The organism is Thermococcus thermotolerans, assembly GCF_024707485.1.
Classification (GTDB): domain Archaea; phylum Methanobacteriota_B; class Thermococci; order Thermococcales; family Thermococcaceae; genus Thermococcus; species Thermococcus thermotolerans.
In genome coordinates this window covers 1,045,775-1,264,895 of sequence record NZ_CP102602.1, presented here as the reverse complement: position 1 = coordinate 1,264,895, position 219,121 = coordinate 1,045,775, and the positions used below count along the sequence as shown (strand labels likewise).

243 protein-coding genes, 10 tRNA genes, 1 rRNA gene and 1 pseudogene (2 of these 255 cut by a window edge) are annotated in these 219,121 nt (G+C 53.5%); 154 read left to right on the top strand and 101 right to left on the bottom strand.

Translation table 11 applies throughout. From position 1 onward, the window contains the following. The 3 genes from NUS69_RS07270 to NUS69_RS07260 all read left to right on the top strand — a co-directional run. Positions 1–1,384, top strand: partial view of a hypothetical protein gene (locus tag NUS69_RS07270; RefSeq protein WP_258083170.1) — the 3' portion only. Its footprint begins 326 nt before the window's first position; the window shows 1,384 of its 1,710 coding nt (coding positions 327–1,710); its start codon lies beyond the left edge, outside the window; it ends in the stop codon at positions 1,382–1,384. Positions 1,385–1,410: 26 nt separating this feature from the next. Further along, a complete protein-coding gene (locus NUS69_RS07265) occupies positions 1,411–2,736 on the top strand; it encodes an RsmB/NOP family class I SAM-dependent RNA methyltransferase (protein WP_258083169.1) in 1,326 nt (441 codons plus the stop codon). A 151-nt stretch (positions 2,737–2,887) separates the two neighbouring features. Then, a complete protein-coding gene (locus tag NUS69_RS07260) occupies positions 2,888–5,899 on the top strand; it encodes a PKD domain-containing protein (protein WP_258083168.1) in 3,012 nt (1,003 codons plus the stop codon). A 6-nt stretch (positions 5,900–5,905) separates the two neighbouring features. On the opposite strand, the gene NUS69_RS07255 is transcribed toward NUS69_RS07260, so the two are convergent. From NUS69_RS07255 to NUS69_RS07210, 10 genes are all read right to left on the bottom strand, one after another. Continuing rightward, complete coding sequence (locus NUS69_RS07255) at positions 5,906–6,970, bottom strand: mechanosensitive ion channel family protein (protein ID WP_258083167.1); 1,065 nt, start codon at positions 6,968–6,970, stop codon at positions 5,906–5,908. A gap of 2 nt (positions 6,971–6,972) precedes the next feature. After that, on the bottom strand, positions 6,973–7,611 hold the full coding sequence (locus NUS69_RS07250) for a DUF432 domain-containing protein (protein ID WP_258083166.1): 639 nt from the start codon (positions 7,609–7,611) through the stop codon (positions 6,973–6,975). A 54-nt stretch (positions 7,612–7,665) separates the two neighbouring features. Beyond that, positions 7,666–8,652 (bottom strand): hypothetical protein, encoded by a 987-nt coding sequence (locus tag NUS69_RS07245; protein WP_258083165.1) that lies wholly within the window; start codon positions 8,650–8,652, stop codon positions 7,666–7,668. Positions 8,653–8,804: 152 nt separating this feature from the next. Further along, a complete protein-coding gene (locus tag NUS69_RS07240; protein ID WP_258083164.1) occupies positions 8,805–9,959 on the bottom strand; it encodes a hypothetical protein in 1,155 nt (384 codons plus the stop codon). Positions 9,960–10,082: 123 nt separating this feature from the next. Continuing rightward, the gene (locus NUS69_RS07235) at positions 10,083–10,742 is read right to left on the bottom strand and encodes a DUF434 domain-containing protein (RefSeq protein WP_258083163.1); all 660 of its coding nucleotides are present in this window, start codon (positions 10,740–10,742) and stop codon (positions 10,083–10,085) included. A 22-nt stretch (positions 10,743–10,764) separates the two neighbouring features. Next, the gene (locus NUS69_RS07230) at positions 10,765–11,535 is read right to left on the bottom strand and encodes an HD domain-containing protein (RefSeq protein ID WP_258083162.1); all 771 of its coding nucleotides are present in this window, start codon (positions 11,533–11,535) and stop codon (positions 10,765–10,767) included. 107 nt (positions 11,536–11,642) lie between these two features. Continuing rightward, complete coding sequence (locus NUS69_RS07225; RefSeq protein ID WP_258083161.1) at positions 11,643–12,059, bottom strand: type II toxin-antitoxin system VapC family toxin; 417 nt, start codon at positions 12,057–12,059, stop codon at positions 11,643–11,645. A 33-nt stretch (positions 12,060–12,092) separates the two neighbouring features. Continuing rightward, complete coding sequence (gene eif2g / locus NUS69_RS07220; RefSeq protein ID WP_258083160.1) at positions 12,093–13,325, bottom strand: translation initiation factor IF-2 subunit gamma; 1,233 nt, start codon at positions 13,323–13,325, stop codon at positions 12,093–12,095. Positions 13,326–13,432: 107 nt separating this feature from the next. Further along, a complete protein-coding gene (locus NUS69_RS07215) occupies positions 13,433–13,810 on the bottom strand; it encodes a 30S ribosomal protein S6e (protein ID WP_258083159.1) in 378 nt (125 codons plus the stop codon). Between the two features lie 99 nt (positions 13,811–13,909). After that, positions 13,910–14,224, bottom strand: coding sequence for a hypothetical protein (locus tag NUS69_RS07210; protein WP_258083158.1), 315 nt, complete (start codon positions 14,222–14,224; stop codon positions 13,910–13,912). A gap of 278 nt (positions 14,225–14,502) precedes the next feature. On the opposite strand from NUS69_RS07210, the gene NUS69_RS07205 reads away from it, so the two are divergent. After that, positions 14,503–14,673: a preprotein translocase subunit Sec61beta gene (locus tag NUS69_RS07205; RefSeq protein ID WP_055429144.1), complete on the top strand. Its 171-nt coding sequence runs from the start codon at positions 14,503–14,505 to the stop codon at positions 14,671–14,673. Here NUS69_RS07205 and NUS69_RS07200 read toward each other — a convergent pair. Beyond that, positions 14,670–15,326, bottom strand: a complete 657-nt coding sequence (locus NUS69_RS07200; protein WP_258083157.1) for a GAS domain-containing protein — start codon at positions 15,324–15,326, stop codon at positions 14,670–14,672. The genes NUS69_RS07205 and NUS69_RS07200 overlap by 4 nt on opposite strands. A 93-nt stretch (positions 15,327–15,419) precedes the next feature. On the opposite strand from NUS69_RS07200, the gene engB reads away from it, so the two are divergent. Further along, positions 15,420–16,043 carry a GTP-binding protein EngB gene (engB, locus tag NUS69_RS07195; RefSeq protein WP_258085034.1) on the top strand — a complete coding sequence of 208 codons (624 nt, stop codon included), beginning with the start codon at positions 15,420–15,422 and terminating at the stop codon, positions 16,041–16,043. Here the strand turns inward: engB and NUS69_RS07190 are convergent. After that, complete coding sequence (locus NUS69_RS07190; RefSeq protein WP_258083156.1) at positions 15,990–16,454, bottom strand: Lrp/AsnC family transcriptional regulator; 465 nt, start codon at positions 16,452–16,454, stop codon at positions 15,990–15,992. The two genes, engB and NUS69_RS07190, sit on opposite strands and share 54 nt — an antisense overlap. A 163-nt stretch (positions 16,455–16,617) precedes the next feature. On the opposite strand from NUS69_RS07190, the gene NUS69_RS07185 reads away from it, so the two are divergent. The 3 genes from NUS69_RS07185 to NUS69_RS07175 are packed head-to-tail and all read left to right on the top strand — an operon-like array spanning position 16,618 to position 18,953. After that, complete coding sequence (locus tag NUS69_RS07185) at positions 16,618–17,685, top strand: Clp1/GlmU family protein (RefSeq protein WP_258083155.1); 1,068 nt, start codon at positions 16,618–16,620, stop codon at positions 17,683–17,685. Between the two features lie 44 nt (positions 17,686–17,729). Beyond that, positions 17,730–18,560 (top strand): geranylgeranylglycerol-phosphate geranylgeranyltransferase, encoded by an 831-nt coding sequence (locus tag NUS69_RS07180; protein ID WP_258085033.1) that lies wholly within the window; start codon positions 17,730–17,732, stop codon positions 18,558–18,560. Between the two features lie 12 nt (positions 18,561–18,572). Next, the gene (locus tag NUS69_RS07175; protein WP_258083154.1) at positions 18,573–18,953 is read left to right on the top strand and encodes a ribonucleoside-triphosphate reductase; all 381 of its coding nucleotides are present in this window, start codon (positions 18,573–18,575) and stop codon (positions 18,951–18,953) included. Positions 18,954–18,994: 41 nt separating this feature from the next. On the opposite strand, the gene NUS69_RS07170 is transcribed toward NUS69_RS07175, so the two are convergent. From NUS69_RS07170 to NUS69_RS07150, 5 genes are all read right to left on the bottom strand, one after another. After that, positions 18,995–19,798 (bottom strand): OB-fold nucleic acid binding domain-containing protein, encoded by an 804-nt coding sequence (locus tag NUS69_RS07170; RefSeq protein WP_258083153.1) that lies wholly within the window; start codon positions 19,796–19,798, stop codon positions 18,995–18,997. Then, complete coding sequence (locus NUS69_RS07165; protein WP_258083152.1) at positions 19,795–20,172, bottom strand: replication protein RepA; 378 nt, start codon at positions 20,170–20,172, stop codon at positions 19,795–19,797. Before NUS69_RS07165 ends, NUS69_RS07170 begins: the two co-directional genes overlap by 4 nt. A 10-nt stretch (positions 20,173–20,182) precedes the next feature. Continuing rightward, positions 20,183–21,247, bottom strand: coding sequence for an OB-fold nucleic acid binding domain-containing protein (locus NUS69_RS07160; protein WP_258085032.1), 1,065 nt, complete (start codon positions 21,245–21,247; stop codon positions 20,183–20,185). 135 nt (positions 21,248–21,382) lie between these two features. After that, a complete protein-coding gene (scpB, locus tag NUS69_RS07155) occupies positions 21,383–21,985 on the bottom strand; it encodes an SMC-Scp complex subunit ScpB (protein WP_258085031.1) in 603 nt (200 codons plus the stop codon). Between the two features lie 41 nt (positions 21,986–22,026). Next, complete coding sequence (locus tag NUS69_RS07150; protein ID WP_258083151.1) at positions 22,027–23,073, bottom strand: DUF835 domain-containing protein; 1,047 nt, start codon at positions 23,071–23,073, stop codon at positions 22,027–22,029. A 142-nt stretch (positions 23,074–23,215) separates the two neighbouring features. Between NUS69_RS07150 and rrf the strand changes: the two genes are divergently transcribed. Beyond that, positions 23,216–23,337, top strand: a 5S ribosomal RNA gene (rrf, locus tag NUS69_RS07145). A gap of 8 nt (positions 23,338–23,345) precedes the next feature. Beyond that, positions 23,346–23,423: transfer RNA gene (locus NUS69_RS07140), tRNA-Asp, on the top strand. Between the two features lie 646 nt (positions 23,424–24,069). On the opposite strand, the gene NUS69_RS07135 is transcribed toward NUS69_RS07140, so the two are convergent. Next, positions 24,070–24,147: transfer RNA gene (locus NUS69_RS07135), tRNA-Lys, on the bottom strand. A 94-nt stretch (positions 24,148–24,241) separates the two neighbouring features. Between NUS69_RS07135 and NUS69_RS07130 the strand changes: the two genes are divergently transcribed. Further along, complete coding sequence (locus tag NUS69_RS07130) at positions 24,242–24,679, top strand: metal-dependent transcriptional regulator (protein ID WP_258085030.1); 438 nt, start codon at positions 24,242–24,244, stop codon at positions 24,677–24,679. A 44-nt stretch (positions 24,680–24,723) separates the two neighbouring features. On the opposite strand, the gene NUS69_RS07125 is transcribed toward NUS69_RS07130, so the two are convergent. The 8 genes from NUS69_RS07125 to NUS69_RS07090 form a co-directional block, all read right to left on the bottom strand. Beyond that, complete coding sequence (locus NUS69_RS07125) at positions 24,724–26,103, bottom strand: NCS2 family permease (RefSeq protein ID WP_258083150.1); 1,380 nt, start codon at positions 26,101–26,103, stop codon at positions 24,724–24,726. A gap of 121 nt (positions 26,104–26,224) precedes the next feature. After that, the gene (locus NUS69_RS07120) at positions 26,225–26,890 is read right to left on the bottom strand and encodes a hypothetical protein (RefSeq protein WP_258083149.1); all 666 of its coding nucleotides are present in this window, start codon (positions 26,888–26,890) and stop codon (positions 26,225–26,227) included. A gap of 261 nt (positions 26,891–27,151) precedes the next feature. Further along, positions 27,152–28,369: a C39 family peptidase gene (locus NUS69_RS07115; RefSeq protein ID WP_258083148.1), complete on the bottom strand. Its 1,218-nt coding sequence runs from the start codon at positions 28,367–28,369 to the stop codon at positions 27,152–27,154. 221 nt (positions 28,370–28,590) lie between these two features. Then, positions 28,591–29,595, bottom strand: coding sequence for an ABC transporter ATP-binding protein (locus NUS69_RS07110; RefSeq protein ID WP_258083147.1), 1,005 nt, complete (start codon positions 29,593–29,595; stop codon positions 28,591–28,593). After that, complete coding sequence (locus tag NUS69_RS07105; RefSeq protein WP_258083146.1) at positions 29,589–31,214, bottom strand: ABC transporter permease; 1,626 nt, start codon at positions 31,212–31,214, stop codon at positions 29,589–29,591. Before NUS69_RS07105 ends, NUS69_RS07110 begins: the two co-directional genes overlap by 7 nt. 78 nt (positions 31,215–31,292) lie before the next feature. Beyond that, positions 31,293–31,658 carry a hypothetical protein gene (locus tag NUS69_RS07100; protein ID WP_258083145.1) on the bottom strand — a complete coding sequence of 122 codons (366 nt, stop codon included), beginning with the start codon at positions 31,656–31,658 and terminating at the stop codon, positions 31,293–31,295. Then, a complete protein-coding gene (locus NUS69_RS07095) occupies positions 31,648–32,454 on the bottom strand; it encodes a hypothetical protein (protein WP_258083144.1) in 807 nt (268 codons plus the stop codon). The genes NUS69_RS07100 and NUS69_RS07095 overlap by 11 nt, the downstream gene beginning before the upstream one ends. A gap of 41 nt (positions 32,455–32,495) precedes the next feature. Next, on the bottom strand, positions 32,496–33,566 hold the full coding sequence (locus NUS69_RS07090) for a YraN family protein (RefSeq protein WP_258083143.1): 1,071 nt from the start codon (positions 33,564–33,566) through the stop codon (positions 32,496–32,498). Between the two features lie 186 nt (positions 33,567–33,752). On the opposite strand from NUS69_RS07090, the gene NUS69_RS07085 reads away from it, so the two are divergent. Continuing rightward, positions 33,753–34,799 carry a DmpA family aminopeptidase gene (locus NUS69_RS07085; protein ID WP_258083142.1) on the top strand — a complete coding sequence of 349 codons (1,047 nt, stop codon included), beginning with the start codon at positions 33,753–33,755 and terminating at the stop codon, positions 34,797–34,799. On the opposite strand, the gene NUS69_RS07080 is transcribed toward NUS69_RS07085, so the two are convergent. From NUS69_RS07080 to NUS69_RS07065, 4 genes are read right to left on the bottom strand one after another with little or no spacing between them, the layout of a single operon-like run. Then, positions 34,796–35,641, bottom strand: a complete 846-nt coding sequence (locus tag NUS69_RS07080) for a deoxyribonuclease IV (protein ID WP_258085029.1) — start codon at positions 35,639–35,641, stop codon at positions 34,796–34,798. The genes NUS69_RS07085 and NUS69_RS07080 overlap by 4 nt on opposite strands. A 41-nt stretch (positions 35,642–35,682) precedes the next feature. Then, positions 35,683–36,744 (bottom strand): hypothetical protein, encoded by a 1,062-nt coding sequence (locus tag NUS69_RS07075; protein ID WP_258083141.1) that lies wholly within the window; start codon positions 36,742–36,744, stop codon positions 35,683–35,685. Next, positions 36,722–37,855, bottom strand: coding sequence for a DUF373 family protein (locus NUS69_RS07070; protein WP_258083140.1), 1,134 nt, complete (start codon positions 37,853–37,855; stop codon positions 36,722–36,724). Before NUS69_RS07070 ends, NUS69_RS07075 begins: the two co-directional genes overlap by 23 nt. After that, positions 37,848–38,150: an MTH1187 family thiamine-binding protein gene (locus NUS69_RS07065; RefSeq protein ID WP_258085028.1), complete on the bottom strand. Its 303-nt coding sequence runs from the start codon at positions 38,148–38,150 to the stop codon at positions 37,848–37,850. The genes NUS69_RS07070 and NUS69_RS07065 overlap by 8 nt, the downstream gene beginning before the upstream one ends. A gap of 94 nt (positions 38,151–38,244) precedes the next feature. Here NUS69_RS07065 and NUS69_RS07060 point away from each other — a divergent pair, with 94 nt between their 5' ends. Beyond that, positions 38,245–38,859, top strand: coding sequence for a TIGR00296 family protein (locus NUS69_RS07060; protein ID WP_258083139.1), 615 nt, complete (start codon positions 38,245–38,247; stop codon positions 38,857–38,859). Between the two features lie 91 nt (positions 38,860–38,950). Then, the gene (locus NUS69_RS07055) at positions 38,951–40,033 is read left to right on the top strand and encodes a choice-of-anchor L domain-containing protein (protein ID WP_258083138.1); all 1,083 of its coding nucleotides are present in this window, start codon (positions 38,951–38,953) and stop codon (positions 40,031–40,033) included. Here NUS69_RS07055 and NUS69_RS07050 read toward each other — a convergent pair. Further along, the gene (locus NUS69_RS07050; RefSeq protein WP_258083137.1) at positions 40,030–41,388 is read right to left on the bottom strand and encodes an RsmB/NOP family class I SAM-dependent RNA methyltransferase; all 1,359 of its coding nucleotides are present in this window, start codon (positions 41,386–41,388) and stop codon (positions 40,030–40,032) included. The genes NUS69_RS07055 and NUS69_RS07050 overlap by 4 nt on opposite strands. Positions 41,389–41,627: 239 nt before the next feature. Between NUS69_RS07050 and NUS69_RS07045 the strand changes: the two genes are divergently transcribed. The 6 genes from NUS69_RS07045 (at position 41,628) to NUS69_RS07020 (ending at position 46,249) form a co-directional block, all read left to right on the top strand. Then, a complete protein-coding gene (locus NUS69_RS07045) occupies positions 41,628–42,470 on the top strand; it encodes a hypothetical protein (protein WP_258083136.1) in 843 nt (280 codons plus the stop codon). Further along, positions 42,470–42,901, top strand: coding sequence for a hypothetical protein (locus NUS69_RS07040; RefSeq protein ID WP_258083135.1), 432 nt, complete (start codon positions 42,470–42,472; stop codon positions 42,899–42,901). The genes NUS69_RS07045 and NUS69_RS07040 overlap by 1 nt, the downstream gene beginning before the upstream one ends. Positions 42,902–43,003: 102 nt before the next feature. Continuing rightward, positions 43,004–43,273, top strand: a complete 270-nt coding sequence (locus NUS69_RS07035; RefSeq protein ID WP_258083134.1) for a hypothetical protein — start codon at positions 43,004–43,006, stop codon at positions 43,271–43,273. Then, on the top strand, positions 43,270–45,597 hold the full coding sequence (locus NUS69_RS07030; protein ID WP_258083133.1) for a DNA polymerase: 2,328 nt from the start codon (positions 43,270–43,272) through the stop codon (positions 45,595–45,597). The genes NUS69_RS07035 and NUS69_RS07030 overlap by 4 nt, the downstream gene beginning before the upstream one ends. Before the next feature lie 51 nt (positions 45,598–45,648). Continuing rightward, a complete protein-coding gene (vapB, locus tag NUS69_RS07025; RefSeq protein WP_258085027.1) occupies positions 45,649–45,870 on the top strand; it encodes a type II toxin-antitoxin system VapB family antitoxin in 222 nt (73 codons plus the stop codon). After that, positions 45,857–46,249, top strand: coding sequence for a type II toxin-antitoxin system VapC family toxin (locus NUS69_RS07020; RefSeq protein WP_308686500.1), 393 nt, complete (start codon positions 45,857–45,859; stop codon positions 46,247–46,249). The genes vapB and NUS69_RS07020 overlap by 14 nt, the downstream gene beginning before the upstream one ends. On the opposite strand, the gene NUS69_RS07015 is transcribed toward NUS69_RS07020, so the two are convergent. From NUS69_RS07015 to NUS69_RS07005, 3 genes are read right to left on the bottom strand one after another with little or no spacing between them, the layout of a single operon-like run. Next, the gene (locus NUS69_RS07015) at positions 46,246–46,947 is read right to left on the bottom strand and encodes an HAD family hydrolase (protein ID WP_258085025.1); all 702 of its coding nucleotides are present in this window, start codon (positions 46,945–46,947) and stop codon (positions 46,246–46,248) included. The two genes, NUS69_RS07020 and NUS69_RS07015, sit on opposite strands and share 4 nt — an antisense overlap. Before the next feature lie 40 nt (positions 46,948–46,987). Then, positions 46,988–48,022 carry a DUF3226 domain-containing protein gene (locus NUS69_RS07010; RefSeq protein ID WP_258083132.1) on the bottom strand — a complete coding sequence of 345 codons (1,035 nt, stop codon included), beginning with the start codon at positions 48,020–48,022 and terminating at the stop codon, positions 46,988–46,990. Beyond that, entirely contained in the window at positions 48,023–48,562 is a 540-nt protein-coding gene (locus NUS69_RS07005) for a DUF2391 family protein (RefSeq protein ID WP_258083131.1), read from the bottom strand. Between the two features lie 64 nt (positions 48,563–48,626). Here NUS69_RS07005 and NUS69_RS07000 point away from each other — a divergent pair, with 64 nt between their 5' ends. From NUS69_RS07000 to NUS69_RS06980, 5 genes are all read left to right on the top strand, one after another. Continuing rightward, a complete protein-coding gene (locus NUS69_RS07000; RefSeq protein WP_258083130.1) occupies positions 48,627–50,093 on the top strand; it encodes an S-layer protein in 1,467 nt (488 codons plus the stop codon). Between the two features lie 163 nt (positions 50,094–50,256). After that, complete coding sequence (locus NUS69_RS06995; protein WP_258083129.1) at positions 50,257–51,435, top strand: MFS transporter; 1,179 nt, start codon at positions 50,257–50,259, stop codon at positions 51,433–51,435. Between the two features lie 34 nt (positions 51,436–51,469). Beyond that, on the top strand, positions 51,470–53,695 hold the full coding sequence (locus NUS69_RS06990) for a DHH family phosphoesterase (protein ID WP_258085024.1): 2,226 nt from the start codon (positions 51,470–51,472) through the stop codon (positions 53,693–53,695). Positions 53,696–53,774: 79 nt separating this feature from the next. Then, a complete protein-coding gene (locus NUS69_RS06985) occupies positions 53,775–54,029 on the top strand; it encodes a hypothetical protein (RefSeq protein WP_258083128.1) in 255 nt (84 codons plus the stop codon). A gap of 39 nt (positions 54,030–54,068) precedes the next feature. Then, a complete protein-coding gene (locus NUS69_RS06980; protein ID WP_258085023.1) occupies positions 54,069–54,284 on the top strand; it encodes a hypothetical protein in 216 nt (71 codons plus the stop codon). A gap of 39 nt (positions 54,285–54,323) precedes the next feature. Here the strand turns inward: NUS69_RS06980 and NUS69_RS06975 are convergent, their stop codons facing one another. From NUS69_RS06975 to NUS69_RS06965, 3 genes are read right to left on the bottom strand one after another with little or no spacing between them, the layout of a single operon-like run. Further along, complete coding sequence (locus NUS69_RS06975; RefSeq protein WP_258083127.1) at positions 54,324–55,502, bottom strand: MFS transporter; 1,179 nt, start codon at positions 55,500–55,502, stop codon at positions 54,324–54,326. 3 nt (positions 55,503–55,505) lie between these two features. Continuing rightward, entirely contained in the window at positions 55,506–55,796 is a 291-nt protein-coding gene (locus NUS69_RS06970; protein WP_258083126.1) for a PadR family transcriptional regulator, read from the bottom strand. A 49-nt stretch (positions 55,797–55,845) separates the two neighbouring features. Next, on the bottom strand, positions 55,846–56,232 hold the full coding sequence (locus NUS69_RS06965; RefSeq protein WP_258085022.1) for a PaaI family thioesterase: 387 nt from the start codon (positions 56,230–56,232) through the stop codon (positions 55,846–55,848). Positions 56,233–56,330: 98 nt separating this feature from the next. On the opposite strand from NUS69_RS06965, the gene NUS69_RS06960 reads away from it, so the two are divergent. From NUS69_RS06960 to NUS69_RS06940, 5 genes are all read left to right on the top strand, one after another. Further along, on the top strand, positions 56,331–56,729 hold the full coding sequence (locus NUS69_RS06960) for a DUF2240 family protein (protein ID WP_258083125.1): 399 nt from the start codon (positions 56,331–56,333) through the stop codon (positions 56,727–56,729). A 93-nt stretch (positions 56,730–56,822) separates the two neighbouring features. Beyond that, positions 56,823–57,857: a substrate-binding domain-containing protein gene (locus NUS69_RS06955; protein ID WP_258085021.1), complete on the top strand. Its 1,035-nt coding sequence runs from the start codon at positions 56,823–56,825 to the stop codon at positions 57,855–57,857. Between the two features lie 39 nt (positions 57,858–57,896). Then, positions 57,897–58,604, top strand: coding sequence for an ABC transporter permease (locus NUS69_RS06950; RefSeq protein WP_258083124.1), 708 nt, complete (start codon positions 57,897–57,899; stop codon positions 58,602–58,604). After that, entirely contained in the window at positions 58,601–59,320 is a 720-nt protein-coding gene (locus NUS69_RS06945; RefSeq protein ID WP_258083123.1) for an ABC transporter ATP-binding protein, read from the top strand. Before NUS69_RS06950 ends, NUS69_RS06945 begins: the two co-directional genes overlap by 4 nt. Positions 59,321–59,364: 44 nt before the next feature. Then, positions 59,365–59,901 carry a nicotinamidase gene (locus NUS69_RS06940; RefSeq protein ID WP_258085020.1) on the top strand — a complete coding sequence of 179 codons (537 nt, stop codon included), beginning with the start codon at positions 59,365–59,367 and terminating at the stop codon, positions 59,899–59,901. Here the strand turns inward: NUS69_RS06940 and NUS69_RS06935 are convergent. After that, positions 59,837–60,880: an AI-2E family transporter gene (locus NUS69_RS06935; RefSeq protein WP_258083122.1), complete on the bottom strand. Its 1,044-nt coding sequence runs from the start codon at positions 60,878–60,880 to the stop codon at positions 59,837–59,839. The two genes, NUS69_RS06940 and NUS69_RS06935, sit on opposite strands and share 65 nt — an antisense overlap. A gap of 55 nt (positions 60,881–60,935) precedes the next feature. On the opposite strand from NUS69_RS06935, the gene NUS69_RS06930 reads away from it, so the two are divergent. Then, complete coding sequence (locus NUS69_RS06930; RefSeq protein ID WP_258083121.1) at positions 60,936–61,259, top strand: hypothetical protein; 324 nt, start codon at positions 60,936–60,938, stop codon at positions 61,257–61,259. Position 61,260: 1 nt separating this feature from the next. Here the strand turns inward: NUS69_RS06930 and NUS69_RS06925 are convergent, their stop codons facing one another. After that, positions 61,261–61,692 carry a hypothetical protein gene (locus NUS69_RS06925; RefSeq protein ID WP_258083120.1) on the bottom strand — a complete coding sequence of 144 codons (432 nt, stop codon included), beginning with the start codon at positions 61,690–61,692 and terminating at the stop codon, positions 61,261–61,263. 65 nt (positions 61,693–61,757) lie between these two features. Between NUS69_RS06925 and NUS69_RS06920 the strand changes: the two genes are divergently transcribed. Beyond that, complete coding sequence (locus NUS69_RS06920) at positions 61,758–62,441, top strand: DUF4152 family protein (protein WP_258083119.1); 684 nt, start codon at positions 61,758–61,760, stop codon at positions 62,439–62,441. Positions 62,442–62,489: 48 nt separating this feature from the next. Beyond that, positions 62,490–62,843 carry a hypothetical protein gene (locus NUS69_RS06915; protein WP_258083118.1) on the top strand — a complete coding sequence of 118 codons (354 nt, stop codon included), beginning with the start codon at positions 62,490–62,492 and terminating at the stop codon, positions 62,841–62,843. On the opposite strand, the gene iorA is transcribed toward NUS69_RS06915, so the two are convergent. Then, complete coding sequence (iorA, locus tag NUS69_RS06910; RefSeq protein ID WP_258085019.1) at positions 62,840–64,744, bottom strand: indolepyruvate ferredoxin oxidoreductase subunit alpha; 1,905 nt, start codon at positions 64,742–64,744, stop codon at positions 62,840–62,842. The genes NUS69_RS06915 and iorA overlap by 4 nt on opposite strands. A gap of 572 nt (positions 64,745–65,316) precedes the next feature. Here iorA and NUS69_RS06905 point away from each other — a divergent pair. From NUS69_RS06905 to NUS69_RS06885, 5 genes are read left to right on the top strand one after another with little or no spacing between them, the layout of a single operon-like run. Continuing rightward, complete coding sequence (locus NUS69_RS06905) at positions 65,317–66,438, top strand: PDDEXK family nuclease (RefSeq protein ID WP_258083117.1); 1,122 nt, start codon at positions 65,317–65,319, stop codon at positions 66,436–66,438. A gap of 47 nt (positions 66,439–66,485) precedes the next feature. Further along, positions 66,486–67,292, top strand: coding sequence for a hypothetical protein (locus NUS69_RS06900; RefSeq protein WP_258083116.1), 807 nt, complete (start codon positions 66,486–66,488; stop codon positions 67,290–67,292). Between the two features lie 20 nt (positions 67,293–67,312). Continuing rightward, positions 67,313–67,918 (top strand): hypothetical protein, encoded by a 606-nt coding sequence (locus NUS69_RS06895; protein ID WP_258083115.1) that lies wholly within the window; start codon positions 67,313–67,315, stop codon positions 67,916–67,918. Positions 67,919–67,923: 5 nt separating this feature from the next. Next, positions 67,924–68,145, top strand: a complete 222-nt coding sequence (locus NUS69_RS06890; RefSeq protein ID WP_258083114.1) for a hypothetical protein — start codon at positions 67,924–67,926, stop codon at positions 68,143–68,145. Then, positions 68,135–68,638: a hypothetical protein gene (locus NUS69_RS06885; RefSeq protein WP_258083113.1), complete on the top strand. Its 504-nt coding sequence runs from the start codon at positions 68,135–68,137 to the stop codon at positions 68,636–68,638. Before NUS69_RS06890 ends, NUS69_RS06885 begins: the two co-directional genes overlap by 11 nt. Before the next feature lie 110 nt (positions 68,639–68,748). Here the strand turns inward: NUS69_RS06885 and NUS69_RS06880 are convergent, their stop codons facing one another. Further along, positions 68,749–69,000, bottom strand: a complete 252-nt coding sequence (locus NUS69_RS06880; protein WP_258085018.1) for a hypothetical protein — start codon at positions 68,998–69,000, stop codon at positions 68,749–68,751. 93 nt (positions 69,001–69,093) lie between these two features. On the opposite strand from NUS69_RS06880, the gene NUS69_RS06875 reads away from it, so the two are divergent. Both NUS69_RS06875 and NUS69_RS06870 read left to right on the top strand, forming a co-directional pair. Then, positions 69,094–69,381 carry a hypothetical protein gene (locus NUS69_RS06875; protein WP_258085017.1) on the top strand — a complete coding sequence of 96 codons (288 nt, stop codon included), beginning with the start codon at positions 69,094–69,096 and terminating at the stop codon, positions 69,379–69,381. A gap of 9 nt (positions 69,382–69,390) precedes the next feature. Further along, positions 69,391–69,708 carry a nucleotide pyrophosphohydrolase gene (locus tag NUS69_RS06870; RefSeq protein WP_258083112.1) on the top strand — a complete coding sequence of 106 codons (318 nt, stop codon included), beginning with the start codon at positions 69,391–69,393 and terminating at the stop codon, positions 69,706–69,708. Here NUS69_RS06870 and NUS69_RS06865 read toward each other — a convergent pair. After that, a complete protein-coding gene (locus tag NUS69_RS06865; RefSeq protein ID WP_258085016.1) occupies positions 69,698–70,147 on the bottom strand; it encodes an HIT family protein in 450 nt (149 codons plus the stop codon). The genes NUS69_RS06870 and NUS69_RS06865 overlap by 11 nt on opposite strands. A gap of 55 nt (positions 70,148–70,202) precedes the next feature. Here NUS69_RS06865 and NUS69_RS06860 point away from each other — a divergent pair, with 55 nt between their 5' ends. From NUS69_RS06860 to rrp42, 6 genes are all read left to right on the top strand, one after another. Further along, on the top strand, positions 70,203–70,424 hold the full coding sequence (locus tag NUS69_RS06860) for a hypothetical protein (protein WP_258085015.1): 222 nt from the start codon (positions 70,203–70,205) through the stop codon (positions 70,422–70,424). A gap of 78 nt (positions 70,425–70,502) precedes the next feature. Then, positions 70,503–71,285, top strand: a complete 783-nt coding sequence (gene psmA / locus NUS69_RS06855) for an archaeal proteasome endopeptidase complex subunit alpha (protein WP_258083111.1) — start codon at positions 70,503–70,505, stop codon at positions 71,283–71,285. Between the two features lie 11 nt (positions 71,286–71,296). Next, complete coding sequence (locus NUS69_RS06850) at positions 71,297–72,007, top strand: ribosome assembly factor SBDS (protein WP_258083110.1); 711 nt, start codon at positions 71,297–71,299, stop codon at positions 72,005–72,007. Then, positions 72,004–72,774 (top strand): exosome complex RNA-binding protein Rrp4, encoded by a 771-nt coding sequence (gene rrp4 / locus NUS69_RS06845; protein WP_258083109.1) that lies wholly within the window; start codon positions 72,004–72,006, stop codon positions 72,772–72,774. Before NUS69_RS06850 ends, rrp4 begins: the two co-directional genes overlap by 4 nt. Then, the gene (gene rrp41, locus NUS69_RS06840; RefSeq protein ID WP_055429822.1) at positions 72,771–73,520 is read left to right on the top strand and encodes an exosome complex exonuclease Rrp41; all 750 of its coding nucleotides are present in this window, start codon (positions 72,771–72,773) and stop codon (positions 73,518–73,520) included. The genes rrp4 and rrp41 overlap by 4 nt, the downstream gene beginning before the upstream one ends. Before the next feature lies 1 nt (position 73,521). After that, positions 73,522–74,331, top strand: coding sequence for an exosome complex protein Rrp42 (gene rrp42, locus NUS69_RS06835; protein ID WP_258083108.1), 810 nt, complete (start codon positions 73,522–73,524; stop codon positions 74,329–74,331). 27 nt (positions 74,332–74,358) lie between these two features. Here rrp42 and NUS69_RS06830 read toward each other — a convergent pair whose 3' ends face one another. After that, a complete protein-coding gene (locus NUS69_RS06830; RefSeq protein WP_258083107.1) occupies positions 74,359–74,766 on the bottom strand; it encodes a hypothetical protein in 408 nt (135 codons plus the stop codon). A gap of 118 nt (positions 74,767–74,884) precedes the next feature. Further along, positions 74,885–75,802, bottom strand: coding sequence for a hypothetical protein (locus tag NUS69_RS06825; RefSeq protein WP_258083106.1), 918 nt, complete (start codon positions 75,800–75,802; stop codon positions 74,885–74,887). A gap of 183 nt (positions 75,803–75,985) precedes the next feature. Between NUS69_RS06825 and NUS69_RS06820 the strand changes: the two genes are divergently transcribed. Both NUS69_RS06820 and NUS69_RS06815 read left to right on the top strand, forming a co-directional pair. Beyond that, positions 75,986–76,381, top strand: coding sequence for a cell division protein SepF (locus tag NUS69_RS06820; protein ID WP_055429819.1), 396 nt, complete (start codon positions 75,986–75,988; stop codon positions 76,379–76,381). A gap of 65 nt (positions 76,382–76,446) precedes the next feature. After that, complete coding sequence (locus tag NUS69_RS06815) at positions 76,447–77,073, top strand: ZPR1 zinc finger domain-containing protein (protein WP_258083105.1); 627 nt, start codon at positions 76,447–76,449, stop codon at positions 77,071–77,073. On the opposite strand, the gene NUS69_RS06810 is transcribed toward NUS69_RS06815, so the two are convergent. Then, entirely contained in the window at positions 77,070–77,594 is a 525-nt protein-coding gene (locus tag NUS69_RS06810) for an ASCH domain-containing protein (RefSeq protein ID WP_258083104.1), read from the bottom strand. The two genes, NUS69_RS06815 and NUS69_RS06810, sit on opposite strands and share 4 nt — an antisense overlap. A gap of 57 nt (positions 77,595–77,651) precedes the next feature. Between NUS69_RS06810 and NUS69_RS06805 the strand changes: the two genes are divergently transcribed. Beyond that, the gene (locus NUS69_RS06805) at positions 77,652–78,017 is read left to right on the top strand and encodes a hypothetical protein (RefSeq protein WP_258083103.1); all 366 of its coding nucleotides are present in this window, start codon (positions 77,652–77,654) and stop codon (positions 78,015–78,017) included. A 42-nt stretch (positions 78,018–78,059) separates the two neighbouring features. Here NUS69_RS06805 and NUS69_RS06800 read toward each other — a convergent pair whose 3' ends face one another. The 9 genes from NUS69_RS06800 to NUS69_RS06760 all read right to left on the bottom strand — a co-directional run bounded on the left by NUS69_RS06800 (position 78,060) and on the right by NUS69_RS06760 (position 91,120). Beyond that, a complete protein-coding gene (locus NUS69_RS06800) occupies positions 78,060–79,061 on the bottom strand; it encodes a homoserine dehydrogenase (RefSeq protein WP_258085014.1) in 1,002 nt (333 codons plus the stop codon). 40 nt (positions 79,062–79,101) lie between these two features. Continuing rightward, a complete protein-coding gene (locus NUS69_RS06795) occupies positions 79,102–79,947 on the bottom strand; it encodes a CBS domain-containing protein (RefSeq protein WP_258085013.1) in 846 nt (281 codons plus the stop codon). An 84-nt stretch (positions 79,948–80,031) separates the two neighbouring features. Then, complete coding sequence (locus NUS69_RS06790; protein WP_258083102.1) at positions 80,032–81,237, bottom strand: sodium ion-translocating decarboxylase subunit beta; 1,206 nt, start codon at positions 81,235–81,237, stop codon at positions 80,032–80,034. A 6-nt stretch (positions 81,238–81,243) separates the two neighbouring features. Next, positions 81,244–81,693: an acetyl-CoA carboxylase biotin carboxyl carrier protein subunit gene (locus NUS69_RS06785; protein ID WP_258083101.1), complete on the bottom strand. Its 450-nt coding sequence runs from the start codon at positions 81,691–81,693 to the stop codon at positions 81,244–81,246. Between the two features lie 2 nt (positions 81,694–81,695). Next, on the bottom strand, positions 81,696–82,067 hold the full coding sequence (locus NUS69_RS06780) for an OadG family protein (RefSeq protein ID WP_258085012.1): 372 nt from the start codon (positions 82,065–82,067) through the stop codon (positions 81,696–81,698). A 19-nt stretch (positions 82,068–82,086) separates the two neighbouring features. Then, on the bottom strand, positions 82,087–83,655 hold the full coding sequence (locus NUS69_RS06775; protein ID WP_258083100.1) for a carboxyl transferase domain-containing protein: 1,569 nt from the start codon (positions 83,653–83,655) through the stop codon (positions 82,087–82,089). Positions 83,656–83,752: 97 nt separating this feature from the next. Beyond that, positions 83,753–84,184, bottom strand: a complete 432-nt coding sequence (locus NUS69_RS06770) for a translation initiation factor IF-2 subunit beta (RefSeq protein WP_258083099.1) — start codon at positions 84,182–84,184, stop codon at positions 83,753–83,755. A 67-nt stretch (positions 84,185–84,251) separates the two neighbouring features. Beyond that, the gene (locus tag NUS69_RS06765) at positions 84,252–90,626 is read right to left on the bottom strand and encodes an LAGLIDADG family homing endonuclease (protein ID WP_258083098.1); all 6,375 of its coding nucleotides are present in this window, start codon (positions 90,624–90,626) and stop codon (positions 84,252–84,254) included. Further along, positions 90,626–91,120 carry a hypothetical protein gene (locus NUS69_RS06760; RefSeq protein WP_258083097.1) on the bottom strand — a complete coding sequence of 165 codons (495 nt, stop codon included), beginning with the start codon at positions 91,118–91,120 and terminating at the stop codon, positions 90,626–90,628. The genes NUS69_RS06765 and NUS69_RS06760 overlap by 1 nt, the downstream gene beginning before the upstream one ends. 175 nt (positions 91,121–91,295) lie before the next feature. Here NUS69_RS06760 and NUS69_RS06755 point away from each other — a divergent pair, with 175 nt between their 5' ends. Together NUS69_RS06755 and NUS69_RS06750 are read left to right on the top strand one after the other, a co-directional pair. Next, positions 91,296–91,808 carry a metallophosphoesterase gene (locus NUS69_RS06755; RefSeq protein ID WP_258085011.1) on the top strand — a complete coding sequence of 171 codons (513 nt, stop codon included), beginning with the start codon at positions 91,296–91,298 and terminating at the stop codon, positions 91,806–91,808. 97 nt (positions 91,809–91,905) lie between these two features. Continuing rightward, positions 91,906–92,769 carry a hypothetical protein gene (locus NUS69_RS06750; protein ID WP_308686499.1) on the top strand — a complete coding sequence of 288 codons (864 nt, stop codon included), beginning with the start codon at positions 91,906–91,908 and terminating at the stop codon, positions 92,767–92,769. On the opposite strand, the gene NUS69_RS06745 is transcribed toward NUS69_RS06750, so the two are convergent. Beyond that, positions 92,766–93,356: a hypothetical protein gene (locus NUS69_RS06745; protein ID WP_258083096.1), complete on the bottom strand. Its 591-nt coding sequence runs from the start codon at positions 93,354–93,356 to the stop codon at positions 92,766–92,768. The genes NUS69_RS06750 and NUS69_RS06745 overlap by 4 nt on opposite strands. Positions 93,357–93,444: 88 nt before the next feature. On the opposite strand from NUS69_RS06745, the gene rtcA reads away from it, so the two are divergent. Further along, positions 93,445–94,467 (top strand): RNA 3'-terminal phosphate cyclase, encoded by a 1,023-nt coding sequence (gene rtcA / locus NUS69_RS06740; protein WP_258083095.1) that lies wholly within the window; start codon positions 93,445–93,447, stop codon positions 94,465–94,467. Here rtcA and NUS69_RS06735 read toward each other — a convergent pair. Further along, positions 94,464–94,853, bottom strand: a complete 390-nt coding sequence (locus tag NUS69_RS06735) for a hypothetical protein (protein ID WP_258083094.1) — start codon at positions 94,851–94,853, stop codon at positions 94,464–94,466. The two genes, rtcA and NUS69_RS06735, sit on opposite strands and share 4 nt — an antisense overlap. Before the next feature lie 105 nt (positions 94,854–94,958). Between NUS69_RS06735 and NUS69_RS06730 the strand changes: the two genes are divergently transcribed. Both NUS69_RS06730 and NUS69_RS06725 read left to right on the top strand, forming a co-directional pair. Next, on the top strand, positions 94,959–95,210 hold the full coding sequence (locus tag NUS69_RS06730; RefSeq protein WP_258083093.1) for a UPF0175 family protein: 252 nt from the start codon (positions 94,959–94,961) through the stop codon (positions 95,208–95,210). Further along, on the top strand, positions 95,207–95,719 hold the full coding sequence (locus tag NUS69_RS06725; protein WP_258083092.1) for a DUF3368 domain-containing protein: 513 nt from the start codon (positions 95,207–95,209) through the stop codon (positions 95,717–95,719). Before NUS69_RS06730 ends, NUS69_RS06725 begins: the two co-directional genes overlap by 4 nt. A gap of 28 nt (positions 95,720–95,747) precedes the next feature. Here the strand turns inward: NUS69_RS06725 and NUS69_RS06720 are convergent, their stop codons facing one another. From NUS69_RS06720 to shyB, 10 genes and pseudogenes are all read right to left on the bottom strand, one after another. Next, a complete protein-coding gene (locus tag NUS69_RS06720) occupies positions 95,748–96,593 on the bottom strand; it encodes a TatD family hydrolase (protein ID WP_258083091.1) in 846 nt (281 codons plus the stop codon). 9 nt (positions 96,594–96,602) lie between these two features. Next, the gene (gene pbp11 / locus NUS69_RS06715) at positions 96,603–96,923 is read right to left on the bottom strand and encodes a tRNA-binding protein Pbp11 (RefSeq protein ID WP_308686498.1); all 321 of its coding nucleotides are present in this window, start codon (positions 96,921–96,923) and stop codon (positions 96,603–96,605) included. Beyond that, a complete protein-coding gene (locus NUS69_RS06710; RefSeq protein WP_258083090.1) occupies positions 96,914–97,618 on the bottom strand; it encodes a DUF257 domain-containing protein in 705 nt (234 codons plus the stop codon). The genes pbp11 and NUS69_RS06710 overlap by 10 nt, the downstream gene beginning before the upstream one ends. Then, the gene (locus NUS69_RS06705) at positions 97,615–98,280 is read right to left on the bottom strand and encodes a DUF257 domain-containing protein (protein ID WP_258085008.1); all 666 of its coding nucleotides are present in this window, start codon (positions 98,278–98,280) and stop codon (positions 97,615–97,617) included. The genes NUS69_RS06710 and NUS69_RS06705 overlap by 4 nt, the downstream gene beginning before the upstream one ends. Positions 98,281–98,411: 131 nt before the next feature. Then, positions 98,412–99,086, bottom strand: a complete 675-nt coding sequence (locus NUS69_RS06700; protein WP_258083089.1) for a DUF257 domain-containing protein — start codon at positions 99,084–99,086, stop codon at positions 98,412–98,414. Continuing rightward, positions 99,055–99,747, bottom strand: a pseudogene (locus NUS69_RS06695) (DUF257 family protein). Before NUS69_RS06695 ends, NUS69_RS06700 begins: the two are co-directional and overlap by 32 nt. A 115-nt stretch (positions 99,748–99,862) precedes the next feature. Beyond that, positions 99,863–101,110: an NAD(P)-dependent hydrogenase/sulfhydrogenase 2 subunit alpha gene (gene shyA / locus NUS69_RS06690; protein WP_258083088.1), complete on the bottom strand. Its 1,248-nt coding sequence runs from the start codon at positions 101,108–101,110 to the stop codon at positions 99,863–99,865. Beyond that, the gene (gene shyD / locus NUS69_RS06685) at positions 101,107–101,847 is read right to left on the bottom strand and encodes an NAD(P)-dependent hydrogenase/sulfhydrogenase 2 subunit delta (RefSeq protein ID WP_258083087.1); all 741 of its coding nucleotides are present in this window, start codon (positions 101,845–101,847) and stop codon (positions 101,107–101,109) included. Before shyD ends, shyA begins: the two co-directional genes overlap by 4 nt. Next, positions 101,844–102,719, bottom strand: a complete 876-nt coding sequence (shyC, locus tag NUS69_RS06680) for an NAD(P)-dependent hydrogenase/sulfhydrogenase 2 subunit gamma (RefSeq protein WP_258083086.1) — start codon at positions 102,717–102,719, stop codon at positions 101,844–101,846. Before shyC ends, shyD begins: the two co-directional genes overlap by 4 nt. Then, complete coding sequence (shyB, locus tag NUS69_RS06675; RefSeq protein WP_258085007.1) at positions 102,716–103,720, bottom strand: NAD(P)-dependent hydrogenase/sulfhydrogenase 2 subunit beta; 1,005 nt, start codon at positions 103,718–103,720, stop codon at positions 102,716–102,718. The genes shyC and shyB overlap by 4 nt, the downstream gene beginning before the upstream one ends. A 167-nt stretch (positions 103,721–103,887) precedes the next feature. On the opposite strand from shyB, the gene nuoE reads away from it, so the two are divergent. From nuoE to NUS69_RS06660, 3 genes are read left to right on the top strand one after another with little or no spacing between them, the layout of a single operon-like run. Then, positions 103,888–104,352: an NADH-quinone oxidoreductase subunit NuoE gene (gene nuoE, locus NUS69_RS06670; RefSeq protein ID WP_258083085.1), complete on the top strand. Its 465-nt coding sequence runs from the start codon at positions 103,888–103,890 to the stop codon at positions 104,350–104,352. Further along, positions 104,345–106,147: an NADH-quinone oxidoreductase subunit NuoF gene (nuoF, locus tag NUS69_RS06665; protein ID WP_258083084.1), complete on the top strand. Its 1,803-nt coding sequence runs from the start codon at positions 104,345–104,347 to the stop codon at positions 106,145–106,147. Before nuoE ends, nuoF begins: the two co-directional genes overlap by 8 nt. A 1-nt stretch (position 106,148) precedes the next feature. Next, on the top strand, positions 106,149–109,004 hold the full coding sequence (locus NUS69_RS06660; protein ID WP_258083083.1) for an NAD(P)-binding protein: 2,856 nt from the start codon (positions 106,149–106,151) through the stop codon (positions 109,002–109,004). Positions 109,005–109,057: 53 nt separating this feature from the next. Here NUS69_RS06660 and NUS69_RS06655 read toward each other — a convergent pair whose 3' ends face one another. Next, positions 109,058–109,960 carry an asparagine synthetase A gene (locus NUS69_RS06655; RefSeq protein ID WP_258083082.1) on the bottom strand — a complete coding sequence of 301 codons (903 nt, stop codon included), beginning with the start codon at positions 109,958–109,960 and terminating at the stop codon, positions 109,058–109,060. 199 nt (positions 109,961–110,159) lie between these two features. Here NUS69_RS06655 and NUS69_RS06650 point away from each other — a divergent pair, with 199 nt between their 5' ends. Continuing rightward, a complete protein-coding gene (locus NUS69_RS06650; protein ID WP_258083081.1) occupies positions 110,160–110,741 on the top strand; it encodes a P-loop NTPase family protein in 582 nt (193 codons plus the stop codon). Here the strand turns inward: NUS69_RS06650 and NUS69_RS06645 are convergent. After that, on the bottom strand, positions 110,734–111,516 hold the full coding sequence (locus tag NUS69_RS06645) for a hypothetical protein (protein ID WP_258085006.1): 783 nt from the start codon (positions 111,514–111,516) through the stop codon (positions 110,734–110,736). The two genes, NUS69_RS06650 and NUS69_RS06645, sit on opposite strands and share 8 nt — an antisense overlap. Before the next feature lie 27 nt (positions 111,517–111,543). Further along, the gene (locus tag NUS69_RS06640; protein WP_258085005.1) at positions 111,544–112,698 is read right to left on the bottom strand and encodes a pyridoxal-phosphate-dependent aminotransferase family protein; all 1,155 of its coding nucleotides are present in this window, start codon (positions 112,696–112,698) and stop codon (positions 111,544–111,546) included. Between the two features lie 164 nt (positions 112,699–112,862). On the opposite strand from NUS69_RS06640, the gene NUS69_RS06635 reads away from it, so the two are divergent. From NUS69_RS06635 to NUS69_RS06625, 3 genes are all read left to right on the top strand, one after another. Next, the gene (locus NUS69_RS06635) at positions 112,863–114,029 is read left to right on the top strand and encodes an MFS transporter (protein ID WP_258083080.1); all 1,167 of its coding nucleotides are present in this window, start codon (positions 112,863–112,865) and stop codon (positions 114,027–114,029) included. Between the two features lie 220 nt (positions 114,030–114,249). Next, positions 114,250–114,798 (top strand): 50S ribosomal protein L16, encoded by a 549-nt coding sequence (locus NUS69_RS06630; protein ID WP_258083079.1) that lies wholly within the window; start codon positions 114,250–114,252, stop codon positions 114,796–114,798. 123 nt (positions 114,799–114,921) lie between these two features. Next, a complete protein-coding gene (locus NUS69_RS06625) occupies positions 114,922–116,064 on the top strand; it encodes an RNA ligase (protein ID WP_258083078.1) in 1,143 nt (380 codons plus the stop codon). 69 nt (positions 116,065–116,133) lie between these two features. On the opposite strand, the gene NUS69_RS06620 is transcribed toward NUS69_RS06625, so the two are convergent. Further along, on the bottom strand, positions 116,134–117,216 hold the full coding sequence (locus NUS69_RS06620; RefSeq protein WP_258083077.1) for an AAA family ATPase: 1,083 nt from the start codon (positions 117,214–117,216) through the stop codon (positions 116,134–116,136). Between the two features lie 615 nt (positions 117,217–117,831). Between NUS69_RS06620 and NUS69_RS06615 the strand changes: the two genes are divergently transcribed. The 51 genes from NUS69_RS06615 to NUS69_RS06365 all read left to right on the top strand — a co-directional run bounded on the left by NUS69_RS06615 (position 117,832) and on the right by NUS69_RS06365 (position 144,528). After that, positions 117,832–118,602: a putative RNA uridine N3 methyltransferase gene (locus NUS69_RS06615; protein WP_258083076.1), complete on the top strand. Its 771-nt coding sequence runs from the start codon at positions 117,832–117,834 to the stop codon at positions 118,600–118,602. A gap of 1 nt (position 118,603) precedes the next feature. Next, positions 118,604–119,647 carry a 50S ribosomal protein L3 gene (locus NUS69_RS06610; protein WP_258083075.1) on the top strand — a complete coding sequence of 348 codons (1,044 nt, stop codon included), beginning with the start codon at positions 118,604–118,606 and terminating at the stop codon, positions 119,645–119,647. A 10-nt stretch (positions 119,648–119,657) separates the two neighbouring features. Next, a complete protein-coding gene (rpl4p, locus tag NUS69_RS06605) occupies positions 119,658–120,425 on the top strand; it encodes a 50S ribosomal protein L4 (RefSeq protein WP_074631425.1) in 768 nt (255 codons plus the stop codon). Between the two features lie 6 nt (positions 120,426–120,431). Next, entirely contained in the window at positions 120,432–120,692 is a 261-nt protein-coding gene (locus NUS69_RS06600) for a 50S ribosomal protein L23 (protein ID WP_055429651.1), read from the top strand. 13 nt (positions 120,693–120,705) lie between these two features. Next, positions 120,706–121,425, top strand: coding sequence for a 50S ribosomal protein L2 (locus NUS69_RS06595; protein WP_074631423.1), 720 nt, complete (start codon positions 120,706–120,708; stop codon positions 121,423–121,425). A 5-nt stretch (positions 121,426–121,430) separates the two neighbouring features. Continuing rightward, the gene (locus NUS69_RS06590) at positions 121,431–121,832 is read left to right on the top strand and encodes a 30S ribosomal protein S19 (RefSeq protein ID WP_055429682.1); all 402 of its coding nucleotides are present in this window, start codon (positions 121,431–121,433) and stop codon (positions 121,830–121,832) included. Positions 121,833–121,842: 10 nt separating this feature from the next. After that, complete coding sequence (gene rplV, locus NUS69_RS06585) at positions 121,843–122,313, top strand: 50S ribosomal protein L22 (RefSeq protein ID WP_258083074.1); 471 nt, start codon at positions 121,843–121,845, stop codon at positions 122,311–122,313. Positions 122,314–122,318: 5 nt separating this feature from the next. Further along, positions 122,319–122,948, top strand: a complete 630-nt coding sequence (locus NUS69_RS06580; protein WP_055429653.1) for a 30S ribosomal protein S3 — start codon at positions 122,319–122,321, stop codon at positions 122,946–122,948. Then, positions 122,935–123,135: a 50S ribosomal protein L29 gene (rpmC, locus tag NUS69_RS06575; protein WP_055429654.1), complete on the top strand. Its 201-nt coding sequence runs from the start codon at positions 122,935–122,937 to the stop codon at positions 123,133–123,135. The genes NUS69_RS06580 and rpmC overlap by 14 nt, the downstream gene beginning before the upstream one ends. 36 nt (positions 123,136–123,171) lie before the next feature. Then, entirely contained in the window at positions 123,172–123,438 is a 267-nt protein-coding gene (yciH, locus tag NUS69_RS06570; RefSeq protein ID WP_206204009.1) for a stress response translation initiation inhibitor YciH, read from the top strand. Continuing rightward, a complete protein-coding gene (locus NUS69_RS06565) occupies positions 123,324–123,701 on the top strand; it encodes a ribonuclease P protein component 1 (RefSeq protein WP_258083073.1) in 378 nt (125 codons plus the stop codon). The genes yciH and NUS69_RS06565 overlap by 115 nt, the downstream gene beginning before the upstream one ends. After that, positions 123,698–124,033, top strand: a complete 336-nt coding sequence (locus tag NUS69_RS06560; protein ID WP_055429655.1) for a 30S ribosomal protein S17 — start codon at positions 123,698–123,700, stop codon at positions 124,031–124,033. The genes NUS69_RS06565 and NUS69_RS06560 overlap by 4 nt, the downstream gene beginning before the upstream one ends. A gap of 5 nt (positions 124,034–124,038) precedes the next feature. Beyond that, positions 124,039–124,464 (top strand): 50S ribosomal protein L14, encoded by a 426-nt coding sequence (locus NUS69_RS06555; protein WP_055429656.1) that lies wholly within the window; start codon positions 124,039–124,041, stop codon positions 124,462–124,464. Between the two features lie 10 nt (positions 124,465–124,474). Beyond that, on the top strand, positions 124,475–124,840 hold the full coding sequence (rplX, locus tag NUS69_RS06550; protein ID WP_055429657.1) for a 50S ribosomal protein L24: 366 nt from the start codon (positions 124,475–124,477) through the stop codon (positions 124,838–124,840). Then, on the top strand, positions 124,840–125,571 hold the full coding sequence (locus NUS69_RS06545; protein ID WP_258083072.1) for a 30S ribosomal protein S4e: 732 nt from the start codon (positions 124,840–124,842) through the stop codon (positions 125,569–125,571). The genes rplX and NUS69_RS06545 overlap by 1 nt, the downstream gene beginning before the upstream one ends. 11 nt (positions 125,572–125,582) lie before the next feature. After that, a complete protein-coding gene (locus NUS69_RS06540) occupies positions 125,583–126,134 on the top strand; it encodes a 50S ribosomal protein L5 (protein ID WP_258083071.1) in 552 nt (183 codons plus the stop codon). Between the two features lies 1 nt (position 126,135). After that, entirely contained in the window at positions 126,136–126,306 is a 171-nt protein-coding gene (locus NUS69_RS06535; protein WP_012571038.1) for a 30S ribosomal protein S14, read from the top strand. 11 nt (positions 126,307–126,317) lie between these two features. Further along, entirely contained in the window at positions 126,318–126,710 is a 393-nt protein-coding gene (locus NUS69_RS06530; RefSeq protein WP_055429660.1) for a 30S ribosomal protein S8, read from the top strand. Positions 126,711–126,720: 10 nt separating this feature from the next. Further along, positions 126,721–127,275 (top strand): 50S ribosomal protein L6, encoded by a 555-nt coding sequence (locus tag NUS69_RS06525; protein WP_258083070.1) that lies wholly within the window; start codon positions 126,721–126,723, stop codon positions 127,273–127,275. Between the two features lie 10 nt (positions 127,276–127,285). Then, positions 127,286–127,669: a 50S ribosomal protein L32e gene (locus NUS69_RS06520; RefSeq protein WP_055429662.1), complete on the top strand. Its 384-nt coding sequence runs from the start codon at positions 127,286–127,288 to the stop codon at positions 127,667–127,669. A 5-nt stretch (positions 127,670–127,674) separates the two neighbouring features. Further along, positions 127,675–128,121 carry a 50S ribosomal protein L19e gene (locus NUS69_RS06515; protein WP_258083069.1) on the top strand — a complete coding sequence of 149 codons (447 nt, stop codon included), beginning with the start codon at positions 127,675–127,677 and terminating at the stop codon, positions 128,119–128,121. A 10-nt stretch (positions 128,122–128,131) separates the two neighbouring features. Next, entirely contained in the window at positions 128,132–128,737 is a 606-nt protein-coding gene (locus tag NUS69_RS06510; RefSeq protein WP_258083068.1) for a 50S ribosomal protein L18, read from the top strand. Then, the gene (gene rpsE / locus NUS69_RS06505) at positions 128,734–129,441 is read left to right on the top strand and encodes a 30S ribosomal protein S5 (protein ID WP_258083067.1); all 708 of its coding nucleotides are present in this window, start codon (positions 128,734–128,736) and stop codon (positions 129,439–129,441) included. The genes NUS69_RS06510 and rpsE overlap by 4 nt, the downstream gene beginning before the upstream one ends. A gap of 11 nt (positions 129,442–129,452) precedes the next feature. Further along, positions 129,453–129,920 (top strand): 50S ribosomal protein L30, encoded by a 468-nt coding sequence (locus NUS69_RS06500; RefSeq protein WP_258085004.1) that lies wholly within the window; start codon positions 129,453–129,455, stop codon positions 129,918–129,920. 11 nt (positions 129,921–129,931) lie between these two features. After that, positions 129,932–130,378: an uL15m family ribosomal protein gene (locus NUS69_RS06495; protein ID WP_258083066.1), complete on the top strand. Its 447-nt coding sequence runs from the start codon at positions 129,932–129,934 to the stop codon at positions 130,376–130,378. A gap of 35 nt (positions 130,379–130,413) precedes the next feature. After that, entirely contained in the window at positions 130,414–131,859 is a 1,446-nt protein-coding gene (secY, locus tag NUS69_RS06490; RefSeq protein WP_258083065.1) for a preprotein translocase subunit SecY, read from the top strand. Positions 131,860–131,934: 75 nt separating this feature from the next. Then, on the top strand, positions 131,935–132,525 hold the full coding sequence (locus NUS69_RS06485; RefSeq protein WP_258083064.1) for an adenylate kinase: 591 nt from the start codon (positions 131,935–131,937) through the stop codon (positions 132,523–132,525). Continuing rightward, a complete protein-coding gene (locus NUS69_RS06480) occupies positions 132,518–133,045 on the top strand; it encodes a DUF106 domain-containing protein (protein ID WP_258083063.1) in 528 nt (175 codons plus the stop codon). Before NUS69_RS06485 ends, NUS69_RS06480 begins: the two co-directional genes overlap by 8 nt. Positions 133,046–133,087: 42 nt before the next feature. Continuing rightward, positions 133,088–133,357 carry a 50S ribosomal protein L34e gene (locus NUS69_RS06475; protein WP_258083062.1) on the top strand — a complete coding sequence of 90 codons (270 nt, stop codon included), beginning with the start codon at positions 133,088–133,090 and terminating at the stop codon, positions 133,355–133,357. Positions 133,358–133,366: 9 nt separating this feature from the next. Next, positions 133,367–133,948 carry a (d)CMP kinase gene (gene cmk, locus NUS69_RS06470; RefSeq protein ID WP_055429671.1) on the top strand — a complete coding sequence of 194 codons (582 nt, stop codon included), beginning with the start codon at positions 133,367–133,369 and terminating at the stop codon, positions 133,946–133,948. Positions 133,949–133,961: 13 nt separating this feature from the next. Beyond that, entirely contained in the window at positions 133,962–134,213 is a 252-nt protein-coding gene (locus tag NUS69_RS06465; protein ID WP_258083061.1) for a 50S ribosomal protein L14e, read from the top strand. Between the two features lie 76 nt (positions 134,214–134,289). Continuing rightward, positions 134,290–135,000, top strand: coding sequence for an SDR family NAD(P)-dependent oxidoreductase (locus NUS69_RS06460; protein WP_258085003.1), 711 nt, complete (start codon positions 134,290–134,292; stop codon positions 134,998–135,000). Positions 135,001–135,060: 60 nt separating this feature from the next. Continuing rightward, the gene (locus NUS69_RS06455) at positions 135,061–136,065 is read left to right on the top strand and encodes an RNA-guided pseudouridylation complex pseudouridine synthase subunit Cbf5 (protein ID WP_258085002.1); all 1,005 of its coding nucleotides are present in this window, start codon (positions 135,061–135,063) and stop codon (positions 136,063–136,065) included. A gap of 1,291 nt (positions 136,066–137,356) precedes the next feature. Continuing rightward, positions 137,357–137,641 (top strand): hypothetical protein, encoded by a 285-nt coding sequence (locus tag NUS69_RS06450; protein WP_258083060.1) that lies wholly within the window; start codon positions 137,357–137,359, stop codon positions 137,639–137,641. Between the two features lie 58 nt (positions 137,642–137,699). Then, positions 137,700–138,287, top strand: a complete 588-nt coding sequence (locus tag NUS69_RS06445; protein ID WP_258083059.1) for a class I SAM-dependent methyltransferase — start codon at positions 137,700–137,702, stop codon at positions 138,285–138,287. Then, positions 138,273–138,359: transfer RNA gene (locus NUS69_RS06440), tRNA-Ser, on the top strand. The genes NUS69_RS06445 and NUS69_RS06440 overlap by 15 nt, the downstream gene beginning before the upstream one ends. A gap of 39 nt (positions 138,360–138,398) precedes the next feature. Beyond that, a complete protein-coding gene (locus NUS69_RS06435; protein WP_258083058.1) occupies positions 138,399–138,848 on the top strand; it encodes a 30S ribosomal protein S13 in 450 nt (149 codons plus the stop codon). Positions 138,849–138,858: 10 nt separating this feature from the next. After that, entirely contained in the window at positions 138,859–139,401 is a 543-nt protein-coding gene (locus tag NUS69_RS06430) for a 30S ribosomal protein S4 (RefSeq protein ID WP_167894584.1), read from the top strand. Next, the gene (locus NUS69_RS06425) at positions 139,398–139,820 is read left to right on the top strand and encodes a 30S ribosomal protein S11 (RefSeq protein ID WP_258083057.1); all 423 of its coding nucleotides are present in this window, start codon (positions 139,398–139,400) and stop codon (positions 139,818–139,820) included. Before NUS69_RS06430 ends, NUS69_RS06425 begins: the two co-directional genes overlap by 4 nt. A gap of 29 nt (positions 139,821–139,849) precedes the next feature. Then, on the top strand, positions 139,850–140,635 hold the full coding sequence (locus tag NUS69_RS06420; protein WP_258085001.1) for a DNA-directed RNA polymerase subunit D: 786 nt from the start codon (positions 139,850–139,852) through the stop codon (positions 140,633–140,635). 1 nt (position 140,636) lies between these two features. Next, positions 140,637–140,724: transfer RNA gene (locus NUS69_RS06415), tRNA-Leu, on the top strand. Between the two features lie 68 nt (positions 140,725–140,792). After that, positions 140,793–141,158 carry a 50S ribosomal protein L18e gene (locus NUS69_RS06410; RefSeq protein WP_258083056.1) on the top strand — a complete coding sequence of 122 codons (366 nt, stop codon included), beginning with the start codon at positions 140,793–140,795 and terminating at the stop codon, positions 141,156–141,158. 6 nt (positions 141,159–141,164) lie between these two features. Continuing rightward, positions 141,165–141,593: a 50S ribosomal protein L13 gene (gene rplM, locus NUS69_RS06405; protein WP_055430132.1), complete on the top strand. Its 429-nt coding sequence runs from the start codon at positions 141,165–141,167 to the stop codon at positions 141,591–141,593. An 11-nt stretch (positions 141,594–141,604) separates the two neighbouring features. Continuing rightward, entirely contained in the window at positions 141,605–142,012 is a 408-nt protein-coding gene (locus tag NUS69_RS06400) for a 30S ribosomal protein S9 (RefSeq protein WP_055430131.1), read from the top strand. Between the two features lie 34 nt (positions 142,013–142,046). Beyond that, positions 142,047–142,244 carry a DNA-directed RNA polymerase subunit N gene (locus tag NUS69_RS06395; RefSeq protein ID WP_258083055.1) on the top strand — a complete coding sequence of 66 codons (198 nt, stop codon included), beginning with the start codon at positions 142,047–142,049 and terminating at the stop codon, positions 142,242–142,244. A 16-nt stretch (positions 142,245–142,260) separates the two neighbouring features. Further along, positions 142,261–142,338: transfer RNA gene (locus NUS69_RS06390), tRNA-Pro, on the top strand. A gap of 21 nt (positions 142,339–142,359) precedes the next feature. Beyond that, positions 142,360–142,533, top strand: a complete 174-nt coding sequence (locus NUS69_RS06385) for a DNA-directed RNA polymerase subunit K (protein WP_055430129.1) — start codon at positions 142,360–142,362, stop codon at positions 142,531–142,533. 6 nt (positions 142,534–142,539) lie between these two features. After that, the gene (locus NUS69_RS06380) at positions 142,540–143,565 is read left to right on the top strand and encodes a hypothetical protein (RefSeq protein WP_258083054.1); all 1,026 of its coding nucleotides are present in this window, start codon (positions 142,540–142,542) and stop codon (positions 143,563–143,565) included. A gap of 13 nt (positions 143,566–143,578) precedes the next feature. Further along, complete coding sequence (gene rpsB, locus NUS69_RS06375) at positions 143,579–144,184, top strand: 30S ribosomal protein S2 (protein ID WP_258083053.1); 606 nt, start codon at positions 143,579–143,581, stop codon at positions 144,182–144,184. Between the two features lie 40 nt (positions 144,185–144,224). Then, positions 144,225–144,312, top strand: a tRNA-Leu gene (locus NUS69_RS06370). Positions 144,313–144,369: 57 nt separating this feature from the next. Continuing rightward, the gene (locus NUS69_RS06365; protein ID WP_012571071.1) at positions 144,370–144,528 is read left to right on the top strand and encodes a 50S ribosomal protein L40e; all 159 of its coding nucleotides are present in this window, start codon (positions 144,370–144,372) and stop codon (positions 144,526–144,528) included. A gap of 90 nt (positions 144,529–144,618) precedes the next feature. On the opposite strand, the gene NUS69_RS06360 is transcribed toward NUS69_RS06365, so the two are convergent. Beyond that, positions 144,619–144,945: a PadR family transcriptional regulator gene (locus NUS69_RS06360; protein ID WP_055430125.1), complete on the bottom strand. Its 327-nt coding sequence runs from the start codon at positions 144,943–144,945 to the stop codon at positions 144,619–144,621. A 110-nt stretch (positions 144,946–145,055) separates the two neighbouring features. Between NUS69_RS06360 and NUS69_RS06355 the strand changes: the two genes are divergently transcribed. Both NUS69_RS06355 and NUS69_RS06350 read left to right on the top strand, forming a co-directional pair. Next, positions 145,056–145,355, top strand: coding sequence for an FUN14 domain-containing protein (locus tag NUS69_RS06355; RefSeq protein ID WP_055430124.1), 300 nt, complete (start codon positions 145,056–145,058; stop codon positions 145,353–145,355). 24 nt (positions 145,356–145,379) lie between these two features. Then, on the top strand, positions 145,380–146,702 hold the full coding sequence (locus tag NUS69_RS06350; RefSeq protein ID WP_258083052.1) for a lipopolysaccharide biosynthesis protein: 1,323 nt from the start codon (positions 145,380–145,382) through the stop codon (positions 146,700–146,702). On the opposite strand, the gene NUS69_RS06345 is transcribed toward NUS69_RS06350, so the two are convergent. Both NUS69_RS06345 and NUS69_RS06340 read right to left on the bottom strand, forming a co-directional pair. Beyond that, a complete protein-coding gene (locus NUS69_RS06345) occupies positions 146,674–147,429 on the bottom strand; it encodes a metallophosphoesterase family protein (RefSeq protein WP_258083051.1) in 756 nt (251 codons plus the stop codon). The genes NUS69_RS06350 and NUS69_RS06345 overlap by 29 nt on opposite strands. A gap of 489 nt (positions 147,430–147,918) precedes the next feature. Further along, positions 147,919–147,996 (bottom strand) — tRNA-Arg (locus NUS69_RS06340). Between the two features lie 67 nt (positions 147,997–148,063). Here NUS69_RS06340 and NUS69_RS06335 point away from each other — a divergent pair. Then, entirely contained in the window at positions 148,064–148,516 is a 453-nt protein-coding gene (locus NUS69_RS06335) for an Lrp/AsnC family transcriptional regulator (protein WP_258085000.1), read from the top strand. Here the strand turns inward: NUS69_RS06335 and NUS69_RS06330 are convergent. From NUS69_RS06330 to NUS69_RS06310, 5 genes are read right to left on the bottom strand one after another with little or no spacing between them, the layout of a single operon-like run. Beyond that, positions 148,502–148,828, bottom strand: coding sequence for a hypothetical protein (locus NUS69_RS06330; RefSeq protein WP_258083050.1), 327 nt, complete (start codon positions 148,826–148,828; stop codon positions 148,502–148,504). The two genes, NUS69_RS06335 and NUS69_RS06330, sit on opposite strands and share 15 nt — an antisense overlap. 5 nt (positions 148,829–148,833) lie before the next feature. Then, positions 148,834–149,550, bottom strand: coding sequence for a phosphoribosyltransferase family protein (locus tag NUS69_RS06325; RefSeq protein WP_055430120.1), 717 nt, complete (start codon positions 149,548–149,550; stop codon positions 148,834–148,836). A 54-nt stretch (positions 149,551–149,604) separates the two neighbouring features. Continuing rightward, complete coding sequence (locus tag NUS69_RS06320; RefSeq protein WP_258083049.1) at positions 149,605–150,105, bottom strand: YkgJ family cysteine cluster protein; 501 nt, start codon at positions 150,103–150,105, stop codon at positions 149,605–149,607. Between the two features lie 4 nt (positions 150,106–150,109). Continuing rightward, entirely contained in the window at positions 150,110–150,349 is a 240-nt protein-coding gene (locus NUS69_RS06315) for an Lrp/AsnC family transcriptional regulator (protein ID WP_258083048.1), read from the bottom strand. Continuing rightward, positions 150,346–151,692 (bottom strand): signal recognition particle protein Srp54, encoded by a 1,347-nt coding sequence (locus NUS69_RS06310; RefSeq protein ID WP_258083047.1) that lies wholly within the window; start codon positions 151,690–151,692, stop codon positions 150,346–150,348. The genes NUS69_RS06315 and NUS69_RS06310 overlap by 4 nt, the downstream gene beginning before the upstream one ends. Before the next feature lie 415 nt (positions 151,693–152,107). Here NUS69_RS06310 and NUS69_RS06305 point away from each other — a divergent pair, with 415 nt between their 5' ends. The 5 genes from NUS69_RS06305 (at position 152,108) to NUS69_RS06285 (ending at position 156,937) form a co-directional block, all read left to right on the top strand. Then, a complete protein-coding gene (locus NUS69_RS06305; RefSeq protein WP_258083046.1) occupies positions 152,108–152,962 on the top strand; it encodes a damage-control phosphatase in 855 nt (284 codons plus the stop codon). Between the two features lie 82 nt (positions 152,963–153,044). Then, positions 153,045–153,254 (top strand): hypothetical protein, encoded by a 210-nt coding sequence (locus NUS69_RS06300; protein WP_258084999.1) that lies wholly within the window; start codon positions 153,045–153,047, stop codon positions 153,252–153,254. Between the two features lie 91 nt (positions 153,255–153,345). Continuing rightward, positions 153,346–154,647, top strand: a complete 1,302-nt coding sequence (locus NUS69_RS06295; protein WP_258083045.1) for a hypothetical protein — start codon at positions 153,346–153,348, stop codon at positions 154,645–154,647. A gap of 41 nt (positions 154,648–154,688) precedes the next feature. Further along, complete coding sequence (mtnP, locus tag NUS69_RS06290; RefSeq protein ID WP_258083044.1) at positions 154,689–155,492, top strand: S-methyl-5'-thioadenosine phosphorylase; 804 nt, start codon at positions 154,689–154,691, stop codon at positions 155,490–155,492. 104 nt (positions 155,493–155,596) lie between these two features. Next, on the top strand, positions 155,597–156,937 hold the full coding sequence (locus NUS69_RS06285) for an NAD(P)/FAD-dependent oxidoreductase (protein ID WP_258083043.1): 1,341 nt from the start codon (positions 155,597–155,599) through the stop codon (positions 156,935–156,937). Positions 156,938–157,069: 132 nt separating this feature from the next. On the opposite strand, the gene NUS69_RS06280 is transcribed toward NUS69_RS06285, so the two are convergent. Continuing rightward, a tRNA-Gly gene (locus NUS69_RS06280) sits at positions 157,070–157,147 on the bottom strand. A 104-nt stretch (positions 157,148–157,251) separates the two neighbouring features. Here NUS69_RS06280 and NUS69_RS06275 point away from each other — a divergent pair. After that, positions 157,252–157,329: transfer RNA gene (locus NUS69_RS06275), tRNA-Arg, on the top strand. Positions 157,330–157,567: 238 nt separating this feature from the next. On the opposite strand, the gene udp is transcribed toward NUS69_RS06275, so the two are convergent. Beyond that, a complete protein-coding gene (gene udp, locus NUS69_RS06270) occupies positions 157,568–158,404 on the bottom strand; it encodes a uridine phosphorylase (protein ID WP_258083042.1) in 837 nt (278 codons plus the stop codon). 69 nt (positions 158,405–158,473) lie between these two features. Between udp and NUS69_RS06265 the strand changes: the two genes are divergently transcribed. The 12 genes from NUS69_RS06265 (at position 158,474) to NUS69_RS06210 (ending at position 168,356) form a co-directional block, all read left to right on the top strand. Further along, positions 158,474–159,538, top strand: a complete 1,065-nt coding sequence (locus NUS69_RS06265) for a pyridoxal-phosphate dependent enzyme (protein ID WP_258083041.1) — start codon at positions 158,474–158,476, stop codon at positions 159,536–159,538. A gap of 34 nt (positions 159,539–159,572) precedes the next feature. After that, positions 159,573–160,451 carry an MEMO1 family protein gene (locus tag NUS69_RS06260; RefSeq protein WP_258083040.1) on the top strand — a complete coding sequence of 293 codons (879 nt, stop codon included), beginning with the start codon at positions 159,573–159,575 and terminating at the stop codon, positions 160,449–160,451. 37 nt (positions 160,452–160,488) lie between these two features. Then, positions 160,489–160,863 (top strand): type VII toxin-antitoxin system MntA family adenylyltransferase antitoxin, encoded by a 375-nt coding sequence (gene mntA / locus NUS69_RS06255; RefSeq protein WP_258083039.1) that lies wholly within the window; start codon positions 160,489–160,491, stop codon positions 160,861–160,863. Further along, on the top strand, positions 160,860–161,288 hold the full coding sequence (hepT, locus tag NUS69_RS06250) for a type VII toxin-antitoxin system HepT family RNase toxin (protein WP_258083038.1): 429 nt from the start codon (positions 160,860–160,862) through the stop codon (positions 161,286–161,288). Before mntA ends, hepT begins: the two co-directional genes overlap by 4 nt. Positions 161,289–161,367: 79 nt before the next feature. Next, on the top strand, positions 161,368–161,676 hold the full coding sequence (locus NUS69_RS06245) for a nucleotidyltransferase family protein (RefSeq protein WP_258083037.1): 309 nt from the start codon (positions 161,368–161,370) through the stop codon (positions 161,674–161,676). Continuing rightward, positions 161,673–162,011, top strand: coding sequence for a HepT-like ribonuclease domain-containing protein (locus tag NUS69_RS06240; protein WP_258083036.1), 339 nt, complete (start codon positions 161,673–161,675; stop codon positions 162,009–162,011). Before NUS69_RS06245 ends, NUS69_RS06240 begins: the two co-directional genes overlap by 4 nt. Next, positions 162,008–163,012, top strand: a complete 1,005-nt coding sequence (locus tag NUS69_RS06235) for a mevalonate kinase (protein ID WP_258083035.1) — start codon at positions 162,008–162,010, stop codon at positions 163,010–163,012. Before NUS69_RS06240 ends, NUS69_RS06235 begins: the two co-directional genes overlap by 4 nt. Next, positions 163,009–163,806, top strand: a complete 798-nt coding sequence (locus tag NUS69_RS06230) for an isopentenyl phosphate kinase (protein WP_258083034.1) — start codon at positions 163,009–163,011, stop codon at positions 163,804–163,806. The genes NUS69_RS06235 and NUS69_RS06230 overlap by 4 nt, the downstream gene beginning before the upstream one ends. A gap of 382 nt (positions 163,807–164,188) precedes the next feature. Continuing rightward, positions 164,189–164,632, top strand: coding sequence for a hypothetical protein (locus tag NUS69_RS06225; protein ID WP_258083033.1), 444 nt, complete (start codon positions 164,189–164,191; stop codon positions 164,630–164,632). Positions 164,633–164,689: 57 nt separating this feature from the next. Next, positions 164,690–165,808 (top strand): type 2 isopentenyl-diphosphate Delta-isomerase, encoded by a 1,119-nt coding sequence (gene fni, locus NUS69_RS06220; protein ID WP_258084998.1) that lies wholly within the window; start codon positions 164,690–164,692, stop codon positions 165,806–165,808. A 118-nt stretch (positions 165,809–165,926) separates the two neighbouring features. After that, positions 165,927–167,249 (top strand): RNase J family beta-CASP ribonuclease, encoded by a 1,323-nt coding sequence (locus NUS69_RS06215; protein ID WP_258083032.1) that lies wholly within the window; start codon positions 165,927–165,929, stop codon positions 167,247–167,249. 75 nt (positions 167,250–167,324) lie between these two features. Next, a complete protein-coding gene (locus tag NUS69_RS06210; RefSeq protein ID WP_258083031.1) occupies positions 167,325–168,356 on the top strand; it encodes a polyprenyl synthetase family protein in 1,032 nt (343 codons plus the stop codon). On the opposite strand, the gene NUS69_RS06205 is transcribed toward NUS69_RS06210, so the two are convergent. Then, positions 168,242–169,168: a class I SAM-dependent methyltransferase gene (locus NUS69_RS06205; protein WP_258083030.1), complete on the bottom strand. Its 927-nt coding sequence runs from the start codon at positions 169,166–169,168 to the stop codon at positions 168,242–168,244. The genes NUS69_RS06210 and NUS69_RS06205 overlap by 115 nt on opposite strands. A gap of 333 nt (positions 169,169–169,501) precedes the next feature. Between NUS69_RS06205 and NUS69_RS06200 the strand changes: the two genes are divergently transcribed. Together NUS69_RS06200 and NUS69_RS06195 are read left to right on the top strand one after the other, a co-directional pair. Beyond that, complete coding sequence (locus NUS69_RS06200) at positions 169,502–170,785, top strand: hypothetical protein (protein WP_258083029.1); 1,284 nt, start codon at positions 169,502–169,504, stop codon at positions 170,783–170,785. A gap of 44 nt (positions 170,786–170,829) precedes the next feature. Next, on the top strand, positions 170,830–171,390 hold the full coding sequence (locus tag NUS69_RS06195; RefSeq protein ID WP_258083028.1) for a hypothetical protein: 561 nt from the start codon (positions 170,830–170,832) through the stop codon (positions 171,388–171,390). Between the two features lie 11 nt (positions 171,391–171,401). Here the strand turns inward: NUS69_RS06195 and leuS are convergent, their stop codons facing one another. After that, positions 171,402–174,305: a leucine--tRNA ligase gene (gene leuS, locus NUS69_RS06190; RefSeq protein WP_258083027.1), complete on the bottom strand. Its 2,904-nt coding sequence runs from the start codon at positions 174,303–174,305 to the stop codon at positions 171,402–171,404. Positions 174,306–174,512: 207 nt separating this feature from the next. Further along, positions 174,513–175,583, bottom strand: coding sequence for a M24 family metallopeptidase (locus NUS69_RS06185; protein ID WP_258084997.1), 1,071 nt, complete (start codon positions 175,581–175,583; stop codon positions 174,513–174,515). 127 nt (positions 175,584–175,710) lie between these two features. Between NUS69_RS06185 and NUS69_RS06180 the strand changes: the two genes are divergently transcribed. The 3 genes from NUS69_RS06180 (at position 175,711) to NUS69_RS06170 (ending at position 177,652) form a co-directional block, all read left to right on the top strand. Next, positions 175,711–176,295, top strand: a complete 585-nt coding sequence (locus NUS69_RS06180; RefSeq protein ID WP_258083026.1) for a 50S ribosomal protein L15e — start codon at positions 175,711–175,713, stop codon at positions 176,293–176,295. Between the two features lie 209 nt (positions 176,296–176,504). Further along, complete coding sequence (locus tag NUS69_RS06175; RefSeq protein WP_258084996.1) at positions 176,505–176,960, top strand: RNA-binding protein; 456 nt, start codon at positions 176,505–176,507, stop codon at positions 176,958–176,960. A gap of 32 nt (positions 176,961–176,992) precedes the next feature. Next, positions 176,993–177,652: a Ribonuclease P protein component 3 gene (locus NUS69_RS06170; protein WP_407704655.1), complete on the top strand. Its 660-nt coding sequence runs from the start codon at positions 176,993–176,995 to the stop codon at positions 177,650–177,652. A gap of 19 nt (positions 177,653–177,671) precedes the next feature. Here NUS69_RS06170 and NUS69_RS06165 read toward each other — a convergent pair whose 3' ends face one another. Continuing rightward, the gene (locus NUS69_RS06165; RefSeq protein ID WP_258083025.1) at positions 177,672–178,997 is read right to left on the bottom strand and encodes a TrpB-like pyridoxal phosphate-dependent enzyme; all 1,326 of its coding nucleotides are present in this window, start codon (positions 178,995–178,997) and stop codon (positions 177,672–177,674) included. Positions 178,998–179,251: 254 nt separating this feature from the next. Then, complete coding sequence (locus tag NUS69_RS06160) at positions 179,252–180,658, bottom strand: hypothetical protein (protein WP_258083024.1); 1,407 nt, start codon at positions 180,656–180,658, stop codon at positions 179,252–179,254. Between the two features lie 70 nt (positions 180,659–180,728). Here NUS69_RS06160 and NUS69_RS06155 point away from each other — a divergent pair, with 70 nt between their 5' ends. Next, positions 180,729–181,730 carry a TIGR00341 family protein gene (locus tag NUS69_RS06155; protein ID WP_258083023.1) on the top strand — a complete coding sequence of 334 codons (1,002 nt, stop codon included), beginning with the start codon at positions 180,729–180,731 and terminating at the stop codon, positions 181,728–181,730. Here the strand turns inward: NUS69_RS06155 and NUS69_RS06150 are convergent. After that, entirely contained in the window at positions 181,727–182,173 is a 447-nt protein-coding gene (locus NUS69_RS06150; protein ID WP_258083022.1) for a hypothetical protein, read from the bottom strand. The two genes, NUS69_RS06155 and NUS69_RS06150, sit on opposite strands and share 4 nt — an antisense overlap. Before the next feature lie 81 nt (positions 182,174–182,254). Between NUS69_RS06150 and nikR the strand changes: the two genes are divergently transcribed. Both nikR and NUS69_RS06140 read left to right on the top strand, forming a co-directional pair. Continuing rightward, positions 182,255–182,671 carry a nickel-responsive transcriptional regulator NikR gene (gene nikR, locus NUS69_RS06145; protein WP_258083021.1) on the top strand — a complete coding sequence of 139 codons (417 nt, stop codon included), beginning with the start codon at positions 182,255–182,257 and terminating at the stop codon, positions 182,669–182,671. 22 nt (positions 182,672–182,693) lie between these two features. Next, positions 182,694–183,104 carry an amino acid permease gene (locus NUS69_RS06140; RefSeq protein ID WP_258083020.1) on the top strand — a complete coding sequence of 137 codons (411 nt, stop codon included), beginning with the start codon at positions 182,694–182,696 and terminating at the stop codon, positions 183,102–183,104. Here NUS69_RS06140 and rqcH read toward each other — a convergent pair. Further along, positions 183,101–185,053, bottom strand: a complete 1,953-nt coding sequence (rqcH, locus tag NUS69_RS06135) for a ribosome rescue protein RqcH (protein ID WP_258084994.1) — start codon at positions 185,051–185,053, stop codon at positions 183,101–183,103. The genes NUS69_RS06140 and rqcH overlap by 4 nt on opposite strands. A 128-nt stretch (positions 185,054–185,181) precedes the next feature. Between rqcH and NUS69_RS06130 the strand changes: the two genes are divergently transcribed. Continuing rightward, positions 185,182–187,191 carry a 1,4-alpha-glucan branching protein gene (locus NUS69_RS06130; RefSeq protein ID WP_258083019.1) on the top strand — a complete coding sequence of 670 codons (2,010 nt, stop codon included), beginning with the start codon at positions 185,182–185,184 and terminating at the stop codon, positions 187,189–187,191. Positions 187,192–187,256: 65 nt separating this feature from the next. After that, positions 187,257–187,574 carry a P-II family nitrogen regulator gene (locus NUS69_RS06125; protein ID WP_258084993.1) on the top strand — a complete coding sequence of 106 codons (318 nt, stop codon included), beginning with the start codon at positions 187,257–187,259 and terminating at the stop codon, positions 187,572–187,574. Between the two features lie 12 nt (positions 187,575–187,586). Here NUS69_RS06125 and NUS69_RS06120 read toward each other — a convergent pair whose 3' ends face one another. After that, positions 187,587–188,315, bottom strand: a complete 729-nt coding sequence (locus NUS69_RS06120) for an alpha-glucosidase (protein ID WP_258083018.1) — start codon at positions 188,313–188,315, stop codon at positions 187,587–187,589. 156 nt (positions 188,316–188,471) lie between these two features. Continuing rightward, positions 188,472–190,055: a sodium-dependent transporter gene (locus NUS69_RS06115; RefSeq protein ID WP_055430074.1), complete on the bottom strand. Its 1,584-nt coding sequence runs from the start codon at positions 190,053–190,055 to the stop codon at positions 188,472–188,474. A 611-nt stretch (positions 190,056–190,666) separates the two neighbouring features. On the opposite strand from NUS69_RS06115, the gene gdhA reads away from it, so the two are divergent. Then, positions 190,667–191,926, top strand: a complete 1,260-nt coding sequence (gene gdhA / locus NUS69_RS06110) for a glutamate dehydrogenase (RefSeq protein WP_055430073.1) — start codon at positions 190,667–190,669, stop codon at positions 191,924–191,926. Between the two features lie 56 nt (positions 191,927–191,982). Here the strand turns inward: gdhA and NUS69_RS06105 are convergent, their stop codons facing one another. Next, a complete protein-coding gene (locus NUS69_RS06105; RefSeq protein WP_258083017.1) occupies positions 191,983–192,345 on the bottom strand; it encodes a potassium channel family protein in 363 nt (120 codons plus the stop codon). 4 nt (positions 192,346–192,349) lie between these two features. Then, on the bottom strand, positions 192,350–193,513 hold the full coding sequence (locus NUS69_RS06100) for a hypothetical protein (protein ID WP_258083016.1): 1,164 nt from the start codon (positions 193,511–193,513) through the stop codon (positions 192,350–192,352). 118 nt (positions 193,514–193,631) lie between these two features. Here NUS69_RS06100 and psmB point away from each other — a divergent pair, with 118 nt between their 5' ends. The 5 genes from psmB to rpiA are packed head-to-tail and all read left to right on the top strand — an operon-like array spanning position 193,632 to position 198,634. After that, a complete protein-coding gene (gene psmB / locus NUS69_RS06095; protein ID WP_258083015.1) occupies positions 193,632–194,243 on the top strand; it encodes an archaeal proteasome endopeptidase complex subunit beta in 612 nt (203 codons plus the stop codon). Between the two features lie 10 nt (positions 194,244–194,253). Then, positions 194,254–196,200, top strand: coding sequence for a beta-CASP ribonuclease aCPSF1 (locus NUS69_RS06090; protein ID WP_258083014.1), 1,947 nt, complete (start codon positions 194,254–194,256; stop codon positions 196,198–196,200). 18 nt (positions 196,201–196,218) lie between these two features. Then, positions 196,219–197,553: a pyridoxal-phosphate dependent enzyme gene (locus NUS69_RS06085; protein ID WP_258083013.1), complete on the top strand. Its 1,335-nt coding sequence runs from the start codon at positions 196,219–196,221 to the stop codon at positions 197,551–197,553. Between the two features lie 39 nt (positions 197,554–197,592). Continuing rightward, complete coding sequence (locus NUS69_RS06080) at positions 197,593–197,946, top strand: hypothetical protein (RefSeq protein WP_308686497.1); 354 nt, start codon at positions 197,593–197,595, stop codon at positions 197,944–197,946. Between the two features lie 4 nt (positions 197,947–197,950). Then, positions 197,951–198,634 (top strand): ribose-5-phosphate isomerase RpiA, encoded by a 684-nt coding sequence (rpiA, locus tag NUS69_RS06075; RefSeq protein WP_258083012.1) that lies wholly within the window; start codon positions 197,951–197,953, stop codon positions 198,632–198,634. Positions 198,635–199,333: 699 nt separating this feature from the next. Here the strand turns inward: rpiA and NUS69_RS06070 are convergent. From NUS69_RS06070 to NUS69_RS06030, 9 genes are all read right to left on the bottom strand, one after another. Beyond that, positions 199,334–199,421 (bottom strand) — tRNA-Leu (locus NUS69_RS06070). Between the two features lie 83 nt (positions 199,422–199,504). Beyond that, positions 199,505–200,173, bottom strand: a complete 669-nt coding sequence (gene upp, locus NUS69_RS06065; RefSeq protein WP_258084991.1) for a uracil phosphoribosyltransferase — start codon at positions 200,171–200,173, stop codon at positions 199,505–199,507. Positions 200,174–200,223: 50 nt separating this feature from the next. Further along, positions 200,224–201,678: an MATE family efflux transporter gene (locus NUS69_RS06060; RefSeq protein ID WP_258084990.1), complete on the bottom strand. Its 1,455-nt coding sequence runs from the start codon at positions 201,676–201,678 to the stop codon at positions 200,224–200,226. 39 nt (positions 201,679–201,717) lie between these two features. Beyond that, complete coding sequence (locus tag NUS69_RS06055; protein ID WP_258083011.1) at positions 201,718–203,118, bottom strand: MATE family efflux transporter; 1,401 nt, start codon at positions 203,116–203,118, stop codon at positions 201,718–201,720. 56 nt (positions 203,119–203,174) lie between these two features. Beyond that, complete coding sequence (locus NUS69_RS06050; protein ID WP_258083010.1) at positions 203,175–203,588, bottom strand: type II toxin-antitoxin system VapC family toxin; 414 nt, start codon at positions 203,586–203,588, stop codon at positions 203,175–203,177. A gap of 9 nt (positions 203,589–203,597) precedes the next feature. Beyond that, positions 203,598–203,819 (bottom strand): AbrB/MazE/SpoVT family DNA-binding domain-containing protein, encoded by a 222-nt coding sequence (locus tag NUS69_RS06045; protein ID WP_258083009.1) that lies wholly within the window; start codon positions 203,817–203,819, stop codon positions 203,598–203,600. A gap of 91 nt (positions 203,820–203,910) precedes the next feature. Next, the gene (gene ppsA / locus NUS69_RS06040; RefSeq protein ID WP_258083008.1) at positions 203,911–206,265 is read right to left on the bottom strand and encodes a phosphoenolpyruvate synthase; all 2,355 of its coding nucleotides are present in this window, start codon (positions 206,263–206,265) and stop codon (positions 203,911–203,913) included. 133 nt (positions 206,266–206,398) lie between these two features. Continuing rightward, complete coding sequence (locus tag NUS69_RS06035) at positions 206,399–207,820, bottom strand: ArnT family glycosyltransferase (protein WP_258083007.1); 1,422 nt, start codon at positions 207,818–207,820, stop codon at positions 206,399–206,401. Between the two features lie 58 nt (positions 207,821–207,878). Next, on the bottom strand, positions 207,879–210,338 hold the full coding sequence (locus NUS69_RS06030; protein ID WP_258083006.1) for a glycosyltransferase family 39 protein: 2,460 nt from the start codon (positions 210,336–210,338) through the stop codon (positions 207,879–207,881). Between the two features lie 58 nt (positions 210,339–210,396). Between NUS69_RS06030 and NUS69_RS06025 the strand changes: the two genes are divergently transcribed. The 5 genes from NUS69_RS06025 to cdr all read left to right on the top strand — a co-directional run bounded on the left by NUS69_RS06025 (position 210,397) and on the right by cdr (position 218,827). After that, positions 210,397–211,446: an oligosaccharide repeat unit polymerase family protein gene (locus tag NUS69_RS06025; RefSeq protein WP_258083005.1), complete on the top strand. Its 1,050-nt coding sequence runs from the start codon at positions 210,397–210,399 to the stop codon at positions 211,444–211,446. A gap of 142 nt (positions 211,447–211,588) precedes the next feature. Continuing rightward, a complete protein-coding gene (locus NUS69_RS06020) occupies positions 211,589–215,854 on the top strand; it encodes a S8 family serine peptidase (protein ID WP_258083004.1) in 4,266 nt (1,421 codons plus the stop codon). 73 nt (positions 215,855–215,927) lie between these two features. Then, positions 215,928–216,227 (top strand): DUF424 domain-containing protein, encoded by a 300-nt coding sequence (locus tag NUS69_RS06015; protein ID WP_258083003.1) that lies wholly within the window; start codon positions 215,928–215,930, stop codon positions 216,225–216,227. A 46-nt stretch (positions 216,228–216,273) separates the two neighbouring features. After that, positions 216,274–217,440: a 60S ribosomal export protein NMD3 gene (locus NUS69_RS06010; RefSeq protein ID WP_258084989.1), complete on the top strand. Its 1,167-nt coding sequence runs from the start codon at positions 216,274–216,276 to the stop codon at positions 217,438–217,440. Positions 217,441–217,498: 58 nt separating this feature from the next. Beyond that, entirely contained in the window at positions 217,499–218,827 is a 1,329-nt protein-coding gene (gene cdr / locus NUS69_RS06005; protein WP_258084988.1) for a CoA-disulfide reductase, read from the top strand. Between the two features lie 7 nt (positions 218,828–218,834). Here cdr and NUS69_RS06000 read toward each other — a convergent pair whose 3' ends face one another. Next, positions 218,835–219,121, bottom strand: the 3' end of a protein-coding gene (locus NUS69_RS06000; protein WP_258084987.1) for an MFS transporter. Its footprint extends 958 nt past the window's final position; 287 of the gene's 1,245 nt are visible here — the last part of the coding sequence; its start codon lies off the right edge, out of view; it ends in the stop codon at positions 218,835–218,837.

The window sequence follows — 219,121 nt, the reverse complement described above, 5'->3', positions numbered from 1 at the left end:
GAGGAAGGAGGAGTTTCTGAAGCTGGTGGATATACTGGTTGAGCTAGTAAAAGACCCCGGAATAGAGTTTGCCTCCATTGAAATGGCCGAGCTGGTTACGAAGCTAACCGTTGCCCAGCCTTCTCCTGCGATTCGCTCCAAAGTCGCCTGGTTGATTTCCAGTGACAATCCCCGTTTGAAGGGAATGGGGCTCAGGCTTCTGCTCAACATCTTTGTGTTTACGGGAGACCCTAAAAGTTTTGAAAGGCTCCTTGAGGAGGCATCGGAACTCCTTCTGAGTGATGATGATATCTTGGTGGACTTTGTCCTTGATGTGCTCGTGGAAGCACTTCAGAGGGGAGTTCCGGAGGATGCCATGAAAGTTCTTCCCCGGGTTCTTTCGAGGGTTAAAAGGATTGTCGCCCGCAGTGATGATTTCTTTATCCGATCAAAGGCAAAAAGACTGGCCCGTATGGGCGAGGAGGCGCTCTATAATTACTACCGCTCCAGGCCAGAAGAGGCTAAAAACACCCTTCACAGGCTTGTGCTGAACGGAGAATACTCCACGGCAATGGATCTGGCCATTTCACTCGGCGATGAATTTCTCATTAAGTGGCTCTCAAAGACCCTGGAAAAAGAGGGAGCGGAGGAGTTCACCCCCAGGTTTCAGGTTGTCGATGGCCCGAGAGGTGGTCCTGCGGGTGTTGTGGAGTTCTCACCTCCAGCTCCCTCTGAACGGCAGAGGAGACCTGCCGGAATTACTGTAGAGAAGTTTTCCGACGGAGAATCCCTACCGTCCCTTGAGAGGGTGCTGGAGGAGGGGGACGCCGGGGCATTGCTTGATATCCTCCGCTCGCGGCCGGATTCCGTTCGGGAGATTGAGGGGTTCCTCCGTTCGGGAGACCCTGGAAAGAGGTCGAACGCCCTTTGGACACTCTCAAGGCTTGTAAACAGGATGAACAATGGAGAATTTGAACTGCTGTATCCCCTGATACCCACGTTCTTTGACGTGGCTGATTCCGGAAATCCCTGGGAGAGGAACAAGGGGGCAAAAATCCTCGCAATCCTTGCCTCAAAAGGCGGCAGGAGGGATATCATTGAAAAGATGCTCGGCCTGCTTCCGGAGCGCCCGCTCCCTGCGCCGGAGTTCTTCAGTTACTACTTCATCTACACCTGGGACGAGGACGCGGTGTCTAGAGTACTGGAGTTCCTGAAAGGGGCTCTTTCAAACCCTGAACTTCAGTTCTCTGCCCTCATGGTTCTCGATGCGATAACGATGTGGGGGATACGCCCCGGAATAGACTGGGAAAGCTTCCTGCCGATTCTTGAGGGCCTCATTAACTCGGACGACAATGAGATACGTAGGGTGGCGAAAAGGGTCATGGAAAGGTTCAAAACTGCATGAGCCCAGCTCACACGGGGGGAGACAATTTGGGGAAGCTCAAGCTCAGTGACAGACAGCTGTATGCACTGGTTGAGGCCGTGAAGCTCGGCGAGGAGGTAAAGCCGAGCCAGCAGGCAAAGAGGAAGGCCTTTGCGAGGTACCGGATTGAAGGATGGGAGAACTCCAAGCTGACGGGGGTATTCTACTCCATTCAGCGGAGGCTCGGGCTTATAGATGAGGTTATCGAGGAGCTTGTTGGGGTTTCCCCTCTGATACTCGACCCGTGGCTGAGGGCTACCCTTAGAGTCGCGGTCGAGGTGGCAGTCTTCAGAGACCCCAGCGAAAAAACCCGGGGGCACCTTAGGGGCCTTGCCCAGTTTCTGTCGAAGAGGACGCATCCCTACGTGGGCTATTATTACTATGACCTCCTTCCGGAGGTTTTCGAATACGTCCCGGTTATCGATACGGAGGAGAGGCGCCTCAAGTGGGACTACCTGTTCCAGGAGTGGTTCATAGGGAAGGTGAGGGAACTGGTTGGGGATGAGGCCGAAGATCTCCTGAGGGCACTCAACGAGACCCTGCCCACGAGCATCAGGGTCAACCTCCTGAAGGCAAGCGTTGAGGACGTTGAGCGCTATCTGAGAAAAAAGAGCGTCCGCTTCGAGAGGAGCAAGAGAGTTGAGACCGTCATCAGGATTCTTGACCCTTTCAACCCGGAATGGCTCTTCAACAAGGGCTTCGCCGTAGCCCAGGAGGAAGCTGCAGCGGTTGCCTCTCTTGTACTGGATCCGAAGCCCGGCGAGACCGTCGTCGACTTGGCAGCTGCTCCCGGTGGCAAGACAGCCCACATGGCGGAACTGATGAAAAATGAGGGAAAAATCTACGCCTTCGATGTCGATAAGGCCAGAATAAAGCGCATGAATGAGGTTCTCAGACGTACTGGCGTTGAAATTGCCGAAACAATCAGGGCGGACGGAAGGAAAGTTCCCGCTATGCTGGGGGAGGAGATCGCAGATAGGGTGATGCTCGATGCCCCATGCACGAGCGACGGGACGATAGCCAAGAACCCGGAGCTGAGGTGGCGCCTCCGCGAGAAGAACATCCCTAAAGTCGTGGGGCTTCAGAAGGAACTCATAGAGAGCGCCTGGAAGCTCCTGAAGCCTGGGGGGAGGCTCCTCTATTCGACGTGCTCGATGTTCCGCGAGGAGAACGAGGGCGTTGTGGAGTGGTTCCTGGGGAGGCATGAGGACGCGAAGCTCGTGCCTTTGAACGGCCCCTACGATGAGGGCCTTTTGCCGGGGACAATGAGGGCCTGGCCCCACAGGCACGGAACGATAGGGTTCTTCTACGCGTTGATAGAGAAAGTGCCATGATGATGGTCTTTACAATTATGGCGATTCTGGATTAAATGTTTTGATTAACATCTTAGAAAGATTTATTACTTTTCAAGTATTTTTAGGATATGGGTTTACGAAAATCCTCTTCTGGATTTTCGTAGACTCTCATCTGCAGGGGGTAGTGGTTATGAAAAGCAAAGCCACGCTTCTCTGTATATTTTTGTTGTTCTGCTCTGGATTAGACTACGTGTCGAGTGGGGCAGGCCAGGAGATACCCTTTTGGAAGGATGGGATGGTTATCAAAGACGAGGAGATAATTATCGGGGACAGAGGAGACAATTTCTTTATGTATGAAAATGAAAGTGGGAAGCGCCTGTATTCCTTTAGGAAGGACTATGAGAAGTGGGACGAAATAACGGCCGGAGATGTGAACGGTGATGGGAAGGCAGAAATAATCCATGGGGACAGGGATGATGACATCTACATATTCACAAAGGACGGTGTGATGCTGGCCAAGAGGGACGTGAACTTTGAGGCCGGCGATGATTTAGCCGCGGGCGATGTCGATGGAGACGGGAAGGAGGAGATTATCTTTGCAGACAGGAGCAGTGACTGGATAACTGCCTTTAATGAGAACTTGGAAATCGAGAAGAAATTCCACATCGGGGAGTTCAGCGATGAGGACGGCATAGCGGTTGGAGATTTTGATGGGGACGGCATCTGCGAAATCGTCCATGCGGATTTCAGCGAAGGCATGATAACAATCTACAACATGAACGGGGACATGATAGGCCGTTTTTCAACCGACGACTACTTCTCCCTGACGGCGAGGGACGAGATAGCCACTGGCGATGTGAACCTCGACGGTTCCGATGAGCTGATAGTGGCGACCCGGGACATGGCGAACAGGGGAAGGGGGATAGGGATACACGTCTTCTCCTTTGTCTGGGAAAACGGGGGATACAAACATATAGAAATCTCCAGCTTCCCGATTTCATTCAAAAAAGGTGATAGGATTGCCGTCGGGGACGTCAATGCCGACGGAGTCGATGAGATAGTGTGGGCCTCCCAGCAGGACGTCATAAAGGTCTATGACATGCAAGGTAACACTCTCGGAAAGAGCTTTAGCTCACACTTTCAGTACGGTGCAGGTTTGGCCGTTGGGGACGTGGACGGGAATTCCATAAAGGTAGGGCCTCCAAGAAGGGGAACACTAGCAGTTGAAGAGAAGGTTATAGCTGTGATAAATGCTCCTCCCGTAGACTATGACGTTATAAACGATGATGGCATCTTTTACGCCAGGTATCGGAGTAGGGAAACTGAAACAGTCACCACCACAGTAAAAGCCATTACGGACTCAAAAATGAGTGTAGGACTCAAGCTCACCCTTGGAGAAAAGAAAGTGGCGAGTATGGAGACAAGTTTAAAGCTAAACATGGAGAAGAAGACAACTTCGATAACAGGACAATCCTTTTCCACCCAGCAGACCCTCACGTTGTGGGCCGATATGGCAGATGGAGCAATTGTGGTAACCACGTATTATGATGTGTATGAGTTCCCTATAATCTCACCTAAAGAACTGGCGGTTATCGATGGGAAACAGCAGTACATACTGGCGACTGTTCCAAAAGGACCGCCGTCAATTGCTTTTAAGGAGTACAATTCTGAACTGCATAAAGTTGGCGATATAACAACATATCCGACGAATGTTTACGAGCTCCGAAACTATGAGGCTTCCAACATGCTCGCCATGTTTTCAATAATGGTGGGAGAAGTTAGTGGTTCTTATGAGAGGATCATGAAAACCCTGAACTGGAAAGAGGAAACCAATATGTTCAGCATCGGCATCAAAGCAGGTCTTAAATTTGGAGGTGTAGTTTCTCCCGGGGTTAGGGTAGACGCAGAGTTTGAAGGAGAGTATGGAGAGACCGAAATAACCACTCACAAGGTAAGCTTCTCTGAAGAGACTGCAATACTTGTGCACTACAAAGGAAGGGTTGAGGAGGAAGATAAAAAATACAATGTTACGGGTGTTCTGTATCTCGACAGCGAGGATGGCCATCTGGTTCTCGATTTCTACGTGCCCAGTATGGGTGACTATTACAAGATGAGAACATTGAGCCCGGTAATCGTGACCAGACCGATAGTGAATCCAAACTTCCCCTATTTGCCCCCGGTTCTGACCCAGATCAACCTCGCCAATGTCCTTGCCAACAACAGTGCTCCGGAGTGTACTCTGACTGCAAGTCCTGGCATGGGAAAGGAGCCCCTCAACGTTGTGTTCAACTTTAACGTTCAGGATCCGGAAAACGACAAAACCCGCTGGAGGCTGGACTTTGGGGACGGAAACTTTGTTGAGAGTAATTCGACGGAGGTGCGCTACAGGTACGACAACGAGGGAGAATACACGGCTACGCTGACCGTTCGTGATGAATGGGGAGCGGAGTCAACCTGTACGGCCACGGTAAATGTCCTAAATAATGAGCCTCCCACTGTATCGTTCACGTACAGTCCATCCTCGGAAATTCGTGCGGGGGACAGGCTTCGGTTTGAAGCAAGCGCAAGCGATCCGGACGGCAACGTAGAGAGCTGGCTCTGGGACTTTGGAGACGGCAGCGTGTCTACTGAGCGGAACCCGGAGCACGTTTACAGCGCCCCCGGCGTTTACGTGGTGTCGCTGACTGTGGGTGATGATGAAGGGAAGAAGGGGATGTACAGTACCGAAATAACTGTCTCCCCGAGGAATCTTCCACCGACTGCCGATTTCACGGTCTTTCCCAGGAACCCGAAGGTTGGGGAGGAGGTTAGCTTTGTGGATAAGTCCTATGACCCCGACGGGAAGGTAGTGGACTGGAAGTGGGACTTCGGGGATGGGACAACCTCTACCGACCCTGAACCGGTTCATTCCTACACGAGGGCTGGCAACTACACGGTGGTGCTCACCGTGAGGGATGATCTTGGAGGAGAGGATGTTGTAAGGATGTCCATAATGGTGGAAGAAACCGTACCGAGCGAGAGTCCTCATGAAACACCTTCCGAAACTTCTCCCACTCCCAGCGAAACGATTATGAGCGAGTCATCTACTGCATCGGAGACATCAACTGAAGAAACTCAGGACTCAGGAGGAACGTGCGGCGTTGGTCTTATGGTGCTGGCCGCCCTACTGCTCCCCCTGATGGGAAGAAAAAGGGGTAAGTAGGGACAGTTATTCTTCCTTCGTTTTTTCCACCTTCACCCTCAGCTCGTTGGCGAACCAGTTGACCCTCTGCGGGAACGGTATCTCTATGCCCGCCTCGTCCAGGGCCTTTTTGACATCGAACACTATCCTCGTCCTCACGTCGAACCACTTCTCACTGGGTGCCCACGCCCGGACGGATATTACAACGGCGCTGTCTGAGAGCTCGCTTATGTACACCGCTGGTTCGGGCTCGGCCAGGACGAGGGGCATATCATCCAGTACTTTCTTTATTATCTCCACCGCCCTGTCGGCGTCGGCGCTGTATGCTATCCCGACCTGGATGTCCACCCTCCTGACGGAGTGCCGCATCAGGTTCACGATGTTGCTGTTGAAGAGCTTCTCGTTAGGTATTCTTATCAGTGTCCCGTCCCAGGAGCGTATTCTCGTGGAGAATATCCTTATGTCCTCAACGACTCCGCCTGCGTCTCCAACTTTAACCGCGTCCCCTATTTGGAGGGGCTTATCGAAGTACATGAAGACTCCCGAGATAAAGTTCGAGACTACGGTCTGGGCTGAGAAACCCAGGATGATGCCCGTTATCCCGGCCGCCGCCAGGAGGGCGCTGAGCTGGGCGCTAACCCCTGCAAAGCTCAGTGCCATAAAGAATGCAATGGTTATGAGGACGTAGTAGAACAGCTTGGCCCTGATAACAACGTCGGGCCCCGGCTCCCCTCCGGAGCCCTCTATCATGTAGTCCCTGGACTTCCTTGCTATCAGGTACGTGAAATAGAAAAACCCTGCGGCGAAGGCGATGTTCCCGAGTGTTGTCGGTCCGATGCTGTAGCTCATTATCCCGAGAACGTACAGCGCCCAGATCGCTCCCCCAAGGACAAACATCCTGAAAAGTATGTCGGCGGTGTCCTGGTTTATTATCCACTTAAGGGAGGTCTCTTTGGATTTCCTGATGATGAGCTTTCTGATGACCCGCCCTATCACAACGGCCCCCACAAGTATTACTGCGACCTTGACGGCACCTATAACCGTAAGTTCAACCTGCAGGGGAGGCGGCCAGGGCAGTGTGACGTTGGCCATGCCTACCACCTCATCCTGAAGTTGGGTATCGGCTCCGCCTCATGGGTCTTTCTGAGGGTTCCGTCCGGCGGGTTCCCCGTGTTGTTCACCTCGTAGGGCTCCCTCGTTGTGAGCACAACCAGGGGGTAATAGGCTTTGTCTCTTGAATAAAACATGGCACTTCCCTTTATCGGGATGACGACCTTCTCCACCAGCTTCCAGTCCCCGGTGGGGTTGTTTATGATGAGTTTTACAACACCCGGTGCCTCGGGGGCTTCCCTGTAGAACCCGCTGGTGTGGTACCTGGCTATGACCCCGGATGTTATCCTGCCGTAAAGCGCGTACTTCTCCCTCCCGACGACAAAGCGGTCTATCTCCGTCCCACCGCTCCTGACGGTGATGTCTATTGGGGCGGATAGGTATCCGGTGAGCCTGTCCTTTGGGGGAACCGCTATCTTCTCGGAGAGCCTTATCATCAGGAACCTCACGCCGTAGCCTTCAGCTGGAGCCGGAAGGACGAACAGTCCGTCCTCACCTCTCTTTATGAGAACCCTGACTTCATCACGCCTGTAGAGAACGGTGTCCCCGGGTTTCTCAACGAGGTGGATTTTTTTGTCCATGATTTTGATGAACTGGGTCTTCAGCTCGTACTCCCCAAACATGGGTAGAAATATGGCTAAGAAAATTTAAAGTTGTCTAAAATTGGGGGAAGGAATTCACTCCTCCTCGAATCCGATGTCTTCAAGTTTCATATAGGAATATATGTTTGTTCCCCCTGCCACGAAGAGGCCTTCCGCCTCTATTGGAACAGGCAGGTTTGGTGCTATTATCGCCCACCCGTTGCCCCTTGCGTCACCAACGATGTATGACCATTCGACCCTCACGGTTTTGAAGGTCTTTCCGCCTATGCTGGTGGTCCCCTGGGGCTCTATCTTGTACTTGTACTGGTAGTTCATGAAGCCGTAGCTTCCCTCGGTTGATGTCATTAGGTTTTCTTCCTCCAGCACTCCCCAGAAGCCGAACGTCGTCATTGCGAAGAATGCCGTGTAAGTAAGGTCGGTGTCCGGAATGTCGGCGAGACTGAAGCCCTCGCTCATGTAGAAGTCATAGTCGTCCTTTCCAACGGCGCTCGGATTATAGACCTCGTAGACGTTGTCCTTGTACTTGATCTTGAATCCAATGACCTCTGGATAGCCCATTCCGAAAGTCTGGGCTATCGGGAACAGGAAAAAGCCCTCATAGAACTCCAGTGGCTGGGTTCCCCACAGCCAGTACTCCACCGGTGCATCGAGCTGATCTGCGTTTATTGGTATCAGCTTTCCATAGTACTCGTAGGCATCGTACTCGCCCAGCTCGACCTTCTTGGCCTCCCCGGTCTGCATGTCCCATTCGGTTCCGTAAACTGTGACCTTGCCGGGGCCGCGTCTCTTTTCGACTTCGTATTCATAGACCGGGGCTCCCTCTGCCTGCCTGACCTTGATGTTGTACCTGAGATACGTTATCCTGTAAACGCCGTTCCCAATGCGGACTGGCTTCGATGCGTCCCAGGGATTGGTCCAGGTGGCGTATTCCGATGTGGCAGTGGTAGTTTCCTCTTCCGTGTCGGTTTCGCTGTACGTTTCAGTGGTCTCGCCTGTGTATCCTCCTTGGGTCGAGGTCGCAGGGGTTGTTGTGCTCTCGCTTCCTCCCAGGCATCCGCTCACACTTACAAAAACTAAAAGAACGACAAAAATTGAAAAAACAGTCTTGGTCTTGACATTCATATTATCCCAACCTCCAGTTATCTTACATCAAATACAACTGGGAAATACTTAAACATTTGCATAGCCAGGTAAAAGAAATGAGGAGAAGAGCCTCAGGGCAGGTTTTTCTCCAGCTTCAGGTCTTCCAGTTTCAGGTAGCCGTAAACGACCGTTGTCTGGCCTGTGTTTGGATCCTTATAGGAGTAGTAGCCTTCGCTCTCAATCACCAGGGGCAGATCGGGTGAGAACTTTCCTTCTCCCTGGAGCTTGACGCCCTCCACAGTCCCTTCGTACTTCCACTGGTAGTTGACCAGCTTGAAGGTGAATCCGGAGTAGCTTGTAACGCCGTCGGGGCTTGTGCTCCATGTCCAGGTGTGACCCATTCCGTCGCTCCAGACGCCCGACTGCGGAACCAGAACGTTAACGCTGCTCCATTCGTACCAGAATCCCAGATGGAGGAGGGTAACCCAGCCCATGTAGAGGTATCCGAGGTCTTCGTTTACCGTATCGGGCAGGTTCATATCCCCCTCAAAGCACGGAAAGAGGCCGCTCTGGAACGGGGCGGGGTTCATGACCCTGAGGCTCTGTCCTTTGTAGTCGAACTGGATGCCGACAAAAATGTTGTCTCCGGCACCGGTCGGGGAGATGTACGAGAACCACAGCACGTCCCACGGATAGATGAACGCCTCGCTCATGTTGGAGAGGTACCAGACTGTTATGGTGAGGGTGTCATCAAGTCCAGCAGCCTTGATAGGATTCACCACGGTTCTGTAGGCGTAAACCTGCTGCTCACCGAGGTCTTTCTTGTTTCCCATAAGATCCATACCGCAAACGTTGACGGTGGTCTTATCAACGCTCTTCTCTATGACGTATTCATAAATCGGTGAGTTCTGATCCGGCTGAATCTTGTAGCGGTACTTGTAGTAGGTTATCCAGTAGGTCTCGCCCTTGATGTTTATCGGGGCGTACTCCCATGGGTTCTCCCAGTAGGCTTCCTCAGTGGGGGTCTGGGTTTCAGTCTCAGTCTCGGTGGCGGAGGTGGTCTCGGTCACTGTTGTTTGGGTTTCCGTTACAGGAGAGGAGGTCGTCTCGGACGAAGTTGGAGTGCTGGAAGTGTATGACGGTGATGTGGCCTCGGTAGAAGTTCCAGGGGTGGTTGTTGGGGATGAGGGAGTGGTTGAGGTCTCCCCACCTCCCCCGAGACAGCCGCTCGCGACGACCATCCCGAGGAGCAACAATACCAACACGGCCGTTACGACACGTTTCATCCAAATCCCTCCGAACCCGCAAAAAAGGAAGCGGGTCGTAGAGACATGTTATATTCTTGTCACTTGTCATATTAAAAACTTTCTAAGACTTCAAACAAAACTGAAGCGGTTGGATATATGTCCCTACTCTCCCAAGGCTGCCGATTTGAAAAGTCTGAAAAATGGCTTTGCTTCCTTCCCCAGCCTGAGGCCAATGTAGGCCGCCAGATCAAAAACGAAGGGAACCTTTTCGATGATGCCGACGTCGGCGGTCGCCACGGTGTCGTGAGTTTTAAGCTCGAAATCCGGGCTCTTGACGAGTTTGGCCTCCCCAGCCACGCCTTCGACCTCCAGTGCCTCCTCGGTGAGCTTTCTGATGAGACCGCTTTGGGAAACGCTTCTGCCGTAGAAGAAAACCGCCTCTGAAACCTCCAGCTCAAGGAGCGCCCTGGCTATTTCACGGAGCAGGTTTTCTGTTTCTTCCCTGAGCCTGTACTTTCCCTGGTACTTCAGGTCTCTCACGATTCCGTCCTCACAGAGCACGGCTTTTCCTTCTACCAGTGATTCGAGCGTTATCAGGACGTTGAAGCCGTCTATAGCCAGCACTTTTCCCCTGAGCTCATTGGGCCCCAGAATTTTTTTCCTGACATCCTCGATCCATGAGTCGGGGAACACGCACCTGGCCAGCAGGTGCCTCTCCCCCCTACTCAGCCGGTAGTGGTTGGCCACGAATTCGAGGGCATACCTCTTCCGGTAGCCCCTGTTGAGGAGGTATTTAAGGTCACGGTAGGCCTCGAAGAGCATGGTAAAAATTTGGGGGAGGTGGTTAAATAACCTTCTCCATGAGCTCTTCCCCAACGTGGATCCTCAGCTTCACCTTCCCGCTTAGGAGGGAGCTCTTCACCTTCTTTGTCAGTATCTCGTCCACCTGGAAGATGCCGGCGAGGTGCTTCATCCATATCTCAATGAGTATTGGCTGCTCCATGGTGCCCTCCTTGATATCGACCCTTTCTATGGCGAGTGCCGAAACGGCGTGTATGTCGACCCTGTCCCTCTTGTGGGCCAGTCTGCTCCTTCCGGCCTCCATGTCGCAGCCGTCTGCTATGGTAACCAGCGAGCCTTCTATGGTGGTGCATGGGACATGTTCGTCATGGGTGTATATAGCGTTCAGCGTCAGTGCCTTGAGCAGTAGCGGGTCGTCCCGTTCGAACTCCGCGACGAGCTTTTCCACTATCGGCTCTGCCAGGAAGGCACTGAACCCGTAGTGGTTGACGCGGTGAACCATGTTCCCTATGTCGTGGAACAGGGCCCCGAAGGCAACTATGAACTTGCTCCACCGGAAGGGCTTGCCGAGCTTTTCTGCCGTCGTCTGGATTCCGAACTTCCGAATGATGTTCAGAAGCTCCAGCGCGCGCCTGGTGGTTAGGAGGACGTGGATCGGCCCGTGGTCGTTGAACTGGTAAACGTTCAGGACGATGTAGTTGGTCGTCTCGAAGTAATAGCGGTACTCTCTGAATGCCCTCTCGTAGAGCTCGTAGAGCTCCTCATCTTCGAGGAGTTCCCTAATCTCGCTTAATAGTCCTTCCTCAGTGTACATCGTCCCACCCAAGGGGCAAACGGCGGGGAGAATTTAAGGGTTTTGAACGAAAGCCGGTGAAAAAGGCGAGCGTTTTTTCGGTGTTTTTGACGTTTTTCGCGAAACACTCACTCCAACATGCCCTCAAGCTCGAGTATCCTCTTCGAGCGGAGGTATACAACGGGAACGCCTTTCTCCCTCAGCCTTTTCTTCAGCCCCTTGTCGTTGGTGCAGACGATTACGCGCTCGTTTTTAACTGCGAAATCGAAAATCTGGTCGTCTATTGGTTTTTCTCCAAAGCGGCCCATCTCAACGACCTCAAAACGCTCCGCGAGCTTCTTTGCCATCCTGATGGCGAGTAAATCCTTTCCCCGGGACTTCCACTCTATGACATCCAGCTCCTGGAGGACGACGTTCGGAACGGCTATCCTAAACCTCACGTCGAGAACCCTGTTCAGCTCGGATATTATGTCAACGCCGAACTGCCCCGGAACCAGGAGAAAGTTCGTGTCCGGAATCACCAGCCACTCTCTTCTTTCGCCCATCAACCTCACCGAAATTAAAGGGATAAGAAAAGCTTACTCCCTGATGAATCCGTAGCCTATGAGGCGCCACCTGCTGCCGACCTGCCTGCTGATGGCGACCCTGTCGCCGACTTCCGCACATATCGGTATCTGGAGCTTGAGCTCGATCTCGTCCTTTCCGAGGCCAGTGACGAGGCCCATCGTCCTGGCCGTTCCGACGTTGAGAAGAAGAACCTCGCGCCTCTTTATCGGCTCGACCTTGAGCTCTTCCTCGGTTCCTACAACGCGCTCAAGGAGGTGGACCTCAAGCCTCAGATCCTCCCATACAGGTGGTAGCTGGCCGGGCTTTCCGACGACGTTTCCGGCCATCAGGTCACCCTTGGTGAGGTAGGGGTCGAGCTTGGTTCCCACTCCGACGAGTCCGCCCGGGTAGGCCTCCTCGACGAACCTTCCGCCGGCCTGGAGGGAGACTATCTCGGTGGTTATGGGCTCGTACCTTATCCTGCCGTGGTCCTCGTAGGGAACACCGGGCCTTATCTCAATCTCGTCGCCGACCTTGAGCTTGCCCTGGATTATCGAACCGCCAATGACGCCACCGACGAGCTTCTCGGGCTTGGTTCCCGGTTTGTTGACGTCAAAGCTCCTCAGGACGAGCATCTTGGGGGGCTTGTTGAGGTCGTGCCCCGGCGTCGGTATGAACTCCTCTATTGCCTGAAGGAGAACGTCAACGTTAGCGCCGTGGAGCGCTGATATCGGGATTATCGGGGCGTTTTCTGCCACAGTCCCCCTGACGAACTCCTTTATCTCGTGATACCTCTCGATGACCTTCTCCCTGTCCACAAGCTCGATCTTGTTGAGGGCTATGACGATGTTCTTGTTGCCGACTATCTGGAGGGCCATAAGGTGCTCCCTTGTCTGGGGCATGACGCCCTCGTTTGCGGCTATTACGAGAACGGCACCGTCCATGAGGGAGGCACCGGCGAGCATCGTTGTCATGAGCGCCTCGTGGCCGGGGGCGTCTATGAAAGAAACGCGCCTCTCGAACTCTGTCTCAGCACCGCAGTACGGGCAGGCCGGTGAGTTGGAGTACCTGCCACAGCTCGGGCACTTCCTTATCTCCGCATCGGCGAAGCCTATCTTGATTGTGATTCCCCTTCTGAGCTCCTCGCTGTGAGTGTCAGTCCAGATTCCGGTCAGGGCCTTTGTGAGTGTCGTTTTACCGTGATCAACGTGACCGACCATTCCAATGTTAACCTCGGCCTGCCTAAACTCCTTCTTCTTTGCCATCTTCTCTCACCCCTAAATTTAGAGCGTTGGCCGGTTTATTAAGGTTACCTCGATGGGGAGAACTTGAGCAAGACAGAAAAGCGATAAGTTTGGGGAAAGGAGGAAGCTCAGAAGACGAGCTTCATGTTGATCTGGACGATCTCGGGGCTGATGGTGTTGCCCCTGACGGTCTTCTTCCTCCTCTCACCCTTCTCCTTCGGCCTGAAGCCCGGACCCTTTGAAACGAGGATCTTGACCCTCCTCGGGCCGTGGACGTCGGGCCTCATGGGGAAGCCGTCCTTGTCGGTTCCACCGGTTATCCTGAGCTTGACGCTGCCCGGGATCTCCTCGCCGAATATCTCGGTGAGGTTGAGCCCGAGCTCGCTTGCCGGTATCTCCTCCCCTATGCGCTTTCCTACCAGCTTCTCGGCCTCTTCACCGCTTATCTCAATCTGCCTGGCTATGCCGGTCTTGGGGTTGGATATAACGAGCTTGAAGGTCGCCATTTCCTCCCACCTCCTGTGTCATTAGCGGGATTCATTGGGTAAACCCCTTATCCAGTGAGCGCTGTGGCTTGGTGTTTAAAAAGTTTCCCCTGTCGGAGCTCACTTCCTCCCGAGGCTGTGGAGCCAGTACCATAACCTAACAGTGTACTCCACCGTCGGCGGATAGCTCTGGACGACCTCCGTTATTTCCATGTTTTTCTTAAAGATTGGAGCGTCGATGGTTTTGAGGAACCTCTCAAGCTCTTCCCTGCTCGGTGCCCTCCAGATGGTATGAGAGCCACCGTTGAAGTTGTATGAGGCGACGAACTCGAACCCTTCCGGGAGGCTGACCTTGCTGAAGAAATCTGCGGCCTCCTTCGCCGCTATAACGTCGTCCTCTCCTGGCCAGCGGTGGGTTATGTGGTACATCGGCACGGGAACACCCCCACATATTGACGAAGACTTAGCATGTTTTGCCAGAGGGAGCGCCGCTGGGTGAGAAGTGTCGCTGGTTTCCGGGCGCTCCGTTTTGATCCATCCAGAAAGAACCTGCTGTGTGGACATTGACCTTATCATATATAAAGATTGTGACAGTATTAACTTTGCATTTATCGAGAAAAAACTTTATAAATTTTCCAGTGTTTCCGGTGATGATTCCCAATCAAAACTTTTTTATACTTCCAGCGGTAGCCACTCCTTGAGGGGTGAGATGGATGGCAAAAGAAAGAGCAACGCTTCCGCCAACCGGTGCCGGTCTTATGAGGTTCTTCGACGAGGACACAAGGGCAATAAAAATAAGCCCGAGGGGGGTCATAGCGGTTACGCTTATCCTGGTTGCCCTTGAGATACTCCTCCATGCATTCGGCCCGCAGCTTTTCGGTTAAATAAAGCTCGTCTTCTTTAATCCCCTTGCGTTCAGCTCCTCGTTGATTATTGCCCTGACCACTTCTTCCAGCTGTGTCTGTATAAGCTTGTCCACGTCGTCCTTTATCTTGTCTATGTCGTGCCTGAGTCCCTCCAGGAGCCTTATGTAGTCCTTGGCCATCTCTAACTGCCCTTCCTGCCTGACGAGCTGTTCCTTGAGGTGCTCGAAGTCCTCCTTCATCACTTGGAGCTTTCTCAGTTCCCTCTGTATCTCGTCGAGCTTCTTCGTCAGCTCATAGTTCTCCTCCTTGAGTTTCTCTATTAGCCTCTCCTTGGCTTCAAGTTCCCTAACCAAGGAGTTATACTCCTCGGCTATCTGGTTGAGCCTCTCTATCTCCCTGAGCGGCGGGACCTTACCGTTCCCGAGGATTATAACGTCCGGCCCAACGTTGACTATATCCCCGGGCCTTATTTTGAGCTTCCTCTCGCTGGAGAACATGCTCTGGCCCTTTCCTAGGTTCTCCACTTCCTTCATCTTGAGGATGAAGTAGAACTGGTCACCCTCAACCTCGACGTTTATATCTGTAACGTAGCCCAGTATCTTTCCGTCGGTCAGGGATATGACGAATTTGTTGATGAGCTGGTTGGCCTTGGTTTCGCCACCCTCTACCATAAAACACCACCGTTGAGACTTATCCCTTTGCCTACTTAACTTTTCCGCCAAGGCTTATAAGGCGAAAAAGCTTCATCGCTTACGGTGAGAGGGATGATAATATTCGTGGGACGTTCGAACGTTGGCAAGAGCACGCTCATCTTCCGCCTGACTGGGAAATGGGTCAAGAGGGGCAAGAGGCCCGGAGTCACTAGGAAGCCAGTGGAGATAAACTGGCGCGGGAAGCTGGTGGTGGACATGCCCGGCTTCGGCTTCATGAGCGGCGTTCCAAAGGCTAAGCAGGAGCGCATAAAGGACGAGATAGTGCACTTCATCGAAGAGAACGCGGAAAAAATAGAGCTGGCTGTTCTGGTGGTTGATGGCAAGGCCGCCCCGGAGATAATAGAGCGCTGGGAGAAGCGCGGAGAGATACCTATTGATGTTGAGTTTTACCAGTTCCTGGGGGAGCTGGAGATTCCCGTGATAGTGGCCGTAAACAAGATGGACAAGATAAGGAACCTGCAGAAGACCATAAACTTTCTCGCCGAGAAGTTTGGCGTTCCCTACAGCGAGATACCGGAGACGTTTGTGCCCATTTCAGCGAAGTTCGGAACGAACCTGCTGGAGCTCAGGAAGCTTATGGAGAAGAAGCTCAAAGAGGGCAGGAAAAAGCCCCCAGCTGAATCAAAGGACCTCAAGGACGATGTGGGTGATGGTCTCTTTGACACCGTCGAGTGAGGCTATCTCCTCAAGTATTTCATCAAGCTTGGTCTTGTCGGCCTCGACGATAAGGTCAATGTCACCTGTAACGCGGTATATCCTCTTTATTTTAAGCTCCTTTATATGTTCGTAGACGTGCTTTCTCTTCGTGGGTTCTATCTTCACGAAGACGAAGACGTCGCCTTTCTTTTCCCCGAGAAGGTCGAGGGCTTTATCGGTCAGGTCTATAAAGCCCCTTCCGGTTCTTATGTAGCCGAGCTCTTTAAGCACCTTGAGGTGATTGCTGAGAGCCTGTCTGGTGATTCCAAGCTCTTCTGCAAGCTCGTCCTGAGTTTTCTCAACGGTGTGCACCTCGATGGTCTTTCCTTCCTCATAAAACTTCCTTAGAAGCCTTATCTGCCTTGGAGTGAGGGTGGTCTTCCCTTCCATTTTTAAAACCTCCCTTTTGCAAGATTAGCGTTTACAGCTTTATTAAACCAATCGTTTTTAAGTCTTATGTAAACTTTTCATGATTCATAAATTATGGCCACTACCACTCTTATAAGTCTTTCTAAAAGTTACCTTTTTAATTCCAATTCTCCTAGGAACGCACATGAACAAAGCAACCTACACGGAGGACGTTCCGCCGGATAGGTTTGAGCTCCTTGAACGGATAATGAACCTGGAGCGGCCTGCAAAGGTCATGCTTATAGGCCCAACCGACAGCGGAAAGACAACTTTGCTGACTTTTCTGGCAAACAGGCTCATTGAGGAGGGTCTCAGGGTTGCGGTGGTTGACAGCGATGTCGGTCAGAAGGGCATCCTTCCTCCGGCTACGGTAAGTCTGGCTTTTCCAGAGGGGCCGTTTGAGTCGATCGGTGAGCTTAGGGCATATGCCCACTACTTCATAGGCACCATAACCCCCGGAAGCTACACCGGAGAGATGGCCGTTGGAGTTAAGAGACTTGCAGATATCGCCGTCGAAAAGGCTGACGTGGTTCTCATAGATACGACGGGTTTCGTCACAGGTCAGGGAATTGAGATGAAGCGCCTCAAGGCTGAACTCGTAAGGCCCGAGCTGATCGTCTTCCTTGAAAGGAACGGCGAGTTATCTCACCTTCGGAGGCTCCTCTCCCCCTATGGAGAAGCCCTGACTCTTTCCATCAGTGAGAAGGTGAGGGAGCATTCAAGGGGCGAGCGCAGGGAGGTTAGAAAGGAAAAGTGGAGGGCATACTTCTCAAATGCTTCACTGGTAGAGGTTGACCTTTCGGGGACTGTTCCCACGGGAACGGAGCTCTTCAGGGGCAGGCCTCTGACTCAGGAGGAGAGGGAACTGCTGTCGGCGCTCTTCCGATGGCTCGTCATAGCCGGCTGGAAGGGAGAGCGCTACGTTGTCGTCAAGGCGGAAACTGAGGGTGGAATCAGGCAGTACACTCGCTCGGTCATCCATGCCGTCGATTTTGATAGGCTCAGCAACCTTCTTGTGGGATTCATCGATAGGAACGGCCTCTGCCTTGGCGTCGGGATACTCAAGTGGATAAACTTCAGTGAGATGAAGGCGCAGGTTTTGACGCCTCTCCCGACCCAGGAAGTTGGTAACGCAGTCGAGCTCCGTTTTGGCAGGATTAGGGTGCTTGAAACCGGTGAGGAGCTTGGCCTCCTCCGGAGGGAGGAGCTCTAGCAAAGATTTTTAAGGCAATAACCCAATCAAATTAGGTGTCCCTAATGGAACTCAAAGCCTTCGTGGAAATAACCAGGCCCCACAACTGCATTCTGGCCGGGATAGTGGGTGTCTTGGGCTCGATAGTTGCGGTAGGACACTTTCCGGATCCAATTACCGCCCTCCTGGTGTTTCTCGTTGTTACACTTGGCTGTGCCGGGGGAAACACTATAAACGACTACTTCGACTACGAGATAGATAAAATCAACCGCCCGGAGAGGCCCCTTCCGCGGGGTGCAATGGGCAGAAAGGTCGCCCTCTACTACTCACTGCTCCTGCTCGCAATGGGGCTGGTTCTCGCTCATTTCATAAACATCCAGGCTTTCATACTGGCAATTATCGCCTATGCGGCGATGGTTCTCTACGCCTGGAAGCTCAAGCCTCTGCCGTTTATAGGAAACCTCGTTGTTGCAGGTTTGACCGGCGCGACACCGCTCTACGGTGCTCTTGCCGTTGAGCACATCGGTTTGGCCGGCTACCTCGCGCTCTGTGCCTTCATGGTAAACGTCGCCAGAGAGGTGATAAAAGACATCGAGGACGTAGAGGGCGACGTTGCCAAGGGCGCCAGAACGCTTCCCATAATCTGGAGCGAGAAAAGGGCAGCTTACGTCGGGGCCTTGTTCGCCCTCCTGACCGTTGCGGCCTCGTTCCTGCCGGTGAGGGCCGGTGTCGGCCTCGGTTACTACGCGATGGTGCCGGTTGACCTGATCATACTCTACGCCGCATACATTATACTTAAGAACCAGGACAGGGAATCGGCACACAGGGCGCAGAAGCTGCTCAAGACGAGCATCTTCCTCGCCGTTATGGCGTTCATAATAGCCGCGATAGTGTGAGGGGGTGGGATTATGGAGTTTAAAGACGAAGTCGTGAGAAACCTTGAATCTGAGGAACTCTGGACGGTCATTACATTTAAGACACCGTACGGGCCCGCTAAAACTCTTGAAAAGCTCATCGAAATCGTGGAAGAGTCCGGCTGGCGCGTTACCTTCAAGGCCAACTGGTGGACCGCCGACATACCATATGGACTCGCCAGAATAGACGCCAGGAAAGGCGGCAGGGAGAAGATAGTGCTCGGCAAGTGGATACTCGGCTCAAAGTGCGAACTGATAGGTGTCGAAAACATGCCCCTTGAGAAGGGAAAGGACGAGTTCTTCCGCATGGTGGACAGCATAACCTCGACGCTGATATACGACCCGGTCATAAGAACTATGCGGGAGCAGTACTGAGCTTCTCTCCCTTTTTAGAAAATATAAATGCGTGGAGAGCCTTAAAGCGGCTCGTAGTAGCCTATTTCGGGCTCGTATATCTCGCCCTCAGCCAGGAGCTGTGTTATTGCCTCCTCAATCAGTTCCTCGTCGATTTCCTTCGAGAGCTTCTTGACTATGAACTTGTGCGATAGCGCCTTGCCTTTCTCGCGGAGGAGTTCTAAAACGGCCTTCTTGGCCTTCTCAAGCTCCGGATTCTCTGCCTTAGGCTCCTCTTCGACGATCTCCTCCTCAAAGAGTGCCTCCTCGGTGCTCCTCTGTTCGAGCATCATGGTGTAGAGTTCGTCTATGGTCATGAGCATGTCCTCGCTTACCCCTTTGTTCTTGGCTATGACCTTGGCCTTGGCGGTTATCCCGTAGCGGTCGTATATCTCGAAGGCTATCCTGGCCTTCTTGGCGTGCTCGGCCTTCTCCTTCAGCGTCTCGAAGCGGTGGAGTATCCACATGTTCGGCTCGACCCTCGCTATGCCCTCGACGAGTATCTGCTTGTCGTCGCGCCACTCGGCAACTTTTCCGATTATCTGGACCAGGTCTCCCTTCTTCACGAGGTTTATGAAGCGGGTGTTCTCCCTGAAACCGAAGACCCAGAGAGTCCCGGTACCGTCGTCAATCTGGAACCTCCCATAGGTCTCGTCCTCGCTCATTATGGGCTCCCTGACGACGGTTGCGACGACCTTGACACGATAGACTTTTCTGGCATCCCTCGTTATCAGGTAGTTGGGCTCGAAGTCGCCCTCGCTCTTGACGTAGTAGCCGTCGATGATGTCCTTGATGTAGACCCTGCTGGCCGGAAGGCGCTTCTTCATAGTTCTTCACCCCCAAAGAACTCTATGATGCCCTCAACTTTGGGCAGTACCTTCTTCTCAAGTTCTCTGATTTCTTCCAGTGCCTCCAGGTCAGCTCCACTGAAGTCCTGGACGACTTCGCCGTAGATGTGAACTCCCTCCTCGTTCCGGATTACCCTGCCGATGACCCTCACTATCTGACCGTTCTCTGGAAGAACGTTCTCCTCGCTCTCGATGAGTATGACTCCGGTTCCATCGTCGAGCCAGAAGGTGTAGTCCATCTTATCAACCTTGAAGGCCTTCCCGATGAGAGAAACCCTCGTGTCGTCTTCCCGTATCTCTCCAATCTTCCTTTCAACGGCGGGCTTCCTGCGCCTGAACTTAACTTCCTCCATACCCAACACCTCACATGAACTCCTTGAGGACCTCCTTCAGCTCGGCCCTAATCCTGGCAATCTCGCGCTTTGGATCTACCTCGTCCCAGCCGAAGGCCTTCAGTATGAGGCCCAGGAACTTGTCGTCCACGACGCTGCCCCTGACTATTATCTCCCTGCCGAGCAGGTAGTAGTACTCATCTTCGGCCAGCTTCCTTCCGGCTTCCCTCAGAGTTAGGCCGCTCTCAACTAGCTCCCTGAGCTTTTCGGCTATCTCCTCAGGGTCTTTGCCCACCAGCTCGGCAGCGTCGTCTCCAAAGAGGGTTGTCCTTATGTATCCCGTGGAGTCGTCAAGCCCGAAGTCGATTATCGTTATCTTCACCGGCTGAACTTCGCCGTGCTCAGGGCATATCCAGGCGTTCGTTGCGGGGTCGTAGTCAACCTTCCTCCTGCACTGCGGGCAGGCGTCGTAGACTGTGACGCGGTAGAGCCTCGCAATTGTTCCGCGGACTTCAACGAAGCGCTCCCCGCCCATGAGGTCTCCTATCTTCCTTCTCTGGTAGTTGTAGCTCCTGACCTCCTCTATGGGCGGTATTTCCTCCACGCGCGGGTCTTCCGGGTTGAGGATTATCCTCGTCCTGAAGTTGGCGTGGAGTTCGACTCCGTTCCTTCCTTCCCTGACGCTGGGGTCGATGATCTTGATAACATCCCCGGGGTTGAGCTCATTGTAGTACTTGGTTACGAGGCCGTCCCACAGAACGAGTCTAGTCTTTCCTGTGGCATCGTATATTATTACGTTGGCCACCTGACCTGTGGAGCCGTCCCTCTTCTGGTACTCTCTGGGCGGATATTTCCTCAGAACCCTCACAACAACGTTGACTCCGGTCATTCCGGGAACGAGGTCTGCTATGTGGAGAAGCTCCTCCTTGCCCTCAAGATTCACGCCGAGCTCTTCTGCCAACATTAGAGCGGCAGCATGCTCGGAAATCCCCTCTCGCGAAGCTATCTCGGATATCTTTTTCTCGATTTCATCTCTTGAGAGGCCTTTCTGCCCCTCGATCATCTCGATAATTTGCTCCTTTGTCAGCACTCCCATAACACTCACCTTAATGGTAATGATAGCTCGGACTATTTAAACCTTTCTCTAAACCCCCTCCGGTGACCGAGTTTCCAGAAAAGAGGCATAATATCATCTCTTGAAAAGAAATGGAGTAACTGGAGGGCCGGGAAATTACTCTCCGCTCCCCACGGCGACATCTTCCGGCTCAGCTGAACCCTCCTCTTCCCGGCCGTTGAGCTTGGCTATCAAGTCACTGTACTCGGCATGGACAACCTTTCTAAAGGCATCCTTGATGATGTTGGGGTCGTTTTCAGGGAAGCCGTAGAGTTCGGCGAACTTTGGCGTCGTCCCGAGAAGCTTCGTCCTCTCATAGGGCTCGGCATAGATCAGGCCCATTTCAAGGAGCTTCCTTATGTGCTCGTATGCCTGACTCCCCCTGAGCTTCACAACCTTGCTCTGTTCTATCGGTTGGAGGTACGCTATGAGGGCGAGGGTCTTCAGCTCGCCTGTTCTAAGGTCCGGCCTCGGCATGAGGTGAACCACGCGCTGGCTGTATTCCTGCTTTACCTGCATAACGTACTTGTCCCCCAGAACCTTCACAACCTCTATCGCACTCTTCCTCTCCGCGTACTCGGCCGCTATAAGTTCTATCAGCTTTTCAAGGTAGTCCAGAGACCGTATTCCCAGAGCCCTTGAAAGCTCCTTCACACTGAGCGGCCTTCCAGAAACGAAAAGAGCCGCTTCGACAAGGGCTTTGTCCTCAAGGAGTCCCATTATTATCACCACACTGAAAATTGAGCGATTCCTTATAGGGTTTATCCCCCCATAAGAACGCGCTTGATCGTCAGATAGTCCTTTCTGTCCAGCGCGTTTTCATCGGCAACGACGATTAGACGGCCGTCCCGCAGTATGACCAAATCTCTGAGGGTTCCAATGAATTTTGTCACCGCAGTCATGCCATTATGGATTATCAGGTACTCTATTCCATCTATCAGGACGACCCCTGTAATACCCCTCGTTTCCGCCTCCTGAAGGTATCTCCCGGAGAGCTCAAGGATGCGTGGGAGGTTCGTCGGGGGTATGGTGTCTTTTCCCGGCAGGCTGGTCAGGAAATAGGCCTTCCATTTGTCCGGGACGCTGAGCTCCCGTATGAATGCCAGAACAGGATAGCCATTGAGGTCCTCCTTGATCCTCCTGTACTCCCTGCTGGCGACTAGCTCAATTCCCGGCTTGACAGTTATCTTTATCTCCCCTCCAAGGTGTGTGAATTCCCTGGACAGAACCATCTTTGCCATAAAGTACGCCGAGAAAACTGTGAGGATGGCCCCGAGGACGAACCCGATAGGGGCGAACCACTCCACATCCCTGAGGAAAGGATAGTCCATTTTGTGAAGTCCCAGAAGGCACAGTAACAAGGCAGTCCTCCGGGCGTTTGTGAAGGCATTGTTTATCGTCGTGATGATCATAATGCCGGTGAGAACGATGAAAAACGCGGCAACACCATAGGGTATTCCCACGACAGAACTCCAGTCGTTCCCAAGTAGTATTCCGTACATGGCCGCGACAAGGGGCGGTGCGGCCCACAGGGTTTGGTACCTAACAGGCCTTCCCAGTTCCTCTGAGAGAAAGGCCAGCGATCCGAGAAAGAGTAGGGATGAGAATGTGGCCTCTGTTAATGAAACAAGCTGGAGGACGCCAAGCGCATCTGCGGCTATGCTCATAGCTGCCACAAGCCATGCGAATGCCCATACGACCGCGGATCTTCTCCGCGATTTTATGTAGACGGTGAGGAGTACTGCAGAGACCACCAACTTGGCAGAGAGGCTGAAAAACTGGCCCAGCAGGAGCACGGTGGTGTTCATCTTGACCCTCCCACGGTATCCAACTGTTAATTTGTGTTCTGGCTCTATAAAAATCTTTGGCTACCGCGTGGGGATTCAGATGCTAGTGTGGACTGCTGGCGACCGTAATCTTTATAAACCCAACCTGGGAGGTCTGTACCGGTACGGCGGTCATAGCGGCGGGGTCACACCCGGTCTCGTTTCGACCCCGGAAGTTAAGCCCGCCAGCGATCCCGGTTGTACTGCCCTCCGGGAGGGGGCGGGAAGCCGGGGACGCCGCCGGCCACTCAAACGCCCGGGTGGTGTAGCCAGGCCCATCATACGGGACTGTCACTCCCGTGACTCGGGTTCAAATCCCGACCCGGGCGCCATTCTAACAAACTTTTGCAGAGCAAAGTTTGATCAAAGCCTGTAGTTCCTGTTTTGAATTCCAAATTGCCAGGTTTTTCAAGCATGATTCACATCTGGTTTTGATAGGGGGCCTGTCCAAGCGGCCATTCCCTTGTGGGGGTTACTCTTTCTGGAGCCTTTCGGGCATCGATTTGACAGAGAACTCTCAAAATAGAATGTTCTGCCGGATTCCCATACTCTGGAGGTTAAATTTCACGGCAATCCCACTTTAGCAAACTTTGCTTTGCAAAGTTTGATCAAAGAGGGCCCTTTCCATTAAACTGACAAAAACCAGTCGTGCAATGGCCAAGTGCAACCAAAACATGGGTTTAACTTTTAAATTAAGCTCCTAAAGCAGTTTCAACTTTGTTTCGGCGCCCGAAGGGCGCTTTGGAGAGTGAAACGCTCACAAAATCGCGGTTTGAGCAAAACAAACCCCCAAAAACAAGCAATTTCAAAAATGCACACCAACTTCCGACAGCGCTTGGACAAGCAAGGGCTGAAAGGGGGCGTGGGGGCGTTAGCCCCCCGAAGGTCTAGAAAAAACGGGGTTCGTGGGGCGAAGCCCCACACCGGGGGATTGAGAGTACAGAGAGATAAGGGGGCGGAGCCCCCTTGTCTTTCGTGTGGCGGGCCGGACGGGATTCGAACCCGCGGCCACGGGGTTAAAAGCCCCGCGCTCTAACCAGGCTGAGCTACCGGCCCACACCCGATGGGATAACGGCGGAGAGATTTTATAAGCTTTGCCCCATGCGAAAACTACTTAAACATTTTTGGGTAGCCTAATCAGGTGAGGACGTTGGAGATAAGCAAGAGGGAAGAGGAGTACCTTGAGACGATGTATATCCTCCACAAGAACAAGGGCGTGATAAGAGTCAAAGACATCGCCAAAATGATGAGGGTCAAGCCCCCAAGTGTCGTCGATGCCCTCAAAAAGCTCAATGAGAAGGGACTGGTTGAATACGAGAAGTATGACAGGATTCTTCTTACCGATGAGGGCAGAGAGGTCGCTGAAAGAACGTATTCAAAACACCTCCTCCTCACGAAGTTCTTCATAGACATCCTTGGCATTCCGCCGGAGATAGCCGAGAGGGATGCCTGTCAGTTCGAGCACTACGTCAGCGAGATAACCGTGAAGAGGATAAGGGAGTTTGCGCGGTTTATCCAGGAGGAGTGTCCCTACGTGCTGAAGCAGTTCATCAGGGAGAAGCTGGCCGGGAACGCTGAATCGGAGTGATTTCTTCGTTCATTAAGTTTTTGCTCTTCTAAAATAAAAAGAGTTCAGAAGACTCCGCCGAGGTAGGCGAAGTAAGCCACGAATATTATCGCCAGGATGTACATGAGCGGGTGGAGCTCCTTTCCGCGCCCGCTGAAGAGCTTCAGCAGTGTGTAGCTAATGAAGCCCGCGCCGATTCCGTCGGCTATCGAGTAGGTGTAGGGTATCGTTATGAGGACGAGGAAGGCCGGAATGGCCTCGGTGTGATCTGTGAAGTCAACCTCCTTGATGGCGCTGAGCATGTAGTAACCTACTATGACAAGGGCGGGGGCCGTTGCGAAGGCCGGTATTGACTGGGCGAGCGGCGCTATGAAGAGGCCTATGCCGAGGAAGAGTAGCCCGGTAACGAGTGCGGTCATTCCGGTTCTTCCACCCTCCTCTATTCCCGCGGCGCTCTCGATGTAGGTCGTGACCGTTGAGGTTCCGAGGATGGCTCCGACGGTCGTGCCTATCGCATCGGTGAGGAGAACCTTCTCGGCATCGGGAACCTTTCCGTCCTTCGTGATGAAGCCTGCCTTGGCGCTCAGACCCGTAACCGTTCCCAGTGTGTCGAAGAAGTCCACCATGAAGAATGCGAAGACAACTCCCAGCGCCCCTACGTTGAGGAGGCCCTGGAGGTCCATCTGCATGAATGTGTAGCTGATGTCGGGGATCGAGAACAGGTGCTCGGGCCAGGGGGCGACGCCGGTGATCCAGCCGATGACGCTCGTAGTTATGATGGATATCAGGAGCGAGCCCTTAACGCGGAGCGCGATGAGGACCATCGCGAGGAAGAGGCCGAAGAAGAACAGCAGTATGTCGCCGCTCGCCAGAGCGGAGGTGTTCAGCCCGGTGAACTGGAGCGTTCCTATCAGGTGGGTTTGGCCATCTATGACAAGCTCTGAACCCTGGGGGGCCACGACCTTGGCGGAGAGAAGGCCGACGTCGTTGAGGCCTATGAAGGTCAGGAAGAGCCCTATTCCCGCCCCGACCGCGTACTTCTGGCTGAGAGGTATCGCATGGATTATCGCGCTTCTCACTTTGGTAACGCTGAGGACGATGAAGATAAGACCTTCAACGAAGACCGCCGCGAGGGCAACGCGCCAGTCGTAGCCCATGCCGATAACCACGCTGTAGGCGAAGTAAGCGTTTAATCCCATTCCCGGTGCGAGCGCAAAGGGTTTCTTGGCGTAGAGGCCCATGAGAATCGTCGCGAAGCCCGCAGCCAAGGCCGTGACAGCGACAAGCGAGTTGAAGGCCTCCTTGCCCATAGCATCGCTGAGTATAGCGGGGTTCACGAAGAGGATGTATGCCATGGTCATGAAGGTCGTCATTCCGGCGAGCACTTCGGTCTTCATGTCCGTGCCGTGCCTCTCAAATTCAAAGTAGTTCTCAAACCATCCCATGAGCTTCACCCCTTGAGTTGACTGATTTTTGCTAATAACTTAGTTTTTTAAAGGTTTTTTTGACAGAAAAGTGTTAAAGAAAAGAAAGATGGGATGTGGGCACTGTTGGACGAGCGGAACCTTAACCCTCACCGCCCACTGCGGTGAAGCCTTCCGCGTAGGCCTTCACGACCTCCTCTCCCTCGCCGAGTATCATGAGAACCCTGACCAGGTCCAGACCCTTCACCTGGACGAACTCCACGTAGAGGTACTGATCACCCCTGCGATATAGCTTGACGCTGAGGGGCTTAAAACAGTCGTTTTCCTCGGGCATGGCCCAGAGTTCAGTCTCTTCGAAGCCCTGGCCTTTAATGGAAGTTTCGAATCTCTCTATCAGCGTTTTTATGGGGCAGGTGCAGGTGGCTTTAAGCTCTACCGGAGTCTCAAGGAAGAGGTGGTAGTCCCTGAAGTCGGTCCAGGTCTTGGTTGGTGTCAGGATGGTAAATTTCCAGGTTGCGTTGGCCGTTGGAACGTACTGAACCGCGAAGTAGGCCCTTCCCGGCGGCAGTTCCAGCCACCGTCCTTTTCCTCCATCCCAGCACTCTGTTTCGTGTTCGGGAAAAGTCTCGTTTATTAAAACCGCCTGGTAGAAGGATTCTCCGCTCTTTCTGCCAACCAGGGCCATTGTAAAGCCGCCCATTGAGCAGGGCAACGTCAGGTTGAACTTCTCCGGCCAGTAGATGAGGTAGGCGTTCCAGCCCTCGGGCGTGCCGGTGCTCATGTTGGGGTAAACGGCGAACCAGTCCATCAGCGTGATCTCGGAGCCGTTGGTTACTTCGGTGATTTTATTGTCTATCCATTTGCCTACTGAGGTATTTTTTGGTTGTTTTGAGTGGATAATAAGCTTGCATTTCTGGTTGTATTCGTGGAGATTCAACGTCTGGTTGTTGGGAGAGATAGTTTCTTTTTCCCAGTAACGTATACCTAATGCAGTGACTACTATCAGAACAATCAATAGAAAAATAAAAAGACGAAACTTAAACCCTCTGGCGCCTTCCATAATAGTCATTCACCCCTTGTAAATAGGTCTAACTATGGTCAATACTGGATTAGTTATACTTTCGAGCTGTATCCATGCTGCATAGGGACTGTTTTCTGTTGTGTGGACGTATATGTACTTGCTACCGTCGTCAAAAGCTTTGTATCCTGTTACTGCTACTGTATGATAATTGCCGAGACCCTGAGAAGGCCATTCAAAATTGCCATCTTCGCTTACTCCATGAGTGGATGTTAGTATAGTTGGCCTGTTCATGTTGATCTCGCTTTTAATGTACGTGTACAGCTGAAGGTTATTCGAAAGATATAACGTAAACGAATCGTAGTCATATCTGGGTTTTCTGGAAATTATGCCGCTGTTGTACAACTCCACAGCTTTTTCATAGAACCTCTCCATTCCTAGGGCAATGTTTTGATAAGATGTTTCTTTTCCTTGAGTATCCATGGTTATGTGGAGTATGTCTATCACCGCCTCACGGTACCAGCTGTCTCGATACTGAAGTTCATAATACCCTACTATCATGGCTCCTGAGATCGGGGCACATCCATCATCCTTTTCCCAGGGATCGGGATCGGGTCCAACATAATCGTAACCGAGTTCTGTAACCTCAATTGGATGGGGTGTTGGGGGCAAACCATTATCTGCACCACCTTCATCGCTATCCTGCCAAGACCACGTCGGAACTGTGAGGATGACTTTGTATTCTACCGCACTGGCAAGCAGTGTTGGATACCTCACCTCAACGGAGGTGTGGGCTTTTTCTGTCCGGAGTGATTCCCACTCTTTTTGGTTCCTGATGGCATCAACTTCCAGTGAGAGGGTGTATCTGCTTGGCTTTTTGTACTCTCTCCCCTTCATGTTCACTACCGTGTCACCCGTTAGTAACCCATAGCTTAGTCCTCCAAGGTAGGTGAAGCGGTAGGTTTTCACTCCTTTCCTCGCGGCGAGTTCTTTCATCATGTCGCTCGGAGTCTTCTTGCCAAATCCCGCCTCTAGGATTGCCGGTGGCAGGTTCCTGTTGGCTGATACTATGATGTAGCCTATGGTTTTTCCATTCTTGACCATTCTGAATTCGTAGGCCGCCAACCTGCCGTCGGGGAAGTAGAGGGGGGTTGGGTTGGTTGGGACTGCCCCGTTGAATTCCGGGAACTTGTGAAGTTCCCTGACTGCCAGTGCTTTGACTGTCGCTAGAGGTACTGCTTCTGGCTTGTCAACTGGTGCTGCCGTCACGACCCCCCCCCAACAAGAAAAGTCCGATGAGTAACACTGCTGGGGTCTTCCAGTTCATAACCTGCACCTCCAAGGAAAATTGCATTACAAGATATGCCACTGATCTATTTAACTTTTTCTATCGCTAAAAGTGAAACTTTGGGTAAAACTAAGTTATAACCAATTGGACTTCTATAGTGTTGTTGATGTACCTTGGTACATTGAAAAAACCACGGCGCATTTCACCCCAGCACCGAGAAGCTCCCCACTTCAACACCTACCCGTTCCGGCATAGCCTCAACGCCGAAGGGCAGCTCGTCGAGGAAGCGCTCCGCTAGGATTACCTCTCCTTCAATCCCAAGCCGCAGTCTTATCCTTCCTGGCAGGAGTTCGTAGTCGATGATTTCGGCGGTATCGCCGGGTTTTATGTAAACACTCTCAGGCCGGAAGAAGATTCTCACCTTTCCCTCTCTTCCGACGTCGAAGCACAGCCCTCCAATGCAGGCTCTTCCGTTCTCGGCTTTAAGCTCCAGTATGTTGCTCAGACCTAAAAAGCGCGCCACGAATTCGGTCTTTGGGCGGTAGTAGAGCTCCAGCGGTTTCCCCACCTGCTCAATGTGGCCGACGTTCATGACGGCTATCCTGTCGCTTATCACCATCGCCTCCTCCTGGTCGTGGGTGACGTATATCGTCGTTATGCCGAGCTCGCGCTGTATTCTCTTTAGTTCTCCCCTCAAACGCTCCCTTATCTTGGCATCGAGGTTGCTCAGCGGCTCGTCCAGGAGAAGGACCTCGGGCTCGACGACCAGGGCCCTCGCGAGGGCAACGCGCTGCTGCTGGCCACCGCTCAGCTGCTCCGGATAGCGGTTTTCGAGGCCTTCCAGACCGACCAGCTCAAGCGCCCACTTCACCCTCCTCTCTATCTCCGCCCTTGGAAGCCTCTTCATCTCAAGGCCGAAGGCGATGTTCCTGAAGACCGTCATGTGGGGAAACAGCGCGTAGTCCTGGAAGACTATGCCTATGCCGCGCTTGTAGGGAGGTAAATCGTTCACCGGCCTTCCGTCGAAGAGTATCTCGCCCCTCCCCGGCTTTTCAAAGCCCGCTATCATTCTGAGCGTCGTCGTCTTCCCACAGCCGCTCGGGCCAAGGAGCGTGAGAAACTCGCCGTCCTTAACCACTAACTCGCTTATCTCAAGCCGGAAATCCTCCCACTCCTTGAGGACTCCCTTCAGTTCTACCCTTACCATACCTCCTCACCTACCCTCTCGATTATCAGGAAGCCCAGCGTTGAGACCGCCATAAGAAGAACGGACAAAGCTGAGGCCGAGCCGAACTGCCTCGCCCCGAGGAACTTGTATATGGCCACGGTCATGGTGGTATATTCTGGCTTGGCCAGCATGTAGGTCGCTCCCAGCTCGGCTATGCTCATTGCAAAGGCGAATATCGCGCCGACGATAACTCCGCCCAGAGCTAATGGGAGCTCCACCCTCAGGAAGGCCTTCCACTCCCTGGCACCGAGGCTTAACGCCGCTTCAAAGAGGTTGGGCCTTATTTTTTTGAGGCTGGTGGAGACGGCGCGCAGAACGAAGGGGTAAGCTATGACCGTGTGTGCCGCCACGATTATCCAGACCGTGTAGTAGAGCGGCGTGGTGTGGAAGACCCTTATGTAGCCCAGGCCGAGGGTTATGGCTGAGCTTGCCAGCGGGAGCATCACAAGGACGTCGAAGATCCTCTTGCCTTTAAACTCCCAGCGGTGGAGGGCGTAGGCTATGGGCAGGGCTATGAGGACTGATAGAACTATCGTTGCCAGACCAAAGGTGAGTGAGTTCCTTATCGCGTCGAGCGTCGTCGCCCCGAACATCGGGTTGTACTCGGTCGAGAATATCCTCCGGTACCATTCGATGCTCCAGGCGTCGTTGAAGCGCAGGGAGTCGTAGAGGACAGCTAAGAGCGGGGAAACGATGAAGAGGAAGATGATCAGGGAGTATATTCCAACGAGCACTCCTTTGAGGCTCAGCCAGTCACGCCTCGTGAACGGAACCGGCCTTCTGAAAACCCTCTGCTCCTCGCGCTTGGCGTAGGCATCGAGCGCCCTCAGGTAGAGGTACATGAAGCCTATGCTCAGGATTATCTGGATTATGGCAAGAGCCGAGCCGGTCTTGAAGTCGAGGAGCACCATTATTGAGGTGAAGATGTCCACCTCTATCGTGGCGTACTGGTAGCCGCCGATGATGAGCGGAATCGAGAAGCTCAGGAAGCAGAACACAAAGGTGAGCATCGCGGAGGCAAAAATCGCCGGGGAGATCATCGGCAGGGTAACCTTTCTGAAGAGCGTCCAGCCTCTGGCTCCGAGTGCCATCGCGGCCTCCTCGTAGTGGGGATTAACGCGCTGCCACAGCGACGAGACCATGCGTATAACGATGGGGAAGTTGTAGAAGGCGTGTGCCAGGAGAATGCCCTTCCAGGAGTAGATTATGCCAAGGTCACGGCCTAAAAGCTGGGTCACGAAGCCGCTCTTTCCGAAGAGGAGAATGTAGCCGAGAGCCACCATCACACTGGGCATGACGAACGGGACGGTTAGGACGGCCTTTATGATGCCCTTCCCCGGGAAGTCGTACTTGGCGAAGATGTACGCCCCGGGAAGGCCGAGTGCTAGGGTGAGGAGCGTCGAGGCTATTGCCTGCCCTATCGTGAAGAGGATGACCCTCCTGTGGTAGTCGTTGGCTAGAACTGCGGAGAGGTGTTTGAGGGTGAGGCCGTTCTCCCAGAGGCCGGTTTTTAGAATACTAGCTAACGGGACGTAGAAGAAGACCACGAGGAAGGCCAGAGGGATGAGCAGGAAGAGCTTCGAGAGCCTTGACCCCATGGTGACAACTCGGTTTTTGCTCTTTATAAGCGTTGATTAACAATAAAACCTTCCCAAACACGAGTAAGTGCAATGTTATTAACACGTCCCCTCATTCATGAAGACTGTCAAAAATTTCATCAGCTCGTGGCTGTAAACGTCCCACCACTTGCTTCTTGGATTGGGGTGGATTTCGAGGATTGTGTGGTCTTTGACGGTATAAATCCAGAAGTCTGCGTTGGCTACACTCTCTCCTCTGATATTTCTTAGAGGATCAAAGAATAAGTCTCCAGCAGCTATTATGCCAAAACTTTCGTCTATGGTGCCTTTTCTCTTAAAGTGTTCCATCCGAGGGTCATCAAACTCCTCATCCCGAATTTTAATTTCAAACTCCTTTTTGAGGAAGTTTTCAACCTCTTCCGGCTTCTCACCAAACACGAAGTAAAGATAATTATCAACACCCATCTTCCTCCACCTGGGTCTTAAAGTAATCTTCGGCCCTCCTGAGGAGCAACTCATCTTTAACCTTCCGACCGATGCGCTTGAATGTAACCCCAACGATTTTTAAGCTAAACTCTGCTTTGTCATTCAAAATGTCACGGTAGCACTCCTCATCCATTAAATCGACTTCCTCTACTGCGACGAGTATTTTATAGTCCTCAATGCTCTTTACCAGCACGTACTCCTTTTCTTCCCTTCCGGGCCTTTCAATCAGTTCATAGAGACCATCCTCAAGGCCAAGAAGCTCTTTCTTCACTACTGTGATGGCTGAGGGTAGGGTTTTGAGTTTTCCGGTTTTAATTGTCTCGGGAAGCCAGTTTATGAACAAATATGACATGTTGTAATTGAAACCGAGTTCTGTTAGATCTGCATCATCCCTGTAACCGCATATCAGGAGAGGTTCTGCCTTCATGAACCGTTTTAAGAGCCTGATGACTTCCGAGCTGAGGACAAACCCCCACCTGCTTCTTGGATTGGGGTGGATTTCAAGGATTGTGTAGTCCTTAACAGTATAAACATGAAAGTCAGCGTTGATTATAACCCCCCATTCTGTAGTCCTTAGTGGCGGGTCAAAGAGCAGTTCGCCTGAGGTGATTAGCTGAAAATGCTCTCCTAAAAGACCCTTTTCCCCGAGGTAATCCATCCGAGGATCATCAAACTCCTCATTCCGAACCTCAGCTTCAAACTCCCTTTTAAGAAAGTTTTCAACCTCTTCCGGCTTCTTATCAAAGACAAAGTAAATATAGTTATCAACGCCCATATCTTCACCTCCTTTGCTGTAGTTTAGAAAAAATAAAAAAGTTAGTTGAAGTTAGATCCGAGATAAACTAAGCTTATATCAACGTTGTATTTTGAACTAATTTCCCTGAGCTTCTGAAGGATGTAAGTGGGTGGATATGATGGTCCCTCTGCATAATAAATTTTTATCGTCTTTATTCCGTGGTTTCTGGCGTATTCAGCCTGTTTTGCTATTTGACCAATATCTATCCCATCAAAGCTTCTCTTACACTCAACGTAAACTGTTCTTCCACTCTTTTCGGCGATTATGTCAATCTCAGTTTTTCCGATTGAGGTTACCACGTCCTTCTCTACCTCTTTTATCCTCCATCCACTCCGCTTGAGGTGGCTCACAACCTCAGCCTCATAGAGTGGTCCGAGGTCTTTTTGGGTTTTCAAGTCTCTATTTATGGCCCCAATAAGCTTGCTTCCTCCTTTTCTAACGCTTTTTGCGTCGCTGAGTACCCTTTCAAGCTTTTTGACATCCCAGCCCCTGTCAATGATTAATCGTCTAGCTTTTGCGCTGGTTATACCCATGCTTTGGATTCTCTTGAGGCTATTAACAACGTCATCGAAGTTCTTACCCCTCTTTACGACGTATTTCTCTGCGATTTCTTTGATGTACTTCTCGCCGAGGGCGCTCTTTACCCACTTGGCACTGCTGGCACTAACATCGGTAATCTTTCTGACGACTTTGGTACGCCACAGGTCCTTTTTGACGATTACTATTGAGTACTTTGTAATCTCGTCCCCGTGCTTGGCTAGGACTTTGATACCAAGCTTGAGGCCGTCCCCGGGGTCTGGGATTAAGAGCGAGACTGCATCGTAAACCATCGCGGCTTCTGGAGAAACGTATTTCTCAAGCGCCCAGCTGAGGAGCAAATCCAGCAGAATCATGCCAACAAAGATGAGTATCGGGCCTACTTGTGGCTGTACCTCGTCTCCCGGTTTTCCCTGTGGGTTGAGTCCCGACGGAAGCTTCACCGTGCTGTTGGTGGATGAATTGACGAGGCTCGCAGTGGCACTTGCTCCACTAACTGTCATTCCAAGGAAGAGCACAATCAAGACGAAGGTAGCAAACCTACGCCAGCCCATGGAATCACCGTATTGGACGCATTTTTATTGTATTTTAAACTTTTCTTCGTAATAACTGAATTATATTACTACAAACTTTGATAAGTAGTAATTGGAAGCAGAAAATATTCGGTGGATTTTTAATCCAGCATGAAAATTGTCTCCAAAACCCTAAAAGCCAGAGAGCGTAGGGGTGTTGGTGATACCATGAAGGCCCCTGATCTGGGAATAAAGATAGGCCGTTATGAGCACGGGAAAAAGAACTCTATAGCTGATTTGGGCGTCAGGGTTGGTCATTCGACGATAATCGAGGGGGACGATATTAGAACGGGAGTTACGATCCTCGTTCCGCCGGTGGGGAACCCCTTCAGGGAGAGGCTCTTCGCAGGAGTTTACACCTTCAACGGCTTTTCCAAGCCGATTGGGTTTATCCAGGTGGAGGAGCTCGGCTACATCGAAACTCCAATAGCTTTAACCAGCACGCTGAACGGCTACCGTGTTGCGGACGCTCTGATAAGCCTTTGGGCGGAGGAGAACCCCGAGGGAATATCGGTAAACCCGCTCGTAATGGAGTGTAACGACGGCTACCTCAACGATAATAAAAAGCGTGCCGTTAAGGAGGAACACGTCTTTGAGGCTTTCGAGGGCGCATCCCTTGACTTTGAAGAGGGCTCTGTTGGAGCAGGCACCGGAATGAGCGCCTTCGAGTTCAAAGGGGGGATAGGTTCCTCTTCAAGGGTAGTTGAGATTGGTGGCGAGGAGTACACCGTTGCGTCGCTCGTCCTCAGCAACTTTGGCAAGAGGGAGGATTTGGTCATAGCGGGCGTTCCCGTCGGCTGGGAGTTGAGGGACTACCCGGGCAGGGGACTTTCCATGGGGGGCAGCATATCTATTGTAATCGCCACAGACGCGCCTCTGACCTCCCGTCAGCTGGCTAGACTGGCTAGGAGGGCAATCCTCGGCCTGGCCAGGACGGGCTCCTACGGCCACAACGGGAGCGGGGACATAGTTCTGGCTTTCTCGACGGCCCAGACCGTCCCGGGCGGCAAGGAGGCTCATTCCATGGGGTTCCTCCCGGACGATGCACTCAACAGGTTATTCATAGCCGCAGCTGATTCCACTGAGGAGGCGATAATCAACTCCCTCCTGCAGGCTAGGACGATGGGAGGCAGAAACGGCAGGATCCGCTACGCCCTTCCGGTTGATAGGCTCCTGGAAATCATGGAAAGATACGGGAGGATTGAGAGGGCTTAAACCCGTATCTCCTCGTATTTCTTTTTCATCAGCAGGGCGTCGCCCTCTATGTTCGGGCTCTCGCTTATGACCACTCCCTTGACTTTGAACTCCTTGAGGACCCTCAGCAGGTCTTCCCAGTTCATGTCGCTCTCCTGGAGGTTGAGGTGGTTCCTCTCGCCCTTTGAGGTGTAGTTTATGCCGCTTATGTGGATGTGCATGTTGTCGAGAGCCTCTCTGCCGAGCCGGTCCTCCATAAAGCTCAGCATCTCGCGCCACTCTTCGGCGGTGTTGAACTTCCCCACGTTCCGGGCGTGGCAGTGGGCGAAGTCTATCGTTGGTAGAACCATCTCGATCTCTTCGCTGAGCTTCACGAGCTCTCTCAGGTCTCCGAACTGGGTCGGCTTGCCGGTCAGCTCGGGCCTTACCCACACCTCGATGCCCCTGTCCTGGAGGCTCTTTACGATATCCTTAATCTCCCCCCGTATTTTCTCATAAACCTTTCCAGGGTCCTGCTTTAGGTAGTAGCCCGCATGAAAAACCACGCTCCAGCCGCCGGCCTGGTGTAAGCGTTCAGCGCTCTGGATTATCCTCTTCTTGCTGGCCTCGATCTTGGCCTTTTCCGCCGCGTTGAGGTTGATGTAGTACGGTGCGTGGGCGGTCAGCAGAATATCGTGCTTTCTGGCGACGTATTTTATCTTCTTCGCCAGCTCCGGCTTGAGGTTGACCCCCCGGACGAACTCCAGCTCCATCGCGTCAAGGCCTAGGTTTCTCACGTGGACTATTCCGTCAAGAGTTGAGCGCTTTGGGGTTGAGATGGGTATTCCGGCCGTTCCGAAGCGCAGTCTGTCAACTTTAAACATGCTCACCACCCGAAAGAATTAGGGGAGCCTAATTCATAAACCTATCGCTCGACTTTCTGCCCGAGTATCTCCTCAAGTTTGGCGAGGCTATCCTTCAGCTCCTTCTCAAGGTGCTCCAGCTGGCGTCTGAGCTTTCGTATCTCTGCCTCCTTTTCCTCGATGAGGCGGTGGAGTTCCCATATCTCCTTCTTTTTACTCTCTCCACTGGCCAGGATTTCGTCCCTTTTCTTCTCAAGCTCTGATAGCTTTTCTCCTTCCTGCCTGATGGCCTCGGACTTCTCCTTGAGGTTCTCTATCAGCCACTGGGCGGTTTTCTTGTACTTGCCCTCCAGTCTAGGATATATCCTCTGGAGCAGGGAGACGAACTCATCGGGCTTTCTGAGGGCAACGCCGCTGTCATTTATGAGTTCGTCGGCTATCGGCTCGTGGAGGCGCATCCTCTTTATGGGCTTCTGAAGCTTTGATGCCTTTGAGCGAACCTCCATCTCGGCACTCCGGAGCGATGAAGAAAGGCTTTTTATGTCCTCCTCAAGTTCCTGAAGTCCGTGCCTGCTGTAGAACTCCTTGAGTTCACCTTCCTTGGCTTTTATTTCCCTTTCAAGCTCCAGCTTTTCCTGCTCAATCTGTTGGATATGTCCCCTGGTTTTTTCCTCTTCCCAGAGGATTTCCCTCAGCCGGAGATCCGGCAGGCCTTTTTTGCTCAGCTCATTGTAGTAGCTCACGTAGTCCTCGTTCAGCTCCTTCAGCAGGCGGTTTATGGCGTAAACGTCCTTTTCGAATATTATCAGGAGGTACTTTCCGTGACCCACGTGGAGCTTAGCTAAGTCGGGGAGGCGCTTTCCGAGGTCGTCCATGTCGCTTATACTGCTCAGTACGTTCCTAAGTGCTGTCACGTAATTCCTCTTTTCAGCAGTGACTATTTTTTTGATATTCTCATCGACCTTCTTGGGAACCTCTTTTTTCTCCAGTGCGTCTATTTTCTTCAGAACTTCCCGTATCTTCTTTTCCAGGCGTTTGTTGTACTTCTTCCTTATCTTCTCGACCTCTTTTTCTGCCTTCTTTCTCCTTTTCTCATACTCCTCAAGCGCTTGCTCCAGCTTCAACTCTCTCCCATCCCCTAACTTTTCCTCTCATGTAGATTCCAACCAGAATAGCCACGGCCACGTCGGCAATGGCTAGAAGGAGCTTTGCAAAGACGTCTATGTCGGATATCGTGAGTATGGCCATCGCGTACCTCGTCGTCAGGTCTATCGTTATCCACAGCGCGGGCATCAGGAGCAGGGCTGAGACGTAGTACCAGATGTGGTAGTCCTTCCGGAGGTAGGCCTGGATGGTCTTACCCATTATCATCACGGATATCCCTATTATCAGCGGGGCGCCTATGGCGTTTATGTAGATGAGCGTCGCCAGCAGAGGTGTCCCGGGCCAGCCGCCGATTATCTCCTTCGCGTACTCCTCAAGCCTGAAGTAGGCGTTGATAGAACCTCCGATGATTATGAGAACACCCGCAACCGCGGATATTACGAACACGAACTGCTTTGCGATGGTTTCCCTGAAGTTGAGCCGGAATCCCTTTGTGAAGAAGTACCCGCCTATGATGAGGAGTATTGTTCCGGTTATCGTGGCAGAGACTATCTTGACGCTGTCAGGATACCAGACACCTATGAGTCTTGCGATACCGTAGAGCAAGAGTATCATCCCCGGAATCCCGAGAACTACCTTTGCCACCTCTGGGTCGCTGAGTATCTCCCTCAGGTAGCGGTAGATGATATAATAGGTAGTTTCTATGCCCTCGCTCTGCTTGACGACTACCCTGTGAGAGCTTACTATGGGAACCTTTGAGGTTATTATCGGGAATATCTGCTCGTCCTCTGCCCCGTCGGTGACGGTAATAACCCCATCGGCGGGAAACCTCTCCAGGACCAGCTCAAGTTGCCTGGCCAGCTCCATATCACTTTTTACCCCCACCTTGGGATGGCCGGTTATCAGTGCAACTTCGACATCATCGAACTCCCCGCTCCCTTTGAGCTCATCGTAGAGCTTGACGGCGGCATAGACAACGTTAGCATCGCTGTCCTCCGGATCGGCCAGACTGAGCTTTAGGGCGGCGTCAATGCAGGCGTCTCGCCCGATGACGGGTCCTTCAACCCCCGCCTTTTCTCCGAAGTCGTCATCGCGGTCTATAGCTAGAATCAGGGCCTTAATCTCAACCACCCCTGACCTTTTCCATCACGGATTTCACCTTGTCCTCCATTTTTCTCTCCACATCACGCCTGTCGTCTATCCTCACGGTTGTAGAGACCCTCTCAGCCCCGAGCTCGAACATGAGTTCATGGGCCTGTGCTATTATTTCAAACGCGTCCCTTGCGGTTGGAACCTCTATTATGGTTGCCATCGGAGTCAGTTGATATTTAACACCCTTTCTCTCTAAAAGCTTTACCACCTCTGCGACGTACCTGCTGAGACTTTTCTCCCCGAGGGGAACGATAACGAACTCAACTATCACCATCTTCGACACCCGACTTAACTTTTTTCGGCAATCTTTTAAATCTTGCGGGAAAGATAAATAACCCCTCCCGCCGTAGGGGTCAGAGGTGAGGGCGATGTACAAGATCAAGGACGAATGGGGAGAGTTTCTCGTCAGGCTCGCGAGGAGGGCTATTGAAGAGTACGTTAGAAACGGCAGGACTATAAAACCACCTGAGGACACGCCTCCCGAGCTGTGGGAGAAGATGGGCGTTTTCGTAACCCTCAACAGACGTCACTCTCCCCCCCAGATGGCGCTCAGGGGATGCATCGGCTTTCCCCTCCCAATATATCCGCTGGTTGAGGCCACGATAAAGGCGGCTATCTATGCGGCGGTTGACGACCCCCGCTTCCCGCCCGTGAGGGAGGGTGAGCTGGATGACCTGGTTGTTGAGGTGAGCGTCCTGACGCCGCCGGAACTCATCGAAGGGCCTCCCGAGGAGAGGCCAAAGAAGATAAAGGTCGGCAGGGACGGTCTGATCATCGAGAAGGGCATTTACTCCGGCCTGCTTCTCCCGCAGGTGCCGATAGAGTGGGGCTGGGACGAGGAGGAGTTCTTAGCTCAGACCTGCTGGAAGGCCGGTCTTCCACCCGACTGCTGGCTCGACGAGGATACGAAGGTCTACCGCTTCACGGCGGAGGTGTTTGAGGAGGAAAAACCGGGAGGGCCGGTCAAAAGGAAGCCGCTGTGACCGTCCTGGAAAATTTTTCGAATAATTACCAAAATTTCTTGAAAATATTTAAATAGTTGTGGGACATACATCAAAATAAGGTGAGGTCAGATTGGAGAAAAGACAAGTTCTGGTGGTCCTGGCCCTCCTGCTGGTTCTGGGTAGTGTGGTCTCTCTGGGATACGTTGGGGCCACCTATGGGACGGTCATTACAAGGGATGCGACCAATGAGGCCAAGGCCATTCTCAACTCCAACTTTCAGAATTCGCTGGTGACCGCCAAGTTCAGGGGTGTTGAGGAGCAGATTCTGGTGACCACGAAGCCGTTGCTCGGTTTCCCGATTGAGGGGGATTCCTATGTGATCCTAAGCTCCGGCGATGCGAGGTACGTCACCGAAGGGAGCACGTACGACGTTGAGAACATGGGGGGCCTCTCCATATCCGGAGGCCACCCGGTAACAGGGGAGACCATATACGACGTCGCCAGGCTTGAGATAACCCTCGAAGTACCCTACGGTGCCAAGGAACTGTCCTTCCGCTGGAGGATCGTCTCGGACGAGTATTCTCCATACAACGACTTTTTCTACGCATACGTCGTCTTCCCGGATGGCACCAAAAAGGTTGCCGCCACGGTGCTTAACGGAACCATCCCGTACATAACCATAATCGAGCCGTATCTGACGCCCATCAACGGCCAGGATGGCGTCGTACTGTGGAGAATGAGCTCCATATACGTGGCCAGGGTCGATGTTTCCCAGTACCAGGGCGAAAAGATAACGCTGGTTCTGGAGGTTGGAGATGAGGGCGACAGCATCGTCGACACGACGGTTCTGATTGATGACCTCAAGTTCGATGTTCCACCTGCGTACTTCATATACAACCGCATGATGGTCATCGCCCAGGTGTGGACAATGTACTTCTTCAGGCTTCACGACGACTTTGATGAAGTCTACGCCAACGCAAGCGCCATGGGGGTCGATAACGAGACCCTTGCTCTGGCAAAGGAACTCCACGAGAACGCGACCCAGATGATGATGGGGGCATGGCATACGGACAACCTCGATGACATAAAGCTCCGCGTCTGGGGAGCGATACCGACGTACCCGAGGCTCCACTTGGTGAGGAAGGCATACGTTCTGGAAAGGGACGCTGTTGGCATGCTCCTTGATGCCATGAAGGAGCTTGAGGGCGGCTAGTCCGCCCTTCTCAATTTTGCAATGAAGAATCCGTTGCAGTCGTGCCTGTGCGTCCACGCTCTGAAAACCCTGTCGCCGATTTCAAGGAAGCCCCTATCGCCCCAGCCGAAGGGGTAGTTCATCAGCTCAAGCCCCACCCTGTTTATCGCGAAGAGCACGTTCTCCTCGTCTTCGTCAATCCTAATCGAGCACGTCGAGTAGGTCATCTCCCCCCCGGCTCTGAGGTTCTCGTAGGCATTGCGGAGCATGTTCCTCTGGACGTTTATGATGCGCTTGATTTTCTTCTCATCGAAGCGCCACTTGACCTCCGGGAACTGCCGGTAGGTTCCGGAGCTTGAACAGGGGGCATCGAGGATTATTTTGTCGAACTTGCTCTTATCCCTAAAGCTCTGGCCGTCGGCATGAACCAGCTTGACGTTTTTGATGCCCAAAAGCCTCATCTTCTCCTTCATGCGCATGAGCCTGTCGTAGGAGTAGTCAACCGCGATTATCTCTCCTTTGTTCTCCATCAGCGCCGCCGCGTGGAAGGTTTTACTCCCCGGTGCGGCCGCTAAGTCCAGAACCCTCTCTCCCGGCTCCGGAGCCAAAACATGGGCAACGTAGGCAGAGGCCAGATCCTGGATAGCGAACTTCCCTTCCCTGTACCAGTCGAGCCTCGTTACCGGAGTTTTGTATTCGAGGATCTTCAAAACGTCCGGGACGGGCGTTAAGGCCGTCCTTACGCCGTTCTCCCCAAGGTAATCTCTGAGGGAATCAACGTCGGTCTTGAGGGTGTTTGCTCTAACGTAATAGCGTTGTAGTCTGTTGTTGCTGAGGAGGAGTCTTACTGCTTCGTCGTAGCCGAGGAGGTCTATAGCGTACTCCACGTACCATCTCGGGTGCGAGAAGCGGACGGAGAGCCATTCTACCCTGTCCCTCTCCTTAAGCCGTTTTAGGGCGTTCTCCACGTCAAACTTCTCTATCGAATGCATGAGCGCGTTCACGAACTTTGCCCTTGAGAAATCAAAGCGTTCTTTGACGACCCTGATTATCGAGTCGGTCGCCACAGCCGGGGGAACCTTCCGGAAGTGGATTTCAAAGGTGCCGATTCTCAGGAGGTTGGCCAGGTAGGGGTCTAATTCCTCGACCGTTGAGCCTTTGAGGACGGAGTTTATTATGAAGTCTATCTTCGCCCGCCACTTCTCTATCTCGAAGACGTAGGCATGAGCTAATCCCCGCGCCTTGTCCCGGTCTTTGCCGGCGACCCTCTTAAAGACCCTCTCAAGGGCGTGCTTCGATGAGAGTTCACGCTCCTCAACCAGGCTCAACGCGTCCGCCACCACTTCCTGAAAGCTCACGCGGTAAAACAGCTCCATGGACGGGGCTTTGTGGGGGAGTTTAAAAAGGTGGTGGTGTGTGCATGAGTATGCAACTCTTTTACTCTGGCTTCTTTTCGTTCATTCTACTGGGAAAACTCTATTCTGAAAAAAATTATACTCGAAAAAAAACGAAGAAAATGTACTTATAGTAAAAGGAAAAGTTTATAAAGACAAGTTGAATTATATAAATTGCAAAAACACTACGGAGGTGAAATCCCGTGAAGTGGCGAGGCTTGATGGCAGTCTTAGTAGGACTGCTGGTGCTGGGAGCATCAGGAGCTACATTGGCAACTTCATATCCTGAAGTGTCCGTACCTCAGGAATCTGTTGCTTCGAAGATGTCTCCGGAGGTATCTAAAACCGCACCGATATCTCCAATGGTGCTTGGAGATAAGAACCAGCTTACAGTCAGATTTAGAAAGGATTTGTCATTCGTCCTTGACGGGAAGTTATACCTCGCATTTGAATGGAAATGGAATGGGTTGCCAGAATTGTTTGGCGGAGGCAAGGATGCCATTGTAATCTCATTTCCTTGGGAAATCCATGGTTATCCTGACCCTTACATATTCTATGAATATCTGCCAGAAGTTCGTATTGAAACAGTACATGGCATGGAGTACAAAGTTGGCCCTGTAAGGTTCTCTATAGAACCTACTGAGGAGCTATTATTTTACAACGGAGGCTATCGCAGGATCTACCAAATGTTCATCAAAATTCCAGTAGATGACGATGTCTCATGGGGCATAATATGGGTTGGGATAACCCCAAAGAAAAAGATAACACTAGGGACTCATTTTGGTTACTTTCACAATTGGGACTACATTAGGCCAACCATGACTGCCTTCAATACACTCGTAAGCATTAAATATACAAATCCGCTCGTCTCGACTACCGTGACGTGGGGTGTTGAGAAAATACTCGGTGATGTACTGGGGAGAGGCAAAGGTCTTTGGGAAAAGAAGGACGAGAGGGAAATAGTTTACTCCACTAGCGAATATCCCTGGAAATCAACTCCACCATGGCCTCCATGTTCGCCGGGAGGGATATGCCCTACATCAATCGGGGGGAGTGTAAATTGATGGATGAATATTACAGAGTACGGTTTAGAACCAACCTTTTGAGGGAGAGCATAGTCTCTTTTGGCCTATCTTTTCTTTTTGGGACGTTGGACAGTCCAGACGTAGTGTTTATAGCCATTGTTTCGTGGGCAATATCTAGTTTGGTGTGGATTGTATATAACTCACATAAGTGCAGCGAGTTATCCAAACGACTTGAATGCAGGCCGCTATGTGATACCCTTCTAAAGAAGTCTTTTATTGATTCCGCAGGCATTGGGATAATAGTTCCGGCAAGTCTGGTTAGCAAGTACCTTAACCAGAACTATGCCGCTTTGGCAATACTGGCGATTGTATGGGCACTGGCATCGGCAAAAATATTGAGTAATATTGATTATCCATACGAGTGGGCTTCATCCGAGAGAATCAGACGGGCGAAGGAGAAATGCCTGTAAACTGCACAAACTCAATTGTTCTGCAATTTTTGAAAGCAGGTCGTGCCTTCCAATGGCGAAGTTTATTTATGGGATAAAAAGCCAATTAATCACGGTGAGAGCATGGAAGAGGTTGACAGGTTGGTCTTCAACTTCCCTCTCTTCAAGGATTACCGGGAAAAAGAGCGATTCCTCAAGGTGGTAGGCCTCCTCGTAAGCCACCAGATAACGTTTGAGAAGGCGGCGGAGCTTTTAAACATGAAACTTGGTGAGCTGGCGTTTCTCCTCGACAAGCTCGGCGTCGAGTATTCATTCTTGGACGAAGAAGAGGCAAGGTTTGAGCGTGAGAGCGCCCAAATGGTTTTGAATCACCTGACTGGTGATGACTCATGATTCTCGACACCGACTACCTCACAGAGGATGGGAAGCCCGTCATTAGGATATTCAAGAAGGAGAACGGTGAGTTTAAGATAGAATACGACCGGAACTTTGAGCCGTACTTCTACGCGCTCCTGAAGGATGACTCAGCGATTGACGAGCTCAAAAAGATAACCTCCAGCCGACACGGGACGGTGGTTAAAGTCAAGCGCGCCGAGAAGGTGAAAAAGAAGTTCCTCGGCAGGCCGATAGAGGTCTGGGTTCTCTACTTCACCCACCCCCAGGACGTTCCGGCGATAAGGGACGAGATACGAAAGCATCCTGCCGTCGTTGCCATCTACGAGTACGACATACCCTTCGCCAAGCGCTACCTCATAGATAAGGGGCTAATCCCGATGGAGGGCGATGAGGAGCTTAAGATGATGTCCTTTGACATCGAGACTCTCTACCACGAGGGCGAGGAGTTCGGAACCGGGCCGATTCTGATGATAAGTTACGCCGACGAGGACGAGGCTAGGGTCATAACGTGGAAGAAGATAGACCTGCCATACGTTGACGTCGTCTCCACCGAGAAGGAGATGATTAAGCGCTTCCTCAAGGTTGTCAAGGAGAAGGATCCTGATGTTCTCATAACCTACAACGGCGACAACTTTGACTTTGCTTACCTAAAGAGACGGTGCGAGAAGCTCGGGATAAAGTTCACCCTCGGGAGAGATGGTTCTGAACCAAAAATCCAGCGCATGGGGGACAGGTTTGCGGTCGAGGTGAAGGGCAGAATACACTTCGACCTGTACCCCGTCATAAGGCGCACGATAAACCTTCCAACATACACCCTTGAGGCGGTTTACGAGGCAGTCTTTGGAAAGCCGAAGGGGAAGGTCTACGCCGAGGAGATAACCACCGCCTGGGAAACCGGCGAGGGGCTTGAAAGGGTCGCGCGCTACTCCATGGAGGACGCGAAGGTCACCTTTGAGCTCGGCAGGGAATTCTTCCCGATGGAGGCCCAGCTTTCTCGCTTAATAGGCCAGAGCCTCTGGGACGTCTCGCGCTCAAGCACAGGGAATTTAGTTGAGTGGTTCCTCCTGAGGAAGGCCTACGAGAGGAACGAGCTGGCACCGAACAAACCCGAGGAGAGGGAACTGGCGAGGCGGCGCGGGGGTTACGCGGGTGGCTACGTCAAGGAACCTGAAAGGGGATTGTGGGACAATATTGTGTACCTAGACTTTCGTAGTCTCTACCCTTCAATCATCATCACCCATAACGTCTCGCCGGACACACTAAACCGCGAGGGCTGTAGGGAGTACGACACCGCCCCACAGGTCGACCACCGCTTTTGTAAAGACTTCCCGGGATTCATCCCGAGCCTTTTGGGTTCCCTTCTCGACGAGAGGCAGAAGATAAAGAAGAAAATGAAGGCCAGCATAGACCCGCTGGAGAGGAAGCTTCTCGATTACAGGCAACGCGCTATCAAAATCCTCGCCAACAGCTTCTACGGCTACTACGGCTACGCCAGGGCGAGATGGTACTGCAAGGAGTGCGCGGAGAGCGTTACGGCGTGGGGAAGGGACTACATCGAGATGGTAATCCGCGAGCTTGAGGAGAAGTTTGGTTTTAAAGTCCTCTATGCCGACACCGACGGTCTCCATGCCACTATTCCCGGAGCAGACGCCGAGACGGTCAAGAAAAAGGCAATGGAGTTCTTAAAGTACATCAACCCCAAACTGCCGGGACTGCTTGAGCTGGAGTACGAGGGCTTCTACCTCAGGGGATTCTTCGTCACCAAGAAGAAGTACGCCGTCATAGACGAGGAGGGCAAGATAACGACGCGCGGGCTTGAGATAGTCAGGCGCGACTGGAGCGAGATAGCGAAGGAGACGCAGGCGAGGGTTTTAGAGGCCATACTGAGGCACGGTGACGTCGAGGAGGCCGTCAGGATAGTCAAGGAGGTAACGGAAAAGCTGAGCAAATACGAGGTTCCGCCGGAGAAGTTAGTAATCCACGAGCAGATCACCAGGGAGCTGAAGGACTACAAGGCTACCGGCCCGCACGTGGCCATAGCGAAGCGCCTCGCCGCAAGAGGCGTGAAAATCCGCCCCGGGACTGTCATCAGCTACATCGTCCTCAAAGGCTCAGGAAGGATAGGCGACAGGGCGATTCCGTTTGACGAGTTCGACCCAACGAAGCACAAATACGATGCAGAATACTACATCGAGAACCAGGTTCTGCCCGCTGTTGAGAGGATTCTGAAGGCATTCGGCTACAAGAAGGAAGACCTGCGCTACCAGAAGACCAGGCAGGTCGGTTTGGGGGCGTGGCTGAAGCCGAAGGGGAAGAAGTAGCCCGAAACCCTTTTATCTTTGCATTACAAACTGTGTTTCGAGGTGTATTACATGGCCATCGTTACCGTCCGCGTTCCCGACGAGCTGAAGCTCAAGATGAAGGAGCTCAACATCAACTGGAGCGAGGAGATAAGGGAGTTCATAAGGAAGCGCATAGATGAGATAGAAAGAAAGAGACGAATACAGGAAGCCTTAGAGCTTGCAAAGGCCAGCGGAAGCGTGAGCAGGGGTTTCGCAGCGAAGTCCGTGAGGGAGGACCGTGATAGTCATTGATGCCTCAGCCCTTGTGAAAGTCGTTTTGCAGGAGCCGGGTTGGGAAGAAGTACCAACGGAGCCACACGTGGCAACGCTCGACTATGCACTCGTTGAGGGCATGAACGCAATCTGGAAGGCAGTGCGACTCGGAGAGCTACTCATTGAGCAGGGAAAGGTTAAGGTAATCGTTCTTAAGACGTTAGGGAGTTCGATAACACTCTTTGAGGCGCACAACTTCTTCGAGAGGGGGCTGGAAATCGGCCTGAATGAAGGAATTACAATCTACGACGCCCTTTACATAGCCCTGGCCGAGGCGCTGAACGCGGAATTTCTGACTGCGGACGAGAAACAGTATCTAGCCGCCAAAAATTATGTAAATGCCAAGCTCCTTCGTTAACCTTTCTTTTCTATCCTCTCAAGTACCTCCAAAATCCCCTCAACGTCGGGAACCTCAAAGCCCCTCTCGTGGATTTTCCTGACCTCTTCGGCCTCGGGATTTATCCAGACCGCCCAGAGGCCGGTTCTCAGCGCACCCTCAAAGTCCTCGGCGTAGGTGTCGCCTATGTGAATCGCCTCGTCCGGCTCGATCCCAAAGACCCCCAGCGGTTTTCTGAACATTTCCGGCATCGGCTTGTAGGCGAGAACCTCGTCGGCGAAGAAGGTCTTGTCGATGTAGTTCATCAGCCCGAACCTTTCGAGCAAGAGACGAGTGTATGAACCCGGCCAGAACATCACGTTGCCAGTCACGGTGACCTTCAGGCCCTTTCTCTTAACGCCTTCAAGGGCTTCCTTTGCCCCCGGAAGGACTATATCGTCGCCGACCTTCAGGACGGCCCTCGCAGCGGCCCTTTTCACGAGCTCAACGTCCGTGCCCAAAAGCTCCGCCAGCAACTCCTGGCTCTCTTCGAGTGCCCTGGCTGGATTCCCTGCGGTTTTGGCCCTCATTCGCTTTATTCTCTCGCGGGTAAGCATCATCCCCTCGACGACGTCTACCAGGCACGTTCCCATCAGCTTGGAGAGCTCTACCGCCATTATATCTAGCATGACGTTGATGTCGAGGAGAGTGTTCCAGACGTCGAATGAAACGAGCTTCACCTTCACCACCATCTCGGTTTGAACAGGGAGAAATAAAAATTCAACGCCTTTCATTCTCCCTTCCCGCAAGATAAATGAGCCCCCTCATGAGGCCTGCTTCCCTCAGGACTGCCTTTAAGTTTCTGAAGCGTGAGCGCATGACGAACAGCTCGTAGAAGCCCTCAAGGTTGCCCCAGTGGCCGTAGGCGGAAAGGGCGAGGTACATAACCTCTTTGGGCTTGAGCTTCCTTCCGAGGCTCTCGTTTAATGCCCTGAGCCCCGGCTTTATCCTCTCCAAAAGGCCCTCCCTCGCTATGAGGTGGAGCATCAAGTCCTCGACGGTCGGCTTCTTCCATTCGATGATATCGTCCTCGAACGGCAGGCCGATTATCAGCGGAACCACCTCGGTTTTTCCTACGAGGTAGCCCATGGATGTTTTCCTGTGCTCGAAACCGGAGAGCTTTCCGGTTATAGAGGCTAGAGCCGCGTCTCTGTCCTCGTCGGTGTCGATGGCGACTCCAATTCTCTCAACCCGGAAGTCGAATACATCCATGGCCTTCAGGAAGTTCCCGAGGTTTCTTATGACACCGGAGTTTCCTTCGCTCGGTATGACTGCCACGTACCTCCCGTCCTCCTCCCTTTTCAGCAGGTCGAAGTTGTCACGCTCGAAGACGCGCTCGATGAACCTCAGGCTGTATGGGGCTTCCCTGCTCTCCTTGAACTCGAAGAGCTTCTTGAAGACCGCCTTGAAGAATTTGGAATCGGTCTTGCCCTCGACGAAGAGGACGCTTGTCTCGGCCATCTCCCCGGAGAAGCCACCGCGGACGTCGAAGTCGAGGTACTTCCTCAGCTCATAGACCTCTTTGAGGGTGAGGCTCTTTCCGGTGTCAGAATATACCAGGACGTTTTCCTCGCCCCTCCGGAACTTCCAGGCGATTAAATCGATGAGTTCAAGGCTCGCCGTAACTACGGTCTCTTCTCCTGTCAGGGAATCAACGAAGTCAATGAGTTCATCGCGGTTCCTCCTGTACTCCGGGAAGAGTATGGATTTTTCATCCGCGAACGCTTCCCACCTTTTTCCCGTTACGAGCCTCATTCACTTCACCATGTCAACGGTTATTGCGCCTATCACGGCGAAGGTGCTTATGAGTATGGTAGCGTTGAGGTACTGTCCTGCCGTGAAGTCGGCCAGGCTGTTTATTCCGTAGAGATATATCAACCCGGCGGAGATTATGTAGGCTATTCCCGTAACAGTAAGGAGCCTCTTTGGCACGTGAAACAGCTTCTCTCTTTCTAGATTTCCTATTCCGGATTTGACAATGAACAGGTACGCAACGCCAAGGGTCATTAGGAATACCAGAAGGGAGCGTTCAATCGAGATGTCCTTGGCTATCTCCCACAGCTCCGCCGTGAAGAGAAACGGGAGGGCAAAGGTGACCGCTCCAATGATCTCCTGAGCGATGTCGTCCCATCCGAGCTGATCTGGGGCTTTCCTCCTCTCATTCTCTCTTTTCAGCTCCTCGATGCTGGAGTAAAGCTCTTCAAGCTGTTTCTCCATTTTGGTTCGCCTTTCGTTTTCAATCCGGTGCTCAGGTTCGGGGTTCATCATCCGGTCAGCATTGGATTCACTCATCATCGCAGAAATGAGTTCCGGGGAAAGGTTATAAAGGTTGAGATGCACTTTAAATCGGTGATAAACGATGAAAAGGGCTTTGGCTCTGTTTATGGGCCTGATAGTTCTGGGCCTGCTCCTTACGCCGATTAACGCAGCGGTTACGGGAATCAATTCCTCCAACACGGTAATAGTTCTGCCCACGACCAAGATAGTCAATGGAGTGCCGCTTCACATAGGTGAGGACGCCATAACGGGTTCGAGACTCGGTGCTTTTCTTGTCCTCCAGGGCGTTTCTCAGGGAACGTACACGAAAACCGTCTCCATACCGGTTGAGTACCACAGCGTGCTCATTCCCGATGAGAACCAGACCTATAAGCTCAACTCCCGCGACATGCCCGATGTCGGGGTTAACGTTGGCGACGAGCCGGTTGGACATGGGGTAGTCATCCAGGTCAACTTCTCGCGCCTCGATTTCAACTCCACTAAAAAGGCTGCCGAGTTCACCGACAGGAGCGTGGAGATAATATTCAACGAGAACACGACCCCTCTCGACATCGGCGGTGACTACAAGGTTGTTGCCACAACCGTTGACGGAAAGGACACGATGTACTTCTATGCCTACACCGAGGTTGACTCCACCTCAAGCTCCCTCGGCGAGAGCTTGTCTGTTGGAAGCTGGAGCATGAAGTTCGTGGACATAAACATAAACCAGGAGGAAATGCTCATTGACCTAATCTATCCGAGCGGTATGATAAAACAGAAGACTATGGAGAAGGGGAGCTACTACATCATGTACGTTGATGCAAACGGGAACGAGGATTTCGAGACCTTCAGCACGTACCCATCTGTCAGAATCACCGAACTCCTTGAGAGGGGCGTTAAGGAGCTGTTCCTCTTTGCACCCACCGATTTCTTCGTTGGTGTCGGCGGAACCCTCATGGTCACCTACAACTACTGGTACTACGAGAAGGTCAAGCAGTACCAGGACGGTGACGTTTACAGTGGCCAGTGGGTCTGGGACATAGACCCGAGTAACAATCTCTACGTCCTCTACCTTCACGTCAACGAAAGCGCCGGTTTCAAGAGGGTCTTCATCGGCGAAGGGGCAACGCTTAAGTTGCCCACTAACTGGGGCCTTGAGATAGTCCCCGTCTTCACAAAGAACAATGACGGTGAGATAGTCGGGATCGAGGGCTACCGCTTCATCCGTGTTGCCTCGGTGACCAAGAAGGTCTCCATAACCGCGCCCAAGATTGAGGCGACTGATGACGTCTACAAGTTCATAATCGAGGACACCCAGCTCAAGGACTTTCCAGCTGACAAGAACGTCATAATAGTCGGGGGATGGGTGAGCAATAAGGCCTGGGCGCTTTTGGAGCAGGCCTACGGAAAGGATACCGTCGATGCCATCAAGTCCGAGATAGAGCAGAAGGGGTATGTGATAAAGGAGCTCAAGAACCCGAACAACCAGAACTACAAGGTCATAATCCTCGCAGGAAAGACGTACGCCGAGACGAGACTGGCTGTCGAGAAGTTCATGGAAGAAATGTGAAATCTTATTTTATCATCATGTTTTTCTAATTTTACGCCCTTTGATTCGAGCAAGGAATAAGCCGTATTTTTGATTTAAACGCTGAGTAATCGTTTGTTTTTTTAATAAACTTTTCGGTTGGATAGGAGGTAAGTTTATATACTCGACAGCGGTCTGAACGTTCATGTCGCTGCAGAACTACAGGGGATTCAGTAAGGATGCATGGTTGCTCGTCGCATACTCATTCATCTCCTGGCTCGGGGGCAACATAGCGTGGTTCATCTTCCCGTTTTACCTGAGGTCGCTCGGCTTCAGCTACACCGACATCGGGATAGTCTTCTCCATGTCCACCATAGCCCAGGCCAGCGTTCTCCTGTTTTCCGGCCCCCTCGGTACGAAGATGGGCTATAAAAAAGCGGTTCTCCTGGGCGTTTCCCTGATGTTCCTCGGCAGGCTGGTTCAGGTGACCTACCCCACGATACTCCTTCTGACCCTCGGCGGCGTTCTTGTGGGCATCGGCATGGCCTTTGAAAACCCATCATACATGGCACTGCTGAGCGGCGAGGTGAGCGACGAGAAGAGGCACTACCTCTTCAGCCTCTCCTCTGCTATGGGGACCATAGGCTCAGCCGTCGGTCTGATCCTGGCCGGCTTCCTGCCCAGATACATCTCATACAGGGATGTCTTTGCATTGGTTCTCGTAATAATCCCCTTGAGGTTTCTCCTGGTGCTGTTTGTAAGGTCCGTTCTGGCCGAGACAGAGAAAAAGCTGAGGCTTGACCGGGACCTTCTCGTGAGGATAGGGCGCTTCGCACTTCCGAGTGCGCTCATAGGCCTAGGTGCTGGGGTCACAATTCCGTATGTTGGCCTATGGTTCAACGGGCGCTTCGGGACGAGTCTGGAGAGTATCGGATGGCTGTTCGCCTTCCAGCAGTTTATCATGGGCCTGGGCACCTTTCTGCTTCCGATGATAGCCGACAGGTTCGGTAGTGTCAAAACCATAGTGTCTTTCAACGGGAGCGCAAGCATCCTCATAGCGGCGATGCCCTTCTCCCCGACCTTCCTCATAGCCGCGGCCATCTACACCGTAAGGACGATCCTGATGAACATAGTCAACCCGATCTGGAACTCCTTTATGGTGGGCTTCTTCAAAAAGGAGGAGCGTTCAACGGTCATGGCCCTCAACAACCTCTCATGGACTGCTACCTTTGGAATCGGTCAGTACATAGGGGGCAGGCTCTTTGATCTCTCCCTCACCTGGCCGTTCATGATAACCGCACTGCTCTACGGCCTCTCAATGGTTGTGTTCTGGGGCTTCTTCGGTAAGGCGGAGACAAAAGGTTATAAGCCGGAGCCGGCCTAGGTCTCTCAGACGAGAGGTTTCTAGGGTGATGCTCATGGTGGTTAAGGACTGTCCCGAGTGCCACGGAACCGGGAAAATCAAGGCCGGCGAGAAAGAATGTCCCGTCTGCGAGGGCTGGGGATACGTTCCCGCTGATTTCAAAGTGGGAGACAAGCTTAAGGGCTACAGAAATCTCGACTACCTCGGCGTTGAGGACGAGGTGGATGAGATACCCTGTCCAGAGTGCCACGGTAAGGGTGTGGTTCCTGTTTACGACACCTGTCCCACGTGTGGCGGAAGCGGCCGCGTCCTCGCCTGCGATATCTGTGGCAAAGTGAAGGAACCGTGGGAGCCGGGTATGGAGACCACATGGGTCTGCTCGGAATGCATGAGGAAGTACAAGGTCGTCTACATCCTGGACAAGACCTGCGACCTGGAAGACATAGAGGTCGGAAACGTCTACAAGGGGACAATTGACAGGGTAGAGCGCTTTGGAGTCTTTGTCAGGTTAAATCCGCACGTAAGGGGTTTAATAAGGCGTAAAGACCTTCTCGGTGGCAGGGAATATAAGCCCGGTGAGGAGATACTGGTCCAGGTTCTCGATGTTAGGCCCGATAAGGGCGAGGTGGACTTCATCGAGTCGGCGCTCAAACACTACAAGACCGTAACCGTCAGAAAGGAGCTCCCGGTAACTCTCATCGGAGAGCTGAGCAAGGACGTGGCAGGTCAGACGGTCAGGCTTCGCGGTAAGGTGACCCAGATACAGGTGACCGGCGGCCCAACGGTCTTCACGATAACAGATGGAACCGGAATAACGTGGGCGGCCGCCTTTGAGGCCCCTGGTGTCAGGGCATATCCGAAGGTAAACGTCGGTGACGTCGTCGAGATAATAGGCAAGGTTGCCTTCCACTCGGGCGAGATACAGATTGAGGTCAGCGACATGGCCAGGCTGTGGGGGCCCGAGGCGGCGGAGGTGAAGAGGCGTATAGAGGAGGAACTTGACAGGCGTGCCCAGCCACAGGACGTCGGCTTCCTGGTGGAGAGCGAGGTTTTAGAGAAGCTCAAGCCCAAGATAATGAAGGCGGCATTCATGATACGCAGGGCGATATACGAGGGCAGGCCTATCCTCTTGAGGCACCACGCCGATGCCGACGGCTACACCTCTGGCCTAGCCCTTGAGTATGCGATAGTTCCGCTCATCGAGGAAGTCTCGCCGGATTCGGGGGCCAGGTGGAAGCTCTTCAAGAGGAGGCCGAGCAGGGCGCCCTTCTATGAGCTGGAGGATGTGCTCAAGGACATAATATTCATGGTCGAGGATCACGAGAAGTTCGGCGACCCACTCCCGCTGGTTGTTATAGTGGATAACGGCGGAACGAGCGAGGATATCCCGGCGTACAGACGTATAAGGGCCTACGGTGTTCCAATAGTTGTGATAGACCACCACGACCCGCGTGAATGGGTGAGCGAGGATAAGGCCAAGGTCGATGACTACGTTGATGTGCACGTCAACCCGCACCATATAAAGCGCGGCTACTACGAGCTCACCGCCGGGATGCTGGCAACGGAAGTTGCTCGGTTTATCAACCCTGAAGTTGAGGACAGGATAAAGCACCTGCCTGCCATAGCCGGAACCGGCGACAGGAGCAAGGCCCCGGAGTTCTACCAGTACCTTGAGATAGCAAAGAAGGCAAAGGGCCTCGACGAGGATGACCTCAAGAAGATAGCCGAGGTGATAGACCATGAGGCCTTCTACTGGAAGTTCATGGACGGGCACGGCGTAATAGACGAAATACTCCTCCTCACTGGAAACCTCCAGAGGCACCGCGAGCTGATAAACGCGATCTATCCCGAGGTAAAGGAGAAGCAGGAGAAGGCTTTGAAGGCTTCACTGCCCCACGTCAAGAGCGTAGTCCTGCCCAACGGGATAAGGTTCAACACTATAGACATCGAGCTCTTCGCCCCGAAGTTTTCTTATCCCTCCCCGGGCAAGCTCTCCGGCCTAATCCACGACCACTTCAAGGAGAAGTACGGTGAGGACGCGCCGATACTGACTTTAGCTTACGGTCCGGACTTTGCAGTTGTGAGAGCCGCCGACGGCATGGCAGCTTACGGCTTCGACCTCAACGAGATAATCCCGAAGCTCCAGGAGGCCCTGCCGAGCGCAGGGATAGAGGGAGGCGGCCACAGTTATGCAGGTTCGATAAAGTTCTTCGAGGGCATGCGCAAGGAGGTCCTTGAGGAGTTCGCCAAGCAGGTTCTCAAGCTGAAGAAAAAGGACTGACGGAGTTTTTCTTTTTCTAGGCAATCTTTTTTAACCCCCCCGACTACCCATTGATATAAGGACATCTGGAGGAATGTTGATGAGGATAGTTCTTGAGGTTACCTTTAGAATGGGGGGCGTTTCTTACCGCGGCCACCGCTGGGAGGACGATGCGCTAGTTTTCGAGTTCGAGAGGCTCGGCGATGCCTTCATTCAGGTCCTCAGCACGAGGAAGGTTGAGGAAGAGGTTGAGAAGGCTCCGGAGAAGGTTCTCGTTGAGCTGAGGACGAAGGAAGGCGGCAAGATCTTCGAGGCTGGAGAGGTTGACGGGATTTACCGGGCAGTGGAGCCTTAGGTTTTTATAGTTCCCCTCCAACTTTCTGCGGTGATGGCCGTGTACATGGCGGAGTTCAAGCTTCGCTTCGGAGATATGAAGTGGTACGTCAGGAGGATCATAGAGGCGTCTTCACTTGAGGAGGCGGAAGAAATAGCCGAGCGCTATGCAAAGGCTATGAACAAGGGCGAGGTCAAGTGGGAGCTCAGCTACATCATTGAAGCCGAGAGACCTCTTCTCGTTGGAAAGGAGGAGCTAGAGAAGCTAGAGGCATGAACTGGCCTTCTTATCTTTTCTACAATGAAATTGGGGGAGCTATTCCTCCACGATGGTCATTAGAACCATGGCAATGACGTTCATCAAAGCCGCAAAGGTGAAGGAATACGCCAGGGAGTAGCTCCCCCAGAGCCAGCCCGCTATCACCGATGCCGGAAGGACAAAGATTCCGAAGACGGTGTGGTATGCACCTATTATGGTGCCCTTCTCGTATTCCCTCGCCAGATCCGCCATGTACGCCCTTGGAACCGTGTCCTCGATGGCGATGTAGATGCCGTAGAGCACGAAGGCCGCTATGAGCGTGTAGAGATTCCTCGCGTAGGCGAAAGCCAAGGCCGCTAAAGCCGCAACGCCAAATCCGAGGGTTATCATCCTCTTCTTGCCGAACCTGTCCGAGTAAACCCCTAAGGGATAGGCCGAGAGGGCGTAGATGAGGTTGAACAGCGCGTAGAAGGCTATGCTTTGAACCACGGAGTAACCGAGCTCCTGGGCCTTCCACATCATGAAGGCGTAGCTGTATCTCCCCAGCGCCCCAATGGCAACGACGGCAAGGAAAAGCTGGAGGTTTCTGTTTTTCAGCGTGGATATGCCCCTTATCTTCTTCTTAACCTCACCGCCCCTGTCCTTCACGAAGAGGATTATGACGAACAGAGATATCGCTCCCGGAAGGGCCGAGAGCAAAAAGATGTAGCGGTAGGCCGTTTCCGCCGGAAGGCTCTTCAGGAGCTCGATGAGGCCTATGGTAACGAGCGGACCGGCGACGGCTCCAAGGGTGTCCATCATTCGGTGGAAGCCGAAGGATTTGCCGGTCTTTCCCTTTTCAGTAGATTCGGCTATAAGCGCGTCCCTAGGGGCGGTTCTTATCCCCTTGCCTATCCTGTCGAGGGCCCTCAGTAGGAGGAAGTCCCACCAGTAGCGGGTTAGCGCTAGAGCTCCTTTGGCCAGGGTCGAGAGGGCGTAACCGGCGAAGACGAATACCTTCCTCTTTCTAAAGCGGTCGCTCACGTAGCCGAAGGCCACCTTGAAGAGGGAGCTCATGCTCTCTATTGCTCCCATGACGGAGCCGCTGAGGAGCTTTCCGGCGTCGAGGACCTCCATCAGGTAGCTCGGCATCACGGGCATTATCATTTCGCTGCTCATATCGTTGAGGAAGCTGACGATCCCGAGAAGGAAGACGTTCCAGCTAACGCCGAAGATTTTCTTTTCCCTTTCTTCCATCGTTCATTCCCCCAGGAGTTCCGTGCAGAGCTCCTTCAGCTTTTTCTTGCCCTCTTCCAGTGTCTCTTTCCCCGCCTCGGTTATCTCGTAGACCCTAGCCCGCCTGCCGTCCCTTACCTCCCAGTGGCTCCTTAGGAGGCCTTCCCTTTCGAGGGAGTGGAGGAGAGGGTACATCGTCCCCGGGCTGATGCTGTAACCGTGTCTCTTGAGCTCTTCCATCAGGAATGAACCTGTGACGGGTTCCTCGTTCGCGTGATGGAGAACGTGTAGCGTTAGGAAGTCCCGGTACTTCATATCTAACACCGATATCGGAATACGATATCAAGGCTTAAAAAATTTTGGCTCATTCGAGCACGTGCTTCTCCAGAACGTAGCAGTGGAAGGTTCCCTCGAAGACTTTCTCGTTCTTCTCGTTGAAGACCTCTGCCTTTACTATCTTCTTCCTCCCGAGGTCTTCGCTCACTTCGGCCTTGGCGGTCAGCTTTTCACCGACCTTGACTGGCTTCAGGAACTTGACATCGGCCTTCCCGAGAACGACCGTCGGCTCGTTTACCGCGAGTATTGCCGCGTAGTCGGCCAGTCCGAAGGTGAAGCCGCCGTGAACGAGCCCGTATTCATCAACCGCCATCTCTTCCGTCGTCTCCAGAAGGACCTCCGCGTAATCCTTCTCAATTTTCACGGGTTTTCCAACCAATTTTTCAGAGGTCAGCCTGTGAGTCCTCTGCTCCATCGGCATCACCGTTTAGAGTTCTCGCGGGTGCTTAAACATCTAACGGAGTTATGCAAAGGTTTATTTATTCCAGCGCCCTAAAAAAGTTAGGTGGTTGCGTGCACCCGATAAAACGCGCGGTTGAGTATAAGGGCTCCCTTGAGTTCACCCGGAGCGAACTCGTGGGGATACTGGCCTTCAGCCTCCGTCTTATGGACGTGAAGAGCGCGAAAGAACTCATAGCGAAGTCCCTGGAGGAGGGAGTCCTTGAGGAAAAGGACGGCCTTCTGGTCGTTAACAAAGCCCTGCTAGCGGAGGAAGAAGTTGAAAAAGACCTTTTCAATGAAATGGTCTCTTACATAGCCGAGTCCCTCGGCTGGGAGAGGGAGGAGGTCATCGAGGGAATAAGATCCATGCGCGAGCGCTACGGCGACCTGGACGAGAAGGTTCTGGCTTACCTCTTTGGGATGGACAAGGGCGTTGATATGTCCCGGTTCAGGGACAGGCTTGAGCTTTAGCCTTAATTTTTTCGGCAGGTTGTTAAACAAAATTGCTTAAAATGGACAAAAATGTTTATAAATTCTGTCTTCGTCCAGCTAACGGTGGGCACTATGAATAAGAGGGTAAACACACTTGTTTTGCTGGTTCTGCTCCTAACTGGGCTTTCCTACGGATGCATAGGGAGTACCAACGGAACTCAAACGGCGACAGAGAAGCCCAAGGTTCTTACGATTTCAACCACCACCAGCCTCTACGATACCGGAATCCTTGAGAACGTGGTTGCACCGATTTTCAAGGAGAAGTACAACATAGAGCTCCGCTTTATCCCCAAGGGAACCGGTGGGGCGATTCTCGATGCTAAAAGCGGTGCCAGCGATGCCATACTCGTGCATGCACTTCCAAAGGAACAAGCCTTCATGGAGGAGGGCTACGGCGTGAACAGAAAGGTCTTCGCGTACAACTTCTTCGTAATAGTCGGCCCGAAGGACGACCCTGCCGGAATAAGGGGCCTGAGCGTTTCCGAGGCGCTCAAGAAGATCGTCGAGTACGGCAGGGCCCATCCGGATAAAATCGTCTGGGTCTCAAGGGACGACGGTTCGGGAACCAACACGAAGGAGATAGCCCTGTGGGAGAAGGCGGGCTTTGATTTCAACGAGCTGAAGAACGAGAGCTGGTTCGGAACCACCGGTGCTGGAATGGGCAACACGCTCCTATACACGAGCGAGAGAAAGGCCTACACCCTCTCGGACATAGGAACCTACCTCAAGTACCAGAAGGAGGGCAAGATAAACCTGGACGTCCTCGTTGACAAGGGGGAGGAGCTCATAAACGTCTACGCTATAATCATAATCAACCCGAAGAAGATACCCGGCAAGGACTTTGAGGATGCCATGCTCCTGGCTGAGTGGCTGACCAGTGAGGAGGGTCAGAAGGCCATAGCCGAGTACGGAAAGGAGGAGTTTGGAAGGCCCCTGTTCTACCCAGCCGTTCCGGTCCTCAAGAGCGAGCAGGGGGATGTCTTCAAGTGGATCCTCAAGTACGGCTTCATGAAGGACGGGGATAAATACACCGAATGCCCCGAGAAGTTCAGGTACAACGCCACCTACGACTTCTTCGAGTTCCCGGCCTCGGTGGTTGGGGGCTAAGCCTTTTATTTCTTCCCTCCATCTCCGGGTGGATGACAGATGGCATGGGACTACATAATCCAGGGATTTTCAGAGGCGGTGAAGCTGATAGACGACCCCTACGTGATAGAGATAGCCCTCCGTTCCATCAAGGTCTCCGGTGTAGCGACACTGATGGCAGTGGCGTGGTCTCTGCCGATTTCAGTGCTCCTCGGCCTGAAAGATTTCCCCGGCAAATGGCTGGTTAAGACCCTGATAAACGGGCTCATGGGAGTCCCGACCGTTATCTGGGGCCTGGTGCTCTACCTGATGTTCGTCCCCCTCGGACCGCTCGGTTCTCTCGGCCTTCTCTACACGGAGATGGGGATAAGCGTCGGTCAGGCCCTCCTGATAACCCCGATAATCATGAGCATAGTCGTGAACTCACTGGAGTCTATAGAGGGTGAGGTGAGAGAGCTGGCCTTAACGCTCGGTGCCGATGAGATACGTGCATCCTTCCAGGTGGTCAGGGAGAGCGTCGGGGGAATAGTTCTGGCCATCATAGCTGCATTCAACAGGGCCATAGCCGAGCTCGGCATAGCCCTCATGATCGGCGGCAACATCTACGTCAAGGGTGGCGTTTACAACACCAGGGTTCTTACCACGGCAATACAGATGTACACCGTCAGGGCAGAGATGAGCGTGGCCATAGCGCTGGGCATAATCCTCATGGGCATAGTCCTTGCCGTAAACCTGCTTTCAAACCTCGTGCGGAAGTGGTTGGAATGATAGTGAGGGTCGAGAACTTAGTCAAAAGCTACGGAGACCACAGGGCGCTGAATGGAGTTAGCCTTGAGGTCAAAAAGGGCGAGATATTCTGCGTCATGGGACACAGCGGTGCCGGAAAGACCACCCTCCTGCGGATTTTAGCTCTGCTTGAGAGGCCCGACTCGGGTGAGTACGTTTTCGATGGGAAGCCCGTCAACTGGAGCCGGCCGGGGGAGCTGAGAAAAAACATCACCATGGTGTTTCAGACTCCGGTAATGTTCAACACGACGGTTTTCAAGAACATAGCCTACGGCCTGAGGCTGAGGGGCTACCCCAAGGCCGAGATTGAGAAAAAAGTGCTAGAGGTGCTCTCCCTCGTGAGGCTTGAGGGCTACGAGAACAGGAAGGCCAAAACGCTGTCCGGTGGGGAGAAGCAACGCGTCGCCATAGCGAGGGCAATAGTCCTTGAGCCGAAGCTCCTCCTGATGGACGAGCCGACCGCTAATCTTGACCCAACGAACTCGGCCATAATAGAAGACATCGTAAAGGAGGTTACCAAGGAGAACGGCACGACGATAGTCTTCTCGACCCACAACATGTTCCAGGCGAAGAGGCTCGCCGACAGGGTCGCCCACATGTACGCTGGAAGGATAGTTGAGGTGGGGAAAACGAGGGATGTCTTTGAAAACCCGAGGAACGAGCTGACCCGGAAGTTCATAAACGGTGAGCTGTTCTGATAAGGGTTTTAACCTTTTCCGCGAATCTATTCTCGGTGAGGCAGATGCCCGAGGAGGCCCTTATAGTTGTTGACATGCAGAGGGATTTCATGCCGGGGGGAGCATTACCCGTTCCTGAGGGCGACAGGATAATTCCCCGGTGCAACCGCTACATCAAAGCCTTCATGGAGAGGGGGGCGCTGATAGTTGCCACCCGCGACTGGCACCCCGAGAACCACATCAGCTTTAGAGAGCGTGGCGGCCCTTGGCCGAAGCACTGCGTCCAGAACACTCCAGGTGCCGAGTTCGTGGTGGAACTTCCGGCCGATGCGGTGATAATATCCAAGGCGACGGAGCCGGATAAAGAAGCATACTCCGGCTTTGAGGGCACCGAGCTGGCGGAGATACTTAAAAAGCGCGGGGTTAAAAGGGTCTACATCTGTGGCGTTGCGACCGAGTACTGCGTTAAAGCAACGGCCCTTGATGCCGTCAAACACGGCTTCGAGACGTATCTCCTCAGGGATGCGGTGAAGGGAATCAACCCACAGGATGAGGAGCGGGCTTTGGGGGAGCTTGAGAGTGCCGGTGTGAAGGTTCTTTAGAGACCACCCTCTTCCATTCTTTCAGAAGAACCAGGAGAAGGTTGAGAACTATCGGGCCGATTATCAGGCCCTTCACCCCCATGGCCCAGGTTCCGCCTATCATCCCTATGAAGACCAGGGTTTCGTCTAGGTTTGTATCCTTAGCCACCATCATGGGCCTTATAGTGTAGTCCGGCATTGGCGAGACCAGCAGGAAGCCGTAGAGGGATATCCCGACCGCGTGCAGGTACATGCCCTCCCTGGCGAAGTACGCCGCGGCGATAAGCCATATCATCCAGCCCTCAAAGAGGGGGACGAAGGAGAAGATGAACGTCAGGAAGCCCGCAACTATCGCCGTATATACATCGGAAACCCCGAAAGCTATGAAGCCCAGTGTCATGAGCACGCCCTTAACGACATTGAGGATGAGCCACGCCCTCACGAGTGCTCCAAGGGTCTTGTTGAGGCTCTCCAGTATCTCCTCCCCCAGGTGGCGGTTTCTCTCGGGTATCGCCAGCCGTATTTCCTCCGCTATCTCCCTGGAAAAGGCGAGCGCGTAATAGAACGTGAACAGAAAGACAACGAGCTGGAGAAGGTACATGGGGAGCGAGAATGCCTGCCTCGATATGTAGTCCGAAAGCCGGGGAACCAGCTGATTGAAGAAGTTCTGGAGAAAGTCGAGAACCTCGGGGGGCAGTGGCTGTGTCATCAGCCACCTGAAGAAATCGACAATACTGTGGTAGAAGGACGATGCAACCTGAACCGATATCATGAGGATCTCGAAGGTAACGATACTTCCAAGACCGAGCATCCCCACCGTAAGAAGGAGGGCCGATTTCATTCCTCCAATCCTGGGGCTCAGCCGCCGGTGGATTGGATGGGCCGCGTAGGCCAGAATCAGTCCGAAGAATATCGGTGTTATCAGCGGACTGATTGCCTTCCACGTAATGTAGATTATTATGAGCACCGTGGCCGCCCAGACCAGTTTTCCTGCCCTCATAGTCCCTCGACAGGTTTATTAGGTCTCTCCTTATAAACCATGCGTGGTGGGAGGAATGGAAGCGGAGCTTATGGAGAAGGTTCTGGCATACATACGCCGTGCAGATTACTATCTGGAGGAAAGGCGGTTTGATATGGCCTACAATGCCTACATGGACGCCCTCTACACCATCGGTGCATACCTCGTTTATCTTGATACTGGCCTTCTCATGTCTGCCCGGGAGATGGAAGGGATTCTGAAAAGCAGGCATCCCGAAGTTTATGGCGTTATATCACGGTACGCCGGGATTACGGGCTTCGATGAAGAAACAGTGGGTTCTCTGGGAGAGGAGGTAAAGAGGCTTAGGGAGTCCCTGCCCGGTAAGAGAGGTAATAGATGACTCAGCGGGTGGAGATCGAAGACAGCATCTTTTCCTCCTCGTTCCTGCTCCTTCTGCAGTCCATAACTGCACCTTTGAGAGTCCTTGCCAGTCCTTCGTTTCCGTATAGAGTGACCAGAACTATACCCCCATCGCGTGGATGGAAGGTTATGTAGATAATGCCCTTCTCCCTGACTTCTATCCCGGAGGGAACCATCTTCAGGAGAAAAGCTCCGCTCTTGCCATTTCTGTTCCATATCCCGGTTATCTCCAGCATGCCCCGGGAATAGAACACGTTGAGAAACGGGAGCGGATCCACAGTGGGCGTCATGGGATACGTGCCCATTTTGTACAGGACGACCTTTCCCCGGGCGGTTCCAAGAAACACTGAACCGCAGAGGCCGTCTATGTAAGAACCCAAAGCTTCATAAACTACACCGCCTGACCCATCCAACGCTATCACCGCTATACATTTGGCTTCCGTTGTATATTGGTAATTGGTCCTTAACGGTGGTTGCGATGAGGATAGTCGCCGCTGACACGGGTGGTGCTCTGCTGGATGAGGGTTACAATCCCATAGGCCTGATAGCTACCGCCGCGGTTCTCGTGGAGAAGCCATACAGGACGGCAACGCTGAGCATCGTTAAGTACGCTGACCCATTCGGCTACGACATGAGCGGAAGACAGGCCGTTCGGGAGGAGGCTTTCTTAGCCGTTGAACTCGCGAGGAAAGTTAAGCCCGATGTGATACATCTCGACTCGACCCTCGGCGGAATCGAAGTCAGAAAGCTCGACGAGCCGACGATAGAGGCACTCACGATAACAGACCGGGGTAAAGAGGTCTGGAAAGACCTGGCTAAAGACCTTCAACCGCTGGCAAAGAAGTTCTGGGAGGAGACGGGGATAGAGATGATCGCGATAGGCAAGTCCAGCGTTCCTGTGAGGATAGCGGAGATTTACTCTGGAATATACACCGCAAAGTGGGCTATCGACTACGCCAGAGAGAACGGCAGGGCTATCGTTGGTCTCCCGAGGTATATGAAAGTCGAGATACGCTCCGGGAAAATCTACGGCGAGAGCCTTGACCCCCGTGAGGGCGGCCTCTTCGGGGAAATCGAGGCAAACACTGAAGGGGTCGGCTGGGAGCTCTATCCGAACCCCCTCGTGAGGCGCTTCATGGTGCTGGAAGTGTGGAGGGAGTGATGGCAAAAACTTAAAAGCGTTACATGCATACTTTTGCTAGGGGTAACAATGGAGCCGTGGTCTGCCATTATCTACACCCTCCTGATGCTGGTTCCCGTGGGGATATCATCGGTAATGGCCAGTGGTCTCTACTGGTTCTTCCACGACCCGTTTTCTAGCGTGGGAAGTCTTGATTACCTGGGTCCTGAAAACTGGAGGTTTATCCGGAACGGTGCGATGAGACTTTTCCTCCTTTTCTCAGCCGGCATCTGGATTCTCTATCTGGTGGATACCAATATAGGGACAGTTATCGGCTTTTTCCTTCTCATAACCTACTTTCTCCTCTTCTACGCGATAATCTCGGACGAGGTTGAAGATGCAAGAAGGGAAAGAGAGGGTGGCTGGCGCTATGGCTGGTATTAGCTCTTCTCCAGCTCGCTCGGGAATTTTATGGCATCGAACGGGCAGAGCTGGTTGCAGACGCCACAGCCGGTGCAGAGCAGGTTGTCTATCCTCACCTTGTTCGTCTCCGGGTCGTAAACGAGCGCCGGACAGCCGGTTAAGAGGATGCAGGCTTTACAGCCGGTGCACTTCTCCTCGATGACGAGCGGTATCTCGCCTATCTCACCGCGCCTTATGACAGGGATGACGCACTCCTGTTTCGCTATTATTACCGCCGGCCCTTCAACCTTCATGGCCTCTTTGATGGCCTCCCTCGTGGCCTTGAGGTCGTAGGGGTCAACGGTTTTGACGTACTTGACACCCAGAGCCTTGACGAGGGCCTCGATGTCTATCTCGTTGAACCTCCTGCCGGTTTCACTGCCTCCGGTTCCGGGGTGGGGCTGGTGGCCGGTCATTGCGGTGGTTCTGTTGTCGAGTATCATAACTAAGACGTTCAGGTTCTTGTAGACGGCATCGACCAGCGGCTGGATTCCGTTGTGGAAGAACGTTGAATCGCCGATGGTGGCTATCACCTTCTTGTTCAGCGCCACGCTCTGGCCGTTGGCAAGGCTTATGCTCGCCCCCATAACGTACTCCGTCCAGATGGCTTCAAGCGGCGGAAGGAGCGACAGTGCATAGCAGCCTATGTCGCCGTGAATCGGGACGCTGTATCTTCCGAGCTTCAAATCCCTCAAAGCGTCGAGGGCTGCTCTGTAGCTTCCCCTGTGCGGACAGCCGGGACACATCACCGGGGGCCTCTTCGGGGCGAGGCTTTCGGCGTATTTAACTTCCTCGGGCTTCTCGTAGGTCTCACCCTCTTCGCCCATCAGCCCCAGAAGGGCATTCCTCACAAGGGAAGGCGTCAGCTCCCCCTCAAGCGGGAAGTGGCCGGTTCTCTTGCCGTAGATTGGGACGCTGAGGCCTGCCTCGTAGGCCGCTATCTTGACCTCTTCCTCAAGGAACGGGGCACCGTCCTCTATAACCACCGCGAACTCCACGCTCTTGAGGAACTCAACCACGAGCCTCCTCGGGAGAGGGTGGGGGGTCGAGAGCTTGAGTATTTTAAAATCTCCCTTTATCTTTGGCAGAGCCTCGCGCACGTAGTTGTAGGGCGCGCCCTCGACGATTATCCCAATCCTTCCCTCGCCCTCGACCCAGTTGAAGGGCATCGAGCTGAACTCCTCCTCTATCTTTGTCAGGGTCTCGTTCAACCAGCGGTGCCTCTTCCTGTTGCCCTCCATGCTGGCTCTAACGTAGCGCTCAATGTCCTTCTTGAAGACCGGCTTTCGGTTCAGCTCGACGAACTCGCCGACTTCAACATCTGCAGTCGTGTGGTTTACCCTCGTGGTTGTCCTGAAGATGACTGGGACTTTATACTTCTCGCTCAGCTCATAGGCGTAGATGATTAAATCGTGGGCCTCCTGCGGGTCGGCAGGCTCAAGGACGGGCAAAAGTGAGATTTTTCCATAATACCTGTCGTCCTGCTCGGTCTGGCTGGTGTGCGGCCCGGGGTCGTCGGCGACGAGGATGACCAAACCACCCTCAACGCCGGAATATGCTAAACTCATCAGCGGGTCGGCCGCGACGTTGAGACCGACGCATTTCATGGTAACGAGCGCCCTGAGGCCTGTGTATGCAACGCCGGCCGCTTCCTCAAGGGCAACCTTCTCGTTGGGCGCCCACTCTGCGAATACCTCGGGCTTCAGATGGGCTATGGTCTCAATTACCTCCGTTGAAGGAGTCCCGGGATAACCTGTCGCAAAGACAACACCGCTCTCAAGGGCTCCGTAAGCTATGGCCTCGTTGCCCATGAGAAGTTTTTTCTCGCGCTTCTTGGTCTTGAGCTCGGTTGAGTCAGAAGGATAAGCCTTAACTGCCTCCACAATGACCACCGTAGTTTCTTTGCAGAGGGGGTTAAAACTCTACCTTCAGAAAAGTGTCAATGAAAATCGAAAAATTTTCGGAAATCACCGTTGCTTTTTCTCGTTCTTGGTGTAGTAGACCCTGTTGTAAGTCCGGACGAACGTTCTCGACATAGTCTCCGAGCGCCATCCCCTGGGTGCCATTATGAAGAGAACCCAAGGATGAACGCCACCACAGTGATAACGCCGGCAACCGGTGCGTAATCTGAGAAGCCCCAGAACATGATGAGAAACGGAACGCTGATTACATTTTCTTCCGAAAGCCTTGCCCTTCAGGGTGGGAGGTCAGTCACAGTTTGGGCTTCTCCAAACCCACTCTTTCCCTTCCTTTCTCGAACTTTGGGAGGTTGGACTGTTTCCCGGTAGGTTAATCCATATTCGGGTAGGGTTTCTGGCTTCTGGCGGTTCTTTAATTGTCCTGTTTTGGCGGTTGTAATTTGGTGTTCCAATAGTGAAGTAGTTCAATTTCAATTGTCATTGCCTTGTTAATATTAAAAATAGTAAATTTTTTAAGGTTTGGATTTATTATCCATATGAACAGCGTTGGAGGTGAACTCATGGGTTGGAAGAGGTTTTTTGCTCTAGCCTTGGTGGTGCTCTTCTTGGGAATGACGGTCAGTGGAGCTAGTGCCACGGCAAGCTTCGTTAACGCGACGGTGAACAGTACAGTAACGGTTCCGCAGGAGTTCAGTCCGGAGAAGGGGCCAAGAGATGAGGTTCAGCCTCAGGCTGTTCCGGGAATTGTCCTGGTAATAGGTGCAATCCTCGTGGACAATGCGTTAAGTCTTGCTATCGAACATTACGTCTCTCCTGAGGCAGCAATGGCGTATGATGCACTATCCACTATTCTTGCTCCAGATCCAACAGACATCGTTCGCGGTGGAAAATGGGGAATCAAGATACTCGCGAAGGACGGGGATGAAATATCCAGATTTTCAATGGGCATCGTAAAGGACTACCTGGGACATAAAATAATGGTTAGGGAATTCACGAAAGTCAGCAAAGAAAACGCCAGGTGGGTTGTAAATGAACTGGGCAAGCAGTACCTCGAGGAGATAGGCGAGAAATACGTAAAAAGGCGTGGCATGGACTTTGATGAGGTTGTTGATAGCCTCAAAAGGATCAGGAAGTGGTTAACTAACAAGAATGCATTTAAGGAGGTTATTCGCCGAGACTGGGACGTTGAGAAGCTTGAAGAAGTACTTAACGATGCAAGCAGCGTTAAACACGGAGGAAGCAAACTCATTGGGGCCATTAATAGAGACTTAAAAAAGAAGAAAACCCTGGGTCCACTCTACGAGGCGGAAGTGGTTAGCTACCTCAAAAAGAATGGGTGGACAATAAAAGAAGTCGAGAAAGAGATTAGAGACGCATCGGGAAGAACTCTAACGGAGGTTGACATCATAACCAAGAAAGGGTCAGATATCGTGCTGATAGAGTGCAAGAGAAACGCACATAAAATAAGCGAGGAACAGCTTGCAAAGTACGCTGAGTACGCCATCAATAATGGAATCAGAAAGATTGAGGTGTACTTCTCCGAGGGAGCTGACAGCCCCGCGTCTTATTACTACTACAAATATCGCCTGCCAAAAGAGATAAAGTCCAAGTTCGGAGTGGACGTTGAAGTATTCTACTTGGCTTCAGAATTCGACTGAACCTGTTTCTTTATTTTCCATTATGAATGAATCATGGGGGGAGTGGTATGGGAACCACGTATTATACACTTGCCGTGTTTGATAAGCCCTGGAGGGAAGTGCTTGAGAACCTCTCCCGCGAGTTCAGGTACACTCGCGAACTCGCGTACCAGCGGGAGGACAGGGAAAAGGACCTGCGGTTCCTGTTTGATATGAGGGGATTCAAGCTGGTAGAGGTGGGGAACATTGACTATCCAATGAAGACAATACCAGAGTGGGGAGGGTTAATAGCCCTGGCCAATGTTGAAACATACTCGAGAGAAAACACAACGCTCGTCCAGATTGAGGCATGGACAAGCGGATGGATGTTTGTCTTGAGTTCCGAAGTAATGAAGTTTCTCAGAAAGCTGATGAGGGCTGGGGCGGTCCTCATCTGTGGTTACACGGACGACCATGATTTCAGAGATGCAGGCTTTAAAGAGGATAACCAGTTCCTCTTCTACGAATGGTTGGTTGGGGAGGTGGAAAAAGGAAAACTGGAAGCCGTCCCTTCTGGCTTCACTTTAGTAAAAGGGGAACTCCTGAACCTCGATGATGGACTTTATGAGCTGGAGCCTAGGCCAGGTGAGAGTGAGAAGGAGTACGTCTTGATAAAGAGTCTGGGAGAAGATAAGGTTCTGGTTACGATAAAAAGGGACAACCTGAGAGATGACGAATGTTACCGGGACCTTCTTGAGGACAGGGCATGGTTCAGTCTCAGTCTAACAGATTTGAGAATAAAACGCATTGGAAAGAGGGTCGAGGATGAATTCCTCATGAAGAGAGCTGAAAAATATTTCAAAACCCAAATTGGGATAAATCACATGTCGCTGTGAGGCATGATTATTGAAAGGTGATGACAGTGGGAGTTGACCACTACCTCCTCTTCGTTTTTGAACAAACTCCCGAGCGCGTAGAAGAGTTCCTGAGGAGAGAGTTCAGGGCGAGGTTTGACCCCGATAATACCGATAAGTGGACAAGAGCTGAGATAATGTATCTCAGGCGGAAAGGAATCCTGAAAAAGAGCTTTGACCTCATCAGCTCGGGATACCTGTGGTTTAAACAACCTCTGCAGACAGTGAGGGGAGGGTTCATAGAAGGGGCGGATTTTAAAATTTATCTGGCCGGCTGGTTCTCCGTCCTTGAACTCCACCCCAACCCGAGAGGCTGGTGGTGGGACGTTTACAGCCACGAGCTGATGAGATTTTTGACAGTCTTCATGAATGGGGAGGCATTACTTATTTCGGGGTACCAGGATGATATCGATTTAACAGACCTGGGGCTTGAGTACGATAACTATTACTTCCTAATTGACCGGCTGGTGGAACTACTTGGGCTTGGGGAGCTCCAGATTCTCCCTTCAGCGTTTTCGGTGATTAAAAGGGGCTCATTGGGCGGGATGACGGGCTTTATGCCCTTGAAAAGAAAAATCCGGAAGAATGGGACGCCTATGTGCTCGTAAGGAGTATGGGAGATTACAGGCTTTTAATGAGGATTTGGGCTGACGACCTGACTGATGAGGAACTTTACCGGGAGCACTTTGAAGATTTAACAGAACTAAGCGGGCTCCTCACGTTAACAACTCTCGCGCCAATTGCAGGGCGGGTTGAGGACAGGGGACTACTCAAGAAGGCCGAGAGGATTTTTAAGGCACAAACCGGGGCGTCGGGTGATTGCTGTGGGTGTTGATAATTACATTCACCTCGTGCTTGATAAGAAGAGGGAAATATTTAACACGGACGACCACGACCTCAGAGATGCAGGCTTTGAAGGGAACAATCAGTTCCTCCTGTACGAATGGTTGGTCGAGACCGTAAAACGGGGAAAGCTTGAGGTTCTCCCTTCAAGCGTTACCCTAGTGAAGAAAGAACTCTTAGACTTGGAGGATGGTCTCTGCGAGCTGATTAAGAGGTCAGGAAGGGAAGAGATGGAGTATGTTCTAATCAGGAGATTGAACGGTTATAAACTACTTGTTTCAGTAAGAGAAAGCGATTTGACGGACGAAGAGGGCTATCGGGACTTGCTTGAGGACAAATCATGGTTCAGCTCGCATATGACTGCAATAGTCCTCAAGCGCATCAGCGGGAAGATGGAGGGCAAAATCCTCGTCAGGGGGCCGAGGAATACTTTAAAGCTCAGGTGGGGAATCCCTGTGAGCGTTGATAACCACTTTTTCTTCTGAAATCTTGCCCTTTAGGCAGGTAAGAGGTCAGCCCACCACTATGGATGCGAAGAGCACGGTGAGAATTTTGTATCCGTACCGTTCCATGAACAGCCCTATGTCCACTTTCCTCACCTCCTCGGCCTGTCGTCATAGAAGTACTTCGCGTGAGCCTGTGCTTGGGCGTCCATGACGCGCCTCTTGACGGTGAATGCATAGACGACTACGAAGAGAAGGAGCAGTCCCCCGGCTAACAGGCCAAAGAGCCTTAGAACCGTGTAGACAGAGAACGCCAGAACCCCGAATATCACTATGAGGGCGAGCCCAAATATCCCGAAGAGGATCTTGTATCCGTACCTCTCCATGAAGAGGTCGAAATCCATCCTTGCCACCGTGTAAAATTTTGTTCCATTCGGTGTAAAAAGGTTTCGGGGGAAGCTTAAATACCCCGGTGCGTAGGTTATGACGTGGTGGATATGAAGGTTGGGGAGCTTATCGAGCTGGTCGACGAAACCATCGCGAACCTGAAGATAGCGATAATTGCCAATCAGAACAGAGTCTTTGAGAGTCCGCACACGAGCTACGAGTTTGCCCAGAGAGTCCTTGAGCTCCAGGAGGATTTGGATGACCTCCTGAAGGCCCGGGAGATGCTGGCCGGGCTCGACCCCGAGAGCGAAGCCGAAGAGCACTTCTCCAAGGAGGAGCTTGAGGAGTTTCTAAAGCTACTGGAGCTTCTGAGGAAGGCCGAACCTCATGCCTACTGAGGTGGTTCCATGGACTTCAAAGAGCTTGAGGAAAGGGTCGTCTCCTTCCGCGATGCACGGGGCTGGGCTGAGTACCACACGCCCAAAAACCTGGCGGTGTCTGTGGCAGTTGAGCTGGGCGAACTGCTTGAGCACTTCCAGTGGGAGGATGACGCCGAGATACTTGAGGCCGCGAAAGACCCGGCCAAAAAGGAGGCCATAGCCGACGAGATAGCCGATGTCATTATCTATCTCGCTCTACTCTCCCACGAGCTGGGCATAGACCTCGACGAGGCGGTTGAACGGAAGCTCATGAAAAACGGAGAAAAGTATCCGGTCAGAACTTGAAGACGTCTCTGAGCTTCTCGATCTCTTCCTTCTTCAACCTGTTCCCCTCCCACCGCCCCCTCATGCTGAGGTTCTCGTCCTCCAAATCGAGGACAGCCTTTCTGACGCCGCCTCGTGGGTGGGCGCAGTCCCCTTCCCAGCGCGGGATGACGTGGATGTGGATGTGGGGAACGGTCTGCCCCGCAGCCTTTCCAAGGTTCATTCCAACGTTGAACCCGTCCGGCTTCAGGGTCTGGGTCAGTTTTTCCATCGCCAGCTCTATTCCCTCCAGCAGGGCCTCCCTCTCCTTCCTGCTCAGTCCCCACCAGCTCTCCACGTGTCGCTTTGGGATGACAAGCAGGTGCCCTCTGCTGGCTGGGTAGGAGTCAAGGAGTATCCTGATGATGCCGTCATCGTAAAGAACTGTCTCCCTCTTCGCGTTGCAGAACGGACATTCCATCGGCAACACCAAAGACTTAAAACCGGTTCGAAATAAAAAGGCCTCGGTGGGGAGGATGGAGGAAACCCTTGAGGCAATGAACAAAACATACAGGAGATTCCTAGCGTTTGGCATGGGTTTTCTGCTGGTAGCCTTTGGAATGATGATAGTCCAGCCCCTCGGACGGGAACCGTCCCTGATTCTGGCCGCGATACTGTTTGTGATAGCATTCATCCCCCTGGAGTTCGCCAGGAGAATAGCCAGAAAGATGGCGATGCTCGCCTTGCGGGGTGAATAGAAAAGCTTAATTATGCCGCCCGAGAAGTATGGGCAGAGAGTAGGAGATATGACGATAATACGTTAGAGGTGATGTAAAATGGCGTTTGTACCACCGCAGGCAGGTTACGACAGGGCCATTACTGTTTTCAGCCCTGACGGAAGGCTCTTCCAGGTAAACTACGCAAGAGAGGCCGTTAAGAGGGGAGCAACCGCTGTAGGAGTCAAGTGGAAGGAAGGTGTCGTTCTCGCCGTTGAAAAGAGGATAACCAGCAAGCTCATCGAGCCGAGCAGCTACGAGAAGATTTTCCAGATCGATGACCACATCGCGGCCGCTCCGAGCGGCATAATAGCCGATGCGAGGGTTCTAGTTGACAGGGCCAGGCTTGAGGCCCAGGTTTACCGCCTGACCTACGGCGAACCCGTTCCGCTCACCGTTCTGGTGAAGAAGATTTGCGACCTCAAGCAGGCCCACACCCAGTACGGCGGTGTGAGGCCCTTCGGTGCCGCCCTGCTCATGGCGGGCGTCAATGAGGAGCCCGAGCTCTACGAGACCGACCCCAGCGGGGCTTACTTCGAATGGAAGGCCGTGGCAATAGGCAGCGGAAGGAACACCGTCATGGCCATCTTTGAGGAACACTACACCGACGACATAGACATGGAAGGGGCGATAAAGCTGGCCATAATGGCGCTCGCGAAGACCCTTGAGGAGCCCAGCCCCGACAGCATAGAGGTCGCCTACATAACCATGGAAGACAAGCGCTGGAAGAAGCTCGGCAAGGAGGACGTTGCCAGGTACCTCGATGAAATCCTCGAAGAGGTCAAGGAAGAGGAAGTTGAGGAGAGGGAAGAGGACTACTCCGAGCTGGACAGCAACTACTGAGGTGACGGGCGATGCCCATAAGCGTTGATAAAGCCGTCATCGCCCGTCTGAAGACGCACGGCGAGACGTTTGAGATACTCGTTGACCCGTACCTGGCCAGGGACTTCAAGGAGGGCAAGGACGTCCCCGTTGAGGAGATCCTCGCCACTCCCTACGTTTTCAAGGACGCCCATAAGGGCGACAAGGCCAGCGAGCACGAGATGGAGAAGATATTCGGCACCAGCGACCCCTACGAGGTGGCGAAGATAATCCTCAGGAAGGGCGACGTTCAGCTCACCGCTGAGCAGAGGAGACAGATGCTTGAGGACAAGAGGCGCTACATAGCCACCATTATTCACAGACACGCCGTGGACCCGAGAACGGGTTATCCTCACCCCGTTGATAGAATCCTCCGGGCAATGGAAGAGGCTGGAGTCCACATCGACCTGTTCAAGGATGCCGAAGCGCAGGTACCTGGGGTTATCAAGGCCATAAGGCCACTTCTCCCGATAAAGCTTGAGATGAAAGTTATAGCCGTTAAGATACCGGGCGACTACGTGGGCAGGGCATACGGTGAGGTAAGGAAGTTCGGAACGATAAAGCGCGAAGAGTGGGCCAGCGACGGCTCGTGGATGTTCCTCATCGAGATCCCCGGAGGGGTCGAGGAGGAGTTCTATGAGAAGCTTAACGCCCTCACGAAGGGCAATGCGATAACTAAACTGATAGAGAGGAAGGGACTATGAGACGGATTTTTGTAAAGAGTAGGGAACTTGTCGTCCCTGGGACTCTGCTTGCCCAGGGGCCGTTTAAGAGCGGAAGAGGGACGTTCAGGGAAGGCAACAGGATATACTCAACCGTCGTCGGGCTGGTGGAGATCAGGGGAGACGCCATCCGGGTGATACCCCTTGAGGGCCCGTACATACCCGAGGTTGGTGACAACGTTCTCGGCAAGATAACCGACGTCAGGTTCTCCAACTGGAGCGTGGACATAGGGGCACCCTACGAGGCCAACCTGCGTGTCCAGGACGCTGTCGAGGAGCGCATAGACATACTGAAGACCGACCTGAGGAAGATTTTCGACATCGGTGACATAATCTACGCCAGGATAAAGGCGTACAACGAGATAAACCAGATAGACCTGACCACGAAGGGTATGCCCTTCAAGGGCGGCCCGCTCAGAGGAGGGCAGATAGTCAAGATAACGCCCTCCAAGGTGCCTAGGCTCATCGGCAAGGGCGGTTCGATGATCAACCTCATCAAGAAGCTGACAAACACGAGGATAATAGTCGGCCAGAACGGCTGGGTCTGGGTCAGTGGCAGAAAGGGGGAGCTTGAGAGGCTCGCTATCGAGGCCATACTCAAGGTCGACAGAGAAAGCCACACCCAGGGGCTCACGGACAGGGTCAAGGAACTTCTCATGACGAGACTCCAGGAGCTCAAGGAACGGGGAGTCGTTGAAGAGATACCCCGGATTGAGGAGCAAACCGCTGGAGAGGGTGAAGGAGAATGATGGGCAAGCCAGAGGGTTTAAAGCTCATAGATGAGAACGGAAAGAGGATAGACGGGAGAAAGAAGTACGAACTCAGGCCTATTAAGATGGAGGTCGGCGTGCTGAAGAACGCCGACGGTTCTGCCTACGTTGAGTGGGGCAAGAACAAGGTTCTTGCCGCTGTTTACGGACCGAGGGAGATTCATCCCAAGCACCTTCAGAGGCCAGACAGGGCGATACTCCGCGTGAGGTACAACATGGCTCCCTTCAGCGTCGAGGAGAGGAAGAAGCCCGGTCCTGACAGGAGGAGTGTGGAGATAAGCAAGGTCATAAGGGGCGCCCTTGAGCCTGCGCTCCTACTTGAGATGTTCCCAAGGACTGCCATAGACGTCTTCATCGAGGTTCTACAGGCGGATGCCGGAACGCGCGTTGCCGGAATAACCGCCGCTTCCCTCGCCCTGGCGGACGCTGGAGTGCCCATGAGAGACCTGGTCGCGGCCTGCGCCGCCGGTAAGATAGAGGGCGAGATAGTCCTCGACCTCAACAAGGACGAGGACAACTACGGCGAGGCTGACGTTCCAGTGGCCATAATGCCCCTCAAGAACGACATAACGCTCCTCCAGATGGACGGCTACCTGACAAAGGAGGAGTTCATCGAGGCAGTGAGGCTCGCCATCAAGGGGGCTAAAGCAGTCTACCAGAAGCAGCGCGAGGCGCTGAAAGTCAAGTACCTCAAAATAGCCGAGGAGGTCGGTGGAGGTGAGTGAGATGGAAGTGATGGCCAGCATAATGCGCGACCACATCCTGAGCCTCCTCAAGGAGGGCAGGCGCATAGATGGCCGCGGTCTTGAAGACTACCGTGACCTTGAGGTCAGGGTCAACGTCATTGAGAAGGCGGAAGGTTCGGCGTGGGTGAGGCTCGGCAACACCCAGGTTCTCGTCGGCATAAAGGTCGATATGGGTGAGCCCTTCCCCGACCTCCCCGAGAAGGGCGTTATAACCACCAACGTCGAGCTCGTGCCGCTCGCTTCCCCGAGCTTTGAACCCGGTCCGCCGGACGAGAACGCCATAGAGCTGGCCAGAGTCGTGGACAGGGGCATAAGGGAGAGCCAGGCGGTGGAGCTTGAGAAGCTCGTCATCGTCCCCGGTAAGCTCGTCCGCGTTGTCTTCATCGACGTCCACGTCCTCGACTACGACGGAAACCTCCTCGATGCCAGCGGAATTGGCGCCATAGCGGCCCTGCTGAGCACGAAGATGCCGAAGGTCATCTACGACGAGGAGAAGGACGAGGTTCAGGTTCTCGACGAGTACGAGCCGCTTCCGGTAAGCAGAGTGCCTATTCCGGTGACCATAGCCAAGATCGGCGGCAACCTGCTGGCCGACCCGAACCTCGACGAGGAGCGCGTCATGGACGGCAGGATAACCATAACCACCGACGAGAACGGCATGATTTCCTCCGTCCAGAAGAGCGAGGGAGGCAGCTTCAAACTGGAGGAGGTCATGTACGCAGTAGATTTGGCCCTGAAGAAGGCCGCCGAGATAAGGGAGAAGGTTCTTGAGGCCGTTAAGGCCGAGTGAACATCTTCCTCTGATTTTTCCTGTTTCTTAGAATTTCCTGAGCCTTACTTTGGAAATGAGGTATGCTAGCCCAATACTAAAGCTCCATGCTATTAATAATATCAGCTTCTTTTCTTTATTGGGTGTGGCCAGTAAGAACGCAAAGTATGCTGAAATTAGGAGTCTCATCACCCATTTTTCTTTGGGGGTTGCCATTGAAAACTCGTCTCTCCTTGTCGAGAACGCATCATGAAGGAGCTCGTAGCTGAAAACAAGTGCCAGTGTCAGTATGAAATAAACTGCAACGGCTCCATAGAACTCAGCTGAGAAGGCGGTCTCTATTTCGGGATGCGGAAAGAAAAACCTGCCAATACAGAGTAGGGCATAGGCTATTACCTGTTTAATAAAATCAGCACTTCTCATGATTTCCAGTGATACCAAGTCTGTATGAGTCATTTTAACACCCCTATCTAACTAAATAATAACATAGTTGTTGAAAAAACAAAAACTGTGTGGTTACTCTGTTGCATTTTTCTTTTGAAAGCCTCGCCGTTCACGCCGAGAGAAGGTCAGTCTATAGAGTCCATCTATAACTTTTAGCAGATGCTGGCCATGAACCGTCTAATAAGCTTTCAGCAGCTGATGAAAGAGTATAGGCTGTTACGGTGTACGTTATAACTGCTGGTGCTGCGAGCAGTGCTAATCCCAAACTTATGACTCCCGCTGCAAAATTGTACCATGGATTGTCTAGTAATGAGAATAATGTATTACCATATGTATGTTCATATTTCATGCCAAATTCAAGTTGCTCTCCTTTTACGTTTGGATGTATTTTGTACATTATAGTCATGGATCCCTTGAAAATCTCATCCTTTACTGCATATGTTTTTGTGGTCATTGTTGTTTTAACACCATTAATTATAGTGCTTGTTGTTTCTTCTTTTTCTCCTATATAACTTACCCCGCCATTATCCCCCACACCTAGTGTTGTAGTTATAGATACATGAACTACCTCGAGCATTCCCTTGGGATATGGGATATAAATAAGGTCTTCACTTCCTCTCCATCCCCATTCTTCAGTGGCAGGTCTTCCCATTGAATCTGTCCACTCCCAATGGTATTCTACAAATACATAATTTGGAGAATAATATGAAGCATATGGTGTAACTTCTAGTTTAAGGAATATTTCTTCTCTACCAAGAATATGGGCTTCTCCATTCTTCGTTGAGATTCGTGGAAAACTGTAAACATACTCTTTAGTTTTGCCTTTTTTAATCCCATGTCTAATAAGAAGTAGTTGTGCCCTAATGTCATTAAGAAGCCCTCCCTTTGATATCAATGTTCGGTATTCGCTAATAACTTTTCCAATTTCCTCTAGCTCGGTTTGTGTTAGCTCTTTACTTAATATCCCAAATGGAGTCGCTACAACTGTATGGGTGCTATACAACACTATTAGAATTGTAATTATTCCTAATATTTTCTTTTGTATCATAATATCACCGTTGATAATATTACGTTGAAGTTTATAAATTTTACTATATACTTCTTGTGTGTTAAATATTGCTAATGCACTTTCGTGTATGATATAATTTAGAATCTTGGACGTTTTCAGAAAGAGATATAAACACCAATGCCCAAATTAATCCAGCCTTACGATTAACTGGGGGGAACAGTTATGGGATTGTTTGACAGCCTCAAAAAGAAGGACGAAAAGGCCAAGAAGAAGCCGCCCGCGGCGATTAAAAAGGAGGTAGCTCCCAGGCGTGACATCGATGTCATTCCTCTTGAGGAGGATGTTCTTGCTAAGGAGATAGTCAAGCCCCAGGTCAGGTACCTCAAGAAGATCGTCGTTACCAGCTATGCCGACCTTGAGAGAATCTCAGAGGAGCTCCAGAACGGCAACATAATTCTGGTCGACCTCACCCCGCTCGAGGTCAAGCCGGAGGTTCTTGAGAAGGTCGCCGAGCAGATAAAGGGAATGGTCAGTGCCCTCGGTGGACAGGCCGCTAAAATCTGCAAGCACGAGATAAAGCTGATTCTCGTCCCGGCGGACATAAGGATTGCCAAGTGAGGCCTTTCTTTTCTACCCACCGATTTTATAAAGGGTTGGCTGACTCTATTCTTCGGTGGTGAGAGATGACCGAGAGGGAAGGTGAGATTCAGGAAATCCGGCTGGGTAACTGTCCAATCTGCGGCGGCAAGGGTACTCTCAAGGCCCTCCAGTACGTTCACGACATCCCCTACTTCGGGAAGGTCATGGAGAGCACGATAATCTGTGAGCGTTGTGGATATAGAAACGCGGACGTCATGATACTGGAGGACAGACCGCCGAAACTCTACAGCGTGAAGATTGAGGAGGAAAAAGACCTCTTCACCCGCGTCGTCAGGAGCAAGAGCGGAACCATCGAGCTGGAGGAGATAGGGGTCAAGATAGAACCCGGGCCTGCCGCTGAAGGCTTCGTCAGCAACGTTGAGGGAGTTCTTGAGAGGGTTCGTGAGACCCTCATAATGGCCAAGCACTTCAGAGAGCAGGAGGGGGATAAGGAGGCCGTCAGAAAAGCCGAGGAGATACTCGATTATATCGAAGAGGTGAAGGAGGGCAAAAAACCGCTCACCGTGAGGATCATGGATCCCCTCGGCAACAGCGCCCTCATCGGCGAGAAGGTAAAGAGCCGGCTTTTGACGCAGGAGGAAATCAAGAGCCTCAGTCTCGGCCCATACGTCCTCGTTGAGCCGGAAGAGGACGAAGAAAAGGGTGGCTAGAGATATACTGCATCTCTAGCGAGGAGATCCTCTATGAGGGCCCTCACCCATGGCTTTCTGGTTTTTCTTGAGAGGTGGATTATGCCCTCAACGTGGACTCCATAGCGCTCCCTCATCTCCTCCCTGCTCATCGGCTCTTTGAAGAGGAAAGGCCTCTCTATTGTGAAGGCGTAGCCGTGCTCCTTGATGTACTCTCCCAGCCAGCGCTTCCCGTTCTCGCCGTGAACAAGGGCCAAACCGCTGGTTTCCTTCGTCATCTCCCAGAGCGTGTCGAGGTCGGCCTTTATTACCTCTCCCACCTCGAAGCCGCCGGCTATCGTTCCCCTCTGAGTCAGCGTCTGCTCCTCGTGGAGACCGAGCCTTCTGAGGGTATCGCGAAGCTCATAGGGGTTTCCCCTCGCCACGTAGAGGAAAACGGTGTCCCCCTCACTGAATGCCCTGGCCTTTCTCAGCTCTACCGTCTTAAGCCCGCGGAATATCAGCTCCGCGTAGACCTGGTGGAGCGCTATCACGTGCTCCATGTTCCCACCGCCCTTCCCTCGTGGATAATCTTTTAAAGCCTTCGATGATTACCATTGATGGGGGTTATGGTGACCCGGGTCAAAGTATCTTCCAGGCGTAGGGGACTTATGTTGGCCGCTTTATCCCTCTTGCTTTCCGTGGTTGCCCTCTGGCAGGGGTTTGAGTTTTTGGGGCGGTTCCTCGTGATCTTCGGGTTTATAGCCCTGGCCCTCTCCTTCGAACGGATCGTTATCGCTGGAGGTTACAAGGTTCGGGTCAGGAAAAGGGGAGCCGCCTTTGAGGTGGAAGTCTTTCGGGATAATAGAAGGGTGTGGCGCGGAAACGTGTCGGACTATTCCGAATTTGGCGATTTTGCCTTTGATGTAAGGGACGGAAGGGTGGCGGTCGTTTACAGAGAGGAGGAAGTTGGACTGCTTCCGTGAGGCGTTCTGCCCTGAACAGGGAGAAGGGGAAGTCAGGCTCCCCTAAACCCTCAGAGCCGCCTTTATGATGTCGCTCACCACACCGCTCGCCGTCTCTTTTAGTCCAGCCCCAGCTCCTTTGATGACCAGCTCTCCAAGCAGGTCGGTTTTTATTATCGCAGCATTCTCGTGGCTTTCAACAGCCAGGGGGCTCTTTCTCGGGACTTCCCTGGGCTCCACTGCGACCGCTCCGTCTTCAACCTCTGCCACGAGCCGTAGGGTGTTCCCCCTTCCTTGGACACGTCTGACCTCCTCCGGGGTTATCCCTCCTATTCCCCGTCTTTTCACCCTATCGAACGTCAGAGGGTGAAACGCAAGGCAGTGCAGGATGGTGGCTTTGTATCCCGCGTCTATTCCCAGTATGTCCCCGCTGGGGTCACGCTCGGCTATCCCGAGAGCCTGGGCTTCCCTTAGTGCTTCCTCAAAATCAAGCCCTGCCTCCATCCGGCTTAGAATGAACGTGGTTGTGGCGTTTAGAACCGCCTCTATCCGCTCAACGGTGTCTCCCTTCAGCCCATCGCGGAGGAGGGTTATTATCGGCGTCCCCGCCATCACGGTGGCCTCGAAGAGATAGGGCAGGTTCCTCCCTTCAGCCTCCTTCATCAGCTCGGCGTAGTGAAAGGCTAGGGGCGGTTTGTTGCTCGTGACGACGGCTTTGCCGTCCTTCAGAGCAGCAAGATGCCAGGTGTGGGCGTTTTTATCGTTGGTGACGTCTATAACGATATCCGAATCTATCTCCCTGACTGCTTCGCCGGGTGTAAAGTTGTAGACCTCATAGTCGTTCGTCCATGCCGATAGTTTTCCGAAGTTCTCTTTGATGATGAGCGCCTCCCTGGGGTCTATGCCCTCTGGAAGCCAGACAACTCCGCTGGTATCTGCCACGCTCACAATCTTGAATTCTACCCCGTATTTCTCTCGGAAGAGCGCCCCCTTCTCCAGCAAAACCCTTACAACGGCCCTCCCAACGTTTCCAAAGCCGAAAATGGAGAGCTTTATCTCCTTCACAGGCACCACCCTCAAGAAAAGAGAGATTAAAGCAGGGAACTCACTTGTTAAGGATGACCTTTATGATGTCCATGTCCCTGATGATGCCCACGAGCTCGCCCTCGCCCCTGATGACCGGGAGTTGCTCGATGTGGTACTGCACCATCTTCTGGGCGACGTCGTAGACGCTCATGTGGGGCGTCGCAACTACGAGCTCGCGGTTCATTATCTCGGACACGGGCTTCTTGGGAAGCTGGAGCTCTGCCTTCTCAAAGAGCAGTGTCGGATTGCTCTCCAGTATCCAGTCCTCCTCACTTGAGGCCGCCAGCGCCGTCTGCTTCATGACCCTCACAACCTCGCTGTCCTTGAGGAGGTCGGTTTCGTCGACCATCCCCACGAGGTTGCCCTCATCGTCTATAACCGGAATTGCCATGGCGTTGCAGAGCAGGAGCGCCTTGAGTGCTGCCTTGAGGGGAGTGCCCTGCCAGACGAGACCGACGTTCTTCTGGTAGTACTTCTCAATCGTCACATTCTTCAGCTTCTCGTTTTTTGCCAGATAGCGCCTCACGATGTCTCCAACGGTAAGTATTCCCAGAACCCTCTTCCCCTCGTCCACAATCACGACGCGCCTGTAGTCCATCTCAAGCATTGCCCGAACAGCTTTTTTGAGGTCATCGTTGGGTTTGACGGTGGGCACTTCCCTCCTTATGAGCATGGCGAGCTGCTCCTCGTCGGGGTGGAGGAGGACACGTTTTATACTTATAATCCCTGCGAGAGCTTTGGTGTTTTTGTTGATAACAGGAAATGACCTTACTTTATGCTTTTTAAAGAGGCTGAGGGCATACTCCCTCGTCGCCGGAAGCTCTATCACGACCGGATCAGGGGTCATCAAAGTCTTCACGCGCATTTCTTTCACCACCGCTTTAAGTTAAAGGGCCCTTCTCCTATTTTAAGCTTTTCATTCAAAAATTGACAAAAAGATGGGAAGACCTCAGCCCAGAACAGAGAGGAGCACTCCAGCCGCGACGGCCGTTCCAATGACACCGGCAACGTTCGGGCCCATTGCGTGCATGAGGAGGAAGTTCCCGGGGTCTTCCTCACTGGCCATCCTCTGGACGACGCGCGCGCTCATTGGAACCGCTGAAACTCCAGCAGCGCCAATCATCGGGTTTATCTTGCCTCCCGAGAGCTTCATCATGAGTTTTCCGAGGAGCACGCCTCCGGCGGTGGCGCTGGTAAAGGCGACTATTCCCAGTCCCAGGATCATGAGGGTCTGTGCCGTGAGGAAGCTGTCGGCACGCATGGTGGAGCCGACGCCAAGGCCAAGGAATATCGTGACGATGTTCATCAGCTCCTCCTGGGCCGCTTTGCTGAGCCTCTCAACGACGCCGCTCTCCCTGAAGAGGTTTCCTATCATGAGCATCCCGACGAGCGGTGCCGCCGTCGGAACGAGGAGTGCTATAACTATCATGCTGACTATCGGGAAGATGATTTTCTCCCTCTTGGACACTGGCCTGAGCTGTTCCATTCGTATCCTCCTTTCTTCCTTGCTGGTCAGCGCCTTTATGACCGGTGGCTGGATGAGCGGAACCAGGCTCATGTAGCTGTAAGCAGCAACTGCCGTCGCACCCAGGATGTGGGGCGCGAGCTTCGTTGTGAGGTATATCGTTGTCGGCCCATCGGCGCCACCGATGATACCAATCGAGGCGGCTTCATTCAGTGAAAATCCGAGGGCTATTGCAGTCAGCATGGCTATGAAAACACCTATCTGGGCAGCTGCACCGAGGAGTGCCGTCTTGGGGTCGGCTATCATGGGGCCGAAATCGGTCATTGCACCGAGACCGAAGAATATCAGCAACGGCACTATCTCCGTCTTTATCAGCAGGTAGTATATCAGGTCGAAGAGCCCCGGCGGTCCGTACTGCTGGTTGAGATATGCCATCGTGGCGAATATGTTCTCCTCCATTCCAGGGGGAAGCTGCGGTGCCACCGGCCAGTTGACGAGGTGGCTCAGCGGCAGGTTGACGAGAACCGCGCTGATGCCTATCGGGAGCAGCAGGAGGGGCTCCATCCCGTATCTGATGGCCAGATACACCAGCGTCAGACCGACGATTATCATGATTATGTTTCCCGCGGTGAGGTTGAGCAATCCCATGTGTTCGAAGAAGTCTATTATCGCCTGCTCCAGTGCTGCCATCACCCATCACCCGAGCTCTATTAGTGCTTGTCCTGTGTCGACTGTGTCGCCTTCTTTGATTAGGATTTTCTTTACGACTCCGTCTTTTGGTGCTGGGATTTCGTTCTCCATTTTCATTGCTTCGAGGATGAGTAGTCCTTGGCCGGTTTTGACGCTCTCGCCTTCTTTGACGAGGATCTTGAGGATTTTGCCGGGCATTGGGGCTGTAACGGCACCCTCTCCGGCTGGAGCTGGAGTTGGCGCGGCGGGAGCGGCCGGAGCTGGAGCAGGAGCCACAGGAACCTGGGCGGCGGTGGCAGCTGGAGCCGCGCTCAGGGCGCTCACGTCTATCCCGAGCCCCTTAGCTTCGACGGTATATTCCTTTTCCTCAAAGGCAACCCTGAATCTGCCCATTCCGAGTTCCTCAACCTCAACCTCGTACTCGATACCATCAACGATGACCTTAACCTTCGCCATCTTTACCACTTCCCAAGTTCATAGTTGAAGTCCTCAACTTCCTCCATGCTCGACTGGACGCCGTAGAGGCGCCATGCATCTGAAACTTTCCTCTTGAACGGGATGGGCCTGAGCTGTGAGGCCTTCTCAGCGGTGTACGCGAGTATGGCCGCCGTTATGACCGCGAGGTCTTTCGGCGGTATGGCCGGCTTCTCCTCCTCGATCTCTCTGACTTCGGGAGCTGCTGAAACCGGCGCGGCGGTTTCTTCCCTCTCAATAAGCCGCCTCTCCAGCCAGCCGACGAAGTAGAGCACCAGTGCCAAAATGGTGAGGACGGCGAAGACCACCGTCACTCCGAGGGCCGTGATGTTCAGGCCCTCCATAAACTCTGCCATTGATACCATCCCTAACACCTCACAGCGGTATGTTGCCGTGCTTCTTCGGCGGGAGCTTGACGCGCTTGCTCTCCATGGCCTCAAGGGCGAGGATTATCTTTGCCCTGGTCTCGGCGGGGTCGATAACGTCGTCTATGTAGCCCCTCGCCGCGGCAACGTACGGGTTGGCGAAGCGCTCGCGGTATTCGGCTATCTTCTGCTGGCGAACCTCCTCCGGGTTCTCGGCCGCAGCGATTTCTTTCCTGAATATGATGTTCGCCGCTCCTTCAGGCCCCATGACCGCTATCTCTGCGGTGGGCCAGGCGAAGACGAAGTCCGCTCCGAGGTGCTTGCTTCCCATCGCGAGGTACGCCCCACCGTAGGCCTTCCTGAGGATAATCGTCACCATCGGGACGGTAGCTTCCGCGTAGGCGTAGAGGACTTTAGCCCCATGCCTTATGATTCCGCCGTACTCCTGCTGGGTTCCAGGCAGGTAGCCCGGAACGTCAACTAGGGTGACTATCGGGATGTTGAATGCGTCGCAGGTTCTAACAAACCTAGCGATCTTGTCGGAGCTGTCTATGTCGAGAACGCCGGCGAAGTGTATCGGGTTGTTAGCAACTATACCGACGGTCTGGCCGTTCATCCTTCCGAATCCAACGACCGCGTTCGGGGCGAAGTATGGCAGTATTTCAAGGAAGTCCGGGTTGCCGTTCTCGTCCCTGTCGACTATCTCGTAGATGACCTGCCTCACATCGTAGCCCTTGTTCGGGTCGTCCGGGACGATGGAGTAGAGGTTCTCTGTCTTCCTGAAGGGCAAATCATTCGTCTTGACGCGCGGCGGCTTCTCCATGTTGTTGGACGGGAGGTAACTTATGAGTCTCCTTATGAGTGCCAGAACCTCCTCATCGCTCTTTCCGATAAGGTGGGCCTGCCCGGAGCGCTGGGCGTGGACCATAGCACCGCCGAGCTGTATCGGGGTGACCTCGACGCCGGTAACGGCTTTAACGACCTGAGGGCCGGTGATGAACATGAAGCTTGCCGGGTTGTCCACCATGAGGATGAAGTCTCCTATGGCCGGACTGTAGACGGCTCCGCCCGCACAGGGACCCATAATTGCTGTAATCTGCGGAACGACACCGCTGAGAATGGTGTTCATCTTGAAGATCTCGCCGTAGCCCTTGAGCGAGTCGACGCCCTCCTGGATTCTCGCTCCGCCGGAGTCGTTGAGGCCTATCACCGGTGCTCCGGCTTCGAGGGCAAGCTCCATGATGCGCTTTATCTTTGCCGCGTGCATCTCACCGAGGGAACCGCCCATGACTGTGAAGTCCTGGGCAAACACAAAAACGAGCCTTCCATCGATGGTACCGTAACCGGTGATGACGCCGTCCGCGGGCAGCTCCTTCTTGTCCATGCCGAACTCCGTTCCGCGGTGTCTGACGAACGCACCTATTTCAACGAAGCTTCCCGGGTCGAGGAGCTTCTCGATCCTCTCGCGTGCGGTCAGCTTTCCTTTAGCGTGCTGTTTTTCGACGGCCTTTTCGCCGCCCATCTCAAGAATCTTCCTTTTTCTCTCATACAGGTCGTTAACTTTCTCTTCCATGCTCATGAGAACTCCCCCTGGGTGCTGAGGTGTCGCCTACTTGTAGTTTGTAAAGTTTAAAAGAGTTTTTATCGGCCGGCAAATTTGGAAAAGAAAAATGGCCTCAGAGGTGCTGGATTGGAGTTTCTGCACCACAGGCCTCGCACTTTAGGAAGTGGAAGCGTCCGCGCTTCATAATCTTTGTATCCGGACTTCCGCAGACCGGACAGATGACGTAGTCCTTGAGGTACTTCTTCATCTTGTTGCCTATAAGGTACGGCGTAAAGCGTCCCTGAAGGACGACGCGCCTTCCTTCGAGTGTTCCTGCCGTCGCTACCTCGCGCAGGATGAACTTGAGCAGGTGGTTCGGGTCGCGGTTCATGGCCTCGGCTATGTCCACAAAGTTCTCGATTATCGTCCTGTTTCCGGCTATCGTGACTATCGCTGCCGGAACCTCGAAACGGGAAGTGTGATGCTTGACGTTCTCCGGCAGTTCATCGTAAGCCTTATCGAGTAAGCCTTCGAAATCGTAAAAGTCAACCTTCTTCTCGCTCATGCCCTCACCTCCATCTTAACTACCGGGAGACGTTTATAACCTTTTGGAGTGGGGAATGGGGTGGGAATCAGAGCACGCGGTAGAAGCCCGCGCGCGGCTCGTATATCCTGGCGTCGCGCTTGAGGTCGTTGATGAGCTTCTTTATCTCGTTCTCCGAGCCAAGGCCGGCCTGCTTCGCCGCCTCGATTATCCTGTCTTCCGGCGCCCCGAACTCGCCCTCGCTCTCAAGGCTCTTTATGATGTCGACCATCCTGTCAATCTTGTTGATCTTCCTGGAGCTCTTGCCGACCTCAAGTATCGAGACGTCCAGGGTTCCCTCCTCGTCAACGGCTATCTTCCTTATCATCTCTTCGATTATCGCTATCGCCGCCCTGGCGTCTTCCCTCGTCACGGTCTCGCTCAACCTCATTCTCGCGTGGGCCTCACTGAGCCTTATCAGGGCCTCCAGCTGCCTCGCCGTTATCGGAATCGGCTGCACGCCGTCGTCCTCGCCCGGCCTCTTAAAGCCCTTCCTCATCCTGACGTAGTAGCGCTTTATCTCCTCCATTGCCTCCCTGCTCAGAACAGGGTGGACGTTCTTCCTGGCGTAGGCGATGTACTTCTTGAGCAGGTCGTAGGGTATCTTGGGCGTCACCGCCTCTGCCTCTCCCCTGCGCACCTTGAGGATGTGCTCGGCTATGCTGGCATCTACCTTCTCGTCGGGCTCATCGAGGAGTAGGAAGATGAGGTCGAAACGGCTGAGCAGGGTCGGCGGCAGGTCGAGCTGCTCCGGGAGGGACTTGTGGCGGTTGAAGCGTCCGTATTTCGGGTTCGCGGCCGCTATGACCGTTGTCCTTGCGTTGAGGGTGGCGGTTATGCCTGCCTTGGAGATGCTGATGGTGTTGTGGAGAACGAGACCGTGCGAAACGAAGAGGTGGTACGGCTCGACGGTAACGTCGTAGACCCACTCCCAGCGGTCATTGAGGAGCTTCTCAACCTTTGTGACCCTGAGAAAGTTCACGTTACCGTTCCAGTGGTGGAGGAAAACGTTTATCTCTTCTTCGGCCTTATGAAGTATCTCCTCAACAAGCCCGCGTATTTTCTTAATGGCCCATTCATCGCCCCGCCTGGCCCTTCTCGCGAGGGAACTGGCGGTTATTCCAATAGTATTGAGGGCCCTCGAAGAGGGCAACAGTTCGATAGCTCTGGCGGGATTCTCATTGAAGGCCTTTTTTATGGTTTCTACCCTCTTAAGAACCCTCTCTAGGAAGGGTTGCAAAGCGCTCTCTTTCACGAGGAGCATCGCGAGCCTCTGCCTCTCCTCGGGTCTCTGCCTCACACCGAGGAGTTTTGCGGCTTTTTTCAGGTGGACAACGACTTCCCTGGGGAACCTCCTCTCATCTTCAGTGACTATGTACTTCCCGTAGACCCTTTTAATCCGCGCTACTTTTCCCAAAGAGTAGATGTAATCTGCCTTCGCCTCTGCTTCATTTGGCTCCTTGAATTCTTGACCTTCGACAGGCTGAATCTCAATTGGATAGTAGGCGATACCGAGGGCTATGTCTCCCTTTTCGACCTTCTCGGCTGGCTTCTCTCTGATCTCTCCGTCCTCCCACACCATTATGGGGTGCTCCGGCGTAACGACTATCTCCCTGCCGTTGGAGAACCGTATCCTTATGAACTTCTCTGGCGCTTTGTGTCTGCTCACGCGGTCGGCCTTAACCTTGACTATCTCTTTCCTATCAAGATCATAGGCCAAAAGATAGAGGTTGTTAACTGGCAGAATCTCAGTGTCTTTACCGAGGATTACTTTATCGCGGTTGGCCTCGATTAGTGAATCGACAAGTTCGCCTATCTTTACCTTCCTGCCGTCGACCAAGAGGAGCTCAAAGTCATGGTGGTAGCTCTGTTGCTCAAGCGCTTCGTGTATGGCGCTCCTGTCCCTGTCACTCATCTTGTCGAACTCATCAATTAGTGCGAACCCGCCATCGGCCAGAACCAGGACTCCAGCTTCTAAGACCCACGAGCCGGTGAACTCGTCGCGCACGGCTGCGGCGGTGTTGTGGACGACGAAGCCGTTGGCGATAAAGCTGTGGGAGCCTTCCACCGTTAGGTCGTAGACGTGGTCGTAGGGGGGGCTGATTCTCTTAACTTTCTTAACTCTCTCCCACAGGAGGTCAGAGGTGGCAATGGCTCTCAGTGTCTCAAGCTTTGCCTTAATGTCATCTTCTCTGGCATAGTGTTCGCTAAGAAGCCAAGCAAGTTTGGAGTACAGGGACTTGTCCCTGCTTTCAAGAACTCTTGCCACCTCAATGAGAAGCCCAAACTTGAGCTTGCGCGGTCTTTTTCTGAGGAACAGCTCGTAGAATTCTTCATACCTCATTCCCAGTTCCCCGGGCTCCAACGCCTTCCCTATTGCTACCCTTATGTCTTCGGGAATTTCAACGGGCGACTCTTGCAGCTTGGCCTTTGAAAGGTTTTCCACAACACTGAGGAGAGCCTTCCTTGATATTGGTTTCCCCTTCTCCACGAGTGCCCCAAAGTTCGACTTGTAAACCTGCTCAACACTCAGGCCGTAGAAAGTTCTGACTTCCTTTATCAGCTTTCCAATGCCCGGTATCACGTCAACGTTGGTGTCGTACTTCTGACCCTTCATCTTCTCCACAAGGGCGTCGAGCTTTCTCGCCTTCTCTGGGTGTCCAAAGCCAATCTCCGTTGCGAACTTGAGCACGTTCTCGCCGTAGATTTTGAGCTCCCACCGGTCGTGCCTCGACGTTATCATCTTGTCTCCAAACTTCGAAGTATGACCCGCCCTCTTCCGCCTTCTAAGGTGCGAAACTATTCCGAATCTAAGAAGGGCGAGCTGGAGCTTTCTGGCGAGCTTTTCGCTGGTCGTGTCAAACTCAACGTAGGAGGAGCCTTTCTCACGTATAACAACAGTACCATCGCAGTCAAACAGTCCCCTTATGTATGAAGCAAGCACGCTCTTGGGGGAGGTGAAGAGTTCGTTTGCAAGGTCGAGCTTATTGGACTTGGGGGATGGTGGAACCCCAAGTTTCTCCAATAGGTGGGCAACGACCTTAGAATGGAAGCGAAGTGATGGAACCCCATCTTTTACCTGCTCGGTAACTTCCACTCCAAAGAGTTCCTTTGCAAGCCCCGCAAACCTGCGCCTCATCTCTGGGTTCTTGTTGGTGAACCTTATAGCTACGCCCCAGCCAGCTTTGGAGACGCTACCGTCACCTGCAACCAGCCCAGCAAAGTAGGCCAGTTGTTCATCGAGGTATTTCGGAAGTTTCAACTTCGTTCCCGCTTGGAGGGAGACAGCTTCAGCGTTTATCTTGTCCCATTCCCAACCAGCCAGTTCAAGGAGCATGCGGAGATGCTTCATCCTTATGTTGCCCCTCGCTTTTGGATTTGTCCAGTTGTAGTAGAGCATGCCCTCGCTAACTCTGAGTCTCTTTGCGAGTTCCCTCTTGCTAATGTGAAGCTCTTTGAGTGCCTCTTCGATGAGCCCCTCGACTTGATCTTTGATTCCATATACAATGAGGTCATCGAGGTCCTTGAGAAGTTCCAGAACTGGAACTATCCTTTCCTCAACGGTTAGTTTTCTGAGGGTTGCAACATAGTCCCCCTCGCTAAAGCTCTTGGCCTCTTTCCATATCGGTTCTCCATTCTGAATCGTCAAGAGCTTCGTTTCAGGAGTCAACGTTAGCTCCTTGCCCGTTATTGTTCTGACCTTTACAAGCTCTTTGGGGGCTTTGAGCCTCCAAACCCTGCTCATAGGCGCTTTCTTTAGCTTTCCGTCCTCAGCAGATAGGCTCTCACCGAGATAGGGCGAATATTCAATGCCCTGGGAGTACGGAATTGAACCAATTTCTTTTACCCAATTCTCAGTAAACGTACCGATTTCGTGGACTCCACCATTGGAAACCACAAGTGAGTCTGGGGCAACGCAGAGTCCTGCCGCCGAACTGCTCTTACCGCTCGTATAGATTGCCCTTGGCGCCAAATTGGCAACGTAACGGAGAATTTGGCTGTTATGGACGAAGATGTCGTTGGCTATGAAGTTGTGGTGCTCCAGAACCTGCAGGTCATAGACCCAGGGATGTTCCGGTTTGTATTCCTTAATCTCAACGACTCTGTCCCAGAAGATGTCTGATTCAGCAAGAAGCCGAAGGAGACTAACCTCGGAGGATTTTTGTAGATGTCTACTTAGTGTTTCTGCAATCACTTTGAGTTTCTCCCTGCTTGGTAGTCTATCTCCCCGTTCGTAGTGGAGATAAGTTGAGCGGTTTATACCCATTTGTGCCTGAGTGAGTCCCGCCTTAGTGCGAAGGTTCCTTAGCAGGCTTCCAACTCCTGGAACGACATCAACGTTGGTGTTTGGCTGTAGGTTTGAAGTGACTTTTTCCAAGAGCCTTATCTTTGAGGATAACCCAAACCCAATTTTTTCTCTGAACTTGAGAGCGTCTTCTCCAGTTATGAACAGCCGATAGTACGTTTCTTTGGTTTTCATTTTTCCGTTAGTTGCACGTGCTCTCGTCTCGTGGAGCTGGGATTTCACACCGAAGCGCAGTAGTAACTGTTGGATGCCCTGAAGCAGTTCCTTTGAGGCAGAGACAATCGTAATCTTTGGCCGTCTCTTGTCTACTGTAGCCTCAGCGTCGAAGTATCCTCGGAGGAATTCCTTTATGTCCTTCAGTCTCGCACTGAACAATTGAGGTGGAACCTTTTTCTCGCGGGATTTTTTGGCTATCCCAAGCCATTCCAGTAAGCGGTATAGTTCTACACTGCTCGCATAGACCTCCTTGGCGCTTTTGCCTTTATGACCTTCTCGAATGGTTGGAGTGAGACCAAGAGTACTAAGGTAGTCGTGAGCAAATCTTATCAGCTCCTCATTGTTGTTGGTGAAATAGACTGTAGCACTGCCGTTCCTGTTCTGGGAGTACCCTTCACCAGTCAGCAGTCCAACTAAATACCAGAATTTCTCGTCTGCAACATCAGGGAGTTTCAGTCTAGGTTTAGCGGTTTTTGGCCTCTCAATTGGGGCATCTGAAAGCTTAATAGCTTTTCCGTCAACTGGAATAACCCGAGGTACTGCGATGAAATCCCCAATCTTCAACTCTTCCGCTTTTCTTGTCTTGAACTGGCCGCCCTCAAAGGTAAAGAATGGGTGAGTCGGAGTAACCTTAATCTCCCTTCCGCTCGCGGTTTTTATCCTGAACATCCTCTCTGGAGCGGTTCTCTTCCAGGCAATGTTGGCCTTGACTTTTCTGACCTTTAGGTTTCTGGCATCGAGGGCGTAGAGTTCAAGGTCAATCGGGGCGTAGAAACCATCATCAACTTCTCCGAGCTCCCCTTCGGATTTGGCCCTCTCAACGGCCTCATCAACTATCTCACCTATCTCCCTCAGGCTTCCATCAGCTAAGATGACCTTTGTGTGATAGTCAACGCACTTTGCAACACCGGGATCTCCAACGAGCAGAACGTGGCTTTCTCCCCTCAGCTTCGTCCCATCCGGAAGAACCCTCTGAACACCGCCGAAGAGAGCTAAAGCTATGCCCTTCTTAACGGTCTTGTGGCCCCATATCGCCGGGGCTATGGAGTCAACGATGGCATCAACGATGTCTTTTCTTCTGGCCAGCTCGCGTATCTTCTGCTCGTCCTCCGGTGAGATCTCCAGCTCCTCAATCTCCTTGCTGAGCTGCTCTATGTGGTTCACCTCAAGAACCTTCTTGAAAATGGGCCTCTTGTCCCTCTGCTCAAGGATGACGCGCAGGATTCCGGTGGCGAGAACCCTGTCGCCAGGTAAAGCCGTATCCACCAGGTCGTCAAGGAGTATCGCATCAACGAAGCGCGGCATCTGGCCTCCCTTGAGGCTCTCGGGCCTGTCCTGTAACCTAAAGCTCTGAAAGTTGATAAAGCGGCTCTTCTCGACGTCGAGGTCAACGTTTCTGGAACCGCAGGCGTCGCACTTGCTCGGCTTGACTATGTTCTCATAGGGCCTCTGGAGGCGAACCATCTCGTTGCCGCAGTCCTTGCAGACGAATACAGCTTTCTCGACGAAGGGCTTCACCTCGCTCACGCGCGTGATTATGCCCTCCACCTGAATCAGCCTGTTTATATGCTCGCTCCCGAGTTCCTTGACGAGGAGCGTGTGGGGGAGATTGTAAAACCTGGCGTGTATTTTGAGCTCTTTTTTTCTGAGAATCGGCGGTTCTCGAAGAACGATCTGAATTGCATCTTCAGCAGCTAGTATAGCCTCTTCAGGATTGGTTCTCAGTTCTAATGCTAATTCCGGATCTATGGAATTTAGATGAGCCCAGTCTATTGTTAGGGATCGTTTAGGGGTGACTGTCAAGAGTTCTATAAGTTTGTTTATGTACACCTGCTTTCCATGGTCATCCACGTATTCCCTGAAAAACCTGGCAAAACGTTCTATCATTTCCTCCCTATCCATTACTCCTCACCGAGCCATTCATTTCTTAGCTTTGACATCTGTAGGTATATCTTTCGTTCTTCTGGGGAAAGTCGGGTAGTAATTTCGAGACTGGCTGGCCTTAATCTAACGGTTTCTATGATTTTATCAAAGCGAATTGTTTTCAGATGGTTTAGTTTTATCTTTAGGTTGGCTAGCTTTGATAGTTTTACATTTATTGTTTCCACACTCTCACTTGCGTTCATTCGGGCATAATTTTCAAGGTAATAAATGTAGAACTCGGCCCTTTCATAGAGGCCTGTGGGCAGGGGCATTAACGGCTCGTTATCCATTTCTGCAGAGATTGCCTTGTCCAATTCTTCAAGAACCTTGTCGACTTCATCCACAATTTCGACCACCTTTGCTTCCCAGAGCTCCTTGGCCTTCCAGTCCTCCACGAGCACTATATCCCCTGTCTTCCAGTCGCCGAAGGGCCGTAGCACTTTGATCGCTATGACGGCTCTGCCGGTGAACATATCACCACCTTTAACCCACTATGCCTTAGGGCTAATAAACCTTGTCGGAACAGCTTGGGACGCCGTTGCACTTAGCTATGCCAGTTCCGTTTCCATTCGAATGTGCTCATGTGTCCTTTCGAACACACGATAACCCTATAAACTTGAACGGGAAGTCCGTTTTAGGTGAATGGTGATGTTGATAGGTATAATGAGCGATACCCATGACAACCTTCCGGCCATCGCCAAAGCTGTTGAGCTGTTCAACGGGAGGAACGTTGAGCTTGTAATCCACGCGGGGGACTACGTTGCACCGTTCGTTGCCAGGGAACTCAAGAAGCTCAGGGCACCGCTCAAGGGTGTTTTCGGCAACAACGACGGCGAAAGGAAGGGCCTCTACGAAGCGCTGGGAATTTACGATGAGATACTGGAAATCGAAGCTGACGGCATGAAGATAGCCGTGACTCACGGCACCGACGAGGTTCTTGTTAAGGCGCTGGCCAGGAGCAGGCTCTACGATGTGGTCATAGTCGGTCACACCCACCGCTACGAGATACGCGAGGAGGGAAGAACCATACTCGTCAACCCTGGCGAGGTCTGCGGCTACGTCAGCGGCGTGAGGAGCGTTGCCCTTCTGGACACCCGGAAGAGGGAGGTTCAGATAGTCAACCTCGACACCGGTGAGCTTCTGGGGGCAATGAGCCTCTAACGAGCGCCTCTAACGAGCGTCTCTACCGGGCACCTCTGAAGGTCTGCCTCTCTGCGCTCTCGATTTTTGCCGTTTAAATAATGGAAAAGAACCGGCGATGGGTATGGAGGATATACTGATTCCGAAGGAAAGGCGCGACGCTGTCGTGCTGATAGGGGTTGACCGCGGTGAAAACGTGGAGTTCATCAAGGTCTACGCGGTCAGCGAGGAGAAGGCAGAGGAAACGCTTGAGGCGTTCCTCAACGCTAAGGGCCTCTTTCCGGCTGACTATCGGCTCGTTGGCAGGGGGAGCGAAGAGGTTGGAGATAGGAAGGCGATAACAACGAAGAGCGAGGAAAAGCTAAGCTCATCCCTCGCCAGGCTCGGCCTCAGGCTCCTCTCCAACGGGGTTCTCTACCTTGAGGGCGTTGAAAGGGTCTACCAGCTTACCCTAGTGAGTGAGAAGCTCTACGCAAAGCTCAGGCGGATGAGGGAGTCGCAGGGAGCCAAAAAGAGGGGTTTTTCCCTGTCCATATCGAGCGCTCTGAGCCTCGGCCTCCACACCCTGGTAGTCAACTGGAGGGGGATAAACGTTGAGCCCCTGCTCCCTGAAGATGCGACCCTCCTGAGGGAGCCCTCCCCGGCGGAGGTCATTGAGGCCATGAAAACCAGCCCCCAGGTTGTAGTTGAGACGGTCTTCCCCGAGAAGTACTTTGCGGTTCCCTTCGGAGTGCGCATTAAAATTCCGCCCCTCTCAAGGGAAGAGTTCGCAAGGGAGCTTGAGGACAGGATAGGGGTTCAGGTTGATGAGAACATGCTGGCCGACTATCCTGCAGAGCTTTTGAACTACCGGAGCATTGAGAGCATAGTCCAAATCTTTGAGGAGCTCTTGAAGAGGGGTGTTGATAAGGAGAAAGCCCTGGAGACTGCCATATTTGTGAACCTTGGGTTCGTTCCATCGGACTTCAGGCTTGAGGACTAGTCCCTTAGGGCCTTGAAGTACGCCTTTACTGCCTCTCTAAATTCGGGGTTGTGCTTGCCGAGGGCGGCGTTGATGAGCTCCCTTAGCCCGGCCTCGCCGGCGAGGTAGCTTAAGAGCAGTGCCTCGTCAACGCTCAGCCCGGCCAAAAAGTCCGTCTTGGCCAGAAACTCAGAGCGGTCGGAGATGCGTTTTCTGAGCTCCATGATTCTTTTCAGGTGTGGGCGTATTTTCTCTTCCCTCTTCTCGAACTCCAGCCAGTCGATTGATAGTCCCTCTCCGGGAGAGACGTATCTGCCTGGGCTTTCAAGGTACGGCCTCAGCCTTGCGCCGAGCGTGGAGCTCAGGAGCTTCTTACGGAACCCCTCAATGGCACCGTAGTCGTCCCCAAGGCGCTTTTTGTCCACTATATCAAGGGCATCGAAGAGGGCTATTCCCGTGAGATAGCAGAGGGCCGCGAAGGGGGCTCTGGGGAGGGTTATGAAGCCCTCTCTCACCTCGACTTTCTCGCCTTCCCTTCTCTCAAGCCTCTCTAAGATCATTCCGAGGGGATAGCTTATGCTTTTTACACAGAACTCAAGCTCGTCCATGCTCCCACCGGGCCAAATAAGGCGAGGGGGGTAAAAGTCTTTCGTCAGGTTTTTTAGGCCCTTTGCGTTGATTCGGGTGGGTGGGAGAATGAACTGGGTAGAAATAGACGGTTCCTACGGCGAGGGTGGGGGACAGATACTCAGAACGGCCGTTGCCCTCTCAGTAATCACCGGAAAGCCCGTTAAAATCATCAGAATTCGAGCCAACAGGCCGAACCCCGGCCTCAGGCCGCAACACCTCCACGGGATTCTGGCCCTAAAGGAGCTCAGCAATGCCAGAGTTAAGGGGGCTCGGGTCGGCTCGACGGTTCTTGAGTTCGTTCCGGGGGAGGCGAGGCCAAAGCATGTCCGCGTTCCCATAAAGACGGCCGGCAGTGTAACCCTTGTTCTCCAGGCCCTGCTTCCTGCGATGGCCTTCACCGGCGGGAGCTTTGAGATAACCGGCGGAACCGACGTCCCCTGGAGCCCGCCGGTTGATTATCTGAAGAACGTAACACTTTACGCCCTTGGGAAGATGGGAATTGGGGCTGAAATAGAGGTCAAGCGGCGTGGCCACTATCCAAAGGGTGGCGGGCTGGTGGTCGGAAGGGTTGAGCCCTGGGAGGGGCGGAAACCTCTGAAGGCCCTTGAATGGTGCAGGATAGAGCGCTTCGCAGGGATAAGCCACGCCACCAATTTGCCTGCCCACGTCGCGGAGAGGCAGGCAAAGGCAGCTAGGGAGAGGCTTGAGGAGCTTTACAGTGTCCCCGTGGAGATAGAGACCGAGGTATCGCGCTCACTTGGGCCGGGTAGCGGCATCGTTGTCTGGGCTGAAACTGATTCGCTGAGGCTCGGAGGGGACGCCCTCGGAAAACGCGGAAAACCCGCTGAAGTTGTCGGCAGGGAAGCGGCGGACGAACTCATAGAACAGCTGACCCTGAGGAAGGCCGTCGATAAGTTCCTTGCCGACCAGCTGATACCTTTCCTGGCCTTCGCGGGCGGAGAGATAGGAGTAACGGAGATAACCAGCCACCTAATCACCAACGTCTGGGTTGTGGAGCAGTTCCTCGGCAGAATCTTTGAGGTGGAGGGAGAAATCGGGGGGCCGGGGGTTGTGAGGGTGGAGGTTTAGTCTCCCTTTGCCTTTTTCATTCCGATTTCGACACCTTTGGCGATGGCTTCTTGGAGGAGGAGTTCTTTGTATACCCCTCCATAGCTTTTCCATGCCCAAATGCCAAATAATACAAGACCAGTTGACATGATGGAAAGGGCAAGAAGCATGAAGTTCGTGAATCCTTCTGAAGCCGTATCTGTTGAGAACAGGAACATTGGTGCGGTTAGAGTGAAAGCCACAATTCCAAGGCTAATTAACCCGACTCCATAGTTCATGCCAGTTTTTGCACATTCCTTGGACTCGCACTCTCTTGGATATGGGTGCGCATTTAGAGAAGCGACGACTAGTACGGCCACAAAATATAAAGCTACCCCAATGAATCCTAAAATACCTATGATATCCATTTCCCTCCTCCCTCCGGGTATTTATAGATTTCCCTCCTCCCGGAGGGTATAATACTGGGCGAAGGGGTTAAATACTGTCCCCTCCAATGTTAAATCGGTGGGAGAATGGGAAAGAAAATAGTCGTCGAGCTCCCGGGAATGATGAAAATACCCGACGAGGAAATCGAGAGGAGGGTTAAGGTCGAGCTTGCGCTCAGGCTGTACGAGAAGGGTATACTCTCCTTCGGTCAGGCGAGAAGGTTGGCAGGTCTAAGCAAGTGGGAGTTCATTGAACTCCTCGCAAAAGAAGGTGAGGGAATTCCCTACGACGAGGAAGAGCTTGAGAACGACCTCAGGGTTCTGGAGGGACTCTCGTGAGGGTTGCGGTGAACTCGTCCCCTCTCATCTTCCTCGCCAAGCTGAAGTTGCTCAATATCTTGAACGAACTTTTCGATGAGGTCTACATCACTGACGCCGTCTATCACGAGACCGTCGTTGAGGGCGCTGGACATGAGGAGGCAATTGACATCGAAAACGTGGATTTTCTGAAGAGGGCTTCAGTTAGAAACCAGAGGGTCGTCAAGTTCCTGCTTGAGATGATTGACCACGGGGAGGCCGAGACGATAGCGTTTGCCCTCGAAAATGAGATTGATTTGGTCGTTCTTGACGACAAGGACGCGAGAAAAGTTGCGAGAGGCTTTGGGTTGAGGGTAACGGGAACCCTCGGGTTGCTTCTCCTCGCCAAAAGGCGGAGGCTGATTAAAGAGGTCCGTCCTTACATCAAGGAACTCAGAAAGCACGGCTTTAGAATCTCCGAGAGCGTTCTCAGGGAGATACTGGAAGCGGCAGGGGAAAAGAGTTCAGAAAAAGGAGAGACAGCCTCATAAAGACAGTTCTGGGCGAGGGAAAGGTGCTCTACTCCTCAACCTCTACCCCGTAGACCTTCTTCGGGTTCTCCACGTGGATTTTGTAAACGTCCTCCTCCGTGAATAGGCCGTTCTGGAGGAAGGCTTTGGTGCGCCTCGGCACGGTCTTCGGCCCGAGAACCGCTCCCGGCCTTCTTTTGTCGTCTATGTAATCCGTCTCCATCATGAACCTGTTTCCCTGCTCTATCGCCGCCTTGATGTTCTTTCTGCTCGCTATGATGCTCGGAAATACTCCAACCTCCTCGGCAATCTTGACGAGAGGAGGAGAGAAGTGCTTGACGACCCTGTAGGGCTTTATTCCGACTTCCTTAACAATCTCGCCCAGCTCCCTGAATTTAGCTTCGTCGAAGCTCTCCGTGTGGAGCTGAACGGCGCAGTCGGCTTCCTTTGCCAAGGCCATTCCATATTTCATCAGCTCGATGCTCGCCTCCCAGATTTCCTCTGGAACGGGATAGTGCGGCCTGCCTATCTCACCTATGGCTATGGCCTTCCCATCAAGGCAGAGCTTTTGTGCGTATTCGAGGGCCTTCATGACCTCGTTTTTCGCGTAGTTCAACCCTCTCTGCTCCGCAAGATAAACGAACTCCGCAGGGTGAACTCCAACGACGGCATAGGCTTTGACCGGAGTTTCCCTGTTTATCTTCTCGACGAGCTCGATGTGGAAGTCCATCGCCTTCATGAAGTCCTCCGCCTTCGCTCCGCTAAAATCGTAGTCGTGGGCGGTCTTATATACCACGACGAGATGCGTCCCTCCAGCGTGGTGGAACTGCTTGACCGCCTCAAGGAAGAGTCCCTTGTAGGGGTCAACGTGGAAGTGGTCGTCCCAGATTATCATGCCATCACCTCACGACTGGTAGATTTCCAGCTCTTCGCCTTCCTCGCATGGGACTTCGTACTCAAGCATCAGGGCGACCCTATCGCCCGCAACGGCGAAGTCAACCCTCCGATGGTCTCGCTCTATCTTCATGATTGGGCTGACGGATTTTCCCTTTACCTTGTAGCCAGGGTAGATAAGCCCTTCGATTACTTCCCCGATCAGAACCTGTCGGGAGAACACCTTGAGGGATTTTTCAACCCTGAACCTGCCAACGGGATGCTTTGAGACTATTTCAACGTCCGATTTCTCTTTTTTCCGGAATATCCTTCTGAAAAGGCTCAACTCCACCACCGCAGTGTCTCCCTGGGGGATACAAGGACGTATTCCCTGTGCATGAGCATTGTGAATACCGACTTCCTGAACTTCATCCTTATGAGTTCCCCTTCATTGGTTACCTCCACCGCGGAAGTCGCTATGTCCTCCAGCATCGGCAGGGGGTTAAAGTCCAGGGTTTCCATAATAGGGGCCTCTATCAGGTAGACGTTTACCCTGCGTCTATCCCCCAGTTTTTGCTTTATAAGCCCCAGTAAGGTGTATGTGCTGCGGACGTCGCCCTGGAGGAACAGCAGTCTCTCCAGTCCGAGCACAAGGTGTATGTAGACCCCGTTGCCCACAACTTTCTGGAGCTCCTTATCGATCTTCCGCTGGTACACGTGGGGGTCGTTCTCGAACCTGATCCTGGCAATAACGTTCCCCGCTTCCTGCGTTCCTCCAACCTTGATTACCATGATGTCTCTATCGTTTATGCTGACTCCCATCAGCCTGAGGTGCCGCATGTAGATGGGGAGCGTATCGAAGATGTCCTCCACTATGAGGGGTATACCCTTTCTTTTTGAGTACTGGATGAACGCATGGAGAACAAACTCGGCGCCCAGGGCACCGCGGTTTTCAATTATCGTCGTACCTCCCGGCCAGATCTGCTCCACCATGGTGTATAAATCCTCCTTGGTAACTAGGACGGGTTTTTTAAACGCCTCCATCATATCCACCCCTCAATGTCTATCTTCTCTTCGCGACCTATGAGATTCGGATTAATGCTTTTGGTGACCTTCAGGGTCGCGCCGGTATGGTACGGGGTGAGCCTTATCACAGTAGTTGATATCCTCTCGAACTCCGGGAGGATTCTTATAGGAAGGCTCTCCATCACGGTCTCGTTGACTATATAAAAGGCCTTCCTGTTTCTGTTGCCCATGAATCTCTGCATTGCCAGTATCAGCCGGTACGCGTCGAGGGGCGTTCTTATTATGAGAAAAAGGTTCTCTACTCCGACTACAAGGTTTATGAGGGGGGTGGGAATCTCCTGCAGTGCTTTCTGTATTGCCTCCTCATAGTTTTTGAGGTAGACCCTAGGGTCTGGGTGGAACTGAACCTTTGCCACAACGTTTCCGACGTCCAGTTTTCCGCCGGTTTTTATGACGTATACTTTGTTCAGGTTCAGGGATAGGTTCATCATCTTCGCACGGATCAAGATTGAGTGAAGCGTATCAAAGTTGTCATCTATGAGGATGGGAATTCCACTCTTCTCGGAGTACTCTACGAAGAACCTCAGAAGGAACTCGGGGATGTACGAGGTGGTGTATTTTACGAGAACCGTTTCACCGGGAAGGATGGAATCGGCGATCTCGGTAGCTTTTTCCCATTTCATGGTTCTCACCTTTTAAAGTTTGTTTTAAGAGGATATAAACATTTTGCGGGGTCTTTCCGGCCTTCCTTATGGCTGTGAAGCCGTTGATAGCAGTACCGCTGTTTCACATAAGGATATAAGAAAAACGGGAGTTACCACCGGGCTATCTCTTCAGGAACACCTGGGAACTCCTTCCCGATGATGTCGGTGAATAGGCTCTTCTTGAGTATGGTAACGTGAGTTCCGTTTTTTATCTTTATCTCAACGACGGTGCTGGCGATCTCCTCAAGTTCCGGGAGCAGGTTGAACCTCAGCGTTGACAGCACGGGCTTGCTGACGATGTAGAAGGATTTCCTGTTGGGGTTCCCGAGGAACTCTTTGAGGTATGCTATGAACATGTAGAACTCCCTGCGGGTCTCAAGAAACGCAAACAGTCTCTCCATGCCGAGGACTATGTTCAGGTGCTTTCCGGATTGGAGTATTTTTCTGGTCGCTTCCCTGTGCCGGGTGATGTAGAGAACTGGCTCGGCATCCAGGTGTATTTTGCTCACGATATTTCCTACGGGCTCCATGCCCCCCGTCTTTATGACATCGACGTCGGAGAAGTCCCAGTCAATGCCGAGGAACCCCAGGTGTTTCTTTACCAGCGCGAGGGAGTCCAGCACATCGTCAATGTAGACAGGTAGGCCCCTCTCTCTGGCGTATTTTACAAAGACATAAGTGGCCAGTGCGGCGCCATAGGGGGACTCGTCCTCCATCAGTATTACGTCCCCGAAGGGGGTGGCCTCTATGAACTTAAACGCGGTCTCCTTTGCCACCGGCTGCATTTATTATCACCCCTATTGAAACCTCAAGCTCCCTCCCTATCAGCTCGAAAATGGGGCTTTTTTTGAATATGATCCTGCCGGAGGTAGGGGCAGGGACTATCTCAACCACCGTGCTGGCTATGCGCTCCATCTCTGGAAGGGGGTTGAACTCCAGCCCTTCCGCGGTTTTCTTGTTGACGAGGTAAAATGCCTTTCTCGGGTTTCCGATGAACTTCTGGATGCGTGTCATGACGAGGTAGAACTCCCTGACGCTGTGGATGAAGGCGAATATTTTCTCGAAGCCCAGGACTATGTTTAAGGATGGCCCTATGCTGGAGAGCAGCTTTCTTCCTATGTCCTCGTACTTCCTGACATAGATATCGGGTGAGTCGCTGAACTTTATCCTGGCAACGACGTTGCCAACATCCACGTGTCCGTCGGACTTGATGACAAAAACGTCGCTGAAATCCTCGTGGATTCCTCACAGGGCGAGGTGCTTCTGTATGACGTGGAGCGCGTCAAAGTTGTCGTCTATCACAACGGGCACTCCCTTTCTCCGTGAGTACATCAAGAGAGCCAGCGTCGCGAACTCCGGAACGTACGATGGGTAGTACTCGACCAGGACGGTTTCCCCGGGCTTTACGGCGTCTATTGCATCCAGCAGGTCTTCGATGCTGCCCATAGTCCATCCCCCCATATAATGTGGTTATGAATGCAGTAATATATGCCTTTTGTTTATGTCCCTGAAGAACTTTCTGGAGGGTGCTGGATATATTAGAATAATAAAAAGAAATCACTTATAGTTTGACAAGATGTACTGAACACGAGATGCACGGGTCGAAGGCCCTCACCGTCTCCTCAAGGCGCCCTATCATCCTGCCCTCATCGACTTCGCCGTAGAGTTCTCTGGCCTCCTTCAGGAGGCTGGCCTCTATCATCGCGTGGTTCAGCGCGGTTGGGGTTATGATGTTGGAGTAAGAGATATTGCCGCTGGCGTCTGTCCTGTAGTGGTGGATGAGCAACCCCCTCGGGGCCTCGACGTAGCCGATTCCCTCCCCTTCCCTTGGCTCAACGGGGACGTTTTCCCCTTCGATGCCCCTATCGAGCAGGGTCTTCGCTATTTCATTGGCCTTTTCGAGGGAATACACAAGCTCTATCGCCTGGGCCAGGTTGTTGTAACTGACGTAACCTGTGGAGAGCTTCTCCCTGTGCTCCTCAAAGAGTCTCTTGGCGGTGGGCGTGAGCATCTCCGACTTCAGGAGAAGCCTCGGCAGTGCTCCGACAAAGAAGGCCTCACCCTTATATAGGCTCTGCTTGGCGAAGCTGTAGACGAGGGAGCGCTCCTCTATCCTCTCCGTGTAGTGGAACTCTCCGGGTTCGTCGGATATCAGCTTTTCACCCCAGAGGTAGCCGTCGGTGGCGACGAAGTGTTTCGCTTTTGCCCCGTAGGGGCCTAACTGGGCAAAGAGCCTCACGGCACGTCTTGCCAGCCGGAGGAGGGCTTCGCTTTCCCTCTCTATTTCCTCCAGCTCCTCAACGGTGGGGTACCTTCCAAATCCTCCCGGTTTGACGTTTATGCCGTGTATCTCCCTGCCGCCCACAATTACCCTGAGCCTGTTACCAAATGCCTTTAAAGCGAGTCCCTCCTTCACGAGTTCGCCGTGCTTCGTGGCCATCCTTATTGCGTCGGGGTAGCCGAAGACGTCAGGTGCAACGAGGAGGTATAGGTGGAGGGAGTGGCTCTCAAGGAACTCCCCTATCAGACCGAGCTCCCTGAGGAGCGTTATCTCCTCCGGAACCTCAACGCCAAAGGCCCGCTCGATTCCAATGACCGAGGCAACGCTGTGCGATAAATAGCAGATGGCGCATATCCTCGCTTCAATGTCCGGGACATCGTAGTAGTGCCTTCCCAGGGTGAGTAGCTCGAAGAAGCGCGGCCCTTCAATGATCTGAAGCCTGACGTCCTTTACCTCGCCGTCCTCGATGACTATCTCGGCTTTGCCGTTGCCCTCAACGCGCGTGAATTCCCGCATCTCAATTATCATGGCTCCCACCTCGCAAAGGTCTTGAACTTCCTCACGATGTACTCGTCATCGTAGCCGAGCCCCTTGAGTATCTCGTACTCGCTGGCCGGATTCACCTCTCCGGGTAGCGGGCCTCTGCACCCTATGCACCCAAGGCCGGAGCGCACGCAGACAGCTTTGCAGCCTCCGTAGGTTATCGGGCCGAGGCATGGAAGGCCCTTCTTCACCAGCACGCACTCGTACTCGTTGAGCTTGCACTCAAGGCAGACCGGGTAGTCCTTTCTAACGGGCTCGATGCCCTTGGCGATGTCCATGAGCACCTGGTAGACTTCCTCCTTGTCGTACGGGCATCCCGGGAGGGCAAAATCAACGGCAACGTACTCCACAACCGGTTTGGAGTCGAGGGCGCGCATCGGGTTCCCACCGTCTCCGTAGACTGCCTTCAGCTTCTCCCTGATGGGTAGCTCAACGCTCCCCTGAACAGAGCCGTGGGTCGCACATGTCCCCAGGGCTATGAGGTACTCCGAGTGGTTCCTCGCCTCCTTGAGCAGGTTCAGGTCGCGCTGGGTCGAGACGGTTCCGGTTACGAGTGCCACATCGTAGTGGTTCCCCTCGCTCAGGCTGGTCGCCATGTGAAACTCGGTTATCTCGTAGAATTCAAGGAGGTCGAAGAGCTTCTCGTAGAGGAAGAGAATGTTTAGTGCACAGCCGCCGCAGTCGGTAAGTTCGAAAACCCCCAGCTTGAGCTTGTCCATCATATCAACCCCCTCGTGGAGAGAGCGTCCCAGTAGGTGAAGACCGGTCCGTCCTTGCAGACATACTTGATGGACGTGCTCGTCCCGACGATGCAGTGGCCGCACTTGCCTATCCCACAGCGCATGCGCCTTTCGAGCGTCATGTATATCCTGCCCGGTGAGAGCTTTCTGTCGAGGAGCTCCCTTATCACGAACTTATACATGACCGGCGGGCCGCAGATGAGGGCGTATGCCTTGTTCACGTCAAACTCCTCTCCCCTGAAGAGATCCGTGACTACGCCCCTGCACACCCTGTCGGAGAAGCCCCTCTCCAGATAGATGCACGACGGGCTTTCGACCTCGTATGCCAGCTTTACAGAGCAGTTCATGGCCTCGCCGTGCTTCAGGAGGTGTATTATCTCGTCGCGGAAGAGTATGTCCTCATAGGCCTTCGTGCCGTAGAGGAGCCAGATGTGTTCATATTTTCCTGAATCAATCGCGTACCAGAGGACGGATCTCAACGGCGCCATTCCGAGACCGCCTGCGACGAGGATAAGGTTCGAGCCCTCCATCTCCTCCATGGGGAAGCCGTTTCCATAGGGCCCGCGGATCCCTATTATGTCGCCCTCCTTCATCTTGTGTATGAACTTTGTCATTCTGCCGGCTTTTCTGATGCAGAGCTGGAGGTAGCCCCTCCTCGTTGGGGACGAGCATATGCTTATCGGGAACTCTCCGAAACCGCGTATGTCAACGATGACGAACTGCCCGGGCCTGAACTCGAACTTCTCCCCAACCTCGGGGTCGAGGAAGCGCAGTGTGAAGAGCTTCTCCCTCGATGTCAGGTCCTTCACTTCGAGAATCCTTGCGTCGTACGTCTGGTACGGGTTCTCGCTCATTTCAGAGACCCCCTAACCTCCTCAAGAACCTTAACGTGCTCTATCTTCGCCGGGCAGAACTCGTCGCATCTTCCACATCCGACACAGTTGTAGCCGGCCGACGGGTCAAAGTAGCTCTTGCAGTAGTAGCGGTGCCTGAAGCGGTCCAAGCGTGTGGGCCTGAAGTTATGGCCGCCGGCAACCAGTCCGTGGTTCTCCATGAAGCAGGAGTCGTAGCGCCTCTCGCGGACGGCTTTGTACGCGTCCACCCAGCGGTCGCAGACCTCGTAGCAGCGACACGTCGGACAGACCATGTTGCAGTTGCCGCAGGCGAGGCATATCTCAGCGTACTTCTTCCACACGGGGCTGTTGTATGCCAGATCAAGCATGTCGGCGAGGCCCTCCTGCGGGAGCTCCTTCTGGAAGGCTTTGGAGCGCTTCTCCTCGAACTCCTTGAAGTTGGCGAGGTCCTCGTCGGTCACCTCCTCGAACAGCTCACCGTTCTCCCAGGCTATCTCGTGGCCGCGGACGCTGCCAATCCTTACAAGCCATCCGTCCGGCAGCTCGTGAAGGAACAGGTCGAAGCCGTCCATGGCGAAGTGCGTACCGAGGCTCTTGCAGAAGCAGTACTCGTCGGGCATGCAGCTTATCCCTATTATCAGGGTCTTCTCGCGCCTGCTCTTGTAGTACGGATCGGCGGGCTCATCGAGGTACACCTTGTCGAGTATCTTAAGACCATGGATATCGCAGGAATGGAGTCCAAAGAGGACCATCGGCTCCGCTTCTACCTCCTCTTCCCAGCGGCCGTTTTTCAGCCTGAGAATGGCCTCTTTGGGCCTGAAGAAGAACTTCTTTGGTGGGAGCATGGTTCTGTTGTAGTCCAGTGCTATCTCCGACGGGCTGTGCACCTCTTGGAAAGAATATATGCTCCCCTTCTTTACTGGAGCATAGACAGTGCCCCAGGCTTCAAGTGACTTGAAGAACTTCTCAAAGTTTTCGGAAGGCAATTTTATGTATCTCAAGGGCATCACCGCCTCTAACGGGCTTACGATTTTAAGTTTGTAAAGGATTGATTTAAGAATTTTTCAAACAAACGGTTACCAACCAAATGTTACTAACTTGTACTTTAGTGCACGCTTATAAACATTAAAGTCGAAGTTTTTCCGAAAAACCCTTGCGGTGATGCAAAATGGAATCCTCCCTTGGTTATATCCGCTCTTATCCGCCGGAACCGAGCTCGCTGATTCCACTCCTCCAGCGAACTCAGGAAAAGTTTGGCTACCTTCCCAGGGAGGCCCTTGAGGAGATAGCGAACTACCTCGGTGTCCCTCTCAGCAGGGTCTACGGCGTGGCGACCTTCTACGCCCAGTTCAGGTTTGAACCCCTCGGGAAGTACGTCGTCAAAATCTGCCACGGAACCGCGTGCCACGTCAACGGTGCCGTGAATATATCCCAGGCGATAACTGAGGAGCTTGGGATTGAAGAGGGGCAGACTACCGAGGACGGCCTCGTAACGCTTGAGCGCGTTGCCTGTCTCGGATGCTGCAGCTTGGCCCCGGTCATAATGATAAACGACAAGGTCTTCGGCAAGCTCACGCCCGACAAGGTCAGGAAGCTGATGAGAAAGCTCAGGGAGGGGAAGCTCGATGTCTGAAATCAGGGCCATCGCTGTCGGCATGAACTCCTGTGGAATAGCTGCCGGCGCGAGGGAAACCTACGAGGCCATAAAGGCCGAGCTTGAGAGAAGAAACCTCGACGTGAAGCTCAAGATAGTCGGCTGTGTTGGCATGTGCTACCGCGAGCCCCTCGTGGACATCATCACCGATGATGAGATAATCACCTACGGTCACGTTGACCCCAAGAAGGTTCCGAGAATCATCGAGGAGCACGTGGTCAACGGGAAGCCGGTCGAGGAGTGGATAGTCAAGCGCGACTGGTGGGAGGACGGCGAGAGGAAGACGTGGGACGTTGACGGCTACTTCGCCAAGCAGAGGAAGATAGTGCTAGAAAACTCCGGCTACATAGACCCGGAGAACATAGACGAGTACATCGCTGCTGGAGGCTACGAAGCGCTCAAAAAGGCCCTCAAAATGGAGCCCGAGGAGATAATAGACGTCATCATGAAGTCCGGGCTGAGGGGAAGGGGCGGTGCAGGCTTTCCGACCGGCCTGAAATGGAAGTTCGCGAGGGAGGCCAAGGGCGACGTCAAGTACATCGTCTGCAACGCCGACGAGGGCGACCCCGGGGCATTCATGGACAGGAACGTCCTTGAGGGCGACCCGCACCGCGTTATTGAAGGCATGATAATCGGTGCCTACGCGATTGGGGCAACCAAAGGGTTCATATACGTCCGCGCCGAGTACCCGCTGGCCATAAGGAGGCTGAAGATAGCGCTGAAGCAGGCCCGCGAAAGGGGCTTCCTCGGCGAGAACATCCTCGGCTCGGGCTTTTCCTTCGACATCGTCATCAAGGAAGGTGCCGGAGCATTCGTCTGCGGTGAGGAAACCGCTTTGATAGCCTCCATTGAGGGCAAGCGCGGAATGCCGAGGCCGAGGCCACCGTATCCGGCCCAGAAGGGCCTCTGGGGCAAGCCGACAAACATCAACAACGTGGAAACGTGGGCGAACGTGCCCTGGATAATCAAACACGGATGGGAAGCCTACGCCTCGATAGGAACCGAGAAGAGCAAGGGCACCAAAGTCTTCGCCCTGTCGGGCAAGATAAAGCACGGCGGAAACGTCGAGGTTCCGATGGGCATGACGCTGAGGGAGATACTCTACGAGATAGGCGGGGGAACCAAGACCGGCAAGAGGATTAAGGCAGTTCAGCTCGGCGGTCCCTCCGGAGGCTGTATCCCCGAGTACCTCTTCGACACGCCGGTTGACTACGAGAGCGTGAACGCTACTGGGGCCATAATGGGGAGCGGCGGAATGGTCGTCATGGACGAGGATACATGTATGGTTGACGTGGCGAAGTTCTTCCTCGATTTCACCGTCAAGGAATCCTGCGGAAAGTGCACCTTCTGTCGCCTGGGCACCAAGAGGATGTGGGAGATACTGGACAAGTTCACTCAGGGAAAGGCCACCGAGGCGGACCTCGAAAAGCTTGAAAGGCTCGCCTACCAGGTCAAAGCCGGGTCGCTCTGCGGCCTCGGGCAGACTGCACCTAACCCCGTTCTGACGACGCTCCGCTACTTCAGGGACGAATACCTTGCCCATATCCAAGGAAAATGCCCCGCCAAGGTCTGCAAGCCGCTCATCAGGTACGTCATAATAACCGAGAAGTGTACCGGTTGCACCGCCTGCGCCATATTCTGCCCTGTCAAGGCCATCAGCGGCGAGAAACTGAAGCCCCACGTCATCAACCAGGAGGAGTGCATCAAGTGCGGAACCTGCTACGAGGTGTGCCGGTTCAACGCCATAGAGATAGTCGATGCGGGGGGTGAGTGAGATGGTCAAAATCATAGTCAACGGAAAGGAAATCGATGCCCCGGAGGGGAAGCCGCTCATAGACTTCCTCCGTGAAATAACCCATATCCCCGGCTTCTGCTACACGAACGAGCTCGACCCCTACGGCTCGTGCCGCTTGTGTCTCGTCTCCACCAAGAGGGGAGCCACCACCTCATGCACCCTCAAGCCGATGGAGGGGCTTGAGTTAGAGACCCTCAGCGACGAAGTCATCTCAATGAGAAAGACGGCACTTGAACTAATCCTTTCAGACCACTACGGCGACTGTATCGGCCCCTGTCAGGAGGGCTGTCCGGCCCACAGCGATGTTCAGGGCTATTTAGCGCTCATAGCGATGGGCAAGTACCACGAAGCGGTTAAGCTGATGAAGGAGAAGTACATCCTGCCGGCTGTCCTTGGAAGGGTCTGTCCGGCCTTCTGTGAGGATGCCTGCCGGAGGAACCTCGTGGAGGAGCCCCTTGCGATAAGGCAGCTGAAGAGATACGCGGCAGATTACGACCTTGAGCACGGCCCGTGGATGCCCGAGATTCCGCCCTCAACCGGAAAAAGGATAGCCGTCGTCGGAGGCGGGCCCGCTGGATTAGCGTGCGCCTACTACCTCAGGACGATGGGTCACGAGGTCACGATAATCGAGGCGATGCCGGAACTCGGCGGAATGATGCGCTACGGAATCCCGCCTTACAGGCTGCCGAGGGATGTTCTTGACAAGGACATAGCGACGGTCATAAACACGGGGATAGAAGTGAAGACCAACACCGCCCTTGGAAGGGATGTAACTCTCGACGAGCTCCGCGAGAAGTACGATGCCGTCTTCCTCGGCGTCGGCGCCTGGAGAAGCAGGAAAATGGGGATTCCTGGCGAGGAGCTTGAGGGAGTCATGCACGGCATAGAGTTCCTCAGGAAGGTCAACACCGGCGAAAAAGTCGAACTCGGGGAGCGCGTTATAGTCGTCGGCGGTGGAAACACTGCCATGGACGTTGCAAGAACTGCTTTAAGGCTCGGTGCAAAGGTTACCGTCGTCTACAGGCGCTCCAGGGCTGAAATGCCGGCCAACGAGCGCGAAGTTGAAGAGGCGATCGAAGAGGGCGTTGAGTTCCTCTTCCTGACGAACCCGGTGAAAATCCTCGGCGACGGAAAGGTCGAGGAGGTAGAGCTCATCAAGATGCGCCTCGGCGAGCCAGACGCCAGCGGCAGGCGGAGGCCGATACCGATTGAGGGTTCGGAGTTCCGCGTCAAGGCCGACAACGTTATCCTCGCCATAGGCCAGTACTGCGACGAGGAGTTCCTGAAGAGCATTGGCATCGAGGCGAAGCGCGGAAAGGCCCTCGTTGATGAGGTGACGCTCCAGACGAGCGTTCCCGGTGTCTTCGCCGGCGGTGACCTCGTTCTCGGGCCTTCAACGGTCATCGAGAGCATAGCCACCGGGAGAAGGGCCGCGATAATGATAGACTTGTATCTTAAAGGCAAGCTGGAGAAGGCCAAAGCCGTGCTCACCGAGCCCGAGAAGCACATCGAGGAAGTCTTAAGCGACGACGACTTATATAGAGTCCTCTTCGACCTCAGGCCCTATAACCACTGGAAGAGGGTCACCGAGAAGGACTATGAGCACATAGAGAGAAAGCCGAGGGCGAAGGTGAAGCTCCTCGATCCGGAAAAGAGGAAGAAGACCTTTGAGGAGGTCGAGCCGGCCCTAACAGAGGAGCAGGTTCTTGAGGAAGCGAAGCGCTGTATGAGCTGCGGCTGTATGGAGGTCTTCCGCTGCAAGCTTAGGGAATATGCGACGCTCTACGGTGCCGAGCAGTACGCCTTCGAGGGTGAGCAGAACAGGTTTGAGATAGACGAGAGCCACACGTTCGTTACCCTCGACAACAACAAGTGCGTCCTCTGCGGCCAGTGCGTCAATTTCACCCACGAGGTTGCTGGGGAGGGAGTGCTAGACTATCTCTTCCGCGGATTCAAGACGAGGATCTCGCCGCCGCTCGGGGAGAGCCTCGGCGATGTGGAGAGCAGGTTCATCGGGGAGATGGTAGACCTCTGTCCGGTTGGGGCAATAACCGAGAAGCTTCCCTTCGTCAAGCCCGGGCCCTGGAAGACAAAGCCCGTCAAAACCGTTTGCAACGGCTGCTCCTTCGCATGTGAGATGAACGTGGAGGTCTACGACGGCATGCTCGTGAGGGCATCGAGGGTAGAAAACTCTTGGAACGGCCACCTCTGCGACGTCTGTCGCTTTAACAGGCCCTGGGCAGAAGACTTGGCCCAGCCGCTCCTCAACGGCGAGCCCGTGAGCTGGGAGGAGGCGAAGCGCTTCATGGCCGAGAGGGACTACGCCCTGATTTTAACTCCGGAGCTGACGAACGAGGAAATTGTCTCGCTGAAGGAGTTTGCGGAGAAGAGGGGGATTCCAATAGGCTCGACCGTGAGTGGAGGGATTTCAACGGCCACGCTGGAGGAGGTCAGAAACGCCAGGAAGGTTCTCCTAAGGGCTGATCCAGAAAAGTTCCCGCTCCTTAAGATACTCCTGAAGGGCAAGGAGCTCGTCGAGGAGGGCTACGACGTTGCCGTTCTGGAGGGCCTGGCTGAGCCGCTCGACGTTCCAACCCTCATCCTCCACGAAGGTGTCAACTCAGCCGGACTTCTGAAGGCAGAAATAGCGGGAATCCCGGAGAGCGAGGCCTACGTCGTCGTTGGTCGGCCCACCAAGGAACTGCCCGGAGACGTCCTCGTGATTCCGGCAGGAATCTGGGCCGAGAAGAGCGGAACCGTCACCAACGCCTTCGGAATGGAGCTGAAGATGGAGAGGGCGAGGAAAGGCTACTCGCCGGTGGAGCTTTTCTCGTGATTTTTCTTTTATCTTCCTTAGGGAGGTTAGAAGTGGAAATAACGAGTAAAATCTCATATAACCGCCGGAACGCCCGGAATCCTCGGGAACGGCTGGACCTCAGCGATGTGCTTCGCCCCCACCATGTAGCGGACAAGCCTTTCCACGCCGATTCCTGCTCCTGCGCTTGGCCTCAGGAGGCCGGCCTTGGCCACCTCCAGATAGGGCCTGAACGCGTCAAGGCTTATCCCTGCCCTCTTCATCTTCCTCACTATGACCTCGTACTCCCACTCCCTCTCGCCGCCGCTGGAAACCTCTCCATAGCCCTCTGGAAGATACAGGTCGTAGTTTCTGAAGTGACCTGGCCTCTCAGGGTCTTCCCTGTCGTAGAACTCCCTCTCGATGTCCGTCACCCAGAAGGGCTCGTCCATGACTTTGCTGGCCTCGTCCTCGCTTCCGAACTCCGCCTTGATCTCCTCCAGCGTGAAGCGCTTGAAGGGCGGCTTGACCTTGGGCACCTCCCTATCAAGCTCCCAGCCCCTCGCCTCCTTGAAGAGACCGCTGATGAGCCCCTCGATGAGGCCCATCACGTCGTCCATGCTCGCGTGGGCTATCTCGAAGTCGAGCTGCGTAAATTCATAGGCGTGCCTTCCGTCGTCGGCCGAGCGTCCTTCGAGCCTTATGTTCGGCGAGAGGATGAACAGTCTGTCTATTCCCATTGCCACCGCCATCTGCTTGTGGAGTATCATGCTGTGGGTCAGCCTCAGCCTTGAGCCGTAGACCTCGACCTCCGGGGGCTTTAGGGCTTCTTCCGCCGCTGGATCCGGCCAGAGCGGATCTGTGATGGAGCTGAGCATGACCGGTAGCATCCACTTGAAGCCCTTCCCCACCATGTATCTTGTCATATAGTCAATGACTCTCGTCTGCACTTCCATAACTGGTTCAATTTTTCTGGTCACAATTTGGAGAGCGTTCATATATATCACCTAGTTTTTGTCACTGATTTTCTCCTTTATGGCTTTTATGCAAAAACTTTTGGATTTTGGGCAAAATATGACATTAAATTACAGACATTTTTGAATAATTGATAATATTTTGGCCCTTAATTGACGTTTATTAAAGCCCCCCGGCGATAGCGTTATAATGCCCGGCGAGAACCTCCTATGGTGGTAAAGCATGGGAGCGTACATATTCACGCCTGAGGACCTTATACGATACGGCTCGGCAACCGAGGAGCAGTTCGAGGTCTTGAAAAATGCGGTTCTCTCCAGGAAGGACATACTCGTGGTCGGATCGAGCCGCTCCGGAAAGACCAAGCTGGTGGAGGCTCTGATGCACTTCATACCCGATGACTGGAAGGTGGCGGTCATTACCGCCTACGGCGAGTTTAAGCCCTTCAAACCGAACATCGTTGTTATAGACACTCAGTTTGACAGACAGTCCCTTGAGGGACGCACGTCGGATGTTATATCGAAAATAAAAGCGCTGAACCCTGACTACGTCGTTATCGACACCATCCACACGGTTGATGTTTCAAGGATCTTCCGTGAGCTCATAGACGACTACGCGTTCATAGTGACCTCCCTGGCTTTGACCAACGACATAAAGGATGAAGTAAAGCACTGGCTCAGGATAAGCGGTGAAACCTTCGACAAGTTTGACATCGTCGTGGAGCTCAGGAGGGACTGGAGGACGGGAATGAAGAAGATAAACCGCATTTATGAGGTAAAGGATGGAGAACTGAGGGCCGTCATTTAGACCTTCTCACCTTTTCCTTCAGTTTTCTCCATCCGTCCATTATCCCGTCCTTGACCTTTCTCTGTCCTTGCCCCGTGAGATAGCCCTTTCTCCACGCAAAGTACATGACGCCGTTGAAGGTGAGTGTGGCCACCACTGCCAGGAGCAGGGAGTTGACGGCGACACCAGCTATCGTTTTCTGCGTCCTCCTGAACATTCCGAGGGCAACGTAGTCGTTGGGGGTCATGTGCCTCATAAGTAGAACCGCTCTCTCCGTCCCGTTCTGTGGGAGCAGTGAGAGCATGTGGTTCCAGGTTACGGTATAAACGTTGATGTGCGTTCCGTTGACCGCACAATCCTTGATGATTTTGTCCTCCTCTATCCAGAGGCAGCTTCCATCACCGAGGAGCCTTCCATGGACGTTGGTGTGGTCGTAGGTCTGGAAGTAGAAGGTGCCGTTGTCCGGGCTTACCTTCACGACCTCTATGTCCTGCGTGGCTCCTCCATAAACGAGGCCCCGGAAGAAGCGGTAGAGCTTGTCTATCAGCGAGTTGCTGAAGTATTCATCCTCCCAGACGATGTAGTAGTAGAGAACGCCGTCGTAGTCCACCATGTAGAGGATTCCAACGGGTCTGTCGTTCGGAGCTGTGTAAACAACAGGTGCGTACTGGTCGATCTTCCCGCTCTCTCCGGGCATGTATCCCTCAAGGGAGTACCCACTTGAGGTGAGACCGACGAGCCAGAATATGAAAAAGTTGAGAAGGAGCCATACGGCGAGCCACTTCTTTGATACCATAACATCCACGGGATAAAGGGGAAGAATTCAGGCCTTAAGTTTTTCTATGACCTCGCGGAGGTTGGCGAGCATGTCCTCGATGTCCTCGAAGGTCATGTACCCCATGTTTCCAATCCTGAAGGTCTTCTCTGCCACGCTTCCGTAGCCCTTGGCCAGCTCAAAGCCCTTCTCGCGCATTGCGTTGTAAACGTCCACTCCTTTCATCCCCTCGGGGACGACGACTGCTGTGATGGTCGGGCTCTCGTAGCCTTCTTCAGCCAGAATTCCAAGGCCCATCTCCTTGACGCCTTCCCTTATCATCTCGCTCCGCTTTGTATACATGTCGAGCCACTTCTCCTTTCCACCCATCTTTTCGACAATTCTCAGAACGACGTTGAGGCCGAACACCTGCGGGAGCGGGGGCGTTGAGGGCGTTCCCTTCTTTTTCTCGTTGAACTTCTTGTAGAGCGGTAAGTCAAAGTACCAGCCGCGCTCGGGCATCTTCTCGGCTATTTCAAATATCCTCTCGCTGACCGCTGCAACTGCAAGCCCCGGCGGGACGCCAAAGGCCTTCTGAGAGCTGGCGAATATCATGTCGAGGCCCCACTTGTCAAATTTGATGTCGGCGCCGCCCATCGCCGAGACAGCGTCAACGAAGAGGAGCTTGTCATGCTCGTGGACGACCTTCGCCAGCTCCGGAAGCGGGTTCAGCACGCCGGTTGAGGTCTCGTTGTAGGTTATCGTAACCGCAACGACGTCGGGGTTCTTTCTCAGGGCCTCGTCGAGCTCCTCGGGCTTGATGGCTTTCCCGGGCTCCTTTTCAAGGACGACAGCCTCTCTGCCGTTGGTCTCAACGACATCTTTGAACCTGTTCCCGAATGCCCCTATCGTGGTGACCAGAACTTTTCCTCCCCTCGGGACGGTGTTTCTCACGGCCGCTTCCATAAAGCCCGTTCCGGAGCTCGGGAAGAGGATTATTTCCCCATTGTCAGCCTCAAGAAAAGCCTTAAGTCTGTTGAGGGTATCAACGTGAACTTCCTTCGCTTCGGCCGAGCGGTGGCTGAACATCTGAACGCTCATTATTGCAAGAACCTCGGGAAAACATGCGACTGGTCCGGCGGTAAATAGCTTGTACTTCGGCTTGACGAGCTCATAAACCTCCCTGTAGGCCTCCTCATACTCCATGTTGAACCTAAGCTCCATCAGCATCACCTCGGCGGGAGTTTGGAGGGGAGATATAAAAAGGGTTCGTTGGCGGTGCGGGTTCTCCTCTGAAGCTCCGTTCCTTTACCTAACCAGTTGCTGAAAAATCTTCGGCACAGCCAAGACTTTTAAAAGCTTCACCCTAACGTTCAGAAGGTGGTCGTATGGAATCCAGACGTCTCGCCGGAATACTCCTGCTCATACTGTCAGCCTTCACCGGCACGATAGCCTTCCGCCTCGCCACCCCCGCCATAGCTTTCTATACCCGTGATATACTCCAAGCCTCGATGCTCTCCGTTTCAATCGTCTCAATGTCGTTCGTTCTCGCGAGGGCATTTTCCTCGGTTTTCGGGGGGCTTATCCTTGAGAGGGGTAAAAGGCTCGTCTATATCGGTGCCATAGCGATGATGGGGAACGCCCTGGCTGTCCAGCTCTACCCCATGACCTCAACATGGGTTCAGGTTGCGGGAATAAAGCTCCTCAACGGTTTTCTTAACGGTCTCAGCTGGCCGATGGCGCAGTTTGTGATAGCGGTCGCAACGCCGAAGGAGATACGGGCAAGGGTTACGGCGATATACTTCTTCTTCGGTAGCATCGCTTCCCTCCTTGGAAACTACGTCTACGCCTACACGATAGACCTCGGACTGGGCGGCCAGATGTGGATTTCTTCCGCGTTCTTTGTCCTGACAGGTCTGATAATGGTGGCCAGCTACGTTCTCCTCTACGAGAGGATAACGCCCAAGAGGAAGAAAACCCCCGACGGTGAAAAGCCGAGCCTCGAACCCAAGAGGGTTCTAATCATTGCCTCGCTGATGGCGGTGATAGTGGCGTTCACGTCCGGCGAGATAACCTACGTCTACGTCTCCGAGGCTTTGGGAATGGAGAAGGCAACGACCGCAACGCTCATCGGCTGGGCCGGTTTCCTCGCCGCGATGCTCAGCTACTTCGCTTCCTGGCTCGCCGACGTGAGGAGCGAGAGGCGGATGGTTCTGCTGACTTCCCTGATAGCTGCACTCTCGCCACTTCTCGCCGCTATAAAGACCGCCCCGACGGTTTTCCTGGGGATATTCCTAGCTCTCTTCGCGTTTCAGAGCTTTCGCCCGATTTCACGGAAGGTTTTGGCTTCCTACCACCGCTCCTCCCTTGCCATCGGAGGCGTCAACGGCGTCCAGAACCTGTCCACTTTCCTCGGCGGAATGCTGTTCGGCTTTGCGTATTCGCTTGGAGAGTTCCACGGCATCGTAACGCTCAACCTTGCCCTACTGGCATTCACGCCTGTTTCGATAGCCCTGCTCTGGCAGAGCGTTAAGCTTAAAGGTGGTGGGAAGTAACAGCTGGTGTCGGCGAGCACTCCAAAACTTTTATAAAAGCGACGGCAAGCTAAGTTTAGGCTTAGCTCTCATTGAGATTACTGCGAAATGCCAATAACCCCTGGGAGGGGTAACGGGCTCAAGACCGAGCCCTCGGGCCGATGTCCGAAACCGGCAACGGGAGTAGGAAAAGCCCGTAAACCGATTCACTCGGAGGTCAGGCTCATTTGGAGGTGAGAGTATGGGACTGAGACCAGCCAAGATTGATAGGGACGTTGACAAGCCCGCTTACACCAGGAGGGAATACATACGCGGTGCCCCCGGTCCGAAGATAACGATCTTCGACATGGGCAACCTTTCGGCTGAATTCCAGTATGAGGTAAGCCTTCACGCCGAGCAGGCCATGCAGATAAGGCAGAACGCCCTTGAGGCCATCCGTATCCAGGTGAACAGGTACCTCCAGAAGAACGTCGGAAGGAGCAACTACCACTTCAAGATAAGGGTTTACCCGTTCCAGGTTCTCCGTGAGAACCCGATGGCTACCGGAAGGAAGGCCGACCGTTACGGAAACGGTATGAGGAGGCCCTTCGGAAAGCCGATTGGACTTGCCGCCCGCGTCAAGAAGGACCAGAAGATACTCACCGTCTGGGTGAACGAGAACCACCTCAAGTTCGCCCTTGGTGCCATGCACAGGGCCAAGATGAAGCTGCCCTACAGCGCCTACTACAGGATCTACGACAAGGAAGGCAACGACATCACCAGCAAGGTTCTCTCGACCATGAAACGCTGAAGCGCAGCGCTTGTCCTCTTCTACATTTTCATAACCCCTTGCGTTTACGCTCCTGACCGATGGTTTTTGTCATATATTCATAATGATTATTAACGATGCCACCCAACTTAGACTGGTGGGACGATGGTAAGCTCAGGTTTCAAGGCCATGCTTCTCAAGCTCGGCGTTCCCGAGGACAGGCTGGCGGTTCTTGAGGGTAAAGGTGGAGTTGTGGAGGGAGAATTCGAAGGCATAAGATACGTCCGCTTCCGCGACTCGGCGAGGGGCTTCCGGCGCGGAACGGTCGTCTTTGAGAACGGCGATGTCGTCCTTGGCTTCCCCCACATAAAGCGCGTCGTCCAGCTGGAGAGGGGGATAAAGAGGGTCTTCAAGAACAGACCCTTCTACGTTGAGGAGAAGGTGGACGGCTACAACGTCCGCGTCGTGAAGGTGAAGGACAGGGTTCTCGCTCTAACGAGGGGCGGCTTTATCTGTCCCTTCACGACGGAAAGGATACTGGACTTTGTAAACGATGAGTTCTTCAAAGATTACCCCAACCTTGTCCTGGCCGGCGAGATGGCCGGGCCCGAAAGCCCGTACATCGTCGAGGGGCCGTCCTACGTGAAGGAGGACATCGAGTTCTTCCTGTTTGATATCCAGGAGAAGGGGAGCGGACGAAGTCTTCCTGTTGAGGAGAGGTATAAACTTGCCGAGGAGTACGGGATCCAACAGGTGGAGAGATTCGGTCTCTTCGACCGCTCTCGTATAGATGAGCTCTATGACCTCATCGAAAGGCTCAGCAGGGAGAAGCGCGAGGGAGTAGTGATGAAAACGCCCGACATGAAAAAAGTTGCCAAATACGTCACACCTTACGCCAACATCAACGACGTCAGGATAGGCTCGCACATATTCTTCGACCTGCCCCACGGCTACTTCATGGGGCGGATTAAGCGCCTCGCCTTCTACCTGGCCGAAAAGCACGTTAAAGGCGAGGAATTCGACGAGTACGCGAAAGCCCTTGGAAAGGCCATCCTCCGGCCCTTCGTTGAGAGCATCCATGAGGTCACCAACGGCGGCGAGGTCGAGGAAGTCTTCACGGTTAGGGTGAAGAGCATAAGCACCGCCCATAAAATGGTGACCCACTTCGAGAGGCTCGGCGTGAAAATCCACATCGAGGACATAGAGGACCTGGGCAACGGCTACTGGAGGATAACATTCAAGAGGGTCTATCCCGATGCGACGCGGGAGATAAGAGAGCTGTGGAACGGCAGGGCTTTCGTGGACTGAGATTGGCCGTGCCTAATAATTTGAGGTGGAATGACTTGCACCCCTACAAGTAACTTGTGGGGGTGCAAGTTAAAGCTCCCTGAAGACCTTCGCTAACACGGGGTCTGGGATAAGGTATCTGCTTTCTCTCTTTTCCACATAGCCTGCTTTGACGAGGTTCTCAAGCAGGGATGAAAAGTTTGAGTCGTTGATGGGGCCGAGCTTCAGGGTGAGGTAATCCTTTATGTCCTTCCACCGCGAATAGTTCAGCGCTATTGCCTTCAGGATGAAGCGGTATCTCGGGCTGTAGCTGAAGAGCTTTGAGAGCTCGTTTCCAGCGAGGGCCTTCGCTTCCCTGAGGACTTCCTCAATAGCCTCTCGATGTCCAAGCTTCCTCGTAACGCGGACGTACCCATAGAGGGAGAGCCAGCCGGGAATTCCATCGAGCTCCTCAACGGCCTCCTCGATTTCTCTGTCCGTGACTTTAAATTTGGCCTCCTCGAAGCCCTTTTTCAGGAATTCTTCACTCAGCCCCGGATTAAAGCGCTCAAGGGCTATGTCGTGGTGGTATCTGCCGAAGAGTGGCGCCTCCGGGTCATGGAACTTCAAGAAGTCGAAGAGAAGGCCAACCTCGGAGCCGGTCAGTATGAAGGTCAGGTTTTCGAGGTTGTCAATGGCGTATGCTAAAATGCCATCATATCTAGTTGCCCCACCGAAGCGCAGGTACTGGGCCTCATCAAAGGCTATGACGACCCTTCCGGCTTTCTCGCCGTATTCATCGAGCGCCTCCAATAGCTCGGTTATCGAGAAGTCCTTTGAGGTTATCTCCAGCCTTAGCCCGGAAACGCTCACTCCCCTAACCCGCTCAAGGAAAAGTTTTGCCTCCTCGACCAGCTTTTTTCTTCCGCTCATTCCCGAGAGGAGCATCTTTCCGATTACGTACCTGTTGACGGATGAGAACTCGGAGTAGGTTTTCCTCACGTCGACTTTTATCGAAGGGTAGGGAAGTTCGTTGAGTGCAACGTTGAGGAGTGAGCTCTTTCCAAGCCTCCTGAGACCGAGGAGTAGGATCAACCTTTCCCCTCTCTCCGCGGCTTCCTCAAGCTCCCCAAGTTCCCTCCCCCTGTCAAAGAGTTCCTCCCGCTTCGTCTTTGGGTAAGGTGAAAACAGCATTAACTTGCACCCCCACAAGTTACTTGCACCCCTGCAAGTTAAAAGGCTTTCCCCGAAACTTTTCTGGCGAAAAGTTTCATCAAAGGGTTTTTACTGCTGAAAAGCGCAGAAGGACTTCGTGCACTCTTTAATTGCAGCTCTACCTGTGGTTTGGCTCTTTGATAAAGCTCTTTAACAGTTTCGACCTTATTTTTGGCGTCCAAAGGACGCCTTGGGGGAGTGAAACATTATAAAACTGCTGTATGAAGAGTAACCCTACCAAAAATCAGCATTCTCAAAATCGCACACAAATTTTCCGCCAGCGCTTCGTGGGAAGCAAAGCTTCCCGACGTATTGAGACGAAAGTCTCAACATGCGAAGCAAAGGGCTGTTTGGGGGTGTGGGGGCGTTAGCCCCCCGGACTTTAAGAGAAAAACGGGGTTGTGGGGTGGAACCCCACTACGGGGGTTTGAGAGTACAGAGAGATAAGGGGGCGGAGCCCCCTTGTCTTTCGTTTGCAAAAAATTTGTACACCTCTAAACGCAAAAAAGGGTTGCAGCCTTCGAAAGCCTTTTAAATACTCTCCATAGACCCCACTTCAGCGTTGAAGTTAGCACAGCGAAGGATGACGGAAAAATGGCCTGGCACGTCTTCATTCCGGATTCGCTCCTCGAAGAAACCGACGACCCGAAAATCAGGACGTACAAAGTTGGGCAGGTAGCCAGGGCCTGCGCGATATTCGGCGTTGAGCATATATGGATCTACAAAGCTGGCGGCAGGGACGGCAGGTTCATCAAAACCATCCTCGAATACGCGGAAACGCCCCAGTACCTCAGAAAACGGCTGTTCCCCCTCATGCCGGAACTCAGGTACGTCGGCGTCATTCCGCCGCTGAGAACCCCCCACCACAAGCTCAAGGGAAAACCAAAGGTCGGCGAAATCCGCGAGGGCTTCGCCTTTAGGAAGGGAAGGAGGACCTACACGGATATTGGCCTTGACGACCTCGCTCTGGTGGAGGGGGACGTTGAGGGCAGAGCCACGTTCAGAATCGTCTCAGTAAGGCCGCTCAGGGTAATACCAGCGAAGCCAGAGGAATACTGGGGCTACAGGGTGCATCTAACTAGGAAGTCACTGGCAAAAACACTTAAAAAGGCCAGGCTGGATTTGGCGATTGCCACCTCCAGGAAGGGGCGTGACATTCGAGAGGTGAAGCTTCCCCCACTCGAGGGGGAGGTCGGATTCATCTTCGGCTCACCGAGGAAGGGCGTGATGGAGCTCCTCGGCGAGGAGGAATATGACTTTGATCTAATCCTCAACACCATTCCGAATCAGCGGACGAAAACCGTCCGCACCGAGGAGGCCGTCTTGGCCACACTCGCGGTGTTTAATCTCATAAGGAGGGATTGAGATGGGAAAAATACACAGGCCAAGGAGAGGTTCACTGGCTTACTCCCCTAGAAAGAGGGCCAAGAGCATAGTCCCGAGAATCAGAAAGTGGCCGCAGGACAGCGAAGTCAGGATGCTCGGTTTCGCCGGCTACAAGGCTGGCATGACCCACATCCTCATGATAGACGACAGGCCAGGGCTCACCAAGGGCAAGGAAATCTTCATGCCGGTTACTATCGTGGAAGTCCCGCCGCTCTTCGTCTATGGCATCAGGGCCTACAGGCAGGGCTACCTCGGACTTGAAACCGCCACCGAGGTCTGGTTCCACGAGCTCAACGACTACGTTAAGAGGAGGATAAAGGCCCTGCCCAAGGAGTACGGCGAGGATGCCTTCAAGGAGAAGCTCGGTCAGCTTGAGGATCTCGTCAACGACGGCGAGATAGTCGACGTCAGGCTTCTCGTCCACACCCAGCCGTGGCTCATCAAGCTCAAGAAGAAGCCCGAGGTCATGGAGTACGCCATCGGTGGCGACGACGTCAAGGCCAAGTTCGAGTATGCCAAGGAGAAGATAGGCAAGGAGCTCCGCGCGAGCGAGGTTCTCCACGAGGGCGAGCTCCTCGACGTCATAGCCGTCACCAAGGGTAAGGGGACCCAGGGCCCGGTCAAGCGCTGGGGAATAAAGATCCAGTTCCACAAGGCCCAGAGGGCTGGAAAGGCCAGGCACGTCGGTAACCTCGGTCCGTGGCACCCGACAAGGGTCATGTGGACCGTTCCGCAGGCGGGTCAGATGGGCTTCCACCACAGGACCGAGTTCAACAAGAGGCTCATCGCCATAGGTGAGAACGGCAAGCTCAAGCTCGACGAGAAGAACGAGATAGACATCACCCCGAAGGGTGGCTTCCCGCACTACGGCATCATAAGGAGCGACTTCCTCATGATACAGGGAACCGTGCCGGGTTCCTTCAAGAGGATCGTCAGAGTCAGGCCGGCTATCAGGCCGCCGAAGAAGAAGCCGCCGGTTGAGAGGCCGCAGATAACCTACGTCAGTAGGGAATCCAAGCAGTGAGGTGAGATAGATGAAGGTTAAGGTTTTCAATCTCGAAGGCGAGCCTGTGGAGGAGATAGAGCTTCCGAAGGTCTTTGCCACTCCATTCAGGCCCGACCTCATCAGGAGGGCTGTCATCGCCTCATGGACCCACAGGATACAGCCGCAGGGCAGAGACCCGATGGCCGGTAAGAGGCGCGTTACCGAGAACATCGGAAAGGGCCACGGTATGGCGAGGGTTGAGAGGATAAAGACCTCTCCGAGGTTTGCAGCGTTCGTTCCCTTCGCCCGCGGCGGAAGGAGAACCCACCCGCCCAAGGTCGAGAAGATAATCTGGGAGGACATCAACAAGAAGGAGCGCAGGCTTGCTATAATGAGCGCCATAGCGGCAACAGCTAACTACGACCTCGTCAGGGCCAGGGGCCACATCGTTGACAACGTCCCACAGGTTCCCCTCGTTGTCGTTGATGACCTTGAGAAGGTCTTCAAGACCGCTCAGACCAGGGAGATATTCAAGAAGCTCGGCGTCTGGGACGACATCGAGAGGGCCAAGAAGAACACCAAGATAAGGGCAGGCAAGGGTAAGATGCGCGGAAGGCGCTACAAGAAGGCCAAGGGGCCGCTCATCGTCGTTGCCAAGAACGAGGGAATCGTCCAGGGAGCTAGGAACCACCCGGGTGTTGACGTCGTTACCGTCGAGAACCTCAGTGCAGAACTACTTGCCCCAGGTACCCACCCCGGTAGGCTTACCGTCTGGACGAAGGGAGCTATAGAGAGGCTTAGGGAGATTTACGGGTGATGAGAGATGGATCCGTACAAGGTCATCATAAAGCCGGTCGTCACGGAAAAGGCCGTGGCGATGATAGAGAACGAGAACAAGCTCACCTTCATAGTCGACAGAAGGGCAACCAAGGCCGACATCAAGAGGGCCGTGGAAGCGATGTTCGAGGTCAAGGTCGAGAAGGTCAACACCCTCATCACCATGAGGGGAGAGAAGAAGGCCTACGTGAAGCTCAAGCCTGAGTACAGCGCAAGTGAGGTTGCTGCCAGGATAGGATTGTTCTGACGGGGTGAGTGAGATGGGAAAGAGTTTGATTCAGCAGAGGAGAGGTAAGGGAACCACGACCTTTAGGGCCCCCTCCCACAGGTACAGGGGCGCCGTCAGGTACGTTCCGCTCAACCTTACCAAGGAGAAGACCCTCGTCGGCAAGGTCGTCGAGATACTCCACGACCCGGGAAGGACCGCTCCAGTGGCAAGGGTCAAGTTCGAGAACGGCATGGAGAAGCTCATAATAGCTCCCGAAGGAGTCCTCGTCGGTGAGGAGATAGCCATCGGGCCGAACGCCCCGATCAAGATCGGCAACACCCTCCCGCTTGCCATGATACCGGAAGGAAGCTATGTCTACGACATAGAGGGAGTTCCTGGCGACGGTGGCAAGTACGTTCGCGCCGGCGGTGCCTACGCCCTCGTCGTCAGCAGGGAGAAGGACAAGGTCATAGTCCAGCTTCCGAGCGGTGAGCTCAAGCAGTTCAACCCGATGTGCAGAGCCACCATAGGTGTCGTTGCCGGTGGTGGAAGGCTTGAGAAGCCCATCGTTAAGGCTGGTAAGGCCTACTACATCGCCAAGGCAAGGAACAGGTTCTGGCCGAAGCCGAGGGGTGTCAAGATGAACGCCGTCAACCACCCGCACGGTGGTAAGGAGCACCACATAGGAAGGCCCTCGACCGTGTCAAGGCGCGCTCCGCCCGGAAGGAAGGTCGGTCACATAGCCGCGAGAAGAACTGGTAGGAGGAAGTGATGAAAATGGCGAGAAGGAAGGAGTTTAAGTATAGGGGCTATACCTTTGAGGAACTGCTCAACATGTCACTCGAAGACTTTGCAAAGCTCCTCCCGGCCAGGCAGAGGAGGAGCCTCAAGCGCGGTCTTTCTCCGGAGCAGAAGAAGCTCCTCCGGAAGATACGGCTCGCCAAGAAGGGCAAGTATAAGAAGCCGATCAGGACTCACAGCAGGGACATGGTCATCCTTCCCGAGATGGTCGGTATGACCATCCACGTCTACAACGGAAAGGAGTTCGTTCCAATAGAGATCAAGGAGGAAATGATAGGCCACTACCTCGGTGAGTTCGCCCTCACGAGGAAGATCGTCCAGCACGGCTCGCCTGGTGTCGGTGCGACCAGGTCGTCAATGTTCGTGGCCATCAAGTGAGGTGGTATAGATGAGCAGGGGCAGGTTTTCCCACTCATTCCAAAATTTTGACCCGGACAGGATGGCTCGCGCCAGCGGAAGGGACCTCAGGATATCCCCCAAGCACAGCATCGAGCTCCTCAGGGAGATAAAAGGCATGATGCTTAAAGATGCCATCAAGTACCTCGACGATGTTATCGCCCTGAAGAGACCGGTTCCGATGAAGCGTTTCAACGACAGCCAGGGTCACAAGCCGGGCAAGGGATTCGGTCCCGGAAGATACCCGGTTAAGGTCGCCAAGGCCGTCAAGAAGGTCCTCCTCAACGCCAAGAACAACGCCGAGCAGAAGGGTCTCGATCCAGACAGGCTCAGGATAATCCATGCGGCTGCCCAGCGCGGGCCGGTACTTCGCGGATACATACCGAGGGCCTTTGGAAGGGCCACACCGTTCAACGAGCAGACCACTCACATAGAGATAGTCGTTGAGGAAGTTAGGAGGTGAGACTTTTGGCGATCGAGAGATACTTCATCAAGGAAGGCGTTAAGGAGATGCTCATCGACGAGTACCTTGAGAAGGAGCTCCGCAGAGCAGGTTACGGCGGAATAGACATCAAGAAGACCCCCCTCGGAACCAAGGTCATCATCTTCGCCGCCAACCCCGGCTACGTCATTGGAAGGGGTGGAAGGCGCATCAGGGAGCTCACCAGGACCCTTGAGAGGCAGTTCAACCTTGAGAACCCGCAGATTGAGGTCGAGGAGATCAAGAACCCCTACCTCAACGCCAAGGTTCAGGCGGTAAGGCTTGCCCAGGCCCTTGAGAGGGGCATCCACTTCAGGAGGGCTGCCTACTCAGCAATCCGCGCCATCATGAGGAACGGCGCCAGGGGCGTTGAGATTCGTCTGAGCGGAAAGCTCACCGGTGAGAGGGCAAAGAGCGTCCGCTTTTATCAGGGCTACCTCGCCAAGGTTGGAAACCCGGCTGAGACCCTCGTCAGCAAGGGCTACGCCCAGGCCAAGCTCAAGCTTGGAGTTATAGGTGTCAAGGTCTCCATCATGCCGCCCGACGCCAAGCTCCCGGATGAGATCGAGGTTATAGAGAAGGTTCAGGAAGAGGTGAGCGCCAATGAAGCCGAGTGAGATTAGGGAGATGAGCATCGAGGAGATCGACAAGAAGATCAGGGAGCTGAGGTTAGAGCTTGCCAAGGAGAGGGGTGTGCTCACCATGGGGGCCTCGCTTGAGAACCCCATGGTCATCCGGAACCTCAGGCGCGATATCGCGCGCCTGTTGACCATAAAGAAGGAGAAGCTTAGGGAGAAAAGGTGATGGTTAGTGCCTAGGATTGTTAACCCTCTGGATGAGATGCTCTTTAAGGAGGTCCTGAAGGAGCAGCAGAGAATTAGAGTCTACATAGAGAAGGCCCGTTACGGAAAGCTTAAAACCATAATTGAGGGCATAGACGAGAAGGAGTTCGACCTTGAAGATATAGCCAAAAAGCTGAAGGCGAAGCTGGCATGCGGCGGAACGGTCAAGAAAGGAAGGATAGAGCTCCAGGGAGACCACAGAGAAAGGGTCAAGAAATTGCTGGGAGACCTTGGATTTTCAGAGGACTTAATAGAAATCGAGTAACGGCAAAGAACATCATCTGGAGCGAGCTCATAGGGCTGAAAGCAAAAATTATAAGGGCATCTCATCCAGAGCTGGTTGGCATCGAGGGCTACGTCCTTGACGAGACGAGGAACACCCTCACCATCGGCGGTGAGAGGGTCTGGGTTATCCCGAAGGACGTGGTTTGCCTTGAGTTTGAAGTTGGCGATAAAAGAATCCGGATCAATGGAAAAGAGCTGATTGGAAGACCCGAGATGAGATTGAAGAAGAGGTGGCGAAAATGAGAGAGATTGGATTGAAGGTTCAGCCTCCCGCTGAGAAGTGCGACGACCCGCACTGCCCCTGGCACGGGCACCTCAAGATACACGGCAGATACTTCGAGGGAATAGTCGTCAGCGATAAGGGCAAGAAGACCGTCGTCGTCGAGAGGCAGCACTACCATTACCTCAAGAAGTACGAGAGGTATGAGCTCAGGAGGAGCAAGGTTCACGCTCACAACCCGGAGTGCATCAGCGCGAAGGTCGGTGACAGGGTTCTCATCGCCGAGACCCGGCCGATAAGCAAGACCAAGAGCTGGGTTGTTGTTGCAGTCACCAAGAGGGCTGGCGAGAGGTGATATAGATGGCGAAGAAGGGTGCAGGTGCTACGAGAGGTATCAGTCCCGTGAGACCGACTCGTGCTCTTCCGATAGGTGCCTACCTCAAGGTCGCTGACAACAGCGGTGCGAAGGTTATCCAGATCATAGGCGTCGTTGGCTACAAGGGCACCAGGAGGAGGCTCGCCTCGGCAGGCGTCGGCGACATGGTCATCGCCGCCGTCAAGAAGGGAAGGCCCGACATAAGGCACCAGGTGGTTAGGGCCGTTGTCGTCAGGCAAAGGAAGGAGTACAGGCGCCTTGACGGCATGCGCGTCAAGTTCGAGGACAACGCGGCAGCGATAGTTACCCCTGAGGGTGTCCCGAGGGGTACCGAGATCAGGGGTGCTATAGCTAGGGAGGCCGCCGAGCGCTGGGTCAGGCTCGGAAGTATAGCGAGCATCGTGTTGTGAGGTGAGAAAGATGAAGCTGGATACGAGACAGCCCAAGAAGCAGAGGAAGTTCCTCTATAACGCTCCCCTTCACCTTAGGAGCAAGATAATGGCCGCCACACTGAGCCCAGAGCTCAGGAACAAGTACGGCGTGAGGAGCCTTCCGATCAGGGAGGGCGACAAGGTTCGCGTTATGCGCGGCGACTTCAAGGGCAAGGAAGGCAAGGTCCTTGAGGTTGACCTCAAGAGGTACAGGATACACATCGAGGGGGTTACCCAGAAGAAGGTCGACGGAACCGAGGTCTTCTACCCAATCCATCCCTCGAACGTTATGATAATAGACCTCAACCTTGAGGACGAGAAGAGGGAAAAGATAATTAATAGGAGGGCTGGTTGATGGCGAGGAAAGGAGCCAAGAGGCACCTTAAGAGGCTTGCCGCTCCAAATCAGTGGTACATCTCAAGAAAGACCTATACGTGGGCGGTTAGGCCGAGACCGGGTCCGCACAGCATGAGGACTTCCATACCGCTCCTCTACATAGTAAGGGACTACCTCGGCTACGCCAAGACAGCTCGTGAGGCCAGGAAGATACTCAACGAGGGCAAGATACTCGTTGATGGTAGGGTTAGGAAGGACTACAAGTTCCCGGTCGGTATAATGGACGTCGTTTCCATCCCCGAGACCGGCGAGCACTACAGGGTTCTTCCGAACAGGATCGGCAAACTCATACTCCACCCGATAAGCGAGAAGGAAGCCAAGGTAAAGCCGCTCAGGATAAGCAACAAGCGCATGGTTAAGGGCGCGAAGGTTCAGCTCAACCTCCACGACGGAAGCAACCACCTCGTCACCATGGACGAGAAGGACAAGTACAGGACTGCCTACACCGTCCTCATGAAGGTACCCGACAGGGAGGTCATCGAGGTCATCCCGTTCGAGGTCGGTGCCTACGTCTTCGTTACCCAGGGTAAGAACGTCGCGAGGAAGGGTAGGGTCGTCGAGGTCAGGCAGTTCCCGATGGGCTGGCCGGACGTCGTCACCATCGAGGACGAGAACGGCGAGCTCTTCGACACGCTGAAGGAGTACGCCTTCGTCGTTGGTAAGGACAAGCCGGAGATTTCCCTTCCGTGAGGTGAGATGAGATGCAGATCAACAGAGAGGCTATCCTTGCAGACTGGGAAGCTCACCCGATGAGGAAGCCCAGGATTGCCAAGGTCACCATAAACATTGGAGTTGGCGAGAGCGGTGAGAGGCTTACCAAGGCCGAGAAGATGCTTGAGCAGCTTGTGGGCCAGAAGCCGATAAGGAGGCGCGCGAAGCAGACCAACAAGGACTTTGGAATCAGGCGCGGAGAGCCTATCGCTGTGAAGGTCACCCTGAGGGGCAAGAAAGCTGAGGAGATGCTCAGGAGGCTCCTTGCTGCGGTTGACAACAAGCTCAAGGCGAGTAACTTCGACGAGCACGGCAACTTCTGCTTTGGAATAGACGAGCACATCAACATACCTGGCGTCGAGTACGACCCTGAGATAGGCATCTTCGGTATGGACGTCTGCGTTACCCTTGAGAGGCCCGGCTTCAGGGTCGCCAAGAGGAAAAGGCAGAGGAAGAAGATACCGAACAGGCACAAGCTGACCAAGGAGGAAGGTATCGTCTTCGCTATGGAGGAGTTTAAGGTTACCGTGGAGGGGTTGTGAGATGGCGAAGGCTGACTACAACAAGAGGAAGCCCAGAAAGTTTGGGAAGGGTGCAAGGAGATGCGTCCGCTGCGGACAGTACGGCCCGATAATCAGGATACACGGTCTGATGCTCTGCAGGCACTGCTTTAGAGAGATAGCCCCAAAGCTGGGCTTTAAGAAGTACGAGTGAGGTGAGAGGAGATGACTTTGCTTGACCCGCTGGCAAACGCGCTTTCGCATATAACCAACAGCGAGAGGGTCGGAAAGAAGGAGGTCTACCTCAAGCCGGCCTCCAAGCTCATTGGAGAGGTTCTCAGAGTTATGCAGGAGAACGGCTACATAGGTGAGTTTGAGTTCATCGACGATGGAAGGGCCGGCATCTACAGGGTGCAGCTCATAGGAAAGATCAACAAGGCTGGGGCGATAAAGCCGAGGTTCCCCGTTAAGGCCAGGGAGTACGAGGCCTGGGAGAAGAGGTTCCTTCCGGCCTTCGAGTTCGGTATCCTCATAGTCTCGACCTCCCAGGGCGTCATGACCCACAAAGAGGCCATCGAGAAGGGAATCGGCGGAAGGCTGATAGCCTACGTCTACTGAGGTGAGAGAGATGCCGATAGACGCGTGGGTAAGGGAAGAGGTTGAAATCCCGGAGGGAGTCGAGGTTACCGTTGAGAACAACGTCGTCAAGGTCAAGGGCCCAAAGGGAGAGGTTAAGAGGGAGCTCAGGTATCCGGGCGTTCAGATATTCACCGAGGACGGTAAGGTCGTCGTCTTCAAGGAGTTTCCGAGAAAGCGCGACATAGCCATAGCCAGGACCTTTAAGGCCCACATAGCTAATATGATCAGGGGAGTTACCGAGGGCTTCACCTACAAGCTCAAGGTTGTCTACAGCCACTTCCCCATGACCGTCAAAGTTCAGGGTGACGAGGTCGTCATTGAGAACTTCCTCGGTGAGAAAAACCCGAGGAGGGCCAAGATACTTCCTGGAGTCACCGTTAAGGTCATGGGCTCGGAGGTCATCGTCGAGGGCATAGACAAAGAGGCCGTTGGCCAGACCGCTGCCAACATCGAGCAGGCCACAAGGATAACCAAGTGGGACAGGCGCGTCTTCCAGGATGGGATTTACATCGTTGAGAAGGCTGGCAAGCCGATAAAGTTCTGAGGTGTGAGAAATGAACGAGAAGGCGAGACTCCTTAGGATAAGGGCCAGGATCAAGAGGAAGAAACCCCGCTTCCTTAGGCAGGAGTGGTGGCGCTATCCGAAGTTCAAGAACGACCCCAAGTGGCGCAGGCCGAAGGGAATTGACAGCAAAATGAGGCTCAAGAAGAAGGGTAAGGCCAGGTCACCGAGCATAGGCTGGAGCTCACCGAGGCTCGTCCGTGGGCTTCACCCGAGCGGCTACGAGGAAGTCCTCGTTCACAACGTCAAGGAGCTCGAAGCGATAGACCCGACCAGGCAGGCCGCCAGGATAGCCAGGACCGTCGGTGCAAGGAAGAGGGAGCTTATACTTGCCAGGGCGAAGGAACTCGGTGTGAAGGTTCTTAACGCGAGGTGAGACTCATGCTCAAGATGCAGAGAAGGATTGCCGCTGATTTGTTGAAGTGCGGTGAGAACAGGGTCTGGATCGACCCGGAGAGGATTGATGATGTTGCAACCGCCATCACCAGGGAGGACATCAGGAGGCTCATCAACGACGGAGTCATCAAAAAGAAGTCCGTCAAGGGCCAGAGCAGGGCCCGCGCCAGGGCTTACCAGGAGGCCAGGAAGAAGGGACGTCACCGCGGGCCAGGAAGCAGGAAGGGTAAGAAGACCGCCAGGATGGGCAAGAAGGAGCGCTGGATGATGACCATAAGGGCCCTCAGGAAGGAGCTCAGGAAGCTCAAGGCCGAAGGAAAGATAGACGAACACACCTACAGGAGGCTCTACATCAGAGCCAAAGGTGGCCAGTTCAAGAACAAGAGGCAGCTCTACATGTTCATGCAGGAGCACGGTATCTTGAAGGAGTGAGGTGAGAGAGATGGCACACGGACCAAGGTATAGGGTTCCGTTCAGGAGGAGGAGAGAGGGTAAGACTAACTATCACAAGAGGCTCGCCCTCCTCAAGTCTGGAAAGCCTAGGCTTGTTGTGAGGAAGACCCTCAACCACCACATAGCCCAGATAGTCCTTTATGACCCGAAGGGTGACAGAACTGTGGTCTCTGCCCACACCAGGGAGCTCATGAGGGACTTTGGCTGGAAGGGACACGGAGGCAACACGCCTTCAGCCTACCTGCTCGGTCTCCTCATAGGCTACAAGGCCAAGAAGGCCGGCATCGAGGAGGCCATCCTTGACATAGGCCTCCACCCGCCGACCAGGGGTTCGAGCATATTCGCAGTCCTCAAGGGTGCCGTTGACGCTGGACTCAACGTCCCGCACAGCGAGGAGATTTACCCGGAGGACTACAGGATAAACGGCGAGCACATAGCCAACTACGCCAAGGCTCTCAAGGAGGAGGACGAGGAGCGCTATAGGAAACAGTTCTCGGGATACCTCGTCAAGGGTCTTGAGCCGGAGAAGCTCCCCGAGCACTTTGAGGAGGTCAAGGCGAGGATAATCGAGAAGTTTGAGGAGGCGAGAGAATGAGCGACCCAAGGGAGATCGCCCAGAGGGTTTTGGAGGAGTGGGAGCCGAGGACCAAGCTCGGCCAGCTCGTCAAAGAGGGCCAGATAACTGACATTCACGAGATATTCCGCAAGGGATACCAGATCAAGGAGCCGGAGATAGTCGATGTGCTCCTTCCGGAGGTCAACCTGAGGGAGAACCAGGAAGTGCTTGACATAGCCCTCACGGTCAGGATGACTGACAGTGGCAGGAGGATCAGGTTCCGTGTTCTCGCCGCTGTGGGCAACAGGGACGGCTACGTCGGCCTCGGAATCGGCCACGGAAAGGAGGTTGGAATAGCTATCAGGAAGGCCATCAACTACGCCAAGATGAACATCATCGAGATCAAGCGCGGCTGTGGAAGCTGGGAGTGCAGGTGCAGGAGGCCCCACTCAATTCCGTTCGCCGTAGAGGGCAAAGAGGGAAGCGTCCGCGTCAAGCTCATGCCGGGACCGCGCGGTCTTGGACTGGTCATAGGTGACGTCGGCAAGAAGATACTCAGCCTTGCTGGTGTCCAGGACGTCTGGTCACAGAGCCTGGGTGAGACGAGGACCACCGTCAACTTCGCCAAGGCAGTCTTCAACGCTCTCTACAACACCAACCGTGTTGCAGTCCAGCCTGGCATGGAGGAGAAGTACGGTATCATCGTTGGAAGGGAGATGAGGGCCAACTTTGAGCTGGAGTGAGGTGAGAGATGATGGCAAAGCTCGCACTCATCAGACTTAGGAGCGGGATACGGGCGAGGGGTGAGGTTAGGGACACCCTCGCCATGCTCCGCCTCCACAGGATCAATCACCTCGTCCTTGTTGACGACAACCCGAGCTACAAGGGAATGGTGCAGAAGGTCAAGGACTACATCACTTGGGGAGAGATAAACGCCGAGACCCTTGCCAAGCTCATCAGGAAGAGGGGCAGGCTCATCGGCAACAGACCGATAACCGACGAGTACGTCAAGGAGAAGCTCGGAATTACCATCGACGAGTTCGCCAAGAAGGTCGTTGACGGCGAGATGAAGCTCACTGACCTGCCGAACATCAAGCCGGTCTTCAGGCTCCACCCTCCGAGGGGCGGCCTTAAGGGCAGCAAAAAGCGCAGCTTTAAGGAAGGCGGTGCCCTCGGCTACCGTGGCGAGAAGATAAACGACCTCATTGAGAGAATGCTCTGAGGTGGCGAGAGATGATAAGGAGAAAGAAGAAGGTTAGGAAGCTCCGCGGAAGTCACACTCACGGATGGGGCTGCAAGAAGAAGCACCGCGGCGGCGGTAGCAAGGGCGGTAAGGGAATGGCTGGAACCGGAAAGAGGAAGAACACCAAGTGGACCTGGACGATCAAGTACGCCCTGGACCACCTTGGAAAGCGTGGCTTCCACAGGCCTAAAGCCGTTCAGTACACCCCCAAGACCATAAACCTCAGCGACATCGATGAGAACCTCCAGCTCTTCCTCGACATGGGCGTCGCCTACGAGGAGGCGGGGAAGATAGTCGTTGACGTCACTCAGCTCGGTGTCGACAAGGTTCTCGGAACCGGCAAGCTCACCAGGCCAATTACCATCAAGGCCTACTACGTCACTCCGAAGGCAGAGGAGAAGATAAAGGCTGCTGGCGGCGAGGTTCTCCTCGCCTGATTCCCCTTTAATTTAACTTTTGGCGGGTGTTAATCATGGGGTTCAGAAACGTAGTGTTCGCGATTGAGAGGTACTTCCCCGAGGTGGAGCGGCCCAAGAGGCATGTGCCACTCAAGGAGAAGTTCATGTGGACGGGAATCGTTCTGCTGCTGTACTTTGTCCTTGCTGAGATTCCTCTCTATGGAATTCCGGCACAGATCCAGGACTACTTTGCCACGCTCAGGTTCGTCCTTGCAGGAAGGAGTGGTTCTCTCCTGACCCTGGGTATAGGTCCAATCGTCACCGCGAGCATTATTATGCAGCTTCTCGTTGGTTCCGAGATAGTTCATCTTGATCTCTCCAATCACGAGGACAGGAGGTTTTATCAGGCCACTCAGAAGCTGTTTGCAGTCTTCATGAGCTTCTTCGAGGCAGCCATCTACGTCTTCGCCGGTGCCTTCGGTAGGGTTGACACCGGCCTCGGCGCCTTCCAGACTGTGACTACACCCGCCGGTGAGGCTTACATAGGACTCGGCCTGGCGATACTCATCATACTTCAGCTCGGATTCGCCTCAGTCATGCTCATACTCTTGGATGAACTCGTGAGCAAGTGGGGCATTGGGAGCGGTATCAGCCTCTTCATAGCAGCGGGTGTTTCCCAGACCGTTATCACGAAGGCCCTGAACCCAGCAACGACACCTGACTACATCGACCCTGTTACCGGAGGGCCCGCTATAGTGGGTGCAATTCCTGCGTTCATACAGCATCTGTTCTACGGTGACCTCACGGGTGCGCTTTACAGAGGTGTGCTGCCGGACATGATGGACGTCCTCGCTACAATAGTTGTGTTCCTCGTGGTGGTTTATCTTGAGAGCATGCGCGTTGAGATACCGCTTAGCTATGGAAGGGTTACCGTTCGCGGAAGGTACCCGATAAGGTTCATGTACGTCAGCAACATTCCGATCATCCTGACCTTTGCCCTCTATTCCAACATCCAGCTCTGGGCTAGACTCCTCAACAACTATGGATATACGTTCCTCGGTACCTTTGACCAAAATGGCAACCCTCTAACTGGATTCGTCACTTACCTCTACCCTCCAAGGGACATCTACCACGTCATAGCGGATCCGGGAAGGGCTTTAGTTTACGCGCTGATGACAATATTCTGGTCTATACTCTTTGGATTCCTCTGGGTCGAGCTCACAGGCCTTGACGCCAAGAGCATTGCCAGACAGCTCCAGAGCGCTGGACTGCAGATCCCGGGATTCAGGCGTGACCCCAGGATACTGGAGAGGGTGCTCAACAGGTACATACCCTACGTCACCTTCTGGGGTTCGTTCACCCTGGCAGTGGTCGCGGTACTGGCGGACTTCCTTGGTGCACTGGGTACAGGAACGGGAATCCTCCTTACTGTGGGTATCCTCTACAGGTTCTACGAGGAAATAGCCAGAGAACAGGCCACCGAGATGTTCCCCGCCTTAAGGAGGTTCTTCACCAAGTGAGTCTTTCTTTTCTTTCACAAAACCTTTTAAACCCGGTTCAATTACTTCTTCCAGAAGCCTCCTTGGGTGAGCGGGATGCCGTTTGTGGTCATGATCACAGGGATTCCAGGGGTGGGTAAGAGTACCATAACCAGGATGGCCCTCCGAAAGACGAAGGTCAAGTTTAGACTCGTCAACTTTGGAGACCTGATGTTCGAGGAAGCCGTTAAAGCTGGGCTGGTCAAACACAGGGACGAGATGAGACGGCTCAACCCCAACGTTCAGAAGGATCTCCAAATGAAGGCTGCCAGAAGGATCGTTGAAATGGCTGAGAAGGAGCCGATACTCCTTGACACTCACGCGACCATCAGGACCCCTGTGGGATACCTTCTCGGTTTCCCCAAGGAGGTCATAGAGGTGATAAACCCCAACTTCATAGTCATAATTGAAGCCACACCGAGCGAAATACTCGGAAGGCGCCTCCGCGACCTGAAGCGCGATAGGGACGTTGAGACCGAGGAGCAGATACAGAGGCATCAGGATCTGAACCGTGCCGCTGCCGTGAGCTATGCCATGCACTCTAACGCACTCATAAAGATAATCGAGAACCATGAAGATAAAGGCCTTGAGGAGGCCGTTCATGAGCTTGTTGAAGTACTGAATCTGGCGGTGGGAGAATATGCTTGAGGGGATATACACATTCCTTGATGATCTGTTTGGACCCATGATACAGGCATACCATCCAATAGTGGTGGTTACGGTATCAGGGATAATACTGGGTGCCTTTTTCACCCTGCTGAACTACCTCCTGGTCGACCAGGAAAAGATGAAGAGGCTCCAGAAGAAGAGCAAAGAGTTCCAGAAGAAGTACAAGGAGGCACAGGCCGCCAAGGATGAGAAGAAGCTCAAAAAGCTTCAGCAGGAGCAGATGGAGCTGATGAAGCTCCAGAGTGAAGTCATGAAGGATCAGATGCTTAAGGTTACGCTCTTTACCCTTCCCATATTCTGGATATTCTTTGGATGGTTGAGGAGATGGTACGTTGAAGTGGGCATAGTGAAGTCCCCGTTCAACTTCTTCATATTCGACTGGTTCCACAGTCTCTACCGCTCCGGACTGCCCGCTAACGAGCTGGGTTATGTCGGCTGGTACATAATGACGTCCATGATAACCGGATACATCCTCAGGAAGCTCCTCGACATGGGTTAAATTTAAAAAGACTCTGAAATTAGGGGTTGCGAGGTGAGAGAAATGAAGCCGATGTACAGGTCAAGGTCATGGAGGAGGAAGTACGTTAGGACTCCTGGCGGAAGGACGGTCATACACTTCGAAAGAAAGAAGCCCAAAGTCGCCCACTGCGCTATGTGCGGAAGGCCCCTCAACGGCGTTCCACGCGGAAGGCCGAGCGAGCTCAGAAAGCTCCCCAAGACCAAGAAGAGGCCGGAGAGGCCCTACCCGAATCTCTGCCCTAGCTGCATGAGGAAGGTCATAAAGGCTCAGGTCAGGGCCACCTTTGTCTGAGGTGCTATCATGCCCAAGGGCTGCCTCGTAATAACAGTCAGTGGTTTAGCGGGTTCAGGAACCACCACACTTTGCAGGAACCTTGCCAGACACTACGGCTTCAAGCACATCTACGCCGGGCTCATCTTCCGGCAGATGGCTGAGGAAATGGGGATGAGCCTCCAGGAGTTTCAGGAGTACGCCGAGCTTCACCCTGAAATCGACCGCGAAGTCGACAGGAGGCAGGTCGAGGCAGCCAAGGAGTGCAACGTCGTTATAGAGGGCCGCCTCGCTGGATGGATGGTTAAGGACGCTGACCTGAAGATATGGCTCGACGCTCCGATAATGGAGCGTGCCAGGCGGGTTGCCCGCAGGGAGGGCATCTCCGTTGAGGAGGCCTTCGTACAGATTGCCGAGCGTGAGAAGGGGAACAGGAAAAGGTATTTAAACCTCTACGGGATTGACATCGACGACAAGTCGATTTATGATCTAATCATAAACACTGCCCATTGGGATCCCGATGGCGTCTTCGCGATTGTGAAGGCCGCCATCGACCACCTATACCCCGACGGTGACGCGGGGTCGGGTGCAAACCCGGGCAACAAAAAATGAGGAGGTGGGATGAATGCCAGCTATTGAGGTCGGAAGGCTTGCCGTTATAATAGCCGGAAGGAGGGCCGGCCAGAAGGTCGTCGTCGTTGACATCATCGACAGGAACTTCGTCCTCGTTACAGGCGCTGGCCTCAACAAGGTAAAGCGCAGGAGGATGAACGTCAAGCACCTTGAGCCCCTTCCGGAGAGGGTCAACATCGAGCGCGGCGCCGACGACGAGGCCGTCAAGGCCGCCCTTGAGCAGGCTGGAATCAGCCTTGAGTGAGACCGAGGCCTTTTGGCCTCCCTTCACTTCTCAACGCTTTTAAGTTCTGGTTCCCAAAATTCTTCTGGTGGATTTCATGAGAACCGCGCTGGTGACGGGTGCGACCGGGGGCATCGGGAGGCTTCTCGTTGAGGGCCTCATTGAGAGGGACTATCGTGTTATTGGAGTGGCCAGGAACGAGGAAAAACTCCGTGAACTTCAGGAGAGACTCTCTGCCTTTGAATACATAATCGCCGATTTGAGTAAAGAAGAATTCCCAGGCACAATTCTGAGGGGGCTTGAGAGTCTCGGTGTGCAAAAGATTGACCTTCTCATAAACAATGCCGGCCTTGCGGTGAGAAAGCCTCTCCTTGAGCACTCGGGCGAGGAGCTGGAGAACCTGTTCCGGGTGAACGCACTCGCCCCGGTGGAACTTACAAATGCGGTTCTCCCGATGCTTCAGAAGGGTTCGACTGTGGTGTTCATAATCAGTGGCGTTGCTTTTATCAACGTACCGGAGATTCCCTCCTACTGTGCCTCTAAGGGTGCACTCCACTACTTGGCAGTGAACCTCGAAAAGGAGCTCCTGGACAGGGGGATCCGTGTTATGAGGGTGTATCCCAAGCAGGTCAAGACCGGATTCTGGAACGGAAAGGTTCCGAAGGGCTCGATAGAGCCGGAAGAGGTTGCACGGGCGGTGTTCAAGGGGCTCGAAAAGGGCAAGAGAGAGGTCTTTGTGCCGGGCTACCTGAAACTCGTCAAATATCTCCCCAACTGGCCGGTCTTTACCTATCGGTTTAAATACTAAGCTCAGGTTTATAAGGCGCTATCCCGAACTTAGGGCGATAACGCTCATCGGGTGATGCTCATGGCGAGGGACGAAGTGAGGAGAATCCTTCCGGCTGACATAAAGCGAGATGTCCTGGTTAAGGACGAGAAGGCCGAGACGAATCCAAAGTGGGGCTTTCCACCGGGGAAGAGACCGATGGAGATGCACATGCAGTTCGGGATAATAAACCTCGACAAGCCCCCTGGCCCTACGAGTCATGAGGTCGTTGCCTGGATCAAGAGGCTCTTCGACCTCAACAAGGCCGGCCACGGCGGAACCCTCGACCCCAAGGTCAGCGGCGTTTTGCCGGTTGCCCTTGAGAGGGCAACGAGGGTCGTTCAGGCTCTCCTACCAGCCGGAAAGGAGTACGTTGCTTTAATGCATCTCCACGGCGACGTTCCAGAGGACAAAATCCGCGCGGTTATGAAGGAATTTGAGGGTGAGATAATCCAGAGGCCTCCACTCAGAAGCGCGGTCAAGAGAAGGCTGAGGACGAGAAAGGTCTACTACATCGAGATTCTGGAGATAGACGGCAAGAACGTGCTCTTCCGCGTTGGGGTTGAGGCCGGAACCTATATCAGGTCGCTCATCCACCACATCGGCCTGGCCCTTGGAGTCGGTGCCCATATGGCCGAGCTGAGGAGAACGAGGAGTGGGCCGTTCAAGGAGGACGAAACCCTCGTGACGCTCCACGACTTGGTGGACTACTACCACTTCTGGAAGGAGGACGGTATCGAGGAGTACTTCAGGAAGGCGATACAGCCGATGGAGAAGGCCGTTGAACACCTGCCGAAGGTGTGGATTAGAGATTCAGCCGTTGCGGCGGTAACTCACGGCGCAGATTTGGCAGTTCCGGGGATAGTCAAGCTCCATAAAGGCATCAAAAAAGGTGATCTCGTTGCCGTCATGACCCTCAAGGACGAGCTGGTGGCACTCGGTAAGGCCACCATGACGAGCGGTGAGATGCTCCAGAGGAGCAAGGGAATAGCGGTAGACGTGGACAAGGTCTTCATGCCGAGGGACTGGTATCCCAAACTCTGGTAGCGGCCCTTGCTGACGCAAGTCCCGGCGGAAGTTGGGTGCTTTTTTGATTTTCAGTTTTTAGTGGGTTTGTTTTCAACTTTACTTTTTGGCGAATGTTCCACTTTTAAAACTGCGTCCGAAGGACGTCAATAATGAGTTGGAACCGCTTTAAGGTTTCCATTGACGTTAAACCCCTACCTAGGATTATTCAATCAGTGCACAACTGATTTTCTGCTTCTTGGAATGGGAAGGTGTTTTTTCGCCAGCCTTTTCTAAAGGCTGTACGCGAAGTTTCATCAAAGTTTGTGACTCTCTCATTGGTTTCTCCTCTGTGTGTGTGTTTGCCTTTTGAGATTTGTTTCTCGGATTTAGAATTCTACTTAAGTGGGGGATATTTGCGGGGTTTACTTTTCTCCGCACTCCTTCGGAGCGCTTTTGGGTTAAACCATTGTTCGGAAGTTATGGGGGTGAATTCTCGTTTAAAGAGCTTGTGGGTGAGGGTGCAAACGTTCTCCAAATTGGACCTTAAAAAAGGAATCACTATCTTTTGGTCAAGCTTTCCTAAAGCTTGCTCTGTACTCTCAAACCCCCGGCGTGGGACTTCGCCCCACAACCCGCTTTTTCTCTAAACCTCTGGGGGGCTAACGCCCCAACACCCTCAAGACTTTGGCGTGCAAGTAACATCATTTGTATTCTTTTGTTCATTCTTTTACTCTGGCTTCTTTCGTTTCATTCTCGTCGTTTTGATATGGTTGGAAATTGAAAATCCTACGAAAAAAAAAACGGAACTAATTTAAACTTGTAATTGGAAAAGCTTTTAAGGAGTTTAACGTTACATATTGTGATAACCTTGTGGGGTGTTCCCTGTGAAGGGTTGGATCAAGAAGGCTGGCGCCGTGTTGTTGCTCGCCATGCTGTTGAGTCTTCAGTTTGGAAGTGTGCAAGAGACTAAAGCTAAAACTTCCAGCAGAATATAACCAATACCGGACGATTGAGGTAACCGTTAGTATGGACTCATTGACTGCGTGTGAATTCCCTTTGAATCCTCTCATCTCTATAAAGTTCATATGTACCCAACCAGAAGCTCCGTCATGGGTTATAGTTGGAGCCTGCTGTGGCGTATTATATGGAATAGTCATTGGGTGCACCGCAGCTTGTTTAACAGGAACTGGGTGCTTGGCCTGTATTGCGGCTGGAGCATTTGGGTCATGGGGGGCACTTGCAGGATGCTATGGATATTGTCCATCAATGCAAGTATGCATCTATACGCTAGGGTTTATCAAGGTTAAATGTGGAACATTATGGTGAGGGAATGAACATGGTTTGGCTGGAGTACGGTGCATACACGGCGATAATTGGTGGGCTTATTTACCTCTTCCTACTTTTTGCCTTTAGGGACTCATTCGCGGGTCGTGGCAGGGTTTCGTGGGTAATCCAGCTGGAGATGGCAATCTTCATGGTGCTCGTGGGCTTCCTCGTCTGGAGAACCCGCAACGGAAGCATTCCGTCAGCTTATTTGGGTGCGGCTGGATGGGTATGGCTTGTGGTGGTTATAGTGACGGTTTTTGTGGGGTTTAGGCGAAGTTCAAAGGCATAACTCTCTGAAACTCCCGGGCATGACTTATATTTATAAACCCCTTTTCTTACCCCCGACCATGAGCCACTACTACTCCGAGGAGCCGAACGTCCCGCTGAAGACGAAGACCATAGAGGTCTGCGTTAGAGGTCAGTGTTTCAAGTTCATCACCGCCAGCGGTGTCTTCTCCTTCGGGAAGCTCGACAGAGGAACTGAACTGTTGATAGAGAGCATGGTACTTGATGATGGCTGGCGCGTCTTGGATTTGGGCTGCGGCTACGGTGCTATAGGAATCGTCGCCTCGCGCTTCGTGGACTACGTTGTCATGACCGACGTGAACAGAAGGGCTGTCAGCATAGCGAGGAAAAATTTAAAAATCAACGGCGTTAGAAACGCCGAGGTGAGATGGGGAAGCCTCTACGAACCCGTTAGGGGCGAGAAGTTCGACGCAATCATCACTAACCCCCCGGTGCACGCGGGGAAGGAAGTGCTGAGGGAAATAGTTATAAACGCTCCCCGGCATCTCAACGATGGAGGCCTCCTGCAACTGGTGATTAAGACGAAGCAGGGGGCAAAGTATATTAAGGCTTTAATGGATGACCACTTCACCGAAGTGAGAGAGCTGGCGAAGGGGAGCGGCTACCGCGTGTATGCCGGGATCGCCTAGCCTGGGATGGCGCGGGCCTTGAGAGCCCGTGTCCGTATGGACACCGGGGTTCAAATCCCCGTCCCGGCGCCAAAATCCTCTATGAAGGATTGAGATGGAGGTGTATTCGTAATGACGGACAACTTCAGACACATCGTCCGTGTAGCGGGAGTTGATCTGGACGGAAATAAGCAACTTAGATGGGCCCTCACGGGCATTAGAGGCATAGGTATAAACTTCGCGACCATGATGCTCAGGGTTGCAGGGATCGATCCATACATGAAGACCGGTTACCTGACCGACGAGCAGGTCAAGAAGATTGAGAAAGTGCTCGAAGACCCGATAGCCCACGGCATACCAGCTTGGGCGGTCAACAGGCCGAAGGACTACGAGACCGGCAAGGACATGCACCTTATCACCGCCAAGCTCGTCATGGCCTGGCGTGAGGACGTCAACAGGCTCAGGCGCATCAGGGCTTACCGTGGCATAAGGCACGAGCTCGGACTGCCGCTCAGGGGACAGAGGACCAGGTCGAACTTCAGGCACGGTACCACCGTTGGCGTGAGAAGAAAGAAGAAGTGAGGTGGTTTAGATGGGAGACCCTAAGAGGCAGAGGAAGAAGTACGAAACTCCCTCTCACCCCTGGATTAAGGAGAGGCTCGACCGCGAGAGAGTCCTCATGAAGAAGTACGCCCTCAAGAACAAGAAGGAGCTCTGGCGCCACGAGACCCAGCTCAAGGAGTTCAGGCGTAGGGCCAGGCGCCTCCTTGCGGCGAGGGGTAAGCAGGCCGAGGTCGAGAGGGTTCAGCTCCTCCAGAGGCTCAACAGGCTGGGCCTCCTTCCGGCCGATGCCGTCCTAGATGATGTTCTCTCACTCACCGTTGAAGACGTCCTTGACAGGCGTCTTCAGACGATAGTCTACAAGAAGGGACTCGCCAGGACCATCAGGCAGGCCAGGCAGCTCATTGTCCACGGCCACATCGAGGTTAACGGACAGATTATCCGCTCCCCGGGATACCTCGTTCTCAGGGAGGAGGAAGACGCCATAACCTACTCGAAGACCTCTCCTTTCGCCAAGGAGAGCCACCCCGAGAGGATGGTTATTGAACAGGCCAAGCAGGGTGGTGAGGCATGAGCGAGGAACAGACCCAGCAGGTTAACCTTAAGAAGAAGGAGAAGTGGGGAGTTGCCCACATATACTCCTCCTACAACAACACCATTATCCACATCACCGACCTCACCGGGGCCGAGACCGTCAGCAGGTGGAGCGGTGGTATGGTCGTCAAGGCCGACAGGGACGAGCCATCACCATACGCGGCCATGATTGCCGCCAGGAGGGCCGCCGAAGAGGCCATGGAGAAGGGCTTTGTCGGCGTTCACATCAAGGTCCGCGCTCCTGGAGGAAGCAAGAGCAAGAGCCCCGGGCCGGGTGCACAGGCCGCCATCCGTGCCCTCGCCAGGGCCGGCCTCAGGATAGGGAGGGTTGAGGACGTCACCCCGATTCCGCACGACGGCACCAGGCCGAAAGGCGGAAGAAGGGGCAGGCGCGTCTGACCCCAACAACTTCTTTTTTGGTGATGCCAATGGAGCCAAAGTTTCAGATTCTTGAGAAAAGGGAGGACTCGATTAGGTTCATCATCGAGGGAGTCGACGTTCCCTTTGCCAATGCCCTGAGGAGAACTATCCTGGCTGAGGTTCCCACCTTTGCCGTTGACGAGGTCGAGTTCTTTGAGAACGATTCGGCACTTTTTGACGAGATAATTGCCCACAGGCTGGCGATGATTCCGCTTACCACCCCCGTTGAGAGGTTCTCGCTGGATGCCCTTGAGCTCGACGACTACACAGTCACGCTCTCCCTTGAGGCTGAGGGGCCGGGTATGGTTTACTCGGGTGACCTCAAGAGCGATGACGAAGGGATAAAACCCGCTAACCCGGACATCCCGATAGTCAAACTGGCGGAGGGACAGAGGCTCACCCTCAACGCCTACGCGAGGCTTGGGCGTGGAAAGGATCACGCCAAGTGGCAGCCCGGCTTCGTCTACTATAAGTACCTGACAAAGATACACGTGAGCAAAGAAGTCCCGGATTGGGAAGAGCTCAAAAAGCTTGCCGAGAGGCGCGGTCTTCCGGTTAATGAGACTGAGGAGGAGCTCATCATCACTACCACAAAAGCCTTCTACCTCCCGAGGAAGTTTGAGGCCTATCAGGGTGATACGATAAGGGAGGAGGTAGTTCCGGGAACGTTTGTGTTTACCGTCGAGACCAACGGAGAACTCCCCGTTGAGGAAATCGTGGCCATAGCCCTAAAAATCCTCATGAGGAAGAGCGATAGATTTATAAGCGAACTCCATAAATTAGCGTCCGACTGACGCGGGGGTTGCCGAGCCTGGCCAAAGGCGCGGGATTCAGGGTCCCGTCCCGTAGGGGTTCCGGGGTTCAAATCCCCGCCCCCGCACCAGTATTTACGCTCACCCCGTTGGACCTGTCGGTTTCCCACCTGCGAGAGAGCGTTAAGGAGGTATGTTCATGGTTAAGAGAACCGGACCCACTGACATCAATCTGAGGAGGCTCATCCGCTACCTCAGAAAAAAGTCGAACGAGGAAGGAGTTAAGATATGGAAGGACGTAGCCTGGCGCCTTGAGAGGCCCAGGAGACAGAGGGCTGAAGTGAACGTCAGCAGGATCAACCGCTACACCAAGGAGGGCGACACAATCATAGTCCCGGGAAGCGTCCTCGGCGCTGGAAAGCTTGAGCACAAGGTGACCGTTGCTGCATGGAAGTTCAGCGAGACTGCTAAGAAGAAAATAATCGAGGCTGGTGGAGAGGTCCTCACGATTGAGGAGCTCATCGAGAGGAACCCGAAGGGTAGTGGAGTAATCATAATGGAGTGATGGGCCATGAGGATAATTAACGCTGAAGGACTCATACTCGGAAGGCTCGCCTCGAAGGTCGCCAAGATGCTCCTTGAGGGTGAGGAAGTCATCATAGTCAACGCCGACAAGGCCATCATCACCGGAAACCGCGAGGACATCTTTGCCAAGTACAAGCAGAGAACCGAGCTGAGGACCAGAACCAACCCGAGGAGGGGTCCGTTCTACCCGAAGAGGAGCGACGAGATCGTCAGGAGAACCGTCAGGGGAATGCTTCCATGGAAGACAGACCGCGGAAGGAAGGCCTTCAAGAGGCTCAAGGTCTACGTTGGTGTTCCGAAGGAGTTCGAGGGCAGGGAGCTTGAGACCATAATAGAGGCCCACATGTCGAGGCTTGCAACTCCGAAGTACGTTACCGTTGGCGAGGTTGCCAAGTTCCTCGGTGGAAAGTTCTGAGGTGAGAGAAAATGAAGGTCATCCAGACTGCTGGTAAGAGGAAGACGGCCATCGCGAGGGCCACCATCCGGGAAGGAAAGGGTCGCGTCAGGATCAACCACAAGCCAGTTGAGATCATCGAACCCGAGATAGCCCGTTTCACCATCATGGAACCGCTTGTCCTCGCCGGGGAGGAGATAGTTAGCAAGGTTGACATCGATGTCAAGGTCGAGGGCGGGGGCTTCATGGGACAGGCAGAGGCCGCGCGCGTTGCCATAGCCAGGGCCCTAGTCGAGTGGACCAACGACATGAACCTCAAGGAAAAGTTTATGAAGTACGACAGAACCATGCTCGTCGGGGACAGCAGGCGCACCGAACCGCACAAGCCCAACCGCTCAACCAAGGGTCCCAGGGCGAAGAGGCAGAAGTCCTACCGCTGACCGCTTTCCTTTAATATTCAAGAAGGTGATACGGGTGATAGTTCCCGTCAGGTGCTTCACGTGTGGAAAGGTCATAGGAGACAAATACTACGAATTCAAGGCCCGGATTGAGAAGGGCGAGGATCCCGAGAAGGTCCTCGACGACCTCGGGATCGAGAGGTACTGCTGCAGGAGAACCCTGCTGAGCCACGTCGAGCTCATAGATCAGGTAATGGTATACAGGGTATACTGAAAAACCACATTTCTGGGGGGCCGTGGGGTAGCTTGGTCTATCCTCCCGGCTTGGGGTGCCGGAGACCCGGGTTCAAATCCCGGCGGCCCCACCAAAATTTGCACGGGTGGTTGGAATGTTCAGGTACACGAGATTTGAAAAGGCCCGTATAATTGGAGCGAGGGCCCTCCAGATAGCGATGGGTGCGCCTATCCTCATCGACGTCCCGGAAGGAATCACGCCGCTCGACGCCGCGCTGCTTGAGTTTGAGAAGGGAATAATCCCCCTCACCGTAATCAGGCCGAGCTGATGAAAGATGACCGTGATAGAGAACGTAATCGGCAGGGTCGCAGTGCTCAAGGGTGGTAGGTATTCAGTTGAGGTAGATGTCATAACGAGCTCGGGCTTCGGTCGCTTTGCATCCCCCATAGACGAGAACCCTAGCCTGTACATAGCCGAGGCCCACCGCGCTGTGAGTGAAGTTGACGAGATAATAGGGCCCGAGCTCATAGGCTTCGATGCCAGCGAGCAGGAGCTCATAGACAGCTACCTCTGGGAGATAGACGGCACCGAGGACTTCAGCCACATCGGTGCCAACACAGCACTGGCGGTGTCGATAGCGGTCGCCAAAGCCGCGGCGAGCGTCAAGAGGATGCCCCTCTACAGCTACATCGGGGGCACCTTCACGACCGAGCTACCGGTGCCGATCTTTGAGATAGCGAGTGGTGAGGCCTTTGACTACTACGTAATGGTCCGTGACCTCATGGAGATAACCGACGTCGTTGACGCCGCCAACAAAGTCCTTGAGCATGCCGAAGCCAGCACTGTGGAGGCCTTTTCAAAGGCGACCGAAAAGTCCACTGACGAGCTCGGCCTCGAAGTCGCTCTCGGACTGGTGCAGAAGATCCCGATGGAGACCGAGGAAGTGCTCTCTATAGTTGAGGACAACAACGTGGCCTATATAAAGCCCCTCGGCGACGAGGAGCTGTTCCTTGAGCTGATAGCCGGCACCCACGAGGTGTTCGTTGACGGCGAGCACCTCTTCCGCGAGAAGGACATACTGGACAGGCGCTACTACAATGCCCTGTCAATAAAGCCGATAAACCTAGGCACGCTCACCGACTTATACAACCTCGTGAACGACGCGAAGTCGGAGAGGATAACCCCCATCCTCGCGGAGGCTCGCTACGAGTCCTCCGATGAGGCACTGGCCCACCTTGCGGTGGGTCTGCGCTGCCCGGCGATGGTGCTCCGTTCGGATTCCATCGCCAAGCTGAACGAGCTGATAAGAATAGCCGAAGATTTGGGTGAAAGGGGTAGGATAATAACCTTTGAAGGATGAGGAGGTGTGAAGGATGGAGGAATACCTTGTTCCACTCGACCAGTACCTTGCCGCCGGTGTCCATATAGGCACCCAGCAGAAGACCCAGGACATGAAGAAGTTCATATACCGCGTTAGGCAGGATGGTCTTTACGTCCTCGACGTCAGGAAGACCGACGAGAGGCTCAGGATAGCCGGTAAGTTCCTTGCCAAGTTTGATCCGGCCAACATACTCGCCGTCAGCGTCAGGCTCTACGGTCAGAAGCCGGTCAAGAAGTTCGGTGACGTTACCGGTGCCAGGGCCATTCCGGGACGCTTCCTGCCCGGAACTATGACCAACCCGCAGGTCAAGAACTTTATGGAGCCCGACGTCCTCATAGTCACCGACCCGAGGGCCGACCACCAGGCCATGAAGGAGGCCATCGAGATAGGAATTCCGATAGTTGCCCTCGTTGATACCGAAAACTTCCTCAGCTACGTCGATGTCGCCATACCTACCAACAACAAGGGGAGGAAGGCCCTCGCGCTCATCTACTGGATACTCGCTAGGGAAATGCTCTACAACAGAAAGGAGATAGAGAGCAGGGAGGACTTCAAGGTTCCTGTTGAAGACTTTGAGATGAGGATCATCAGAACCTGAGGGGAAAGCTTTTAATTCCCCTCGCTTTACTCACCCTCGCGCGGGGGTGCCCGAGCCTGGCCAAAGGGGGCGGACTTAAGATCCGCTGCCGCAGGGCTGCGCGGGTTCGAATCCCGTCCCCCGCACCAAAGCTTTAAAAGTCCGTGGGGATAGGTGTGTTGGATTAAGATCATGAGGTGATCACGATGGCGAGATTCCCAGAGGCTGAGGCCAGAATCTTTAGGAAGTACATCTGCATGCGCTGCGGCGCTACCAACCCGTGGAAGGCCAAGAAGTGCAGGAAGTGCGGCTACAAGGGTCTCCGCCCGAAGGCGAGAGAGCCGCGTGGTGGAATGGGACGCTGAGGGCTTTAGCCCTCAAAGGTTTCCCTTTTGCACTTTTCTAGGTGCTTGTGTTGTCGAACTGAAAAAACTTCTGGAAAAACTTATGAAAATTCACTCCCTGAGCTTTGAGAGCATATTCTCAAGAAAAGCTATGCCTTCCTCCAGGAGCTTCTCCCCCTCAGGGGTGAGTCTGTAGTACTTCCTGGACGGTTTTCCCGTCTCACTCTCCTGCCATTCTGCGGTAACGTATCCTTCCTTCTCCAGCTTGTAGAGAACGACGTACGAACTGACTGTTGCGGGCTCGAAGTTGAAGGCTTCCTTTATCCTCTCCTTGAGCTCGTAAGCGTACATTGGCCTCTCCTTTAGGAGCCGGAGGATGTAGAGCCACAGGACTTCCTTTGTTATCTTGTTTTTGAGCCTCTCCATCGGGGTCGTCATGGCTTTCACACCTACTTTTATGCTTTAGAAATATTTTGGAATCGTGTAATTTAAACATTTTGGCAAAAACGTTTTATTCTCCAGTGCACGACTGATATTAGGTGACTGAAATGGAGTTCAACGTAAATGCAATGGTGGGTGACATTGGGGTTGGGGGCGTTGTGGGTTTTGTCACAGGATATGCCCTGAAAAAACTAATGAAGCTCGCACTGGCCCTTATAGGGGCTTATGTCCTGAGTCTGTTCTGGCTCCAGCAGAAGGGTGTCATAACAGTGAACCAGGACAGGCTGTTCAACCTTGCCAGTGGATGGACAAGTGAGATAATCGGCCTGTCCGACAAAGTTCTGGGGATACTTCCTGGAACTGGGGCGTTTGTCGTGGGGTTCTATCTGGGCTTCCAAAAAGGTTAAATTTTTCCTTTTCCCTCTTCATCCATGAGCTACGAGCGCCGGGTCATTATACGCCATTCGCTCGCATCGATGGTCGCTTTGGGCCTCACTGGAATAACTAGGTTTCTGTACAGCGCAATAGTCGCCAGGCGCTTTGGCCTTGAGGAGCTGGGGATGGCGAACTCTCTTATCTCGCAGGCCTTCTTTGTCGCCATACCTCTGAGCTTCTTTGCGATAGCCCTTGGCAAATACGCCTCTGAATTCTTAGGGGCCGGCAAAACTGATTCAATACGCTCAATAACCCTTCCCTCGTTCCTCCTCCCGCTGATTGGACTGCTCCTCATCCCTGTAAATCTCTACCTGGGAATCCTTGCAACGCTCAGAGGAATTCAGCTGACCCTCAGGAACTTTCTTTACGGCATCCACCGGGGGGAGCACTACGCGTACATAATAACACTGGCCTTTGCGGGCTTCCTGGTGGGCTTTTTAATTCCCAACGTCTTCGCGCCGTACCTGCTCTTCCTGGGGCTGATTGCGGTTTTCTCTGCCGCTTATCTGGTGAGGTTTGACTTCGTTGGAAAGCCCAGAACTAGCGAGATGGGTCTCCTCATCTCGTATTCGGCCTTTGCGTTTTTGGGTACCCTCTCGGGTGTCTTCCTGATACAGGGCCCATATTTTATGAGTGAATATTTATCCGGCCCGGAGGTTGCTGGGATAGTGTCGGCGATACTCTCCGCGGCCTTTCTTATGACGTATCTCCCCCAGATACTTCAGTCGGCCATAATGCCCCTCTTTTCCTACAAGTACGGGAGAAATGAGAGCGACTACGTTAAACTCCTCGCCGAGAAGACCACGTCCATTTTGATACTCGTGACCGGCGTTGCAGTCTTCATTCTCATGTTGCTCGGCAGGGAGGTTCTCTCAGCAATATTTGGCTTCGATGTGGGTTCCGCTTTCTACCTGGCCCTTATGGCTATGGAGGTCTACATAGCTTACAACCCCAGCATAGTTGCCCTGAACTCAACAGCCTACGTCAGGAGGGGGACACTTGTGGCTCTCCTCGGTGCCTTTGCGGTTCTCCTTTCGTGGTTCTACCTCATACCTGCATTTGGAGCTATGGGTGTGATGGCGGGCTTGATGCTTGGCTACGGCATCATACTCATGGGCGTTGCTCACTACGCAAGGGCTCTTCTCGATATATCCCCCAGAATATACACCCCACTGGCCGTAGCACTGCTCCTCCAGTCCTTAGTCTTCCTGTCAAAGTACGCCCTTCTTGCCGGATTTCTGCTTTTCCTTGCCTACGATAGAAGGGAAATAGTGGAGGGAATGAGTCTGGTCAAATCTTTCCGTGGTAGAGAATCCTGACGAGCTCCTCGGGCAGGCCTTCCCTGCGTATCCTCTCCTCTATGAGCTTCTTGTCGTAGTCAACCTCTATGAACTTTGTATGGAGTGTATCAACATCCACGAGGGCGAACGTGGCCTTGTGCTCCCTTCCAGGTGGGAATCCTATGCTTCCCGGACAGATGACCCTTCCGTAGCGGGTCATGGCGTTGACCGGATACTTCGGTGATGCCACGAAGAGTATCTCGTAGTCTTTCATGGGACGCATTATTGTCTCGTAGTAGCTAGTCGGTTGCTCTGGGAGGACTTTTCCTCCGAACGGGTCTAGGGGACTTCCGTAGACGCCAAAAATGTCGTTCTTTCCAATCCTGTCGACCAGATAAACGGGCAGGTCGCGTATGAACTCCCTGCCCTCGTGGCCGAGCTTTTCCCACGTGTACTTCAGGGCCAGCTTGATGTGCTTGGGGTAGTTCACCCGGTCGATGTAGTCGGGCCCCTCGGCGTGAGGATCGCTCTCCGCTATAATCTGGTCGAACTCGCCGCGGATTACGCTAACCTTATTGTTCCTTATGAGGTCGTCGAGGGTATCCAGGATCTCCCTCGGGTATGGGAACAGACCCACGATGTTCCCGATGATATAATACTTCTCGACATCATAACCTTCGTCTTTGAGGGTCTCTATCTTTTCGAGGGCCTTTGCGAGGGCTGGGAGGTTGCCGTTAACGTTTGCCAGAACCGCGACGTACACCATCCTCCCACCCCCTACTTTTTCTTACCCAAATTAACTAAAAGTGCCGGGAATATTTAAAGATTTCGGAATGAGAACGGGGGGCCTGACTTTTCTCTTCTCCAGGCCACGTCCTTTGGGACGGAGAATATACCAGTTGACCTGTCGGGAGGAAAAGGCATCAGATGGTGCGAATGCCCTTCTTTTTTCCGGATTTCTTCTCCCTGTGCATGCTCGCTAGGTACAGCAGGAGAGCGTCCTCTACCATATCCATCACCTCCTGTGAATTCTTATATCCTCTTTTGTTGTTTTTCAACCGGAGCTTTTGAATAGTTCTTTTGAAAAACGCTTTACTCTTTCTCCTGAAAGCCTCGCCTAGCTGGAGAGGGCCAGCCAGCAAAGATCCAGTAGTCCTTGTGAAACTTTAAATATCTGTCAATTAATGCCTGCAAAATGGGTGGTGTTGTAGAACGCCACAACGTCTGTGGAACTTTTGTCTGACAAAAGTTTCTATGGCGGACCGGCGGGGATTTGAACCCCGGACCTGCGGCTTAGGAGGCCGCCGCCCTATCCTAGCTAGGCTACCGGTCCTCTGCCCGCTATTCCCTCCAAGGGAAGGGTATTTAAAGTTTACGGTGTAACAGGACTGGTGGTGCGGATGGTGGATGAACTGGATCTTAAGATACTTTCTCTGCTTCAGGAGAATGCCAGGCTATCCTATCGCGAGATAGCGCGTGAGCTAAAGGTCGCCGTGGGGACCGTGTACAACCGCATCAAGAGGTTGGAGGAGGAGGGAGTAATCCGGGGATTTGCACCGATTCTTGACTATGAGAAGCTTGGCTTTGGTCTCACCACGGTGATAGGGGTTAAGGCCCAGGGCAGAAAGATAGTTGAAATAGAACGGGAAATAGCCCGCAACGACCGGGTTGTAATGGTGTACGACATCACCGGGGAGTTCGACATAGTTGTGGTGGCCAAGTTCAGGGACCGGGCCGATATGAACCGCTTCGTCAAGTGGCTTCTCTCGCTGGAGGGTGTGGAAAAAACGAACACGAGCGTGGCAATGCAGGTCGTTAAGGAAGACCTGCGGCTTAAGCTAACGGAGGACTAAAACTTGCTCTAGAAACCGTTTGGCAAAGTCATCAAAGCTCTCGACCGGAAGCTTTACTTCTTTTCCGTTGACTTTCCCCTCGAATACAAGCATTCTGGCGGCTATTTCGCGTATCTTTTTGAAGTCCGAGTTCTCGGCTATGGTGCTCTCAAGGGTCTCGGTAAACTCTTCCTCGCTGGCCAGCCTGACGACTCCCTCTATGACTACCTCCCTGCCGCACTCCTCTTCGGTGCACACGAATTTGAAGGGGAGGCCGAGTTCAACCTCCACCGGTATTGTCAGGCCGTCGGCGTTGTAGATGAGCACCTTCATCAGTATCACTCTAGCCTTATGAGGCTCTCCACCGGGATGCTGTACTCCTCCTTGAGGTGGTCGATGACATCGCCGACGCTTATGAGGAAGAACATGCCCACGGGTTTTGCCCCTGCCTGTCTGCACATCTCAAGGAGAGCCCTCTGGGTTTCACCGCTCCTTATCACGTCATCGACTATGAGGACGTTTTCGCCCTTTCTGAGCGCCCACTGAGGAAGGTACAGGGTTGTTACGCTTCCGGAGGCGCTCGGGACGTAGCTGACCTCGTAGAACTTCTCGACTCCGACCTCCTTTTTCTTCTTGGCGTATACAACGTCAACGTTGAGTTCCCTGGCCACGTGGACACCGAGGGCGATTCCGTCGGTTGCGGCGGTGAGGACTTTGTCCACGTTCTTGTCCATGTATCTGCCCGCCACCTCCTCGGCGATGAGGCTCATAAGGGATGTATCGCTGAGTACTGGCATGTTGTCAAAAAACCCATACTCGTCAAATTTTATCCTTTTTCTAACTTCCTCCTCTATGTTGATGTACGGGAGGAGCAGTTCAAGGAGCTCCTTGGTTCTCTCGGCACTCGGAAGGACCTTCCCCCTCACGTACCTGTTGAGCACAGTGATGGGAAGGCCGGTTATCTTGGACAGCTCCTCGTAGGTGTAGGTCTTCTTGAGCAGTCGGAGCACCCTGACCAGTCTGAGCTTTTCCTGGACCGACTTTAGCTGACTCATTCTCTCACCTCCAGTGGCCAAAAATTAACAAGAAAATGTATAAATATGTTTCGGTCACTCTTGGCTCTTCACAACCTTTCTGCGATACTCCTCCACAACATCGCCGTATTCCCTCAGGATGAACTTCTGGGTTATTGGTTCTCCTTCAGGGTGATTGAGGCCTGGACAGAAGGAGTCCATTTTGACGTATACTTCCATAACTCTTCCCTGCTTCACGAAGACGAAGGGATACAGCCTGCATGCCAAGGGCCTCTTCCCGTATATCTGGCACCTCATAGTTTCGGGGTCGAGAAAAACGCAGCCGCCGTCGAAGGGACGCTTTTTGAGTGCATAGCTCAGGAACTTATCGCCCCGGTAAAACATCTTTTCATAGTCCACGAATTCCCAGGCGTTGTAGCCAAGGTCCTCTATCCTCGCTATGTCTTCGTCTCTAACCGGTATCTCAAGCTCGTAGCAGCACTTTCCACAGTTTTCGACGCACTTAAATTTAAAAGAAGGGTCATGCTCGACTTCGAGGGTGTCGAGGTGGATAGTCGCCACCCACCTCTTTTCCAAGACTTCACCCCCTGTACGAGCTGGCTATCAGCGTTTCCGTCATCTCTATGTTTTTCACTTTCCTCAGCACCTCATCATGGAACCTGTCAAGCTCATGGATGTTCTCAACCTCCACCCGGATTATGATGTCGTACTCTCCATAGACGCGGTATATCTCCTTTATCCGCTCCTCCTTTGAGAGGGCGTTGTATACTTTCTCCTCGGTTCCGGGCTTAACAACAACCAGCACAAAGGCCTCGATCATATCCCAAACCCCCCAAAGTTAAATTTCCTTGCCATCTTAGAAAGCTTTCTCTTGTCCATGCTCTTGAACATCTTTTTCATCTGGTTGTACTGATGGAGCAGTTCCCTGACCTCCTGGGTGCTGGTTCCGGAACCTCTGGCGATTCTCTTTATCCTCGAATAGTTGATTATCTCCGGGTGTTCGAGCTCTTCCTCCGTCATTGAGTCCATTATTATCCTGTACCTCTTCAGCTTTTCCTCCCCGACCCTGACGGCATCCTCGGGCAGGGAGTATCCGAGCCCCGGAATCATCTGGAGTATCTGCTTTAGCGGCCCCATTTTCTGCATCGCCTCAAGCTGGGCGTACATGTCCTTGAGGTTGAACTTGCCCTTGAGGAACTTCTCAAGGTCCTCCTCTTTGAACTCCTGGGCCTTCTGGAGCTCCTCAAGCTTCTGGAGTAGCCCTTCTATGTCCCCCATTCCAAGAAGCCTGGAAACAAAGCGTTTGGGGTCGAAGGGTTCGAGGTCGTCTATCCTCTCCCCGACGCCTATGAACTTTATGGGCGCTCCGGTAGCGGCAACGGCAGAGAGTGCCCCACCACCTTTGGCGGAACCGTCGAGTTTGGTGACTATTATTGAACCTATCGGCGTTGCCTCTTTGAACGCAAGCGCCTGGTTGTAGGCCTGCTGGCCAATGGTTCCATCAATGACCAGAATCACCTCATGGGGCTTTATTGCCTCGCTTATCTGCTTCATCTCCTCGATGAGGCCGGTTTCCTCTTTGTGTCTTCCGGCCGAGTCCACTATTATGACGTCCACACCCTTGCCTTTGAAGTACTCAACGCCCTCGCGGGCAAGCTTCACGGCGTCTTTTTCCTCGGGATCGCCAAAGACCTCTATCCCAAAGGGTTCAACGAGCTGTTTGAGCTGGTAGTAGGCACCGGGACGCCAGGTGTCCGAACAGACAAGGCCTACTTTGTAGCCCCTCTTCTGGAGATGTCTCGCCAGCTTCGCCACGCTCGTAGTCTTACCTGATCCCTGGATACCAACGGTGAGCAGAACAGTTGGCTTATCCTTTATTTCGAGGGGCTTGGCCTCCTTTCCGAGGAACTTTGTGAGCTCCTCATAGACTATCTGGATTATGTGCTCCTTCTTTGATGCTCCCGCTGGGGGCTTCTCTTCAAGCGCCCTCTTCTCTATCGTCTTCGTTAACTGGAGGACCAGCCTAACGTTAACGTCCGCCTGGATGAGCGCCCTCTGTATGTCCCTCACGACCTCCTTTATGAGGGCCTCGTCAACTGTGCCGGAACGGGCGAGCTTCCTGAGGGCATTGTTGAGTGCCTTCCCTAGCTTCTCTAAGGCCATTTTCTCCCACCGTAGTGATGGAGTCTCCAAAGTTTATAAACGGTTGGGTTTCCGTATCCTGCTCAAATGTATTCTTTTGGTAAAAGAAGGGCCCTTTTGGGTCTTTAAATTGCTCGTTCTTGTGCATCCAATATCCAAAATCTTCATTGTTGCTTTTTTGGAAGATTGTAGATATTTTATGGGCACAGATGAGGGTTTAAGGCCTAGAAAAGCTTTTAAGCCCAAGATCGGGCTGGACACGCTGGAAGAAGTTAAAAGGGGTGAGAGAAATGGAGTGGATGACTGCGCTTTACGGCTACCTAGTCGTGAGGGAGATGCTGAGAAAGAGAAACCCAATCCCCGAGGAGCTCGAATACGTCGAGAAGCTTAGGGCTTGATTTATTAAGGGCCTTTTCCATCTTTCCTTGGTGGCCGGATGAAGATTCACTACGAATGTATCGCGTGCACGGTCGCTCAGGCTCAGAAAATAACCGAGATGAGCACAGAAGACGTGGAGATGCGCAAGAGAGCTATGTTATTTCTCGCAAACAGGCTGGTAGAGTTCTTCAGAGAGGATTCGGTTCCGGCCACGGACGGGGGCAGGCTGTTCCTTGAGCTCTACGATTTTCTGGGAGACGATGATCCGTTCAGGGAGTATAAGAGAATCTCCACAGGGCTTGCAAGGAGCGTGGCGGCGGAGGTGCGTGGGGTTGATGACATAAAACGAGCCCTGAAGCTTGCCATCGCGGGGAACACCATAGACTTTGCCGTTGGTTATGATCCAAAGAAGATTGGAAACGACCTCCTCGATCTTGTTTCCCGGAGGCTTTACATTGACCAGAGCGATGAGCTCCTGATGGAGCTTGAGCGGGCGAAAACGCTCCTCTACCTGGTGGACAACTGCGGTGAGATATACTTTGACAGGATATTCATAGAGCTTATACGCAGGGAGTTTCCGGCTCTTGAGGTGTACGTGGCCGCCAAGGAAGGGCCGATAATCAACGACGCAACGGTTGAAGATCTTCGTGAGGCCGGATTTGATAAGATTGCGAGGGTCATTTCTACGGGTTCAAGGCTTCCCGGAACGCCTCTGGAGTATGCATCACCGGAATTTCTGCGGCTCTTTGAGAGGGCCGATGTAATAATTGCAAAGGGACAGGCGAATTTTGAGACCCTAAGTGACCTCGGTGACGGTAGGATATTTTTCCTCCTCAGGGCAAAATGTCCGCCGATTTCCAGGGAGCTGGGCGTTCCCCGGGGAGCGATGGTTTGCATGCGGTCAAAATTTTAGTCAATTGTCGATATTATCTTTAACGAATGTCTATGGGAAAGCTTTTTATATTTTGAAGTAGTAGATATAAGTGGTGATACCGATGACAACCGTTATCAGACGTGATGCGGAAAGATTTTTGAAGGAGCTTAGGGCCCATTACGGCGATGTCTGGCGGATACCATCGAGCAGATACCTTTCCAAGCCGGATTTCGTTGTTGTAGATCCCAAGAGCGGCAAAAAGACCAAGGTAAGCTTTGTCTCTCTCGATGACGGAGAAGTCGTTGGAGTTGTTTACGACGAGCTTGGCTGAACTTTCGTTTTTTGACTGATCTTCCATGTTCTGTTCTGACTACCGGAAACGATTAAATACCATCACATCGTAAATTTTCTGGGTGAAAATAATGCCATTGGACGTTTATCGCGAGGCCCTCCGGTTAGCTTCTGATATACGGGACAAGTACCTCCGGGCAGTCACGTACGCTAAAATTGGTTACTACATGTACCGCGCCAAAAAGCCGGAGTATAAAACTGCTTTTAAATATGCCTTCAACGCCGCCGCATCAATCGAGAACCCCGTTCTTCTGGTCAAAGCCCTCGTGGAGATAGGGACGTACCTTAAGAGGGTTGACGCAAGGACTTCCCAGAAGGTTTTCCATCAGGCTTATGAGTCTATCCTGAGCTTTCCCGAACCCCTGAAGGATGACCTCCTTGAAGAGCTGGTCATTCGCCTTCTGGAACTGGACATGCCCGACGATGCCCTCTTCTATGCCACCGACGTCAAGGACTCCGTAAAGCGAAACGACCTGTTCCTGAAGATACTCAGGGTCTACCTCAAGAAGGGCAATATGCGCAGGGCAAGGCTCATCATAGAGCAGATAGACGACGAACCCTGGCATTCCATAGCGGCCATAGAGGCGATAAAAGAGCATCTGAAACGTGAGGAGTTCGGAAGTGCTATCAGGGTTCTCTCGGAACTTAAGAGCGAGTACTGGCTCGGAGAGGCCATGAAGGAGGTTGCTGTCCACCTAAAGAACTCAGACGTCCCAACGGCCACGTACGAAAAGTTCGTGGACATCGCGCTGGGAATGTCATCAGACACTGGATTTGATGTGTTGAAGTCCCTCCTAATTGGCCTCGGCAGTCAGGGAGAGCTGGATTTTGTCATGAAGATCCTTGAACGGATGTATCCTGACGAGAGGCTCTCCATCCTGGAAGGCATCGTTAAAACTTCAGTCGATAAGGAGGAAGTTTTACTGACTCTCCTGGGGTATCTGGAAGGTGAAGAGTTCGAAAGGATAGCCGGGGTTATAATGGATCAGCTGCTCTCGAAAGGGGTCAATGCCAAATACCTGCCCCTGGTCAGAACCATAGGGGAGCACACCCGGGAGGATACAATCAGGGTTAAGGTGGTCACGTACCTCTCGAAGCTCGGTGAGTTCGATGAGGCTCTCAGGTTTGCCGGGCTTGTCCGTGGCAACTACCTCCGCTCTCTCGCCTTTGGTAGCATAGCCGTCTCCAGACTGAAATCAGGGGACATCGATGGAGCCATAGATGCCGCCCTTGAGGTTAAAGACCCCAAGTGGGGTTCGTGGTTGCTCAGCGAGATCCTCACGAAGATACTGGAACTGCAGGCTGAGGGAGAGGTCAGCGAGGACATCGAAGAGAAGGCAAAACACCAGAAGGTTCTATGGGAAAAGCACTAACGTTTTAAGCCCTCCCCCTTTTCTCATTTTCAGGTGATACCATGCCGAGGATAGCAATTATTGGAGGTTCCGGAGTCTACGACCCGAAGCTGTTGCAGAACGTCAGGGAGGAGTTCGTAAGCACCCCTTACGGAAAGGTCAGGGTGAAGATAGGCGAATACGGTGGCGAGGAAATAGCGTTCCTGGCCAGACACGGCGAGGGGCACAGCGTTCCCCCCCACAAGATAAACTATCGCGCCAACATATGGGCGCTGTATGAACTCGGTGTCGAGAGGATTCTCTCAACTTCGGCAGTAGGCTCGCTCAACGAGGCAATGAAGCCGGGCGACTTCGTTATCCTCGACCAGCTTATTGACTTCACCAAGACGAGGCACTACACCTTCTACGATGGTGATGAGAGTCCTCACGACAGAAAGTTTGTGGCTCACGTTGACTTCACCGACCCCTACTGCCCGGAGCTGAGAAAGGCACTGATAACGGCCGCGAGGGAGCTTGGGTTTGAATACCACCCAACGGGAACCTACGCCTGCATGGAGGGCCCGAGGTTCGAGACAAGGGCAGAGATAAGGGCTCTCAGGATACTGGGTGCCGATGTCGTCGGAATGACCCAGTGCCCGGAGGCAGCTCTGGCTAGGGAGCTTGAGATGTGCTACGCCAGCGTGGCCATAGTTACCAACTTCGCCGCGGGGATAAGCAGGGAGAAGCTCACCCACACCGAGGTCGTTGAGCTGATGGCCAAAAAGAGCGAGGAGATCAAGTACCTCCTGATGAAGTCCATTAAGTACATTCCAAAGGAGCGCCACTGCGCCTGCAAGGATGCCCTGAAGGGCGCGACCGGGGAGTGATCCTTCTTCTCTCCTTTTGTTTGTGGATACTGTTTACATCCAGGTGGATTTGATAAAGAAACTGTTTAAAACCTTTGGGTGGAGATATTAGTGGTGATTTCGAAATGATGAAGTACGATGTTGTAGTTGTCGGCGCGAGTGCCGGCGGCATAACCACGGCCCTCGCCGCGAGGCGGTTCTATCCCGACAAGAGCGTCTTGGTAATCAAAAAGGAGGACGTTGGGATAATCTCATGCGGCATTCCGTACGTCTTTGGAACGCTCAAGAGCATCGATGAAGACCTCATCCCCCTCGACATGTTCTTCAAGCCAGCAGGAATAGATGTTCTTGTGGATGAGGTGACCCACATCGATCCCAAGGCCAAGCTCGTAAGGACTAGAGGGGGAGAGGAGGTTCGATGGGAGAAGCTCGTCATAGCTACCGGCTCCAGACCCGTTCTTCCGGAGGTTCCGGGATTTGATCTCGACGGTGTGTACACCATACCCAAGGACTACGAATACCTGAAGGAGCTTAAGGAGCGGGTGAAGGAGGCAGAAAACGTCGTTATAATCGGCGGCGGGTTCATAGCCCTTGAGGTGGGGGATGAGATACGAAAACTCGGAAAGAACGTCACCCTGGTCGTCAGAAGTAGGCTCTTAAGGAACTCATTTGACCCAGAGTTCAGTGAGATGGTGGAGAATAGGCTCCGTGAGGTAGGTGTTGATATTGTTTACGGCCACATCGAAAGGCTCACCGGTGAGCGAAGGGTCGAGGGGGTCAGGCTGGTTGATGGTACCGAGCTTCCGGCTGATCTTGTGATATTCTCAATCGGCTACAGGCCGAACGTTGAGCTTGCCGTTAAGGCGGGTCTCAAGGTTACGCGCTACGGCATCTGGACCGACGAGTATATGAGAACATCCCACCCGGACATCTTTGCGGTTGGTGACTGTGTGGAGCACAGGGACTTCTTCACGGGGAAGCCGTACACCCTTATGCTGGCTTCAACGGCAACCTTTGAGGCCAGAATAGCCGGAGCGAATCTCTTCAGGCTTCAGATAGTGAGGGAGAACAGGAGAACGATAGGCGTCTACGCCACCCATGTTGCCGGTCTGACCCTTGCGGCCGCTGGCCTTACTGAAGAGGCCGCTAGGAAGGAGGGCTTTGAGGTCATAGTGGGCTATGGAAAGGCTCCGGACAAGCATCCCGCGGTTTTCCCGGGAACATCCATGATAACTGCGAAGCTGATATTCTCCCGCGACAGGGGGGCAATACTAGGCGCCCAGATGGCCGGCGGGGAGAGCGTGGGAGAGATGATAAACGTCCTCGCGCTGGCGATACAGAAGCGTCTCACCGCGAGTGAGCTCTACACTCTCCAAATAGCAACCCATCCGCTCCTTACGGCGTCTCCTGTGGCCTACCCAATACTTCAGGCGGCCGAGAATGCCCTGGCGAAGCTGCGGACGTGATTTCTTTCTTCCCTTATGGAAGCGCTCCCGTTCTTCAACCCAATTTTTAACTTTTCAAAATCACTGTTCTGAACGGGGTTAATTTCACATCGAGCAGCTCTGAGTTCTCAAAAACCGCCAAGAAACGAATGGTGGTGCGGTGGCCGGGATTTGAACCCGGGCCAGCGGCGTGGCAGGCCGCTGTCCTAGACCAGGCTAGACTACCACCGCAGTTCAGGCCCGTAGAATACTCACCTTCGGGCGCTTTATAAATCTTTCGGTGAGCTGAGACGGTTAAATTTATAAAGACTCCCTTAGAAGGGTTAGCGGGCAGTGCCCCGGTGGCCTAGTCTGGATAGGGCGCGAGGCTGCGGACCTCGAGGTCCGGGGTTCGAATCCCCGCCGGGGCGCCATAGAAACTCTTGCTTGGCAAAAATTTCATCAGAGTTGGTAGCTCCTTCTGAAAAGCCAAATATCCAAAAAATTCTGGACGATTTTCCTGTTGAGTGGCCATTTTGAAGTGAGAATTCAACTGCTCCTTTGGCGTGGGTTTAACTTCAAATCAACACCCGAAAGGGGCCAATAAGGGAAAAGATATCTTTGCGAGCGGTTTCAGGAAAACAACAAAACAAAAACACAAAAACTTGGGTGTCAAACCCTTCTAAGCCCCGGGAACCAGACTTTCTTTCCAGCCTTCTCCTTCTCCTCGTCCCACTCGGCGAGTATCTTCACAGCCTCACTGGCGACTAATGCCGCTTCCTTCTCCCCGGCCTTCCCGAATTCGTTGGTTATCCTGTTGGCGAAGACCGCACAGACACACCCAGCCCTCAGTCCATAGATGTTGGCGAGGGTGTAGAGAGTTGCAGCCTCCATCTCGAAGTTTGTGACGTTGGCCTGCCTCAGGTCATCGAGTATGTTCTTTGCAAAGCTTGGGAAGTAACCCCTGAGTCCGGGCCTTCCCTGGCCGAGATAGAAGCTGTCCGTCGAGGCGGTAATGCCGATATGGTAGCGGACGCCCAAAGTTTCAGCGGCCTCGATTAGGGCTAGAGTGACCTCGAGGTCTGCAACTGCTGGATATTCAACGCGGACGTACTGCTTTGAAGTCCCCTCAAGCCTCACCGCTGCCTTCGCTATGATCAGGTCGCCTATCTCCATTCCCGGTTGTATCGCGCCGGTGGAGCCGACGCGGATGAAGGTATCGGCACCTATCGCCGCGAGTTCTTCGATGGCTATGGCGGTGGACGGCCCTCCGATTCCGGTTGAGGTGACGCTTATGGGGACGCCCTTATACCTGCCTGTGTGTGTCCGGTATTCCCTGTGGAAGGCTATCTCCCTCGCCTCGTCCCAGAGAGAGCTTATTTTCGGCACCCTCTCAGGGTCGCCGGGCAGGAGGACGTAGCGTGCGACATCTCCTGGCTTGCAGGCTATGTGGTACTGGTAGCCCTCCTCGGTCTGGGGCCTCTCGGCGGAAACGAATTTCTCAACCATGGCAACCACCTTTTTATCCACTTGTGCCATAGATATCGTTCGTGAAAATAAAAAACCTTGGGTGGTACGATGCTCGTCTGCTCACGTTGCGGTAGGAAGTACCCGGAGACGTTTCGTCTGAACTGCGACTGCGGCGGAACCCTGCTAGTCAGGCGGAACCACTTCAGCTTCTTCGGTAGCCTCCTCTCGTACCTAGACATGCGCCGCTACCTCAACTTCCTCCCCGTGGGCGGGAACTACCTCCCCCCGGCAGTGCCCGCTATCACCCCGACCGCTGCACTCCAGATAGGTCCGGTCGTCGGGCTGTTCAAGCTCGAATACCTCCATCCGAGTGGCTCCTTCAAGGATCGTGGGACCTACGTCACCGTGGCAAAGCTCATGGAGGAAGGGATCCGGGAGGTCGTCCTCGACAGCTCCGGCAACGCGGCCCTGAGCATGGCCTTGTACTCCCTTCCGGCCGGGATAACTGCCCACCTATTCGTCTCATACAATACGATGCCGGAGAAGCTCTCGCTTCTGGAGAGGCTTGGGGCGGTACTCCACTTCGTTGATGGGGACAGGATGAAGGTTCACGAAATGGCAGTAGAGTTTGCAGAGCGCGAGGGGATAACCTACGTCTCCCACTGGCTCAATCCGTACTTCATCGAGGGCACAAAAACGGTGGCCTTTGAAACTTACGAGCAGGTCGGTGTTCCCGACTACGTCTTGGCCCCAGCGGGGAGCGGAACGCTCTTCCTCGGCCTCTGGAAGGGCTTCACGGAATTAAGGGATATGGGCGAGATCGCGGAGCTCCCCCGGCTCGTTGCGGTTCAGGCCAGCGGCTACGAAAGTCTCTGCGAGCGTTCGCCCCTCACCAACGGTCTGGCTGATGGGATAGCGATTCCGGAACCTCCGAGGATTGATGAAATGAAGAGGGCGATCAAGGAAACAAACGGTCTCTGTGTGAGCATTGAAGGGCCCGAAACGGTGGAAGCATTGGACTGGCTCAAGCGGGCGGGTTTTCTGGTTGAGCCCACCTCTGCCGTTGTCCTCGCGGCTCTGTGGAAGCTGGTCGAGAGCGGCGAAATTCCGGATGGTTCGAGGGTCCTTCTCCCTCTCACTGGTTCGGGCCTCAAACTGACCGAAGGTATTTAGACCTTGAGGACGATGAACCTTTGGAGGTGGGATCATGGAGGTAAGGTATCCGGCAGTCGCTGGTAGCTTCTATCCCTCGGACAAAGCGCTCATCGAGATGCTGGAGGAGTTCTTCAACGACCTCGGCGAGGAGGGAAGCGAGAGGAGGATAACAGCTGGCGTTGCGCCCCACGCGGGCTACGTCTTCTCGGGCTACACGGCTTCGAGAACATACAAGGCTATCTTTGAGGACGGCCTGCCGGAGACCTTCGTAATCCTCGGGCCGAACCACACCGGCCTCGGCTCGCCGATAGCGGTCTACCCCTCCGGAAAGTGGCGCACACCGCTCGGTGACGTCGAGGTTGATTCCGAGATGGCCAAGGCCATAGCGAAGCTCTCTGGCATAGCCGACCTTGATGAGCTGGCCCACAAATACGAGCACTCAATAGAGGTACAGCTTCCCTTCATCCAGTACCTGGCTGAAAAAGCTGGGAAGGAAGTTAGAATAGTTCCAATAGCCCTCGGCATTCAGGACGAGGAGGTCTCCGAAGACCTTGGAAGGGCCATCTTTGAGGCATCAAAGGAGCTCGGCAGGGACGTGGTTGTGGTAGCGAGCACCGACTTCATGCACTACGGAGCCATGTACGGCTACGTGCCCTTCAGGGCGAGGGCGAGCGAGCTTCCCCACAGGATAAAGGAGTGGGACTTCCGCGTAATAAGGAGAATCCTCGATTTCGACGTTGGAGGCATGTTCAGAGAGCTCCGCGAGATGAACCACACCATGTGCGGGCCGGGTGGAGTTGGGACTGCGATAGTTTACTCCCGCTTGGCTGGAGCGCTTGAGGCGGAGCTACTCCACTACACGACGAGCTTCGAGGTCAGCAGGAGCACCGATGCCATCGTCGGCTACGCGAGCATCGTGATGAGAAGGTGAACGAAAAGGCCATAAGGGGGTTTTCCTATTTTCCTCCATGAACATTGAGGATGCCGTCAAAAAAATCCTTGAGCTCGGTGGAGAGCGGGTGAAGTTCGTAATTCTCTTTGGCTCTCAATCCAGAGGTGAGGCCAGAAAGGACAGTGATGTAGACCTGTGCGTTTACTACGAGGGAAGCCCAAAAGAGGCGTTTCTCTTCAGGATGCTCGTCCTTGGAAGCCTTCCCGAGAATTATGATGTTCAGATTTTTCAGCTCCTTCCGGTTTACATAAAAAAGGAGTGCCTCAAGGGTAAAGTTCTCTTCTGCATGGACGAGACGTTCCTCTACGACCTCGCCTACGAAACGCTCAAGGAGTGGGAGGACTTCAGGAGATACTACTACGACTACCTCGGGTTGGAGGCGATAGAATGAGGGTCGAGATCATACGCTCCAAGATTGAGGAGATACTTGAGAGCCTCAAACTTATTGAGGAGAACCTCCCAGATGATTTTGAGGACTTCGAATCGCTTGGTATAGTCAAGGACGGAATCTACAAGCGGGCCGAATTTGCAATCCAGAACGTGATTGATATATGCGCTGTGATAAACTCCGACCTGAGGCTCACGATGCCGGAAAGGGAGGAGGACGTTTTTGAGGGACTCGTGCGCGCCGGGATAATTCCTGAGGAGATGGCCCACAAACTCAGGCTCATGAAGGGCTTTCGCAACATCCTTGTCCACAGATACGGGAGGATTAACGATAGACTGGCATTTGAGGTTCTCCGCGGGCAGCTTGGGGACATCTATGAGTTCGTTGAGCTGATAGAACACTTTTTACGGGATCAAGAGTGGGGCTGAGGGGTAGTAGTCTGTTACGCAAGTATATTCTTCAAACGCTGAACGAAAAGGCCATAAGGGGCTTTTCTTATTTTCTATCATGCAGACCGCACGCGTTAGAACACTTGAGGATGTCCAAAAAATCCTACACGCTCACAGGAAGGAACTGAGTGAGAAATATGGTGTTAAGCGTATTGGTGTCTTTGGCTCATATTCACGAAATGAGCAGAGGCCGGACAGTGATGTTGACATTCTCGTGGAGTTCAAGCAGCCCGTGGGGTTAATAGAGTTCATACGCCTTCAGAAATACCTCGAAGAACTCCTTGGGGTTAGGGTTGACCTCGTAACCAAAGGGGCTTTGAAGAGACGCATTAGGGAACGGATTCTCAAAGAGGTGAAGTACGTATGAGGGACCCTTTTCTCTACGTTGAGGATATTCTTGAGGCTATTGAGAAAATTAGACGGTATACAGAGGGCATGGGCTTTGAGGACTTCGTGGAAGATGAGAAAACGGTCGATGCAGTAATCCGAAACCTTGAAATAATAGGGGAAGCAGCGAAGCACATTCCAGATGAGTTTAAGACTCTTCATCCGGAGGTCCCCTGGAAAGAAATTGCAGGGATGAGGGACAGGTTAATCCACGCTTACTTTGGCGTTGACCTCTCGCTCGTTTGGTACACGGTTCAAAACGAGCTTGACGATTTGGAAAATGTCATGAGAAAGCTTCTGGAGGGTCAAGGATGAGGGTTCTGGCATCTGCCCCGGCTAAAATTATCCTCTTCGGCGAGCACAGCGTCGTCTACGGTAAGCCTGCCATTGCTGCCGCCATCGACCTCAGAACCTATGTCTGGGCGGAGTTCAACGATAGGGGAGCGATAAAGATAGAGGCCAAGGACATCCGCGTTCCTGGCTTAACCGTTTCCTTCTCAGAGGACGAGATTTACTTCGAGAGCGACTACGGAAAGGCCGCGGAGGTTCTCAGCTACGTCCGGCAGGCGATAGAGCTTGTGAGGGAGGAGGCCGATGCTAACGGGAAAGGAATTACTGTCTCTATAACGTCACAGATTCCCGTCGGGGCCGGCCTCGGATCATCCGCTGCAGTTGCAGTTGCCACAATCGGGGCTGTATCCAAACTCCTCGGCCTTGAGCTGACCAACGAGGAGATAGGAAAGCTAGGCCACAGGGTTGAGCTCCTCGTCCAGGGAGCATCGAGCGGCATAGACCCCACCGTATCTGCCATAGGAGGCTTCATCCACTACGAGAAGGGGAACTTCGAACACCTGCCCTTCATGGAACTGCCCATAGTGGTCGGCTACACAGGTTCGAGCGGCTCAACCAAGGAGCTCGTGGCCATGGTGAGGAGAACCTATGAAGAGATGCCCGAGGTCATAGAGCCTGTACTCGTTGCGATGGGCAAGATAGTCGAGAAGGCCAGGGAGGTAATAATCTCCGACCTCGACGAGGAGGTTCGCTTCGCCCAGCTCGGCAGGCTCATGAACATCAACCACGGGCTTTTGGATGCCATTGGAGTTTCAACGAAAAAGCTGAGCGAGTTAGTTTATGCCGCAAGGGTTGCGGGAGCGATAGGGGCGAAGATAACCGGCGCCGGCGGTGGCGGCTGTATGTACGCCTTGGCCCCGGAGAACCAGAGCGAAGTTGCCACTGCCATAACCATAGCCGGTGGGACACCGATGATAACGAGGATAAGCCGTGAGGGACTGAGGATAGAGGAGGTTCTGCCATGATAATCGTCAAAATCGGTGGAAGCGTCTTCAGCGACAAGAAAGGTGAGCCCGAGAACTTTGACCATGAGACAGTGAGAAACATAGCGAAGGAAATAGCCAAATTCTATCCCCGAGAGGACTTCATCATCGTCCACGGCGGCGGGAGCTTTGGCCACCATTACGCCAAGAAATACAGAATCAGAGAAGGTCTTCCGGAGGACTGGGATACCGCCAACTTCAGGAGGGTAGGCTTCACCGAGACCCATCAGGCCATGCTCAGGGCGAACGCGAACTTCATCAAAGCCTTCGTCCGTGAGGGCCTGCCGGCCTTCTCCGTCTCGACTTCCTCCGTCTTCATAACCGAGAACGGTGAGGTCGCCTACGGGGACCTTGAGGTCGTGGAGAGACTGCTGGAACTCAGATTCATTCCCGTTCTCTTCGGAGACGTCTCTATAGACCTTGCGAAGGGCATAGACATACTCTCCGGCGACCAGATTATCACATACCTCGCCAAGATGCTTGAGCCGGAGAAGGTGATATTCCTGATGGACGTTGACGGAATCTACGACGGCAAACCCGGGGAAGGCAGGCTGATTCAGGAGCTCAGAAAGGGGGAGATAGATTCCCTCCTTGAGAGGCTCCACTGCATCTCTGCTGGAACCGACGTCACCGGCGGAATCTGCAACAAGCTGAGGGAGGCGAAGAAGATAGCCGAGCACTCGGAGGTCTGGTTCGTGAACGGGAAGGTTCCCGGAAGGCTGAGCGGGGCGATAAGGGGCGACGGCTTTGGAACGAGAATCAAGACTCAGATTTAATGTCCCTTTGTTCAGGTTTTCACTCTGGTTTCTTTGACTAATAAAGCTCCTGAAGGTATGGTTGGGAAGTAAGAACTCACGAAAAAAAGCGTAACAGATTATAACTCACAAAAGAAAAAACCTATAAGTCCAGAAGTCAGAGGTATTATTGCAATAGTTAGTGGGAGGTGCAGGCATGAAAAGACTGCTTGCGGCACTTGTTGGGTGTTAATAGTGGCTGTGGGCATGCAAGATGTAGTAGCCAGTGGCAGTTGTACAAATTGCAACTGGGCACAAGCTCATGGACTTCTGTAAGTGTATTCATTTATCCAGACTCCCCAGATTATGCAGAAACGCAACAAAGTTTTGTTTGGTCATAGGAAGTGTGAGTAAGGTGATAATTATGCGAACGGTCTCCATAGCTCGTGGATCTTTACTGGCTGTAGCGGTTCTTTTGATTCTCTTGGGACTAACATTTGTTATTGATTATCAGCTCAACAAGGACGATCCATATTTTGAAGATCCGGATGCGGTTGAGCTTACTTATGGTGTCGCTACGTACTTCTTCATAATTGGAGGAATATTGCTACTTTTTGGTATATTTTATCGCGAGAATGTAAACCTTGTAGTAAACTTAGTTGCTACCGTGTTCTTAGCACTGGCTGTATATACCGGGCATAGTTTGGCTGTTAGCGGTGTGAAGAAAGGCCTTCCATCGTGTGGAAGTTATAAATGGCCAGAGCTTGTTGTATACCTGGGGACATTCCTCTTTTTAGTGAGTTTAGTTGCCTTGGTATTGGTATGGATTCACTTTTCTACAAAACTCTTCAGAGAAAGTGCAGGCTAATCTTTAGTGCCCAAAAACCTCTTAACCTCCGGCTCCATTCTCTCTTTGGTGGTTGAAATGGAGGCTTTTGATAAGGAGGAACTCACGATCATCAGGAAGTTCGAGCACATCGAGCACTGCCTCAAGAGGAACGTTCAGGCGCATGTTTCCAACGGTTTTGAAGATATCCACTTCGTCCACATGAGCCTGCCGGAGATAGACAAGGAGGAAATAGACCTAAGCGTCGAGTTTCTCGGGAGGAAGTTCGACTACCCCATCTTCATAGCCGGAATGACCGGTGGAACGAGGGGCTCTCAGCTCGCGGGCAAGATAAACAAGACTTTAGCGAAGGCCGCCCAGGAGCTCAACATACCGATGGGAGTCGGCAGCCAGAGGGCAATGATAAGGAAGCCTGAAACCTGGGAGAGCTACTACGTTAGGGACGTCGCCCCCGATGTCTTCCTCGTCGGCAACCTTGGTGCTCCCCAATTCGCCGAGACGATGCCCGGAAGGTACGGGATTGATGAGGCCTTAAAGGCAGTTGAGACGATTCAGGCGGACGCTTTAGCGATACACATGAACCCGCTCCAGGAGAGCGTCCAGCCCGAAGGGGATACACAGTACAGGGGTGTCCTGAAAGCCCTTGCCGAGCTCAAGGCCGCGTTTCCCTATCCGATAATAGCGAAGGAAACCGGGGCCGGTGTTTCCATGGAGGTAGCTATAAGGCTTGAGAGCATCGGGATAGATGCCATCGATGTCGGCGGCCTTGGGGGGACGAGCTGGAGCGCCGTTGAGTACTACCGCGCCAAGGACGAGATGGGCAGAAACCTCGCCCTTCGCTTCTGGGACTGGGGGATTAAGACGGCCATAAGCGTCGCTGAGGTTCGCTACGCCACTAACATGCCAATTATAGCCACCGGCGGAATGCGCGATGGGATAACGATGGCTAAGGCCTTAGCCATGGGTGCAACCTTCGCGGGCGTTGCACTGCCCCTCCTCAGGCCGGCCGTGAAAGGTGACGTTGAGGGCGTTATCAAAGTCCTCCAGCGCTACATCGAAGAAATCAGAAACACGATGTTCCTCGTTGGGGCAAGGAACGTCGAGGAGCTGAGGAAGGTTCCGCTCGTGGTTACGGGCTTCACTAGGGAGTGGCTGGAGCAGAGGATCGACCTGCCGGCCTACCTCAGGAGGCGGTGATTTTTATTCTTCTTCCTCAACTCTAGAAAATGCACACCTTTTTAAACCCCTGTCAACAACTAAGACCAACGCAGCCCCACGCCTCAGGAGAGGCCTGGGGGCGTAAGGAGGAATAGACATGATAAAAATCCACACAGTTAGCGGTTACGAGGAAGTAGGCAAGAACATGACCGCCGTCGAATACAACGGGGAAGTCGTTATAATTGACATGGGGATAAGGCTTGACCGCGTTCTCATCCATGAGGACGTCAACATCCAGCAGTTCCCCACGAAGGAACTCCAGAAGCTCGGCGCAATTCCTGACGATTCTTCAATCAGAAACAAGAAGGTTGTCGCCATAACCTTCACCCACGGTCACCTCGACCATATCGGCGCGGTGGCCAAGCTCGCCCCCCACTACCCGGACGTTCCGATATACGGCACGCCCTACACGATAAGGCTCGCGAAGGGTGAAATCAAGAGCGAGCAGTACTTCGAGGTCAAGAACCCGATGTACGAGACCGAGTACGGCGAGATAGTCCAGGTGAGTGAGAACCTGGCGGTAGAGTTCGTCAGGATAACCCACTCCATTCCGCAGTCTGCCATGGTCGTTGTCCACACTCCCGAGGGGGCCGTGATCCACACCGGCGACTTCAAGTTCGACAACAACAACCCTCTCGGCGAGAGGCCCGACTACAAACGCCTGAAGGAGCTCGGGAAGGAGGGCGTCAAGGTTCTTATAGCCGAGTCAACCCGCGTCGCTGAACCAACCAAGACGCCGAGCGAGGCCGTTGCCCAGATGCTCCTTGAGGACTTCTTCCTCTACGAGGGCATGGAGGCGGACGGGCTTATAGCGACGACCTTCGCCAGCCACATTTCTCGCCTTCAGGAGCTCATATGGATAGCCAACAAGATGGGCAGGCAGGCCGTTCTGGTCGGCCGCTCGCTCGCCAAGTACACAGGAATAGCCAAGCAGCTCGGCCTCATCAAGATGAAGGGTGCAAAAGCTGTGAGGAGCCCCAACGCCGTCAGGAAGGTTCTCAAGGAGGTTTCTCAAGCAAGGGAGAACTATCTGCTGATAGTCACCGGGCACCAGGGAGAGCCCGGGGCCGTTCTTACCAGAATGGCCAACGGTGAGCTCTACGACATCGGCAAGAGAGACATCGTGGTTTTCTCCGCTGGAACGATACCCAATCCACTCAACAGGGCCCAGCGCTACGTCCTCGAAACCAAGCTCAAGATGAAGGGTGTCAGAATGATAAAGGACTTACACGTCAGCGGTCATGCCAGCAGGGAGGACCACCGCTACCTCATCAGGATGCTCAATCCCGAGAACATAGTTCCGGCGCACGGTGAGTTCAGGATGCTCACCCACTACGCGGAATTGGCTGAGGAGGAAGGTTACCTCATCGGCAGGGACGTCTTCGTGTCGAGGAACGGCTACATGGTCGAAATACGCTGAACGTCGAGGGCAAAACTGATAAACCGTTGCCCTATTTTTCCTTTAGGTTGCTTTCATCACTCACGGGGTGGTAGAATGGGGAAGTACGATGAGCTGTTCGCAAGGGTTAAAGAGACCGCAAAGGACGTTGATAGGGCAATATTCGAGCTCATTCCTGAAAAAGAGCCGGACAAGCTCTACGATGCGGCTAGACACTATCCGCTTGCCGGGGGAAAGAGGGTTCGTCCCTTCGTGGTTCTCCGTGCTGCTGAGGCTGTCGGCGGCGATCCTGAGAAAGCACTGTATCCTGCGGCTGCCGTCGAGTTCATCCACAACTACTCACTGGTTCACGACGACATCATGGACATGGACGAGCTCAGGCGCGGAAGGCCCACGGTTCACAAGCTCTGGGGCGTCAACATGGCTATTCTTGCAGGCGACCTGCTGTTCTCCAAGGCCTTTGAGGCGGTAGCTAAAGCGGAGGTCAGTCCCGAGAAGAAAGCGAGGATTTTAGAAGTCCTCGTCCGGACTTCCAACGAGCTCTGCGAGGGCCAGGCCCTCGACATTGAGTTCGAGACGAGGGAGGAGGTCACAGTTGATGAATACCTCAGGATGATAAGCGGCAAGACGGGTGCGCTCTTCGACGGCTCTGCTACCATAGGGGCAATCGTTGGAACTGACAATGAAGAATACATCCAAGCCCTCTCGAAGTGGGGAATGAACGTGGGCATAGCCTTCCAGATATGGGACGACGTGCTCGATTTGATAGCCGACGAGGAGAAGCTCGGAAAACCCGTCGGTAGCGACATCAGGAAGGGCAAGAAGACGCTGATAGTGGGCCACTTCTTTGACAATGCAACCGAGGAGGATAAAGCCGAGTTCCTGAAGGTCTTCGGCAAGTACGCGGGCGATGCAAAAGGTGACGCGCTCATCCACGACGAGAAGGTCAAGGAGGAAGTTGCCAGGGCCATTGAGCTCCTCAGGAAGTACGGCAGTATAGACTACGCGGCAAACTACGCCAAGAACCTTGTGAAAGAGGCCAACGAGGCCCTGAAGGTTCTCCCGGAGAGCGAGGCGAGGAAAGATCTGGAGTTGCTCGCCAAGTTCCTCGTGGAGAGGGAGTTCTGAGCTTTACCCCTCTTTTTTGCCAGAATCCATCCCACAGGTGGATGCTCCGCACCAGTTTTCCATTTCTCGTAGGATCTATCCCACCGCTCCAGGAGTTCGGCGCGCTTTTTCTCGTCTTTTATCCGCTCCACGTATTCCCGTGGGATGTAGGCTAAGTAGTGCGGCAGGCCCGGCTCGAAGGTTCCGCTCTCGATTACCTTTCCTCCTGCCTTTTCGACGAGCTCAACCAGCTTTTCCAGTGGGGGATAGTGCAGGTCGTCCTTCTCGCCGAAGAGGGTCTCAAATATCTCTTCCCTCAGGTTGTAGAGCTCAAGGTGCGCCCTCTGCCTCTCGTTGTTCGCCACCGGTAGACTCTCCGCGATGAAGACCTTTTCGGCAACGCGGAACATCTCAGAGATGACATTAACCATCGTTTCCTCGCTCTTCAAGCTCCTGATTCCATGAACGAGGACGGCCAGGTCGAAGGCTTTGAACGGAAAAGGTAACTTTCTCGCGTCCACCTTGAGGGGAATTATTCTGTGCTTCAGGCCCGTTGCGGTTGTTATCTCATCGAAGAAGCGCCAGCGGGAGCGGTCAACTGCAACGACGCGGCCGGTTTCGCCGACGAGGTAGGCGAGGGGGACAGTGGTCAGCGCGTGCGCTCCACACCCAACCTCAAGGACGTTCATGCCCTCTTTGATGGGCGCGAATTGAAGGACGCGAAAGCGTTCGAGCATTTCTATATGGAGCCAGTTGGGAGGTAGTGGCGGCTCGTTCCGGGGCGGGATTTTTGAAAGAACTTCTCTTTCAAACGTTCTCTCGTCAACAGGCATGAACAACACCGAAGACGGCTAAAAACGTTCTCTTTAAGGCGTTTTCGGAGAAAAGGTTTTATAAGGTGGGGTTGAATTGATGGAAGGTTGAAATTCTTCTTAGTGTGGTCTCTGACACTAGTGAGTCATCATCTTAGTTACATATTGCACGATTGCATCGTCATGCAACTCTTTTACTCAGCTTTCTTTTGGACAGTTCTAAGGGAAAAACATGTATTAGAATAAATTCATACTTGAAAAAAAAAGGAAGAATAACTACAATAAGTAAAAGGAAAAACTTATAAGCCAAAGTTGTATAATATGGGTTGCAGACGGCTTAAGGAGGTGAACTATGTGCGATGGAAACCGTTGTTTGCAGTCCTGTTAGGACTGCTGATGGTTGGAGTGACGGCAGGGAGTGCAAGTGCAGGCCTCTCAAACTTCCCCTCCTGGAAAGTGGGGCCTGTAGCTTTAAATGGAGTCTATGACCCCACACCTAAAAACGGAAGCAATGTTACTTATGAGGCATCAGGAAAACTTGAATTTGATTTAAACAACCATAGGTTATACGGATGGATATCCTACGATGGCAGAAGAGTTCCTGTTTCCTGGAGGTACACTGTGATTAAATCAATGGATTTCGATGGATATGCCATGTTCCCGGCAAGCAGTAGATCACGGGGATTAGACGTTTTGGAATCGGTTGTTTACGCCAATGGTACCGTCTGGCTTTTTGCTAGGGATTCAAATGGTGGCTTGGTGGCCCTGAAGGGTATTTCCAGAGAGCTTGTTAATGCGCTTAATCGTGTGCAAGTACCTACTTCTTCAGTCTCGGACAAGGAGTGGCTTTGGATGATATTCACACCACATGTTGAAAAGAGGGAGATACCAGTACCACTGATATCACTGCATCCGGATCGCGTGAGAACCATGTCAGCTCCAGAAACATCAACCTCGCAGAAGACTTTTGAATACACATACACCGTGGGATGGTGGATTTTTAAGAGTACCCTTTACATCGATGTCGCATTGGAACTCCATGGCCCCACTATTTTGGAAGATAACGGAATGTACGGCTTTGATATCATGATTTTGGATGAAGGGGAGATTTCCAATGGGCAAAAACACTCAAAATCTACTCCCCTCTTTGTTGGGGATGATGGAACGTCTTTAACCAGCCCCGTGGAGGTGGGAATAGTTGTGCCCCATTCCAGTTCCCTGTCCCTTGAAATTCCGAAGGTTTTCTTTGATTACATTGGCACTACAACGCCGTCCCTCGATAAAATAGGATTAGGATGGGACATTCTAACCGTTCCCTTTGACGGCTCCGGAATAAATCCAATAAATGCCGTGTCTCTCTTCACAAGTACAGAGCCGAAGGTGCTGTATGATAAGTTTCCACCGGCCCATCCTCCAAATGTGCTTCACGCGTCATATGAGAATATCAGAATATCTTCAAAGTCCCAGTGGATGGGCGGGAATGTTTACGTACAACGTGCCAAGGGCAGTGGATGGGGGGCAATAAAGATATACTTCAAAGCCCCGGTATATTACAGAATATCGGTCACCCAAAGCGGAGGATTCAAACAGGTGGGTCTTTTGCAGGACAGTGTTTCCCTTTCTGTTTTCAATCCATAACTCCTTTAATTATTTACTCTTTATGGTACTTCGAGGGTGATACCATGAAAAAGTTGTGGATACTAATGATTGTGCTCTACGCGGCTGGATTCCTGTCAGGGCTGGTTCTTGAGAGTCATTACTCTACACAGCGAATCATAAACGAGCGGAATCACGCTGAAATCTCGTGTGTGCGGGAAAAAATGTTCATAGAACTTCGTGACATGGAATCCCATTCGGGAAATTCCCTGAAGGCCATTAAAACTAACTCTCCTGGAGTGTTTAATATTTCCATGATGGAACTGGAGCGGGACCTTAGCCGGCTGTCCACCCAGCTTTCGGAAGCGGCCATATACATCTATCCTGGTAGAAGACCGACTGACGAAGCGATAACAAACCTCACGGATACATCGTCCTGCATGGAGTTCATAGAAACTTCTCGAAAGGCTGTTATTAAAGGGGAAGCCAACATCTCTGTCGTTGAGGGGGGCATTACTCTGATTCAGAATTTTGCAGTTGAATGGCTCAACAACGGTACTTATCCCAGTCATGAGTTTCTCCAGGCCAACAGAGAGCTTCAGGAGCAATGTAGGTTGCTACTTCCTGAGATAAAAGGGAGAGAATAAGGAGACAGCCCTCACTCCACAAACACCGCCGGCTTCAGTGGCATCGCGGCCTTTTTCTTTCCTCCCTTGTCTTCCTCGGGGTTTATGATTATCTCGATCCCGAGCTCCTTCTCCATGAAGTCCTTGGCTTCTCTCAAAGCTTTCTCCTCGTTGATGCGCTTGATCTCAAAGGCCCTGTCCTTTATCAGGCGCTGGATCAGCTTGCTGATCTCCTTGCCGTGCTTCCTCATCTCTGGATCCTTCATTAGCTCGGCCATGGCACCCTTGAAGTCCCTTTTCTCCGCGACCACTTCCACAACGCGCCACTTCCACTCCGGGGCCGTGTAGACGTAGGCCCTCTTGGCGTCCTCTATCTTGGCAACCCTGATAATCTCCTTGATGTCCTCGATGAGGTTCTTGACGAACTCCTCCTCGGCCTCGACCGTCTCGTTCCACCACTCCGGAGCCGGCTCCGGCCACTTCGCCAGGCTGACGAAACCCTCCCCACCGAGCTTCTCCCACAGCTCCTCGCTGATGTGCGGTGTGAACGGCGCCATCAGCCTGACCCAGACCTCGGCGAGCTTCCTCAGGACGAAGCGCTTCGCCTCGTCGTCCCTGTCCTCGGTTCTCCTCATGTACCAGCGCAGGTCGTTGAGGATGCTGTAGAATGCCCACTGCACGGCAGTCCTCGTCCTGAACTCCTCCAGGGCCTTGGTGGCTCCCTTGATGGCCTTGTTCAGGCGGTGCAGCATCCACCTGTCGATGTCCTTCAGCTCTACGCCCTCTTTAGCCTCATAGTTCGAGAACTCGCTTACCAACTCGTAGAAGCGCTCGACCTGCCTGCGGAGCTTTCCGACCTCCTTCCTGCGCCAGTCGAAGTCGCTGTCGTGCTCGGCCAGTCCCATGATGTAGAGCCTCACCACATCGGCACCGTTCTCCTCGATTGCATCTATGAAGTTCAGCACGTTGCCCTTGCTCTTGCTCATCTTGGTGCCTTCCAGCGTTCCGAAGCCGTTGACGGCGATGCCTCTCGGCCAGTGCTTCTTCCTGAATATGGCCGTGTGGTTGAAGATGAAGAACGTCAGGTGGTTCGGTATCAGGTCTTTCGCTGAGCAGCGCCAGTCGAGCGGGTACCAGTACTCGAACTCCTCCTTCATCTCGTGGATAACCTCTGCCGGGATTCCTGTCTTCTCCTCAAGTTCCTTCTCGCGCTCTTCGCTGAACTCCTCCAGGAACAGATAGTCGAAGAACTCCCTGCCGAGCTTCTCCGGGTCGAGTTTACCTTCTTCCCTCAGCCTGTTCATGTGCCTGCTTATGGTGTAGTAGGCCATGTAGATAGTCGAGTCGCTCAGGCTCTCGATGACCCAGTCCGGGTCCCACGGGAGCGGCGTTCCGAGGCCAACTTTCCTCGCACAGGCCTTCTTGTCGAGCCACTCTATTACCGCCTCGAACTGCGCCCTTCTGCTCTCGGGGTAAATCGTCATCTCCGCCAGAGCTTCCCTCGCCTTCTCCTTCCACTCGGGGTTTCCATAGTCTATGAACCACTGGTCGTGGATTATCTTGATGACCGCCTGGTTGCCGAAGCGCGAGATGACCGGCTTTTCCGCGAACTCGTACATTATCTCGGCGATGCCCTTCTCCTGGAGCTCCTTCGCTATCAGGTCCTTCGCCTCCTGGACGGACTTACCGGCGTAGGGCTCTATCTTGAAGACTCCCTTGTGGTACTCGGCCTTGTAGATGTTCTTAGTTGCCTCTTCGAGCTTCTCAACGTCCTTCTGGCTCTTCACGCCGAGCCTCTCCGCCTCTTCCACGGCTGGGAAGTCGCCGTAGCCTTCCAGCTTGATCAGCGAGATGTAGCTTATCTCCTCAACAACGCGCGGATCGATGTCGTACTTCAGCAGAATCTCGGTCTCCTTCTTGAGGTCTTCCAAGGCCACGTGGTCAAAGGGGGCATGGGCCGGAACGCTCATGACGACTCCTGTCGCGTTGTCCGGGTCAACGAACTCTGCCGGCAGGATTATGACCTCGTCGCCGGTGACTGGGTTCTTCACGTATTTTCCGATCAGCCTCTCACCCTTGAACTCCTCGATGACCTCAATCTCCCTGTCCTGGAAGGAGAGCTTGTAAGCTGCCTCTTTGCTGATTATCCACGTCTCGACCTTCTCGCCGCGCTTGACTTTGGCCTTCACGTAGGTTGCCTCGGGGTTCAGCCACATGTTGGTGACGCCGTAGACCGTTTCCGGCCTCAGCGTCGCGGCGGGCATGTAGATTTCCTCACCGTTCTCCTCCAGGATGAACTTGATGATGATGTAATCGAGTATTTGAACGTCTTCCCCCTCCATTATGTCGTGGTCGCCGAGTGGAGTGCCCACAACGGGGTCCCATCTGACCCTGTGGGCGCCCTTGACGACCAGTCCCTCCTCCTTGAGCGTCCAGAACTGCCACTCTATGAACTTGCTGAAGGGCGGGAACAGACTCGTCGTGTGGAACTCGCGCGTCCAGTCAACGGAGAAGCCTGCCCTGATGAAGGTCTCCTTCGCGGCCTTCATGAAGTACCTAACGATTTCCTTTGGGTCTTCAAACTTCCAGAGTACCTCCTCCGGCACCTTGTAGACGTCGCGGTAGATGTGTATCGTCTTGGGGTCGCGCTGCTTTATCCTCTCGGCGATTCCGACTATCGGCGCTCCGGTGATGTGCCATGCCATGGGGAACAGCACGTTGTAGCCCTGCATGCGCTTGAATCGCGCTATGACATCTGGGATAGTATAGGTTCTCGCGTGGCCGACGTGGAGGTGTCCCGAGAGGTACGGGAAGGCGACCGTGATGTAGAACTTCTTCTCCTTGGGCTTCTCATTTGCCTTCGGCTCAAAGGCCTTCTCCTCCAGCCAGCGCTTCTGCCACTTCTCCTCAATGGCCTTGAAGTTAAGCTCAGCCATGGCTATACCTCCTCAGAATTTTTTCAAAAGAGGATTGGGAGTCCAGAATAGGGGAGCCGTACGGGAAATCAGGCGCGGTTGCGATTCCAGCGATGGAGAAGACACTCCCCCCTCATTGGCATCGGAGCGAGTAGGATTACGGATATTTAAATCTTTTGGAATCTCTGAAAAGAAAGGTGGATGTGTTTGGGCTTGCGTAGCGTGTCCTCAGAGCTGGATAAGCCCCCTCTCCGCCCTCGTCAGCCTCTTTCCTCTTCCATCGTGAACAACAACGTCGTCCTCTATGCGAACCCCTCCGAGGCCGGGGACGTAGATTCCTGGCTCTATGGTGAAGGTCATACCGTTTTCGAGGATAGTTCCTCCATCGGGACCGATGTAGGGCTCCTCGTGGACGTCCAAACCGAGGCCGTGTCCCGTCCGGTGGGTGAAGTACTCGCCGTAGCCGGCCTTCTCTATGACCTCTCTTGCCGCTCTGTCCACCTCTTTAGCCTCAACTCCCTCACGGACGGCCCTGTAGGCTCTCTCCTGCGCCTCCTTGACGACCTCGTAAATCTCCACGAGCTTCTCGTTCGGCCTGCCGAGGACTATTGTCCTTGTGATGTCCGAGCAGTAGCCTTTCCACCTCGCTCCGTAGTCGAGTATTACCATGTCCCCCTTTCTGAGCCTTCTCTCACCGGGCTCGTGGTGGGGATTGGCCGCGTTCTCTCCACTCGCCACTATCGGCGGGAAGGAGATCCCGTCGCTGAGCTCTCTCAATGCCAGCTCTATCTTAAGGGCAAGCTCCCGCTCGCGCATTCCCACCAAATCCCAGCTCAGAATCTCCTCGAAAACCCTGTCGGCGGCCTTGGCGGCATGTCCCATCATCTCTATCTCGCCCTTATCCTTCATCATGCGGAGCTCCCTCACGAGCGAGCTCAGGGGATAGAACTCGAAGGGGCCGAGGCGCATGACGTTCATCAGCCAGTCAGCGCGCATCGTGTCCTCTATCAGAAGTCTGCCGTTGGAAAGGTGGAGCTCCGCCAGGATCCAGGCGAGCTTGTCGTAGGGGTTCTCTCCGTCGCGCCAGAAGGCAACCGGGAAGTTTCTGACCACGTTCTCGTAGAGGCTTGGAGCTAGGAGCCTGTAATCGCCGTCGGCGCTTACGACCAAAACCGTGAGCCTCTCACCCGCCTCGTGTATCCTCAGTCCCGTGAGGTAGTACAGGTTCGTCCCGGGGCTTATTAGAGCACCGTCAAAGTTCTTTTCATTCATGAGGGATACGAGTTTTTGAAGGCGCATCGGTTTCACCACGTTAACTACTCCGCAAGGCTTAAAAACTCAACCTCGAACCTCGACCGACTGGGCGGGCTGGGCCCGCGGGATGTTCCCGTAAGGGAGAACCACAAACACGGAAGGAGGGAGAAAGATGGGAATGTACAAGTACATTAGGGAAGCCTGGAAGAGCCCCAAGAAGAGCTACGTCGGGGAGCTTCTCAAGGTTAGGATGATAAAGTGGAGGAGAGAACCTGTAGTTGTTAGGATCGAGAGGCCGACCAGGCTGGACAGGGCTAGGAGCCTCGGCTACCAGGCCAAGCAGGGCTACGTCATGGTTAGGGTCAGAGTCAGGAAAGGCGGAAGGAAGAGGCCCAGGTGGAAGGGCGGAAGGAAGCCGAGCAAGATGGGTCAGGTCAAATACAGCCCGAAGAAGAGCCTTCAGTGGATAGCCGAGGAAAAGGCAGCAAGAAAGTTCCCGAACCTTGAGGTCCTCAACAGCTACTGGGTCGGCGAGGACGGGATGTACAGGTGGTTCGAGGTCATAATGGTCGACCCGCACCACCCGGTCATCAAGGCTGACCCCAAGATCAACTGGATAGCCGGAAAGGCTCACAAGGGAAGGGTCTTCAGAGGACTCACCAGCGCCGGCAGGAAGAGCCGCGGCCTGAGGAACAAGGGCAAAGGAGCTGAAAAGGTCAGGCCCAGCATAAGGGCCAACAAGGGCAAGGGCAAGTGATTTTTCAGCCCTTTTCTCTTCGTTTCGGTCTCTCTTCCAATTCACTGGGGACTTCTTGAAGTATCTCTTTCTTGAGTTCTTCTAATGATTTGTTGGGGGTTTCTTTCCAAGTTCTTCAAGAACTTTCGGGGGTTCTTCATAGCTATCGCCGACACACCTGAGACGGTTACCTTTTAAAGCACCGGCTCCAATTCTCTCCGGTGAGAGCAATGGGGAAGATACGGGCGCATCACGTCAGGATTACCACCTTCATACACGCCACCGAGGACGAGGACAAGGTTCTTGAGGCGATAGGGACGTTCATCCCCGAGGAGATAGACGACGAGGACGTCATCTTTGACATAGACGAGACCACTGGATTCTTCGGCAACCCCATCAGGGTCGTCAACGTGGAGATAAAGCGGAGCAGGGCCGTCAGGAAGTTCATTGACCACTTCAAGGAGCTGCTGAGCGAGGGGGACAGGCGCTACATCATCGAGAACCTCGATGAGAAGGTGGACGAGGAGGGAACACTCTACGTGAGGTTCAACAAGCAGAAAGCTTACCTCGGCGAGCCGGAGATAGACGAGGGCGGCGACACCATCCAGGTCAAGATAAAGGTCAAGGCCTTCCCGATGAGGAAGGAAGCGGTCGTCAAAGCCGTCAGGGAGTGGTTAGGGGAATGATGCCGGAGAGTGGGGGAAAATTCAAGGCCGAAATGGAGGAAGTTTCCTTCTCGCGAGACTACTTTATCGAGATGGACGTTAGAGACAGGGAAGCCTACGAATTGGCCAAAGAGTGGTTCGACGAGGTGGTCTTCACCAAAAAGCTCGTCCTTGAGGGCTCCCCAGACTGGGGGAGTCTTAAGGAGGAGATTAAATCTCTTCGCGAGACCTACGGTAAGGTCGCCCTTCTGGTAGTCACCAAAAAGCCGAGCCTCATCCGAGAGGTAAAGAACCGCAATCCGAAGGCGTTAATCTATGTCCATGGAGGAGACATGAGGGTGAATCGCTTCGCCCTTGAGGCGGGTGTTGATGCCCTCATAAGCCCCTGGCTGGGGAGGAAGGATCCGGGTTTCGACCACATCCTGGCGAGGATAGCGGCCAGGAGGAATGTCGCGATAGGATTCTCTCTGGCACCGCTCCTTACGGCCAATCCCTACGAGAGGGTTCAGCTCCTCCGCTTCATGACCAAAACCTGGCAGCTCGTTGACAAGTACTCGGTTCCGAGGTTCATCACGAGTTCCGCTGAAAGCAGATGGGAGGTCCGCTCCCCGAGGGATTTAATGAGCCTCGGGATAAACCTGGGAATGGAGATCCCTCAGGCGAGGGCGAGCCTGAACTTTTATCCGAGAAGGATTCTGTCAAAGTTAAAGTGAAAGTTAAAGTGGAGAGGGCTCATTCTTCCAGAGCCGGGAACAGTTCGGGCTCGTAGTCCTCAAGCTTTCTGTCGAGGTAGTCCTCGTAGCCCCTGATGTCGAGCAGTCCGTGTCCGCTCAGGTTGAAGAGTATGACCTCTTCTTTCCCTTCAGCTTTTGCCTTCAGCGCCCTGTCTATTGCTCCCTTTACGGCGTGGGCGCTCTCCGGTGCAGGGATTATTCCCTCCGTCCTGGCAAACAGGTGGGCCGCCTGAAAGACCTCGTTTTGGTGATACGCTACCGGCTTGACGATACCGTGGTTTATGAGCACGCTGAGCGTCGGGGCCAGGCCGTGGTATCTCAGTCCTCCGGCGTGAATCGGCGGGACGTAGTAGGTGTGCCCGAGAGTGTGCATCTTCATCTTTGGAGTGTATCCACCGGAATCGCCGAAGTCGTACTTGTAGACACCGCGCGTCATGCTCGGTGCAGCTTTGGGCTCAACGGCTATGAACTCGTAGTCGGCCTTTCCGCTCAGAACATCTCTGACGAAGGGATAAGCCAAGCCGGCAAAGTTGCTCCCGCCGCCGACGCAACCGATTATAACGTCCGGCTCCTCGAACTCCTTCATTTGCTCCTTGGCTTCCAAACCGATGACCGTCTGGTGCATGAGGACGTGGTTTAAGACACTTCCAAGGGCGTAGCGTGCCTTTTCATCGCGGAGAACGTCCTCGATGGCCTCGCTTATCGCTATTCCGAGCCCTCCTGGATGGTCTGGGTCTTCCGCCAGGAACCGCCTCCCCACCTCTGTCCTGTCGCTCGGGCTTGGATAAACCTCGGCGCCGTAAAGGCGCATTATCGTCTTCCTGTAGGGCTTCTGGTAATAGCTGGCGCGGGCCATGTAAACCCTTATTTTCAGTCCCATAAGCGCCCCGGCCAGGCTCAAAGCTGTTCCCCACTGACCCGCCCCCGTCTCGGTAACGAGCCTCTCTATTCCCTGTTCCTTCGCGTAGTATACCTGGGCCAGCGCGGTGTTTATCTTGTGGCTCCCCGTTACCGTTGCTCCTTCATACTTGAAGTATATCTTAGCGGGCGTTCCAAGGGCCTTTTCCAGGTTGGTCGCACGGAAGAGCGGCGTTGGCCTGCCTATTTTCGCGTAGAGCTCGCGCACCTTCTTTGGTATCTCGATGTACCTATTGGAGCTCATCTCCTGCTTCACCAGCTTGGCCGCGAAAATTCTCAGCAGTTTCTCCGGCCCCATCGGCTCTTCTGTCTCCGGGTCGAGGGGCGGGGCCAGCTCCTCTGGCAGGTCTGGCAGTATGTTGTACCACTTCTTGGGTATCTCCGAATCCTGCAGAACGGCTTTCATTCTAACACCTCCTTTTCAAGGCTCTTCTGGTTGAAGAACCAAAGAAGTCCCAAAGGATGAGGGAATAAGAGCTTGACTAACTTACTCTTCAATGCGCTAGGCGCGCCAAAAGCAACCCCTCCTCAAGTTAGCGCCAAAAACAACCCCTCCCTTGATGGGGTGAACTAACTGGGAAGCTCAGAATGGAACCTTCAAAGCCAAAAACAATCACTCCTGCCAGTCATGGTGCATCAGGTGGGAGGGGTCAAACTGCATTAAATCCTTTTCGGTTGGAATATTGACGATAAGACAGCATTCACGCTCTCAACGTCCCCTTTAACAGCCACGACGACGAAATATCTTCCGCGCTTAAAGCAGATAGAGGTGGCCCTCCAGTCTGAAGTTTCGAGCAGGTAGCGGGCGTACCCGCACTGCTCCGGGATCCCGTACACGAGAACCGCTACCTTGAGACTTTTTCCTCCCGTCGAGGCTATCGAAAACTCCCCTCCCGAGAGGGCCCAGGGAGCGGCCTTCCACTCGGTGGGTTTTAGGGAAAAGGTATCGTTGAGCTCTTCTATTACGGCACTCAGGACTTCCTCCGGCGTTACCCCATCCACTTCGCGGCCGTTCTCCAGTCCGCAGGGCGAAAGTTCCTCCGCTGCCTTTTTGACTGCCCCCGTTTCCCCGCTCAGCACGAGGATTTTCTTTCCCTTCAAGGCCACGTAGTATGAATTTCTGTTTCTTGTCCAGAGCGACCACCTGCAGTCCCCCCTTTTCCCTTCCGCTTTCTTCACGTATCCTGTGCCCCTTAGCTCAACCCCTATATTGTGGTAGGTGTTTTTTATCCACTCGTCGGGCCACTCCGATAGAACGAGCCTTCCAGTTTTCACCTCACTGCTTGAACTCCAGTTGAAGCGGTATCTCTCGAATATTGGCGGCTCGCTCACGTTCCAAAGGTAATCATCGTGCCAGCGAAGCGCAAATTCCTTAACTCCCGAGCAGGAACCTCGCGTCGAGACCACCGCGAGACCTCCGCCCAGAACCCTCGTCTTTGCAAGGTAAATGCACTCCTCTCCCCTGATGAAGAGATCATCCTCCAGAATGCCGGAGTATGTCCCGTAATCCTCCACGAGCTTGATGTATCCCTTCGATTCGATGCGTTTTGTGGCATTGTTGTAGGCCTTGTCCACCTTTCCACGAGGCTCGTAGATGGTCACGAAATCGCCAAGGAGTGGGAGCTCAACCCTCATCGATTTCCATGCGGCCCCAATGACCCGTACCGTGGAGTTGCCGAGTACCTGGTTGCATGAATACATGACGTCGGCCGCTCCCTCAATTGGCCAGGCATCGCCGTTCCCCTCCCAGCAGCCGGTTATCTGGTGGAGGCCGAATTCGACGTTTGGCCCGGTCACGAGGGGAGGTGTTAGGAGGGCCATTGAGACGAGTGAGATGACCAAAAACGGCGCCAGCATGTGGGGCTTTTTCCCGTAATATTTCCAAAAAATTGCCTGGGGAAGGAGAACGGCGGAGATGAATAGAACAGCACCCAGGGTGAAATGGATCTGAACGGCTATCCAGGCGAGAAAGGATATAATGACCGAAAGAGCGATGGAAATGGTCAACTTCCTGACCACGGCCATCCCTGCAATTGTTACGTTTTCGTGGGTTATAAGCACTACCATCGTTTCAAAGTATTTTGAAGTGGTTTCCGCAATGGTTATTAGCGATTAACCCCAGTTGTTTTGATGGTCTATGCTCCGGCTGGAAGTCTACTGCGGCGAGGGCGAGGGTGAGAAGGTTAGGGAGGTTCTGGTTAAGTGGGGCCTCCAGTTCTATGCAGAGGAGGTGCAGAGCAACGAGCACCGGGCGCTTAAATTCACGGTTCTCGTGCCGGATTTCGTGATTAACGACGTCGTTGACGAGCTGATGAAGGCGGTGGATCTTAGAAAGGGACACTCCTCGATAACATGGACCCCGGTCAGCGGAAAGTCGGTGAAGTATGCGAACTCGGTAAAGTCCCTTAAAAAGTTCAAGCGCCGCTGGAGTCTTGCCGCCATAGAGGGACTCATCGAGAACGCCAACAACCAAGCCCAGGTCGATCCGATTCAGCTCACCCTCGGCGCGGTTGCCTCGATAATAGCCCTCTTCGGCTTGATAAACGACAGCATAGTGATGATAATCTCCGCGATGCTCCTCTCGCCGATCCTCGGCCCGCTCTACGGCTTCTCCCTCAACATCGTCATGGGCAAGGGGCGAGATGCCCTCGATGCCGTTTCCTCAATTCTAAAGCTCCTCGGCGTCATATTCCTGTCGGCTCTCCTTGCCTCCCTAGCCCTCAGGTTTGCTGGCTCGATGCCCGCTCAACCAACCCACGAGATACTCGTCCGCGGCGATTCCGGCCTCGTCTACATTCTCCTCGCCATAATCCTCGGTTACGCGGGAATAGTCGCCATAGTCAGTAGAGTCCCGGAGATTCTAGCCGGTGTTTCAATCGCCGCCGCCCTCGTTCCCCCGACAACGGTCATAGGAATTTCCCTCGCCATGGGCTGGTGGGACGTTTTTGCCGGCTCGCTTGTGCTCACCGTGGAAAACGTCCTCGGCCTTCTCAGCGGTTCTCTCCTCGGCCTCTACATCCTCAACGTCTCTCCACGGAGCTACTATGAAAAAAGGGCGGCAAAGCTCTACACGAAGAGAACCATGCTTGTCCTCGCCCTGATGCTCGCGGCGCTTGTACTTGTGGAGCTCCTGAGTTAGGCCACCTCAGTCTGTTCGTAGACAGGTTTTCCCTGCCGGTGCTTGACCAGAAGGCCGTAGAAGAACTCCTTTAAGTCGGAGCTCATGTCGTCGTCGAGGAGCAGATCCGCCCTACCGGGGTAATCTTTCTCTGCTTTGGTTATCAGGAGGGCTATCTGGGGGGCCAGATGTTCGAGGAGTGCCCTAACGAGCTCGGGATAGACATCCTCTTCCAGCTCTTCATCCGATTCAATACCGAGATAGACGACGAAGCCTTTCATCTGAACCACAAGTACGAATTCCTCCTCACTAAGCTCAAAGAACGAGAAGTTATAGCCCTTGGAGTCTGTTCTGGCAAGAAGGACGCCCCTTATTGAAAGGGTTACCGGTTCATCGTCTATCTCAAACACGAGGTCTTTAGCCAGCTCTCTGGTGGTTATTGCGTAGAGTTCCTCCATTGGCATAGGGCTAACTTCTCTCCAAGAAATAAAAGAATTTCGCGTCACGTTTTTAACGATGACGTTCAAAGAGATTACGGTGGTGTCATGAAGATTACACGGTTTGGAGTCTCGGTTCCGAGTGAACTGCTTGAAAAGTTCGACCGTATAATCAATGAGAAGGGATACGTTAACAGGAGCGAGGCCATACGGGACATGATGAGGGATTTCATAGTCCGACACGAATGGGAGGAGGGAGACAGGGACGTTGCCGGTACAATAACCATAGTTTACAACCACGACGAGGCCGATGTCGTGAAGGAACTTCTGGATTTACAGCACGACTACGTTGACGAGATAATTTCAAGCCTCCATGTCCATATGGACGAACACAACTGCCTTGAGGTGGTCGTGGTAAAGGGCAAGGCCACTCGGATAAAGGAGATAGCCGAGAGGCTGATAAGCCTCAAGGGGGTAAAGCACGGAAAGCTCGTGATGACGACCACCGGGAGGGAGCTGGTCTAATAAAATTTAGGGGGTGGTGAATATGAGGCTCTTCTCCTTCCTATCCTCCCTTCTGGTGGTTCTCTCCTTCGCACTTCCATGGTTCCGCTTCAATGGTGGTGAGATAACCTTCCTTGGTATCCTTCGTGAAGTCCTGACGATGCCCGGGGGCTTTAACGGGGCCTTCTGGTGGCTCAATCCAAACAGCACCGCGGGCATGTTTACCTTCATAGCGTTCTTTGCGGGAATATTTATGATACTCGTCGGCGTGCTCTTCGGCGTTCTGGGGGGAAGGGTCGGCCCGGGAGTGGGTACGGTGGGGGTGCTGGTGTTTACCCTCACATCATGGTACGTCTACGGTTCGGGCTATTTTGAGGTCTTGGCAGAGGGATACATCATAGCCCTGCTGAGCTTTGTTGTGGGTTTTGTGGTAGCCGGCGGCGAAAAGCTTTAGCCCACAACCTCGACCACATCGCCGTTCCCCGGCGGCAGGACGGACATGATGTCCTCTTCCCTTACCTTGTACCCCCACTTTTCAAGGATGTGCCTGATTTTCTTTACAAGTTCGCTCTTCTTCAGCGAACCCGGCCGGATCACGATGTACCTGTCCGTGTGGGCTTTTATGGCCTCAACCGGCGCGCAGACAACGAAGTCTTCGCCCTCATAGTTGATTACACCGACGGCGAGCTTGAGAGGTAGCCCGTGGAGCCAGTTCCTCTTGCCGTAGACCATGAAGGCCCCCTTGCCGAGGTACTCGCCGCTTGGGGTCTGTTTGGTGACCTGGTTCGGATACGCCCAGTAAGCATCTTCGCTGTAAACCCCCCTGCTCCAGGCCTTGCTCATCGAAACCGCGAACTGACAGGCCTCGAAGATGGTCTTCTCCCCTGCCTTCTGGCCGTCCTTGATGACGACGTGCGGAGCGCCGTAAACGTCGGCGTGGCAGTAGAGGTCGTTCTCGGTCATGTGTCTCTTTATGAGGATCTCGTTGGTGCTTGCATCTTTTCCAGCCAATACGAGAAAGCCCTCGCTCGAAACGAACCAGCGGAACTTTTCGAACCACTTTTTCTTTCTCCGCTCTATCCTCTTAACGCTCAGCTCTTTCTTCATCTCCTCCTCGATGAGTCTCTCCACCTCTTTGAGCTTCCGCTTGGTGTCCTCGTAGGCCTTCAGAGCACCCTCGTACTTGTGGCGGAACTTCTTGGCCTTCTCATAGTAAACCTCGGCGTTCTCGCCGATGCTCCTGTTGAGATACAGTCTGACCTTCTTTCCATCTAGCTCTACCGTTACAGCTTTCTCCTTCGGATCAATGCCCTTTACCATGAGAGCGATTTTGTTGCCCGCCTTCTTGCCCTCATCTATGCGCTTCTTGAACTCGTCCCAGCCGAGCCTCTCTGTGGCTTTTCTGAACTCCTCCAAAAGCCTCTCTATGAGGGCGTAGTTTGCGTAGATCAGGTCGCCTATCTCCTGGTTTACCTTCGCCCCTTCCTCAAAACCCTTCAGCATCTCCTCCTGCTTCCTGAGCGTCATGAGGAGCTGCCTCTTCTTGGCTTCGAGTCTCTTCGTCTGCTCGGCCCTCGCTTTCTCAAGGGTTATCTTTCCAAAGTACTCGTCGAGGGCCTCGCTGAAGGTTTTAAAATAGCGCTTCTCAAGCCCGTCGTAGATTTTCAGGTCGATAGGAACGACGTCGTGCATTTTTCCGTCCTTGAAGACTATGCTGGGCTTTGGCTCGTCGTTGAAGGTCTTGAGCATCGCCTCGTATATCCTCAGCAGGTCATCATCGCTCAGCTCTTTAACGGGGGTCGTCTTGTCGAAGCCTGCCCTGATGGAAATCTCCTCCGCGTACATGCCACCCATGTTGAGCTTCCTTGCTAAAGCACGGACGAGCTCTAACTCCCCATCTTCTCTCATGAGCTCAAGGAAGCGCTCCTTCGAAACCTCAAGCGGGTTCTCCCTCGCCGGTGGAAACCTGTATTCGGCCTTCGGCTTTATCGCCCTGTCCTTGTATTCCTCGTAGCGTAATGCCGCAACAATCTTGTTCTCCCCATCAACGAGTATGACGTTGCCCCTCCGGAAGAGCTCGCCGATGAGCGTGTAGTTCCCCACCCTGACCTTTACTATCCTGTCGAAGCCGTGCTGCTCTATTGCGTCTATGAAGCCCCCTGAGAGGTGCTTCCTGAGGAGCATCGTGAAGCTTGACGGCTGTTTCGGGGCCTCCTTGATGTAGCTGGTCAGGTGAAACCTCCTGCCTGCTTGGAGGATTAGGTCGGCCCGCCCTTCCTTTGTGCGGAGCTTTATTCTTATCTCGTCGCCTTCGTGATAAATCTTGTCAACGCGAGAACCGACCAGCCACTGAAGTTCCCTCACTATGTAGCGGATATCGACGCTGCTCATCTCTTCCTTCATCATCTCACCCGTTCAGGGTTGTTTCTTCCCCTTTAAACTCCTTCGCTGTCCCGAGATGTGCACGGGCTCAACTCTGTTCCGGATAACGTTAAATACTCCAAGTGCAATAACACTCCCGGTGATACAGAATGAAAGGCTACTTCACGTTCGTCCTCCACACCCACCTCCCCTACGTCCGGAAGCACGGCAGATGGCCCTTCGGCGAGGAGTGGCTCTACGAGGCGATGAGCGAGACCTACCTCCCCCTCCTCATGGAGTTTGAGCGCCTCCGTTCTTCGGGCGTCAGGTTCCAGCTCGTGGTAAACATAACTCCAGTTCTGGCCGAACAGCTGGCCGACGACTACATCAAGGCCGAGTTCGAGAGGTACCTCCTCCGGAAGATTGAGACCACCGAGGAGGACCTGAAATCAGGCAGGTACGATGAAAAGGCGGTTAAAGCCTCCCTCGACCACTTCAGAAAGGTTTACGACTACTGGAGGGCGATAAACGGCGACATCATCGGTAAGTTCCGCGAGTTCCAGGATGCGGGATACATCGAGGTGATAACCTCCGCGGCAACGCACGGCTACCTGCCACTCCTCGGCAGGGACGAGGCGATAAGGGCCCAGCTCGCCAACGGCATAGCCACCTACGAGAAGCACTTCGGCAGGAGGCCAAGGGGAATATGGCTCCCGGAGTGCGCCTACCGACCGGCCGGGGAGTGGGAACTTCCCGATGGGAGGAAGGTGGAAAGACCCGGCATAGAGAAGTTTCTGGAAGAGTTTGGCATCGAGTACTTCTTCGTTGAGAGCAACCTGATCGATGAGGGCCCCGTGACTAGGGGCTACGGTGAAATCCCCCTGTACAGCGGAGAAAAGAGCACGCTGAGGCCCTACTGGGTCAAGGGTTCCAGCGTGGCGGTCTTCGCCCGCAACAGGGAGACGGGCCACCAGGTCTGGAGCGCGCACTACGGCTATCCCGGCGACTTCTGGTACAGGGAGTTCCACAGGAAGGCCCCTGAGAGCGGCGGCCAGTACTGGCGCGTAACGGGAAAAAACGTTGACCTCGGCGAGAAGGAATTCTACGACCCGGATAAAGCGATGGAGCGCGTTGATGAGCATGCGAGGCACTTCGTGAGTCTGGTGGCTACTCTGCTGGAAGGGCATGAGGAGAAGTTCGGCGAGAAGGGGATAGTCGTTTCACCCTACGACACGGAGCTCTTCGGCCACTGGTGGTTTGAGGGCGTTAAATGGCTCGGCAGGGTTCTTGAACTGATGGCTGAGAGGGGAATAGTCATCACGACCCTATCGGCTTTTCTTGATAACTATAGTGGAGAGCGGTACGAGATTGAACTCCCGGAGGGTTCGTGGGGAGCCAACGCTGACCACTCGACCTGGTGGAACGAGGAGACGGAGTGGACGTGGGAGCACGTCTACAGCGCCGAGGAGAGAATGGTAGCGCTGGCGAGCAGGTACTACGGAAAGGACAGAACCGCCGACAGAATCCTCGAACAGCTTGCGAGGGAGCTCCTGATCCTTGAGGCAAGTGACTGGCAGTTCCTCATAACAACGGGTCAGGCCAGGGAATACGGGAAGAGGCGCGTTCTCATCCACAGCAGGGATTTCCACAGGCTGGCAAACGAGCTGGAGCGGTACGTTAAAACCGGGGAGTTCGATATTCGGCTATTGGAGAAACTTGAGGAGAGGGACAACGCCTTCCGGCCAGTTGTGGTTGCGAGCTACGTGAGCAAAAACCCGCCCGAGCTTGAGGAGTACGTTGAGCCACCGGAGGTTCCGCGGGAGGAGAGCGAAAGGCCCGCTGAACGGTCGCGGGAAGTTGTTGAGAGGGCCTACGCCACGGAGGTCGTTAAGGTAACGGCCATAAAGCCCCCTCGCAAAGCTGAAAAGCCGTCCAGACCAAAAAGGGTTAGAAGAACCGGGATGAAGCCGGGTAGAACCTCAAAGAAAGCAGGAAAACATAAGGCAGAGAGGAGTGACCTCCTGAAGATAAAGGGCATTGGGCCGAAAACACTGGCAAAGCTTCAGCGTGCCGGGGTTCACACGGTGGAAGACCTTAAACGCGCCAACATAGAGGATCTGGCCAGGAAAACGCGCATCTCGCTTAAAAGGCTGAGGAAGTTTCTGGCCCAGATTTCCTGAATTTTCCTTTTGTTTCGTTTCGAAAGCCTTTTCTGGAGTTTTGACAGACTATATATGTGGTTGCCATGAAAAAAGTTGAGGCGATTATTAGGGGAAACGACTTCGACCGCGTGAAGAATGCCCTCAAGCAGATCGGGATAGTGCCCCTGACGGCATACCCCGTGCAGGGGAGGGGCGTTCAGGGTGGTGTTCCGCCGTACGACCTTCTTCCGAAGATGAAAATTGAGATCGTTGTGAAGGACAAGGATCTTGAGAAAGTTGTGGACGTCATCATCAGAAACGCGAGGAGCGGGACGCCGGGTGACGGAAAGATTTTCATAATCCCTGTGGAAGAGGCTATTCGGGTAAGAACAGGGGAAAGGGGGAACGAAGCCCTCTACTGAGGGCTTTCTTTTTCACAGGAACGCGTGCCTGTGCTTGTAGAGCATGTAGCTGGCGTAGCCGAGCAGGATTAGCGTTGCCGCTCCGAGAGCTCCGATTACGGCCACAACACCCTGGGCGAAGGTGATGCTTCTGCCAAAGGCTTCAGCTATTCTTGCCAGCTCGGCTGGGTCGTTGAACGCATATACCGCGTACCTTATTGAGAATGCCCCCATGACCATTGGGATTGGCATAACAGCGAAGGACAGCATCAGACCGAGGTTGCCCCTTTTCCTCAGGCTCAGCATGGCCAGGAGCGTTGGGATTATCAATATGAGCGCAGTAACCGCGTAGACTGGTCCGAATATGCCGGATACGATATAGAACGGGACCATTCCGAACAGGAACGCCCTGTACGCCCTGCGGAGAACCTTGACCTCCCCGGCGAAATCGTAGGGGGCGACTTTGGAATACTTGTTCATGGCTTGAACGTCCTTCATGTACTCTTTTTCTCCCATTTTCTCGATGTACCTGTCGTTTGTGTTGTTCTTCAGCCTGACGGCCCTCTTGAGGAAGAAGTTGGCCAGTTCCTCGTTATCGGTTGCGAGGTTTTCCGACAGCTGGAGGAAGTTCTCACGGGCTTCATGGATGAGCCTGAGGGCTTTCTGCTTGTTTTTATCTGAGAGGTTTTTTAGTGAGTTGATTTTCTTTTCAACATCCTCTAACGTCTGCGCGACGTCTCGCAGAATCTCTGCGCTTTTCATGACTACACCTCCAAAAGGTAAAAGAAAAGGGGGCTTTAAGCCTTTTGCTGTTTCTCATGGTGCAGGAGCTTTGTAATGCTCCAGTACATCATGATGAATATTGAACCCCAGGCAAATATAAGGAAAGCAAGGGCTCCCGTGTCCATCTTCACCACCTCAGAGCTTTATCAGCACCTCGTTCTTCGCGAGCTCTTCGCCGTACTTCTTCTTGATGGCCATGTATGCCTCGATGGCACCGATGATGAGGATTATGAATATCACTATCCTAGCCCTGGTGATGAGGCTGATGACCTCAGGCGTGTAGTCGTAGCCAAGGACGTTGGTAACGTAGGACTCTGAGACGCTGAAGGCTCCCATCTGGATGTAGTCCCAGGTGTTTCCTGCGAGGAGGATTATCATGAACAGTGGCGCTATGAAGACCATGATGGGCTTGAACCAGCCGGGCACGTTGATGTAGGCCCCCTTGTGGAGCTCCTCCCAGAAGTTGTCGGGCTTGAAGAGCCAGACTGCAACGATGACGTCGAAGAGACCGAGCAGGACGAGGAAGTAGCTGCCGACCCACATGTCCAGCTCGCTGAGGTAAGCAAGGCTGCTGTCGAGTGCAACCGGGAGTCCGAGGATGAACAGGAATACCCAGACGGCCCAGGTGCCTATCTTCCTCTCCAGGTGTATGTCCTCCTCAAGCATGGCCACGAGGTAGTTGTAGGTTGCTATGGCGGAGGTGAATCCCGCGAACCAGAGGAGCAGGAACCACATCGCACCGAATATCTGGCCGGCTGGCATGTTGGCGAAGACGTTCGGCAGTGCCATGTAGGCAAGGCCAACGCCACCCTTGATAGCCTGCTCCGGGCCGAGGTAGGCGAATGCTATCGGGATAGCGAGCGAACCACCGAGGATGACCTCTGCGAACTCGTTGAGTGAAACGGTGGCGAGACCGCTGAGGGCAACGTCGTCCTCCGGGCCGAGGTAGCTGGCGTAGTTGTGGATGATACCCATACCGAGGGACAGTGTGAAGAATATCTGACCCGCGGCTGCAAGGCTGATCTTGAAGAAGTTCTGGCTCAGCGTCTGGAAGTCTGGCTTCCAGATGTACTCAAGACCCTTGATAGCGCTCCACTCGGGCTTGACCGGTGAACCGAGGGTCAGTGCCCTGATAACGAGGAGTATAGCAAACACGTAGAGGAGCGGCATCATAACTTTGACCCAGCGCTCGATACCCTTGCTAACACCCTGTCCGACCGCTATTCCGAGGAGGACCATTGTCAGTCCCCAGAAGAATATGACCGCCTTGGTGTTGGCCACGTAGTCCAGGAAGAACTGCACCGTGTCCTTTCCGAAGTATGCTCCGGTGAGGCTGTAGTAGGTGTATGCCGCTGACCAGCCGATGACCTGGTAGTAGTATGAGCTCAGCAGCGAAGCGACCGAGAAAGCCAGCATACCACCGATGATACCAAAGATAAGGGCGGTCTTTGGCTTCAGGCTTTCCCTGGCCATGAGGTAGAACATCGGACCGATTGTACCGTGGCCGTACTTGCCACCGTATCTTCCCGTTGTCCACTCAATCCACATCACTGGTATTCCGAGGAAGAGCAGGGCTATAAAGTACGGTATCATGAAGGCGCCGCCACCGTTGCTAGCCAGCTGATACGGGAACCTCCAGAAGTTACCAAGACCGATGGCGTTGCCTGCCATAGCTAAAATCAAACCGAGTTTGGTTGCCCATTGATCTCTTTGTTCCACACAATTCACCCCCGTTCTTAAGTGTATGGGCTTTAGCACCCCATGCATGGCTGTGGGGCATTATGTATAAGGCAAGGCATTCTATAAAAAGCTTTCTGATAGCTTTTTTCGACAAAAGACGATTTACTCAACCGTTAAACCAGGACTATCACCCTCTCGTCATTTTTCTAATACGTCAAAAAAACGTAAGGACTGTTTTGGCATCCTGTCAATTTTGGGTTGTTGCTTTATAAATAATGACGAAGAAATATCCCTCACTTCCCGTCAAATATTTAACGGGCAATGGTCACAGTTGTAACGGTGCCCGATGATTGGAACGAGAGTGATCTGATGGGTGATGACCGACTTCTCGCTGAGGGCCCTCGTTTCAATATAGTTTCATTCATTTTTATTCAATGGTGCCTTTTTATGTGCTCCAATGTATAAAAAATCTTGGATGTACAGCCCTGTTTTTGCCTTAAAATTTCGGCAGATTTTTTCTTTTCGCCGAAAATTTCCGTATATAACTTTTTGTTTAAAATTAACCGTTCTCCTGCCTCCTTTGGCGAAAGGTTTATATATGCAAATGCCTAAGGGTATCTCGCAAATTACCGAAACCCGAGGTGGGAAAAATGGTCGAGATTGACCCGTTTGAGATGGCCGTTCAGCAGCTTGAGAGGGCTGCCCAGTTCATGGATATAAGCGAAGAGGCCCTTGAGTGGCTCAAGAAGCCCATGAGGATTGTTGAGGTCTCAGTTCCGCTTGAGATGGACGACGGTTCTGTTAAGGTTTTCACCGGTTTCCGTGTTCAGCACAACTGGGCCCGCGGTCCGACCAAGGGTGGTATAAGGTGGCACCCGGCCGAGACCCTCAGCACCGTCAAGGCCCTCGCCACCTGGATGACCTGGAAGGTCGCCGTCGTTGACCTCCCCTACGGTGGAGGTAAGGGTGGCATCATAGTCGACCCGAAGAAGCTCTCCGAGAGGGAGAAGGAGAGGCTAGCCAGGAACTACATAAGGGCCATCTACGACGTCATCAGCCCGTACACCGACATTCCGGCTCCTGACGTTTACACCAACCCGCAGATCATGGCCTGGATGATGGACGAGTACGAGGCCATCAGCAGGAGGAAGGTTCCGAGCTTCGGAATCATCACCGGCAAGCCGCCCGGTGTCGGTGGTATCGTCGCCAGGATGGACGCCACTGCTCGCGGTGCCAGCTTCACCGTCCGCGAGGCTGCCAAGGCCCTCGGAATGGACCTCAAGGGCAAGACCATAGCCATCCAGGGTTACGGTAACGCCGGCTACTACATGGCCAAGATCATGAGCGAGGAGTACGGCATGAAGGTCGTCGCCGTCAGCGACAGCAAGGGCGGTATCTACATGGAGGACGGCATAAACGCCGACGAGGTTCTCAAGTGGAAGCGCGAGCACGGCTCAGTCAAGGACTTCCCGGGAGCCACCAACATCACCAACGAGGAGCTCCTTGAGCTCGAAGTCGACGTCCTCGCTCCGAGCGCCATTGAGGGTGTCATCACCAAGGACAACGCTGACAAGATCAAGGCCAAGATTATTGCCGAGCTCGCCAACGGCCCGACAACGCCAGAGGCCGACGAGATACTCCACGAGAAGGGTGTCCTCATCATACCTGACTTCCTCTGTAACGCCGGCGGTGTCACCGTCAGCTACTTCGAGTGGGTTCAGAACATAACCGGCGACTACTGGGACACCGAGACCACCAGGGCCAAGCTCGACAAGAAGATGACCAAGGCCTTCTGGGATGTTTACAACACCCACAAGGAGAAGGGTATCCAGATGAGAGATGCGGCCTACGTCGTCGCCGTCCAGAGGGTCTACGACGCCATGAAGTGGCGCGGATGGGTGAAGAAGTGATTTCTTCCCCTTTTCTATTAGTTTCTGTTCTTCTGCAGGGATACAATGTCGATGTTCTAGAGCTTTTTGCCCCGTTCCTGATATAGCCTTGATATCGCCTGCATCGCGGCCGCGACTATTATTCCCGTCATTATCATCCCCAGTATAGGCAGTATAAAGGCACAGAGGAGCTTTGATATCGGTGTTGTGGGGGTTATGTCACCGTAGCCAACCGTGAAGGCTGATATAAAAGCGAAGTAAATCCCATTGCCGATGCTCAGAGATTCCTGGAAGGCGAGCACCACCCCGAAAACCATTATCAGGGTAAAAAGGCCCAGAAGAATGCTTTTAACGTAGTAGAGGACCATTAAAAATTCGTGGAGGAAGGTTCGAAAGCCTATGAGTTCGATTTCGAGCCCTTCCTCTGTTTTCTTCTCCATTCCATCACACCTTTGCCCAGTACTCCTTCTCCTCGACCATGACCCTTATCATCTCGTCCTCGTCCTTGAACATGGTTCTCCGTGAGGGGTTCTGCATGCCGTAAAACTCCATGAACGGGCTCGGTCTTCTGTCGAAGGGGTAGTATAGGTATATCGCCGCCAGTGTTCTGTATGCCTCGGCCATCTCACTGATGACCCCCGCGGAGACGCCCTCAGCGTAGTGGTAGACCGCTATGGCCTTGCTGACGTCGACAAGGTTGAAGTCTCTCTCAACGAGCTGTCTCCTCAGTATGTCCGTCGCCTGCTCTATGTCCTCCCTGTCGAGCTCCTCAACCTCCTCGCCGTCCAGGAGGTGCTTTATCCTGATGCGCTTTACTGAAGGGTCAGCGTTAACCTGGGCATCGTATTCAGCAACGACCCACCAGTCGTCCAGAGCGCCTGGATCGAGAACGGTGAAGTGCTCACTGAGCTTGTTGTAGAATCCTCTGACCCGCTGGTAGTACTCCTCCTCGTGACCGGTCATCGGGTAGCTGAGGTAAACGAGCGGCTTTTCCTCTTCCCTGAATATCAGGTCGAGGAAGACCTCGTAGGGATGTCTTATTCCGAACTGGAGGATGTAGCGGACCTCGATACCTTCTTTCTTCAGCTCATGTATCAGGGTTTTAACGTGGTTTATTGCATCCTCACGCCACATGACCAGGGTGGTGAGCTTGATGTTCTCGGGGTTCTCACCGAAGCGCTCGAACCACTCGGGGTCGTTGATGATACGCCTCCTTACGGACAGGACATCGTCCAGGACTATTATTACTCGGTTCGGCCTCAGAAGCTTCAGATTGCTTGTTGTGAAGCCTATAACGCTCCCGCTTCCCCAGCGGAAGAGGCTCGGTGTTGAGACCAAGTGAAACTTACGGTCACTTTTATCTATTTCCTTTCTTATTCTATTGAAAGCCTCGTCCCTTATCTCGTTCATCAAATCCTGATGGCTTATGGCGAAGTCAAGGACGTTCTTTCGGGTTATCTTGACGCCCAGTTCCTTTCCGACCTCCCGGATGTAATCGAAAACGTGGTAGTAAACGTAGCTCTCTTCGTCGGCGAACTTCAGTGCCTCGGTTATGTACTCGTCCCGCCCGTTGAGCGGCGGCCCGGTTAGGAGTATGACCTCTTTCATTCTATCACCCCACGGCATCTAAGCGTAGGCTTCGGACGAAACCTTTAAATACTATTCCCCTAAACTGGCGTTGTAGAGGTTCTTCTATTCTAAAAACATACCAGCAGGGGTGTTGTAATTGGCTGAAAAGCTAAAGGGAACGACTACGGTCGGCATTGTGTGTAAGGACGGCGTCGTCCTAGCGGCGGACAGGAGGGCATCGCTCGGCAACATGGTGCTTTCGGGGAACGTCACAAAGGTATTCCAGATAGACGACCACTTGGCCTTGGCCGGTGCCGGGAGCGTTGGGGACATCCTCTCGCTCGTCAGGCTTCTGAGGGCTGAGGCTAGACTGTACAGGGCCAAGGTCGGGAACGAGATGAGTGTGAAGGCCCTTGCTACGCTGACTTCTAACATCCTCCACGGCAGGAGGTTCATGCCGTACTTTGGGTGGTTCCTCATAGCGGGCTACGATGAGAGGCCCGGACTGTACTCGATAGACATGGCCGGCGGCGTTACCGAAGACAGATTCACCGCTGCCGGTTCTGGAATGGAGTTTGCCTTTGCGGTTCTTGAGGATGGGTATAGCGAGGACATGGGGCTTGAGGGGGGCATCAGACTTGCCCTCAGGGCGATAAAGGTAGCCACAAGGCGCGATGTTTTCACGGGGGATGGGATAACTCTCGTTACCGTCACGGAAGACGGTTACAGGGAGCTGAGCAAGGAGGAGATAGAGGCTCTTCTAAAGTGAGGTGGTGGCTTTGATAAGGAGAGAAACTTTCGTTGATGACATTCTACGTGACATAAAAGCTGTAATAAGCCAGATGGTTCCGAGGGAGGCCAGGATAACTGAAGTTGAATTCGAAGGGCCAGAGCTTGTAATCTACGTCAAGAATCCCGAAGCCATAATGCAGGACGGGGAGCTCATCAAAAACCTCGCCAAGGTTCTAAAGAAGCGCATCAGCGTCCGTCCAGACCCTGAAGTCCTCCTTCCTCCAGAGAGGGCGGAGGAGATGATAAAGCAGATTGTTCCGGCGGAGGCAGAGATAACCAACATAAGCTTTGACCCGTCCGTCGGTGAGGTTCTCATAGAGGCCAAAAAGCCGGGCCTGGTTATAGGAAAGAACGGCGAAACGCTTCGCTTGATAACCCAGAAGGTCCACTGGGCGCCTCGCGTCATAAGGACACCACCGCTTCAGAGCCAGACCATATACTCGATAAGGCAGATACTTCAGGCGGAGGCGAGGGACAGGAGAAAGTTCCTCCGCCAGGTTGGCAGGAACATCTACCGCAAGCCCGAGCTGAAAAGCGAGTGGATTAGGATAACCAGCCTTGGGGGCTTCCGCGAGGTTGGTAGAAGTGCCCTTCTAGTCCAGACTAACGAAAGTTATGTTCTTGTGGACTTCGGTGTTAACATAGCCGCCCTCCGCGACCCCAAAAAGGCATTTCCGCATTTTGACGCGCCCGAGTTCAGGTACGTTCTTGATGCTGGGTTACTCGATGCGATCATCATAACCCACGCCCACCTCGACCACAGCGGAATGCTCCCTTACCTCTTCCGCTACAAGCTCTTCGACGGTCCGATATACACGACACCGCCGACGAGGGATCTGATGGTGCTCCTTCAGCAGGACTTCATCGAGATACAGCAGATGAACGGCGTCGAGCCTCTCTACCGGCCGAGGGACATCAAAGAGGTCATCAAGCACACGATAACCCTCGACTACGGCGAGGTTCGCGACATCGCCCCGGACATGAGACTCACCCTCCACAATGCAGGCCACATCCTCGGTTCATCGATAGTTCACCTCCACATAGGCAATGGGCTTCACAACATAGCCATAACCGGAGACTTCAAGTTCATCCCTACGAGGCTCTTTGAACCCGCTGTAAGCAGGTTCCCGCGTCTGGAGACCCTCATTATGGAATCCACCTACGGAGGAAGCAACGACTACCAGATGCCGCGTGAAGAAGCCGAGAAGCGCCTTATAGAGGTCATCCATCAGACGATTAGGAGGGGAGGTAAGGTTCTCATACCTGCCATGGCGGTCGGCAGGGCACAGGAGATAATGATGGTTCTCGAAGAGTACGCCCGGGTCGGCGGTATAGAGGTGCCCATATACCTCGATGGAATGATATGGGAGGCCACTGCAATCCACACGGCTTATCCGGAGTACCTCAGCAAGCACCTGCGCGAGCAGATATTCCACGAGGGCTACAACCCGTTCCTCAATCCGGTTTTCAAGAGCGTTGCCAACTCTCGTGAGAGGCAGGACATCATAGACAGCGGAGAGCCGGCAATAATCATAGCCACTTCGGGCATGCTCGTCGGTGGGCCGAGCGTGGAGTACTTCAAACAGCTCGCTCCTGACCCGAAGAACAGCATGATCTTCGTCAGCTACCAGGCCGAGGGAACGCTTGGAAGACAGGTTCAGAGGGGACTCAGGGAAATACCTCTGGTCGGAGAGGGCGGAAAGACCGAGGTTGTCAAGGTCAACATGGAGGTTCACACCATCGACGGCTTCTCCGGCCACGCCGACAGGAGGGAGCTTATCAGCTACATAGCCAGGCTGAGACCGAGGCCTGAGAGGGTCATAACCGTCCACGGAGAACCACACAAGTGCCTTGACCTGAGCACCAGCATCCACAAGAAGTTCGGCATCTCAACGCGCGCCCCGAACAACCTGGATGCAATAAGGCTTAAGTGACCGTCCGAGTGATGCCCGATGCAGGTTCGATGTCCAAGCTGCGGGAGGCTCTACTCCTCCCTTATTCCCCCAACGTGCTCCTGCGGTGAGCCGCTCAGGATAGCGTACGACTACGAATCCGTGGACGTTTCTTCATGGAAAGGGAGAAAGCCCGGTGTTTGGAAGTATCGGGAACTTCTCCCCGCTGTGGACCGTGTAATCAGCCTGAACGAGGGCGGAACACCTCTTCTGAAGGCAAAACTCGGTGAAGAACTTGGGCTGAACGTCTTCATCAAGGACGAGACGAGGAATCCGACGGGTTCATTCAGGGACAGGCTCATCACCGTGGCGGTCTCCTATGGCATGCCCCACGCCGAGAACGGCTTTGTGGTTGCGAGCAACGGAAACGCCGCCGCTTCCCTTTCGGCCTATGCCGCCCGGGCAGGAAAGCCTGCCTACACAGTCGTTCCAAAACTGGTTGAGCAGGGGAAGCTGAACCAGATAGTGGCTTTCGGTGCCAAGGTTATACGCTACGGTGAGAGCGTCGATGAGGGCATAAGCTACGCGGAAGGATTGGCTGAGGGCAAGGGGCTCTACAACGTCACCCCCGAGAGCAACCTCATAGGTTTGGAGGGACAGAAGACGCTCGCCTTTGAGCTGTGGGAGGAGCTGAACCCGACCCACGTGGTGGTCCCGACGGGAAGTGGGAGCAACCTATACAGTATCTACAAGGGGTTCGTCGAGCTCATGGAGATAGGGACCATCGAGGAGATGCCCCGGCTCATAGCGGTTCAGGCGGAGAAATGTTCCCCCATAGCGAGTGAGGTTCTGGGCGTCGAGCCGAGGGCGGAGCCGACCAAGGCGCTGGCGCTCTACGTGAAGAACCCTGTGATGAAGGAGCTGGCTTTGAAGGCCATAGGCGAGACCGATGGAACCGCTGTGATGGTCGGCGAGGATGAGCTCGACCTTGGGCAGAGGTTGCTTGCCGGGGAGGGCATATTCGCGGAGTACGCTTCGGCGGTGATAGTTCCGGCCCTGCTCAAGCTGGCGGAGGAAGGCTACTTCGAGAGGAACGACAGGATAGCGCTCATCGTGACCAGCTCTGGCCTCAAGGGGCACTACGCTGAAACCCGGGAGAAGTTCAGCATCGGAGGGACGAAGCTTGATATACTGAGGCTCCTCAGCGAGAGGGTCATGTACGGCTACGAGATATGGGAAGCCCTTGAGAAGCCGCTCAAGTATCAGGCGGTTTACCAGCACCTCCGTGAGCTTGAAAGCCTGGGCCTGATAGGCGAATCTCATAGAAGGGGCAGGCGTGTATACTACAGGCTGACCGATAAGGGCCGCAAGTTCCTGGAGACACTATCCGAGTAACGGAAAGGTTTTAAAAGGTCTTTTTAAAGCTAAGCGTAGGTGAAGAACGTGGAGCTGGCAATTGAACACAAGTTTTCACTCTCAGTTTACATATGGGGACTCATCTGTGGCCTGGTCAGTGGGGTTGCCGCCGCAAAGTTCCAGTACGGCTGGATGATAGGCATCGCCATGTTCCTGATCATCGACAAGGTAGTCATGGCCCTCATAAAGGAGCTGCCGCCCGACATCGAGGAGGAGCGCCTGATACTCAGGAAGGCCTTCTTTGGCTGGTTCCTGTTCTGGCTCTACTTCACCATGCTCAGCTACACTCTGATGGTCAACTTCCAGCCCCAGTTCTACTCAAACCAGAGCCTGCTTTATCAACTCACACAGAACGGAACGGTGATGGGGTGAGTCTATGGAGGAGCTCAAGAGGGCGGTTGCCAAGGAGGCCCTGAAGTTCATTGAGGATGATATGGTAGTTGGCCTCGGCACTGGCTCCACCACTGCATACTTTATCGAGTATCTGGGCAAGCTCATCATGGAGGGGGAGCTTGAGGACGTTTACGGGATTCCAACGTCCTATCAGGCCAGGCTTCTCGCCCTTGAGAACGGTGTCCCGGTAGTGGGTCTGGACGAAGTCGATGCGATAGACATAGCCGTTGACGGCGCCGACGAAGTTGACCCACACCTGAACCTCATAAAGGGTCGCGGTGCGGCTTTAACGATGGAGAAGATAATTGAATACCGCGCTGGAACGTTCCTCGTTCTCGTTGACGAGAGCAAGCTGGTCGAGAGGCTCGGTCAGAAGATGCCCGTTCCGATCGAGGTCATTCCGGCGGCATGGCGCGCCATAGCTGAGGAGATAGAGGTCTTCAACGCAACGGCAGAGCTGAGGATGGCGAGCAGGAAGGACGGGCCGGTCGTTACCGACAACGGCAACTTCATCCTTGATGCGAGGTTCCACCGCATAGATGACCCGCTCGACCTTGAGATAGAGCTCAACAACATCCCCGGTGTTGTCGAGAACGGCATCTTTGCAGACATAGCCGACATAGTCCTCGTCGGAACCAAGGACGGCGTCAAGAGGCTGGAGCGCTGAGGTTTTTCTTTTCTGCGGGCTTTGTTTTGATTCTTGTTCGGGCACACACATCATCGTCAGCGTTGAAACTTTGTCCAGCAAAGTTGCCCGATAAGGTTCTATCCATTCGTGATGCAGGAAGCTTTTAGAAAAAGCTTTACCAATGAAACTTTACCCTGCAAAGTTTCATCAAAGTTCGTGATTCCCTCATAAACGCTTTTTTGCACGTGTTTGCAATTTCAAAGACCCGTTACGCTCCGGAATTCTCAGATTTGGGAACATTTATCGGGGTTTACTTTCCCCGCGCTCCAAAGGAGCGCTCTTTAGAAAACCCTATTTCCAACAGCCTCTTTGAAGAGAATTCCCTTTTGTAAAAACCCCTCAAAAGCGCAAACTTTCCAAAATCGAACTTTGAAAGAGAATCACGAACCTTGATCAAACTTCGCGCTCAGCCTTTAAGAAAGGCTGGCGAAAGAAAGCCATTCTAATCAAACTTGCAGAAGATCAACGCTGCATTATCCAAAAGCAACTTTAGAAGGGTTTGACACTAAATAAAGCCCTTCAAGCAGTTTCAAGTTTGTTTTGGGCGTCCTTTGGACGCCCTTCTGGGGAGTGAAACACTCACACAAATACAATTTGGGCAATAAACCCCACCAGAAACAAGCAATTTCAAGAATGCACCTCAAATTCCGCCAGCGCTTTCGTCAGAAAGGGCTGTTGTGGTGCGGGGGCGGGGATTTGAACCCCGGAACCCCTGCGGGAGTGGATCTTGAGTCCACCGCCTTTGACCAGGCTCGGCAACCCCCGCGCACTGCGGGTTTCAAAGAGAATAACAAAAGGCCGGCTTATAAATTTAACGTCCGCGAGCAGAGAAAACGGAAAGAAGGAATCTCAAACCTTAATCGGCGCACCGAAGGCCCTGTCGCCTGCATCGCCGAGGCCGGGGAGTATGTAGCCGTGGTCGTTGAGCTCCCTGTCTATCGCCGCCACGAACATCTCGACCTCTGGGTGGGCTTCCTTTATCCTGCTTATGCCCTCCGGCGCCGCGAGAACCCCAACTATGACGTAGCGCTTGGCCTTTCCGTACTTCTTAACCTCTTCGAGAACCTTGATGAGCGTTGAACCGGTCGCTATCATCGGATCCGCTATGATAACTGTATCCTCCGGCTTTACCTGAGGTACTTTCACGTATTTCATCTCTATCTCGAACTTCGGCGCCTTTCCTCGTGATGCCGAAACGATACCCACGCGGGCATGGTCAAGAACCTTGATGAGTCCCTCCATCAGCGGTATCGCCGCGCGGAGAACGGTGATTATGACGACGTTTCGCCTGTCCTTGATTATTGTTCCTTCCGTCTCCTCAAGCGGCGTCTTTATCGGAACCCTCTCGACCTCCATCGTCTTGGTCAGCTCGTAGGCCATATAGCGGCCGAGCTTAACGAGTCCCTTTCTGAACGGTATCGGTCCCGTTCTCTCATCGCGAAGCTCCATCAGAATCTCCATGATGAACGGGGAGTCTTCAAAGGAGTAAACACCCTTCCACCGCTTATCCTCTATCATCGCTCTCACCGGTGGTGGGTCGGGGGAAGGGTTTATTAGCCTTCCGGCTGTTAAGCCGTGGCCTTCTCAGGCTCGGTTTTTGATTTTTCCTCGATTATCCGTCTCATCCATGTGCCGCGCAGGAACCATGCAAGGGCGACTATCGCGGCTATAAAGTTGCTCATTCCCATGCCGAAGAACACTCCCCTGCTCGTGAAGTCGAAGAGCTCCGCGAGGGGTACGGTGATTCCAAGGATTGTTATGGCACCGATGTAGCCAAAGGCATAGCTGAGCGGAATCCTCAGGCCCCAGAGGCGGAATATGCCAAGGGCCATGCTCTTCTTGGTGTGGCCTGCCGAACTGAAGGTTCTGTTGACGACTATGAAGATTCCATTGAAGAACGGCACCGAGATTAGGAAGTATCTCATAACGACCTCGCTCTCCTTGATGACGGCAGGGTCATTTAAGAACACGCGGAATATCTCGACGCGGAAGATGCCGATTACTAGTATCGCGAGGCTGGCTATTGCGAAGTTTATGAGCATCGTCCTCTCGGCTATTCTTTTTGCCCTCTCGTAGTTCTCCGCTCCGACGTTCTGGGCTATCATCGTTCCCATCGCCATGCTTATGCCGCGCGAGATGCTCGTGAGGAAGTTCACCAGTCTGGTGGTTATAACGTAGGCCGCGTAGGTGACATCGCCGAAGCCGAAGATTATCCTCGTGAGGATAACGAAGCCGAAGCTGTTCGCCGACTGACCGATGCTCGACGGCAGGCCAACCTTGAATATCTTCCTGTAGAACTCGAAGTCTGGTTTGAGGCTCTCAAGGCTCAGGCTCAGCCCAACCCTATCCGTGAAGAGGAGGTAGAGCCCTATGAATGCCCCTATCGAGTTTGCAAAGACCGTCGCTATTGCGGCCCCGGCAACGCCCAGCTTTGGAAAGCCCAGCCACCCGAATATCAGTATCGGGTCAAGGATTATGTTTATCGCCACAGTGAGGAGGGTTATCTTGACGGGTGTCTTCGTGTCCCCCGTTGCTCTCACGAGCGCTCCAAAGGCCATGAAGGTGAAGGAAAATGGGATGCCGAGGAATATTATCGTCGCGTAGGTGAGCGAATATGGGTAGACGTTCTCGCTGACCTTCATGAAGTGCAGGGCGTACGGTAGGAGAAGCGTTCCGATTATGGCCGTTGCCGTCGCGAAGAACAGCATGAGCGAGTAGAGTGCCCCTGCCGAGCGGTTTGCCCTGTCGTACTTCTCAGCGCCTATATACTGGCCTACGAAGGCAAAGCCCGCGGTGGTAAACCCGAGTCCAAGGGCCATTAATGTGCCGATTATTGGCCATGTGACTCCCGGGGCCGAGAGCGCCTCCCTCCCGAGTTTGCCGAGCCAGAAGGTATCGGTTATGTTGTAGACAACTTGGACTAGATTGTTAACAATGAGCGGGCCCGCCAGAACGAGAAGTGTCTTTTCTATGGGCCCGGTTATTATCTCTTCGCGCATTCTCTGGATTTTCTCGCTCTTCATGTGCAATCAGACCGCAATCGAAACGGTGATATAAAAGGTTTATGATGCGCTCGCGGATTCCTCGATTATCCTTTCCATCCAGCTCCCTGTCAGGAACCAGGCGAGAGCAACAACCGCGCCGAGAACGTTGCTCAGACCCATCCCGAGCCACATTCCAGCGGTGTCCTTCACGAGGATTCCGAGGCCGTAGCTGAGGGGCAACCTTAGCCCCCAGAGGCGGAGCATGCTGAGGAGCATGCTCTTCTTGGTGTGTCCTGAACTCTGGAAGACGTTGTTTACCGCCGAGAATATGCCGAAAAACGGCAGTGATGCGGAGAAATACTTAACGACCTTAGCGCTCTCGGCTATTATCGCCGGGTCGTTGATAAAGAAGGCGAATATCTCCACCCGGAAGAAGGCGAAGAGGAGCGTTCCGACGCTAAGGATGGCAAAGTTTATTGCCATCGTCTTCTCGGCTATGGTCTTGGCCCTCTCGTAGAGCTTCGCACCGACCGTCTGACCGACCATCGTTCCCATCGCCATGCTTATGCCGTCAGAGAAGGCGAACATGAAATTGGTCAGTCTATTGGTTATCGAATAGGTCGCGAAGGCCACATCAGCCTCACCGAACTGACCGCCAAGGGTGAAGATTATCCTCGTGAGTATGACGAAGCCAAGGGCTGTGGTTGACGAACCAACACTTGAGGGTATGCCGACGCGGAAGATGCGCTTGTAGAATTCCCAGTCTGGCTTCAGGCCTTCCATCGTGAGGTGTATCCCGACCTTCCCCTTGAAGAGGAGGTATCCACCGACGAGCGAGCCGAGGCTGTTGGAGAACATCGTTGCTACTGCTGCACCTATGACTCCAAGCTCCGGAAACGGTCCCCAGCCGAATATCAGGAAGGGATCCAGGGCCAGATTGAGGAGCACGGTGGCTATGTTTATCTTAACCGGTGTTTTGGTGTCGCCTATGGCCCTCAGGAGGAAGTTGAAGGCGAAGAGCGTGAAGGCGAAGGGTATCCCGGCGAAGATGACACGGGTGTAGTTGAGTGCGTAGGGATAGACGGTGTCACTAACGTTCATGAACTTGAGGAGGTATGGGGCCGAGAGGACACCAAATACGCCAACTCCAATAGCGAACAGCATCATGAGGGAGTAGAGCGCTCCTGCGGCCCTGTTTGCTTTTTCATATGCCTTCGCCCCGACGTACTGGCTCACGAAGGCGAAACCTGCCGTTGCAAAGCCCATCCCTATGGCCATGAAGAACCACACCAGCGGCCACGCCGTCCCCGGTGCCGCCAACTCCTCCCTTCCGAGTTTACCGAGCCAGTACGTGTCGGTGAGGTTGTAGAGAACCTGCACGAGCTGGTTTATGATTAAAGGATAGGCTAGCACTATGAGCGTCTTCACTATAGGTCCACCCACGATCTGGTCGCGCATTGCCTCTACTTCACGCCTCATTGAGATGGCTGTCGAAACGTGTGTATAAAAGCCTTATGGTGGATAAAAGAGCCAGTTCAGGGGAGAACACGAACGTCAAGATTCAAGAAATGTCTATCGAATGTGTAGATTTCATTAGTGCCCAGTTCCTTCATCTTCAGATAGGCGAGGGCATCGTTTATGCTGACGCTTCTCTCGGATGCTACGAGGGCGGCCTTTAGGTAGTCCTCCGAGGTAACGGAAAGAACCCGCACATTGTCTGCAGTGAGCAACTCCTCAATGAAAGCTATCGCCGTTGAGAGATTTACTTTGGCTTCAATTATATTAGCGACCTCGCTTAGGTGCACAGTGGTTGTAGCCACCGTCTCTCCCTCTTCAATTCTCTTCAGGATTTCCATTGCCAGCCTCTTCCTTTCGAGGATTTCCTTCGGAAGGTTCGGTCTGGGCTTTAGCAGGGCGTACAGGAAAACGTTAGCGTCTATGAACCTCATTATAACACCTCAGTAGAGACTTTTCAGGAGCTCTCTTTCAACGTCAGTCCCTTTGATTTCGGCGTCAATTATGTCGAAGAACTTAGAGAGTCTCGGCTTCTTTCGCGGTATTATCTCAATCCGATCATCGAACTCAATGAGAATAACCTCATTCCCCCACCTTTCACGCCAGCTCTTTGGCAGAACAAGCCTTCCTTGGGGGTCAATCCTTTTTATTTCCACAGTTGCCATAGCATCACCATTAATCTATTTGTGCTGGAACAAAATAAGGCTTTTGGTACTGCGGTTCAACTTAGAAAACGAATAGAAAAGGGAAGAAAGCTCACTCGAAGAGCCTCTTGCGAGCCGCCTCAAGGATGAGCTTCTGCTCCTCCTGGGCGACGGTCTTCCTGATGAGCTCGACCGCGTCGGGGTTGGCGCTGATGCTGTCGATGCCGAGCCTGACGAGGATCTTGGCCATCTTCGGGTCGCTTCCTGCCTGTCCGCAGATGCTGGTCTCGACGCCGTACTTCTTGGCGACCTTGATGACGTTCTCGATGAGCTTGAGCACCGCCGGGTGCTTCTCGTCGTAGAGGTAGGCTATCCTGTCGTTGTCCCTGTCGATGGCGAGGGTGTACTGGGTGAGGTCGTTGGTGCCGAAGCTGACGAAGTCAAGGCCCTCCTTGATGAGGTCCTCGATGATGAGAGCCGCTGCCGGAACCTCGACCATTATTCCCCACTCGACGTCCTTGTGCGGCTCAAGGCCGACACTCCTGGCGATCTCCTTGGCCTTCCTGATCTGCTCGGGGTTGGCGACGAGCGGGAGCATGACGCCAATGTTGTCGTAGCCCTCCTCGACGACCTTCTTGATGGCGGTGAACTCGGCCTTGAGGAGCTCAACCTGGTCAAGGCTCCTCCTGATTCCGCGCCATCCGAGCATCGGGTTCCTCTCGTCCGGCTCGTCCTCTCCGCCGGGCATCTCCTTGAACTCGTTGGTCGGCGCATCAAGCGTCCTGTACCAGACCGGCCTCGGGTAGAAGGCAGCGGCAACGGTCCTGATGCCGTCGGCGAGCTTCTCGACGAGCTCGTCGAACTTGCCCTCCTTGATGAACTTGACCGGGTGCTTGCCTATGGTGAGGATCATGTGCTCGGCGCGGAGGAGACCGACACCGTCGGCGCCGGTGGCGGCTGCCCTCTCGGCGACCTCCGGCATGGAGACGTTGACCTTGACCTTGGTGGCGGTGACGAGCGGGGCACCGGCAACGACGACCTGTCCGCCAGCGGCCTTCTCTTCCTCCTTCTTCTCGACGAGGCTCTTGACTATGCCCTTGTAGACGACACCGCGGGTACCGTCAACGGTGACGTAGTCGCCGGTCTTGAGCTTCTTGGTAGCCTCCTTGGTACCGACGACTGCCGGGATGCCGAGCTCCCTGCTGACGATTGCCGCGTGGCTGGTTCTTCCGCCCTCGTCGGTGACGATAGCGGAAGCCCTCTTCATGGCCGGAACCATGTCCGGGTTAGTCATGGTGGTGACGAGAACGTCGCCCTCCTTGACCTTGTCGATCTCGTCGGCCTCGAAGATGACGACGACCCTTCCGGCACCAATGCCCGGTGAGGCACCGAGTCCCTTGAGAATGACCTCGGCCTCCTCAACCTCGGCGGCCTCCTGGGCGGTCTCGGTCTCCTTGAGGGTGGTGATCGGCCTGCTCTGGACGATGTAAAGCTTGCCGTCGTCGGCGTCGTAGGCCCACTCTATGTCCTGCGGCCAGCCGTAGTGCTCCTCGATCTTGGCGCCTATCTTGGCGACCTCGATGATCTGCTCCTCGGTGAGAACCTGCTTCTCAACCCACTCCGGACCGAGGTAGTCGGCGACCTTGACGTAGATGGTTCCCTTGCCGGTCTCCGGGTTGCGGACGACCATGACTTCCTTCTTGGCGATGTACTTCTCCTTTATCTTCCAGGTGCCCTTCTCGACGATGTACTCGTCCGGAGAAACACTGCCGCTGACGACGGCCTCACCAAGGCCCCAGCTGGCGTTGATCATAATCTCGTTCCTGTTGTTGGTGACCGGGTTGGCGGTGAACATGACACCGCTGGTCTTGCTGTTGACCATCTTCTGGACGACCGCTGAGAGGTAGACCTTGCTGTGGTCGAAGCCCTGCTTGGCCCTGTAGAAGGTGGCCCTGGCGGTCCAGAGGCTGGCCCAGCACTTCTTGACCTTGTCTATGACGTCGTCAACGCCGTAGACGTCGAGGTAGGTCTCCTGCTGGCCGGCGAAGCTGGCCTCCGGGAGGTCCTCAGCGGTGGCCGAGCTTCTGACGGCGACGTAAACCGCGTCCTTGTTGAATCTCTGGGAGAGCTCCTTGTATGCCCTCTCAATCTCTCCGGCTATCTCTGCCGGCATCGGGAGCTCGATTATCTTCTGCCTGATCTTGGCAGTGTTCTCCTGGAGCTGCTTGGAGTCATCGACGTTGGTCTCGGCGATGACGCCCATAATCCACTCCTGGAGGGTCTTACCGTCCTCAAGCTTGACGTTCTCGACGAAGTACTTGTAGGCCTCGGCGGTAACACAGAAGCCGGGCGGAACCGGAATGCCGGCGTTGGTCATTTCTCCAAGGTTGGCACCCTTTCCGCCAACAAGAGCGACGTCGCCCTTTCCGAGTTCCTCAAACCACTTTATAAATTTGTATTCGCTCATGCGAATCCCTCCACAATCGTTTACTGCGGGTGATATATCGAGGGTGCATATTTAAAATTAACTATCCAAGGCTGTTCTCTGGCGTACATGAATGAAAAAGAAGGCGAATGTGTTCATTTGGGTTGACGGGGGCTTAGCTATCCTTGCTTTTGGGGATTGAGGTGGAGCGAATGAAAACCTTAAAGCCCTCTTCAGGGAACTCCCTGGCGATGGTGTACATACCGCTTTCTTCGATGTTTAATGGAGGGTCGCTCTCCATTTTGATTATAAGGTCGTACTTTCCGCTGGCGATTCTGTTACGAACCTGTTGTCTGTCCATTATGACCTGGATTATTGCATCCGGGTAGTACAGTCCCGCCATCGTGTACATCTTGGGCGAGACAAGGAGCCATTCCACGGAAGGGTAGTTGGCTGAGGCGTATTCCATCACCTTAACATAGACAGCCCCCTGTTCGTCCCACTGCCCTTTGAGGTGTAGGGCGTCTCTTCCAATTGGAATCAGGAACAGTATCAGGAGCAGGATAGACGCATACTTTCTGCGCTCGGCACTCGTTATAAGTCCGTGGAGAATCTCCGCCAGGCTCCACAGGCCGTGAGCGGCTAGGAGGGCAATCGCCGGAGAGAGGAACGTTATGAAGCGCTCTTCCTTATGGGTTACGGTCATTATTCCCAGCAGTCCCAGAAAGAGCCAGCTTATGAGAAGCCACCCCTCGTCGTTCTTTTTGAGAAATACAAAGCCGGTTATTGCTAAGAACAGGAGGATACCCAGGGTGTTGGCTATCATTCCCACGTAGTCGAATGCTGAAACAGGTGGTGCGTTGGTTACGTACTGGGTGGCCACGCTGAAGGGCTTAAACGCACCGCCATAATAGAGATGCCCCATGTACATCCAGGGCAGGAGGACAAGGATGAAGAGGAGGAACCCGAGGGGATACTCCTTTTTCTTTGCCCAGTCCCAGTGTTCGGTCAGATACAGGTATGCTATTATAACCCCCAGTATCGAGAGTCCTGTGTATCTGGTCAGCACCGCTATTCCCGCTATTATGAACGAGAGGTACAGCTTCATGGCTTCGCCCCTCTTTCTCCCGGTATACAGTAGGTATATGGCGAGGGTGTAGAAAAACGTGAACTCGCTGTGGACGAGCTCGCGGGTGCCCATCGCAAAAGCCAGGGGATTGAAGACGTAGAACATAGCCGCCGTAAACGCCTTCAGCCGGTCTTTCCAGAGCTCCATAGCAAAGATATATACGAGGCCAGCCGTCAGGGCGTAAAAGAACGCTGAGACGAGCCGGGCTGTCTCTAGGTGGGAGTGGGGTGGAACGAACCTAAAGAGAAGCGAGAGCGTGTAGACATAGACTGGTGGACGGTACATCATGTAGACCCCTTGGTAGGTGTAGTTCGTTATGCCCTTGAGGAGATTCCTTGCGATATTTATGTACAGGGCCCCATCGTAGGTGATGGTTCTATTGGGTAGGAAGGCTATGGCTAGAGTCAGGGAAAAAAGGGCTATTGCCCCACTTATGTATACATCCCTTTTTGGGAGTGCTGGCGTCACGTCACACCCTCCATTTACTCCAGGGTGTGTTACTATTTAAACCTTCCGAAATTAAAAATCAGGAGAAGCTGAGCAGTGGATGTACCTTTAGAAGTCCGTTGATCATGTCGATTGCTCTATCGCTGCCGTAGGCGTAGCCGAAGTAGCGGTACATGGTGAGCACCGCATCGAGGGGGTGTACCTCCCTGTTGGGGTCGAACGTATTCTCGATGAAGCTGAGGGTTTTCTCCTCCGCGTCCTTAAGTCCGGCGACGTGATAGATGTATGCCATCTGGGCGTAAGTGGCTCTGGAATACGCGTACTCATACTTTTCTGCCTTCAGCTTTCCGCTGTCCTCCTGCTCTCCTGTCATCCATTCGGCCGCTTTTCTGACTGCTTTGAGGACACTCTCATTGCCCGTAAGCTGATAGTACCTTGCGAGGCTTGAGGCGAGGGCTATGGTGGTTCCGAGGTTGTTGTTCCAGCTTCCGTCTCCCTTCTGCTCCCTCAGCAGCTGGGTGACGATGTTCTTCTCGGTTGTGGAGTTCAGGATTCCAAGCTCCTTGTAAACGGGGAGCATGAGAGCGTTTGTCACGAGGCCACCTTTATTGTCCTTCGGTGTTGTCATAAAGTAGTCCTCGCGTTCCCTGCTCTCAAGCAGATTGAGAGCCCTATCCTTTCCGTCGAAGTTGACCTCCTTCAGAGGTTCGAGGGTGTACGCGGTGTACAGGGTGAAATCATTGGGGGGGACGCCCCACGGGAACGCTCCGTTGTCCATCTGTTTGTACGAGAGCCAGCGGAGGAGCCAGTCTGTGCGGGCGTTGAAGGCATCAACTCCGGTCTTTTGGTAGAGACGTGAGTAGAGGTCAACCACCCATGCGTTGAGGTTGAAGTAGGCCTTGTACCTGGTGTCGAAGTCGGCATAATTATAGCCAGTCCAGAACTTCTCCAGGAAATTGACGAGCGGTGAGTAATTTCCGGTATAGTTTAGAGGAAACGGCTGTTCCATCTTTAGGGTTGGCTCCGGAATAAAGCGGTATATGACCGAACCGCCGTTGCAGAATTCGACCTTGAAATGGGTATCGTAGGGGGCATATTCCATAAGGCCGTATCGAATGAGACCGTAGGAGTACCTTTTCCTGTCAACGAAGATGTAGCTTACGTTGTATTTCCTCATAAGATAATACGCCCACTCGCGCTGGTTTGAGCTGAACATGACGACGTGGTCAGTATACGCCTGGCCCGCCTCCCTCACAGTGGGAGCCTCTCCAAAGAAGCCCTGATAGACTTTTTTCCATATGACAACGTCCTTTCTGTGTGTGTTTCCTATGAGGAGATATCCCATATCCCACCAAACGAGTATTGTGGCGTTTTCAGGAGTGTTCTGGACTATCCACTCGTAGGCCTCCTTATCGCTCACAGTTGGCGCCTCGACGTACTTGTAAGCCCCGTAGGCTCCCTGGGCAAGAGGAGTGACCAACAACAGCAGGATCACCAGTGAGGTTACCCAGTGCTTTCGTGAAATACTCTTTATCCACTCGGCGCCCAGACCTTTCACGTCTTCGAAGGCTCTCTGGATAAACGGTCCGATGGCAGGAAAGACAGCGTCAATAAGGTATTCCGCGGCCATGACGGAGAGGGGTATTGTCGCGTAGGGGTCGCGGAAGCGGAAGGAAATTCCGCCGGCCAGCATAAACGCCCAGGCCCAGAGGACGAAGCCACGTCGTATGCTGTCCCTTTTGAAATAGTATGGGCTGGCTATGGCTCCAAAGACGAGCTGGATAACGCCTATCCACTTGAAGTATCCCAGGAAGCTCACTTCACTCCGCTGAAGCCTGAGGAACAGCTCCCCAACGGTTGACTGGATGAAAGACACCTGCGTGTAGGCTATGAGAGCTAAAACGACCAGGGCGACGAAATAGTGGAGGTTCTTTCTTATGAAAGGCCACAGGTAGGAGGCGAACAGCAGAACCGCGGCCATGGCAAAGAATATCCACCCCCTGTGGGTCAGCATGTAGACCGTCATCACGATAGCCAGAAGGACCAGATTGGAGAGCTTCCTAGATTTCATGAATCTTATCAGGAACAGCAGGCTTACCGAGAACAGGAACAGACCGAGGTTTTCAGGGATGTAGAGACTCGTTCTGTATATGAAGTTGGGGGCAAAGGCAAGAAATGCCGTCGCAAGAAGGGCGCGGTTTTTGTCCCCCGTGAGCTCTTTAAACGCCAGGTAGAAGCCAAACACTGCGAGGGTGCCGTAGACCGCCGGGAGGACGAAGAAGAAGTGATCGGACGGGAATATCTTGTAAAACGCCGCGCCGATTATATGGAACAGCGGCGGATAGCTGTAGGCTCTCAGTCCGATCAGGGAAGGTATATCCTTTGGGATCGAGCCTATGCCTTGGCTGACTATCCTTAGGGTTATGTCTCGGTGGAGATACTCGTCGTATGTCGCTAAGAGAAGCGTTCTGTGGGGAATGAGCCTTATGATGAAAGCGGAGATAAGAAGCAGGGGAAGGTAGAGGCTTTCTCTCTTCATTGCACGACACCCCTCAAATTTTTAAGCTCCTTTTTTTTTAACATTAATTGGTGGTAAAGTGAGGGGGTTAAAAATCTTTAGCCTCGGCTTCTTTTCTTACCTAGCCCTTTCACTGTACGCCAACTATTTTGACGAGGGCTTACGCAGCACAATATATTCACGAGGACTGGAGCCTTCAGTGCTCCTTCTGGGAACGGTCTATGCTCTCGCGTTCTTTGCGGTTTTCTCTTTGGGCTATGTCCTCAACCTGAGACTCCCGCCCTCAATGCTGGCTGTTCTATTTCTGCTACTCTCTTTCCAGAATTTTCCCGTTTTTTTCCTCCTGGCTGTTTTGGTTCTTATAGTGTACCGGCTGGGAGTCGACCCTTTCAGGCTATTCCCCCAAAGCGCCCTCCTAGTGGCACTTTTGATACCCTCTGCTCTATACGCCGTCGTGGGTGTTCCACTTCTTGAGAATTCCCTCAGGTATGAACTCGTGGGTCCTTTGGTTCTAGCGGCGGTTCTGGCGGTTGTTGGAATGGCTTATTCCACGCTTTCTCTTCGCTGGAAAACTTTCCTAGTGGGAGTGTATACCGTGCTGTTCTTCCTCGGCACATTCCGCTCCCTGGTTCTTCTGGTATATCTGGCTTATTTCCTGAGTACATACTTTGATTATCCTCAGTTTCGAAAATGGCTCCCCGGTCTCAGTCTCATTCCTGCCCTCATCATAGTGGGTATGAGCGGTGGGATCCAGGCAGTTCTCGTGAGGATAGGCTTCACGTTCCTGGTTTTCCACAACCTCGTTCGTCTTTCCCTTCCATGGGGTTTCTTCCATGGTGCTCTCCTCTTCAGTAGCAACCCCCGAGGCATGGTCGCTTCATTGTTCGGTGCCTCCACGAACTACACCTATTTCTTCTTTGGCCAGCCAGTCGCTGATTTTGGAATTCTGGGTGTAATAGAGGCTTTTTTGCTCGGTATGTTCCTTAGAAATAGTGAGAGGGACAGAGGGAGCTTTGTGGTGGTCTTGTCTCTTATGATGTACTCACTGGATCCCGGGGTGGATGCGTTCATAATGTTATTTATTGTGGCCACTTTGCTTTTCTCGGTTTCTGAGGACAACATAACATGAAGCGCGGTCACCAATGTCCTTGAATAATCATTCAAGTTGTAATATGGCAGTTAAGGTGGATTATACAACCGTGTGGTGCGAAACGTTTATATCGGTGCTCTATCCACAATATAGGTGAACATTACAACCCGGAGGTGTCAGGATGAATCGGAAGGCCTTGAGTCTTTTGATTGTGGCGGTGCTCGTACTATCGGCAGCTTCAGTAGCGTTTTCAGCAACACCTGTCTTTGCCGCCCCATCTAACCCTGTCAAAGTAGAAACCACAAACAATGCTCATCCTGAGCAATTCATCAGCGGTGAAATTCTCCAAAAGGAAATACAGAATATCCTGAAGACCAGTGACAAAACCGTACGACTGATAGTCGCACCGGATAGAGACCACAAGATGGAGGTATACAATGCCCTTAAAAAGCTTGGAAAGATCGATCCAATAAGTAAACCCGAGTATCAGTTCATAGTCGTGGAGATGCCCGTTTCCAGGGTGGAGGAGCTCCAGAACATTCCTGGTATCCTGCATGTGTGGAAGGACAGGACTGTCAAGCTCCAGGAACCTGTGGCTCCCGAGGATGGAACTGCTCCCAACGCTCCTGCAAGGGACTCCCTCTCCCTCCCAGAAATGTTCATGAGCGTTTTCACCATAGACGCGTACAACGTCTGGACTGACTATGGTGTCTATGGAGACAACGTTACAGTTGCCGTTCTTGATACGGGTGTGGATGTTGGGCACCCGTTCCTCCAGACGACCCTCGATGGAAGGAAGAAGATTATTGACATCTATGACGAGAGCGACGAGGGTATGGCCCAGATATACTACAACACCACCACTCCCGTCGGAGGAACTATCACCGTCAACAAGAACGTCACTGTCTTCTGGGGAGTCTATGCTGACTATTACGGTCACCCTGCATACACCAACTACACAATGGGCACCTATTATGTCGGCAACATAACTGGCGATACATACTACATCGGCCTCCTTCCCGAGAGGTACTTCGACCTCAACAACTTCAGCGCGACCCCCTACGACCCGTACGGCCTGGGCCTCTTTGGAGACCTCAGTGATGTTTATCCGGTTCTTATAGTCAACCAGAGCGGTAACTTCACCGCCTACATAGACTTCAACCTCGACAACAACTTCACCAACGACCAGCCGATGAGAATTTATGACATCAGCGGGGACTACGTCACTGTTAACACAACCAAGGTCAACGTTGCGTTCATAGAGTTCGAGCCCGATGAGGGCTACGCCTACTTCATGTGGGACGCCCACGGACACGGCACCCACGTCAGCGGCACCGTTGCGGGCGTTGGTCTGCCCACTGACCCTGTGTTCTACGGCGTCTACGGCGTTGCACCCAACGCCCAGCTCATCGAGGTCAAGGTCCTGCCTGGAGAGCTCGGCTTTGGAAGAACCAGCTGGATAATCAGCGGGATGATATACGCGACCCTTATGGGTGCCGACGTCATCAGCATGTCCCTCGGTGGCGGCGGCGAGATAAACGACGGACTTGAGACCCCGGAGATATTCTACGTCAACCTGCTTACCGACATTTACGGGGTTACGTTTGCCATTGCCGCTGGAAACGAGGGACCGACAACCAACAGCGTTCACGCCCCTGGGGACAGCGACCTGGCCATAACGGTCGGCAACTACTGGGAAAGCGAGAGGTGGGAGCTTCTCTACGGCCTGCCGGGAGTTATGAACGGCCCGGCCATGAGCTCCAGCAGGGGACCGAGGATGGACGGTCTCCTCGACCCAGACGTGATGGCCCCGGGAACTGCAATATTCTCAAGCCTCCCGATGTGGTACACGGTCCTTTACGGAAACCCCTACAGGTATTACGGATTCTGGAGCGGCACCTCAATGGCCACTCCGCACGTCAGCGGTGCAGTTGCCCTCATGATAAGCTACGCCAAGCAGCACAACATCACCTACAACCCGATAATGATCAAGCGCGCCCTTGAACTCAGCGCCAAGCCCACGAACCAGACCCTGATAGACCAGGGCTTCGGCCTCATACAGGTCGATAAGGCCATAGCCAAACTCGAAGAGCTCAGCCAGGAACCGACCACTTACATCTTCGCGGGCACAACCTTCACCAGCTTCAAGAACCCGATTGAGCAGCCGCTCATCCCGATTTCTCAGGCGTACGTTGACTTCAACGGCTACTTCCAGTACATGTTCGGCTATCCGTACCTCTACAGGGGAGTCTACATAAGGGACGAGTATCCAGGCAGCGTCCCGATATACTTCTCGCCGATGACGTACGAGCCCGGATGGGGCCTCTGGTACGTCTTCGAGAACAAGACATACAAGATAAGCACCAACGTTGACTGGATCATACCGAACACTACCGAGGTCACCATACACGGCGCCAATGCCATGTACATAAGTGACCTCATCGGGCAGTTCTCCATAAACATCGACTACTCCAAGCTCCAGAAGAGCGGCACCTACGTGGGTCTGATTTACATCGACGATCCGGACACCAGCTACATCGATGGTTATGTCGCGGTGACCGTTGACATACCCGCAAACAAGAACGGCGGGACCAGCGCCAAGATCACCGACACCGGCAAACCGGGTGAGGCCAAGCACTACTTCTTCGAGGTGCCGAGGGGAACCAAGGAGCTCCGCGTCACCCTCCGCGTCCCGACGGATGCCAACGGCACTCCAATGGGCAGGGTCAAGCTCGTCATCGCGAGGCCAATGGGCGGCGTTGTCTACGACGGAGTGCCCGGATACTACTACGTCGGCCCAGGAGGACCGCTTGAATACACGTGGGTGGTACAGGATCCGGTTGAGGGCGTCTGGGAGATAACAGCTTACGTCAGCGTCAGCTCCTACGCCACAACCGGCTACGAAGATGCGCACTATGAGATCGAAGTGAGCGCTGCGTCCGTTTCAATAACACCAGAGATCATCAAGAAAGACGTCCCGTCTCCGGCCAACGTCAGCGTTGGGGCTAAGGTAGAGAACAACTACGGCGACTTCAACGCCGTTGCTGTTGGATATGGCCTTGGAAGGCTTGACCAGGCATATGCAATGGTCAGGAACGTCAGTCAGGACGACTGGGATGTCATTGGGGCCTTCTACGTTGATCCGACCACATACTTCATCAGGTTTGGAATCACCGAGCCGGAGGATCCAACGGCAGATCTCGACCTGTACGTGCTGTACTTCCCAACACTCGATGACCTTCTCAACTTCACGAACTATGTAGTATACTATGACCAGATCGGCCCAACCAGCGATGAGGTCTTCGAAAAGTTCATGCCCGAGACGGGATACTACCTGATAATGGTCTATGGATATGACACTGTCGGATACAACCCGATCCACTACACCTTCTACTACCAGGTGCTCGGCGACAACGGTGATGTGACAGTCGACAGCACTCCGTTTGCATTTGGCATGGGCACCTCGGAATCCATCGGCGCTAAAGTAGACCTTTCCGCTCCAGGTACTTACCTCGGAGTGCTCGGACTCCTCAACGCAGACACTGGGGAGACTATGACCTACGCGCCGATGCTGTTCCAGGTAGGCATGCCTGAAATGTACGTGGTGGTGTATCCGGAAGCCACCCTCGGAAAGCAGTCGGTGCTCAAGATAAGGCTCCTCGACCTTGCAACGATGGAGAGGATAGACACTCCGGCAAAGGTCGTCGTGAACGGCAGGGAGTACTATACGGACAACGGTGAAGTCGAGGTGTACTTCACACCTCTCCACATGGAGCAGACGTTCAACATTCAGGTCTTCAGCGACTACTACCAGGACACCTCCAAGGAAGTGACGGTTAAGGTCAAGGAGCTCGCGGAGAATAAGGTTTACTCCGCCACCCAGTTGTCACCCTACGTCGCGGTTGGACTCGGTACGGTCACGGGCTACCACGACACGGGTACGAGCATAGACCTGACGGTTGAGGGTCCGAGCGGAACGACCGGTTACGTCCTCGTAACACTGCCGGTCGATACCCAGTACGTCGACGTTAAGGGCGACCATGTGATCAGCTACTACGTCCTCGACGGCAAGAACGCGAAGTACGCCGTACTGAAGGTCAAGTACGCCTCACCGGTGACTCTGACGATTGAATACAAGACCTCTCGCTGGATCGTCAGCACCTGGAACTACGTCTGGTACATGCTCTACTGGAGGTACGACCAGAAGTTCGACCCGCTCTACCAGAAGGCGGTTGAGCTCGGCGTCGACAACGAGACCCTCCAGGAGGCCATGCACTACAAGCAGCTCGCCGACCAGTACTACGCTGAGGCCGAGAAGTACCTGACTCCGGGCAGGGACAACCTCGCAATAGCTGCACTGCCGAACATCCGCAAGGCGTACATGAACATCCTCAAGGCGTACACCATCCTTGAGAAGGCCGTCAAGGAGATTGAAGCCCAGGGCTGATGCCCTTCTCTCTTCTTCTCCATTTACCCAACCCTTTTAAACCCTCAGGCGTTTCTCCCTCCGGTGTAGCTCAATGATATATGTCAAAGTCTACAGAGTTCAGGGGGAAGTTCTCCTAGCGGCCTGCGATGAAGAGCTCCTCGGGAAAACCTTCAGGGAAGGTGAGCTGAGGCTTGAGGTCAAGGAGCGCTTTTACAAGGGAGAACTGGTTGACGAGAATACCCTGGGGGCCATGCTGGAAGAGGCGACCATCGCCAACCTCACTGGCGAGCGATGCGTCAGAAAAGCGATAGAACTGGGCTACATTGATGAGACAAGGGTGCTCAGGATTCAGGGGGTTCCCCACGCTCAGATGGCGAAGCTCTTTCTCTGAGATTAGGTTTTTAAACTCCCTTCCTCACTCCCTTCCGGTGAGAGGAATGAGCGAGAGGTTCTGTTATAGGTGTGGGATAAGCGAGAGTGAGGGGGGCCCGCTCATAGAGGGGCTCTGTCAGGTCTGTTTCAGAAAGGAAAATCCCGTTCTGCTGATCGATGGCGAGATAAACACGGAGCTGTGTCAGAACTGTGGGAGCTATAAGAAGAGGGGCGTCTGGGTCGATCCCCTGACCTACGAGCTTGATGAGCTGGTATTTGAAGTCGCTGAAAATGCGCTCCTTGAGGTGATAGGGGACTCTCTCGATGAACGGGTGAGGGAGTTTGGGATAGTTTCTCCCGAAGAGCTTGATGAGATTGAGGAACTCCCCGTTGGAAGAGCCTTGATAGCTTTCCAGCCCGTTGACTGGCACATTGAATACTTCCCGGCGATAATAACGTACGAGATTCGCGTTAAGGCCAGACTACACGAGCTTCAACACGAGCTTCACGACGAGGCAAAATACGTCACCGTCTACGTCCGTCAGACCGTCTGTCCCCGCTGTTCTAGGTTCCTTGGGGGCTATTTCGAGGCAATACTTCAGGTTCGCGCCGAAGACAGGCCGCTGACGGAAGAGGAGCGGAAGGTTATAGGGAAGCTCGTCGAGGAGAAGGTGGACGAGATAATGAGGAAAGACAGAATGGGGTTCATCCAGGATACCATCGAAAAGGAGGAAGGGCTTGATTTCTACATGGGCTCGACCTCTTCGGCAAGAAAGCTCGCCCAGGCGATAAAGGAGCGTTTTGGAGGAACGATAAGTGAAGCCTATGAACTCGTCGGTCTTGACAGGCAGACCAGCAGGGAGGTCTACCGCACCAGTGTGAGCATCAGGATTCCAAAGTTTCAGAGGGGGGACATAGTGGTGGATAAGCGTGGCAACGTCTACGAGGTCGAACGCGTGGACGGAAAGGGTCTCTCCCTCAGGAACCTCTCCACCCGTGAAAGCGAACACCGTGACTGGAAGACGGTGAAGCGGGAGGGCATAGATACCGTGGAGAGCGAGAAGAGCGAGGCCATGGTCACGAGCATAACTCCGACCGAGGTTCAGCTCATGGATATGAAGACCTACGAGACGTACGAGCTGGAGAGGCCGGACATGGAGCTCAGAGAGGGGGAGATATACCGCATTGTGGAGGTCAGGGGCAGGAAGTACCTCCTGGACAGGAAAGAATGACCCGGTTCTGTCCCGCCAAGGTTTTTAACCCAAAGTTTTGAACCTTTTTTGGTGATGAATCATGGAGAAAACGGTTGTTATCATAGGCGGTGGAGCGGCAGGAATGAGTGCTGCATCGCGCGTCAAGAGGCTCAGGCCGGAGTGGGACGTAAAGGTCTTCGAGGCAACGGAATGGGTCAGCCACGCCCCCTGCGGTGTGCCCTACGTGGTCGAGGGCATCTCGCCAAAGGAGAAGCTCATGCACTATCCTCCGGAGGTCTTCATCAAGAAGCGCGGCATAGACCTCCACATGAAGGCGGAGGTCGTAGAGGTAGAACAGGGTAATGTCCGCGTCAGGGAAGAGGATGGGGAGCACACCTACGAGTGGGACTACCTCGTCTTCGCCAACGGTGCCTCTCCGAGCCTTCCAGAGATTGAGGGCTTTGGTCTGGAGGGGGTTTTTACGGCGGATTTGCCTCCGGATGCCGTTGCCATAACCGAGTACATGGGGAAGCACGACGTTAGGGACGTTGTTGTCATAGGTACGGGGTACATCGCCCTTGAAATGGCGGAGGCCTTCGTTGCGAGGGGCAAGAACGTTACCCTCATCGGCAGGAGCGAGAGAGTTCTGAGGAAAACCTTCGACAGGGAGATTACCGATATCGTAGAGGCTAAGCTGAAGGAGAACCTTAATCTCCGGCTGAATGAGAGCACCCTGCGCTTTGAGGGCAATGGAAAAGTCGAGAAAGTTATCACCGACGCCGGCGAATACAAAGCGGACATGGTCATTATGGCGACGGGCATAAAGCCGAACACGGAACTCGCCAGAGAGCTGGGCGTGAGGATAGGTGAAACCGGGGCAATATGGGCGAACGAGAGGATGGAGACGAGCGTTGAAAATGTCTACGCTGCCGGTGACGTTGCCGAGACAAAGCATCTCATCACCGGCAGGCGCGTCTGGATGCCCCTGGCACCGGCCGGCAACAAGATGGGATACGTCGCCGGAAGCAACATAGCAGGAAAGGATATCCGCTTCCCGGGCGTTCTTGGAACGAGCATAACCAAGTTCCTTGACCTGGAGATTGGGAAGACTGGCCTAACTGAGGCCGAGGCTATTAATGAAGGCTACGACGTCAGAACCGCGTTCATAAAGGCCAGGACAAAGCCCCACTACTATCCGGGCGGAAGGGAGATATGGCTCAAGGGCGTCGTTGACAACGAGACCAGCAGGCTCCTCGGTGTCCAGGCGGTTGGAGCCGAGATACTGCCGAGAATAGACAGCGCCGCCGCCATGCTGACGGCGGGCTTCACAACGAAGGACGTTTTCTTCACCGACCTGGCATACGCACCGCCCTTCGCTCCGGTGTGGGATCCGCTTATCGTCCTCGCCAGAGTCCTGAAGTTCTGACCTTTCTTCATTTTCTCAGCAGGGCTATGCTCCCACCGAGTAGGGCAAGCCCGAGTCCAAACGTCGCCCCAAATCCGGCCGATGATATGAGCGCACCGCTTATTGCGCTCCCGGTTATGTATCCAGCGGAACTTATCACGTTGTACGTACCCATGGCACTGCCCTTCTCCTTTTCTCCGGCTTTTTCGCTCACTATGGCCGTTGAGGAGACGCTGATGAATGTCCAGGAATAGCCAGCGAGGGCGTATGAGGCAAAGGCAAGAGGCAGCAGCACCGGTGAAAGGAAGATGCCCA

Excerpts from the sequence above, each read along its gene's own strand:
- NUS69_RS06860 (WP_258085015.1), top strand. The coding sequence starts at position 70,203 with ATGGAGGAAACCCTTGAGGCAATGAACAAAACATACAGGAGATTCCTA.
- NUS69_RS06565 (WP_258083073.1), top strand. The coding sequence starts at position 123,324 with ATGCGGCGGAACGGTCAAGAAAGGAAGGATAGAGCTCCAGGGAGACCA.
- NUS69_RS06195 (WP_258083028.1), top strand. The coding sequence starts at position 170,830 with ATGAAAAAGTTGTGGATACTAATGATTGTGCTCTACGCGGCTGGATTC.
- NUS69_RS06360 (WP_055430125.1), bottom strand. The coding sequence starts at position 144,945 with ATGACGACCCCGATGGAGAGGCTCAAAAACAAGATAACAAAGGAAGTC.
- NUS69_RS06630 (WP_258083079.1), top strand. The coding sequence starts at position 114,250 with ATGGGACTGAGACCAGCCAAGATTGATAGGGACGTTGACAAGCCCGCT.
- NUS69_RS06655 (WP_258083082.1), bottom strand. The coding sequence starts at position 109,960 with ATGAACGCTCTCCAAATTGTGACCAGAAAAATTGAACCAGTTATGGAA.
- NUS69_RS06285 (WP_258083043.1), top strand. The coding sequence starts at position 155,597 with ATGATGAAGTACGATGTTGTAGTTGTCGGCGCGAGTGCCGGCGGCATA.
- NUS69_RS06760 (WP_258083097.1), bottom strand. The coding sequence starts at position 91,120 with ATGTTCACCGGCAGAGCCGTCATAGCGATCAAAGTGCTACGGCCCTTC.
- NUS69_RS06710 (WP_258083090.1), bottom strand. The coding sequence starts at position 97,618 with ATGATGGAGGCGTTTAAAAAACCCGTCCTAGTTACCAAGGAGGATTTA.
- NUS69_RS06300 (WP_258084999.1), top strand. The coding sequence starts at position 153,045 with ATGACAACCGTTATCAGACGTGATGCGGAAAGATTTTTGAAGGAGCTT.
- NUS69_RS06500 (WP_258085004.1), top strand. The coding sequence starts at position 129,453 with ATGGCAAAGCTCGCACTCATCAGACTTAGGAGCGGGATACGGGCGAGG.
- NUS69_RS06315 (WP_258083048.1), bottom strand. The coding sequence starts at position 150,349 with ATGATCGAGGCCTTTGTGCTGGTTGTTGTTAAGCCCGGAACCGAGGAG.
- NUS69_RS06485 (WP_258083064.1), top strand. The coding sequence starts at position 131,935 with ATGCCGTTTGTGGTCATGATCACAGGGATTCCAGGGGTGGGTAAGAGT.
- NUS69_RS06170 (WP_407704655.1), top strand. The coding sequence starts at position 176,993 with ATGGAGGAAGTTTCCTTCTCGCGAGACTACTTTATCGAGATGGACGTT.
- NUS69_RS07005 (WP_258083131.1), bottom strand. The coding sequence starts at position 48,562 with ATGATGAGTGAATCCAATGCTGACCGGATGATGAACCCCGAACCTGAG.
- NUS69_RS06815 (WP_258083105.1), top strand. The coding sequence starts at position 76,447 with ATGACCGAGAGGGAAGGTGAGATTCAGGAAATCCGGCTGGGTAACTGT.
- NUS69_RS06240 (WP_258083036.1), top strand. The coding sequence starts at position 161,673 with ATGAGGGACCCTTTTCTCTACGTTGAGGATATTCTTGAGGCTATTGAG.
- rpl4p (WP_074631425.1), top strand. The coding sequence starts at position 119,658 with ATGAAGGTTAAGGTTTTCAATCTCGAAGGCGAGCCTGTGGAGGAGATA.
- NUS69_RS06305 (WP_258083046.1), top strand. The coding sequence starts at position 152,108 with ATGAAGATTCACTACGAATGTATCGCGTGCACGGTCGCTCAGGCTCAG.
- NUS69_RS06795 (WP_258085013.1), bottom strand. The coding sequence starts at position 79,947 with ATGCGCGTGAAGACTTTGATGACCCCTGATCCGGTCGTGATAGAGCTT.
- rpiA (WP_258083012.1), top strand. The coding sequence starts at position 197,951 with ATGGAGGAGCTCAAGAGGGCGGTTGCCAAGGAGGCCCTGAAGTTCATT.
- NUS69_RS06345 (WP_258083051.1), bottom strand. The coding sequence starts at position 147,429 with ATGGTGTACGTCGCGGTTCTGGCAAACGTTAACGGCAACCTCCCAGCC.
- NUS69_RS06365 (WP_012571071.1), top strand. The coding sequence starts at position 144,370 with ATGGCGAGATTCCCAGAGGCTGAGGCCAGAATCTTTAGGAAGTACATC.
- NUS69_RS06880 (WP_258085018.1), bottom strand. The coding sequence starts at position 69,000 with ATGGATTTCGACCTCTTCATGGAGAGGTACGGATACAAGATCCTCTTC.
- NUS69_RS06230 (WP_258083034.1), top strand. The coding sequence starts at position 163,009 with ATGATAATCGTCAAAATCGGTGGAAGCGTCTTCAGCGACAAGAAAGGT.
- nikR (WP_258083021.1), top strand. The coding sequence starts at position 182,255 with ATGAAGATTACACGGTTTGGAGTCTCGGTTCCGAGTGAACTGCTTGAA.
- NUS69_RS06830 (WP_258083107.1), bottom strand. The coding sequence starts at position 74,766 with ATGACTCATACAGACTTGGTATCACTGGAAATCATGAGAAGTGCTGAT.
- NUS69_RS06335 (WP_258085000.1), top strand. The coding sequence starts at position 148,064 with ATGGTGGATGAACTGGATCTTAAGATACTTTCTCTGCTTCAGGAGAAT.
- NUS69_RS06445 (WP_258083059.1), top strand. The coding sequence starts at position 137,700 with ATGAGCCACTACTACTCCGAGGAGCCGAACGTCCCGCTGAAGACGAAG.
- rpsB (WP_258083053.1), top strand. The coding sequence starts at position 143,579 with ATGGAGGAATACCTTGTTCCACTCGACCAGTACCTTGCCGCCGGTGTC.
- NUS69_RS07225 (WP_258083161.1), bottom strand. The coding sequence starts at position 12,059 with ATGGGCGAAAGAAGAGAGTGGCTGGTGATTCCGGACACGAACTTTCTC.
- scpB (WP_258085031.1), bottom strand. The coding sequence starts at position 21,985 with ATGGGACTCCTTGAGGACAAAGCCCTTGTCGAAGCGGCTCTTTTCGTT.
- gdhA (WP_055430073.1), top strand. The coding sequence starts at position 190,667 with ATGGTCGAGATTGACCCGTTTGAGATGGCCGTTCAGCAGCTTGAGAGG.
- rplX (WP_055429657.1), top strand. The coding sequence starts at position 124,475 with ATGAAGCTGGATACGAGACAGCCCAAGAAGCAGAGGAAGTTCCTCTAT.
- psmA (WP_258083111.1), top strand. The coding sequence starts at position 70,503 with ATGGCGTTTGTACCACCGCAGGCAGGTTACGACAGGGCCATTACTGTT.
- NUS69_RS07095 (WP_258083144.1), bottom strand. The coding sequence starts at position 32,454 with ATGGGCGTTGATAACTATATTTACTTTGTCTTTGATAAGAAGCCGGAA.
- NUS69_RS06045 (WP_258083009.1), bottom strand. The coding sequence starts at position 203,819 with ATGGCAACTGTGGAAATAAAAAGGATTGACCCCCAAGGAAGGCTTGTT.
- NUS69_RS06430 (WP_167894584.1), top strand. The coding sequence starts at position 138,859 with ATGGGAGACCCTAAGAGGCAGAGGAAGAAGTACGAAACTCCCTCTCAC.
- NUS69_RS06900 (WP_258083116.1), top strand. The coding sequence starts at position 66,486 with ATGGGAACCACGTATTATACACTTGCCGTGTTTGATAAGCCCTGGAGG.
- NUS69_RS06215 (WP_258083032.1), top strand. The coding sequence starts at position 165,927 with ATGATAAAAATCCACACAGTTAGCGGTTACGAGGAAGTAGGCAAGAAC.
- rrp4 (WP_258083109.1), top strand. The coding sequence starts at position 72,004 with ATGAGACGGATTTTTGTAAAGAGTAGGGAACTTGTCGTCCCTGGGACT.
- NUS69_RS06155 (WP_258083023.1), top strand. The coding sequence starts at position 180,729 with ATGCTCCGGCTGGAAGTCTACTGCGGCGAGGGCGAGGGTGAGAAGGTT.
- NUS69_RS06385 (WP_055430129.1), top strand. The coding sequence starts at position 142,360 with ATGTTCAGGTACACGAGATTTGAAAAGGCCCGTATAATTGGAGCGAGG.
- NUS69_RS06455 (WP_258085002.1), top strand. The coding sequence starts at position 135,061 with ATGGCGAGGGACGAAGTGAGGAGAATCCTTCCGGCTGACATAAAGCGA.
- NUS69_RS06955 (WP_258085021.1), top strand. The coding sequence starts at position 56,823 with ATGAATAAGAGGGTAAACACACTTGTTTTGCTGGTTCTGCTCCTAACT.
- fni (WP_258084998.1), top strand. The coding sequence starts at position 164,690 with ATGGAGGCTTTTGATAAGGAGGAACTCACGATCATCAGGAAGTTCGAG.
- NUS69_RS06310 (WP_258083047.1), bottom strand. The coding sequence starts at position 151,692 with ATGGCCTTAGAGAAGCTAGGGAAGGCACTCAACAATGCCCTCAGGAAG.
- NUS69_RS06645 (WP_258085006.1), bottom strand. The coding sequence starts at position 111,516 with ATGGTATCAAAGAAGTGGCTCGCCGTATGGCTCCTTCTCAACTTTTTC.
- NUS69_RS07045 (WP_258083136.1), top strand. The coding sequence starts at position 41,628 with ATGGCAGTCTTAGTAGGACTGCTGGTGCTGGGAGCATCAGGAGCTACA.
- cmk (WP_055429671.1), top strand. The coding sequence starts at position 133,367 with ATGCCCAAGGGCTGCCTCGTAATAACAGTCAGTGGTTTAGCGGGTTCA.
- NUS69_RS06225 (WP_258083033.1), top strand. The coding sequence starts at position 164,189 with ATGCGAACGGTCTCCATAGCTCGTGGATCTTTACTGGCTGTAGCGGTT.
- NUS69_RS06175 (WP_258084996.1), top strand. The coding sequence starts at position 176,505 with ATGGGGAAGATACGGGCGCATCACGTCAGGATTACCACCTTCATACAC.
- NUS69_RS06770 (WP_258083099.1), bottom strand. The coding sequence starts at position 84,184 with ATGAGCGAGAAGAAGGTTGACTTTTACGATTTCGAAGGCTTACTCGAT.
- NUS69_RS06975 (WP_258083127.1), bottom strand. The coding sequence starts at position 55,502 with ATGGAAGAAAGGGAAAAGAAAATCTTCGGCGTTAGCTGGAACGTCTTC.
- NUS69_RS06950 (WP_258083124.1), top strand. The coding sequence starts at position 57,897 with ATGGCATGGGACTACATAATCCAGGGATTTTCAGAGGCGGTGAAGCTG.
- NUS69_RS07230 (WP_258083162.1), bottom strand. The coding sequence starts at position 11,535 with ATGTACACTGAGGAAGGACTATTAAGCGAGATTAGGGAACTCCTCGAA.
- NUS69_RS07110 (WP_258083147.1), bottom strand. The coding sequence starts at position 29,595 with ATGGTAAGGGTAGAACTGAAGGGAGTCCTCAAGGAGTGGGAGGATTTC.
- hepT (WP_258083038.1), top strand. The coding sequence starts at position 160,860 with ATGAGGGTCGAGATCATACGCTCCAAGATTGAGGAGATACTTGAGAGC.
- NUS69_RS06625 (WP_258083078.1), top strand. The coding sequence starts at position 114,922 with ATGGTAAGCTCAGGTTTCAAGGCCATGCTTCTCAAGCTCGGCGTTCCC.
- NUS69_RS06050 (WP_258083010.1), bottom strand. The coding sequence starts at position 203,588 with ATGAGGTTCATAGACGCTAACGTTTTCCTGTACGCCCTGCTAAAGCCC.
- NUS69_RS06590 (WP_055429682.1), top strand. The coding sequence starts at position 121,431 with ATGGCGAGAAGGAAGGAGTTTAAGTATAGGGGCTATACCTTTGAGGAA.
- udp (WP_258083042.1), bottom strand. The coding sequence starts at position 158,404 with ATGGTTGAGAAATTCGTTTCCGCCGAGAGGCCCCAGACCGAGGAGGGC.
- NUS69_RS06210 (WP_258083031.1), top strand. The coding sequence starts at position 167,325 with ATGGGGAAGTACGATGAGCTGTTCGCAAGGGTTAAAGAGACCGCAAAG.
- NUS69_RS06510 (WP_258083068.1), top strand. The coding sequence starts at position 128,132 with ATGGCACACGGACCAAGGTATAGGGTTCCGTTCAGGAGGAGGAGAGAG.
- NUS69_RS07235 (WP_258083163.1), bottom strand. The coding sequence starts at position 10,742 with ATGCTCTTCGAGGCCTACCGTGACCTTAAATACCTCCTCAACAGGGGC.
- shyD (WP_258083087.1), bottom strand. The coding sequence starts at position 101,847 with ATGATGGACAAGCTCAAGCTGGGGGTTTTCGAACTTACCGACTGCGGC.
- NUS69_RS06970 (WP_258083126.1), bottom strand. The coding sequence starts at position 55,796 with ATGAAGTACCGGGACTTCCTAACGCTACACGTTCTCCATCACGCGAAC.
- NUS69_RS06520 (WP_055429662.1), top strand. The coding sequence starts at position 127,286 with ATGAACGAGAAGGCGAGACTCCTTAGGATAAGGGCCAGGATCAAGAGG.
- NUS69_RS06865 (WP_258085016.1), bottom strand. The coding sequence starts at position 70,147 with ATGGAATGTCCGTTCTGCAACGCGAAGAGGGAGACAGTTCTTTACGAT.
- NUS69_RS06775 (WP_258083100.1), bottom strand. The coding sequence starts at position 83,655 with ATGAGCATGGAAGAGAAAGTTAACGACCTGTATGAGAGAAAAAGGAAG.
- NUS69_RS07000 (WP_258083130.1), top strand. The coding sequence starts at position 48,627 with ATGAAAAGGGCTTTGGCTCTGTTTATGGGCCTGATAGTTCTGGGCCTG.
- NUS69_RS06265 (WP_258083041.1), top strand. The coding sequence starts at position 158,474 with ATGCTCGTCTGCTCACGTTGCGGTAGGAAGTACCCGGAGACGTTTCGT.
- NUS69_RS06540 (WP_258083071.1), top strand. The coding sequence starts at position 125,583 with ATGCAGATCAACAGAGAGGCTATCCTTGCAGACTGGGAAGCTCACCCG.
- yciH (WP_206204009.1), top strand. The coding sequence starts at position 123,172 with ATGCTCTTTAAGGAGGTCCTGAAGGAGCAGCAGAGAATTAGAGTCTAC.
- NUS69_RS07010 (WP_258083132.1), bottom strand. The coding sequence starts at position 48,022 with ATGAGGCTCGTAACGGGAAAAAGGTGGGAAGCGTTCGCGGATGAAAAA.
- NUS69_RS06295 (WP_258083045.1), top strand. The coding sequence starts at position 153,346 with ATGCCATTGGACGTTTATCGCGAGGCCCTCCGGTTAGCTTCTGATATA.
- NUS69_RS07240 (WP_258083164.1), bottom strand. The coding sequence starts at position 9,959 with ATGAAACGTGTCGTAACGGCCGTGTTGGTATTGTTGCTCCTCGGGATG.
- NUS69_RS06610 (WP_258083075.1), top strand. The coding sequence starts at position 118,604 with ATGGGAAAAATACACAGGCCAAGGAGAGGTTCACTGGCTTACTCCCCT.
- NUS69_RS07200 (WP_258083157.1), bottom strand. The coding sequence starts at position 15,326 with ATGGTAGAGGGTGGCGAAACCAAGGCCAACCAGCTCATCAACAAATTC.
- NUS69_RS06475 (WP_258083062.1), top strand. The coding sequence starts at position 133,088 with ATGAAGCCGATGTACAGGTCAAGGTCATGGAGGAGGAAGTACGTTAGG.
- NUS69_RS06245 (WP_258083037.1), top strand. The coding sequence starts at position 161,368 with ATGCAGACCGCACGCGTTAGAACACTTGAGGATGTCCAAAAAATCCTA.
- NUS69_RS06555 (WP_055429656.1), top strand. The coding sequence starts at position 124,039 with ATGGCGAAGAAGGGTGCAGGTGCTACGAGAGGTATCAGTCCCGTGAGA.
- NUS69_RS06755 (WP_258085011.1), top strand. The coding sequence starts at position 91,296 with ATGTTGATAGGTATAATGAGCGATACCCATGACAACCTTCCGGCCATC.
- NUS69_RS07190 (WP_258083156.1), bottom strand. The coding sequence starts at position 16,454 with ATGGAAGGGAAGACCACCCTCACTCCAAGGCAGATAAGGCTTCTAAGG.
- NUS69_RS06595 (WP_074631423.1), top strand. The coding sequence starts at position 120,706 with ATGGGAAAGAGTTTGATTCAGCAGAGGAGAGGTAAGGGAACCACGACC.
- NUS69_RS06085 (WP_258083013.1), top strand. The coding sequence starts at position 196,219 with ATGCAGGTTCGATGTCCAAGCTGCGGGAGGCTCTACTCCTCCCTTATT.
- NUS69_RS06055 (WP_258083011.1), bottom strand. The coding sequence starts at position 203,118 with ATGAGGCGTGAAGTAGAGGCAATGCGCGACCAGATCGTGGGTGGACCT.
- NUS69_RS07065 (WP_258085028.1), bottom strand. The coding sequence starts at position 38,150 with ATGGTGATAGTTGAGTTCGTTATCGTTCCCCTCGGGGAGAAAAGTCTC.
- NUS69_RS06640 (WP_258085005.1), bottom strand. The coding sequence starts at position 112,698 with ATGGAGCTTAGGTTCAACATGGAGTATGAGGAGGCCTACAGGGAGGTT.
- NUS69_RS06985 (WP_258083128.1), top strand. The coding sequence starts at position 53,775 with ATGAGGATAGTTCTTGAGGTTACCTTTAGAATGGGGGGCGTTTCTTAC.
- NUS69_RS07250 (WP_258083166.1), bottom strand. The coding sequence starts at position 7,611 with ATGTTTGGGGAGTACGAGCTGAAGACCCAGTTCATCAAAATCATGGAC.
- NUS69_RS06180 (WP_258083026.1), top strand. The coding sequence starts at position 175,711 with ATGGGAATGTACAAGTACATTAGGGAAGCCTGGAAGAGCCCCAAGAAG.
- eif2g (WP_258083160.1), bottom strand. The coding sequence starts at position 13,325 with ATGGCAAAGAAGAAGGAGTTTAGGCAGGCCGAGGTTAACATTGGAATG.
- NUS69_RS06130 (WP_258083019.1), top strand. The coding sequence starts at position 185,182 with ATGAAAGGCTACTTCACGTTCGTCCTCCACACCCACCTCCCCTACGTC.
- NUS69_RS06850 (WP_258083110.1), top strand. The coding sequence starts at position 71,297 with ATGCCCATAAGCGTTGATAAAGCCGTCATCGCCCGTCTGAAGACGCAC.
- NUS69_RS06450 (WP_258083060.1), top strand. The coding sequence starts at position 137,357 with ATGAACATGGTTTGGCTGGAGTACGGTGCATACACGGCGATAATTGGT.
- NUS69_RS07060 (WP_258083139.1), top strand. The coding sequence starts at position 38,245 with ATGTACAAGATCAAGGACGAATGGGGAGAGTTTCTCGTCAGGCTCGCG.
- NUS69_RS06525 (WP_258083070.1), top strand. The coding sequence starts at position 126,721 with ATGCCGATAGACGCGTGGGTAAGGGAAGAGGTTGAAATCCCGGAGGGA.
- NUS69_RS06705 (WP_258085008.1), bottom strand. The coding sequence starts at position 98,280 with ATGAAATGGGAAAAAGCTACCGAGATCGCCGATTCCATCCTTCCCGGT.
- nuoF (WP_258083084.1), top strand. The coding sequence starts at position 104,345 with ATGTCTGAAATCAGGGCCATCGCTGTCGGCATGAACTCCTGTGGAATA.
- NUS69_RS06965 (WP_258085022.1), bottom strand. The coding sequence starts at position 56,232 with ATGGAGCAGAGGACTCACAGGCTGACCTCTGAAAAATTGGTTGGAAAA.
- NUS69_RS06495 (WP_258083066.1), top strand. The coding sequence starts at position 129,932 with ATGATAAGGAGAAAGAAGAAGGTTAGGAAGCTCCGCGGAAGTCACACT.
- NUS69_RS06620 (WP_258083077.1), bottom strand. The coding sequence starts at position 117,216 with ATGCTGTTTTCACCTTACCCAAAGACGAAGCGGGAGGAACTCTTTGAC.
- NUS69_RS06995 (WP_258083129.1), top strand. The coding sequence starts at position 50,257 with ATGTCGCTGCAGAACTACAGGGGATTCAGTAAGGATGCATGGTTGCTC.
- NUS69_RS06020 (WP_258083004.1), top strand. The coding sequence starts at position 211,589 with ATGAATCGGAAGGCCTTGAGTCTTTTGATTGTGGCGGTGCTCGTACTA.
- NUS69_RS06425 (WP_258083057.1), top strand. The coding sequence starts at position 139,398 with ATGAGCGAGGAACAGACCCAGCAGGTTAACCTTAAGAAGAAGGAGAAG.
- NUS69_RS06400 (WP_055430131.1), top strand. The coding sequence starts at position 141,605 with ATGAAGGTCATCCAGACTGCTGGTAAGAGGAAGACGGCCATCGCGAGG.
- NUS69_RS06420 (WP_258085001.1), top strand. The coding sequence starts at position 139,850 with ATGGAGCCAAAGTTTCAGATTCTTGAGAAAAGGGAGGACTCGATTAGG.
- NUS69_RS06325 (WP_055430120.1), bottom strand. The coding sequence starts at position 149,550 with ATGAGTCAGCTAAAGTCGGTCCAGGAAAAGCTCAGACTGGTCAGGGTG.
- NUS69_RS06435 (WP_258083058.1), top strand. The coding sequence starts at position 138,399 with ATGACGGACAACTTCAGACACATCGTCCGTGTAGCGGGAGTTGATCTG.
- NUS69_RS06635 (WP_258083080.1), top strand. The coding sequence starts at position 112,863 with ATGGAATCCAGACGTCTCGCCGGAATACTCCTGCTCATACTGTCAGCC.
- NUS69_RS06700 (WP_258083089.1), bottom strand. The coding sequence starts at position 99,086 with ATGCAGCCGGTGGCAAAGGAGACCGCGTTTAAGTTCATAGAGGCCACC.
- NUS69_RS06905 (WP_258083117.1), top strand. The coding sequence starts at position 65,317 with ATGAACAGCGTTGGAGGTGAACTCATGGGTTGGAAGAGGTTTTTTGCT.
- shyA (WP_258083088.1), bottom strand. The coding sequence starts at position 101,110 with ATGATAATTGAGATGCGGGAATTCACGCGCGTTGAGGGCAACGGCAAA.
- NUS69_RS07085 (WP_258083142.1), top strand. The coding sequence starts at position 33,753 with ATGAAGGCCCCTGATCTGGGAATAAAGATAGGCCGTTATGAGCACGGG.
- NUS69_RS06600 (WP_055429651.1), top strand. The coding sequence starts at position 120,432 with ATGGATCCGTACAAGGTCATCATAAAGCCGGTCGTCACGGAAAAGGCC.
- NUS69_RS07080 (WP_258085029.1), bottom strand. The coding sequence starts at position 35,641 with ATGTTTAAAGTTGACAGACTGCGCTTCGGAACGGCCGGAATACCCATC.
- NUS69_RS06260 (WP_258083040.1), top strand. The coding sequence starts at position 159,573 with ATGGAGGTAAGGTATCCGGCAGTCGCTGGTAGCTTCTATCCCTCGGAC.
- NUS69_RS06480 (WP_258083063.1), top strand. The coding sequence starts at position 132,518 with ATGCTTGAGGGGATATACACATTCCTTGATGATCTGTTTGGACCCATG.
- NUS69_RS07125 (WP_258083150.1), bottom strand. The coding sequence starts at position 26,103 with ATGGGATGGTTTGAGAACTACTTTGAATTTGAGAGGCACGGCACGGAC.
- NUS69_RS07215 (WP_258083159.1), bottom strand. The coding sequence starts at position 13,810 with ATGGCGACCTTCAAGCTCGTTATATCCAACCCCAAGACCGGCATAGCC.
- engB (WP_258085034.1), top strand. The coding sequence starts at position 15,420 with ATGATAATATTCGTGGGACGTTCGAACGTTGGCAAGAGCACGCTCATC.
- NUS69_RS07090 (WP_258083143.1), bottom strand. The coding sequence starts at position 33,566 with ATGGGCTGGCGTAGGTTTGCTACCTTCGTCTTGATTGTGCTCTTCCTT.
- upp (WP_258084991.1), bottom strand. The coding sequence starts at position 200,173 with ATGATAGAGGATAAGCGGTGGAAGGGTGTTTACTCCTTTGAAGACTCC.
- NUS69_RS06890 (WP_258083114.1), top strand. The coding sequence starts at position 67,924 with ATGGGAGATTACAGGCTTTTAATGAGGATTTGGGCTGACGACCTGACT.
- vapB (WP_258085027.1), top strand. The coding sequence starts at position 45,649 with ATGGCCATCGTTACCGTCCGCGTTCCCGACGAGCTGAAGCTCAAGATG.
- NUS69_RS06945 (WP_258083123.1), top strand. The coding sequence starts at position 58,601 with ATGATAGTGAGGGTCGAGAACTTAGTCAAAAGCTACGGAGACCACAGG.
- NUS69_RS06060 (WP_258084990.1), bottom strand. The coding sequence starts at position 201,678 with ATGAAGAGCGAGAAAATCCAGAGAATGCGCGAAGAGATAATAACCGGG.
- NUS69_RS07040 (WP_258083135.1), top strand. The coding sequence starts at position 42,470 with ATGGATGAATATTACAGAGTACGGTTTAGAACCAACCTTTTGAGGGAG.
- NUS69_RS06935 (WP_258083122.1), bottom strand. The coding sequence starts at position 60,880 with ATGAGGGCAGGAAAACTGGTCTGGGCGGCCACGGTGCTCATAATAATC.
- NUS69_RS06185 (WP_258084997.1), bottom strand. The coding sequence starts at position 175,583 with ATGCGCCTTCAAAAACTCGTATCCCTCATGAATGAAAAGAACTTTGAC.
- rrp41 (WP_055429822.1), top strand. The coding sequence starts at position 72,771 with ATGATGGGCAAGCCAGAGGGTTTAAAGCTCATAGATGAGAACGGAAAG.
- NUS69_RS06165 (WP_258083025.1), bottom strand. The coding sequence starts at position 178,997 with ATGAAAGCCGTTCTGCAGGATTCGGAGATACCCAAGAAGTGGTACAAC.
- NUS69_RS07255 (WP_258083167.1), bottom strand. The coding sequence starts at position 6,970 with ATGGCCAACGTCACACTGCCCTGGCCGCCTCCCCTGCAGGTTGAACTT.
- NUS69_RS06660 (WP_258083083.1), top strand. The coding sequence starts at position 106,149 with ATGGTCAAAATCATAGTCAACGGAAAGGAAATCGATGCCCCGGAGGGG.
- NUS69_RS06930 (WP_258083121.1), top strand. The coding sequence starts at position 60,936 with ATGGAAGCGGAGCTTATGGAGAAGGTTCTGGCATACATACGCCGTGCA.
- NUS69_RS06920 (WP_258083119.1), top strand. The coding sequence starts at position 61,758 with ATGAGGATAGTCGCCGCTGACACGGGTGGTGCTCTGCTGGATGAGGGT.
- NUS69_RS06010 (WP_258084989.1), top strand. The coding sequence starts at position 216,274 with ATGAGCGAGAGGTTCTGTTATAGGTGTGGGATAAGCGAGAGTGAGGGG.
- secY (WP_258083065.1), top strand. The coding sequence starts at position 130,414 with ATGGGGTTCAGAAACGTAGTGTTCGCGATTGAGAGGTACTTCCCCGAG.
- NUS69_RS07105 (WP_258083146.1), bottom strand. The coding sequence starts at position 31,214 with ATGGGGTCAAGGCTCTCGAAGCTCTTCCTGCTCATCCCTCTGGCCTTC.
- NUS69_RS06820 (WP_055429819.1), top strand. The coding sequence starts at position 75,986 with ATGGGATTGTTTGACAGCCTCAAAAAGAAGGACGAAAAGGCCAAGAAG.
- rplV (WP_258083074.1), top strand. The coding sequence starts at position 121,843 with ATGAGCAGGGGCAGGTTTTCCCACTCATTCCAAAATTTTGACCCGGAC.
- NUS69_RS06410 (WP_258083056.1), top strand. The coding sequence starts at position 140,793 with ATGGTTAAGAGAACCGGACCCACTGACATCAATCTGAGGAGGCTCATC.
- NUS69_RS07160 (WP_258085032.1), bottom strand. The coding sequence starts at position 21,247 with ATGGGAGTGCTGACAAAGGAGCAAATTATCGAGATGATCGAGGGGCAG.
- NUS69_RS07185 (WP_258083155.1), top strand. The coding sequence starts at position 16,618 with ATGAACAAAGCAACCTACACGGAGGACGTTCCGCCGGATAGGTTTGAG.
- NUS69_RS06150 (WP_258083022.1), bottom strand. The coding sequence starts at position 182,173 with ATGCCAATGGAGGAACTCTACGCAATAACCACCAGAGAGCTGGCTAAA.
- NUS69_RS06140 (WP_258083020.1), top strand. The coding sequence starts at position 182,694 with ATGAGGCTCTTCTCCTTCCTATCCTCCCTTCTGGTGGTTCTCTCCTTC.
- NUS69_RS06745 (WP_258083096.1), bottom strand. The coding sequence starts at position 93,356 with ATGGACGAGCTTGAGTTCTGTGTAAAAAGCATAAGCTATCCCCTCGGA.
- NUS69_RS06810 (WP_258083104.1), bottom strand. The coding sequence starts at position 77,594 with ATGGAGCACGTGATAGCGCTCCACCAGGTCTACGCGGAGCTGATATTC.
- NUS69_RS06355 (WP_055430124.1), top strand. The coding sequence starts at position 145,056 with ATGGAGTTCAACGTAAATGCAATGGTGGGTGACATTGGGGTTGGGGGC.
- NUS69_RS06735 (WP_258083094.1), bottom strand. The coding sequence starts at position 94,853 with ATGGATATCATAGGTATTTTAGGATTCATTGGGGTAGCTTTATATTTT.
- NUS69_RS06990 (WP_258085024.1), top strand. The coding sequence starts at position 51,470 with ATGGTGGTTAAGGACTGTCCCGAGTGCCACGGAACCGGGAAAATCAAG.
- rpsE (WP_258083067.1), top strand. The coding sequence starts at position 128,734 with ATGAGCGACCCAAGGGAGATCGCCCAGAGGGTTTTGGAGGAGTGGGAG.
- NUS69_RS06805 (WP_258083103.1), top strand. The coding sequence starts at position 77,652 with ATGGGGGTTATGGTGACCCGGGTCAAAGTATCTTCCAGGCGTAGGGGA.
- NUS69_RS06205 (WP_258083030.1), bottom strand. The coding sequence starts at position 169,168 with ATGCCTGTTGACGAGAGAACGTTTGAAAGAGAAGTTCTTTCAAAAATC.
- NUS69_RS06750 (WP_308686499.1), top strand. The coding sequence starts at position 91,906 with ATGGGTATGGAGGATATACTGATTCCGAAGGAAAGGCGCGACGCTGTC.
- NUS69_RS06730 (WP_258083093.1), top strand. The coding sequence starts at position 94,959 with ATGGGAAAGAAAATAGTCGTCGAGCTCCCGGGAATGATGAAAATACCC.
- NUS69_RS06515 (WP_258083069.1), top strand. The coding sequence starts at position 127,675 with ATGCTCAAGATGCAGAGAAGGATTGCCGCTGATTTGTTGAAGTGCGGT.
- mntA (WP_258083039.1), top strand. The coding sequence starts at position 160,489 with ATGAACATTGAGGATGCCGTCAAAAAAATCCTTGAGCTCGGTGGAGAG.
- NUS69_RS06125 (WP_258084993.1), top strand. The coding sequence starts at position 187,257 with ATGAAAAAAGTTGAGGCGATTATTAGGGGAAACGACTTCGACCGCGTG.
- mtnP (WP_258083044.1), top strand. The coding sequence starts at position 154,689 with ATGCCGAGGATAGCAATTATTGGAGGTTCCGGAGTCTACGACCCGAAG.
- NUS69_RS07100 (WP_258083145.1), bottom strand. The coding sequence starts at position 31,658 with ATGGGTGTTGATAATTATCTTTACTTCGTGTTTGGTGAGAAGCCGGAA.
- NUS69_RS07050 (WP_258083137.1), bottom strand. The coding sequence starts at position 41,388 with ATGGAGCTGTTTTACCGCGTGAGCTTTCAGGAAGTGGTGGCGGACGCG.
- NUS69_RS07165 (WP_258083152.1), bottom strand. The coding sequence starts at position 20,172 with ATGGAGGAAGTTAAGTTCAGGCGCAGGAAGCCCGCCGTTGAAAGGAAG.
- NUS69_RS06765 (WP_258083098.1), bottom strand. The coding sequence starts at position 90,626 with ATGGATAGGGAGGAAATGATAGAACGTTTTGCCAGGTTTTTCAGGGAA.
- NUS69_RS06030 (WP_258083006.1), bottom strand. The coding sequence starts at position 210,338 with ATGAAGAGAGAAAGCCTCTACCTTCCCCTGCTTCTTATCTCCGCTTTC.
- NUS69_RS07175 (WP_258083154.1), top strand. The coding sequence starts at position 18,573 with ATGGAGTTTAAAGACGAAGTCGTGAGAAACCTTGAATCTGAGGAACTC.
- NUS69_RS06870 (WP_258083112.1), top strand. The coding sequence starts at position 69,391 with ATGGACTTCAAAGAGCTTGAGGAAAGGGTCGTCTCCTTCCGCGATGCA.
- NUS69_RS06330 (WP_258083050.1), bottom strand. The coding sequence starts at position 148,828 with ATGAAGGTGCTCATCTACAACGCCGACGGCCTGACAATACCGGTGGAG.
- rpmC (WP_055429654.1), top strand. The coding sequence starts at position 122,935 with ATGAAGCCGAGTGAGATTAGGGAGATGAGCATCGAGGAGATCGACAAG.
- NUS69_RS07205 (WP_055429144.1), top strand. The coding sequence starts at position 14,503 with ATGGCAAAAGAAAGAGCAACGCTTCCGCCAACCGGTGCCGGTCTTATG.
- NUS69_RS06560 (WP_055429655.1), top strand. The coding sequence starts at position 123,698 with ATGAGAGAGATTGGATTGAAGGTTCAGCCTCCCGCTGAGAAGTGCGAC.
- NUS69_RS07260 (WP_258083168.1), top strand. The coding sequence starts at position 2,888 with ATGAAAAGCAAAGCCACGCTTCTCTGTATATTTTTGTTGTTCTGCTCT.
- NUS69_RS06535 (WP_012571038.1), top strand. The coding sequence starts at position 126,136 with ATGGCGAAGGCTGACTACAACAAGAGGAAGCCCAGAAAGTTTGGGAAG.
- NUS69_RS07150 (WP_258083151.1), bottom strand. The coding sequence starts at position 23,073 with ATGAACACCACCGTGCTCCTGCTGGGCCAGTTTTTCAGCCTCTCTGCC.
- NUS69_RS06940 (WP_258085020.1), top strand. The coding sequence starts at position 59,365 with ATGCCCGAGGAGGCCCTTATAGTTGTTGACATGCAGAGGGATTTCATG.
- rrp42 (WP_258083108.1), top strand. The coding sequence starts at position 73,522 with ATGGAAGTGATGGCCAGCATAATGCGCGACCACATCCTGAGCCTCCTC.
- leuS (WP_258083027.1), bottom strand. The coding sequence starts at position 174,305 with ATGGCTGAGCTTAACTTCAAGGCCATTGAGGAGAAGTGGCAGAAGCGC.
- NUS69_RS06650 (WP_258083081.1), top strand. The coding sequence starts at position 110,160 with ATGGGAGCGTACATATTCACGCCTGAGGACCTTATACGATACGGCTCG.
- NUS69_RS07030 (WP_258083133.1), top strand. The coding sequence starts at position 43,270 with ATGATTCTCGACACCGACTACCTCACAGAGGATGGGAAGCCCGTCATT.
- nuoE (WP_258083085.1), top strand. The coding sequence starts at position 103,888 with ATGGAATCCTCCCTTGGTTATATCCGCTCTTATCCGCCGGAACCGAGC.
- NUS69_RS06875 (WP_258085017.1), top strand. The coding sequence starts at position 69,094 with ATGAAGGTTGGGGAGCTTATCGAGCTGGTCGACGAAACCATCGCGAAC.
- NUS69_RS07035 (WP_258083134.1), top strand. The coding sequence starts at position 43,004 with ATGGAAGAGGTTGACAGGTTGGTCTTCAACTTCCCTCTCTTCAAGGAT.
- NUS69_RS06785 (WP_258083101.1), bottom strand. The coding sequence starts at position 81,693 with ATGGCGAAGGTTAAGGTCATCGTTGATGGTATCGAGTACGAGGTTGAG.
- NUS69_RS06545 (WP_258083072.1), top strand. The coding sequence starts at position 124,840 with ATGGCGAGGAAAGGAGCCAAGAGGCACCTTAAGAGGCTTGCCGCTCCA.
- NUS69_RS06790 (WP_258083102.1), bottom strand. The coding sequence starts at position 81,237 with ATGGCAGCACTGGAGCAGGCGATAATAGACTTCTTCGAACACATGGGA.
- NUS69_RS07180 (WP_258085033.1), top strand. The coding sequence starts at position 17,730 with ATGGAACTCAAAGCCTTCGTGGAAATAACCAGGCCCCACAACTGCATT.
- NUS69_RS07120 (WP_258083149.1), bottom strand. The coding sequence starts at position 26,890 with ATGGACTGGTTCGCCGTTTACCCCAACATGAGCACCGGCACGCCCGAG.
- rplM (WP_055430132.1), top strand. The coding sequence starts at position 141,165 with ATGAGGATAATTAACGCTGAAGGACTCATACTCGGAAGGCTCGCCTCG.
- NUS69_RS06895 (WP_258083115.1), top strand. The coding sequence starts at position 67,313 with ATGACAGTGGGAGTTGACCACTACCTCCTCTTCGTTTTTGAACAAACT.
- NUS69_RS06380 (WP_258083054.1), top strand. The coding sequence starts at position 142,540 with ATGACCGTGATAGAGAACGTAATCGGCAGGGTCGCAGTGCTCAAGGGT.
- NUS69_RS06615 (WP_258083076.1), top strand. The coding sequence starts at position 117,832 with ATGGCCTGGCACGTCTTCATTCCGGATTCGCTCCTCGAAGAAACCGAC.
- NUS69_RS06350 (WP_258083052.1), top strand. The coding sequence starts at position 145,380 with ATGAGCTACGAGCGCCGGGTCATTATACGCCATTCGCTCGCATCGATG.
- NUS69_RS06120 (WP_258083018.1), bottom strand. The coding sequence starts at position 188,315 with ATGAAAAGCGCAGAGATTCTGCGAGACGTCGCGCAGACGTTAGAGGAT.
- NUS69_RS06530 (WP_055429660.1), top strand. The coding sequence starts at position 126,318 with ATGACTTTGCTTGACCCGCTGGCAAACGCGCTTTCGCATATAACCAAC.
- shyC (WP_258083086.1), bottom strand. The coding sequence starts at position 102,719 with ATGAGCGAGAACCCGTACCAGACGTACGACGCAAGGATTCTCGAAGTG.
- NUS69_RS06100 (WP_258083016.1), bottom strand. The coding sequence starts at position 193,513 with ATGAAAGAGGTCATACTCCTAACCGGGCCGCCGCTCAACGGGCGGGAC.
- ppsA (WP_258083008.1), bottom strand. The coding sequence starts at position 206,265 with ATGAGCGAATACAAATTTATAAAGTGGTTTGAGGAACTCGGAAAGGGC.
- NUS69_RS06235 (WP_258083035.1), top strand. The coding sequence starts at position 162,008 with ATGAGGGTTCTGGCATCTGCCCCGGCTAAAATTATCCTCTTCGGCGAG.
- NUS69_RS06460 (WP_258085003.1), top strand. The coding sequence starts at position 134,290 with ATGAGAACCGCGCTGGTGACGGGTGCGACCGGGGGCATCGGGAGGCTT.
- NUS69_RS07170 (WP_258083153.1), bottom strand. The coding sequence starts at position 19,798 with ATGAAGAAGCGCCTTCCGGCCAGCAGGGTCTACATCAAGGACATCATC.
- rtcA (WP_258083095.1), top strand. The coding sequence starts at position 93,445 with ATGAACTGGGTAGAAATAGACGGTTCCTACGGCGAGGGTGGGGGACAG.
- NUS69_RS06015 (WP_258083003.1), top strand. The coding sequence starts at position 215,928 with ATGATATATGTCAAAGTCTACAGAGTTCAGGGGGAAGTTCTCCTAGCG.
- NUS69_RS06720 (WP_258083091.1), bottom strand. The coding sequence starts at position 96,593 with ATGATAATCTGGGACGACCACTTCCACGTTGACCCCTACAAGGGACTC.
- NUS69_RS06160 (WP_258083024.1), bottom strand. The coding sequence starts at position 180,658 with ATGGTAGTGCTTATAACCCACGAAAACGTAACAATTGCAGGGATGGCC.
- NUS69_RS06825 (WP_258083106.1), bottom strand. The coding sequence starts at position 75,802 with ATGATACAAAAGAAAATATTAGGAATAATTACAATTCTAATAGTGTTG.
- NUS69_RS06915 (WP_258083118.1), top strand. The coding sequence starts at position 62,490 with ATGGAGCCGTGGTCTGCCATTATCTACACCCTCCTGATGCTGGTTCCC.
- NUS69_RS06780 (WP_258085012.1), bottom strand. The coding sequence starts at position 82,067 with ATGGCAGAGTTTATGGAGGGCCTGAACATCACGGCCCTCGGAGTGACG.
- rqcH (WP_258084994.1), bottom strand. The coding sequence starts at position 185,053 with ATGAAGGAAGAGATGAGCAGCGTCGATATCCGCTACATAGTGAGGGAA.
- NUS69_RS06465 (WP_258083061.1), top strand. The coding sequence starts at position 133,962 with ATGCCAGCTATTGAGGTCGGAAGGCTTGCCGTTATAATAGCCGGAAGG.
- NUS69_RS06105 (WP_258083017.1), bottom strand. The coding sequence starts at position 192,345 with ATGGAGAAGAAAACAGAGGAAGGGCTCGAAATCGAACTCATAGGCTTT.